Raw genomic sequence first — 230686 nt, forward strand, 5'->3', positions numbered from 1 at the left:
GGGACCATTGCAGAGAACATTCGTTACGGCAAAGAGGAGGCGACCGATGAAGAAATCCGGCATGCGGCTGAAATTGCGCAAGCAGCAGACTTTATTGCCAAAATGCCGGAGGGCTACAGTACGATGATTGCCCAGGGCGGAACAAATGTTTCCGGCGGACAAAAACAGCGGCTTGCAATTGCTCGTGCCCTTGTAAGAAAACCGGAAATCTATGTTTTTGACGATAGCTTTTCCGCCCTTGACTTTAAAACCGATGCCAAGCTGCGTGCTGCCTTAAAAGAGGAAACCGGGAATGCCGCCGTGTTAATCGTTGCTCAGCGCGTCAGCACGATTATGGATGCAAACCAAATTATTGTCCTGGATAATGGCCAAATTGCAGGGATCGGAACGCATAAACAGTTGATGGAAACAAGCGAGGTTTACCGGGAAATTGTGATGTCACAGCTGTCAGAGGAGGAGATTGCATGAGTAAGAATGGAAAAGAACAACAAGCTGAGCATCGCGGGGGCCCGCAGGGAAGAGGCGGCGGCTTTGGGCCGCACGGCATGGGAATGCCTGTCCAAAAAGCCAAGGATTTCAAAGGAACGCTGAAGCGATTAATCACCTATTTAAACCCATATAAAGGACAGCTGTTAGCCGTTTTTATCACAGCGATTATCAGTACCATTTTTTCCATCGTCAGCCCAAAAATTATGGGGAAAGCTACGACCAAACTTTTTGAAGGCTTGATGATGAAATTTAAAGGGGTACCCGGTGCGAAAATTGATTTTGACTATATCGGCAATATCATCCTCTTACTGATTGGTCTCTATCTTCTAAGTGCTGCCTTTGCCTATGTCCAGCAATACATCATGGCAGGTGTGGCGCAAAAGACGGTGTACAATCTGCGTAAAGAAGTAGAAGATAAGCTAAACAAGTTGCCATTAAAGTATTTTGATGCTCGAACACACGGGGAAATCTTAAGCCGTGCGGTTAACGATGTCGATAATATCAGTACAACCCTGCAGCAAAGCTTAACCCAGCTGATTACATCCGTTGTTACATTAATTGGGGTAATAGTAATGATGCTTTCCATCAGCCCGCTGATGACACTGATTGTTGTCGTGACCTTACCGCTCAGCTTTGTGGCCACGGCCAGCATTGCGAAAAAGTCGCAGCGTTATTTTAAGGGGCAGCAGGTTTCCCTTGGCCAGCTCAACGGTCATGTGGAGGAAATGTATACTGGTCATAAAATTATCAAAGTGTTTGGTCATGAGAAGAGATCAATCGAAAAATTTGAAGCAATCAATGATCAATTGTACAATGCCGGTTGGAAGGCACAGTTTGTTTCTGGGATGATCATGCCCATCATGTCATTCATCAACAATATTGGGTATGTGCTCGTATCGGTGGCCGGCGGTATTTTGGTGACGAAAAAGGCGATAGAAATCGGCGATATTCAAGCATTTATCCAATATGCGCGACAATTTTCACAGCCGATCACGCAAACAGCGCAAATCACAAACATCATCCAATCCACCATTGCCAGTGCGGAGCGGGTGTTTGAAATCCTTGATGAGACGGAAGAGGTGTCGGAAGCGGCTTCACCTAAGGTCATTGCTGAACCAAAAGGTAAAGTTGAATTTGCGCACGTGTCCTTCGGCTATAAAGCGGATGAATTGTTAATCGAAGACATGAATATTTCCGTGAAACCCGGTCAAAAGATTGCCATTGTTGGACCGACTGGCGCTGGAAAAACGACGCTTATCAATCTATTAATGCGTTTCTATGAAGTAAACTCAGGTAAAATATTGATTGACGGCATTGATACAAGGGATATGAAGAGAGCAGATTTGCGCGGTTTGTTTGGAATGGTGCTGCAGGATACATGGTTATTTAACAGTACAATTCGTGATAACATCGCCTATGGCCGTGAAGGGGCGACGGAGGAGGAAATCGTTGCTGCAGCGCGGGCGGCGAATGCTGATCACTTTATTCGGACACTTCCGGATGGTTATGACACCATTCTAAACGAGGAAGCGTCTAATATTTCACAGGGGCAAAAGCAGCTGTTAACGATTGCCAGGGCGATATTGGCCAATCCACCGATGTTAATCTTGGATGAGGCAACAAGTAGCGTTGACACCCGGACGGAGGTACAAATTCAAAAGGCGATGGACCGTTTGATGCAAGGCCGTACAAGCTTTATCATTGCCCATCGTCTATCGACCATCCGCGATGCCGATCTCATTTTAGTGATGAACCATGGAAAGGTCATTGAGAAAGGAAATCACGAAGAACTGCTGGCTCAAGGCGGTTTCTATGCAGATTTATATAATAGCCAATTTTCCGGCAGGATGAAAAATGCTGGATAGTTAACTGCACATATAGCTTAGGAGGCATTTTGCTTTCTAAGCTTTTTTTTACACCCATTGTTCTCCCCAAAATGTTACTATAAGGAAAGGAAACCAGACCTTGTATTTCTACGCCGGATATACAGACCAATAGAACTAATTTTTATAGGAGTATCAACGATGTACAAAATTTTGTTGATTGAAGACGATGTACAGCTAAGCAATCTGATTCAGGATCATTTAAAGCGCTACGGTTATTTGGTGTACCAACCTGTGAATTTTACGAATATAGTTGAGGAGTTTACCAGATTACAACCGGATCTCGTTTTACTCGATATTAATCTGCCATATTATGACGGCTATTATCTATGCCGAAGTATTCGCAGCCAATCCACTGTCCCCATTCTGATTATTTCTGCACGCAGCCAGGAGCTGGATCAAATAATGGCAATCGAGCTGGGAGCGGATGACTACATAACAAAGCCGTTCACGTTTGAAATGCTGCAATCCAAGGTCAAAGCAGCAGTCCGGAGGGTGTACGGAGAATATGCCGCAAAGGATTCCAACAACACCTGTGTTGGGGCACTTTGCCTTGATGCGAATACCCTTACGTTAATGTACCTTGAGAAAAAAGTTGAACTCAGCAAAAACGAATATAAATTGATGAAAAAATTAATCGATCATCACGATGCCTTTGTCTCACGGGAAGAGCTGATTGAAGAGGTGTGGGATGCGGTTACATTCGTCGATGATAATACGTTAACGGTTAATATCACGAGAATGAAATCAAAGCTTGCTGAACTAGGGATAAAAGATGCTATAAAAAGCCGAAGAGGAGCGGGATATCTACTTCACATTCCGGGAGCTAACGGAGAGGAACCATGCTAAAAGCTATTTTAATCCAATTTTTAAAAGACCGAGCCCTTCTCATTCTATTTTATTTAATCAGCATGACATGCATCATTACGTTTTTTCACCTGAGTGAACCGGCTAACACGGAGTTTTTTTATCCGCTGTCGATTGGGATCTTTTTATTAATCGTCTACCTGGTAATTGATGGGGTCCGCTACTATCAAACAAACCGAGCTATTCAGTTTTTGTTGCGGGATCAATATGCCGAATTACAGCCGCATACTGAGGAGGAAAAAGCGTTTCAGCAATTATTACATAAAATCATCACTGAACACACTAGTAAATACAATGAAATGAAAGAACAGAATAAAGAAAGATTCTATTTTTTATCGCATTGGATGCATTATTTAAAAACACCGGTTTCCGTTATCGAACTGATAATTAGTAAGGAGGAGGAAACAAAGGAAACAGGTGTATTTTTAGAAAAACTGCAGCAGGAAAACAAACGGCTGCTGACGTCGATCGAACAAGGACTGACGATGATTCGAATGGAAAGCTTTGAAACTGACTTGGAAGTAAAGTCTGTTGATTTACTCGCTTCATTAAGAAAAATTATTAACGGACGGAAAAGGGAATGTATCTATCAATCTATCTTTCCATCCCTTGAATGTGAAGGAACAGCCGCCTATGTTGTCACCGATTCAAAATGGAACGAGATTTTATTAGATCAAATTCTCTCCAACGCCATTAAATACTCCAGTTTAAAAAACGGAAACAAAAAAATTATTTGCCGTATTGAGGAAAATGCAAAGTATACGACGTTATCGATTACAGATGAAGGTGCGGGTATCCCACCGTATGATCTTGAACGAGTATTTCAGCCATTTTTTACAGGAGAAAACGGCCGGAAATTTGCCAATTCCAGCGGCATCGGACTCTATCTTTGCAAAAAAATTGCCGATAAACTTGGTCAAACTATTTCCATTGAATCGAATGTTTCTGCAGGGACAACCGTCATCATTCACTATGTAACGGGAAAAGGACCATCTGTCATTTAATAGAAAACCGTAGTACCGGGCTAACGGTCCATTGCCTTACAAAAATGTAAGGTTTCTTTAGCTTACACGATGGCTGTGCCTACACGTGTACTTTAGAATGTGAGTAAAGGCCAACCACGACGGTTTAATGAAATGGAGGAAAAACGATGGTCATATTAGAAGCTGATAAAATCGTAAAAATTTATGGGGAAACAAGCGGCGAGAGTGTCACGAAAGCCCTTTCTGGAATTAGTCTATCCGTGAAACAAGGAGAGTTTGTTGCGATTATGGGTCCGTCTGGGAGCGGAAAAACAACCCTGCTTAACATATTAAGCGGAATTGACAAACCTACATCCGGTGTGATGACAATCGCTGGTCATGCAATAAATAAAATGAAAAGGGATGAATTGGCGCTGTTTCGGCGCAAACAAATAGGCTTCGTGTTTCAGGAATTTAATCTTCTTGATAGCTTAACCGTAAAAGAAAATATTATTTTGCCAATGGTTCTCGAAAAGAAAAGTGCAGCTGAAATGGAAGAAAAGGTGCAAACCCTTGCCGGCCTGTTTGAGATCGAACCGATCTTACAAAAATATCCCTACAATATTTCCGGGGGCCAGCAGCAGCGAACTGCCGTCAGCCGTGCCCTGGTAAACAATCCAGGCATTATTTTTGCTGATGAACCGACAGGAAACTTAGACTCTAAATCGTCGACCGCGATTATGGAATGTTTTGAAAAAATTGTTCAGGAACTAAAAACTACCGTTCTCCTCGTCACTCATGATGTATTTGCTGCCAGCTATTGTCAAAAGGTGATCTTTATTAAAGATGGTCACATCCATTCCTACATTGTTAAAAAAGGAAGCAGGAAGGAATTTTTAAATCAAATTATAGATAATCTTGCTGTCCTGGGGGGAAGAACCTATGACATTTAAGCAAATCGTCTGGAAAATGGCAAAGGTTCAATATAAAAAATATCTAATTTACTTTCTATGCAACAGTTTTGCCGTCATGTTTTTCTTTATGTTTTCAACCGTTTATTTTAATGAACGAATAATCGAAGCGAAGAAATTAGACGGGATTCAGGATGCATTAGCTGTGCCGGCGGTTGCCCTTGTTGTCTTTACTGTATTTTTTATCAGTTATGCTCATAATGTTTTTATGAAAAGAAGGAAAAGTGAGTTTGGACTGTTCATGACACTAGGAATGTCGCATCGTGACATAAGCAAATTGTTATTGCTGGAAAATGGAGTCATCGGCCTATGTTCGATTGTTACTGGTATTATCGGGGGTGCCATTTTTTCGAGATTATTCTTTTTGCTGTTAATGAAGAGTGTCGGTTTAGAAGAAATTCCTTTCCATTTTAATGGCAGCATGTTTTTATACTCTATTGCTACCTTTGCCCTTGTATTCTTAGCAGCGGTAGGGAAATCTCTCTTTTTTACACTGAAAAAGGATGTCATTCAAAGTTTAAGGAGCAACAGGACTGCCGAAACGATAAAGCTGAAAAGTCCCTTATTTGGAGGCTTTGGACTGGTAATGATGTTTGGGTCAATCCTGATGCTGTATTTTTCCTTTTCTAAATCAAATGGAGGAGAACTGCTGCTTTGGACGATCGGAGTGTTAATAGGCTTGTATATCAGCCTTAATCAGTCCGTAAGTTTCTTAATCGAACTGGCGAAAAAAAATAAACCCTTTTATTATCGCAGGCTCTTATTACTAACGAGTCTAGATTATAAATTTAAACAACTGACCTCCATCCTGATGCTCGTGACTGTGATGATTATGGTTACGATTATTTATACTACCTTGTTACTGACAATCTATCAATCATCGGAAAAAGACGCAATCGAAGGGAATCCTTATGATATTGCTATTGTTCAGGCAAAAACGAAAAACAATTTGTCGTCCGAAGAGATTTCTTCGATCATCAATAAACAAGACAACCCCATCAAACAACATCTTAAGATGCCAATCTTTTATTCCATTCAAACACTTCCTGGGGTAGAAGGGTATTTCACGAATGTCGTCATATCGGTGGATGATTTTAATAAGTTAACGTCTCAACAGAAGCAGCTGCAAGAGAGGGAGTATATCAATTATATAAATGAAGCTCCCGAATATGTTGGCAACAGTAATGATGATCATCAGGAACTGGCTTTTAACATTGGAAGTAAGGAACGCACCTATCAACAAAAGGGCATGATTGCTGTAAAAAGCATCAACAATTTAAGTTATCTACATGAATTCATCATCGTAAATCAAGCTGAATTTGAGCTGCTGAAAAAGAATGCGGATGGATTTGCGGCTGAAATTCAATTATTTAATGTGGCCAACTGGAAAAACACAGCAGACGTTGTGGAGATATTGGATAAAAAGGTTAAACACTACAGCAAAACAGCCCCGCAAATTGCTGATCGGGCTGGTATCCCTTCTCAACAGGAATTTTTTCAGATGGCTTCTAAAATCGATTCATATCAATATCATAAAAATTCCAGTGGCATATTGTTCTGCGTAATCTCTTTTTTAAGTGTCATTTTTTTCTTTGGGACGTTCATTCTGCTTTACTTAAATCTTTTTTCTGAACTGGATTTGGAACAAGCCAAATATCAAAAACTTTATAAAATTGGCATCACCGCCAGGGAAGTAAAAAGATTCATTTCCAATGAGTTGGCAACTCTGTTCTTCATCCCCTTGGTTCTCGGAACGACGTTAGCCTATCTATATGTTGCTATTTTGGCTACGGATGTTGGCGGGATTATGAAAAATCCGGAAATTTTGTTGCATTTCGTTATCATTGCCAGCGGTTATCTATGCATTCAAGCGGGATATTTCTTTTATGCAAGGAGGAAGATGTGCACAAATATAATATAATGTAATATTCCGAAAATGAGCGTTTAGCTGGTCGTTAGATCCTCTAAACGCTTTTTTGAAACTTTTTATAAAATGTTTCGTAAAGAAACTAAGAAATGAAACAGGGGAGGGGAGGAGCATGCGCTTTTACTCCAAAAAGGGACTTTTCATTGGCGCAATATTATGGGGAACGATCGCTTTTTTGATAGGAGCCTTTTTTGTTTTACCGGGCGGACCAGAAGGGAAGGGGGAGACCGTCACGGCTGTTAAAATTGTGCAATTTTGTTTTCCGTCTCACTATCTTAAGTATACTTAACAATTGAGACAAAATAAAAATATTTAATATAATAATATTATGTAAACTATTAAAATGAAGAAATAGAAGGGGATAAGCTGCCATTCTTAACCAGCAGCTTCTCTATTGTTCCTTTGGCATATCCATCTTATCAACAGCAACCTTCAAATCATCATTTCGAATATGTGTGTAAATCATCGTTGTTTGAATTGATGAATGACCTAATTGCCGGCGTAATTTTGGGACATCATTGATTTCCGCATGATATCTGGTAGCAAATGAATGTCGTAATTTATGTACAGATAATGCCGGTTTACCAAATGCCACCGCATATTTTTCAACCAATTTTTCAACGGATCTTGCCGTTAACCGTCTAGATTTTCCTTTTGGACCCATTGGTGCCGCTACAAACAAGGCTTTATTATTTTTATCAACCTGGTATTTAATTGTCCTAACCGCAAGATATTCCTGTAAATCATCCATCGCAATCTGACTAAAAAAAACGAACTGTTCTTTATTGCCTTTCCGGATCACTCTGGCGCAATACTTACTGAAATCAATATCATCGAGATCGAGGCCAACCAACTCAGATAACCGCAGCCCCGAGCCCAAAATCAGCGAAATAATTGCTGTATCACGTTCCTTATTCAATTGATAGAAGTTGGCAATTTTCTTATTATCTTTGTTTAATTCACCGTAATCACGGGCGACAAATTGGCGGAACTGCTCATATTCATCGCCAAGCAGGATTTTTCCTTCCATTTTATTCGCCCGCGTTTCGATTGTTTCCTTGATTTCATTAAATTCAATCTTGGCCATGACATTACGGTTGATATAGGGCTTAAGATCAGGTGTTTCCGCAATATTCTGCAGATAATTAAATAGTGATTTTAACGCCGAGAGTTTGCGGTTAACCGTTAATTCTTTATTATTCAGCTCATAATGAAGAAAATTTAAGAAGCCTTCAACTTCCAGCACCGTCAATTGCTCCAAGCGTTCTAATGGAATATCCTTAATGCTACCAATCCAAAGCTGTTCGGTAATCATCCAATTGAAGAAGATTTTGTAATCATGACAGTAATTGAACAATGACGCAGTCGATAATTTTCTTAATTTGTGATTGATGTATTCTTCAACATACCAAGGAAGCTCATTTAATAATGCTTGCAGTTTTTTAAAATTTTGCTGCTTTGCTGGATTTACCATAATAACCTCCATTCCGCCGCTAACGCTGGCGGCACTAACACCTCACTGCTATATTTTACCTCAACCACATTACTTCGTCAAATTTATATTTTACGTAATAATATAAAAGCTGCTTAAAAACTCCCCTAATCTCCATGTTGCTCTGTATCCAAATAGTAAAAATCCTTTTAATTTATTTTCATCGTTTTGTAACATCTTTTTAGTATAGTAATGATAGTTTGAATTACTTTAAATTCCAAAAACCAATCTTACTATTGCCTTGATTTTGAAGTCAAAAATAATATAATAATATTGTTTTTTTCTTAGATTTGGAGGTGTTACCTTGGCTTCCTCAAGAAGGGTCTTTTACTTCGACAACGCGAAATTTATTTTGATTTTTTTAGTGGTTTTCGGGCATGTGATTAGCCCTATTAAAGATAACGATAATGTTTTATTCGCTTTTTACTCTGCAATATTTCTCTTTCATATGCCTGCCTTCATCCTTATTTCGGGATATTTTTCTAAAGGTTTTAAGAAAATAGGCTATTTACTAAAAACAGTTAAGAAGATGTTATTACCCTATTTTATTTTCCAAATGCTTTATTCCGTTTATTATTATTGGAATGGCGATGAGCCTACTCTTAAATTTGACCTCTTGCAGCCTCATTGGACGTTATGGTTCTTATTAAGCCTGTTTTGTTGGAATTTGCTCCTTTATGTTTTTGCAAGACTAAGATGGGCCGGATTTGTTATAGCAGTCGTAATTGGGATAGGAATCGGGTATTTGGATGATGTTGGCAGTTATCTGTCGCTATCCAGAACCTTCGTCTTTTTCCCTTATTTTCTTTTAGGGTTTTTATTGGAACCAAGACATCTAAAGCGAATAAAGCAAATTAAATACTCTCCTGCTTTTGGTTTTGTGATTCTTTTGGGGACAATGCTTTTCATAAGCACTAACTTTCCTGAGGATGCAATCCCCTGGTTACTTGGAGATACTTCCTATGCTGGTATGGGGGTTGAAGAACTTAGTGATGGATTAATCCGTGCTTTCCAATACGTGATAACATTAATTGTGATTGCAGGATTTTTGGCAATCGTTCCGAAAACCCGTTTTAAAATGACAACCATTGGTCAAAGGACGTTATATATTTATCTTTTGCACGGATTTATTATTAAAACGATCCAGGTATTCTTCTCTGACGATGTATTAAAGGACTTATCTGATCACTATTTCATGCTTATGGCCTTTTCTTTTGGGTTATGTTTATTATTGGGTAATTATGTCATCCAAAAATATACCCGCCCGTTAATCGAGTTACGAATCTAAGTTTACTCAAAGGACAGCTAAAAAATAATTGTGACAATGAAACGAAGACCTTCAAAATTATATGAGGGTCTTCATTTATATAATCGTTAAATTTTCATGGATGGCATTAGAATTCTCTCCCGCGATAAAAGGTTAAAGAAATAAAAAATGATAAGACAAGAATTACTCCCAGTAAAACGAAGAGTATCAATAATGCTGCAATATCTGATGTATTGTTGAAGAATCCAATGATATTCTGACTTAGCTTCATTTTATCATGTTCATTTAAATAACCTACCACAGCAGTTCCACCGAATACAAAAACGAAAAAAATGACTAAGTTGGCCATTTTCGATTTTAAATAGCCGTACTTAAAAATTAGCGGTAAAGAGAGCGAACAAAACATAGTGACAGCGAAAAAGGCACCGATTAGCACTGTAGAATGAAATGGGACATCAATTGGAAGGTTTACTAAGTTACTAATCAAGTAGATTAGATAAAATCCAAGGGCTGCATACGCCGCATAAATATAGATCGACACATATTTAGCTAATACAATCGTCGTCCTCTTAATCGGCAGGCTAATTAGAATGATATCACTATTATTCTTATCCTCTAATGCACTTGCTCCTAAAATTAATTGATAGGTTATTGCCAGGATACCAACTGTCAGTCCGGCTGGCCCAATATTTGAAAGTGTAATCGTAAAAAAGATGATTAAAAGAACAGATAATTTTAACGCTCTTTTTTGCATCAATATATCCTTTTTAATAAGATGAAACACGACGTTCTCCCCTTCTTGTGTAAAACACCATAATATCTTCCAATGTCGGTTTTTCAATCATGACGGAATCGCCAAATTGCTTTATGATCTCTTTTTTGCTGCTGGACAACGCTTCAAATCCATAATCATTTTGTTTTAGACCAATTAAGTTTTCCGGTCTATGGCCGCTTAATAGCTTTTTGCTGCCTTTTACAAGGCAATATTCCTCTAAAAGTTCATCCTTTGTTTTGCTCAAGATGATTTCCCCGTTATGAATGAGTGTGATAAAATCGGCAATTTTGTCCAAATCAGAAGTAATATGGGTTGAAAAGAAAATCGATTTGTTTTCGTCTTGTAGCAATGATTGTAAAACTTCTAATAACTCTGATCTGACAAGTGGATCGAGCCCGGAAGTTGGTTCATCCATAATGAACAGCTCGGCATGATGTGAAAGTGCAATAGCCAGAGAAAACTTCATCTTCATCCCTTTTGACAAATTTTTTATCTCTTTATTTAAAGGAAGTTCAAAGTCTTTGGCGTACTGTTTAAACACACTTTCATCCCATCTGCGGTAAAACGGGCTGATGACATCCTTCATTTCTTTCACCGTTAATTCCTCATAAAAGTGATTTTCATCGTAAACAAAGCCAATTCTCTCTTTAATGGCAAGATTATTTTGGTCGTTATCCAGTCCGAAAATTTTGATGGTCCCACTGTCCTTTTTGATCAAATTCATCATAAGCTTGATGGTCGTACTTTTTCCGGAGCCGTTCGGACCAATAAAGCCCATGATGTAGCCTTTTTCAAGGGCGATATCAATCCCTTTTAAAGAAAAATCTTTATAGTTTTTTGATAAATTGCTAATTTCTAAAATGTTCTCCACCCTTTTTCACCCCTCATATATAATTTTGAGCATATCCTGCAGTTCTTCTAACGTTACGCCCACAAGTTTTGCCGTAGCGATCGCTTCTGTCATTTTTTCTTCGATCATTTTCACTTTCGTTTCGCGGAACATTTCTTTGTTCATAGCGGCCACATATGAACCCTTTCCGGCTACAGTCACAATAAAGCCTTCATTTTCTAGTTCATCGTAGGCTCTTTTGGTTGTGATCACACTAATTTTTAATTCCTTAGCCAGATTCCTGATCGACGGGAGTAATTGTGATTCTTCAAGTTCTCCCTGTACGATCTGTTCCTTTATTTGATTTACAATTTGTAAATAAATTGGTTCATCTGAGGTGTTTGAGATCATAATATTCACAGCATGACATCCCTCTATTCTTGTTATATCTGTATATGTTCAGTATATACAGATATAACACTAGTGTCAATCACCATAACATTCATTTTTCATATAGTGAACCTCATGATTTTCTGAAAAAAATAAAGACCCTCTAGATATTGAAGGTCTTTAAGTCTTTATTGGTATTTTGCGAAGGTACTCAAGGAGTGTGATCTGAAAGCTGGATAGGAAACCTCAATCATTTCCTGTTTGTCTCTTTCATCATCTCAAACATTTTGGTAAAGCGCTCTTCTACTTTTGCAAAGATCGTCTCTTTAGGATATTGGCCATTTTCATCGCGAATATACCCGGCCGGCACCCCTGTTAAGATTTCAATCCCTTCGGCAATATGACTGATTTCCCAAATATGAAACTGGCCATTGTTCACGGCCTCAACGACTTCGTCAGCAAGCATTAAATTGTCGACATTCTGCTTCGGTATGATCACTCCTTGTTTTCCAGTCAATTCTTGCGTTTTGCACACATGATAAAACCCTTCAATCTTATCATTCACCCCGCCTATCGGCTGAATCTCGCCCCATTGATTGACCGAGCCTGTAACCGCTATCCCTTGATAAATGGGGACTTCAGCCAAGGATGACAAAAGAACATACAACTCGGTGCTCGAGGCACTGTCACCATCGATCGGTGAGTACGTTTGTTCAAAGGTAATACTAGCTGACAACGGGATCGGGCGGTTTTTCGCAAATTGTCCGGAAAGAAAACCAGTTAAAATCATCATTCCTTTATTATGAATCTGGCCGCTTAACGAACTTTCCCTCTCGATATTCATGATTCCGCTTTTGCCAACGAAAGTTTGAGCGGTTATTTTGGTTGGAATTCCAAAGCTGGAATCGCGAGTCCCCATCACCGCAAGGCCATTGATTTGGCCAATGCGATAGCCGTCTGTATCGACCATGATGACCCCTTTTGCAATCATTTCCCGATATCTTTCCGGGATCAGGTTCGACCGTTGCACTTTTTCGGAAATGGCCTTGTCTATATGATCGTCATCAACAATCAAAGCCTCGTCTTTTTGGGCCCAATAACTCGATTCAACCAACACTTTGGTAATTTCCTGAAAGCGGGTAGACAGCTTGGATTGATCTTCAACCAGACGGGAACTATAATCAATTACCTTAGCAACTGCCCGGCGATGAAACGGTAAAAGTCCTTCCATTTCAGCGTATTTCTTAATATAACGGGCCATTTTGAGACTGTTTTCGATATTCTTTTCCATGACGGTGTCATATTCAACTTTTACTTTAAATAATTTATGAAAATCTTCATCGAAGTTTGCCAGCAGGTCATATAAGTAGTAGGAACCGATAATAATAACTTTAATATTTAACGGAATTGGTTCGGGTTTTATTCCGCTTGTCGGGAAGACTCCTCTTTCTTCAGATAAATTCTCAATCTGTATTTTTCGTGTTTGCAACGACCTTTTCAGCTGAGTCCAGACGTAAGGCTCCTGCAATAATTCAGTGGCCTGCAAAATAAGATATCCACCATTTGCCAAATGCAAAACTCCGGGCTTGATATGAGTAAAATCAGTAACCCAACTGCCAAGCGAGCCGCGGTATTCCACCTTTCCGAAGAGATTATGGTAAGTGGGATTCGTTTCATAAATAACCGGTGCACCACGAAGGTTTTTATGATTTACGAACAAATTGACTGTATAGCGATAAAGCTGCTGCTCTTTCGAACCAGCAAGGGCGCTGATGATATTATTACTTTGTCCCTCATTTTCAGCCAAAAATAACGAAAAATGGACAACCACATCATGAAATAGTGCTTCAAGATAGGAAATGACTTTCGGAAAATCTTGGTAGTATTCCCGAAATGGTTTAAACAGGTCCCCAATGGCATCTGCGGCCGATTGTCTCATAAACTGGTCAATGCTCTTCGTTAATTGTTCGTCTATTTTTCGCATTTGATAAAAGGTGTCCCGAACTTTTTCGCCCACTTGTTTTTCCTTTTGATTGAACGCTTCTCTTACATCTTCAGGTAAAAGCCCAAATTCCTCTCTGTCAATTGGTTTTCCATCGAGCAATGGGAAGGTGTTAACTCCTGCCGGTGTCCTTTCCAGATAGTAACCTTTTTCCAAAGCATAAGTTTTCACATTCTCCCATAAATTTTCAACCTTTTCCCGGTAGGTATCTAGAATAGCCTGTTTTTTCTTTTCAAACAATTCTCCGGAAAATGTTGAACGGATATCGCGTTCGATATTAATTAATAGTGCTTCCATTTTTCGTTGAAATTCGATGCCCATTCCGGCAGGTAACGAAATGACCAATGGCTGATTGGGATTTTCAAAATTAAAAACATAACAATAATCATTAGGAACAGTGCGGGTTTCTGCGATTTTGGTAACACTATCGAGGGTGTGTGTCATTCTGCCAGTACCACTTGGTCCAACGACAAACAGATTATATCCTGATTGTTCCACTGATAAGCCAAACTCCATGGCCTTGACGGCACGCTGCTGACCAATCATCCCGTTCGGAAGGTGCTCGAGTTCCTCGGTTGTTTCAAAACAGAACTGCTGTGGATCAAATCTCGATTGAAGCCTTGATACAGGAACCATATGAGTGGAGACAACTTTTTCGTATTCTTCCAACTTCATCATTTTCTCATACCTCTCGATCATTGGATTTTAGCAATAGCTCTTCGACTGCTAAATCTTTGATGAACTGATTTCAGCTATTATTTCTTCTTTCGATATTATCACCGTCACTTCCTTTAATTTTAAAAATTGTTCAAAAAATCTACTAAATTACATAAAAAGACACTTCCTAGTTTAAAAGGAAGTGTCCTTTAAGCAAAATATTAGACTTATTTAAAAATCGCGGCAATCACTTGGTCCCTTGTCATATCACTGTCAACAGTGTATGTACCAGGACGCAGTTTGTTTTCTACCTTTTTCTTTTCGACGACTTGGGAAAATTGAAAGGCGCTGCCTTTAATGATTTTTGCTTTTACCAGCATTTTGCCTACATCGATACTCGTCATGCCTTTTGATACTCTAATGACTGCCCGATATACGACTTTTTTTCCATTTTGCCCGGCGGCAGCAGCTTTTTGTCCATCTGCCTTGGCAGTTGCAATATTCTTATCATATTCGTCTTTTGTCTGTACAACAAAGCCAGCGGCTGCCAGCTTATCTTTCATCTCCGTTTCGGAAAGCTCCGCTTTTACAGTCGTTTGCTTTTCGGGTGTTTTTACTGTCGCTTTCGAGGAAGTCCCATGATCGCCAAACAAGTAAACCGCTCCACTTATACTGGTAGCAAGCAAAATTCCTGCAGCAAAACTGCTCAATCCATTAATTTTCATTTGCTGCCTTTCTCCTTTCATCTTTTGATGTCAGATGTGGAGTTAGCAACTGTTCAATTTTGCTTACGGAAACTTGTTTTTTCTCAGCGATGCTCTCAATCGAGTATTTCCTTTTATATAAATCTAGTATTTCACGCATTAGAAGTTTTTCATCGTCAGACAGTTGAACCCCTGCTTCCTTTGCAATCACTTCAAGATCCAATTCTATATTGCGAATGGCTCCTTGCATGTCGTTTATTTCTTTCATAAGCGCCATGTGGATCATATCAATTTCATTTTGCTCCTTTTTCGCATTTCTTCGAGTTGATCCAAGCGAAATAAACAGCAGTAAAATCGATATTACAAATAAAAGCGCTAATGTCCACTCCATAATTATCATTCACTCCTTCTTAAGAAAAAGATTACCACAAGTAATTATTATACATGGCAAACTTAAATTTTTCGATCACAATTTACGAAATACAACAAAAGTCTTAGAAATTTAACAAATTACCCTTCAAAACAATAGAATATTACATATTTGGAAGCATAATTGTTCACTCTATTCTTGAAATGCCATATTGGAAAGGAGCGATCTTATGCAAAATCAGCAAATGAATCAAATGCAGATGCAAAGTCCACCCCCGGCGGTCACGACAAAAGACTTACAATACCTGAAGGATGCGCTATCTTGGGAGCTGCTTGCGTTTAAAAAATTTCATTTTCTCGCTCAGCAAGCCACAGATGAGGATATTAAACAGGCACTGGATAACGCAGGCAAGATGCATCAAAACCATTATCAACGGCTCTTGACACATCTTCAGGTTAATAACAATCAGGTTCTGGCCGGGATGCAAAATATGCAGCAAAATCAGCAGCAGAATTTACAATAAGAATGGAGGGAAAATAATGCAAAATCAGCAGGGACAAAATTCCAATCAAATCGCCAATCCGCAAACAGGTCAATTGCCAAAGGTTAAGGGTCCTGAGATGAACGACCGCGATTTTGTAAATGACGGATTGAGCACATGTAAATATATAACTGACAGCTTAAATACGGCTGTACGGGAAGCAAGCTATCAGCGGCTCCATGCAGATCTCATGCAAATATTAACGGAAACGCAGCAGAGCTGCCGGGATTTATTTCTATTAATGTTCCAGAAAGGCTGGTACAAGCTGGAAGCAGAAGACCAGCAAAAAATTGACCAGGCCTACCAGCAGTTCAGCAACTATTCTTCTCAATTTCCTTACACCCACTAAACGGTCAGCCAATATGGCTGGCTTTTTTTTGCAGTAAGTTTATTTCTGAATAAATAAAATATTAAAAATATTACCTTGACATATATTCATGATTACAGCTATATAGATAATAAATACTTTTATCTTTTCGTAAAAGACCAATTCTTTCTAAGGGAGGTAAGAAGATGTACGAATTGTATTGCAGATCCTACCAAATGATGATGAGAATGGCATCCATCTTCCTGCCCTGGCGGAAACCTGAATTATTGGAGGGAGAAAATAGTTTAAGCAAACTGCCGAAGTTGATTAAAAGCCAAAATATTGAAAGCGTTTTAATTGTAACGGATAAAGGGATCACTGAGATCGGTTTAATGGATCTTTTTCTTAAGGAGCTGCAAAGAGAAGGTGTAAGTTTTATTGTCTATGATAAAACCGTTCCCAACCCAACGATTGTAAATATTGAAGAAGCCTATGCAATCTACAAAGAAAACAAGTGCCAGGGAATTGTCGCCTTTGGCGGCGGATCACCGATGGATTGTGCCAAAGGGGTCGGGGCCCGGGTGGCAAGACCAGCGAAAACAATCCCAGAGATGAAGGGTGTCTTGAAAGTAATCAAAAAGCTTCCGCCATTGTTCGCAGTTCCGACAACAGCAGGTACTGGAAGTGAAGCCACTCTCGCCGCCGTCGTCTCAAACAGTGACACACATGAAAAGTATGCGATCATGGATCCGTCCCTCATCCCCCACTATGCTGTTCTGGATCCATTGTTGACGGTTAAACTGCCGCCGCACATTACCGCTGCCACCGGAATCGATGCCTTAACCCATGCTGTGGAGGCTTATATTGGCAAAAGTAATACTCAGGAAACAATTCGGTGCAGCAGAGAGGCTGTTAAGCTGATCTTTGAAAATTTATCTGAAGCTTATATCAATGGTGAAAACATCACTGCCAGGGCAAATATGCAACGAGCAGCATACCTAGCAGGAATCGCCTTTACCCGGGCATATGTTGGCAATGTCCACGCTATTGCCCATACTCTAGGAGGATTTTACTCAGTTCCTCATGGACTTGCGAATGCCGTGATCTTGCCCTATGTTCTTGAATATTATGGTGAATCTGTTCATAGGCCGCTGGCGGAACTGGCGGATTTGATTGGGATCGCTGAAACTTCAGATCCAGACAGTGAGAAGGCAAAAAAGTTTATTGAAGCCATCAAGCAGTTAAACGATAACATGGATATTCCGAAAAAGATAAATGGAATTGTCGAGGCGGATATTCCCTTAATGGTTGAACGGGCGTTAAACGAAGCCAATCCTCTCTACCCTGTTCCCAAAATTTTCAATAAAAAGGATATGGAACACCTTTATCATTTGGTCAAAGCTGAAACGTAGTATAGTAGTATAATGGAAAGAAACAAAATATTTTGGGGGATTATCATTTGGAAAACTATCATTCGTTAGTCAATTCACAAAAATCATTTTTCCGCTCAGGCAAAACTAAGGATCTTTCCTTCCGCTTAAATGCATTAAATACGTTAAGAGGTGCCATTAAAAATTATGAAATAGATCTGATGCAGGCATTACGGGCCGATTTAAATAAATCAGCATTCGAGGCCTACTCAACCGAGATTGGCTTCGTCCTTGAAGAATTGCGCTTTATCATCAGTCATTTACCAGCATGGGTCAAGCCGAAAAAGGTCAAGACACCGCTCACCCATATTGGCTCCAGCAGCTATATTTATTCGGAACCATACGGTGTATCGCTGATTATTGCGCCGTGGAATTACCCGTTTCAATTGGCGCTGGCGCCATTAATCGGGGCGATTGCTGCTGGAAACTGTGCGATAATGAAACCGTCGGAATTAACGCCGAAAACTTCAGAAATGATCGCGAAAATGATTCAAGAATGTTTCCCTGCCGATTTTATTTCTGTCATCCAAGGCGGAGTGGAAACAAGTCAGGCACTGTTGAGCGAACCGTTTGATTATATCTTTTTTACGGGCAGTGTAGCCGTCGGAAAAATCATTATGGAAGCAGCCGCAAAAAATCTGACTCCACTTACATTAGAGCTAGGCGGGAAAAGTCCTTGTATTGTTCATGATGATGCCAATTTAAAACTGGCAGCCAAACGGATTGCCTGGGGAAAATGTACCAATGCCGGGCAAACCTGCATCGCCCCTGATTATCTTTATCTTCATAAAAATGTTCATGACGAATTTTTACAGCAGTTAATAACGGCAATTGCGGAGTTGTATGGGAGTGAGCCGCTTCATAATCCGAACTTCACGCAGATTGTCAGCGAGCGGCATTTTGAACGGCTTTCTTCTTTTTTGAAAAATGGTCAGGTTTATCACGGCGGGAAGACAAATCGAGAAAAATTAATGATTGAGCCGACGGTATTGACGAAGATTACGTGGGATGATCCGATTATGAAGGATGAGATTTTTGGTCCGATTCTTCCAGTCCTCAAGTATGAGAAATTGTCAGAGGTTCTCGACGGGATTCAGCAACACCCGAAGCCGCTTTCACTTTATATTTTTTCCGAAAATGAACGGATCCAGGAAGAAGTTATTAACAGTGTGTCGTTTGGCGGCGGCTGTGTGAACGATACCGTTTATCATTTTGCCTCCCTCCACCTCCCATTTGGAGGCGTCGGTCCAAGCGGGATTGGGTCTTATCACGGAAAAGGCAGCTTCGATACCTTTTCTCATAAAAAAAGCATCCTCAAGCAAACCACCCGCTTCGATATCCCGTTCCGCTATCCGAATGTGAAGAACGGGTTGAAGAAAATCAAGATGTTTTTGAAATAAAAAATGGCTGGGAGCATGCCTCCTGGGCCATTTTTTATAGGATTTTCACTGGAAGGTGTTTTCCAAGCCCAAATATTTAGTATTTAATTATAATTTCTGTTCCCCATTAACCCCGTTAATTGAATAGCTCGCGGTTATCTCAGCATTCAACGAATGGGCGACGGAACAATACTTATCCTTTGATAATTGAATCGCCCTAACTACCTTATCTTCAGGCAGCTCTCCCTCTAGCGCGTAATGAATATGAATGTTTGTGAAACGCTTTGGATGGTCATCAGCCCGATCACCCTTCACATCGATGTGAAAGGCAATTGGATTGAGCCTCATTTTATGCAAAATCGAGATAATGTCGATTCCGGTACATCCGGCAACAGCATTTAAAATCAATTCCGTTGGCCGGGCACCAGTATTTTCGCCGCCAATATCAGGTGCTGCATCCATTTTAATTTCATGTCCAGAAGGGGTGACGCCAGAAAATGCCATCTTTCCTAACCATTTAATTGCCGTTTCCATTTGCCTTCCAACTCCTTTGTTCTTCTTTTTTAACTATATTGTTCCATCATTTCAGAGTTCAAACTCCCACTCATCTTTGAGGTGTAAGTAAAGTACCAGCAATGTGTTTTCTAAATTCTCTTCCGATTCTCCTACAACCTCCACGCCGATTTTTGGCAGCAGGAGGTCAGCAATCTTTCTGGTCATTTGATCCCTTTCCGCCTTAGGAAGCTGCATAAACCGGGCTGCATATGTATTAATTAATTTCCAATCCTTTGCCTTGAACGATTTCAACGTCCATTCATCGATAACCAAATTCTCTTTTGCCAGCCCGCGTTCTTGAATTTCTTTTTCAATTCCGGAAGGTTTCTTCTTCCGCTTTGCTTTACGCTCGTGAACGACGATTGTTCCTGCAACCAGATCGCCCAACCGCTTATGTTTCGAATGAAAGAAAACCATGATGATTCCAAGAAAATAGCCAGTTGGCAATGAGTCGATTAAGCGCAGCAAATTTCGAATAAAGCTGGAAAGCAGAGTAATGCTGTGACCGTTATCCTGGATGACGCGAATTCCAACAAGTTTCTTCCCCAACGTTCTGCCGCCTGAAAAATATTCGCAGACAAAAAAATAACCATAATTTATAATAAACAGAGCAATGATGGCAATTGCTATCGGTACCGTGCTATTCTCCAAAAAAGCAGGAAGTGATGACATTCCTTGAATCACCACAATTAATAAAATGACAATGGCTACATTAATAATCCCTAAAAGAATTTGGTCAATGATAAACGCTGCCGCCCTGCTGCCTAATCCTGCAAGGCGAAACTGCAGCGAGACATATTCGGGAGTTTTAACTTCCATTTGTTCAGAATTCATTTAAATTCCCCCATCACAACGATGTTTTTTTCAATAGATGTTCCTATTTTTCTACAATATTACTATAATAAGGAATAGAATGTAAACTCCGGGAAGGTGTAATCATGGACGTTAGACAATTTATCAAGCAGCATCGGGAAGACTGGAAACAGCTGGAACAGTTAGTGACCTCTTTAAATAAAGGCAAAAAGGTGATTAGCGGTGACAATATGACGAAATACTATCGGCTTTACCAAAAAGCTGCCCAGAATCTTTCATACAGTCAAACCTATTTTCAACACGAAGAAGTGACCCAATATTTAAATGGACTGGTTTCAAAAGCGCATAATTTGCTATATAAAGATCAGGTCTCAAGCTTCAAACAAATTCGTTATTTTTTCAGTACGAAATTTATTGGCCTATTATTGGAGCAATGGAAATTTGTCGTCGCTGCGATGCTTTTATTTCTTATTGGCGCGCTCGGCAGCTTCCTTGCCGTCATGAATGATCCGCTCCATATTTATTCGATCCTGCCGGCAAATATCGCACAGGGAGTTGACCCGGAAAGACTCGGCAGCAATGCCGGCGCTGTTGATTCTTCTCTGATGTCAGCAAGTATTATGACAAATAATATTCAGGTCGCAATGCTGGCTTTTGCCGGAGGAATTACATTTGGAATTTTGACGGTCTATTTACTGGTGTATAACGGCATCATCATTGGAGCGCTGGCCGCTTTGTTCTGGCATCATGATAAGTCCTATGATTTTTGGGCCTATATCGTTCCCCATGGGATGATTGAACTGACGGCCATCTTTATTGCAGGAGGTGCCGGTTTGTTAATGGGCTATAGGCTGTTTGTTCCGGGTCTGTATTCAAGAGGCTATCAATTAAAGCAGCAGGCCAAACGCTCGGTTCAGCTGCTGCTCGGGACCATTCCACTCTTCATTATTGCCGGGATTATTGAAGGCTTCATTACACCGGCGGACATTTCGCTTGAAGCAAAGTACATCGTCGCTTTGCTAACAGTCATAGGTTTAATTCTGTATATGATTATTGGAAAGCTCAAGTTCGCCAAAGCTACAACAAATTCTGATTCATCATCTCAATATAGTGAGAAACGGCGGTGACTGCCAACTTTTCCTCCGGGGCCTCAATCATTTGCAGGCCCTGACGCTCCCATTTATTCTTTTCCCGTTTTTTAAACAACAGCTGCTGCTGGGCAATACTCTTTACCATCGCCGCTTGGATATCTGTTGGGGCAGCCTTTGAACGTTTCACCAGCGTCTGGTCCTCTACCCCAATTAAGAAAAATAAATGGCGTGACCTAAGTCGTTTTAAATAAACAAGGGCAGATTCCTCATATAAAAATGTTCGGACATCGCTGAATAATAACAACAGGCTGCGCTTCTTCTGAACCATTTCCAGGTATTGAAACACGGCAGCATAATTGGATTCGGCCGCATCCACCTGGACATGGTAAATTGCTTGCAAGATTGTCTGCAAATGGGCCATCCCTTTGGCCGCCGGAACAAATACTTTGATTTCTTTCGAAAAGGCAATAACAGAAACGTAATCCCCTTTTTGCAGTGCTGCAGCAACAACTGTCATCGCTGCTTCTATTGCTTTTTCCAAGCGATTTCCCTTTTTTAGCTCGGCCCCCATCATCCGGCCGCAATCAATTAAAATGGTAATGAACTTCCCGTGCTCAGGCTCATATTCATTCGTCATGACTTCCCTTAGCTTCGCTGTTTGCCGCCAGTTAATTTTGCGCGGGTCGTCGCCGACGACATAGCTGCGGATCTTGGCGAATTCACCAACGCCGCTTAGTTGTTTGCGAATCTTCAAGCCTTCATACAATAAAAATTTCTGGGCGTTTTCTAAATACTGCCTCGTCTCGGTTAAGTCAGGAATCACCTTGACCGTCTGTGGTAATTCCACTGTTGTTTGTTTCTCCCATAGTCCAAATAGGCTGCGATAACGGAAATACAGCTTATTTACTTCATATTTTCCGCGGTCGGCAGCGGTGGTGTCATAGTCAATTTTCACCGACGAATCCTTGGCAATCGTTCCTCGGACAGGAAACGGGTGGACGAAGGACTGGGGCAGACTATCGATGAACCGGTAAGAAACAGTGTAAGCAGAGGGATTATCTACCTTAATCGTGACGACATAGCTTAACCCTCGTTCCATTTCCTCCGGCATTACCCTGTTAAACTTGAGCTGTGATTTTTTCGGTGAGAAAAATAAATCGGCCAGGCTTACGAGAAAAACAACAATATTAATCGTCAGCACATACCACCATGACACCCCTCCTATCGCCGCTATCGCCAGGGCGGCAGTAAGGATAACATAAACGAATAATAATCGTTTCGTCGGAAGGATCCCTTTATCTTGGAACAGGAACCGAGCCCACAAGCTCTTCAATGATTTGGTCAACGGTTGCTCCCTCCAATTCTATATGCGGGGATAATTGGATCCGGTGCCGTAATGCCGGTTTGGCAACCATTTTAATATCATCCGGGGTCACATAATCTCTTCCAGCAAGATAGGCCCACGCCTGTGCGGCTTTTCCGATGGAAATCCCGGCCCTGGTACTGGCGCCAAATCTAATTGCCTCCGTTTCCCGCGTTTTGCGGACGATTTTCATCGTATAGTCAAGGACATTTTCCCCGACAGTGACTTCATTCACTTCTTTAGCAATCTCGATAAAAGTGGGTAAATCCAATACCTCTTGAATCGAATGGACAACAAATTGATTTTCAATCACTTGTTTGAGTACCCGTTTTTCTTCCTCAAAAGTTGGGAAATCAATGTACAATTTAAATAGGAAGCGGTCCTGCTGTGCCTCTGGCAGTGGATAGGTCCCCTCAAATTCGATCGGGTTTTGCGTAGCCACAACAAAAAACACTTCAGGAAGTGGGTACGTTTCCCCCTGAATCGTTACCTGCTTTTCTTCCATTGCCTCCAACAGCGCTGCCTGTGTTTTTGCCGGTGTACGGTTGATTTCATCAGCCAGTAATATATTGGTAAAAATTGGGCCCTTTAAAGTCTCAAAGCTCCCCTCTTTCATATTGTAAATCATGCTTCCGGTAATATCGCTTGGCAGCAGGTCCGGGGTGAATTGAATCCGGTTGAAACTGCCGCCAAGAAGTCCAGCGAGCGTCCGTACCATTTGTGTTTTGCCAGTGCCGGGAACACCTTCAAGCAGAACGTGCCCCCCTGCCAGCACAGCTGATAAAAGCAGCCGCAAGTTCAAATTTTGTCCGAGAATTCTGTTTTCATACGATTCTAATAAGGATGTAAGCTCTTGTCTCATCCTTGTTCCACCTCTTTCCGCAATTGATCAAGGCGTCCTGACCAAAGTAAATATTCCTGTTTATTAAGCGTCCCTTTTTCAAGTATGGCTGTTAATCCCTGCAGGAATGACCGAATTTCTGCCGGTTTTATTCCATGCCATTTGCGTTCCAAACAGCTTGAAAGATCCTGCCATTCGCGACTATAGGGAATTTGCCAGCGTTCTTGCAGCAATAGTTTCAAATAATCGGCCTGAATCACGATGGAATCATGATACCGTTGGCCGCGAATGAGCCACGCAGCCATCGCCCGTAATCCTTCATCACTAAAACGAACAGAATCCTCCCGTGGCGTGAACACGGGTCCAAACCGTTTTCCTTGGTGCCATAGCCAGAGGATTAACAGCACAATTCCTTGAAACAGCAGCAACAAAAACCATTGTGGATAAACGGATAACGCTGATGAAGCGGTCACGTCTCCGTGTAGATACTCATCAAACAGAATCGATTTGGCACCGCTGGTATTCAGTAGACTGATGACAAGCGGCAAATTGTCATTGGTTAAAATATTTCCGTTCGTCATCCATTCAGGCGTGACGGCTACAATCAATTGTCCTTTGCCCAATGTTTGCCTTAAAGCGACCGTTCCTAAATCATCATGAAACAGTATGTCATCATCATGGTTTGCTTCAAGGCGAACATAGGAATCGATTTTCGCCTTATAGACTTGGTTACTGGAATCGTAGACCTTAAAAACTTGGTCACCCTTATTGTCTTCGTCAGCAGCTGGTACCGTTTGAACATCAAACATTCCCTTTGGATTATCTTGCAATAGCAGCACGGTGTTACCCGCTTTGATAAAATCGATATACTGCTTCATTTCTTCTGAATCAGGATTGTTCATCGGCTCGACGATCACAAGCAATTGCTTTTCAGAGGCCTTTGGTAAAAATTTAGGAGCGTGGTTCCAGCGATTTACGTTCATTTCTTTACTCAAGTATGTATACAATCCCTTTACCCCGGTCGGAGAAGGAGAATTCGAGACATAGCTTGGATAGAATCGCGGCTGAGGTGAAAAGGCGTAATAACTAATCACACTAAAGGCAACCAGTAAAAAAGCCAGCCCTAGCCACCCTTTTCTAGCCTTTTTCAACGTTTACCCCTCCTCCAAGCTCCTCTTCTGTCAGTTCCTTCATGACATCCTGATGGAACTGCCGGTATTCCTCACTGTTCACTTTCCGCTCACCATAGGTAACTTCATCAAAAAACCGGGCAAGCTTGAAAAACTGCTGTGCCTTTCTTTGCTCTACTTTTCTAAGTTCCTCATAGTACTCCCAGTTTGTTTTCCAAATTCTTGCCTCGAGCCAGCCCTTGTCATGGAAGAACAGCAGAAGCGCCAAGAACAAGTGACGCGTAGATTGTGTGAAGTTGCCCAAAGCTTCCAGTCTTTCGGCTTCCAGAATATGCTGCCTATAGGTCCAATTGATCTCTTGCTGCGATTGCAGCGGTTTTTGCTTTCGGAGCATACGATTCCGTTTATGGTTCCGAATTAGAAGAAAGGCAGACAAGGCTAAAAGAAGGAGAACTATGACCATAACGATGATTAATACCGATCCGGCCGCACTGTCGGAAACCTGAACTGACGGAAATATACTTGCCAATTTCTCAAGAATCCACTGTTTTGCTTTTTCCCACCAGGTCTCAATGATTCCTTTTGATTCGTGATATACACGATACTCTTTTTGATTTAATATCTCTCTCAGCTCATCCCGTGCCTTATGGGTATCAAGCATGGTCATCACCTTAGTTATTTAATATTGGCGGATTATTATATTCATCGATTAATTCCTTTAAGTCATCGCCATCATGACGTGTTTTTAAATCTAAATACATCACACCATAACCGATTGAAAAAATCATCGTCGTAAACAATGTTACCAGATTTGAGATCATTGACAGCAGAACACTATTTCCCAAAGCCAGCCCAAGTGTTGCTTCAACGGCAAAACTAATAATCGAAATGATCAAATAAAAAACAATGTAGAGTCCGATTAACACCCAGGTCCGTCCTTTGGTTAGCAACCAGCTTCTGCCAAACCCGGGAGACTGACGGTCAAGTACCACCGAACCAAAATAAAAACTCCAGCGCGTTAATAAATAAACAATCAACACGCCAAAACCAAAAAACAACACGATTGCCAGCAGCACACCGACGACCGGATTAGCGGCCATAGAGCCGAAGACACCGGTGAATGCCACAGCTAGAATCGGCACGAGAATGATCCCTAAAATAATGAGTCCATACAAAATACTGCTGCCAAGCATCGGCCAAAAGCGCGAAAATGCTTGCTTTATGACTGCTTTGATGGTAAATTTTTCATTTTTACGAATATGATCAATGCCAAAAAGAATGGCTGCTTCTGCCACAGGTCCGAAAATCAAGGTAACCAGCCCAATTAAAATGAGACCCAAATCAGCGCCCAGACTGCTGGAATCAATCGTTCCTGATTCCGTAAAGCCCGTTAAAATTTGCTCATACCAGGTATTGCCGCTGCCGACTTCCCGAAAGAAGTTGATCCCTGAAGCTAATTGAATGATCGCATCCACCAAATAAATCGGTCCATAAAATATGAGAAGAATGGTGAAAAAATCCTTAAACTTTTCTTTACTCAAACTAAAGGTGTGATCGAGTATTTCCCCAAATCCTTTTGGTTTTGTAAATTTAGAATCCAACGTTTCTCCCCCTAAAGAAAAAAATAGTCACAATTATCATTTTACCATTTTTAGATTACCGATTGTGGGAATTTTGGAAAAAACATAAAATTAACTACCTTAAATGATTTCGCATAAAAATTGAAAAGTTAGTCGAAGAATAGAATGAAAATGGGTACGGAGAGTGGATCGAAAAAATGATGAGAAAGCGAATCTTCAAATTACCAAAAAGCAGCCATACAGGATATACCATCGCAGCTGGTCAACCAATTAATAATCGCCAGCCAAAACTGGTTTCCGTCATTACTCCGGTATTTAATGCGGAAAAATATTTAAGAAAAACAATTGATTCGGTAACGGTTCAATCACTCGGACTAGACAATATCGAATATCTACTGATCGATGACGGTTCAAGCGATTCATCCCGAGATATTTTATTAGACTATTCCTCCAGATTTCCAAACATCATTGTTGTCTTTTTAGAAAAAAACAGCGGCACACCTGGCAGACCTCGAAATATCGGAATGGAGCTAGCGATCGGAAAGTATATCACCTTTTTGGATGCCGATGATTGGCTGGAACCAAAAGGTCTTGAAGCTTTGGCAGCCATCCTGGAAGACACCGGTGATGACTATGTGGTTGGGAAGACAATCCAAGTGAAAGCGAATGGAAATACGATTATCGGGGAACATGAATCCTGCAAAGAACGACGCAGTGTTTGTCCTTCCTCGATTCCTCATGTTTTTTATCATTTAGGTCCAAGAGCAAGAATGATGAGAGCTGACATCGTTAGGGACAATCAAATTCTGTTTCCGGAAATGAAATTTGCTGAGGACAAGCAATTTTTTATGGAAGTCTTGGCCCACAGTACCAAGATTTCAACGACGACGAAACCGATCTATTTTTTGAATCGAAGCGATAATCAAGAAACCAGGCTGACAAATCAAACCAACATTATCCAAAAAGCAAATTGCAATTTAAAAGTCATTCATCATGTAATGAATAATAATTGGGAGAAAAATAAACAAAAAATGATGCTAAACCGGTTATATGAATTTGACTCGATTTCCCGGTTTTTCTCCACCCCCCATTTTCAAAAAACGAAGCTGAAGCCTGTCTATTACTATAAGCTGAAACAGGTATTAAAAACCACAAAACAATTAGATTATGAGTTTTCTGAGGAATTTCTGCAGCCGCTGAATAAAACCGTTTATCAGCTTTTTCGTAACAAAAAATATCGCGATTTAGAAAACCTGATTGCTTGGAACCAGAAGGAAAAGGTAAAGGAGGTGACGATAAAAGACGGTCAGCCCTATATGATTTTTAACGATGATATCCATATTCGAGTACCGATGCATGCCATCTTTCTCGATGACGGTTTTTTCCAAGATACATATCGGCTCACATTCTCGGTATTCGGGGATTATCTAGATTCATTGTCAGATGTTCTAATTCGTGATACTAAAAACGCCTTGAACGAAATTTCCTTCCCGGTGGTGGCAGATGGTAATGGAAATGTGACAGTTAAGATTAATTTGGTGCTATTAACCAGCCTTCCCCCCTCCACTTATTCGATTTTTTTAAGATACCGGGATTATCTGAAAATTAATATTCGAAAACCTGCCAGTGATCGAGTACGGCACTTGATGAATCAGCATCAATTTACTTTTTTCCAAACTGTTTATGGGAATATTGGTTTAAAAATTGAAAAGCAACAGGAGTAAATACACAAAACAGCCTCCCCCTACATATTTTAACGTATCGTGATATTTTGGGGGGGGGTTTCATAATGGTTATCCATGTTGTCCAGCGCGGTGAAACATTATGGCAAATCGCCAATCGTTACCAGGTAATGTTCGGAAATATTATTGAAGTGAACGGTCTAACAAATCCAAGTCAGTTGGCAGTGGGCCAGGCATTGGTGATCCCAACATTTGACGCCTTTCATATCGTTAAATCAGGAGAAGCTTTATGGTCCGTTGCCCAGCGATATGGTACGACGGTTGAGGCGATTATTCGGGCCAATCAAATTACCAATCCGGCGCTAATTTATCCTGGGACTGTTTTACGAATTCCGGCAATTTCGCATACGATTGCTCAAGGAGAAACATTGTGGATGATTGCCCAGCATTATGGAACGACCATCAATGCGATCATCAAAGCCAACAAAATCCAGAATCCCAATCAGTTATATCCGGGCACAGTGCTGGTGATTCCACGGAGTAAGCCGGTGATTGAAAGCAACGCTTTTACCTACCATTCCGGCCAGCAGGCTCTTCAGATTGTTGGGGAAGTCGCGGAACACTTGACGTATATTGCCCCATTTGCTTATGTGATACAATCAGATGGCTCGCTTGTTTTATACATGGAAAATGATTCAGACGCCATTCAAGCCGGCCGAAGTAAAGGGGCCGCGCCAATGATGTCGATTACCAACTTTACAGCGACTAAAGCCGGGGAAAACATTGCCCATAGCGTGCTTTCTAGTGAACAGAACCGTGAAAAACTATTGGAAAATATTTTGACGATTATGCGGACAAAAGGTTATCGCGGTCTTAATATCGATTTTGAAAATGTTCTGCCGGCGGACCGCGAATTGTACAATCAATTTCTGCAGCGGGTCGTAAACAGGCTTCATCAGGAAGGATTTTTTGTCTCGACCTCCTTAGCCCCAAAAATTAGTGGCGAGCAAAAAGGGTTATTGTACGAAGCCCATGATTATCCCGCTCACGGCAGGATTGCTGATTTCGTGGTCCTGATGACTTACGAATGGGGCTACCGCTTAGGACCGCCGCGGGCGGTTTCACCGATCAATGAAATCCGTCGTGTTCTCGATTATGCCGTTTCCGTGATTCCCCGTGAAAAAATTCTGATGGGTTTCCAGTTGTACGCCAGGGATTGGCTTGTTCCTCATGTACAAGGACAGGAGGCGGAAACCTATAGTCCACAAGAAGCGGTAAACCGGGCGCTAAAATATGGCGTCACAATCCAATATGATCCGGTCGCTGCAGCACCATATTTCCGATATACCGATGAACAGGGGCGCAGCCACGAGGTGTGGTTTGAAGATGCCCGAAGTGCCCAAGCCAAATTTGATCTAATTAAGGAATATAAATTGCGCGGTGTCAGCTACTGGGTTCTCGGTTATCCCTACCCGCAAAACTGGACGCTGCTGGAAGATAATTTTACAATAAAGAAATTGACTTGATGAAAGACAGTTCTCCTTCGTTTGTTTGCAGTTTTGTCCTTCATCACCGGTATGAAGGACAGTTCTCCTTCATTTTCCTGGTGTTTTGTCCTTCATCGTGCTTATGAAAGACAGTTCGCTCTTGTTTACCTAGTGTTTTGTCCTTCATCGTGCTTATGAAGGACAGTTCGCTCTTGTTTACCTGGTGTTTTGTCCTTCATCGTGCTTATGAAGGACAGTTCGCTCTTGTTTACCTGGTGTTTTGTCCTTCATCGTGCTTATGAAGGACAGTTCACTCTTGTTTACCTGGTGTTTTGTCCTTCATCTCCCTTATGGGGGACAGTCTCCCCTAGTTATCTCTTAATATTGTTCCTCACCCTTTAGAAAGGTTTATATTGAAGGAAAAGAGAGCATGGCTTTGGCGGAATGATGTTATGGGAAACCGGCCTTGATGCCCCAGAGAATGATGGTTTGACCGCCGTGATTTTTAATGAGCTAATAAACGACAATATCACCTATTATACTGCACTGCAACGATAGCCTGGCAAATATGTCGGGTTATTTTTTTGTAAAAATTTCACCATGAATCTGGTCATTAGGAAAGCTGGCAATTTTGTCTGCCTGCGCCAATTTTGGAATTTGCCACATATTTTTCAAGTTTTATTGCAGGAAATTGTCGAAGAAAATAGAACCAAGTAAAAGAGTCTTAAATTCGGGAGGTAAAGAGAATGCGTAAATTTTTAACTTTATTATGTGGGGGAATCCTTGCCTTTTCATTATTTGCATGGACCGGCAGCCCGGTAAAAGCAGCAGAGCCTGGAGATGATTGTGGCTGCCACGATCTTATTCCGCTTCAAGGTGCCGAACGAAACAAAATTGTTGCAAAATTGATCAGCAGTGATGCCTTTAAAGCAGTGAAGAAGGAAGCAAAAAAGAATGGCTATTCCTGGAATGGGGCAAACGAAGTGGAAGTTGTTATTCCTGCTGAAGGAGTGACAATGGTTGGGGCAAAATTTACAAACAACCAAGGAAACGCATTAATGTTTGTTTTCACCAATGGTGTCTTTGTCGGTACAACCCCAGCGGATTAGAAAAGTGATTCCCAACCTTTTCCGGTTGGGAATTTGTTATATTGCCTCATAATACCATATTCCATTTTCAAAGCTTTTCTCACACTGGTTGTTGGAATACAAGTACTCTAGATGGGCAATCGTTTCTCCGATGGCAAAGCGGGTTTCATGGGTTGTTAACGGCTTTGTAAACAGCTGCTTGCAGACTTGATAGATCGTCGCTGGAGATTGTATGTAATCGTACACTTCATTCAGACGATCATGATGGTGGGAGATTAATTCGGCAATTCTCTTATTGGCATTTTGAAACGGTTTACCGTGAGAGGGAATCACATATTCCGCCTCTAATGATTCAATTTTTCCTAAAGATTCGAAGAACGCCTCTAATGGGTTGGGAATCCCGCGAAACCAATAGGAAATATTCGGAGTGATTTTCGGCAAAATATGGTCAGTTGAAAACAGGATGCTGTTCGCTTTGTTATACAAACATATTAATCCATCAGAATGACCGGGTGTGAAAATCACCTCATATTCATTTTTTCCAAATACCAGTTTTGAGCCCTCTTCAAGATGGCCTCCCACCTTTGGATATGGCTTTACCCGGGGATTAAAGCTCCCTTCATCGTTGGTCAGTTCAACTGCGACATTTTTCGGCAGTCCGCATGTATGATAATGATCCTTGACCTTCTCAAGCGATTCCGGCTCCCAAAATATTCTGGCGGCTTCATCATCTACCTTCGTCATCCATACATCTGCATTCGTTAGCTGCTGTAATGTCCCACCATAGCCATAATGGTCGGGATGTAGATGAGTAAGAATGATGGTCGAAATGTCATATTTGTCGATATAAGGTTTCCAGATTTCCCTTGAAACCTGATTATTTAAACCCGTATCAATAATGGTCCAGCCCTTGGAACCTTCTGCAAAAAAACAATTCACGTGATTTAAGCGAAAAGGTAAGGGGATTGTAACTTGAGTGACTCCAATATCCTCTAACAAACTACCGAACTCCTTCCGTGACTAATCAATTTTTCTAAATTATCAATCTATTACTATCATGCCATAATGCTTTCAAAAAATAAATAAAAATAACCTCGCGACGACACCAGGAACACCATAAAAATGGGACTTCCCTCGAATTTGTTCCGGAAGCCCCATTGTTCATTTAGCTGATTTGCTCTTCGCTTTCGCCATTTATTATGGTTCGTTTATTTGGAATAATGGTTAGGTTCGATTTTTTAAGTAAATAATAAAAATGGTCGAGCGGCATTGCTCCGTGCCCTTTACCATCTCCAAGAGTGAATTGTACCGTGGTTCCGTTATTGGTAATGATCGTCATCGATTCGGCCGCGTTAAAATAGCCTTGAATGTTTTGCGAAATTTGAAACTTTGTCCCTGCTTCAATCGACATTCCGTCTCTCCTTTCGTTCGATTTTTCAAACAGTATTCCCCATTTATTTAAAAACATACTTCAATTTTCAAATCCAGCCCATTCACCATACTGTCTGAAAATTAAAAAACCCCTTCAAATTGAAGGAGTTTTATCCGCGGATCTGGCCATTTCCTTGGACAATCGCTTTTGTTGTAGTGATCGCTTTCAGTCCCATCGGTCCGCGGGCATGCAGCTTTTGTGTACTGATGCCGATTTCTGCCCCATAGCCAAACTGTTCACCATCAGTAAAGCGGGTGGAGGCATTATGATACAACACCGCGGCATCCACGGCCTGGAAAAATAACCGGACATTTTCAGCTGTTTCACTAATAATTGCTTCCGAATGTCTCGTTCCATAGCGGTCAATATGGTCAATTGCCTCCGCTAAGTCATCGACAAGCCTTACCGCCAAAATCGGCGCTAAATATTCTCGCGACCAATCCTCTTCCCCGGCCTCATTTACGAACTCATAAGCTGCTGCCAATTGCTTATCGCCGCGAAGTTCAACCCCTTTTTCCTGCAGGGTTTCAAGAAGCTCGCGAACATACGGCCACTCCTTATGAATCAGCAGTGTTTCCATCGCGTTACATACAGATGGACGCTGCAGCTTGGCATTAACTGCGATCTCCATGGCCATATTTTCAACAGCCGATTGATCAATGAAAATATGGCAGTTTCCCACCCCGGTTTCCAACACGGGAACTGTCGCATTTTGAACCACTGTTTGAATCAACCCTGCACCGCCGCGCGGAATCAATACATCTAAAAATTGGTTCAGCCGAAACATTTGCGAAGCCGTTTCCCTGCTCGTATCCTCAAGCAACTGTACCGCATCTTCGGGAATTGCCGTTTCTGCTAAAGCGGCATGCATAATCGCAACGAGCGCTTTATTAGAATGAAGTGCTGAAGTACTGCCTCTGAGCAGCACTGCATTTCCTGCCTTTAAGCAGAGGCTGGCGGCATCAACGGTTACATTCGGCCGGGCTTCATAAACCATGCCAATCACACCTAATGGAACGCGGACAGTTTGAATATACAAGCCATTTGGACGCTCCCATGCTTCCAGCACTTCTCCAATTGGATCTTCCAATGCCACAACCTGATGGATACCTTCAACCATTTGATTAATCCGGTCACTTGTCAACAGCAGCCGATCCAAAAGAGAGGCTGACAGCCCTTTTTCTTTGCCTTCTTTCATATCTTTTTCATTTTCACGTAAGATCCATTCTTTTTCATTGGCTATTTTGTCAGCCATATAAGCCAAAGCGGCATTTTTTTCCCATGTCGAAAGCATGGCCAGTTTTTTTGAAGCTGCTTTTAGCTTTCCTGCTTTTTCTAATAATTCACTCATCACATTACCCCTCCCATAAGCTCACCCAGTTATCGCGATGGATGACCTCTGCTTTTTTATTGATCGAAAAACGCTTTGTTTCAGTACTTGACAGCCCCTTGACCCTGACCAAATCCTTTGCAGAAAAATAAATCTGTCCCTTGCCAATGATTTTCCCTTTTTGATTGCGAACCTCCACCACGTCTAAAGCATTAAAGTCACCTATCACATTTGTCACCCCAACCGGAAGCAGGCTTTTCCCTTTTTGAATTATTGCTTGCTCGGCACCTTCATCAATTTCAATGATCCCGCCAACTTGAGAATGGAAGGCAATCCACTGTTTTCGCATTTGCATCTGTGACTGGAAAGGACCGCCGATATAAGTTCCATCCCCTTTGCCAGCTAAAATGTCGACCAGTTTTTCCTTGCCTGCTCCGGTCCCAACAAAAACACTGACCCCAAGTGATAAAGCCTTCTTTGCGGCCAATAGTTTCGATTTCATTCCGCCGGTGCCAACTGCTGAGCCATTTTCATCGGCCAATCCAAGAAGCTGCTCTGAAACCTCAGGAATGAAATGATATTTCTTGGCCTCCTTCGACTCTTTTGGGTTTCCATCGTACAGTCCATTGACATCTGTCAAAATAATTAAGGCATTGGCATGTAAAAACCCGCTGACAAGCGCTGACAACATATCGTTGTCGCCAAAGGTTAATTCCTCTAAAGAAACAGAATCATTTTCATTGATAATCGGCACCATCCCTCGGTGGAGCAATTCAGTCATCGCTGAATATAAATTTTGAAACCTGGTCTGGCTGTAAAAATCCTCCCGAGTCAACAATATTTGCGCTGGCACGATGTGATATTGTTGAAAAAGCTGGTTATAATGCTGCATTAATAACCCTTGGCCGACAGCCGCCGCAGCCTGCTTACCGGCAACTGTCTTCGGTCTGGCTGGATATCCAAGGGCATGAAAGCCGGCGGCAACGGCACCTGATGAAATCAGGATAACATCATGCCCCTGCTGCTTAAGATAAGAAATTGCTGCTACATGATCCTTGATTCTTTCTTCAGATATCGTTCCACAGCTATTTGTCAGTGAACTGCTGCCAATTTTCACGACCACCAGTTGTTTCCTCATTCCTCAAACCCTCTTTTTGAAAAAATAAAAAAAACGACTCTTCTGTCCTATAACAAAGGACGGAAAAATCGTTTCCGCGGTACCACCTTTTTTGATGCCTGGTGTCAGGCACCCGCTTTAATCCCGTAACGTGGGTCTTTAACCGGCTTATGTTGGCATAAGCAGATTTCTTAGGGCAGGTTCAATCAGCTTTCCGTGAGAAACCTTTCAGCCACCGGGTTTCACTCTCTGGCACGTTCCCTTGATTTACTAGTCCCTAACCATTTCCAGATTTTTATTTTCTTTGATTATCCTTAGAAATGGCTAAATTGTCAATATAATTTTTCGAAAATTAAAAAAGCAATCGTTTAGCTGTAAATATTTGCTTTTTAACCGATTCAAAAACCCGAGCGCCAAGAACACGCTCGAGTCTCTTCAGCCTATTTAATTTTATTCAATGCCTCCGTCAGCGTATTAACCAAAAAGTTCAAATCCTTTTCTTCGATACTTAATGGCGGTGCTAACGTAAGGACGTTATTATAACCGGCCACTGTTGCTCCGTTTTTGCCTATAATCACCCCGTTTTCCTTGCAGCTGGCGATTACCTGGTTAACCAGACCAACCGCTAACGGCTCTTTTGACGCCTTATCCTTCACTAATTCAATGCCGACCAACAAACCTTTGCCACGAACATTGCCCACATATGGGTGATCTTGAAGCTTGTTTTGCAAATCGTTGATTAGTTTTTCTCCCAATTCCCGCGAACGCTCAAATAAGTTTTCTTTTTCCATTAACTCAAGATTTTTCAGCGCCACTGCACAAGCCGCAGGATTGCCGCCAAATGTATTGACATGCCGGAAATAATCATATTCCTCGGAACCTTTAAATGCCTCATAAATTTCTTTGCGGACTGCCGTAGCCGACAGCGGCAGATAGGCACTGGTGATCCCTTTTGCCATCGTGATAATATCTGGCTTAACCCCGTAGTTCATGAATCCAAATGGTTTGCCTGTCCGGCCAAAACCACAGATCACTTCATCCACAATCAGCAGAGCGCCATGCTTCTCACACACTTCCTTCGCTGCTTTCATATACCCTTCCGGCGGGACAATCACCCCGCCGCCGGTAATAATCGGCTCCATGATCATCGTCGCAATGGTTTCACTCAGTTCCCACGTCATCGTCTGGTCAATTTCTTTGACAGAGGCCAATTCCCTCGGGTCGGCAACATTTGTATCATCCCGATAGGAATCTGGCGGTGAAACATGGATAAACCCAGGGGCAAGCGGCTCATATTTGAATTTTCTCTGAGCCTGGCCGGTTGCTGCTAAAGCTCCCATGGAGTTGCCATGGTAAGCACGGTAGCGGGAAACAATTTTGTAGCGATTATGTTCACCCCGTTGCTGATGATATTGCCGGGCGATTTTAAAGGCGGTTTCATTGGCTTCGGAACCGCTGTTGGAATAAAAAATAACATATTCGTCTTCAAGCATCTGGTTCAATTTTTCAGCCAGTTTTATTGCTGGTACATGGCTTTGGGATAAAGGAAAATAGGCCATTTGTTTTAATTGTTCATATGCGGCATCCGCCAATTCCGTCCTGCCATAGCCGATATTGACGCACCAGAGCCCTGCCATGGCATCCAAATAGCGCCTGCCATCAACGTCTGTAACCCACGAACCCTCTGCCTTTTCCGCAACAATGGAAGCCTTTGGGCTATGAGGCCGCATCGCATGCCAAACATATTGGTCATCCTTTTCCAGCAACGTCTCTTGAAAGCGGTCTGTCTGTACCATCAACATTCCCTCCTATTTTTTACTGACAGCTCCTGCTTATAGCTGTCACAATCCGTAAGCTTTTACATTTCTTATTCAAACCTGGAAGTAATCATTTTCTTCCGGGTATAAAAATTCAAGCCATCCTTGCCGTTGACATGCATGTCACCATAGAAGGAATCCTTCCAGCCGGAGAACGGGAAGAAGGCCATGGTTGCCGGAACCCCAACATTGATCCCCAGCATCCCGGCGTCCGCTTCTTCACGGAACTTGCGGATGGCTTTGGCATCATTGGTGTAAATCGTCGCGCCATTCCCATACCTTGACTTGCGGATATAATCCAGCCCCTCATCCAAGCTGTCGGCGCGCAATAAACTTAATACCGGAGCAAAAATTTCCTCCTTGGCAATGGTCATTTCCGGTGTTACGTGGTCAAAAATCGTGGCGCCAAGGAAATTTCCTTCCGGGTGATCACTCATCTCGCGCCGGCCGTCACGGATTAAGTCAGCTCCCTCGGCAATTCCTTTTTCGATATAGCCCAGCACTTTTTCGCGATGTTCTTTGCGAATGACCGGCGTTAACAACACCTCATCATCCATGCCGTTGCCGATTACTAATTCATCAGCTTGTTTCTTTAGCTCGGCAACAAACCGTTGATTGTCGCCGACAATGACAACGGCACTGCAGGCCATACAGCGCTGACCGGCACTTCCGAAGGTAGAACTGATGATATGCTGAACCGCCTTTTCCAAATTGGCATCCGGCATGACAATATGATGATTTTTGGCCCCGGATAGTGCCTGCACCCGTTTGCCGGCAGCAGCAGCACGTTCATATACATATTTCGCCACTGGCTGCGAACCGACAAACGAAATCGCGGCAATATCCTTATGCTCCAGCAATCCATTCACAACATCATAGGCGCCATGGACGACATTTAAGACCCCTTTTGGCGCCCCTGCCTCCGTGAACAGTTCCGCTAAACGATTGGCCAAAATCGGCGTCCGCTCCGAAGGCTTCAGCACAAACGTATTTCCGCAGGCAACCGCGAGCGGGAACATCCATAACGGCACCATCATCGGAAAGTTGAACGGAGTAATGCCGCCAACAACTCCCACCGGGTAGCGGAACATTTCCGAATCGATATCCTCGGCGATCCCCGAGAGGGTTTCGCCCATCATTAACGTTGGGGCACCACAGGCGAATTCAATGCATTCAATCCCGCGCTGGACCTCGCCATATGCTTCTTTGTAGGCCTTGCCATTTTCCTGAACAATCATGCGGGCCAATTCTTCGTGGTTTTCGCTAATCAATGTATGGTATTTGAAGAGGATTCGTGCTCTTTTCGGAACAGGTACGTTTTTCCACTTTTGGAACGCTTCCTTGGCGGCCGCTACCGCGAGATCCACGTCTTCTTTCGACGATACTGGCACCTTGGTTAACAGTTGATTCGTTGCCGGATTTGGGACATCCAAAGTTTTTTCACTGGTGGAATCGACCCACTCACCATTAATAAAGTTTTTTAAAATCGCTGTATCGTTCTTTGTTACGCTCATTTTCTCATCCCCCTTTGTTAAATTTCGCTTATATCTTCATTATCACTAAACCTTATACCGCTTTCATTAGACATTCTGTCAAATCGCTCGATTCATTTTTTCCACGAATTGAACAGCTTAACGAATGGAAGAATGGGCGTCAAGTCCTGTGCCCGGCTGAGAGGCATACAAATATTCATGGACAAGCAGCATAAATTCAATCGCCACCCGTTTTTCATGCTCCATGAAATCCGCTCCTAACAGGTTTTCTAGTTTTTGTAAGCGGTGATACAACGTTTGTCTGACAATAAACAGCCTGTTTGCCGTTTCTTGCTTGGAGCCGTTACATTCCAAGTACACCTTTAAGGTTTCAAACAGCTTGGCATTGTATTGTAAATCATATTGGATGACTGGCTGTAGGTATTCGGAAAGCAGTTCCTGCAAATCCGTTTGGCTGCTCATTTGCGAAATCAGCCGATAGAGATGCAGATCTTCATAAAATTGAAAGGTCTGCCTGTTTGTCATTTTTTGTTGAATCCGGAGTGTCTCCTTTGCCGTCTGATAACTCCGATGAATCTCCGTAAGGGGCTCAACCACTTTTCCGGCAGCGATGAGAAATTGCGCTGAGGTCTGTTTCTTGATGAATTCTGAGCCAAGAATCGATTCAATTGCTTTTTTAATCCGATTTTTGAGATTTTTACTGCCGCGATGGTTTAATAAAATGAGGATTATTTCATTTCGTTTTTCGACGGAAAAAACAGAAAAGCCGTTTTGTTCGAAAACAGAGCGGATTAATAGTTTAAAATAGGTGATGTCACTCAACGGTTTTTCTGCTGTGTGCACCAACTTTGTAATCAGTACCACTCCATCATTGGTTCGCAGCTTATTTCTGTTGTCCCATAAATAATTTTGAATTTCGGCTGCTGAATAATCACCCTCCAGCCAGCCTTGCAGCCACTCAAATTCCTCAACACGCTTTTTTTCTTCGACATACAAATCTCTTAATAAATGCTGTGCCAGCGCAGTCGCTGTCCGGTCCAAGATTAATAAATTATATTCGCTGATGGGAATTTCTTTGGAATAAACAGATAACTCAGCAAATTCCTGTCCAAACAGGAAAATCGGCGCAGAGGCAATATAGCTGTTAGGCTCTTGTTTTGCAGCCTCGATTTCTTGTAGAATGATTTGATTTTCCTCAGGAGAATTTTCCGGTACAAACACAGGCTGTTGATTTTTCGGGAAAAAGACAATTTGCATATCTAATGCCGAGAAGATAAATTGTAAAATATCTTCATACGTTTCAACGGATAAGAGCCGCTTGTTCAACCGCTGTGAGTAATTTTCCAAATTAGAAATCTTTTGGTACTGCTGATTGATGATGTCAGTATGAATATCCTGGGTAATCTCAACAAATGGGACTTCCTCCGGGAAAAGGATAATTGGAAATTGATGTTCATTTGCAAGTGCGATGACCTCTTGAGGAATTTCGGATATATAGGTGTCAATTTCAATGCATAACCCTGCTGCATTTTGTTGGATCAATTCCTCCACTAACGAAATAAACAGTTCCTTATCTTCCTTCCAGGCAATCCCGGTTGATAAAATGAGCTCATGTCCCTTGAGAAGATTGCGAATGCTCGTTGCTTCGACAATATGCACCCACTTGACCATGCGGTTGATGCCTTCATGACCAGCAAGGATCATCGCTTTTTCAAAATGCTTTCGTTTAACAATATCTGAAACTTTGAACTGAAATTGATCTTTCATCCATTGCACTCCTTGAAAAAATCGATTGCTAAAAAAGGATTGGCTCCACGACCAATCCTTTCCCTAGCTTCATCCATTTCTCCTTTGCTTTTGCTTGATTAAGAGACTGGAAAAGTATTTTCTGGCATTGGCGTTTCCAATCAAGAGGGTTTCCGTAATATTTTCCTTTGGATGAACAAACTCAACGGTCGCCCCGTCTAAATGTTCTTTCACCTGACTGATTTGAAAACCTTTTTGAATGAGAAAATCAATTTGATCCCGTTCCGCTAAAAATTGCTGATACTCAGACATTTAGACCATCCCCCGCTCTTTGCTAAATCTCCATCAATTTAAATCCAAGTTATCTGCTAGTTTGTTGGCAGCTGGTTGAATAGCTGTTTCTTCCTCAATAATCCAATCTCGGCCAACAGATATTCCTAAATATTTTTCATCACTTGGGTCTTCTATTTCTGCCTGTGGATATTTTTTAAACCACCAATATTTTGCAAGAAAGTAGTAAATAACTACTCCGACTATAAACCCAACAACAAAGCCATATTCTGGTACAAAATAAGAAGCGGCCCCGCCGATAATCCAGGCAATGATACCAGCCATATTTACGCCACCAAGGTATCTAAACTGTCCATGATCCTCATACAAATCGGGCACATTTACCCGTCTTTTTCTCAGTAAATAATAATCGGCAAACAGGATCCCGACAATCGCGGATAAAATACCACCGACAAAAAGCAAAACCGGAATAATGATGCCAAATAACTTCCATGGCTGGACAACGGTTCCGACAATCCCTGCGGTAATCACTCCAGCCCAAAACGGAAACTTGGGTCCGCCAACATTAGAGAAAATAGTTGCCGCTGGTACGACATTCGCGGCAGTATTCGTGGACCATTGGGCAAGAATAATCATCACTAACAGGACGACCAGAATAAAACCGCCTGCTGACTCTGTCAATGCTACAACGGGGTCATAGTTTAAAACCGCAATATAAGAAGCTGCGCCGATAATAATCATAAATGTTTCGGTAATCGGCATCGCCACCATATTTCCCAATAGCGAATTTTTATTTCGTTTAAACCAGTTCTTTTCATAGGCGGGTGCTTGAATAAACCGGGAAATCGTCGGAATATCCGCACTCAAAGTTGCCCAAAAGCCCATGTTGGCGAACACAACAACCATAAACGCGGTAAACGCGGCGCCGCCTGTCACCGGGTGTTCTGCCCAGGTCCAAAGATTCCTTCCAGCCGCTTCAGCCTTATCTGATAATGAGGAAAACATCCATAACGAGATAATGATAATAATAGGTGCAGCCAGGTCAGCGAACCGTTCGATTGATTTAATTCCTAATGCAGTATTGACCAATTGGACAATGGCAAATAGAATAAAGCAAACAAACCAATTGTTATAGTCAAATAAAATATCCAAAATGCCGTTCATTGCCGTTGCACCAAAATACGTGTTAATCCCAAACCACATCGAGGCCGTAACACCTCGAGTTACTGATGGAATATGGGTGCCAATCGTTCCAAACGGAGCCCTCATGTAGACGGGAAACGATAACCCATGCTCAATCCCAATATCGGCGATCAGCGAAATGAAGAAACCAATCGCCAGACATCCAATCACGGTTGCCAAAATAACCATAGGCAGGGATAAACTCATCACTCCAGAACCGCCAATCGCAAACGCTGCAAGAACAACGGCCATCCCAACCCACATAAACGAGAAGCCCAGTTTTGTAATATTCCGGTTCTCTTGCGTGATCGGCAGCAGGTCAGGGGATTTTAAGTGGCTTTTTTTCATATGAACACTCCATTTCGGTTTAATTTAACATTCTTGATAACCGATGGTACTAAAGTTTAAAAGAAGCAATTGCTTGTGGTTCAAGCAATTGCCGGAGTGGTTCAATAATGAAGAGCAACTGATTCACTAGATTGATAATGTTTCGTTTTGGCTGATTTGCGTATTTCGGCTGTATTTCGCTCTCTTCAAATATTGACCCGAACCAGGCTTTCCGACAAATTGTTTATCGCGGACAACATATTCGCCGCGAACTAATACAGAGACTGGTTCACCAGTCACTTTCAACCCTTCAAAAGCATTGTAATCAACGGCCATATGATGGGTTTCCGCCGATAGGACTCGTTCCACATTTGGGTCAAAAATAACCAAGTCGGCATCTGTACCAACAGCAATTGTGCCTTTTTTCGGGAACAATCCGAATAGTTTAGCAGCACGGGTAGAGGTTAAATCGACAAATTGGTTTAAACTAATCCGCCCCTTCTTCACCCCCTCAGAGAACAAGATGGATAAACGATCTTCAATGATTGGACCGCCGTTCGGGATTTTCGTGAAATCATCTCGGCCTAAGTCCTTTTGTCCATTAAAATCAAACGAGCATTGATCAGAGCCAAGCGTTTGCAGCTGGCCGCTTTTCAAAGCATTCCATAGGACATCCTGGTTCCATTTTTCACGGAGCGGCGGCGACCATACATATTTAGCACCCTCGAAATTTGGCTTTTCCAAATAGCTTTGGTCAAGCACCAAATATTGCGGACAAGTTTCGCCCCAGACGTCAAAGCCTTTACTGCGAGCCTCGGCAATTTGTTTAACTGCTTCGGCACAGGATACATGGACAACATAAAGCTGTGACCCGGCAAGCCCGGCAAACCTAGCCGCGCGTCCGGTCGCTTCTCCTTCCAGTTCCGCGGGTCTTGTCAATGCATGATAAATCGGGGCGGTATTCCCTTCCGCCAATGCTTTTTTCGTTAAATAATCAATCACATCACCATTTTCCGCATGGACCATAACTAAAGCACCGAGATCCTTTGCTGTTACCAGTGTGCGGAATAACGTTTCATCATCAGCCTGAAAAACATGTTTGTAGGCCATAAATACTTTAAAGGAGGTAATCCCTTCCTCAGCAATGACTTGAGGTAGCTCGTTTAAGACATCCTGATTAATTTCCGAAATCATCAAATGGAAGCCGTAATCGATGACTGCTTTATCCCGTGATTTTTCATGCCAGGTTTGGATCGCGTTTTTCAGCGGTTCCCCCTTATTCGTTAAGCAAAAATCAATGATGGTTGTCGTCCCGCCAAAGGCGGCAGCAACGGTTCCTGTTTCAAAGTCATCTTTCGTGACAGTTCCGCCAAATGGCATATCAAGGTGAGTATGCGGATCAATCCCGCCCGGAAAAACAAGGCACCCCTTGGCATCGATAATCTCTGCCCCGATGGCATTAAGGTTTGTGCCAACCTGGGTGATTTTTCCACCCTCAATTAAAATTTCACCTTGAAAGGTATCTGCTGCGGTTACGATCGTACCGTTTTTAACGATTTTTTTCATCGATCCATTCCTCCTTGAAAAAGTTACTTCGTCACATCTGCTTGGCATTCCACAGCGGCATTTAATGCCGCTTGACGTTCATTCCAAGTCATTGGCGCAAGTTCTCGCGGTACTTCAATCATGTCAATCGCGCCTTCTACCGGGCAGACAATCGAACATAAATTACAGCCGACACAATCCTCTTCCCTTACCTTCAAATAGCTCTTTCCGGATCCATCTGTCAGCCTCTCGATACATTGATGGGAGGTATCCTCACAGGCAATATGGCATTTATTGCAATTAATGCAGACTTCGGTATTGATTCTGGCAACGATATTATAATTCAGATCCAAATCGCCCCAGTCAGAATATTTCGGTACCGACTTTCCGATAATGTCGGAAACAGCAGCAATGCCTTTGCTATCAAGGTAGTGATCCAGCCCCTCAATCATATCCTCGACAATGCGGAAGCCATGGTGCATCGCAGCCGTACAGACCTGTACCCCTGTTGCCCCCATCAGCATGAACTCAACGGCATCCTGCCAATTGGAGATTCCGCCGATCCCGGAAATGGGCACATTGATATTGGGATGTCTGGCACATTCCGCAACCATATTGAGGGCAATGGGCTTCACCGCTGGACCACAGTAACCGCCATGTGCACCCTTCCCAGCTACATGGGGAATTGTATTCCACGTGTCAAGATCGACGCCCATTAAACTATTAATCGTGTTAATCATACTAATGGCATCAGCACCACCGTTTGCTGCTGCCTCTGCTGTCGCCGTGATATCGGTAATATTGGGCGTTAATTTGACTATGACCGGTGTTTTCGCCACTTCCTTCACCCAATAGGTTTGCTTTTCTACGAGTGCCGGCACCTGCCCGGAGGCTGAACCCATGCCCCGTTCGGCCATACCATGCGGACAGCCGAAGTTTAGTTCCAACCCGTCTACCCCGACATCCTCCACTCTTTTTACAATTTCATGCCATTTTTCCTGTTTCGGCTCCACCATCAGAGACGCGATAACTGCATGGTTGGGGAATTTCTTTTTTGTTTCATAGATTTCTTTGAGGTTGACATCTAACGGCCTATCGGTGATCAGTTCAATATTGTTAAAACCGGCAACCCGCCGGCCGTTAAAATGGATTGCTGCAAATCGTGAGGTGACATTCAGGATTGGGTCGCCAAGCGTTTTCCATACTGCTCCGCCCCAGCCCGCCTCAAACGCCCGTTGCACCTGATAGCCGGAGTTCGTTGGAGGCGCTGATGCGAGCCAAAATGGATTAGGAGACTTAATCCCGGCAAGATTAATGCGTAAATCAGCCATCATGTTTCCCCCTTCACTTTTCAGATTTTACCCGTCGAAATTTGAGTTTTACCCGTCTGTTTTTAAGTTTTACCCGCCAACTCTCATAATCTTTTTTGTTTGTGAATTTGCTAGATGGAATTCACACTCACACTGATCCATCTTTTAAACGTTAATAAAATTGTCGAAATCAAATGGATAAACGTCAAAAAGTAGCTAAAAGTCTTTTTACTAATGAGCGGTTCCAACTGTGGAAAACTGCCGATGAATCGCGTGGGCAGCGTTTTTACCTTGTTGTGCTGCTGTAACAACCATTGCTTCGCCCTTCCCCTTACCAAATATCACATCACCGCAGGCATAGATACGCGGATTGGACGTTTGCAGCGTTTCCTGATTGACCTTTACGACCCCGCTGTCATGCTCCAGGCCAAGCTGTTCAATCAATTCCAGATGTCTTGTCTGCCCAATTGCTTTTATCACCACATCTACTGGTATCACATATTCAGACCCTGGGATTGCAATCGGACGGCGGCGACCGTCTGCTTCTGGTTCACCAAGCTGCATCTTGAGACATTCAATTCCCGTGACTCTGCCATCTTCATCACCGATAATCCGCTTTGGCGCCGTCAGCCAGCGAAATTCCACACCATCCTGCTTGGCAAATTCATATTCAAAATCATAAGCCGTCATTTCCTCTTGGGTCCGACGGTAGAGAATCTTTACATTTTCCGCCCCCAGACGAACAGAACAGGTCGCACCGTCGATGGCTGTATTACCAGCACCGATCACGACTACCCGTTTGCCGACAAAATCTTCTGAAACTTGACCGCTCTTTGTAGCCTTTACAAATTCAATTGCGTCATAGACTCCTGATAAATCTTCGCCGGGAATCCCAAGATTAGGGACATGCGCCATCCCCGCCGCCAGCACAATCCGGTCAAAGCTGTCCAATAATTCTTGAATGGAAATATCTCCGCCAACCACGGTATTGGTCCGAATTTTGACATTTAATTTTTTGACTTGGGAAACTTCCCAAAAGGAAATTTTTTGCGGCAGCCGGAAGGATACAATCCCATACGTATTTAATCCGCCTGCCTGTTCGGCGGCTTCAAAAATGGTGACATCATAGCCTAATCTGGCAAGTTCTCTTGCCGCGGACAAGCCAGCAGGGCCGCCACCGATCACAGCTATCGTCTTTCCATTTCGTTCTCCTGGTTCAAATAGGGTTTTATCATTATGGATGGCCCAATCTGTTGCAAATCTTTGTAAATTTCCAATCATGATCGGTTTGGTAGAATGGTTAAGGACACATGCTCCTTCACAGAGCTCCTCCGTCGGACAAACTCGTGCGCAGCTTGCTCCAACTGGGTTAGCGGACATAATCGTCTTGGCAGATCCTAGTAAATTTCCTGAGGCAATCTTTTTAATAAAAGTAGGAATATCAATCCCTGTTGGACAGGCCTTTATACATGGGGCATCATAACAATAGAGGCAGCGATTTGCTTCTTCCAGCGCTTCTTGATTGGTCAGTCCTCGGTCGACCTCCTGAAAATTAGTTTCAAGATGAGTAAGGGAAATACGTGGTATCTTTTTGATTGTCAAAAAGTAAACCTCCTTTTCTTTTTATACACCAGAAATGAAAGCGCTTTATAATGAAAGTAAATTGGTATCAAAAATCACCAGCCTTTTATATGTATTTATACAGAATATTCTGTATACCTACCATTTTACCTTCTCTACATGGCCATTACATCTAACAGTTTGTCAAAAGATTAAGACTATCGTTTATCCACATTGTAAAATCCGAATGGACAAACAGCTTCTTGTACTCCATAAAATCTATAACAATTTACCATACTTTACTTAAGGATTTTGTAAAACGGTGGCGAATGGAATTAAATAAATTAACATAAAAAGGGTGTCCAAAAGTCAAAAATTTGACTTTCCCAGACACCCTGTAAATTAATTTTCAGCTAATTTATGTGTAACTGCTTTTCTGGCAGGCTTTACTTCTCCCGGATCACTGGCTTGTTTTGCCCGTTTAATAAAGAAGGACAGAATCAGCGCAACTGCGGCAATTCCGGTAGCTACCATGAATGAATAATTGATGCCGTCAAGCGTTGCTTTCATCAAAATTTCTTGTTTCATTTGCGCGAGCGCTTCAGCTGTTGGCGGCTGCGTGGCGTGGCCCATGGTGGCCTTCGCAGCGGCCCCAATTTCTTTTGCCCGAGTTTCAGTATGGGTCGACATGACCGTTACCAATAATGCGGTACCAATAGCACCGGCCACCTGGTTCATGGTATTGTTCATTGCGGTGCCATGGGGATAAAAACGTGTTGGCAGCTGATTTAACCCATTCGTTGAAACTGGCATCATCGCCATTGACATGCCCAATGAGCGGATAGAGTATAAAATAATTAGATGTGTATAGCTTGTATCGAGCTCCAACTTACTAAACATATACGTCGTTGCGGTCGTAATCGCTAAACCAATTACTGCTAAAATACGTCCGCCAAATTTATCAAATAGTCTACCGGTAATCGGTGACATCAACGACATCAAAATAGCACCAGGAAGCAGCAGGAGCCCTGCGTCCATTGGGGAAATGCCGCGAATGTCCTGAACATAGATTGGCAGCAGCAACATCCCTGAAAACATCGCCATATTGACAATCATGGTAATAGCAGAAGACAGAGCAAACATCGGATATTTGTAAATCCTGAAGTTCAGCATTGGCCGGTCCTGTTTTAATTGCTTCAAAATAAAAACGGTTAAGCATACGGCACCGACAATAATCGTCCCATACACTAGCGGACTGTCCCAGCCTTTACTACCGGCAGAACTAAAGCCATAAAGAATACCGCCAAACCCAAAGCTGGATAAGGCCAGCGAAAGAAAATCAAGATGCAAATCCACTTTTTCTTTTTTATCTTTAATGATAAAAAAGCCAATTAATATGACCACGATAGCAATTGGTGTGATGAAGTGAAACAACATTCGCCAATCATAATGCTCGATAATCCAACCGGAAAGTGTTGGGCCAATCGCCGGGGCAGACATTAAAATTAAGCCAAAAACCCCCATCGCAGTTCCTCTTTTTTCCACAGGGAAGCTGACCAGCATAACATTCATTAGAGTTGGCATTAATATCGCCGACCCGGAAGCCTGGAGCATCCTCCCTGCTAATAAGATCGAAAAGATGTGAGCAGTGCCTGCGAGGATTGTTCCGACAGCAAATAAACACATCGCAGATAAAAAGATTCGACGGACAGAATATTTTTGAATTAAATGAGCAGTCGTCGGAATTAATATGCCGTTTACCAACATAAACCCAGTTGTTAACCACTGAACAGTTGTTGGTTCAACTTTTAAGTCCCTCATAATCGAAGGCAGTGCGATGTTTAATAAAGTATTATTTAAAAAGGCAATGAATGCCCCAACCATAAGGACAGCAATGATACCATATGGAGGGCGGCTCATCGGTCTATCGGTTTGTTCCAAGTAAATTCCTCCCTTTAAACTAGTTGTTCATTTTTTTATACCTCTGTTTCATAATTACCTATAATAAACTCACTGTTCAATTTTTGCAATAAAAAAATCTTCATGATTATTGATTTGTCAGGTTACCAAAAATAAGGTACTATAAATTTGTACAATCGGTATAATATGATGTCAAGGTGATTGTTTATGAATGACCGCAAACAACATGTGGTAAAAATGGCCCATCAGTTGTTTATTGATAAAGGATTTCAGTCCACTTCTATTCAGGATATTTTGGAATACAGCGGGATCTCCAAGGGGACTTTTTATAATTACTTTTCCTCAAAAAGCGAATTATTAACAGCCATTTTTAAAATGACTGATTCAGAATTGGAGAAAATACGGAATGATTTATTAATTGGCCAAGATCCCGCAGACATCGAGATTTTTATTAAACAAGTTGAAATGCAATTAAAGACAAATCGAAAAAATAAAATAATTACGCTATTCGAAGAAGTAATGATCTCTAAAGATGATGAGTTAAAGCGGACCATCGAAGAGCGTAAAATCCAAAATATTCGCTGGATTTATCATCGGTTGACTGATATTTTTGGCATCGACAAAAGACAGTATCTACTCGATTGTGCCATCATGTTTATGGGAATGCTCCGAGAAAATATCAAGTTTTACCAATTGGCTTATGAGTCCGATGCCAATATTAGCCAAGTCGTCCGCTATACCGTAAATCGTTTGGTTCATATGGTAAACGAAATAGTGCAATCGGAGGAACGGTTAATACCTGTTCAAGCCTTGGAGCGTTGGCTGCCGGACTGCAATCGCCATGTTCGTTCTTTTAGGAAAAAGCTTTTGCACCAGCTTTTTATTGTAAAAAATATCTTACATCAGCAAAACAATCAGCAGCTCAATTATGGAGATTTATTGGATTTTATTGAAGAGGAATTATTGGATGCTAAAAATCCACGGAAATTTCTCATTGACAGCGTTCTCCAAACATTGCAGACGGTGGAGGATAAAAAAGTCCAGGTAGAACTTCAGGAACTAAGTATCTTGGTTCAAGAGTATTTTGACCAAATTGACGCCAAATGACCCCTGTCAGAGGATAGGGGTCATTTTCTATGTATTACCAAATGATGGCTTTTGAATCTCCCAGACAAAATAATTGCTCGTATAGGGTCTTACCTCCACAACTGCATCCTCACCATTTTTCGTAAAGATTAGCCCGGAGCCCATTTTTTCTTTATAATCCCAGCCTTTTGAACTCATCCAAGTTTTAACCATTTTGTATTGATCGTTCATTTTATTAATCGATATAAAGCGAATCCGTTTTTCCGTCTTGGCAAACTCTACATACTCACAATTTGTGAAATGGAGCTTCGTAACGGAAACAAGCAACGGAATTGGATTCCCTTCCTGAAAAATCGTTGTACCGTAGCTGCTAACGATAATCCCACAAATTAGTATGATAGCTATAAAGCTTGTCAGCAGAAATTTCTTCATGCGTCCCATTAAAACTCCCCCAATACCATATCTCATTTATATAGACGAACTAGAGTGGAGTTTTGTTTCATAAATGGAAATTTTTGATGCAAAAAAATCCCCTTGATCTGTCCATTGTCAAGAGGATTTTTTTCGTTTTTTATTCTTTTTTTAAAAAAGTGCTGGGCATTAGAACCGCGACGACCTCTCCGGTGGCACAAAGCGTATCTTGTGCGAAGACTTCAGCCATGACCTTAAACTTTTTGGGATGAATTTCTTGCACCGTTCCAATTGCCTTCAGCGGAACCCCATTAGGGGTCGGCTTTAAAAAATTCACATGTAAAGAAGCCGTGACAAATCGTGGTGGTTCCACCCCATCTCCCGGTTCATGTCCATTTTTACGATGCAGTGCCAGCGAGGCTGACCCGGTGCCATGACAATCGATGAAAGAAGCAATTAATCCACCGTAGACGAACCCGGGCAAAGCATGGTGTTCCGGTTTTGGTGAATAAATCGTGACCGTTTTGTCCCCCTGCCAGCCTGTGCGAAAATGATGTCCGGCCTCATTTAACCGTCCACAGCCATAACACCAGGCAAAATCATCAGGATATTCATCTTGAATTGCATATACCACTTTTTCTACCATTAGTTTCCCCCCATTATCTGAAAACGCTTGCTACTTTTTCTTTTAAATCATAACATTCAGAAAAACGAGTGGTCAATAACTATAAAATAGCCAACGCCTGATACCGATGATTTGTGTTTGAAACTTGGAAAATCTGACGTCAGCCTAAAAAAGGTGTCAGGCACCGAAGGCCTGACACCTTTTCCATTAGACTCCTTTATAAGCGAGACGGTATAGTTCTGCTAATTCAGTGACGAGCGGCAGTTTTGGATTGGCGGTAGTGCATTGGTCTTCGAAGGCACGGTCCGCTAAGTAATCCACTTTTCTCTCGAATTCTTCTTTATCAATATTATTGGCTTCCAAACTCATAGGAATGTTTAGCTCTTTTGCGAGGCGAATAACCGCTTGAATTAAACTTTCCACGCCCTCCTCCGTTGTTCTTGCTGGTAAGCCAAGTGTTCTGGCAATCTCTGCATAGCGCTTGTCGGCGACGAAATGATTATACTTAGGAAAAGCAGCAAACTTCTCCGGCTTAGTCGCATTATACCGGATCACATGCGGCAGCAATACTGCATTGGCACGGCCATGAGCGATATGGAACTCAGCACCTAACTTATGTGCTAGGCTGTGGTTGATTCCTAAAAAGGCATTCGCAAACGCCATTCCGGCAATTGTAGAAGCATTATGCATTTTTTCCCGAGCTTCTTCGTCGTTTCCATTCCGATAGGCTCTTGGAAGATATTCAAATACCAGCTGAATGGCTTTCATCGCCAGTCCGTCGGTATAGTCGTTGGCCATGCAGGATACATAAGCTTCGATCGCATGTGTTAAGACGTCCAAACCTGTATCTGCCGTTACCTGTTTTGGCACGGACATGACAAATTGTGGATCAATAATTGCGACATCCGGCGTTAATTCATAATCAGCCAACGGATATTTTACGTTTGCCTCTTTATCGGTGATAACCGCGAACGAAGTTACTTCTGAACCGGTACCTGAGGTTGTCGGGATCGCCACAAATTGTGCCCTTTCACCTAAATGTGGGTATTTCACAATCCGTTTGCGGATGTCTAAAAACTTTTGCTTTAAGCCAAAGAAATCGGCATCCGGGTTTTCAAAGAACAGCCACATTCCTTTCGCCGCATCCATTGCTGAGCCGCCTCCAAGGGCAATAATCACATCCGGCTGGAATTTAGCCATCATATCGGCACCCTTCATCACCGTTTCAATCGATGGATCCGGCTCAACTTCCGAAAAGATCTCACAATGGACATAGTCCGGGCGTTTCCGTAAATAGTATAGGACTTTATCCACATAGCCAAGCTTCACCATGAATGGATCGGTCACAATAAATGCTTTCGAGATGTTCGGCATTTTAGCTAGGTATTGAATTGAATTCTTTTCAAAATAAATTTTTGGCGGAACCTTAAACCATTGCATATTCACGCTACGCTTTGCCACCTTTTTCACATTGATTAAATGGATTGCCCCTACATTTGTTGATACAGAGTTGCCGCCATACGTACCACAGCCAAGTGTTAAGGAAGGAAGATAAGCGTTATAAATATCGCCAATTGCCCCTTGAGAAGATGGCGCGTTGACAATAATCCGGCCGGCCTTCATTCTAAGACCAAACTCTTTGATCGCCTCATCATTGGTGGTATGAATCACCGCAGAGTGGCCCAGGCCGCCAAATTCCAGCATTTCCTCTGCTCTTTTTAGACCTTCTGCAAAGCTGTTAACCTTATAACAAGCTAAAACCGGGCTTAGTTTTTCTCTTGATAGCGGATATTGCGGTCCAACCCCCGCTAACTCAGCCACTAAAATTTTTGTTCCTTCTGGTACAGTTACTCCTGCCATTTCAGCGATTTTGGCAGCCGGCATCCCAACAATTTTGGCATTAACCGCACATGTTTGTTCATTGATAACCAATTTTTCGACCAGTTTCTTTTCGTCTTCATTTAAGAAGTAGCATTTATTGGCAATCATTTCGGCTTTTACTTCTTTATAGATTTCTTTATCAATAATAACGGCTTGTTCAGAGGCACAAATCATCCCGTTGTCAAAGGTTTTTGATAAAATTAAGTCATTGACTGCCTGTTTAAGATTAGCTGTTTTTTCAATATAACAAGGAACATTCCCTGGTCCGACGCCAAGTGCAGGTTTTCCGGAACTATAGGCCGATTTGACCATTCCTGCGCCGCCGGTTGCTAAAATCAACGAGATTTTATCATGGTTCATTAAAGTTTGGGTTGCCTCCAGTGATGGTGTTTCAATCCATTGAATGCAGTGTTCTGGTGCCCCTGCTTTGATAGCGGCGTCTCTTAATACACGTGCCGCTTCGCTGCTGCATTTTTGTGCCGATGGATGAAAGGCAAAAATGATCGGATTTCTCGTCTTAAGTGAAATTAACGCTTTAAACATCGTCGTTGAAGTTGGGTTCGTGACTGGAGTAACGCCGGCAATCACGCCAACTGGTTCGGCAATTTCAATGATTCCTTCTAGTTCATTTTCGTTGATAACTCCTGCTGTTTTATCGTATTTAATATTGTGATAGATATATTCTGTTGCAAACATATTTTTTATGATTTTGTCTTCATAAACACCGCGCTTTGTTTCTTCAACAGCTAATTTTGCCAGCTGCATATGCTGATCAAGGCCGGCTAAAGCCATTTGTTTGACAATTTCATCAATCATTTCTTGATCAATCTGCCGTAATTTCTCTAAAGCTTGAAGGCCATTGTTTACCAACTGATCAATCATTTCCGGTACATTTTGCATTTGTTTAACTTCTTTTTCTTTGACAGCCATTATGATCACTCCCAATAAAAAGTTTGTAAAAAATATCACATATAAACTTAAAAAATAGCTGTTAGCTTGCTAAGAAGTATTTCAACTATTTCTGATATCATCATAACATTTGTACAGCAAAAAAAGATTGTGAAATATTGAACAAACTTTGATAAAAATGTATATAGATTGTTAACGTTAGTAACCATTTTAATGTAAAGCGCTTTACATTCCATTGAGTAACTTTCTAGAAGGCTGGTGGTGCCAGCTGTGATGAAAACGGCTGGGAAATGACCAGAAAATAATGTGAAAGCGCCCTTTAACGACGCTTTCGCTTCAATTTGTTTGAAAAAATTTTTTATCATTCACCCTTCTGATAATATTGGCCATTCTTTAGAATGATCGATCACCACTAATTCCCTTTGGCGTATAGCTGCTGATATTTGGCAGATGTTCTGATCTGCACAGTCAATTTCCCCTGTTGGTAGATTGTTTTAATTAAAAACGGAACACCGGTGGTATTTTGAAAGCGAAAATCTTTACCGCCATATGAAACGGTGGCATCACGGCCAGCAGGCACATAGCCGACGGATAAGGAGTGATGATGCCTTTCTATATAACTAACCCCGACTTTATCAACGGCATTAAACAATGTCGAAGATGTTTGGCAAATTCCTCCGCCAATGCCATCGACCATTTTTTTGTTAACAATTTCCTTGGCCTTCTGATACCCATGAGCCGCATCACTAGGACCTACCGTTGTATTAAATGAAAAATAATCCCCGTCTCCGACAATAATATTATTTATCGAACGGGCTGACAGTTCAATATTTCTAGCCCGCCCGGCGACACCGCTGTTAAAATAGGTGGTATACGATGCCAGAACAACATCGTCTAAACTGGCAATCTCTTCAGGATTATAACCGCTTTCCTTGACATAAATCGGGAGTTCCACGTCGCCGCCGGTTACCGATGCTGTCAATATGCGTTCCACTAATTCCTTCTCTTCTAATATGACTTGCGGCTTTCCTTTGATGATCTTGCCATGTTTGACCTGATCCAGCACCATCCTTTGGTCATATCCCGGTTTTGTATCTGTTCCCCGCGCCAGCTCCCTCGCCCATTTTTCGAGTTCTCTCTTATAGGCGGCTGGATTGGTCTCAAATCCCAGCTCCGCCGGTAAAATGGTCTTGATTACTTTTTGGGTGTTCGGATCAATGACATTGACGACAACCGTCTTTGGTTCATCTTCCTGCTTTTGTTCCTCTGGAGCCCGAGTTTCAACTTGCTTGGTTGGTTTCGTTACTTTTTCGGCCGCCTCCTTTACAGAACAACCGACAAGTCCTAATAAACTCCCGGATAGTAAAATTGAAACCGCCCATTTCCCCTTTCCCATTTCACTGCTTCTCTCCTCTTATTCTTTTATGAGCTGTTTGAACTATACAATTGTTTCCAGCCAAAACATCATATTCTTATCGGAATATAAAAATGACAAAATAACAGCCCGATATTTTCCATTCGCTAATCTGAATAAATGCAGAATGAATGACAAACAAATTAACCAAACATTGCTATTAATCTGAGACTATTATAGTAGGCTGAAAATGTCGAAGCTGTCCCTTTATTAGCTAAAAAAAAATCGGCCAAGTGACCGATTAGTAGATGGGATTATTTTTGGGGAGGAACAATTAATACTGGAACTTTCGCTTCGTGAAGAATGCCATTAGAGACACTGCCTAAAACCACCCCTTTTACAGGTCCCATCCCCCGTGTACCAATGACAATATGCGTTACTGCCAGTTCTTTTGCTAGCTTGCAGATTTGCTGGACAGGGTCGCCGATTCTCATCAGCAGTTCATAGTCAATATTTTTTGATTTTAAATAATCAACCGCTGGCTTTGTTGCATTTTCAAATAACTCCTGCTGATATTCTTTGATTAGTTTTTCACTGATAAATAATTTCGTATGAATCATATTGAACGAAGGCTGGACATTTACTAGAAAAAGCTTGCTTTGAAAGGCGGCCGCCAAACGTTCAGCTTCCTTCAATGCTTCAACAGAATTGATTGAACCATCCACAGCCACTAAGATCTTCTCTGACAATTTTAAAACCTCCTTTTTGAAAGCAAAAAAACCTTTTATATATTTTCAAAAGATCCTGATAATGCTTATTTCGCCAAGAAGAACCAAAATTCCTTTTTTTATTACAAACTATTACTCCGTTTCATTTTAACATTTCACCAATTGGAAGATTTCGAATAATTTATGACTTTATCCCGCTTCTTTAGTCAGAAACTAGTTCCTATGGTTTAATTAAACTAGAGGGAATTTCCATTTTTATGACTATTGAAAGGAGGCATTGGTGATGTGGCATTCAAAAAAAGTGACGGAGGTTATCACTGAAATGGGCGTCGATCCTGGTGCGGGTCTGTCGAGCAGTGAAGCCGAGAAACGATTAGAACAATTTGGTCCCAACGAATTCCGTGATCACAAAAAGACAGCGATTTGGAAACTGTTTTTCTCACAAATTAACAGCATGCTCATTTATATTTTAATTGCCGCTGCACTTATTTCGCTATTTATTGGTGAGTACAGCGATGCAGCCATCATTGTACTCGTCATCCTGCTGAATTCAGTAATCGGGGTTATTCAGGAAACCAAGGCAGAAAAAGCTCTCGAAGAACTGAAAAAATTGGCCACTCCAAAAGCAATCGTCAAGCGTGATGGAGTCGTGCAAGAAATCCCTTCGGAACAGCTTGTGCCCGGCGATATCGTGGTGATCGATGCAGGACGGTTTATCCCTGCTGATATACGCTTAATTGAAACGGCTAATTTAAAAATTGAAGAATCATCGCTTACCGGGGAATCAGTACCTGTGGACAAGGATGCAGACTGGCAGGCAGCGGAGGAAAAGGTGCCAATAGCCGACCAGCACAACATGGCATTTATGTCGACCCTGTCTGCTTACGGCCGTGGTATTGGCATTGTCGTCAATACCGGAATGAACACCGAAATTGGAAAAATTGCCGCCCTCCTTGGAGATCAAAAGCAGGAAATGACGCCATTACAGGTTAAATTAGCAGAGCTGGGGAAAATTCTCGGGATTGGCGCTGTCCTTATCTCCCTCGTTATTTTTCTGATTGGCTTCTTCCAAGGAAGGGTAGCCCTTGATATGTTTTTAATTGCTGTCAGCCTAGCTGTTGCTGCGATTCCCGAAGGCCTGCCGGCGATTGTTACGATTGTCCTGGCACTTGGCGTTCAGCGGATGATCAAGCGGCGCGCGATTGTCCGAAAGCTGCCCGCTGTTGAAACACTTGGTGCTGTCAGCGTGATTTGTTCTGATAAAACAGGGACGCTGACACAAAATAAAATGACGGTAACAGATGTTTTTGTCAATGGAACCTATGCCCCGCTGGCTTCATTAAAACTAGAAAACCAATATGAAAAGTTGTTTTTCGAAGCGCTTGTTTTATGTAATGATGCCGTTGTGACAACAGCGGAACAATCGGGCGACCCGACAGAAATAGCCCTTGTTGCTGCGGCAGGAACGGTTGGAATTGACAAACAACTGCTGGACCATCGCTATCAGCGCGTAAGAGAAATTCCGTTCGACTCCGAGCGAAAAATGATGACGACCGTCCATCAAAATAAAGACAATTTTTTGGTGATGACAAAGGGTGCCTTGGAAAGTCTCCTGCCGAAAGCAGCCACAGTTATTTTGAATGGCCAGAAAGTTCCGCTTTCAAGGACTGAGACAGAGAGGATTATATCTCAAGCTAATGCAATGTCGGATAAGGCACTAAGAGTCCTGGCGATTGCCTATAAGGAAGTTCCTCAGGTAGCTGACTTGTCAGCTGAAGAGCTTGAGAATAATCTTACCTTGCTTGGATTAACAGGAATGATTGACCCGCCAAGAGTGGAAGTAAAAGCTTCAATTGTTCAATGTCATAACGCCGGCATCAAGACTGTAATGATTACTGGTGATCACCAAAAAACGGCTTTTGCTATTGCCAAAGAGCTTGGAATCGCCAGCAGTGACAAGGAGACGATGCCCGGTAACGAAATCGATACCCTCACTGAAGATGAACTGAAAGAAAAAGTCAAAAAGATTCGGGTCTTTGCTCGCGTCTCTCCTGAGCATAAAGTGAAAATCGTAAAAGCGCTTAAGGCCAACGGAGAAATTGCCTCAATGACAGGAGACGGCGTCAATGATGCTCCTTCACTGCAGCAGGCTGATGTTGGAGTAGCTATGGGGCAGAGTGGTACCGATGTGGCCAAAGGGGCCGCTGATATCATTTTAACCGATGACAACTTTGCCACAATTGTCGCAGCTGTGGAAGAAGGCAGGAATATCTATCAAAATATAAAAAAAGCAATTCTATTCTTGCTCTCCTGCAATTTAGGCGAAATTATTACTTTATTCTTCGCCATCCTGCTTGGCTGGCCCACTCCGCTGACGGCAGTACATATCTTATGGATTAATTTAATCACGGACACTTTCCCAGCTATCTCGCTGGGCCTTGATCCGGACGATCCGGATGTAATGAAAGAACGGCCGCGGTCGATCAGAGAAAGCATTTTTGCCCATGGCAGCGGCCTGTTTACCTTGATCAATGGAGCAATTATTGGTTTCATTACCTTGTTCGCCTTCATTGCCGGGCTAGCTTTTTATACAGGATCAGAAAGCTTATTTACAATTGACTTTGCCGATGTCCCACAGGATGCCTTGATTCATGCACAAACGATGGCCTTTATCACTTTAAGTGTTTCGCAGTTATTCCATGCCTTAAATTTGCGGAACCAACATAAATCGATTTTCCAAGTCGGCCTATTTTCAAATAAATATTTACTGGCGTCAATTTTATTTGGTATTAGTATTCAAGCAGCATTAGTCAACATCCCATTTTTTAACAACATTTTTGCCATCCATTTTTTAACCATCAAGGATTGGCTGCTGATTCTTGCCCTCTCACTGCTGCCGATTATTCTGAATGAGCTTTGGAAAGCAGGAAAACGAATTCTTTAAACGTTTTGGAAAAAAACTGACTTGCATAAAAGAAGAGGCTGTCCAACATTTTAGGACAACCTCTTTGCTGTTACTTTCGCTTCTTCGGATAGAATCCGCCTTTATCCCAAAAGCCTTCTTCAGAGCAGCCAATGCAAGTAAATCCGGCAGCAATGCAGCGATCCATCCCCATTGATTCACAACAATTGAATGCTCTCGGCCCCTTACAGCCAAGTTTAAATAAACAATAGCCTTTTTGGGCTGTTTCATCATCATAAGATTGGGCAAACAACTTTTGATCAAAAAATGGTTTGCGATGGCAAGTCATATGAACCGTGGTTTGATAAAAAGCCTTAGGACGCATCTTTTTATCAAGTTCCGGTAACTCCCCATGAAAATGGATATGCAATAGCGTACCAATCATCACTTCCGGAATAGGGGGACACCCTGGTACAAGGGCCACTGGAGTTTCCTCCGGTATGATCGATCTAACATCAACTGAATCGGTCGGGTTACTGCCTGCAGCAGGCAGCCCGCCCCACGCTGAACAACTTCCAAAGGCAATAACAGCTTTGGCATGTTTCGCTGCCTGGATAATTTCCTCTCTGACAGATTTACCGGCAATCATCAGATATTCATCACTTTGCGGAATCCCGCCTTCAACAGCAAGGACATATTGACCTTGATATTTTTGAAAAATGGATTCCTTATGTTCTTCAGCTTGGTAGCCGCTGGCTGCAGATAAAAGCTCGCTATATTCTAATGAAATAAAATGAAGAATGGTGTCCAATGTGGTGGGTTCGACTGACCGGAGAAACGCCTCCTTACATCCGGTGCAATCCAATGCGCTTATCCAAATTACCGGAAGCCGCTGATTAGTGCGTTGTAACATCTCCTCCGAAACATCGATTGTTTCTAACCAGTTGTATTGTGTCATAGGATCCGTTCACCTCTAAGCCTTTCTTTGCAATGAATCTGTCTAATTGGAGTATAGGCTTTATCTTCACGATCTGTCTACAATATTGTGAAATGTTTAACAAAAAATCCTTTAAACTATAAACATGTTTATTAAAATAAAAACCCCCATTTCTGGGAGTTTTTCGAAAATAGTTATTTTTTACAGTTCTTCTTTTCTGACTTCGTTAATCTGCCGAGGAAGAAGGCTCCGGCAGCCACACCGATCACGGTGTTGGTTTTCTTATTAAATACCTGCTTCATGACAAGGTTTAAATTCTGTGGTCTTTCTGCCAGACGGCGCATGAAATAGCCGTACCAGTCGCTGCCGAATGGAACATAGGTACAGAAATTATAACCTTCACTGGCGAGTTTCAACTGCAGATCTCGACGGAAACCATATAGCATTTGGAACTCAAATTTATCATTTGGAATATTGTGTTTTTTAACAAATGCCTTCACGTGATTAATAACTCGATGATCATGCGTAGCAATCGATGTAAACTTACCGTTTAACAAATGCCATTCAATCAACTTAATATAGTTTTCATCAATATCTTTTTTATCCTGATAAGCAATGTCTGCCGGTTCTTTATAAGCTCCCTTTACAAGGCGGATGCGGAAATTTTGATATTTTTGCAGATACTCAAGCGCTTGATGAAAATAAGCCTGAATGACGGTACCAACATTGTCATATTCTGCTGATAAATCATCTAACAGATCAAACGAAGGCTGTAGATGCTTATAGTCTTCCATATCAATGTTAACAAACATATTATATTGGTTAGCTCTGTCCACGATTTCTCTAACATTTCCCTTGCAAAAATCGTAATCAATATCCAATCCTAACTGGGTTGGTTTTAACGAAATGTGGGCATCCACTTTGTTCTCGTGAATCGCCTCGACCACTTTAAGAATTTGTTCTTTGGCAGCAGTAGCCTCTTCTTTTTTAAAGACAAATTCACCTAGGTTATCTACTGTACAGGAGATGCCATGAGCATTTAACTCTTTAATACTATGAATCGCTTCCTCAATATTTGTACCGGCGACTACACTTTGTGCACCCATTTTTAGGCCGTATTTTTTAGCGGCACTATTGAGAAATTGGTTTTGTGATAAGGCAATAAAAAAATCTTTTAAAATCATTTTAATTACTCCTTATATATTAGATTAATATAACTAGAAATATTATAGCATAAAGTTTCACTAAAAATAAATTTGGCAATTTTCTTAATATAGTAATTTCAAAAATATTACTTTCCTTTTTTCGATCATTTTAAAGTGTCTTTTGTAAAAGATACTACTGAATCATTTATTGTTTTTTGATGAATAATGAAAAAACGCCTGGTTATCCAAGCGTTTTCGTCTAAAACTTATCTATCCGTTCTGTTTTTGCGTTTTCGTAAAAAGGCCGGAATGTCAAGAAAATCACTATCCGTTTGCCCTAAGCTAGTGCTTTTATCATCAAATTCAACAGAAGTATCCCAACCATTGGAAGGTTCGTGAATCTGTGTTTTCGACACTCTTTTTGGCTCATATTCATACTGCTGCTGATTGAAAGAAAAACCACGTTCCTGTTCTCGCTGCTGTCCCTCTAGGCGAATCGCTCCCACTGATCCAGGCGCCATCCGTTGTTCACGTTTAAATGAATCCTGATCATTGCGCAATCCTGGTAATCTACCTGAAGTTCCGCGAGAACTCCTGTGGATGAAAAGGTCTCCGTCAGCTTTCGTTTTCGGAGTTTCCCTCTCCGAAAAGCCAGTGGCAATGACCGTTATCATAATTTCATCTCTCAGATTTTCATCAATGATCGATCCAAAAATCATATTCAGATCTTGGTCAGCTGCAGCGGCTACGATATCGGCTGCTTCCTGAACCTCAAATAAACTTAAATCAGTGCCGCCAGTTATATTCATTAAAACGCCTTGAGCCCCATCGATCGAAGTTTCCAGCAATGGACTGGCAATTGCCTTTTTCGCTGCTTCAACGGCACGCCCTTCGCCTTTTGCCGTTCCAATCCCCATTAAGGCTGTCCCTTGATTTGACATAATCGTTTTCACATCGGCAAAGTCCAGATTAATTAGCCCCGGGACAGCAATTAAATCGGAAATCCCTTGAACTCCTTGGCGAAGAACATTGTCAGCTTCACGGAAAGCCTCAATCATAGGCGTCCGCTTATCGACAATTTGTAATAAGCGGTCATTGGGAACAATAATTAGGGTATCGACCGCCTGCCTCATTGCCTCGATCCCAGCTGCTGCATTCACCTTACGCTTATGACCTTCAAATCCGAAAGGACGGGTCACTACACCAATCGTTAAAGCACCAAGTTCACGCGAAATTTGGGCTATCTCCGGTGCAGCACCAGTTCCGGTGCCTCCTCCCATTCCAGCCGTAACAAATACCATGTCTGCCCCTTGAAGGGCCTCATGAAGCTGCTGCCGGCTCTCTTCCACTGCTCTTCTGCCAATTTCCGGATTGGCTCCGGCACCCAAACCTCTGGTCAAAGAAGCGCCAATTTGCATCTTGATCTCTGCCTTAGAAAGTTTAAGTGCCTGTGCATCAGTATTGACGGAAATGAACTCAACCCCTTGTACGCCATCTTCAATCATGCGATTGACAGCATTATTACCACCGCCGCCAACGCCGATCACTTTGATTTTCGCCGCCTGATCTATATCCATATCAAAATCCCACATGCTTATTCCTCACTCTCATTCCATTGCATATTCCTTATTCGGAAATTGTTCGCTGTCATTATCAATAAAATAATGAATCTATTAACTAGAATTATACACAAATTATTTGGAAATAGGTTTACTTATAAGCATTTAATCAAAAATTAATTTGCTTAAAATATATTTGTTACATAAAGTGAAACTTCCATCAGTGGGGGTTTTGTTCATCCCCCACTGATGGTTAGTTGAATCAATCGGACCTTTACGGGCAGTTGATCTTCCCCATCTAGATTCCTTGTAGACTTGGACTCCCCGAGGTGGGGATCTTACTGCCCGTTAAGGCGGGATAAACAGTTTTTTGATAGAAAAAAACCCCCGCAATCTGCAGGAGTTTTCCACTTAGTGTCAGACACGATAATTATCTAAACCACCGGCACGGAAGTGAGTATATCCACTAAGCGATCCATACCCAGTTTTATTTTATCTGGAGTTGAATGGCTGAAATTAATCCGGAATGTATTGAGCTTTGGTTCATTGACGTAAAACTGTGCCCCCGGTACAAAGGCAACGCCTTTTTTTACGGCTTCAGCGAGCAAAACGGTCGTATCAATATGCTTCGGCCCTTCGACCCAGATAAACATGCCGCCCTTCGGTTCTTTCCAGGAAAACAAGCCCGGTCCAACTTGATTTAAGTATTCTTTCATCATCGTCATCCGTTCATAATACACAGAACGGATCAGCTTAATATGTGCCTCAAGGTCAAAATCACAAAGCAGGTGATACAAAGCCTGTTGGTCAATTGAACTGGAATGCAAATCATTCATTTGTTTCGCTTGAGTCATCATTTCTAGCACTTCAGCCGGTCCGGTCACCCAGCCCGTTCTTAACGCAGGCACGACAGATTTTGAAAAAGTACTGGTATATAACACATGGGTCTGCTCCTTATCGTAGGAGGCAATTGGGTGGTACACTTCATCTTGATGGAATTGAATATCACTGTACGGATCATCTTCCAGAACAAGCACATCAAATTGATAGCAAAGCTTGAGAAGCTGCTGTCGCCGCTCGGCACTCCAGGCCTTGCCATCCGGGTTGGAGAACGTTGGTATAACATAAACGAATTTAGGCTTATACTGTTCTATTTTTGCTTTAAGATCTTCCGGGTTCATCCCGTGTTCGTCGCCCTTAACAGCAACAACGCTTGCCCCATAGGAGCGGAACACCTGTAAAGCTGCTAAATACGTTGGATCCTCCGTTAAGACGATATCTCCGGGAGCAAGCATCACCCGTGAAAACAAGTCAATGGTTTGTTGTGACCCTGTCGTAACAAGTATTTTGTCAGGATTTGTAAAAATGCCTTTCCGCTCCATTTTCTCTTGTATTGCATCTCTTAGGGGTTTAAATCCCTCAGTTGCCCCATATTGCAATGATCCTTTCCCAGATGCAAACACCTTTTCATACGCACTTTTCACGGCATCTATCGGAAAAATATCTTCTGCCGGTAATCCCCCTGCAAACGAAATGACATTTCCTTGTTGAATCACTGCTAAAATATCTCTAACTGCAGAAGATTCATAGTTTTTCGTTAAGGGTGCAAATGAGTAATTCATTCGAAGTTTCCTTCTTTCTTTTTATGGGTTTGACTAATTTTAAATAGTCAGAAAATTATTATAGTAGTATTATAAGGCAAACTTCAAAACTTTCAAGAGTTTTTTTGTAATTTTTTGAAAAATATCTTAGGAGTAAATGTGTTTATTGCACACCACTGCTTATGCTATTATGATATTATTTTAAAGTATAAAAATATTTAGCTGTTTAATCAATTTATTCGGAGTTGACCATCCCAATGAAACGAAAAATAATCGCTTATAATTTTGTTTTGCGAGAAGTCCTCGACCCTTTAAAAGATGATTATGAGATTGAATTTTTTGAAAATATTAATCCCCAAACCGCCCCCGCCTTTATCCATTCATTAAAAAATGCCGAGGGGATTATTGGTCTGGCCTTACCGGTTGATGCAGAACTGCTTGACCTTGCACCTAAACTTAAAATAGTTGCCAATAACTCAACCGGGTATAATAACCTTTCAGTTGATGAAATGACAAAACGAGGCGTAATGGCGACAAACACCCCCGGGGTTCTGGAGGGGACAACGGCTGATGCCATATTTGGCATTCTCCTTGCGGCGGCCAGGCGCATTCCAGAGATGGATCAATTCGTGAAAACCGGACAGTGGCAGCACTATTTAACAACCGAACAGTTCGCACTCGATGTTCACCATAAAACGTTAGGGATTATCGGCATGGGGAAAATTGGCTCCGAAATTGCCAAACGCGGTCACCTTGGCTTTGATATGAGAATTTTATATCACAATCGAACAAGGAATATCGCAGCCGAGGAAAAATTTGACGCTACCTACTGTGACCTTGATACATTGCTTAAAGAATCCGATTTTGTCGTGTTGATGACGCCGCTTACACAAGAGACCGAGCATTTAATGGGGGAACGGGAGTTTAAGTTAATGAAACAATCGGCCATTTTCGTTAATGGCTCACGCGGAAAGACGGTCGATGAGGCTGCACTGATTGAGGCCTTAAAAAACAAACAAATTCATGGTGCAGCATTGGATGTTTACCAAATCGAGCCGATTAACCAGGATAACCCCCTGCTCCAATTTTCGAATGTCGTCACAACGCCGCATCTCGGCTCAGCAACCTTTGAAACAGAACTAAAAATGGCTGAGCTGGCACGGGAAAATTTAATCGCTGGCCTGAGTGGTAAACGTCCACCAAACCTAGTCAATCCCGAGGTACTTAACTACTAAAAGGACGCACTTTCTTGTGTGTTCTTTTTTTCATAAATTGCACGGTTGTATATTTGAAATTGCTTTCAAATAACCTTGACCAACTCCCGCTTCATTTTCTTCCCGATAACAAGCAACACCAAATCGAAAAAATGTGTTATTATTAAATAATGGGTTCCAATAAGAAAGAAAGGGTGTTGGTTCTTGAGTAGGTCGATCGAAACAATATATATATTGGAAAATCCGGAGAAGAATATGGTTAAATTCGCTACTGATTACCAGCTACGCTATGACGATATTATTAAAGAAGTGTTCGGTGTAGCCTGTTTAAATGATTTATCGATGATGATTCAGTTCAACAAAAGTTTCCAAGATAGCATTTGCAAGAAAGATGGCATAACTGCCGATAAAATTTCCCTCAATTGCGTTATCCGAATTGCTTCAAGAAGTGAATTGCTTCAACTAAAAAACCAAATTCTTGCAGATACAGAACAAAATCAAGCACCAGCGGCCACCATTCCCTGTCCGTTTGACAATATTATTCAATTAAAAGACGGAATTTATCAATGGGACGAGGAACATTCGCACTATGTTCGAATTACGGTTGTTGCCTAACATTCAGCGGACTAACACATATCTCGAATAACGTACACCCCCTCAAAAAATGGTTTCTTGAGGGTTTTTATTTATCTCCAGTTGACTTATGCATTGAGTTAAAAATGGGTACAATTTTGATATTTAACCTTCATATTTTTTCTCGGAGGTGAGAAATGCAATGAAAAGATTTTTTGTTCTCCTCATATCGATTGCGCTGCTCTATTTTTCTTGGCCGGCGATCGAGCAAAAACTCGGTTTGACTGGCGACAATCATTCCATTAAGGAAATTCAATCCGAAATTAATAGCATGAAAAGCGATCCGAAAATCATTGCCGCTTTCAATTCTTTGTACGATAATGTGCAACAAGTTGTCAACCAACTTGCGCTTCACTTGAATAAACAGCCGCTCGGTAATCAAACGGAAGAACAATCTCCGGGTGAAAAAATAAACTTAAAAACGCCGGCTGAGCAATTGTTTTCCATCCATAATATTGAACTTGGTGAAACCAAAGCAAAGATTGAACAACAATTAGGACCGGCAAACCGTTCCTCAGCTAATGAGTATGGGACAAATTGGTATGCCTACCATGACCACTACAGAAACTTTTTCATGGTAATGTACGACCAAAACAATAAAGCTGCCGGATTATATACCAATCAAAATCTGATTGCTTCGAAAAAGGGAATCAAACTAGGAACTTCTAAAGAATCAGTCCGTAAGCAGCTCGGGGAACCATTAAACCGTATTCAAAAGGGATTCATGATTTACCAGCTTGAAAAAGACCGCGATTATGATGTGTATTTGTTAAACGATGTTTATATCACAATTTTTTATGATAAACATGAGGGAAATACGATTACAGCCATCCAGCTAATTACTAAAGACATGGAACAAGGAAAAACAGAATTATATCCAAAGGCGAGTGCAAACTTAAAACAAGGCCTTGAGTATCAACTATTTGATTTGACGAATGCTGCCCGAGTTGAGCACGGACTTTCCATCTTGAATTGGGATCAGCATGTTCAAGAAACCGCACGAAAACATAGCACCGATATGGCGGTTCATCACTACTTTGATCATACCAATCTGAAAGGACAATCCCCTTTTGATCGAATGAAAGAAGATCATATTATTTTTTACCTGGCTGGAGAAAACCTTGCTTACGGCCAATTTAGCAGTATTTTTGCCCATGAGGGTTTGATGAATTCGCTCGGACATCGTGAGAATATTTTACGGAAAGGTTATAAATATTTAGGTGTTGGGGTTGCCTTTAACGATCAATCACAGCCCTACTATACCGAAAACTTTTATGCTAAATAATCCGCTTAGGAATTAGGTTTTTCAAACAGGTTATATTATATACGAGCAATGATTTGCTCAAAACTTCGTTCGGGAGTGATGGATCATGGCGAGAAACAAACTTTTGGTTCCTGGTGCAGACAATGCTCTTGATCAGATGAAGGAAGAGATTGCAGGCGAGTTTGGAGTCGAGCTTGGTGCTGATACGACCGCACGAGCAAATGGTTCCGTCGGTGGTGAAATGACAAAGCGCCTAGTCGCCCTCGGCGAACAAGTAATGAAAAAGCAGCAATAACAAAAGGGTCAGTCCGCAATCGATAGGGCTGACCCTTTTAAGTTGACTAATGAAGTAATATTTTCCCATAACATATCGTTTTATATTAACCATTATCGTGAGAAATGTTGTATGATGAAAACGTACCATTTTTACCAAGAGGCTTCTGAACAAAATATTCAGAACCTTCCTACTTAATAAATAGAAACTTTCCGATTAGCTAAAAAAAAAATAGGAGGTCTATACGTGTGCTAAGTAAATCATTGATTGAGGACGTACTGACAGCGGCTTTGTCCACGGGTGGGGATTTTTCCGAGATTTTCGTTGAAGATCGGTTTACAAATAATATCACTCTTCAAAGTGGCAAAATAGAAACCAGTCTTTCCGGGCGAGATTTCGGTATCGGGATCCGCGTGTTTAAGGGCTTGCAAAGTGTCTATGCCTATACCACCGATCACAGCAAGGATGGCCTGTTAAAGGCGGCGAAAAACGCGGCACAAGCGATCAGTGGAAATAATCTCATTCAATTACCCCCACTAGTACATGAATCAGTTGAAACGGTTCACCCCGTTCAAGTGCTGCCGCTGGAGGTCGAAAAAGCACGGAAGGCTGCGATTATGAAACAGGCGTATGAAACGGCGAAAAACTATCATTCTAGCATTTCTCAAGTAAAGGTTCGCCTTATGGATGAGGAACAGAATGTGATAATCGCTAACTCCGAAGGAAATTGGATTGAAGACAAGCGGGTTCGTTCAAGATTGGCGATTCAGGCAATCGCAGTCCGCCATAACCAAATGGAAACAGGCTTTTACGGACCGGGTGCCCATCAGGGATTCGAATTTTTTGAAAATCTCGATATGAATCATTATGCCAGCGAAGCAGCAAGGATAGCAGTCACAATGCTCGATGCCAGCCCCTGCCCCGGCGGAAAGTTCCCGGTCATTATCGATAATGAGTTTGGCGGCGTCATTTTCCATGAAGCCTGCGGTCATGGCCTGGAAGCAACTGCTGTCGCTAAAAATAACTCGGTATTTGCAGGCCATCTTGGAGAAAAGGTGGCTCCGGAGATTGTCACCTATATTGATGACGGCACCCTCCCAAATGAGTGGGGCTCCATCAATATTGACGATGAAGGTGAAAAAGCGAGGAAAAATGTTCTTATCGAAAATGGGATTCTAAAAGGCTATTTAATCGATAAATTCAACGCGCGCCGGATGGGAATGGAATCAACCGGTTCAGGGAGAAGAGAATCCTTCCGTTTCGCTCCAACCTCAAGAATGACCAATACGTATATTGCACCGGGAAAATCAACACCCGAAGAGATCATCGCCAATACCGAGTACGGGATCTATGCAAAATACATGGGTGGCGGACAAGTGAGCCCGGCTACAGGTGATTATAACTTTGCCGTCATGGAAGCATATGAAGTAAAAAATGGCAAGCTAGGCAAACCTCTCAAAGGGGCCACGCTCATTGGAAATGGACCGAAAACGCTGCAGCTTGTCGATATGGTCGGCAATAATTTGGGCCATGGCGCGGGAATGTGCGGTTCCTTGAGCGGGAGTATCCCGGTAAACGTAGGGCAGCCGATGATCCGCGTCAGCGAAATAACTGTCGGTGGAACAAAGGGGGAATAACGAATGAACATCGAGGAATTCCAATCAAAGCTATTCGATGCAGCGCACAGCAGCGGTTTTACAGAGACTGAGATCTATTATGAAAAGAAAGAAGTTTTTGGCTGCCAAATCTACCAAGGGGAAATTGACCAATATGAAATTGCCGAAGACGGCGGCGTTTCTTTTCGGGGCATTTTTAACGGAAAAATGGGTTACGCTTATTCCGAAAAGATCGATGAGGGATCCATCCCCTTCCTGTTAGAAAGTGCCAAAGAAAATACACAGATCCTAAATGAAGAAGAACGTGAGGAAGTTTTTGCCGGCAGCAGCCACTACGAGAAGCGCAATTTTTTCTCAGAATCATTAAATAAAGTGACTATTCCGGAAAAAATCAAGTTTATTCAAGATGTGGAACGGGAAATTTTGGCGGCGGATCCCCGCATTGTTGCCACCGATACCTGCCAGATCCGGACGGAAGCGCTTACTAGATTCCTCATTAATAACAAGGGCTTGTCTCTTTCTGATCGGGTCAATTATTTATATTTGATATTGGAAGTCATCGCCAAAGAGGCGGAGGAAACAAAATCTGCCTATACCTTTCATGTGACAAAGGACTTTCATAGTTTAGATGCGAAAGCCATCGCTCAAAAAGTGGTCGATGAAACACTCTCTCAATTAGGAGCAAGGAACATCGCAAGTAAGGATTACCCAATTCTTTTAAGAAATGATGCCGCGGCCAGCTTGCTGTATACGTTTTCAGCTAACTTTTCCGCTGAAAACACACAGGCAGGTATTTCCGCATTAAAGGATAAACTTGGTGTAGCGATTGCTGCTGATAAAATCACCATCGTTGATGATCCCTTCCTTGAAGACGGATTGGCGAGCAGGACGTTTGACAGCGAAGGGGTGGCTTCTAAGAAATTGACATTAGTCGATTCCGGAACGTTAACATCGCTGCTTCATAATCGTAAAACAGCGGAAAAGGACCGAACTGAAACAACTGGGCATGCCCATAAAGATTCTTATAAAAGTGCTGTTAAAGTTGGACCTTCCAACCTTTTTATTGAACCATCAACCACGTCTTTTGAAAACTTACTGGCATCGATTGATGAAGGTGTTTTAATCACCAATCTTTCCGGTCTCCATTCTGGAACGAATCTGGTATCCGGTGATTTTTCAGTTGCTGCCAATGGATTTTACGTAAAAGATGGGAAAATTCAATACCCGGTAAACTTAATGACTATAGCGGGTAATTTTTATCAAATGCTGCACGATGTTGAGGAAGTTGGCTCCGATTTAACCTTCCCGCTGCTACCAGTCGGCTCCCCATCGCTGTTGATAAAATCGTTATCGGTTACGGTGGAATAAGGTTAATAAAGTGGATTTGCGCGAAGGGTGCAAATCTACTTTTCTATTTTATTAGCGAATTTAAAAACACTTAAAACGATGAAAGGCTGAACCAAAAATTAGGTTCAGCCTTTAGCAAATTCCTCTTTAATATCATTAATTAATTCCGCTAAAATCCCTTCTTGATACCCCGCTTTTTGATGAAGTCTTATCGCTGCGGCAACCTCGGAAAGTTCGGGGGAGGTGACGGTATCCAACTTGGCAATTCTGCTTGTAATATCTTCATCAGAAATTGTTTTCATATACGATTCGGCATCCATTCTCCAGTAGGTAACATGGTGGGGATATCGATCTTTTAGTCGTTGCGCCATCGAAATACCTTCAGGATCCAGATCACCGGAATAATAGAGTTGACAACCTGATTCCACTAATAAATCCAAGACAATCCAGCTAGCTGTGCGAAATTGCCCATGAGTGCAAATCACTGGAGCATCTGGAACTTCATCGACAATCGTCGAACAAACACTTGAATTTTCCAGTACCCACACCTTATTCCCGTTCGCAGGCCAGATTTTGTTTATTTTTAATAATTCTTTAAATGGAACATTTAATACTGAGCCTGTTCTGACGGACGCTTGCCATACCGGATGCAGTCCGGACTCCCCTTCTGCAAGTAACCCACGGAAGGTAACGAAACTCCACAAATCATCGCGCATCAACCCATAGATACTTAATAATTCGTTTAGTTCCTCTGTTGTTTTTGGCATTCCCGTTTCACGTAATTCCTTTAATTGCTGATTGACGTGCAGACAATGAACAAGCAATTTTCCTGGGACTTGATTGTTATCAAAAAAGTGGGGATTACCAGTAGTTCGCTGTGCAAAAACAGGTAATCTTTCAAACTTATGATCCTTACAAGGTAGAGCCTGAAAAGCCTGAAAAACTATCGATAGTGATTTACGTAATTCCGCTGCATCTTGCTTGTATAGTGACCAAATCCAGCGGGAATCAGCAGGCTTAGACTCAATCCAATCCCACCACCAGCTTCCCTCAGGATAAGCAGTCTTTAATTCTTGGAAAAATGATTTTTCCTTATCTTCCTCCAATCTGCTTTCCTCACTTTTTGTCAGGATCGATTCCCCCAACACCGCTTCAAGCAGTTCAATCAGTGAATAATCAGCAAAACCAGTTTGCGCCAATTCTTTTTCAAAGGAAAGTAAACTCACTTTACCTTTATCAATAACATCCTCCACCGGCTGTCCTAAAAACCCAGCAATCGATTCTACTTCATCATAAGAAAAATCGACAATGCTAACTGAACCGCCGACTCTCCCAAGAGAACGGTATTTTTCTTTAAATAAGGTGAAAAGCCTAAGAAAACCTGGCTCTTCCCTGAAAATCTGAACTTTGTCATTCATTTGGAACCAGCTCCATCATCGGGGCCTCATCGACTACTAATGTGCGCTGCTTACCGTCCCACTGGTAACGAATCACTGTTACAAAGCTGGCATTCTTCGGCCGTACTAACTCACAAATAGATAGGCTGGAAATAGTATCATAATCTCCCCACAACGCTTGTGAGTTCATGATATAGTTAAAGCCAAGCTGTTCAACCACTTCAAACATATCGCGAATATTGTTCTCGTCGACACCAGCAAAGGCTTCATCAAGTGAAATGATGTACGGGGCCATTGCTCCTGCTTCCTTATAGCGTGAATAAGCAGCTGTAAATAATGGTATATACATCGCCATTGCCTTTTCACCACCGCTGAATTTGAAGAAAGCATTGTTTGTTAATTCACGTTTCGGCTCATTTACCCGCTTATACGAGAGTACAAAGGTGAACCACTTCCGGTAATCGAGCACTTCCTTCAACACTTGATGGAGTGTCGAACCTTCATTACGCAACTGGATTAATTCCTTTGCTTTTTCAATTCTGGAGCGAAAGTGCATCGTAATTTTGGCTAAATCGTCCTCATTCAAAAATTTACTATTCCGTTGCAAAAGCTTAACCAAATCTTTTGTATCCAATTCTTGCTCTGATTCGGCAGTTAATGGTTTCCAGGCAATCGAGAAAGTCAGACCAGATGAATTATCACGGCTCTCCATGATTTTATCCATCTCACTTACCCATTGTTCAGCTCTTTTTATCCGGTTTCGTAATATGACCCCGACGCTGTTGACAATAATATCTTCATAGAGCTGACGATCTTGTTCGTCGAGCCAGCTTTTTTGGTCTGCAAGTTCTTTTTCTAATGAGCTGTGAACAAAATAAGGGGTCACGCGCTGACCTTTATATTCCATAAATATCAGCCGCCGGCTCTTCAGTTGATTCCACTCATCCATAAATGGCTGGTAATAATCGCCCCAAGCTTCTGAAAACCATTCCGGACGTTCGACTTCTTCGGTATATTCAAACATTCGATATTCCGTTAAATATACCTGTTCATTGATGAATGCCTTGGTTAACTGTTCATTCAGTTTGGACCGGTCGTACTTGAGAGTAATCGCTTCAAGCTGCTTTATGATTTTACCAGGTTCCCTTTCCTCAACCTCTACAAAATCCCGGTTGATTTCTGTGTTCACCATTTGTGCCCATGCAGCAGCCATGTTTGACCAGAATTTAGCGCTTATTTGGGCAGCAGTTACATCTTTTTGAAGTGAATCGTATTTTGCTTCATTTTTAGGAATAACCTCCAAAAGATGTTGGATCCCAATTTCCGCTTCTTTTAGTTGCTGTTGAACTTGTTGAATCCGCTGCCTTACTTCATCAATTCCCTTTAATTTCAACTGTTCTTCAATCGCTTGAATTTCGGCTTTTTCTTTTCGCAGCTGGGATTCTTTAACGTTTTGTTCCCCTTTTAACTCGTCTAACTCAGCCTCTATTTCACTTAGACGATGATGTAACTCGGCCAATCTTTTTCGAGCATAAAAGCACTTTAGAAAAAGATCTTTAAACCCATACAAATGTTCGCGATAGTTTTTGGCAGCGGCTTCCGCCTTCGCTAATACTTCTTTTGATAAGGATAGATTTAACTGCCCAGCTTGTTGGTGAAGCTGAAGTTTAATGTTTTGAAGCTTAGCATGAACCATTTTCCATTGTTCATCGAGCAGTTGGAGAAATTTTTTCTGTTCATCTAATTGGTGCCCGGTTTTTTCAATTTGTACATTGACGTCACTTAATCCTTGGTCCATCGGCATTGTTTGTTTCCAGATCTCTGCCTGACTTAATTCTTCATCGTATTCTCGCAGTTGAACGTGTAACTCTTGTAATTCGAACTGGAGCTGTTCCAGAATCTGTTCACATTCTTTCATTTTCTCCAGCTGGTATCGTTTACGAGAGGAGCGGCCGATAAATTTGGACGGGCCTTCATTTGGAGCATGTCCCACTAAACAGCCAAGTGAATACGATCCATCCACATCCAGATGAAAACCGGTGTCACCCTGTTCAAGCGGAATACTTCTGAGCACTTCATCCACAAGCTTATTGGAAATTGAACTGTCCTCTTCTAAATCTGGACGCAAATAATCAGCTAATGTATACCCTAATAATTGCGGTTCCGGCTTGATGACCCGATCATGAAGCGGGGCAATCGATTTTTCGGTAATTAAACTATCTAATATCCCTGTTTGTTTTAAGGCTGATTCAATTCTTTCTTTTTGCTCTTCCGTCACATGATCCTGAAACTCAACGGCAGCGTAAAACGGTACAAACGCCTGCCCATCTTCCAGCAGCTGTTCACGAAATTCTTCTGTATCCTTGGCTCGTTCAGGATTCGGCATTTTTAACGTCTTCCAATATTGTAATTCTAATTTAGCCGCTTCGATTTCCTGATTCTTAGCTTCAAGCAAATTTTTAACCCATCTTTTTTTCGTCCTGATTTCGGTTATAAATTCAGTAATCGCTGAAAAGAGCTTTTCTCTTACTTGGTCATAACGATTTTCTTCATATAAACCTTCTATGGCTCTAGCGATTTCTTGACGACTTTCATTCGTAAAAGTGAGCTTTGGATGTTCTTCGATCCAGCTAAATACAGCATGCTCCAGCTTTTGCTTTTCTTCGATAAACCATTCAGATAAATGGTCGAGATTCTTCCGTAATTCATCCACTTCCTGTTTCTTTTCGGAAGATTGCCGCTGGAGCCTGTTATGTTCCTCTAACAGCCGATCTTCTTCTTCAGCCAGCTTTTTTAAACGGCTAAGCATTTGTTCATGCTCACCGATTTCCTGGAACCAGATAGAAAAATCAAACTCATCGTCCTGATGTCGTTCATACCCACTGACATTCACCTCATGCTGTAAAAACGAAGCCTCCTCGGCATCAAACTCTAGGTCACCGAGTAAATTTTCCATCTCCATTTCATGTTGCTTTATCTCTGTTTGGGTTTGCTCCCGTTCTTGAAGAAGGCGATTATAACCGGAATTTTTTTGATCCCATTTCATTTGAAGCGAACGAATTTCATTCATCAGCAAGTTGCTGTTTTCGATTTTTTTCCGTTTTTCCTCTTCAAGATTCCAGACTTCGTGCCGCTCCAACCGTTGTTTGTCAGCTGCCGCCACTTCTTTTTGCTGGACAAATTCTTGTTTCCGTTTCCGCTGATGTTCAATCTCATTGGTTAGATTTTCAACTTGAGTCGTTAACCCCTTTACAAGTTCATCAGCTTCCCGTTGTCTTTTTAAAGCTGTTTGCCACTTTGCGGCCCATTCAGCTAAAATATACTGGTTGTAAGTATGATACTGTTTTACCAGCCGCTCGCTAGAAGCATACTCCCGTTCCAATTGTTCAAGCTGCTGTTGGGTCTGGTCCATACTCTCAATGGTATCTGACAAGGACCGTAACTCATCATCTGTTAATGGCGGCAAAGCAGATTCCAATATTTCATAAATAACCGTTGGCTTAAAATCTTTTGAAAGCTTCGGACTGCGTAATTGGATTAAAAGCTTGATCAAGTCCTCATATGCTTCAATGGATTGAAAACCAAATATATACTTATTGACAAGTTCCATATATTCTCGCTGTGAATGAACGAGAAAGCCGCCGTCACCGATACGATTTTCCAGTTCCTTCGCGGAAAAAGGCACTCTGTCCCCCTGCTGTTTATGGGCCAGTTCTAAATCTTGTCCAATTCTTCGATTATCTGTAATGACAAAATACCACGATTTGATCCCCTTATGCCTTTTCGCCTGCATGCCAATCCCGGTAGTAATGTAGCGCTCCATTCCAGCCATTTTGTATTCGATAAACAAATATCCTGTTCGTTCATCGCGATCGACCACTTCTTTTTCACCAAGCAGATAATCTTCCATTCTGCGGGCTTTTGAACCAAACGGGTCCAAGCGGTCAGGGGATTTTTTTCCGTCTAACAACACGGGCAGAAAGCTTTGCATCGTAACCGATTTACCTGATCCATTTGTTCCCCGAAGCAGTAATTTACCGTCTGAGAAATGAAAAATTTCATCATCGTAATACCAAAAATTCAATAAACCGGCTCGATTTAGCACCCACTTCGCTTCTGTCATGATTCCTCTCCTCCTTTCAAAAAGTCTGCCGGGTACTCACCCGTCATGACTCCTAACAGTGATTTAAGCCGGATCAGCGATGTTTCTGAATCTACTTCCACCATCATCCAATCCTTCATCGCCCGAATCAGCTCAACTCGAATGGCACTCGTGCTCATATCGCGAAAGTACTTAGCCCACCCTGTTCCTTTTTCCCGGCGCAAATCATCAATCATCTGTTCGAATTCTCCTTCCGAAAGCAGGATTTCCCCGTTTTCATTTGCTTGAAACCGTTCAGGCTGTTGATGAATGTATTTAGAAATTTGAAGAATGAGGTCAGTTGATGCCTTCGTATTCGGAAAGGTTTGTTGGTACTGCTTTGGCTCGGCAATCGATAAAAAGGCGGTATTTTTGTAGACATGAAGTTTATAATCACTATGCTTTTCAATATCTTCCGCTAACCGATTTCGGTAATTCCGAATATAAAGAAAATCAGGGTCCTGCTGGTCGCTTCGATGTAATCCCGGGGAAAAGAACAGCCTGCGGTATACCCTTTTTCTTCGTTCATCCTCTTGATTTAACTTCCAATCTTCCTCAAGCAGTTCACTCCAATGCTGATAAGTGGAGAAATCATCAGGATAGGTCCTCATAAAGTAACGGCTATAGATGGTTGCTTCATATAAAACTTCCTGATCTTCGTTTTGATCAAAGCGGCTAATATCGCCATCAATAGTCCGAATTAAGCGAAATTCCAGTAACATCTTTACTGCCCTGATTAACGACTTCCGGTGGGTATAGAGCGTCCAATCAAGCGAAAAATCTCCCGGATAACCAGTTTGTATATCCTGACAAAGTTCTGAAAGCAGAAACTGCTCATCGACTGCTTTTCCCTCGAGAAATGCAAGCGCACAGCAAAAAATGGCATAATCCATCGGTTCCTGAAACTCTTGAATTCCCATCCAGGATTCGGGTGCTGCCGGGATTTTTTCCAGCTTAATGAAGTGCTGATGTACAATCAGTCTTAGTCCGAATTTATCATCAAGATAGCGGCGCAATACTTTTTCCCGTTCACGCACCATTTGATACCACTCCGGCTGTTCGGCTCGAAGGATCCAATAATGATGAAACAAAATATCCATGGCCTGCCTTGCCTTTTCATCAAATAATTGTGTCTGCTCCATTTGATCACCTCATTTCGTCAAATATGAAAGCAGCGTCCGGCATTTGTAAGTCCCCATCTTCCGCCCTTAAGGTAATTGTTTTCTGACTATCCAGTATTACCTTCACTTGCAGCCCGTAATCCGTCTTGACCATCCGATCTTTATTCGCCATTGATTTTCCAATCCAACTGAGCAGTACCTTGCGAATAAATGGCTCCACTTTAGGCAGTGATGAAAGGGTGATTTTTCCCTTGTTCATATATTTTTCTATTAATCTTTTCTCTTGTGCTCGTTCCTTTAAATACTGTTCCCTTTGCTCTTTTTTCTTTTGCTCATTGGAAATAAATGCGCTTGGTTTTGTTTTTTCTCGATAACGAACCGTCCGTGGTTTAATCGTTATTTCCGTTGGTGCCTCTTCCCAAGTGTCGACATGTAGATTTTCGGTTGTCGCTTCTTCCAGCTGCAGATGTTGAATCGTCATCGAACCAAAGACAACAGCTGATAGTTGATGGGCTTCTTCTTGGTCATGACAATCCGCAAACCATTTGGACAGCTGCAGGTAGTCCTTTTTTCTGCTCCGGAAATGCTGCTGCCTCTCCCCAATACGCTGGACATACCTTGTCATGCGGCGAATCATTTCATTCGTCTGCCATTGCAAAATATCCAATTCACTTTGCTGGGTAACGGAGCCTAGGAACCATTGTCTAAGAGAGGACCAATATTCTTCATATTCCGTTTGCCAATCCGCGGCTGATGATGACACATCTTCTAAACGTGGAATCGCCCCGCGATGTTCAATTAATTTTTGAAAAAAAGGTTTCATATTTTCGATTGCAAGTTCGCTCAGTAATTGTTGAATTTGCAGCGATGTTTTCTGCAGCGAAACAATAAAGTCCCGCAAATAGGTAGTAAATTGATTTTTATAGACGAGAAACGCTTCGGTTTGCATCCGTTGGTCTGTCTGTTCACTATTGATATAAGCGATATAATCGGCCGTACTTGTCCGGATCGTTTGAAAATAGCGAAAAACATCCTCCCATATTCGCATATATTCTTCCGCTGGCTTAGTTAAATCGTTGTCCAGCTCAGTTTGCAGGCTGGTTAACGCCTGATATAACCGATCAAATTGCGAGCGTTCTAACGATCCTTGGAAGGTGTCCCCTATTTTTTCGAGGTTGACGATCATTCTCTCAATCTCAACAGTATAGGGTGTACATTGATAACGAAATCTCTTTTTCTTGTATTCCTCAATCGTTTTAGCATTCGTCATATCCTGGCGGGCAATTAAGTTATTCCACTTGACGAGCTGCGCTAATTGTTGATGCAGCAGATCTTCCTGATAATCAGCAAAGGCCGGAATCGAGCGCATATAATCCAATATCTCCTCCGGCGCGATAAAATCTCTCATTCTTTCGTGCTGATGGTAAAAATAGCGAAGTATCGTTCGATAATAAGCAGCAGAATCTGCTGTTAAATAGCTTGTCTCAATGATTTTCTTCATAGTTGAATCCAATGGGCATCATCCTATAAAAATGATCTATTTATACTATTGTATTATATCGAACTTAGGATTAAAATGTAAAAATTTAGGGGTGCTTCCTATGCCAGTGTGAAAGTTTTTGGAGAGTGATGACGGCATGGCTTTTTATTTTTACAGTTAGAAGCCCTAGCGGACAGTTTTACTGGTTTCATACAGCAACCTGTCCCCTAGCAATATAATTATGGTAAATACTTCATTTTTTCTCTCATCGGCGTCCGTGGCTTTACTTCCGGAACTTCCTCCGGATAGCCAACAGCTATAACGCCAAGTACATCATAGTTCTCAGGTACTTGCAACAGTTCTTGATTCGATCCCTTAATGGCAATCGATGACCAAAAGGTACCTACACCTTCCGACCAGGCAGCCAAATTAAAATTTTGAATAAAACAAGCAGTGGCTGCCGCATTTTCATCAGTTTCAATCTTGGTTGCACCTTGCCTGGATAAAACGGCCATTACGATCGGGGCATTTCCAAAGTTTGTTTTATGATTTAATTTTTTTCTTGTTTCTGGCCCGATCATATAAACTTCCCATGGTTCGGTCATCCGGTGATTAGGTGCCATTGCAGCCGCTTCCAGCCACTGCTGGATTAAATTCGGTTCTACTGCATCCGCTTTAAATTTTTTTATATTCCGCCGTGATCTAATCAAATCTAATATATTCAAGTGATTAACCTCCCTATTTTGTTCAAGTCCATTGTAATATCATATGTTACCAAAGCCAAATAAGGTGCTTCAAATGCTCAATAAGAAATAGGAGTATTTTTGGAAGGTCACGAAACGATAATTCTCTTTAATCTTTTAAAGAGAAAAAGGCCAAACTCGCTCCAAATCCAAGCATAAACAAAAGCAAATAAACCTGTCCCAGCTGTGGTAAGGAAGGAAAAGGAATTGGATACAGCCGAACCTAAAACCGGAAATTTAATCGCGTATAATAATGTGAGTATGCCGCTAGTCAAGAAGAACGCACCACATAAAATAATACTGATTCTTTTTCTAAAAAAATAAAACGCTGCTCCTAAGCTCAGTCCCAATAATCCGGTTGTAAATGGAAACACAATTAATTCGCTCGGTTCAAGTAGCAGCAGCAATAGATTGGTAAGTATATAGGTGATCATTCCAAGTGGAACAGAAAACATCGAGCATATAAGAATCGGCGCTGTTGAAAAAGGGCTGATTAAATACCCCGCTCCCGGCAAAAATCCTCCTGCCGATTGCAAAAGAGCAGCAATTGCTGCGAACAGAGCAGCTGATACCAGCCGTTTTGTTTTTGCTGTCTTTTGAAAATCTGTTTGAGCTGGCTTGACACTTTCTAAAATGGATTTAAAAAAATACATAACATCTCCCTCTTCCTAAGGTAGATTCACTTAAGGATACGCAACCTATAAAAAGGAGCGTGCTCCCTTGCGACTTGTACAGTGGGAAAGTAATTCCCGCTTATATCATACGAAGGTACAACTGCCGTTGACCCTGTTCTTGGTAAAAAGGAAGGAATAGGAAGGCCAATTCTTGGAATCTTTTCGGGACCGAAACAAAAATAAACAAGGTCAGCCCATTATAGACTGACCTTTCTTCGATGTTTAAGGTCAGCTTGCATTATTCAGCTGTTACCTCGTCAATCAAGTCTTGGTAAAGGTGCACGTATTTCTTAACAATTTCTTTTTTATTAAATTTTCCAACACTCGTTTTGGGAATCTCATTTACAAAAATGTACTGATCCGGGAATTGCCATTTTGCAAAGTGATCATATAATAAATTTTCAAATTCTTCTTTAGATACAGTTTTATTATTTTTTGTAACTACTAATGCCAGCGGACGTTCCTGCCACTTTGTATGGGGAATGCCGACAACTGCTGCCTCAAGAACGTCAGGGTGTCCCATCAGAGCATTCTCCAAATCAATTGAAGATATCCATTCCCCTCCACTCTTAATCACATCCTTGATTCGGTCGACAATTTTGACATATCCATACTCGTCAATCGTTCCGGCATCACCGCTTCGCCAATACCCGTCCCAGAAACCATTTTCAGTACCAGGCGCGTTGTGGTAGGAACCGGTAATCCATGGACCTCTTACACAAATTTCGCCAACTGTTTTCCCATCCCTGGAGACCTCTTCTCCTGTGTCAGGATTGCATAATTTAAAATCAATTCCAGGTGCTTGTAAACCTTGTTTCCTTCGCAAGTCCCATTTTTCTTCCTCTGTCAGTTTATTTTGCAGTTGTGGATTTAAATGGTAATTGACTGTCACCAATGGAGTCGTCTCAGTAGCCCCATAGGCATGAATAATCTCAGCTCCGGTAAGTTCTTTGAATCCCTTCATCATTGACACAGGAGGCTCAGTTGCACCAGATAAAAATCTAGCTCTACTAAAATCAGGTTTTTTCTCGAAGGTTCGAATGTAATGAAGCATCGGTAAGAAAATAGCTGGTGAGCCAGCAGATAGAGTGACCTTTTCTTCAATCATCAGATCAACAAGCGGTGAAGTGTCTTCTGCCGTATACCGGCCAGGAAAAATCAGCTTCGCTCCCATCATCACAGCCGTATGGACCAATCCCCAAGATTGTCCATGGAACATCGGCACAATTACCAGTAAACAATCTTGACTATTTACACCAACTAAGGCTGCCTCCGCCATTGGCTCCGTCTACTTGGCGATTACCTGCCTCTCCGCGCAATTGCCGTACCAGTTCTGTACATTGGGCCAATCCAGTAGCCCCCAATGGATGACCTTTGGACATTAAGCCCCCGGAAGGATTGACAACGTATTTTCCTCCGTACGTATTATCGTGATCATTAATCAGTTTTTCGGCTTCACCTTCCCCACAAAGCCCCAAGGCCTCATAGGTTATCACCTCGTTTGGAGTAAAGCAATCATGCAGCTCGACGACATCGACAGCTTCCGGATCAAACCCGGCCATATGGTATACCTGTTGGGCGGCACGAGCTGTCATTCCGCTTCCGACTAAATGAAGATTATCTTCATAGGAATCAGGTGTATCTGTCGTCATGGACTGGGCAGCGATTACTACAGATTTTTGAAGATTATGTTTTTTAGCAAAAGCGTCACTACAAACAATAACAGCAGCTGCTCCACATATAGGAGGGCATGCCATCAATCTTCTTAACCCCGGATACACTTCCGCAGAACTCATGACTTCATCGAGGGTAATTTCTTTTGTGAACAAAGAATAAGGATTGTTCATTGCATGTTGCCTTGATTTGACCGCAACTTTCCCAAAAATATCGGGGTTAGCACCGTACTTTTTTAGATATTCCAACCCGGCAGCTCCAAAAAATTTCAAGGCAACAGGACCATCTGGCAATTCTGGATTCAATTGAGTGAAACGATCATAGATCCATTGAAACGGAGATGTCCGATCCGTCCAATTGTCACCTAAAGCACCTGGTTTCATTTCTTCAAAGCCAAAGGCCAGGGCACAATCAGCTGAACCCGATTCAATTGCCTGACGAGCCATATAAAGAGCCGTTGAACCCGAGGAGCAATTATTATTCACATTAATAATTGGAATACCTGTCATCCCCACTTGATACAGGGCGGTTTGTCCAGATGTACTGTCTCCGTAAACATAACTGGCACAAGCTTGATTCACATCAGCTAAGGTAATCCCTGCATCTTCGAGTGCTCCTTTGATGGCTTTGGACGCCATGATTTCATACGGTTCATTTTTGCCTGGCTTCTCAAACTTTACCATGTTTACTCCAATTACTTTTGCATGATTTGTCATTTGCTAACCACCCTTCATTTTTATCTTGGCGACATCCGGATTCCGCCATCTAAACGAATAACTTCCCCGTTTAAATATTCATGTTCCATAATAAAGGTTGCTAGTTCGGCAAATTCAGATGGCCGTCCTAATCGTTTGGGAAACTCAACACTTTCCGATAGTTTTTTGATGACCTTTTCGGATAATGTATCTGCCATTGGGGTCATAAATAAGCCTGGGGCAATCGTATTCACGCGAATACCAAATTCTGATAAATCGCGGGAAACAGGGAGCGTCATTCCAGCCACTCCGGCTTTACTTGCACCATATGCAGCCTGCCCCATTTGTCCGTCAAATGCAGCAACGGAGGCGGTATTGATAATGACTCCTCTTTCACCGGAATCAGTCAGGGGTTCATTATTTTTCATTTCATTAGCCGCTAATCTTAAAACATTAAAAGTTCCGATTAGATTAATTCCAATGACTCTATTAAACTCTTCCAGCGGCAATACACCCTTCTTCCCAATTGTTTTCCCAGGGGTACCGACCCCTGCACAGTTAACACAAATATGAATAGCTCCAAAGGCCTCGATTGCTTGTTTAATTCCTTTTTGAACCGATTCATCATCAGCAACATTCACAATTGCGGATTGGACATTCTCACCTAATTGCTCGACAGCTTCTTTTGCTTTCAATTCATTTAGATCAAAAATAACCACTTTAGCCCCTTTTTCCACCAGCCTTGTGACAGTGGCTAAACCTAAACCCGATGCTCCTCCCGTAACTACTGCAACCTTATCTTTTAAATTCATATTCTTACATCTCCTTTACTTTTTACTTTTTTACAGAAATCCCCTTATCTGCAAATTCATTCATGGTTTCCTTATTAAAGCCCGCTTCCTTTAATATTTCCTCCGAGTGGTAACCCGTTTGTACACCTGCGAATCGGTACTGGGCAGGCTGAGTTAAAAATTTAATTGGAAATGCGATCTGTTTTTGGCTCCCTCCATCTGTTTTAGGAACAGAAACGACCAGTTCCCTAGCCTTAACGTGCGGATGTTCAACTGATTCCGAAAAATGAAGTACAGGTTCGACACAGCCGTCAAAATCATCGCCAAGCAGATCTAACCATTCGTTAAATGTTTTCTCTTTGAAGGTTTTAATAAGTATCTGTTTAAAAGCCTGTTGATCGTCTTTTCGCTCGCTGCTGCTCAAGGTTATTAAGTTAGGATCGCCGATCAGATTACATAATTTTGCTTGAAATTGTGGTTCAAGACTGCCAACTGAGAAATAACGATGATCTTTCGTTTCATAATAATCATAGAAATGACCGCCATTTAATAATAGTGACTCAGGTTCCGGTTCCATGCCACCAACCAAATAACCTGAACCAAACAGTGCATTTAAGGAAAATACCGAGTCCGTTATGCTAACATCAATATATTGCCCTTCCCCGGTCTGACTACGATGGTATACTGCCGCCAAAATAGCTATTACCGCTGGCATGGAGCCCCCTGCGAGATCGGCAACCTGAATCCCTGCAGGAACCGGTGCCTGACCTTTCCGAGAAGAATAACTTGCAGCACCTGCTAGTGACAAATAATTAATATCATGACCCGCCCGGTGCCGAAGCGGGCCTGTTTGACCGTATCCCGTAATCGAGCAAAAGATAATTTTGGGATTGATTTGTTTTAATGTTTCATACCCAATTCCCAGTCGATCCATGACACCCGGTCTGAATTGCTCAATTACAATATCGTATTCCTGAATTAATTGGTATACGACCTCTTTTGCTTCATCTTTTTTTAAGTCTAAAGCTAAAGACCGTTTGGAACGATTTAAATGGGCAAATGCAGCTGACACCTCACCATCCATGGGTGGAAGATGCTTTGTTAAATCATCTCGAGTTGGCGATTCTACTTTTATAACCTCTGCTCCCATATCAGCCAGCATCATCGTTGCAAATGGTCCAGGAAGGAGTGTTGTGAAATCCAAAATCTTTAAACCTGTTAAAATCCCCACTTCGTTTCTCCTCCAAACCTATTTTCCTAGAATATCTTTACTAATGATTTCCTTCATTATTTCGGAGGTTCCCCCATAAATCCGTTGAACTCTTGCATCGGTATACGCCCTTGAGATTGGGTACTCTTCCATATAACCGTATCCGCCAAAAAGCTGCAGACAGCCATCAATAACTCTTCCTTGCGCTTCAGTAGCAGATAATTTAGCAATACTCGCATCCGCAGTGGATAGCTGATTTTCCGCCAGCAAGGCTAAACATTGGTTTACATACGCTCGATTCACTTTGGCTTCCGTCACCATTTCAGCAATTTTGTGGCGAATTACCTGAAGACTGCTAAGTGGTTTACCAAATGCCTCTCTTTCATGGAGATAATGAATTGTTATCTCTAAAGCTCCTTCCATTGCCCCGCATGCCCCAACGGCTAGAATTGTCCGCTCCCGTGGCAATTCTTTCATTAGGGTTATAAAACCACCATCCAACATTCCTAAAATTTCCTTAGGGGACACCATAACACCATCTAAAAATAATTCAGACGTATCGGCAGAACGGAGACCTATTTTCTTTAGTTTTTTCCCTTTCGTTAATCTAGGCGAATCGGCACCAACAATAAAAAGGGTTGTCCCTTTTGAAGCAGGAACGGATGGATTTGTTTTTGCAACTACAATAACAAAATCAAAATTCTGTCCGTTAGAGATAAATGTTTTTGAACCGTTAATAATATAATTTCCGCTTGGAAGTTGAACAGCTGTTGTTTTAATACCCTGCAGGTCGCTACCTGCACCAGGCTCTGTCATTGCGATAGCACCGATGAATTCACCGCTAGCCATCTTCGGTAAATAGTGCGTCTTTTGTTCTTCTGTACCTGAATTTAAAATATATTGGGCCACAATATTTGAATGAACTGCTAAATTTCCGGAAATGGAATGATATCCCAAGCGGCTAAATTCATCAACGATACCAGCAGCAAACTGTAAAGGTACCCCTAATCCTCCATATTGTTCTGGAAGATCTACACAAAGGAGCCCGGCATCACCAAGCTTTTTCCAAAATTCCTTAGGAATAATCCCATCCTCTTCCCAGCCGCTGTAAAAGGGTTCAATTTCTTTTTTCGCAAAGGCTTCGATTGTTTTTTTAAATAGTGTAATTTCTTCTTGGATGGCTAAAGAATGCTTCATTCCGTTTCCTCCAATTCTTAATAATTGACTTATCTAGATCTAATGCAAGTTGTGTGCCAAATTATCTTTGTAGAAAAATAGAGTAATTTGCCTGTCAATGTGTTAAGATTAATTAACAGAATATTGTAAATTGTAAAATATCCTAACAAAAAAGTGTAAACACATCATATGTCAATAGGAGGAGGTTTTATGTTTATTTCAGATCTGATGAATACAGATTTTATTTGTTGTTCTAAAAACGACAAATTGGGAGATGTTCTTCCACAGTTTACAAAGACAAATTCAAATTTACTTCCTGTCGTAGATTCATCTCATAAATTAATCGGTATTATTACGAAAAATAAACTATTTCAACTATTAAGCTCTCGACCTTCCTTCAATATCACGATTGAGAAATACTGTAATTTCAGGCCAGTTTTCCTTCACCCCACGGATGCTGTAGAAGATGCAAGGCAATTACTATTGAAACATAATATTGGGCATGCCCCTGTTGTCAATCATGAAATGGTGCCTGTTGGTGTAATGTCAACCAACGAATTACTATCATCCTACAGTATGGTTTATAGTCAATTAACATCCGTCCTTGAAATTGCTTATGATGCTATTATTCTTGTTAATAAAAATGCGGAAATTTCCATGGTCAACAAAGGCTTCAGCGATTTATTCGGATTACATCGTAAGGACGTATTAAATAAATCTACCACCGAATTATTTCCTGAGTTAGAGATAGAAAATGTCATAAAAACTGGAATTAGCATTGACAATGTTCCCCATCTTATTGAAGGTCAGCAATCTCTTATTTCAATTAAACCGATTAAAGAGAATGGTGAAATAATTAGTGCCATATGTAAAATTACATACCGGGGATTGACCCATTTACATGACGCAATTACCAAAGTAAGAAAGTTAGAAAAGCAGATAAATGATTATCAAATTAAAATAAATGAGATTAAAGGAACAAAATACACTCTATTTGACATCGCGGGAGAATCAAAAGTTATTCAAAAAGTAAAGAATGAAGCAGCACTTGCTGCGAAAACGATGTCCACTGTTTTAATTATTGGCGAAAGCGGGACAGGAAAAGAATTATTTGCCCAAGGGATTCATGCAGCATCAGGACAAATGGGACCTTTTATTGAAGTCAATTGTGCGGCCATACCTCCAGAATTGTTAGAATCCGAGTTTTTCGGTTATGCGGATGGTGCCTTTACCGGTGCAAAAAAAGGCGGTATGAAAGGAAAATTTGAACTAGCTCAAAACGGGACCATCTTTTTGGATGAAATTGGAGACATGTCTTTACATCTTCAAACTAAAATTCTGCGTGTTCTTCAGGAAAAGGAATTTCAACCAATTGGCAGTTCTAAAACGATCCATCTGAATACCAAAATCATCGCTGCCACGAATCAAAATATTGAAAAATTGGTTTCAGAAGGGAAATTCAGAGAAGACTTATATTATCGGCTCAATATCATTCGCCTAAATATCCCTCCTTTGCGAGAAAGAATTGAGGATTTGCCTGATATTATTCAAGCAGTGGTAAACCGCTTAAATCAAAATGGTTTTTACATCAAAGGGGTTACCCATTTGGCACTAACAAAACTAATGAAGTACAAATGGCCAGGGAATATAAGAGAATTACAAAATGTTCTCAAAAGAGCCGCAAACCTCAAATCGGGAGATTACATTGATGCGGAACATATCCCAGCTTTCACGGACCTACAGGAGGACGTAGTTCCCGTTGCCTCTTCTCCCCTCACCTATAAAGAAAGAATAAAAACAACAGAGAAAGACATGATCATTGCTGCGTTAAAAGAAGCGAATGGCAACAAATCAAAGGCTAGCCAGCTTCTAGGAATCAGCCGCCCTTGGCTGTACGCAAAATTGAAAAAATATAATTTAGAGTAGAAAGCAGACTCTTCAATAAGAAAAAGGGGCAAAATGTATTCCCCTCTCTTTCTTATGTACCTGTATCAATATCCTTTAAAATTCGGTGTTCGTTTTTCCGAAAAAGCAGACAGACCTTCACGAAAATCATGTGAACGGGTATGATTCTTTAATGCCAATAATTCCTGCCTTAATGCAATTTCAAGAGGCTGCTCTAGTCCATCGGTCACTAACCTTTTCATTTCTTTTAACACAAGCGGGCTCTTTAAGGCAATTTTGTCAGCCAGTTCCTGGACGTAAACTTCAAGATCATCTGCTGGAGTCACCTCATGAACGAGACCAAAATTCTTCATTTCTTCGGCTGAGATAAAATCTCCGGTAAATAATAAATACTTGGCACGGTTCACTCCTATTTTTCGCGGAAGCCTTACCGAACCTCCGCCGCCTGGAAGAACGCCAAAATTAGAGTGAGCGTCGCCGATTTTGGCTTTTTCAGAAGCAACGATAATATCAGCAGTCATGGCAATTTCCAAACCACCAGCCAGAGTCATTCCATTTAGGGCAGCAATCAACGGCTTTGACAAATGATTTAGCGTATCAAACAAATCTCCTGCCAAATCTAATATTCCCTTTTGTCCATCAGGCTGTCTATCCAAATCAGTCAGGAGTTCCTTTAAATCAGCCCCCGCACAAAAAGCTTTGCCCTTTCCGGATAACACAATAACACGGACAGATGGATCTTGCTCCACCTCACGAAGTGCAGACAATAATTCGATTATCAATGATTTTGAGAGGGAATTCATTTCATTTGGGCGGTTTAAATAAATCCAGGCTGAAAGTTTCTTTCTTTCAAGGATAATGGTATTGTAAATCACGTTTCATTCCCCTTTCATACTAATTATTTTTTTAACAAAGCAATATTATCGTCTTTGTTTACTTTAAATGAAGATGTCTCAAACCTTTGTCCAAAGAGTAGTTCACCAAATTTCATTACCTCACGACATAAATATGATGCAATCTTTGTGCCAATTCTTTTACCCACCATATTGACTATTTTCAATGGTAAAATGAACAACCTGTAAAGTCTTCTTAACAGCGGATTGTTAAGAAGGCCATACAGATTGTTAACAAAAGGGATTGTCGAAACAGTGTATAGGTTGTTTTCCTTTCATTTCGCTTACTAAAAAAATGTTAAACAAGCTAGGTCTAAATCTCAGTTTCTCCTAATATTTTATAGAAACAAGTAGATTTATCCTTTTTTATAAACTAAATAGTAAGGAGAGACCCGGGATGGTTGTTGTTCATTTTCTTGAAAATAAGACGGTTGTACTAAGCCAGCTGCGAAAACAAATTCCTACTGTCAATGATGCTATTAAAATAAAGGGTCGTAAAGGAAAAATAGAGAGTATTGTGAAAGTGAGTGACAAGGTCGTTCAGATTCAAGTCATCTTTGAAAAAGTTAAGAAGGTACAGCCGGCCTTAAAAGATGTTAAAAAACGCTAAAAAGTTGCAGTCCCATGGCAAATACTGATACACCATGGGACTGTCCTATTGATTTAAATATTCCTTATTTCTAGTAAAATAAAAAGACCGAGTATGATGTCCATATCCGGTCCCAGGAAGCGCAACGAAATGAAATTTCCGGTGAATTACATCGAGAGATCTTCCAAGTCAAAGCCACGCTCAAAATGATTCATATCGGTTAATTCGATAATATAGTCATAGTTCATGATAGAAAGTTGGATTTTTTCCTTCTCTTCCATTGACAGGTTTTGTTTCTCTAATTTTTTCAATAAACCGAGTTTCGCTGCCTCTAAAATTTCTTTAGTTTCTTGGTAGTCCATCTTCAAAACCCCTCCTTATTTCCTCGCATTACAAAAGACCAAAAATTGTAATCGCTTTCTTTTTCTATCTTTATTATAATAAAAAAATGAATTCAGTTTTTATGATAAATATGGTGATTTTGTGAAACAACGAAATTTTCAAATTTCTGTAACAATTGCAAACTAACAAAAAACGGTTCGCAAGCTGCAACAAAGGCAGCTCAAGAACCGTCTTGGTGTTTTATTATTCTGCAGATGGTTTCGCTCTTTTGATAAAGAAGGCAAGGATTAAGGCAACGACGGCAATTCCGGTAGCCACAACAAAGGCGTCGTTAATACCGCTGATGGTTGCTTGTTTTACCGTTTCACCATAAATGGTGGAAGTTGCCAGGATTTGTCCTTGCTGAACAGGGATGCCTGCCGCCGAGGCAATTCCATGGCCTAACTCCGTAAGTTTGTTTGCCAAATATGGGTTAGCACTTGTCACCACGTTTGCAAAATTAGCGGAGTGAAAATCACTGCGATTTGTCATTACGGTGACAAGAAACGCTGTGCCAAGGCTTCCGGCAACGGTTCTCGCGGTATTCGATGCGGAAGTTCCATGCCCTGCCAACCGTAACGGCAGCTGGTTCATGCCCTCTGTTTGTACCGTCATCGATAAGAACGACATCCCAAACATTCGCATGACATACAACAGCATGATATAACCATAGCTCGTGGACATCGTTAGTTTCGTAAATTGCCATGTTGTAATGACTGTGATAATAAGTCCGAAGACCGCCAGCCAGCGAGCCCCGATTTTATCGAACAGCTTGCCGGAAATTGGCATCATCACTGCCATAACAATTGCTCCAGGCAGCATTAATAGGCCGGAATCAAGCGCCGAATAAGCACGGATATTTTGCAGATAAATCGGCAGTAAGATCATGGCGGCAAACATCGCCATATTAATAACCATCCCGATGACTGTGGTTAAGGCAAAGATATCGTATTTAAACACGCGTAATTCCAACATCGGCTGATCTGTCGTTAACTCCCGCCAGATAAAACTGATTAAACCAATCACACCGATAAGCAGCGATACTCTGACATCCGTACTATCCCAGCCGTTATTACCCGCTTCACTAAAGCCGTAAAGTAAAAATCCTAATCCAATTGTTGAGAATATAAACCCAGCAGTATCAAATTTGGGCTTCGTAATTTCGATTACATCAACCATCCAAGCAATCGACATGATGATCGACAAGATGCCAAACGGAATAACGATATCAAAAAGTACACGCCAAGAATAATGACCAATAATCCACCCTGATAATGTAGGGCCCAGTGCCGGAGCAAACAGCATCGCAACACCCATAATTCCCATTGCTGCACCGCGCTTATCAGGCGGATAAATTGTTAGGAATACCGTCATCAATAGTGGCATGATAATTCCAGCACCAGCAGCTTGGACGATCCTCCCAAGCATTAACAGCGAAAACGATGTCGATAAGGAACAGATCACGGAACCAACTGTAAATGAAAATATCGCAAAAATGAATAATTTCCTTGTCCCTAGTCTGGCAGTCAAAAAGGCGGTTATCGGGATGACAATGCCGTTGGTCAACATATATCCCGTGGAAAGCCACTGAACGGTGCTGGCAGATACACCAAAATCATTCATAATATGAGGGATCGCCACGTTCAGCAGAGTTTGATTCAAAATTGCCACAAATGCACCAAGCATCATCGTTGCAATAATCTTCCCTTTCCCACCTTTAATTTCCATTGATTTATTGGGTGGAGACTCCTCATCGCTATCTTGATTTTCTGCTTTTGCTTCATGCTCATTAGGAGAATGATGGACTCCTTGGACGAAATCCTCTTTTTGTTTTGCTGGGTTCGAAACTTTCTCAGCGGAAGAACTGTGAATCGCTTGTTCCGATGCCATTTCTCGGATAATTAGTTTTTCATCAGGAGAAGTACTGGTTTTTTGATCAATTGTCTCTTCCTGAAAGTTTTGTCTACTGCTTTCCAGCGCAGCTTTTCTACTTTTCTTTTTCTTTATTACCATCAGATTGATGATGATCAAAAGGATAATGGATATGAGGACATAACCTGCGATATATACTGACATATTATCACCTACTTATGAATCCGCACGGTCACATTCATTCCAGGAACTAACCTCTCTCCATAATGATCAATTGAAATTTTCACGGGAATGACCTGCGTTTCTTTCGTGTAATTTCCTGATGCATTATTCTTTGGCAGCAGGGAGAAAGTACCGGCAGTAGCTAATCCGATTTCTTTAACTGTCCCGGTCAGCGTGATGTTTGGAAACGCATCAACATAAATATCAACATCCTGCCCCACTTTTACATCATTAAGATCTGTTTCTTCAATATTTGCTGTCACCCAGAGATGGTCAAGGTCATAACTGACAGCAAGAGGTGATCCGGCAGCAACCATGGTATTCTTTACCGCATTTGCTTGGACAATGGTCCCGTCTGCCGGGGCTTTGATATCCATTTTAACCGTTCCAGTTTCTCCGGCCGTTTCAACAGTGCCAACTGTTTCATCTTTTGAAAAAGTTTTTCCCGTCGCACCATCCCATTTTACAAGCTTCCCGGCGGCAGGAGAAGCAATGCTAACCTGCTGTCCTGAAATTTGTGCGTTATCAGTAGAAATATAGTTTACCGATTGATTGTAATAATAGTAGCCCGTAAAACCTCCGCCAACCAAGATGATCAAGATAATAATATTAAGTAAAATCATTCTTTTTGCATTCATATAAATTTTTCCTCCTCATTCACTTAAGATGTTTTTAATTTTTTCATGTAACCTCAAAAGATTTTGTATTTCCTCTTCCGGCAACTGCTTGATTTGCTCAAGCTTTTCTACCAGCAAAGATTCCGACGAAAAAACCTCCACCAATTTTTGTTCGCCTTTTTGCGTTAATCGAATGGTGACTGACCGGCGGTCATGTGGCAGAGCTTCCCGTTCAACCAGACCGTTTTGCACTAACCGACTTACAATTCCGCTAACTGTACTATTCGTCAGTTTAATTTTATCTGCCAACTCCACTAAACCAATGTTCGGATTGGCAGAAATTTTAAAGAGAGTAAAAAGTTGACCAACAGTCAGCCCATTTTTATCCGCATCTTGTTTTGTCACATGAAAAAGAAGCTTATTAATTGCATGAAAGGATTTTAAAATTTCGTTATTAAAGGCTTTCTCCATTAAACTCCCCTCTTTTTTAAGAATACTTTCCATACGAATATTTCGTACACGAAATAATTTGTGTTTATTATAATTACACACCTCACTATCCCGTGTCAACAATTTTTTTCATTCTTACAATAAAAGATGAATAGGAACATTTTCAAACTCACCAATACCATAATACCCAACATTTTCCGTAAACCTTAGTTGATTTGTATTTAAGTAAATTATTGTTATTTTACAAAAACAAATCCTATTCCTATAGTTTGTGAACATTTTGTGAACGGCTGATTTTTTTATTAAAATTAATACAAAAAGGTAATTGTTTTTGATATATTAATATAGAGTTTTTACTATAAACATAGTGTATACAAAGTAAAAGTATTTAAAGCGAAAGGGGAACTTACATTGAATAAATGGATCCAAACTGCTAAACTTTCTCTCCTCGCCTTTTTGGGCACAGCTCTTTTATCAGGGTGCGATCGAAGTAAATTTATTGTACTTGATCCAAGAGGGCCAGTTGGGAAGCAGGAATATAACTTGATTATTTTATCTGTCATTTTATGCGCGATTATTATCATTCCTGTTATCGGTATTTTCACTTATATTGTCTTGAAATACCGGGATAAACCCAACAACAAGGCCCCTTACCAGCCTGAATGGGATGATAATAAATTTCTAGAGATTATTTGGTGGGGAATTCCAATTATAATTGTCGCTATACTTGGTGTATTTACTGCAAAGACAACAATGAATTTGACAAAACCACCGGTAAAAGACGTTGATCCCATTGTTGTCCAAGTAACTTCATTAGATTGGAAGTGGATGTTTACATATCCCGATAAAAAAATTGCCACTGTCAATTATGCGGAGATTCCAGCAGGTGTACCAGTTCAATTCATCTTAACCTCTGATGCCCCAATGAACTCCTTCTGGGTACCGCAATTGGGCGGACAGGAATACACCATGCCCGGGATGTCGATGGGATTATGGCTGCAAGCAGATAAAGTCGGAGAATACTTTGGCTCCGGCGCCAACTTTACCGGCAAAGGATTTGCCCATATGCAATTTAGGGTTAAAGCAGTCAAGCAGGAAGAGTTCAATAAATGGGCCAAACAGGTTCAGAAAGACTCTCCTGTATTAACAAAAGCTGGATATAAGAAATTGTCCAAGCCTAGTCTTGAAAAAGAATTAAGTTTTTCTTCTTACCCAATAGGTCTGTTTGAAGACATTGTTAATAAAAATGGCGGAATCTATTATGATCACATGAATCATATGGGTGATCACACGACAATGTCCGACATGAATATGAAGAAATAATGTACATCAGGAGGAAAATTATAAATGGATAATTCGCATTTTTTTGTCACAGGTGACCCAATGATTTATGGTGCAGATGTTTCCATTATTTTAGTCAGTCTTGCTATTATCATTTACCTTACCTATTTTAAAAAATGGGGCTGGCTTTGGCGAGAATGGATTACTACTGTTGATCATAAGAAAATCGGTATTATGTATCTCTTATCTTCCCTGCTAATGCTCTTCCGCGGCGGTGTAGATGCTGTTTTAATGCGGATTCAGCTGGCCGTTCCGAATAGCCACTTTTTAGCATCAGAACACTATAATGAAATTTTCACCACTCATGGTACGATCATGATTTTATTTATGGCGATGCCGTTCATGTTTGCTTTATTTAACATGGTCGTTCCGCTGCAAATCGGTGCCAGAGACGTAGCCTATCCGTTTTTAAATGCGGTAAGCTTTTGGTTGTTCTTTCTTGGAGCGATGCTCCTGAATATCTCCTTTGTCATTGGCGGATCGCCAAATGCGGGCTGGCTGTCTTACGCGCCATTATCAGAAAATGACTTTAGTCCCGGACCAGGTCAAAACTTTTGGATTTGGGGCATTCAGATTTCCGGTATTGGCAGTCTGATGACTGGAATTAATTTTGTCGTGACCATCTTAAAAATGCGCACACCAACCATGCGCTTAAGGGATATGCCATTATTTTCCTGGTCTGTCTTAGCTTCATCGATCGCCATTCTTGGGGTGTTCCCAATTTTTACAGCAACTTTAGCGATGCTGACGATTGACCGTCTGCTTGGCGGACACTTCTTTACGATGACCGGCGGCGGTAATCCGATGATGTGGGTAAACTTAATTTGGATGTGGGGACATCCTGAGGTATATATTGTGGTTCTCCCTGCTTTCGGTGTCTTTTCCGAGATTGTTGCAACCTTCTCGAAAAAACGCATCTTTGGATATGCCTCGATGGTCTTTTCGATGATTGCAATCAGTATTGTTTCTTACTACACTTGGGTGCACCATTTCTTTACAATGGGTGCCGGGGCAAATGTCAATATCGTTTTTGCCATTTGTACAATGATTATCGCAATCCCAACAGGTGTTAAAGTATTTAACTGGCTGTTTACGATGTACCGGGGCCGGATTCGAATTACTCAGCCAATGTTGTGGTTTATGGCATTTGTTCCGTGTTTTCTAGTCGGCGGTGCCACTGGTGTCATGCTCGCGGCAGCACCAGCAGATTACCAATACCATAACAGCTATTTCTTAATCGCCCACTTCCACCAAGTATTGATCGGCGGCGTTGTCTTTGGTTATCTCGCCGGAATGTATTATTGGTTCCCGAAAATCTTCGGAATTAAACTGAATGAAAGATTAGGAAAATGGGCCTTTTGGACGTGGCAAATTGGTTTCTATGTTTGCTTTATGCCGCAATACGCACTCGGATTCATGGGGATGACCCGTCGGATGTATACGTACAACTCAACCATGGGCTGGGACATGGGCTGGGCGCCGCTCAACATGATCTCAACCGTTGGAGCATTCTTGATGGGGATCGGCTTCATCTTCCAAGTTTGGCAAATTCTTTATAGCATTAAACATGGTGAACGTGACGTAACAGGCGATGCTTGGGATGGCCGTACATTAGAGTGGTCGATTCCGTCTCCACCACCGGTTTACAACTTTGCGATTCTGCCTGTTGTAAAAGGCCGTGATGCATGGTGGTATCAAAAACAAGAAATGCAAAAGGGAAGCTATCAAAAAGAAGCAGTCAAATATGAGCCCATTCATATGCCAAACAATTCCGGCATACCATTTTTGATGGCGGTTTGCTTCTTTATTGCCGGATTTGGCTTTACTTTTGAATGGTGGTGGATGGGTATTGCTGGATTAATTGGTGTATTTATCACCTTATTCGCACGTTCCTTCCAATACAATACCGATCATTTTATATCTGTAGAAGAAATCGAAAGAACGGAAAATGCTTTAAGGAATCACGGTTCGATTCATCGGACTGCAAATTAGGAGGCTTTGAGAACATGTCACAAACTATTTCTGCCCATGTTTCTGACCAGAACCACGGTCATGTTGACCAGGAAGGTCTAAAAACATTAGGTTTTTGGATTTTCCTTGTTACCGACTGTCTGTTATTTGCCACTTTTTTCGCTGCCTATGCGGTGCTTCGGACCCACACAGAAGGCGGCTTTTCGGCAAAAGATTTCAATGTACCTAACTTTATAATTGAAACATTTATTCTCTTGACCAGCTCGTTTACAAGCGGTCTGGCAGTCTTATCGATGCATAAAGGGAATAAAAAAGGGCTGATCCGCTGGCTGATCATCACACTACTTTTAGGCGCGGCGTTTGTTGGGCTGGAAGTGAAGGAATTTGCCGATCTAGCGGCTGAAGGAGCAACCATCTCCCGAAGCGCCTTCCTTACTTCTTTCTTTGCTCTCGTCGGAACACACGGAGCTCACGTCACCTTTGGAATTTTTTGGATGATTGGCATCCTCTTTCAACTATCCAAAAGAGGAATTACTCCAGTAACTACAAGAAAAGTTTCCTTGGTCAGCCTTTATTGGCACTTCCTGGATGCGGTATGGATTTTCATCCTGACAGTTGTTTATTTAATGGGGGTGATGTAACGATGTCGAACCAAGAACATACAGCTTCAATCAAAGCCTATGTGACCGGCTTTATTCTTTCCATCGTGTTGACAGTCATTCCCCTTGTGCTCGTTCTGAATCATATGATGGGAAAAGCCGCCCTGACCGTCAGTATTTTGCTCGCTGCTGTCTTGCAATTTGTCGTTCAGTTGTTCTTCTTTATGCATATTCGCGACGGCGAAGGTCCACGTTACAATGTAATGGCCTTAATTCTGGGGATTATTTTTGTGGTAACAATTGTTGCTGGGGCCATATGGATTATGTCGTTTAACTCCCAGGTTCAATAATTGTACGCCTGTTATCGAGAATTCATCACATATTTCTTGAAAAAGTAAAAAAACTAATCAAAATGATTGCTAGGAGCTTCCCTGTTTACCTCATTTGGCGCTAAGGGAAGTTCTCTATTTTATCACTTGTTACACCGGAATATACGGAAATTTAAAAGAGGATGTTTGTTTATGCGCTATTTTTGGCTTTCATTTACGGCGGCTGCGCTGATATTTTTGGTAAATATTATTGGCTTTATTGATACAATGACAAATTCCGCCATGGGCTGTGGAAGTGGCTACCCCTTATGTAATGGGAAGCTTATTCCGGATTTCACTGACTACCATTCGGTAATTGAATACACCCACCGCATTGTCGTGGTTCTTGCCAGTATTTTATTATTTGTCGTGTCGGCGATATCGTGGTTCCGCTATAAATCACAGACGATCAAATGGCTGGTGCTGTTTGCCATTGTCGGAATCCTAGGGGAATCTACGCTTGGTGCGCTAACCGTTATTCTTCCGCTATCTCCGTTCCTTTTGGCGGCTCATTTAGGGATTGCACTTATCTCTTTCTCGGCATTGGCGAATATCTCCTATGTCATTTATCATCAAGAAAAGAACATTCGCCATCAGGGTCGGCTGCCCACTTCCTTTGCGTATATTTCTTGGTTTGTCTTTTTCTTCCTATACCTGGCGATTTATTTTGGCGGTTATGTTTCAAAAACAGGGTCGGGTGGTGCCTTCCGCGGCTTTCCGATTCCGACGGAGCACTTTTCCGAGGTGGGGAATGCCTTTTGGGTAGATGTGATCCACCGCCTGTTTGCTTTAGTATTAGTAATCCTATTTGTTATCCTTTTTGCCTATGCGAAAAAGTACCATTTGACTCGTCCGGACCTCTATCGCTTAAGCGGAATTTGTTTGTTGCTCATTGTGCTGCAGGCTTTAAGTGGAGCGCTCTTGATTTATACCCATTTAAGTCTTGGCGCCGTCCTGGTCCATGTATCGATTGTTTCCCTGCTCGTCGCAACCCTAAGTATTATTTGTATTCAAAGCTGGATTAAGCCTGACTGAGCCATAGGGAAAATATATTATAAGAAACAGGAACCAGCTGCCTTGTGAAAATGGGTGATTGGCTCCTGTTTTGTTATCTACACCAGGGACAGAGACCCCCACTTACTTACCTGATAACACTAGAGTGGAACTAGTAATGGTAACAAATTTGATAAAGCTCGACTAATTCACGATGTGTCGGAATCCGCGGATTGTTACCCGGACTGCCACTTTCGATGGCATCCGCCGCCATTTTTTCTACAACTCGATCAAATGCTTGTTGTTCAATTCCCCACCCTTTTAAGTTTGGTATGTTCAGATTTTGGCAAAGGCTTGCTACCGAGCTGACGGCTATTTCAGCGGCCTCATCATCAGATAGCCCAACTTTTTGCGGTTGGAATAGCCTCCCAATTACTGCCAGACGGTTAATACAAGCCCCCATACTAAACTCTAAAACGGCCGGAAGCAGCATCGCATTCGAAATGCCGTGGGGTACATGAAACAGTGCCCCGATTGGCCGCGACATCCCATGGACCAGACAGACGGAGGCATTGGAAAAAGCCATCCCTGCCTGCAGCGAACCTAATGATATGGCCTCGCGGGCATCGGTGTTTTCACCGTTATCATACGCTGATTGTAAATTTGAAATAATCAGTTCCATCGCCGATATGGCCAATGTATCAGTCATTGGCTGAGCTTTTCTTGAAAGATATGCCTCGATAGCGTGACTTAAAGCATCGACACCGGTTGCCGCTGTCACAGCTTTCGGAGAAGAAATGGTTAACAGCGGATCGACAATCGCAACTTCAGGCAAAAAAGCTGGCTGTTTAATCATCATTTTGACATCATTAGTTGTGTTCGTAATTACCGTAACATCTGTAGCTTCCGATCCGGTGCCTGCTGTCGTTGGAATGGCAATATGCGGGATGGGCGGTTTAGCAACTATGTTCTTTTCCCGTTGATAATCGCCAATGTAGCCTCCATTCGTCGCTAAAACCGCAACCGATTTTGCCGTATCAATACAGCTGCCGCCGCCTAAAGAAATCACCAAATCACATTGCTCCTGCTGGAATAATTCGAGAGCTTCCCTTACATACTGATCGGTGGGTTCGGAATCCACACCTTGATAAACAGATGCAGCTACCCCCGCTTGATTGAGCAGGTTTTGACATTTGCTGATATTGCCCAGTTGATCCATGATTTTATCACTAACGATGAGCGCCTTTTTTCCTCTAATTGCCGCTTCCCTACCTACATTATCAAAGGCATTTCTTCCATAAAAAATCGAATTAGGGGTTCGAAAAACTGCAAAATTTTTCATTCGTTCGATCACTCCGTCCCACTTAATAATAACCTGAACATTTCAGCTATTGTTCAATTCTACACGCTCAAACCTTTTTAAGAGAAAATAGTTTTACTCCAGGTAAATGCCTGGCTAAGGGTCCTTAATGTGTAGACACGGGCCGCAAAGATGAACAATTCATCGTAGTGATTTCTCACATATTCGTCGATAATGTCCATCCCCTGTTGAAATTGATTAACCAAGTAATGCGTATATTTCGCATCCCAGGAAAACTGATTGATTCTCTGAAGTTCATCTGCGATAATTTGAAACTTGTATTCCTCGGTTAACAGCTTGATCTGATAGACTTTATCGCGATTTAAAGGAAAACTATTATTATTTTCATAGTTACACCGGACATATTTTATAAAAGAATTGATATTTTCAGATAACAGATTTGCTTTTTGCATTTCAAAGTTCATTTTTCCACTCCCCATAATGTAACCAGTAACACATTACTTACAAGAGTGTATGTTTTTCATTAAAGATATAATACTGGTTTATAAAGAAAACGCGCCGATTGACAAGCCTTTAAGGCGAAGATAGAGGCATAGTTCGCCCTAAAGACCAATACTTACGAAGCTTTCCTTAGTACACTTATGTCTGATAGAAAAGTTAATACTTTCCTATCGGCCGAGAAAAAAGCTCCTCTCAACCGCTTGAGAAGAGCTTTTTTTGTATTTTGAAAAAGTGGTTATTGTTTAACGGAAATCCAAACACTTTTAACTTCGGTGTAGTTATTTAAGGCATAAGAGCCCATTTCACGGCCAATTCCAGATTGTTTATAGCCGCCAAACGGTGACGCTGCATCAAAGGCATTATAGCAGTTTACCCAAACCGTACCTGCCCGCAAGCGATTAGCAATATAGTGGGCCTTGGATACATCCTTCGTCCATACCCCAGCTGCTAGACCATATTCGCTGTTGTTTGCACGTTCAATCAACTCATCAAGATCTTCATATGGCAGTGCAGAAATAACTGGTCCAAAGATTTCCTCCTTGGCAATCGTCATTTCATCACGGACATCCGCAAAAATGGTCGGCGAAACAAAATAGCCTTGCTCAAACGGCTTATCGCCACCGGTTAATAACTCCGCCCCTTCATTAAGGCCTTTTTCAATATAACCAAGAACGCGATTTTGTTGTTCGATCGAAACGAGCGGACCAATTTCGGTATCCGCATGGAGTCCGGCCCCTTGCTTAATTTTTTGCGCGTGGCTTACCATATCCGCTACAACATTATCAAATTGCTTTTTCTGAATAAATACTCTTGAACCGGCACAGCAAACTTGACCTTGGTTAAACATAACCCCATTAAGAGCGCCTGGTATAGCCTGCGAAAGGTCGGCATCCGGGAGAATGATATTTGGAGACTTTCCGCCAAGCTCAAGCGTGACTCGTTTCAAGGTTTTGGAAGCTCTTTCCATGATAAGCTTACCCACTTCGGTTGAGCCGGTAAAAGCCACTTTATCAACTAGCGGGTGATCTACAAGCGGCTGACCTGCCGTTTCGCCAAAACCAGGAACAACGTTCACAACCCCGGCCGGGAATCCGGCTTCTTCGATTAATTCTGCTAAGTATAAAGCAGACAGCGGCGTTTGTTCCGCCGGTTTAAGGACGACGGTACAACCGGTAGCAAGTGCTGCACCAAGCTTCCACATCGCCATTAATAATGGGAAGTTCCATGGGATAATTTGACCGACAACCCCAACAGCCTCATGACGAGTGTAGTTAAAAAACGGCCCATTTACAGGAATCGTTTGACCCACGATTTTCGTGGACCAGCCAGCATAGTAACGCATATGTTCAATCGCCAGCGGTATATCAGCGGCTGTCGTTTCTCGAATTGGTTTCCCGTTATCCAACGTTTCTAATTGGGCAAGTTCTTCTTTATTTTCTTCCATTAAATCCGCTAATTTGTACATCAGGCGACTGCGCTCGGCTGCGCTCATTTTCGACCACGGGCCATCATCAAAGGCTTTTCTTGCTGCTCTTACAGCACGGTCGATGTCTTTTTCTTCTGCCTCATAGACAGCAGCCAGTACCTCACCAGTAGCGGGGTTATACGTATCGAATGTTTTTTGAGAGAAGCTTTCAACAAATTGACCATCAATGTACAGTTTCTTTTTCCCCAGTAAAAATTTTTCTACCTTTTCTTTTAAATCTACTGTTACTTGACTCAAATGTTCCTTCCTCCCTTGTTAGATCATTGACAAAAGGAATTGACAACGTTTTCAATCCCACCTAATATACTATCATTAGCAAAAACAAGGATTCAATAAAATTTTGTCCAAATTTTCAGACATATTATGACAGTATTATTAGACATATGAATACAGTTTCTTTGATACTGGTAATTGTTTTTGACATATAGAACTGGCCTATGAGACACTTTGCAGGGTTTCGGCAAGTATTTTGTCCCATAGACCTTTAAGCTACATTTTACTAGCAGCTACACCTGTTCCCATCTCTTTTCTTTTAAACCAGCCACTAGGCTGGACATTTAAATCGATATTTACTTGTTTTACCTCTTGGTAGGCCTCAAATCCAAAGGTTCCCAGTTCCCGGCCGATGCCGCTTTGTTTATAACCGCCCCACGGCGCTTCGTTAAAGGTAGGATGGTAGGTGTTAATCCAAGTGATTCCCGCACGCAATTTACGGATTACCCGCTGTGCCTTTGCTCCATCGGAGGTAAATACAGCACCTGCCAGCCCATATTGCGAGTCATTGGCTAGTTTAATAGCCTCTTCTTCATCCTTAAAGGTTTGAATGACTAATACCGGGCCAAAGATTTCTTCTTTGACAATTCTCATTTCAGGTGAGGTGTTACTGAAAATGGTCGGAGCGACAAAAAAGCCTTTTTCGAACAAGCGGTTACCACCACATAATAATTGTGCGCCTTCCTCTTTTCCAAGAGAAATATAGGTAAGCACCTTCTCCATATGCTGTTTCGAGATCAGCGGTCCCATTTCTGTTGATGGATCCATCCCATTTCCGACGATAATATCCTTTGCCCTTTTTACCAGTTCCGGGACAAATCGGTCATATAATGTTTCCTGTAAAATTAGCCGCGAACCGGCAGAACATACTTGCCCTTGGTTGGCAAATATTGCATACAATGCATAATCAACAGCTGTTTCAAAATCAGCATCATCAAAAACAATATTAGGAGATTTCCCGCCTAACTCAAGCGAAATATTTTTGAGCGTATCGGCTGCGGCTTTCATGATTTTCTTTCCGGTCACTGTCCCCCCGGTAAAGGCGATTTTATCGACTAAAGGATTTCTTGCCAATTCTGCGCCGACAGTCGCCCCTTCTCCAAGAATAAGATTGGCAACTCCCGGCGGGAAGCCAACCTCATCTATAATTTCAAATAATTGAATCAAACTTAACGGCGTTTGCTCAGCAGGCTTAATCACGACCGAGCATCCCGCAGCCAATGCCGGTGCCAGCTTTTGTACTGCCATCACTAACGGGTAATTCCAGGGAACGATTTGCCCGGCTACCCCAATCGGTTCCCGCACCACATAGGCTTGAATATCGTCGGGAACATCGTACACCTGCCCAGTCGGTTTCGTTGCCAACCCGGCATAGTATCGAAATTGGTTGACCGCGTCGGCAACATCATATCTGGATTCCCTTAATGGTTTACCATTATTTAACGTTTCAAGAACAGCGAACCTCTCGATTTCTTCTTCCAGCCGGTCGGCAACCTGCATCAACAGCTCCGCCCTGTTCCTGGCATGAGTTTCCCCCCAGCCATCTTGATAAAAAGCTCTATGTGCGGCCTGAATTGCCGCCATCGCATCCTCAACCGTCGCTTCGGTCACTTCAGCAATTATCTCCTCTGTTGCCGGATTGATTACCTCCCGTACCGCACCACTGTTGCTTAGTACCCACTTACCATTAATGTACATTTTTTTGATACTCATACGCTATACTCTCCCTTTTAAACGGATATTTAGTCTTGATGCATTTTAAATTCCAGAAATAATTCATTAAAATAGGCTATATTCTTTTTCCCTAAATCTTCATAGACTTCCAGCTTATCCGTCAATTCCGGAGCTGGATAAAATCGCTTATCCTTCACGACGTCTTTGGGCATGTAGGAAAGAGCCTTTTTATTCGGTGTTGAATAGCCCACATATTCGGCATTTTTGGCGGCGTTTTTCGGGTCAAGCATAAAATTAATAAATTTGTGGGCCCCTCCGATATTTTTGACGGTCTTCGGGATAACCATATTATCAAACCAAACGTTAGAGCCTTCCTTTGGAACAACATAATCTAAGTCTTCATTATTGGATATCGTCTCTGAGGCTTCACCAGACCAAGTGAAACCAACAGCGGCCTCTTCGTTAGCAAGCAAAATCTTGATTTCATCCCCTACGATTGCCTTTACATTTGGCATCAATGAATCTAGCTTTTTCTTGGCCGCAAGTAAATGCTGCTTATTCGTATCATTGAGCGAATACCCCAAACTGTTTAATCCCATTCCAATTACTTCACGGGCGCTGTCAACTAATAGAATTTGATTTTTTAAATCAGGATCCCACAGGTCGTTCCAGCTGGTTATTTTTTTCCCACCCAGCATTTTGGGGTTGTAAACAATTCCAGCAGTGCCCCAAAAATAAGGCATGGAATATTTATTACCGGGATCAAAAGACAAATCCATGAATCGTTGATCAATATGGACCAGATTAGGAAGCTTGGAATGATCCAAGGGAACGAGCAAGCCCTTTTTCACCATCTTCACAATCGTATAATCAGAGGGGATGGCTATGTCATAATTCGTGCCCCCCTGCTCGATTTTCGTCATCATCGCCTCATTTGAATCGAACGTTTCATAGATGACCTTGATCCCGGTTTCTTTTTCAAATTTCTTGATTAAATCGGGGTCAATATAATCACCCCAATTGTAAACCGTCAGCGTATTACCGCCTGAATATCCTTGAGAAGAGTTCAAATTGGCATTCACCATCAGCAGGGCTGCCGACACGATCACGATCGTCAGAAAAAACTGCAGCAGTTTCTTCATCGTTTTTGAACCCCCAATCCGCTCGCCTTATTATTTCTTAACGTAATGAAGTGATAAATCACCACAAGTAACAGTGTGACTAAGAACAGCAACGCTGATAAGGCATTAATATTTAAGGAAATTCCCCGGCGGGCTAAGGAATATATTTCCACCGAAAGGGTCGAAAAACCGTTGCCGGTGACAAAAAAGGTTACAGAGAAATCATCCAAAGAATAGGTTAAGGCCATAAAAAAGCCGGCAAAGATCCCCGGAGAAATAAACGGAATGATCACCTTTGTTAACACATCCCAGCTGTTTGCCCCGAGATCCCGGGCCGCATCAATCAGCGACGGGCTCATTTCCATTAATTTTGGCAGCACCATTAACACTACAATTGGAATGCTAAAAGCAATGTGAGACAATAAAACGGAATAAAATCCGAGTTTCACTCCGGCGATGGTAAACAATATCAGGAATGAGGCCCCGATAATGACGTCCGGGCTGACAATTAACACATTGTTTAATGACAATAACATGTTTTTTGTTTGTCTTTTTTTGGCATTATAGATAGCCAAGGCGCCCAACATACCAAAAATAGTCGAAAAGAGAGCTGAAAGAAGGGCGACAATAATCGTGTTTAAAACAATAATCAGCATCCGAGTATCATGAAAAAGTTCGCGATACCACTGCATCGAAAACCCTTTAAAGTCAAACATCGTGTCTCCGCTATTGAAGGAATAAAAGATCAAAAAGAAAATCGGGGCATAGAGGATGAAAAAGATGGCCGCTAATCCTATCTTTGCTAATGGTGATAAATGTTGTCCCATCTTACACACCCCGCTTTCGGGTATTGGTCAGAAACATGAATAAAATCATAATCAGGATTAAAAATACAGCAATGGTCGAACCCATGCCCCAATCCTGAGTGACAAGAAACTGCTGCTCAATCGCTGTACCGAGGGTAATTACCTTGTTTCCCGCAATTAACCGCGTCAGCATGAATAAGGAAAGCGCTGGAATGAATGTCACCTGCCAGCCGGACTTCACCCCGTCAATCGTCAGCGGAAAAATGACCCGATAAAAGGCTGTCCACGCAGAAGCCCCAAGGTCTCGTGCCGCATCCAACAGGGTCGGATTTAATTCATTTAAACTATTAAAAATGGGAAGAATCATGAACGGAATAAAGATATATACTGATACAAACACAAAGCTGAAATCGGTAAATAAAATTTGCTGTTCCCCCATACCGATGATTTTTAAAAAACTGTTTGCCACCCCATATGTACCGAAAATACCGAGGAAGGCATATGCTTTTAACAATAAATTTATCCACGATGGAACAATGATTAACAGCAGCCAAAATTGCTTATGCTTCGTTTTCGTTAATAAATAGGCAGTAGGATAGGCAATCAAAAAAGTGATCACTGTAATTAAAAAGGCGTACCAAAAGGAGCTTAGCGTCATTTTTAAATATACGGCGGTGAAAAACTTTTGATAATTGACGAACGAAAAATTCCCTTCAATGTCGAATAAAGAGTAGTAGACGATCAGCAAGATGGGCAAAATGACAAAAATCACAATCCACAAAAAATAAGAAAACGAGTAAAGGTTGCGGCTCAATTTACTTTCCATTGCGCGGAATCCCCCTTATCCGCATAGGTTTCCAAACGGCGGTCGAATTCTTCTTCTGTCTCCCCAAGACGCATAACATGGATCGCTTCTCTATCAAAAGAAAGACCGATCTCTTTGCCCACTTTTGCCTTTTTCGTTGAATGGACAAGCCACTCATTGTCGTCTTTATCGTAGCAGCAGATTTCATAATGGACGCCGCGAAATAGCTGCGAATCAACACGTACCTGGAGTCTTCCCAGTTCAGGGGTGGTAATCTCCAAATCCTCCGGCCGAATAACAATTTCAACCGGTTCATTGGCATTAAACCCTTTATCATCACATTCAAACTTTTTTCCGACAAATTCAACCAAATAATCTTCTACCATTTTACCTTCGACAATATTGGACTCCCCGATAAAATCGGCAACAAACCGATTAATCGGTTCATCATAAATATCGGTTGGCGTTCCACTTTGCTGGATTTTTCCGTTGTTGATGACAAAAATTTCATCAGACATCGCCAAAGCTTCTTCCTGGTCATGGGTGACGAAAACAAAAGTAATCCCTAACCTGCGCTGCAGTTCCCGTAATTCGTACTGCATCTCCGTCCTTAACTTTAAATCAAGAGCCGATAATGGTTCATCAAGCAGGATCATTTCCGGTTTGTTGACAATCGCCCGGGCGATTGCTACGCGCTGCCGCTGACCACCGGACATTTCGCGGATTTCCCGATATTCATAGCCATCCAAATTGACAAAACTTAATGCTTGTTTCACTTTTGCCTCAATCTCGGTTTTTTTTACCTTCTTAATCCTTAAACCGAAAGCGACATTCTCAAATACATTTAAATGAGGAAAAAGCGCATAATCTTGAAAAACCGTATTCACTTGGCGTTTATTGGCTGGCAGGTGATTAATTTTTTGACCATTAAACCAAATTTCGCCTTCAGATGGCTCGGTAAAACCGGCGATCAGTCTTAAAATCGTTGTTTTTCCGCAGCCGGATGGACCGAGCAGGGTGTAAAATTTTCCTCGCTCAAGGGTAAAGCTGACGTTGTCTAAAACAGGCGGATTATTCCCAAATCGCTTTGTTACGTTTTTGAATTGGATTATTGAAGCAACATTCATAGCGGCCTCCTTTAATCGCTTCGTTATGATTATCAAACTCTTTAAAGCGCTTCCATGCCTTTTATCACTAGATTGAAAGAATAGCTCCTGCCAGAGGAGCTATTCACTGTCTTACATTTTTTATAATTAAGCCGTTTTGATAATTGGACTAGTTTTCTTCATCACATACCATTCCATTCCTCTAGCCTGCATGCGCTCTAAGAACGGAACGGGGTCAATTTTTTCCGGTGGAATGCAGCCGGTTTCGGTCAACAGCCCTTCGGCAATCATGTCTACCGCGACAACTGGCGGTACGCCTGTTTGCCAAACCGTTGCTTGGAAACCCACCTTTTCATAAATTTCATCATGGTTGGCGATTGTATAGACATACAGTTCTACGTTTTGGCCACCCTTTGTTCCTTTTACATACGCGCCCACACAGGAATATCCGTGAATTTTTCCTGCCAATTCAGCGGGCTTTGGCATTGTCGTGACAACGACATCACGCGGCACAACCTCTACCCCGCCAACATTGATCGGCTCTTTACTATCAAGTCCTAAATAACTCAATACCTTCAGTGTATTCACGAAATCCGGGTGAAGCGCATAGCGGAACTCGACATATTCACATCCTTTTCCAATCGACTTTCCGAGGGTTACTGCTTCTTCGTGTTCAACGACATAGCAGTCTAACCAGCCAATTGGGTCGGGAAATTCAAACTCATCCTTATTCGCAAATGGTGTAGGATAATATTGTAAACCACCTTTAGCAGTCCAGTAATTGGGCTTTGCCAAACACTCCTGAATTGCTGTTTGCGGACTAAAGTAAGCGCAAAAGCCCTCATAATCAACTTCGGAATTATCTCCGTCGAGAATGGTAATCGATTTAACCGTATCTAACTGGTCGGCCGCATATCGAGCCGCAATATTGGAAAAACCAGGATCACAACCTAATCCCATAATACCTAGCACACCCGCTTGTTTAAATTGATCACCCCAATCCAGTTGCTTTAATAGGTCGTCCGGGCCATCGGAAGCCATGTCAATATAATGGGTCTTCGTTTCGACACATGCTTGCATTACCGAATAATTAAATTCCGGTATCCCTGCGTGAAGAAGTACATTTACATCATCCAAAATAGAAGCAACACTTTTTGTATTACTGGCATCTACCTGGCAAACCTCAATTGTGGCAGAAGACGTCTTTCTTAGCGCTTGTGCAAGCTTCTCCGCTGCCTTTGTCGAGATATCCGCCAGCACCAATTTCGTTAAATATTCTTTTTTGACTACTTCCGATGCACAAACTTGACCTACACCGCCAACTCCCAAAATCACTACATTAAAACTCAAACAGTCGTCCTCCTAAAATTTTTTTACTTCTAGATCCGAATACGAAACAACCAACGTTTTCTAGCTACAATCGTAAGCAATTGTTTCAATTTATATTGCCACTCCCCTTTCAGTGTTCTCATTTATTTATATTAAGCCGGTTGAAAATAATGGAGTTCCACTTTTGGCCTAATACACTAAATTAGGATAAAAATTATGGAAAAAGCAATATTAAATACCATATATTACTTATTATATCACTTGCACCGATTTAAAAGAAGGTATATTTCGTAATATTCAGATAATATCCACGAAGCCTGTAGACTTTCGCCAATTATGAAAGCACCGTTTGATACTGTGGCTCATTTGCCATTGCTCCAAGATGTTGCTCGATCGCGTTAAGGACCGTATCAATTTGTTCATAGGAGATCACTGCCGGCGGCTCAATTCGGATAACAGTGGCATTATTCAAGGTGCCTCCGACCAAGATGTTGTCAGTAAATAAGCGTTTCGCTAAATCGAAGCCAATTTCATTGTTGGCAAACTGCATACCAATTAACAAACCTTTGCCCCTTACCGCCACCATTAAATCGGAATATTGACTTTGGATTTTACCAAGACGGGTTAAAATATATTCCCCTTTCTCTCTCGCCACTTCGGGGATATTTTCCTCAAGAATCGTCTTAATACCAGCAATGGCACCTGCACAGCAGAGCGGGTTACCGCCAAACGTCGATGAACCCAACAAGAAAGGATTCTCCTCCAGCTTGCTCCAATGCTGCGGGCGGGCGACCATAGCAGCAATCGGCATCACACCGCCGCCAAAGGCTTTCCCTAAAGTCATAATATCGGGAACAACATCAAAATGTTCAATGCCGAACATCCTTCCAGTCCGTCCCATTCCGGTTTGAATTTCATCGTCAATCAGTAGACAGCCATGCTTATCACAAATCTCACGGAGACGCTTAAAGTAGTCTTGTGGAGGAACATTCACGCCGCCTTCCCCTTGAATCGGCTCGACGATGATACCGGCAACGGTTTCCCCGGTTGCTTCGAGATTTTTCACCATTCTTTCCGTTTCGTCGGCATTGCCATATTCAACATGATAGAATCCCGGCAGAAGCGGCATATACGGTTCACGGAATACAGCCTTCCCTGAAGCGGAAAGTGAGCCGAAGGTTTTTCCATGGAACCCATTGGTCGTGGAAATAAAGCATCTTTTTCCAGTGGCAATTCTCGCCAGCTTAAGGGCCATCTCATTAGCTTCTGTGCCACAATTGGTTAAATAGGAGTATTGCAGATCACCCGGAGTAATCGCGGCAACCAGCTTTGATAAATAACCGCGGAGAGGATCGATCAGTTCCTGGCTGTGAAGGGCGTATCGTTTGATTTGCGCTTCAACCGCTTTCACCACTTTCGGATTGCGGTGCCCCAGCAGGTACACACCATAACCGCCGAGACAATCGATAAACTCCCGGCCTTTTGTATCACGGAATACTGCACCCTCGCCTTCCCATTCGACAAAAGAGAAATCCGTAGAGGCAGCTTTACGATGTTTTAAAATCGCACGATTTACATATTTTTCAAAGTTTTCAACAGAGTCATCGACAATTTGCTGTTTTTCCTCGGTTGAAAGCTCTTCACTTTCAATGAAATGTAAAATATTCTTAGCCAATCTTAAACTTTCTTCTCTCGATTTTTGCATCTTATCCATCCTTTTTTCATATTTTAAAAGTTTCAAATTAATAAAATGCAAGAACCATGCCAAAATAATAATGCTATAATAGCAAGCTATAGCTAAATGAAATTTCTCAAAACTGAGAAGTTTTAGAGATTTACTCTTTCAGTATTTATAGATTGTCGTTATAAAGCTGTACCTCATCTCCATTTCTCAAATATTAGAAATTTTTCTCATATTTGAGAAGGTCATATTCCTCCAGTTTTCGGTAAAGAGTGGCTAAACTTATGTCTAATTCTTGAGCCATCAATTTTTTGCCACTCACACTCGTCCCGTATTTTCCAAGTAATTGTGACAATATTCTTTTTTCCTCGATTTGAATTCGTTTTTTCAGGCTTAGCTGACTAGAAGGCCGTTTTGTTTTTTTCCAATTGAGGATCCTCCGGGGGAGACTAGCCGGTGTAATTCTTGTGGTACTCTCCATATTAACCGCATATTCGACGGCGTTTTCCAATTCTCTGATATTTCCCGGCCAAGGATATTCCCGTAAAAGAGCCACCGTTTCCTCCTCAAACTGTTCAACATATTTGTTGGCAATTTTTAAATGTTTTTTTAAAAAATGCTGCATTAGTATGGGAATATCCTCGGCTCTTTCTCTTAACGATGGCATCGTCATCGGGATGACGTTCAGTCGAAAGTATAAATCGGCTCGAAACTCCCCTTCCGAAACCATTTGTTCCAGGTTTTTATTGGTAGCTGCAATGACGCGGACATTAATCGGAATCGCTTTTGTCCCGCCGATCCGCTCAATCTCTTTATGCTGCAGAACGTGCAGCAGTTTTATTTGTAAATGCAGCGGCAAATCACCGATTTCATCAAGAAAGATCGTTCCCTTGTCCGCCAGTTCAAATTTTCCTATTTTCCCTTGGCGGCTTGCCCCGGTGAATGCTCCGCTATCATAACCAAATAATTCACTCTCTAATAACGATTCAGGAATCGCGCCGCAGTTGATCGTAATAAAAGGGCCTTCCCGGCGATTGCCGGCATTATGGATGGCCATTGCCAGCAAACCTTTTCCCGTACCGGTTTCCCCAGTGATCAGAATCGTTGATTTGCTGTTGCAAACCTTTAAAGCATGTTCTTTTACCTTCTTTAACGGGCCACTATTGCCAATTACTTCTCCCATAGAAGAGATGCGTTGCAGGCTCGTCATCGAATAGGCGAGTTTGTGAACATCGGCGCTTTTTCGAAAGGAAGCAACTGCGCCGATAATCCGTTGTTCTCCCCTAATGGGTGAGGTGGATACCAAAAAGTCGGTTTGAACCCCATTAATTTCGTATCTCTCCTCCTTCTCTTTATATTCTATTCCAGTGGTCAGTACCTCTAGCATCGGCGACCCGGGTAAAATATCCGACAAATGGCGACCAATCAGTGTCTTTCTCGTTTGCCCCAGTAATGCTTCAGCTGTCGGATTCACTTGATTAATGTTTCCAACTTCATCAATTGCGATGATCCCTTCATGAATCGATTCAATAATCGTGTTGAGTTGTTTGGTGGTTAGCAGCAATTTTTTAATAGCTTCCTGTTCGGCAATTTTTCCAGCTAGTAATTTTTCCATTTGCCCTAAAAACTCTAGCATATAATATTTATTCTCGATCAATTGTTTTTGCTGCTCCACGGTAAAAGCCAGCAGTCCAATTACGCCAATGGCTTTTCCTTGATAGCGAATCGGACTGCATATTTCGGCAATTTCTTCTGTTTCACTTGTTAACACAGAAGGGTCGTAATGTGGGTCATTTCGTGCATCTTCAATAATAAATGGGCGATTGGTCGTCAGCACTCTGCCATATAAAAAACCAGCCTCTTTAAAGCCATTTTCCTCCTTTTGATTAATCCGTTTTTTGATTTGCCCCGTGCCAGCAACTACCGTCATCGTTTCATCGACAATTTCCGTATCCAGTTTCAAGGCGGCGGAAATGGCCGCGGCAATTTCCTGAACCTGCTCCTGAAACTCCATCAATCGGCTGCTCATCATTTCCCTCCAAACTAACTCTAAAATATTTAATATCTGAAAAAACACCCTGCGATGGTTTTCATGAAAGTGTTTGATTAAAATTTCAATATTCGCTAAAAAAAAAGAAAATCCTTTTTCTACAAAGGATTTTCGGAAATTGTTCTTCGCCCGTTGAATACGCGGTTTAGAATATATCCGCCAATTAAAAAGATCAGCAAAAAAACGGCAAGGATGGTTGTGATGGTCATTAATCTTGATGCGGTTATTCCGCTCGTAATCATTCTGAGACCTTCAACTGTGTAGGTCATCGGGAAAAATGGGGAAAGGACGCGAAAGAATTTCGGTGCCGTTTCAATTGGAAAGGTTCCTCCGGAAGATGCCAGCTGAAGAATGAATAGAATAAACACGATCGGCGTCCCAATGAGCCCAATTGCATACGTCAGCCCATACATGATGGTAAAGAATACCACCGAGATGAACATATTCCCTAGAAAAAATAAAGGCTGGTTAACCGTATCAATTCCCATGCCAAAAACAAGGACCAGCGATAAAATCACAGCTTGGATCATCACTAAAATCGAACCCGAGATAAAAGTTCTGAAATACGTCTTAAGAAATTTTGTTTTCACGACATCTGTCAGTTTGGTAAGTGACAAAACCAAGTTTATTAACATCGCCCCCAGCCATAATGACAAGGAAATAAAATATGGAGCGAGTCCCTCACCATAGTACTTTACTTTATTAATCGTTTTATCTTTGATCGCCAATGGATTTTTTACATAGTTGGAAATCCCTTCGACGGTAAAGGTCAGATGATCATTCATTTTTTCGTAGCCGGCTTTTAGCCCGTCTTGCAATTTTCCGGCTCCTTGATTGGCGGAATCGATACCGGCATTAAGCTGTTTGGCGCCAGTCTCTAATTTCGTTAATCCTGTCGTCAACTCCGCTGTTTTATTCGCCGCGGTATTTAAGCCCTTTTGCAAATCATGACTTCCGGATTGCAGCTTTTTAGCTCCGTCAAGCAGTTGGTCCACTCCTTGAGCTGCGCTTTCAAGCGCTTTTGTTCCTTCGGCAACCTTTTCGGCACCCCTTTTTAGCCTCTTAAGGATGCTGATTAAATCATCGGCAGCGGAGGCCGAAGTTGTTAATCTTTTCTCCAGATCTTGGTCATTCATAGTGGTGATGAGCTGCGCAACGATTTCTCTAGCGCGGGCTATACTGGCAGGATCGTTCGTTTTTTCTAAAAGGGAGGAAGCCTGGCTGAGCGCTTCCTTTAATTGGCTAATACTATCAGCTGATGCAGTTAATCCTTGCGAAAGATTGGCTTGATCTATTGCGGTGGTCAACTGCTGCAATCGGTTAGAAACCGTTTTTGCACCCTCCGATAGGACAGAGATATCACTTGCACTTTGCGTTATCCCTCCCTTAAACTGTTCCAGGCCATCGACTAATGTATTCAACCCGGTAGAGAGCTTTGTTTGCCCGGCTGCGGCCTTTTCTAACCCATCTTGCAGCTTTTGTGAGCCGTTTGCGGCATCATGAATTCCTGCGGATAGCCGGGAAGAACCGGCTGCCAGCTTTTTCGTTCCAGTTTGCAGGTCATGGGCTCCATCGCTGGCATCCTTTAAAGAATCTTTCACGTCGTACAAGCCCTTTGTCAGCGCCTTCACTGCTTCCTTCTGAATCGTCCCGGTAATTTTCTCTTTTATATTTTCCGCCGCCCTCTGGGACACTTGCGCGAACACATAGTTTTTTCCTTTATTCCCTTCGTAAATAATTGACGGCCGTTCCAGTTTTCCCTTTTTCGCTTCGGCAATCTTTTTGGAAAAATCTGCAGGAATAACAATCAACGCATAATAAGTAGCCCCTCTGATTCCCCGTTTGGCTTCGTCATATGACACAAAATGCCAGCCGATGCTTTTATTGTCTTCGATACTATCTTGAATGTCCTGGCCCAAATGATAGGTCTTTCCATCGCGAACAACTGGTTGGTCCTGGTTGACAAAAGCAACCGGCACCTTGTCAAAACGACTGTAGGGATCCCAAAATGCGCTGAGATAAATCCCTGAATAAAGGAGTGGAACAAAAAGTAATGCAACCATCACGATACAGATCATTCTAAATAAAGCCTTTTTCCGGTCTGTTTCCTTTATTTCTTCCATTCCAACCCCACCTAAAACAGTATTATGACTGTAATTTTCCCTGTCCAAAGAGGTTTATTCGGGAGTGTGTGTTTATTCCGATTTTTAAGCCATGAAAAAACACCCAGCAAGATTTTCCTGCTGGGCGTTTTTCGATACGACTCTGGAAGTAGCCAAAATGGCCCTTCATTCAATATTTGAAAGGAATAGCTCATGGATGTCATACTCTGAAAGTTGCCGGATTGGCTTTATTCAAATAACGGACTTACCGCTTTTTCATTGTGAATTCGTTCAATCGCCTCTACAAGCAGCGGAGCAATCGACAAAGAAGTAATTTTCGAAATGCGTTTTTCTTCTGGCAGCTTAATGGTGTTCGTTACCACTAATTCCTTAAGCGCCGAAGACTCGATGCGGCTGACCGCCTCTCCAGATAGCACAGGATGGGTACCGCAGGCATAAACTGCTTTTGCCCCATTCTCAAGCAAAGCATTAGCACCGGTAGTAATCGTTTCGGCGGTGTCCACTAAATCATCGATAATAATGGCATTTTTACCTTCAATATTTCCAACAATGTTCATGATTTCCGAAACATCATGTTCCGGGCGCCGTCTGTCAATTAAAGCAATCGGAGCGTTTAACCAACCCGCCATTTTTCTTGCCCTGACCACACCACCATTATGCGGTGCAACAATGACCACATCGTCCAACGCCTTTTTGACGAAATAGGCCGAAAGAATCGGAATGCCTGTCAGGTGATCCACCGGTATGTCAAAAAATCCTTGCGCCTGGGGAGCGTGAAAATCTATTGTCAGTACTCTGGTGGCCCCCGTCTTTTCTAACAGATCAGCGATTAATCGGGCTGTTATCGGTTCCCGGGATCGGGCTTTTCGGTCCTGACGGGCATAGCTGTAGTAAGGCATAACCACATTAATCATTTTAGCCGATGCTCTTTTCAAAGCATCAATCATGATCAATAGCTCCATAATATGTGTATTCGTTGGTTCAGATGCAGATTGGATAACAAAGACCTCGCTGCCGCGAACGCTTTCTTCAATGTTTATCTGGATTTCTCCATCACTAAATTGATTAACAGAACATTTCCCAAGCTCACAACCTAAAAGCTTGGCCATTTCCTCAGCTAGTTGTCGATTTGAATTTAATGAAAACATTTTAAAATTCTTTTTTAATATGTAGGCCACCGCATTTCCTCCATGCTATCTATTTTAAGTTTTAATTATCACCAATTTATTATTTTACACGAAAAGAGCCAAAAAAGGCAAAAATCCACCCAAGAAAGGTGGATTAAAATATGTTATTCGTCATAAATCGGTTTAATAAACAACTACTGGCTCATATTGAGTCAGACTGGCATAAACCGATTTCATTGAATTTAACGGAGTATTAACACAGCCGCCCGAGCCATGTTCCAAGTAGGCATTGCTTGCCCAGTTTGAGCGCCAACTGGCATCATGAAAGCCGACACCGCCATTGGTAAATTGCGCCCAAAACTTCACTTTAACGGAATAATTCAAATTGCCTACTTCGCTTCCTTCAAGGATCGACGGCGATTCTTTGTACATGATATACCAGACTCCTGGTGGTGTATCTTCATGGGTATTATGCCGTCCAGTGACAACATTAGATGTTACTTGCAGCTTACCATTTTTATAAATCCAAATTCGCTGTTCCTTGATCGATACTTCAGCATACGTATCGCCGATTCCATAATTAGTGGTCGTATTGTAGCCAGTACCGCGGGTAGTCCAGCCGATTCCATAAATATGTTCCGCTTCAACCGACCTTTTCCCCTTTTCGAAGGCTTTTTTCAGCATTTCCGTTTCTTTATCGACGTCAATTGCCCAGCCGAAGGTTTCTCCTTTTACCTTGATCAATGATCCCGAGTGAGTTTTAAAGGTATAATCCTTACCTAGGGTGGATTGGGATTTATTGATTTCAGCAATCTTAGCTTTAAGCTCAGTGGTGTCAATGGTATATTTCATGTTTTTGGAAACTGAAGCATTTTTAATTAGTTCGCTGGCTTTTAATGAGTAAACCTTATTTTGCAGTTGATAAGCGATCGTTTGCTGGAGCAGTTTTTGCAGCAGTTTCTTTTCTTGTTTGACAATCTGACTATTTTCTCTGACCGGCTGTATGTATACAGGTTTCAAATGAATTTCACTGCTGTATTTATGCCGCTGATAATCCTTTAACAGCTTGGCAACATCCCATTTTGTTCCATTTTTACTCTTTGAGACTGTCATGTCCCCCTGTTCTAAATGGGCCTCGGCATCTACCGGGGCTTCTAAGCTCTTGTTCAATGAAAGCAGCTTTGCTTTTACTTCCTTCTTCATCGTAGTGCTACGATACTGATCTTGTTTCTTTGGAACCAGCAAATAACTTTTTTCCCTTGAAGATGGAAGAAACGTCTGCTGTTTCTTTAATATTTTTTCCACACTTGTCAGATCATTTTTGGTAAAGCCCATCTTGGAATCTTTACCATTAAATATTTTTTTCTGTCCAACATAAACTTCGTTTTTCAAGACTGTTCCTTTGAGCTTTTTCAATGCTTGTTCAGCAGTCAGCCCGCCGACCTTGGTGTCATTGATTTTGATGTTGGCATTAAACCGGGTTGCCTGATGATAGTAAAGGATGCCCGTCCCGATAATAATAATTGCAATAACACTGCTGATGATAATATTTCTTTTACGCATGACCCCATACTCCAAACAATTTGTGATTAGATAAAATGAAAAGTCGCCTGTCATCCTATCTGACAACTATTATACTAAAATATCATGACAAATGTTTGGTTTTCACTATTTTTTTATGAAAAACTAAGAAATAAATTTTTTTCGTATGGATTGGGGCGAGACACACCTATTATGGCGTGTCATCCTTGCAAAATCTTAACGATAGCTTTTTTCAAGTACATAACTTTTTCTCTTTCCCAGCATCAAAAAATATAAAAGCGAACAGGCCAAAACGAAGAAGGCCATGACTAAATACATTTCTCGGAAACCAATTGTTTGAATGAACATTCCTAATACAAAAGGACTGATCCCGGCCCCGCCATCAGTAAACATAAAAAACGTGGACGTTGCCAAGCCCATCCGATGTTTGGGTGAAACCTTAATGGACAATGCCTGGGCGCTTGACAAAAAGTTGCCATACCCCAACCCGACAAAAGCGCCAGCAAGCAGCAGCACAAATCCGTTATGTGCCTGACTTAATAGAAACAGTCCAAATGCAAATAGGAAAAATGTGGTATACATCACGACATTTCCACCCGTCTTATCAAACCATCTGCCGATCACTGGTCGCGAAACTAAAATCGCTGCCGAATAGGTAATAAAGAAGAAACTACCCGCTTCCACAAGGTTAATTTCTTGAGAATATGAAGTCAAAAAAGACAAAACACTGTAATATCCAAAGCCGATAAAGGCGCTGATAATCGAAATCGGGACGGCCGCTGGTTCGACATAATCACTGATGTTAAATTTTCTTTTATTCCCTACATCAGCAATAGGTTTTTCTACTTTAGGAACTTTTAAGATCATGACTCCTAAAAATCCTATCATGACGATGCAAGTACAAAGAATTAAATTAACTTGAAAACTGGCATGATGCACAAGATACATTCCTAGAAATGGACCTACTGCAGAGGCAAGTGTCGTACTTAAGGCATAATAGCCCGTCCCTTCACCACGCCGTGATGTCGGGATAATACTAGCGACAATAGTTCCTGTCGATGTTGAACAGACACCAAAGGCTGCGCCATGTAAAATTCGAAGAACAATTAATAATGGCAAGTTAGAAATAAAAAAGTATAAAAACGTCGTGATTAAGAAGCAAGCAAAGCCAATATATAGCATCTTTTTCCATCCAATATGATCAATCCAACTTCCGGTAAACAGTCTTCCAAACACCGCACCAAGAATAAAAATTCCTGCCGACAATCCGGCCATACTTGTAGAAGTATGAAATTGATCAATGGCAAAAACGGTAATCGTTGAGATCAACGTATAGTAAGTAAAATAAGCGAAGAAATTTTCCAATGATACAATCACAAAATCTTTAGTCCATAACTTTTGCATAAATATTCAAGTCCTTTAAAAGAATTCCCTAAAATTACTGCTATTTCACAAAACCATGCATTGCAATTATCCATGCAGGTCAGCGGACAAGTTCCGTACAAAATCAATAAATTTCTTAGTAACAGGTGATAAATATTTCCCTTGTATCCAGGTTAGACAAATTTGCCTGCGACATACCGGCTTTTTAACTCGAAGCAATTTGATTTTATTGCGGTCCAACAACTTGGAATTGGGGATGATTGAAACACCTAAATTTGCTTCCACTAATCCGGCCACCGTACCAATCTCTTCCCCCTCAAAGGCGATTAATGGTGAGAATCCTGCACGTTTACAAAGTTGATCGGTAATACTCCGAAGTCCGGCCCCATTTTTAAAGGCAATAAACGGTTCGTTTTTTACGGTGAGTAAATTCACCTCCTCGGTTTCTGCTAACGGGTGGTGGACAGAAACAGCTAGAAATAATTCTTCCTCCCATAAAGTTTCGCGAAAAAATTCCTTGTAGTCTTCCACATGTGAAACCAGAGCAATATCCGTTTCACCTGAAAGCAATTGTTCATAGAGTTGACCAGCCCCTGCTTCGCTCAGGTTAAATTTCACTTTGGGGAATTGACGTAAAAATAAACTTAAAATTTCCGGAATAAAACTAATCCCAAGTGAATGTAAAAACGCTAATGAAATGGTGCCATGCTCAGGATGAATCAGATCTTGAATTTCCTGTTTCCCCAGCTCCATTTCCCGGATGGCCCGCTCCACACGATAAAGGAATCGTTTTCCAAACTGATTTAAGGTAATGTTTCGGCCGTTTCTGTCAAACAGCTTGACTCCCAACTCTTCTTCCAACTTCGAGATCGCTCTGCTCACTGCCGGTTGTGATATCGAAAGAATCTCTGCTGCCTTTGTAATATGCTCGGTGGCTGCCACCGTTTGAAAATATTGGATTTGATGCCACTCCATCGATTTACCCCGCTAAAATATTTTTGACACTTTCTTATCTTACTCCAACTCTTTTTATAACATCCAATTCATTATTTGCATGAAATTGATGCATAAAACTTATCAATTTGTAAAAAAGCGATTCTTATCATAAAGGAATCGCTTTCGTTTTTTGAATAAAATTTATAAGAGCAAAAAAAAATAAGCCAGCCATTAAACTGGCTAGCTATTATCGTTTTTTTGAAAGGAATTTTTCTATATATTAATTGACTGCTTGATGGCATGGATAAGCGACATAGAAGATTACTGTCCTTTTCTTACAAGTACATTACGGTTAAGTACATATTTTACCGCCCCGATATACTCGGTCAGTGCTCTTTGACTGACAGCAGCGGTTGGGACAACACCTTCAAATCCGTGAAAGCACCCCGGATACAAATGGAATTCAACATCGACGCCGGCACGGCAAAGGCGCGTTACATAATCCAGTGTTTCATCACGGAAGGGATCTAATTGTCCCACACAAGTATACGTATATGGCAGGCCTGTTAAATCAGTGGCACGGGATGGTGCCGCATACTGGGGAACCGAGTCCTTACCGTTTTCACCATTTAAATACATCGTCCATCCTTTTTCGTTTAAATCATGATTCCAAATCATCTTACCTGTTATTTCGAGGCTTGATGGTGTATTATTCCGGTCATCGATCATTGGATACAATGGCATTTGGAAACATAATTCTGGACCTTTTCGATCCCTGGCAAGCAGAGCTAATGCTGCGGTTAATCCGCCGCCAGCACTTGCCCCCGCTATCCCTATCCTTGCTGCATCAACTCCTAATTCAGACGCCTGTTCAGCAAACCATTTCAACGCAGCATAGCAATCCTCTAATCCGGCAGGATATGGATGTTCCGGCGCGAGGCGATAATCAACCGATACTACTACGCAATTGGCCTCCGTCACAAACCGTTGACATAAGACATCATCACCTTCAGGGACGCCAAGGACATAACCGCCGCCATGAATCCACAATAGACCAGGGAGGACAGCATTTTTCTCCTTTGGTTCATAGATTCGTACCCTCACTTCCGAAGCATCCTTTGGTCCAGGTACCATTCTGTTTGTAATGGTAACAGACTCGTCGACTGGTATTTCCATAGATTGTGAAATTGCTGCCATTGCCGCTCTTGTTGCCTCAACATTATCCAGATCTAGCGGCGGGAATAAATCAAGTGTCTCTACTAATTCAGGATCAATTCTATTTCTCATGATCAATTCTCCTTTGTCCATTTATTATTAAATCTATTCTTTACATAAAAAACTATTCCATTAATGTATGCGTTTACAATTATTTAAACGCGGTTTTTTTGTTAAGCTGTTAATCCACCATCGATTGTAACAATCGAACCATTCATATAACTGGCTTCGGGTGAAGCGAGAAAACAAACAACTTTTGCAATCTCTTCAGTAATGCTGGTCTTCTGAGTCCGATTTATGGGGTTCACTTAATTTGATTAGAGAATTGTAGTTATTAGAAATATTATTAATGTAAAGCTTTTATCGGCGACAATGTAAACCCATCATACCCTGCAGCTGCAACTTCATTACATTTATGTTTGTAATTGTCAAAACCTCCTAAATAGATGAGAAAACTACGCGGTTTACCGGCAATATTTGCCCCGGTGTACCAGGAATCGGTTTTCACATAAAGCGTCGTTTCCGCTACCTCACGACAATGTTTGCTCCATGCTTCTTCTACCTCTAATGTAGGCTCAATTGTTTCCACTTCATGCTCCCGCAAAAACTGCAAACAATCGGCAATCCATTCAACATGCTGCTCGATCGCCGAAGGCATGTTTACTAGAACAGAAGGACTCTCTGGACCCGTAATCATAAAGAAGTTGGGAAAACCTTCAGTCGCTAGACCTAGATAAGTTCGTACCTTCGAGCCTTCTTCCCATTTTTCCTTCAGTTTTACCCCATCCTTGCCGCGAATATCGATTTTAAATAATGGACCTGTCATCCCGTCATACCCGGTAGCAAAAACAAGGATATCCAGTTTATATTCTGATTCCTTTGTTCGAATTCCGTTTGAGGTAATTTCGACAATGGGTTCTTTCTTGACATCAACTAAAGTAACATTCTCTCTGTTATAAGTCTCATAATAATCAGTATCCAAAATTGGGCGTTTTGTACCAAAATAATAGTCTGGCAATAGCTTTTCGGCAACTTCCGGATTATGAACAATTTCCTTTATTTTTGAACGGATAAAATCAGCTGCGGTTTTATTCGCTTCTTCATTGATAAAAAGATCGTAATAGGCAGAGGTTAAAGCGAATCCCCCTTCCGCCCAAGCCTTCTCATAAACTTGCTGGCGTTTTTCCGGCGGATCTGACAGTGCTGAAACATTTCGAATCAAGAGGCCACTGCCAGTTGAGGATTCACGCATGAGTCTTTTAACCTCTTCGAAGTCTTCTTTCGTTTGTTTGATAAACTCCGGGTCGTAGCCGTAGTTTCTTGCAGGAATCGTATATTGAGGAGTTCGTTGAAAAACAGTTAAATGGTTCGCTTCTTTCGCAATAACCGGTATTGCCTGAACGCCGCTGGAACCGGTGCCAATGACGCCAACCCGCTTCCCGGTAAAATCAACCTTTTCCTTGGGCCATTTGCCGGTATGATACCACTGGCCTTTAAAACGATTCAGGCCCTTAAAATTAGGTAGATTAGCTGCTGAAAGACATCCCACTCCCGAAATAAAATACTTTGCTGTCACATTTGTGCCATCATCTAATTGTAAGGTCCAACGATTGTTTGCTTCATCAAAATGTGCTGCAGTGATTCGAGTATTAAACTGTATGTCCCGGCGGAGAGCAAATTTTTCGGCAACATGATTAAGATAACGGAGAATTTCATCCTGTGCCGGATATTTTGATGTCCAAGTCCATTCTTGGTAAAGCTCTTTCGAGAAGGTATAGTTATAATAAATACTTTCGATGTCGCAACGTGCTCCGGGATAACGGTTCCAATACCAAACGCCCCCTACCCCATCTCCAGCTTCATACACGCGGGTGGAGAAGCCCGCTTCCCGTAAACAATAAAGCATGTATAACCCGGAAAAACCAGCTCCTAAAACGACTGCATCAAAGCCATTCTCTTGATTTGTTGCCACTTTTACCTACCTCCCACTTTAAATGATCGTAATCTGCAAACTCCTTACCAATTTATTCCTTTACTGCAAATAACATGTTGCTAGTTTAAGGATAACTCTTTTAGAAATATTTGAATATTCCGTAATTTTAGAGTATACTATCCTTAAAAAAGGGGATGTTTTATGGTCTTATATGATACCATTTTACAATCTATTCAAAGGCTAGAGTCTCCTATAAGTCATGAGGAACAGCTTGTGAAAATTTTAGAAATTTACATGGAACACTTCCCTGTCCTGGATTCCTACTTACTAAGATACTCTCCTCTAGGCTACCTTGCAGAAGGAATCATTTTCCTTAATTCAACTGGTGGTGTACATATAGGGGAAATTCGTGATGATATTCGTTCAATCCCCATTATTTTTTCAGCGATTCGTGAAAGAAAAGCAAAATATTGCACCGGATCAGAATATCTCAAACAGATGAGTAATAAATATACAATTTCTTCAAAAAATAATTCCCTGTTAGTTGTTCCCATCTTCTATCACTCGTTTGTATTTGGCTATATATGTAGTTCAGAATTTAAACTAGGTACAATCATGGACGATCAGTTGCTATCGGCTTTTACCCTTTATGGAAAATTGGTTGGAAAGGTGATTGCCGGTAATAATGATGATGGGATACAGTTTTTAAGCCGGAGGGAATTGGAAGTAATGAAAAGAATAGCAACAGGAGAAAGTACAAAAGAAATGGCTGACCAAATGGCAATAAGTGAATTAACGATTAATCAATACGTAAAATCAGCGATTAAAAAACTTGGGGCAAAAAATCGGGCACATGCTGTTGGAGAATTATTTAGGAAAGGAATTATTTCTTAAGCGAATAATGAAAGTGCTTGATTACGATTCAAAATCCGTCTACATACCATAATTAGACGGTCTCTTTATTGAGGGGATTGGTTAAATTTAATCGTAGGGTGGATTTTCCCGAAACCCCCTCTTATTTCTGCAGCCTCTGCTTTTTCCAATAATCATAGATAAATTCTTTAAATAATTCGTTTAAAACGGCCTTTTTTTGTTTTGCCAGCCATTCCACTTGGTCAATTGGCAGCTTTAGTTTTAATTTAATGTCTTCATTAGGCATTTCTACCTTTCGAATTTCTTCCAATGTAATACCTTTTTTAATATTTGGAAACTCCGGGTCGTTTTCGTTGATTATCGAAAAATTTTTATATTCCTGAATATCATCAAGTTCAGTATATAAATTTAGCTGCGGCAGGCTGCCTGCTACACAGTTCACATGCATAATCGAGTTTATCATTCTGCCGTCGTCTAATTCTATTTCAACAATCAAATTATCAAGATCTTGATACTTTTTTAATGCTACTTCCGTTATAATTAAATCGATTTGTAACGAGTTTCCCTCGCTAGATTCATAAATATAAATGGCACTGTTAAAAAAGTGAATACTCTCCCCATCTATTTTTACTGATTTAATTTCAGCCATAAACCGTTCCTCCAAACTCTGGCAACAATTCTATTAAATTATTTTAGTACAAAACTGTACAGTTTTTCAAAACTTTTTAAGGAATACCGACCAATAAGTGATAGGCCGATTTTTTTGTTTCTTGGTGAGAAACAGTTTTCCATTTTTCGTTTTAGATCTCATCGAAAAAAACGCACTTAAAAAGGGCCTAAAGCCCTTTTTAAAATTCAACCGTTCTGTAGTCCAGATAATGCTTTATCAATTTTATTCAATGTTTTTCCAATTGAATCATGGATAACAAAGGCCCCAGCAGCGTTATCATAGGGAGTATCTCCTTTATTAATAATGACCAACGGGACCCCACGCCTTCTGTATTGTGGAAAGGTTGAAAAAGGAGTTACCTTTAAACTCGTACCCAATACCAATAGACAATCCGCCTGCTCGATAAGTTGGATAATTGTTTCAAACCCCTCGGCTGTAAACCACTCACCAGCATCCCCATATAAGACAACATTCGGTTTAATATAACGTTCTTGTACCCTCTTTGTTTTACAATGATCACAAATGTAAAAGTCTTGCATTTCCTCCATCCGGTTAACCATTGCTTCCGTTGAATAAACTTCCCCACAATGCAAACAGGCTGCATCCTTGATCGTTCCATGAAACTCAATCACGTTTTGACTGCCAGCTTTTTGATGGAGGCCATCTATGTTTTGGGTAATAATCTGGCGAACTTTCCCCTGCTTCTCCCATTTTGTTAATATTTCATGCCCCAGATTTGGTTTGACGTCAGGGTAATAAAGATTTTCAATCGCAAACTGATAAAACTCTGCAGGATGGCGAAAAAAATAATCGAGCGAGAGCAAATATTCAGGTGCCATCGAATAAATACCTGTTTCTGAGCGAAAATCCTTAATACCAGACTCAGTGCTAATTCCGGCACCTGTCAGTACAACAATGTTTTGAGCATTTTTAATTAGGTCAGTACAAGTTTCTAAGTTGCTATTCATCTTAAACACCTCTAGTTTCCACTTTGATGGTTTATTGGTTATTTGCTAATAAGTTCATGATTCAAACACATTCCTGACTTCTTTCTCTAATTCTCCAATAAGGGTAAATTCATTTTTTCTGGGGTTTAGCTCCTTCACGATACTGGCATAATACCAATGCTGTTGCTCCTTTCCCTGTTTAAACCGCGCCCAGACTTGATTACCAACAAGCTTCAAATCATCATGAATAGATTGTAGGTTATGCAATTTATCAGCTGTAATGACCTGGATTTCCTCCAAATTTGCTGCCTTTAGCCTATCAATCGTATGTTGCTTTCTTTCATGCCAGGGAAGGCTCTTGTCAGGTTCTGACGCGGCACGCACCAAATTGGCAATCCTCCTGCCGAAATGTTCTTTCAACTCTGTAAAAGTTGTTTTTGTATCTTCCAACGTATCATGTAAAATGCCGGCAGCAATAACGTCAACAGAACAATTTGCTTTTTGAAGAAGCATTCCTACCGCAAATGGATGTGTAATATAAGGGATTTCTGTCGCTTTCCGCTTTTGGTCCCTGTGAGCGATGGCAGCAAAATTGATCGCCTTTTGAATAACGTCCAAATTTCAACCCTCCAAAATAAAAAAATCAGCGGGAATATGGAAAAACCCACTGATTGCAGTTTTATTTCATGTGCTATTGGATGGATTTTCCTCAGTTAGATTATAATCTATTTTGATCGTAACTTTCCACCATACTTCTTAATGAATCGCTAATAAAAACCTCCATTCCGCTAATAAATGACTCAAATTCGCTAATAAAACCTTTAAATTCGCTAATAAATCTATAAAAACCGCTAATATGGTATGGAAAACATGATATGATAGTGATAAATTTAATGACTCCAGGAGGAAATAATGAGCGTCCATAAAGATTTAATTCGCCATGCGCAAAAGCAAAATCAAGACTATCAATCATTTTTGCAGTTGGATGAATTGCGTGAAAAGTATATTGAAGAAGCTATATCACTCTGTAAACAAGGTAAATCTTTTTCAACCGATAAGATTAATGAGGTAACGAGGAAGATGAATAGTATTCCTCTGCGCATTGTTCCTGAACGAAAAATCGTGACTGCCGAGATGGTTCAGGAGTATGTAAATAGGTCAAGATAAATGCAAAGAGTACCCGGCAACTCCTTTGTCTAAACAAGTAATCTTTGTTAAATTTCAAGGTCTTTGCGATTGTTTCAGCTGCTTGTCATATCCCAGTTTGTTGCGAATAATATTAAGGACCCAACCGGATTCTTAGGAGGTACCGCGTAGTAATTCAAACTGCATTCATAAAAAAAGTGATGAGGCCTATTCATCACTTTTTTCTATATCTAAACTGCATTTTCCTCTTCTGTTTGCTTTGATTCATGCTCAGCTATTATTTCCGTAAACCGATCAGGTGCGACTTTTGCTTTTATCTTCATGGCAGCAAAATAGACAATTGCGGAGGCGATAATTGATTGAACGGCAGGTAATCCAATTGGATTTACATATTGGGTGTAATATCCTAGTAATGTTCCTACTACTAAAGAAATGGTCGCCATCCAATTCCAACCTTTATGATCAACCCATTTTTGCTTGCGGATAAAGAAGAAATCAGCCATGATGACACCGCCAATGGCCGGATAAATTAATGCCGTCATATAAAGGAAATCCATAAAATAATCAAGGATTCCTGCCAGAGCAATAACAATAGATACCAGTGTCCCAGCTAGTGTTAGCAGCGCACGGCCCCTGTTTGAGTTGACATTTAACATATTGGCAAGTGCCAGTCCCATACTATAGTTGTTTACTAATTGGCTTGTCCATGTAGCAAGCCACAAAATCAAGAATCCCCAAACAGGAAAACCAAGATTCATCATGACATTAACAATATCAGCATCACCAACACCAATGGACATAATCGCTCCTACATAAAATAGTGGAAAACCCACAGCAACAATTCCCAAAGGTATAAGAATATTATCTTTTACAGTAGGTTTGGCATAACGGGTATAGTCAGATGCAATAACCCACTGAGAAACATTGATTCCAATTACTAGGCTAATTGCTGCAAGGAAGGTCATTTGCGGCTCCGGGTTCCAAGATATAATTTTGTCCCAGCCGGTATTTTTTAATGCATAGAAGATTCCGCCGGCTATTAATAAAAGACCTGCAGGTACCGCTAAATAATCGGTCCATTTCATGGAAGAATATCCGATGATTGACGGCAAAGCGAACAGAAGTCCAGCAATAACCGTAACAATGGCCCACGGAACCCATTCAGTTTTATAATCAATTCCAAACATGGCAGTAATCGCATTTCCTGCTACGGCTGTTTGTAATGCCCACCAACCCATTGAAACAATAAAGATTGTGAGTCCAACAATAAATCTCGCCTGTGTTGAACCGAAGCTTGTTCTAGCAATAACGGAAGAAGAGCGACCTGTTTTTGCACCAATATATCCAGCAAGCGTATTTCCAATCCATTGAAAAACGAATAAAGCGATAATCAATATCCATAATAACTTTCCTAAACCAAAACTGGCGGTTAAAGAAGCACCAACCATTAATACAGGTATCGTAAATTCCAAACCGCCAAAAATGATTGCAGGTGAGATCCAATGCTGCCGTTGATTTAATGGAACAGCCGCAAGAGCCTCATCCTTTCCCCCTTTTCTTAATGAAACATCTTCCATCCCAATTCAACTCCTTTTGATATTTTTCTAATATAACTTATTGACTGATGATTACCAATATTCCGTAAATTTTCTTTAGTAAAAAAGCCTTGCCTAGCAAGGCTTTTTTTGGAAATTAATTATCCAACTAATACCCAGATAATTTTGCAGTCTTCATTACTGTCATTATAGGCAATATGTTCCTCTCCTGCTGGAATAAACGTAGCTTCTCCGCTTGATGCCCGATAAACTTTTCCGTTTACCTCCGTCACAATCGAGCCCTTCACGATGATGGAATATTCATTTTCCTCATGTTTTGATACTCCTTTGAAAGGGACTCTTTTTCCTGGTGGAATAGTGACGGTGCCCATCGCTAAATTTCCTGAAAGAGATGCCTGTGAAAAAACGGTTTTTAACCGTACGGCAGCGTTCGCATCTTCTGGTAAACTTTCAATGTTCAAAACTTCCACTTTATTCTCCCCCCTGGTGTCTCTTTGAGGTTACGCCTTCAACAGTAAACATTTCCGGGTTCACAATGACACCATAATCGTCATGCGCTTGTTCAATCGAAATGTAACCGTTTTTTACGTCCTTCGCCACTTTTTCCACAGGACGGTTAAATGGATTGCCATAACCACCACCGGTTGCTGTAACGAGCTTTATAACATCACCGGTATTTAATGGATATCTTGGATAAATTCCGTAAGGTCCGTCTACTTCTCCATTAACCTTTTCCACATAAAATTTATTTGCTGACCCGTCTTTTCCTCCATTGATCCCCCATGGAACAAATTTATGGCGGCCAAATGTGATCGAAGCCGATTGGTTATCCGTCAATGCTCTATATGAGCGTACAACCCCTGCACCGCCGATATATTCACCGGCACCAGCACCATCTGTGTGAAGACTGTACTCATCGACCAATACGCCGTATCTAGTTTCTGCTACCTCTACTGGTACGTTGTAAGTTTCACCATCACCAATACAGAACTGTCCTCTTGCGCCATCCTGACCTTCAGCAGCCCCCCATCCTCCAACAGATGGCTCAACAATCAGGAATGGCTCTTTTGTATCAGGGTGAACACCTGATAAAACAACCGAGCAGACGGATAATAAATGACCGGCTGACAAACGATGTGGTACAACAGGGGCAAGTGCCTTCCATATTAAATCGGCACCGGCCTGCATACTTTCCCAATAAATTGATACTGGAGCCGGCCGTTTAGCCGATAGTACAGACCCTTTATCGGTTATAACTTCCAAAAGACGGAATACGCCATCATTAGCATCCTGTGATGGGTTGGTAATTGCTAAGAATATCGCACGGACCGCTGATACAAGTGCAGTATAGGAACAATTAATCGGTCCCGGTACTTGCGGATGGCTTCCACGAAAGTCGGCAATAAACTTTTCATCTGTGATGGTCACTTTAACTTTTACTTTGAAAGGTCCATTTCCGAAACCATCATCATCAATAAATCCTTCTGTCTCATATGTCCCCTTCGGAAGTTTGCGAAGTTCTTGTCTGGCAAGTTCCTCACCGTGATCCAACAAGTAATCAATTGACGAAAGAACGATATCTTTCCCATGTTTGTCACATAATTCAACGACTCGTTTTTCACCCGTTTTTAAGGCAGCGACCTGCGCCCACATATCTCCCAGAGACAAATCAGGGAAACGTACATTCGCTTCAATAATGTCAACAATTGCCTGATTAATTTGTCCTTCATTAAACAGTTTTACACAAGGGAATTGCAAACCCTCCTGAAATATTTCCGTTGCATCGTTACTGTAGGACCCCGGGTCTTTACCGCCAACTTCTGTCCAATGTGCTTTATTGGCCGAAAAAGCAACCAGTTCACCTTTATAGAATATTGGCAATACAAGTCCAACGTCAGATAAATGGGAGCCCCCACCGCCATAAGAATCATTAATAATAATGATATCGCCTGGTTTTAACTTACCGTCACCAAATTTTTTCAGTGTTTGTTTCACCATATCGGACAGCATTCCAATAAATCCTGTCACACCATTCCCCTGTGTTAATAACTGGCCTTTCGCATCAGTAAGGCCGCTGGCATAGTCAAGGACTTCATAAATAATTGGGCTCATTGAAGTTTTTGCCAAGGCAATAAACATTTCATCACCGATAGCAATCAATGAATCTTTAACAATCTCCAATGTAAATGGGTCAACTTTTGTTTTGACAGTTTGTGTCATTTCACTCCACCCCCGTGTCAATGATAAGATTTCCATATTCATCAACAGATAACGTCTGACCAGGATAAAGGACTGTTGAAGCAGAAGTTTCTTCGACAATTGCCGGTCCAGAAACCTTACTATCCTTACCAAGCAAATGACGATGATAAACCTTTGTATCCATCCAGCCTTGTTCTTCAAAATAAACAGGACGTGATTCTTTTAAAGCATCTTCAGCCTTACCGCTAAACTCCAATTTCTTCATCGATGGTTTTATAACCTTTCCAAAGGCCGTTAAATGCAAGCTGACTATTTCTGTCGGGGTTCCCTCCAACTTAAACGTATAATTCTGCTCATGAAGATTGCCGAAACGCTCTACCACTACTGAAATCGTTTCTGAAGTCCAATCTCCATTTGGAACCGGAACCTTTACGGTATGTTCTTGTCCAAGATAACGAATATCTGCAAACCTGGTGAACAATACCTTACTTTTCTCAAGACCTTCCTCTTTAAATTGCATAAGTGCCTGGTATTCAAGGGAATGCCATTCATTATTCAGTTCAGTCAAGTCCACCTGATTTAACCTTCTAATATATGTCTGGATATAATCATGGCGCAGATCGGTCATCAACATTCCCCAAGCGGAGAATACTGAAGATGCGACCGGAACAATGACTTTTTTCACACCTAAATCTTTCGCAAGTGCGGTCGCATGCATCGAACCGCCGCCACCAAAGGCAACTAACGAAAATTCACGTGGATTATGTCCTTTACGGACAGAAATAAGCTTCAAGGCATTTAACATATTAGAATTAGCGATGCGAATAATTCCTAACGCTGCATCTTCAACTGACAAATCAAAATGATCAGCAACCTTTTCTTTAATCGCAGACTTTACTTTTTCCAAGTCCACTTGGTAATCAAAATTCTCAGTGGAAAGTCGGCCTGTAACTAAGTTGGCATCAGTTGTTGTTGGTTCAGTCCCACCTTGTCCATAAGCAACTGGTCCTGGAAGTGCACCTGCTGATTGTGGTCCTACCTTTAAGGAACCAGCCCTATCTATCCAGGCGATCGAACCGCCACCATTGCCAATTTCTACAATGTCAACCACTGGCACTTTAATGGGATAGCCAGCATTTCGCTCATTTTTTTCAATAAAATAGTCAGTTGAAACCTTTACTTCTCCTTTATTGATTAGAGAACACTTCGCAGTAGTTCCACCGATGTCAAAAGCAATAATATTTTCTTCACCAATAATGTCTCCAAGTACCGCTGCACCATAAATTCCAGCGACTGGACCCGATTCTACCATATTAATCGGTGTTTGCTTAGCACTATTAAATGTTGTCGTTCCGCCGTTTGACTGCATAATATAATTTTGGCTGTCTGTATGATTTTCCAATAGTTTTGCATGCAAACGGTCTACATAAGATGCGGCAATTGGTTTTACATAAGAGTTAAACACCGCTGTACTTGTCCGCTCATATTCCCGCCATTCTTTCGTAACTTCATGCGAAGCAGTAACCGCCACTTCTGGCCAAAGCTCATGAATCAACTCTTTTGTTTCAATTTCATGAACAGGATTTACATAGGAGTGCAAATAGGAAATCGCGATAGCTTCCACTTCTTCTTTTTGGAAATAAGCGATAACCTCCTTTACTTGCTCTTTATTCAACAGCGTGAGTACCTCACCTTTATAGTTAAGACGTTCTTCAACTTCCTGTCTTAAATAACGCTCAACAAATGGCACCGGCTTTTGATAGCGAACATTAAATAAGTCAGGACGGTTCCCACGGGCAATTTCCAGGACATCACGAAAACCTTTCGTGGTAATCAAACCGGTCTTAACTCCTTTCCTTTCCGTCAAGGCATTGATAATAACCGTTGTTCCATGAATAAATGTTTGGATAGCTGTTTGATCAATTCCACTTTTTTCAATGACATCAATGACACCCTTTTCAAAATTTGGAGGCGTTGTATGGCTCTTCGCCACGCCAATTTCTCCATTTTCATTGACATACACTAAATCAGTGAATGTTCCACCAATGTCTGTTGCTACACGCATATATACTCCACCTTTCTATAAAGCTTGATATTTTGAAAACTTCAGTTAAAAAATAACTGGAGTCAAAACTGACAAAAGTATTGTTTCTTCATTAAAAGGATTTTCCAGTGAATGCGGACACGTGGATGGAAAATGAATTGAGTCACCTTCACGTACGACATATTCCTTGCCATCAATGTAGAAAATAACATTTCCTTTCAACACAAAGTAAAATTCTTCCCCTGGATGACCGTATTTTTGCGTTTGCTTTTGATTGGGGGGAATGTTTACTAATAGTGGTTCAAGCATTCTTCCTGTAAATTCTCCATTCAATCTTGAGTAAAGAAAATCTGAACCAGTTAATTTAAATGGTTTTTGTTGATCAACTTTTACTAAATAATCTTCCTGTGTCTTTTCTTCTTCGAAAAATTCAGTAATTTTAACATTTAAAGCATCCGCAATTTTTTTCAGGGAGGTAATCGCTAAGGAAGTCGTTCCTCTTTCTACTTGCGATAAAAAACTAATCGATAGATCTGTTTTTTCACTTAGCTCCTTCAAGGTGTAACCCCTTAAAAGGCGCAGTTCCTTAATTTTTTTATAAATTTCATCCATATGAAACTCCTTTGAAGTATAGTAATAAAATTTTAGTATTACTGAAAATAACTTTAGTATTACTGTAATGAAGTAATAATAACACACTATATTACGAATTGAAAGAATATTTACAAGATTTGTTTAAATAATTTTTAAAAAATTATTAATTTCGTTTTTTTTCATAAAAATAGCGGTGAAGGTTGTTCACCACTGGTTAAATGGAATAGATTTCTTTGCTTTAAGCCAATTACTTATTCTTCAAAATAATCCAAACCTATAATTCCAAGGATTCATCTCCTCAGATAGGATTATTTTTCTATCATTTTTCTCATTTTTATGACATTATCAAAATAAGGGTTTAAAGGTATTAGATAAAACTATTCTTAGAGATTTAAGTATAATGACCGCTCTTTAAGGTTTGCTCTTTAAAAGAATAATCGTAGAAAGATGAAAAGAGTACCCGGCAACTCCTTTGTCGGTTCGGTTGCCTGGTACTCTTTTTTTAAACATACGGTGCCCGCTCCTTTTGTTCAGGCAACTGTTTATAACAGCGAACTCCTCTCTGGTTCAGCAAAGTGATAATCTGGTCCAGTTGGGCAGCCGTTTGTACTACAATGAATTGTGGCTGGAAAAGGGTTCTTTTCAGCCTGAATGTTAATTTATAGGCGTTGTTCACTTTGTCATCAAGGCCGTACAATGGATGCCAGCGAATAATTTGTTCAGTCTCACAATCTTTGATTTGATGATAAGAAACCAATTTACCATTAAGGATGATTCCCTTTGGTAAAATAAATAGATTGCCGCTATGTCGAACAGAATCAATAAGAATGAAAAAAATATAGGCCAGGGTGAAAAATGATTCTCCCAGCCAATCAGTCGTGACCACTAGCACCAAAAGAACAGTTAGTACGCAAAGGATGACGACTGTGCCCCATTTGACAAGTCGATAGGATTTTGCTCTTTTGGTCAGTGGTTCCATTGGCTTCCATTCATTTGGAATGATAATACCGGCAAACTCTTCTTCCGTTTTCGGATATAGCGCATCTTTGGAGGCAGTTGCTGCCGATGATAAAAGCAATAGATTCCGTAATAAATAATAGATTCCGATGATAAATATGATGGTAAAAATGAAATTTGCAAAGATTAGCCATCCACCCTTTCAGTAATCATTGTGCCAATAAATAAAGCCCAATTCAAATATGCCTTTTCTTTTATTATGCAATATTCCATATAATTCGGCACGTATTTTTCCAGGAAAATAGAAAAAAATATAGTTAGGTATCTATTTAAATTGAAAGTAAGATATTTTTTAAAAATTCGTCATATATCGACATGATTCGATATGCTACTATAGATATAGCTTTCCTAAATTCAGGTGTTTAGCGAAAGGATGTCTAAGTAGTGAGAAAAGTTTTGGATAGAATAAAACAATTGTATAAACGAACGGTAGTTAAGACATTTTATAAATGGTTAAACCATCATACATATTTCCGTTACGGATATTTCCTCTTATTAATTCTCAGTATCCTATATTGTTTGGTTGCGGAAAATCACAGTAATACTTTTATTTTATTTGTTATTACTGTGATCTTTTTAGGAATTGGATTTTATGACCAGCCTGTATGGGTGATTTTTTTACTTACTGTTTTTACTGTTCTCTGCAGGGCTTTTCAACCAGCTGAAAATATTGATATTGGTTCCTTTTTTATTCAATTATTCACATATCTTTTAATTGTCGCAATCTCGGTTGGGTTAAGAAAAATCACTCAAAAAGTCGAGCAAAATGAAATAGAATTGACCATGGTTCTTTCGAACGCTTTGGATTCGAGAGATTCCTATACGATGCATCATTCCGAAAATGTCGCAAAGTATGCGCTTATGATCGCCAAGCAGATGAAGTTGTCAAAAGAAATGTGCACAACGATTTATATTGGCGGATTATTGCACGATATTGGTAAAATCGGGATTCAAGAAACGATTTTAAACAAACCTGGAAAATTGACAGATGAGGAGTATCAGATCATTAAAACCCATCCGATGATTGGCTACGATATGATTAAGAATGTCGACAGGTTTCATGAAGATGGAGTTTTGGACATTGTCTTGTACCATCATGAAAGATATGATGGAAGTGGTTATCCATTGGGTTTAAGAGGCAGTGAAATTCCGTTTGTGGCGCGGATTGTTGCCGTAGCAGATGCCTTTGATGCGATGACTTCCAACCGTGTTTATCGGGATAAACTCGAATTAGATTATGCGCTTAATGAGATTCGCGAAAATATAGGAATCCAATTTGATCCGCAGATAGCCGAAACATTTTTAAGCCTTTTTGATACAAATGAAGATGGAAAATTGGAAAGACTTTTTTCTAATAAGGATGTAGTAAACCTTTAGAAAATGGAAGGACTTTTTCCTTTTTAGAAAAGCCCTTCCAAAAATGTTACATGCTCTTTGCTTCCAATCGGAATCCTTCGACCACGACTTCTTCATCCACCTCAAGTAACAGGCACCGTTTTCCTTCGTACGTGATGTATTTTACATATTTCATGTCCTTCGGATTGATGGTGACATCTGCCACCTTGGTGCTGATTTTGATTGTTTTCGGAATTAAGCTGCTCGCTTTGAATTCATGTTTTTCGTCTTCTACGACCGCTTTGAAGGCATGCTCGACTTTGGCTGGTTCGACATTTTCGACGCCGCTGACGGTTAAGATCCGTTCGATGTCATGGTGATCCAATGTAGGAATTTCGTCGTCTTCTTTTTCCGCACTTTCCAGCACTACTCGATCAATTTCCTCATAAACATTCGAAATGATCGTGGAGTCCACTTCATCCCCGATAACTTCCTTTAAAATAAAGTCAAAGCAGTCCTTATCTTCCTGCGCGGTGATAATGTCTTCACAATCAAGAACTTTTTCGATAAAAGTAAAATCCGGTTGATTTACTTTTCCGGCACAATAGAGAATATGGTTCACATCGGCCGCATTGTCGTTAAAAGCAGGAAACAGAAAGCCTGACATCGGAGAGTCCAAATTGATAATCGGATCCACACCTTGAGATGGTTTAAATTCTTTTTCAATATAGTCAAACAGCAGAGCTTTTTTTGGCTGATCCGTTTTATTCAGACTGCAAAGGATAAACGAATTGGCATAAACCTCATCATCCCCGCCCTCTTCTGATTCTGGATTCCTTTTCTTAGTTGGCTTGCGGTATTCTCCGCGGATAAATGTCACTACCGTATCAAATTCGTAGGCAGCGTGGGCAAACATTTTTCCAACGATGTCCAGCATGTTATCCTGCCAATCTTCAGATTCCGCCTGCATTCCTTCGAAAAGAATCGTTTGGGTACTGTAATCTACATCCCGCTTGAATTTTAACTCAAACAGTTTGGCATCAAGATGGCCGGTCAAAATCTTTTTAAAGTTAGCTAAAAATAATTCCTGCGTTTCCTGCTCCAACATTTGAAACGGCCGACAGACTTGATGGTAAATCTCACCAGATTCCTTTTTCACATATACATTGAAGATTTCTCGAATGTTCATACGGTAATTGTCTAATTTAAATTGTTTGCGGATATTTGCAATGTCTTTTTTATTCAAACTGTCTCAACTCCCATTCTTGATTATACTGTTAAGACAGGAAAATCTCTATTTCTAATTTTTATATTTTCATGAATGGGAGGTTGAGGATTCGATAACCTGGAAAATCTTTAAAATGGGAAAACTATTTGGTTAATCCGTTCAAAATTAATTCCATATAAAGATTTACGATCTCGTCTTCCGACATTTCACCATCGGGATTATACCAACTATATGAGCGGTTTACCATACCAAGGATAGCGAAAGTCACGATGTCACTTCTTAAATCGTTTCTAAATTCTCCTTCTCTAATACCTTCATCAATGACCTTTTGGAAATTAAGGCGAAATTCGCGCCTTTTTGAATTCACATTATCTATATGGTCTTTTTCCAAATGGCGGATCTCCCGATTAAAAACTCTCGCACTCTTGCCTGATGTTTTGATTTCACTTATTATTATATAAACCAATTTATATAACTTTTCTTTGTTGTTTAAATTTTTATCGTTAATAATCTCTTCCTGTTGATGGAGTAAGTTTTCAATAAAACTTAAATGGATATCTCGTAACAACTCTTGTTTACTCTCAAAATAGTAATAAAATGTCCCTTTTGTCACACCAATATTATCCACAATATCCTGAATCGTTGTCTTACTGAATCCCTTACTATCAAACAGATCGATACTTTCTTTCATGATTTTATCCTTCATTAGTCGTATCCTTTCAATCACTCAATGGTGTCATCTATGAATCTAATTCTCTTTCAATGACCGTGGCGATTCCCTGTCCACCACCGATACAAGCCGTAATCAAGGCGTACCTGGAGTCAGAGCGTTTCAGTTCATATACAGCTTTTGTTATTAAAATGGCTCCGGTTGCACCTAGCGGGTGACCATGGGCAATCGCCCCGCCATTCACATTCAGTTTCTCCGGATCTATTTGTAATTCACGATCACAGGCGATAACTTGAGCGGCAAAGGCTTCATTTAGTTCAATAAGATCCATCTGCTCTAAGGAAAGATCCAATTTTTCCAATACCTTCTTCGTAGCAGGTACCGGCCCAATTCCCATAATATTCGGGTCAACCCCTGCAACCGCTGTCCCCCGAATAACGGCCATTGGCTTGATACCAAGCTCTTCGGCTTTTTCTCTGGCCATAATGACTAAGCAAGAGGCGGCATCATTCAGTCCGGAACTGCTGCCGGCCGTGACGGTACCATCTTTTAAAAATGCAGGAGATAATTTGGCCAACCCTTCTAATGTAGAGTTTGGACGAGGATGTTCATCTTTCTTAAAAATAATCGGTTCACCCTTACGCACAGGTATTTTGATTGGAACAATTTGTTCATCAAAACGCCCCTCTTCCATTGCTCGCGCCATTCTTTGTTGACTTCTTAGCGAGAATTCATCTTGTTCTGCTCGTGTAATATTATATTTTTTTGCCAAATTCTCCGCTGTAATCCCCATTGGCGGATTACCAATTTCCTCCGGTGCTAAAAGCGAACCGCGGAACTTTGGCGGCATAGGGCTAAAGGGAAGTTCCGGCCGCTCCAACAAGAAAGGAGCGCGACTCATGCTCTCAATACCACCGGCAATATAAACATCACCGGCCCCAGATTGAATTGCTTGGGCAGCTAAAGCAACGGCATTAATTCCCGATCCGCACTGGCGATCAACCGTAAGACCCGGGATATTTATAGATAGGCCTGTTTGTAAAGCGGTTAATCTGGCAATATTCCCACCACCGCTTAATACATTACCTAAAATGACATCATCAATGAGTGCCGGATCAAGATTCACTCGATTGACCGCTTCTTTGATGACCTCAGCTCCATATAAATGGGCAGGAACTCTTGCCAAAGTTCCCCCTTGCCTTGCAATAGCTGATCTAACTGCCGATACAATTACAGCATCCCTTTTCATGGACTATACACCTCACATAGATAGTGAATTAATAAAGTGCAAATCTGACTTTCCCTTTAATAACCTCTTTCCCTTTCTGATTGATTGCGCTAACTTTAAAATGTAAATGTTCTTCCGTTTTATCTTCTAATTGAGCCTGTAATGTAATGACATCATTTAAAAAAACCATGCCAGCAAAACGAATCTGATAATCTTGGATAAAACCAATTTCATAATATGGTGTAAATAGTTTTGAAAGATTTCCCATCGTCCACATTCCATGGGCAATAATCCCCGGAAGCCCCGCCTTTTTTGCCTCCTCATCAATGGTATGAATCGGATTAAAATCACCCGATGCTCCAGAATACTTGATTAAATCCATCCTGGAGACAGGAGAAAGTGTTGTCTGAAGTGATTCGCCTGTGCGTAGTTCCGTAATGCTCGTCATACCTGCATCGCCCTCCTGACTGTTTCTGTAATAATGATGACCGACTCTTCGGTAAAAATTAATTTTCCGTTTGCATCTTCTCCGTATCGTTTCATTTTTAAAAAGCCCATTTTACCTGTGCTGCCTTCTTTTTCGTAATAATCTTCAATTACGGAATAACAGAAGACTTCTTCTTCTACTAAAAGCGGCCTTTCGTAATGATAAATCTGTTCACCGTGAATTAAACCTTTCCCAGGCAGCTTCAGCCCTTCGATGTTTCCCGAAAGAAAGACACGCGGGAAAGTCGGCGGAGCAATATTATTTCCATAACGTGAATTCTTTCCGGTTTCTTCATCAACATAGATGGGATGTAAGTCACCAATGGACTCGGCAAATCTTCTTACCAGCCCTCGTTCTACAACATTTTTCACCTTTGGAGATCTTTTTCCGATTGCATCGCGATACATTTATTTTCTCCTCCCCATTTTTAATTTGTCGGTCCGCCGGCTACATAGAGAACCTGACCATTGACATAAGAAGATTTCTCATCGGCAAAAAAGGCAACGGCATTAGCGATATCTTCCGGCTTACCGCTTCTGCCAACTGGAATCCGGCTTGCTGCTCCTTTGACAAATTGTTCGAAAGGAACGCCAACTCTTTCTGCAGTTGCTTTGGTCATCTCTGTTTCAATAAAACCAGGCGCAACGGCATTTGATGTAATACCATATTTCCCAAGCTCTTTTGCAAGTGTTTTGGTAAAGCCTTGCAGCCCTGCTTTAACCGTTGCATAATTTGCCTGCCCACGGTTTCCTAGTGCAGAGGTCGAGGAAATATTAATAATCCTGCCATATTTTTGCTGTACCATATATTTTTGTGCTGCCCGGGCAGCATGAAAGGATCCTTTTAAATGAACATCGATTACCTGATCCCAGTCACTGTCAGACATTTTGAACAGCAAGTTATCTCTGATAATTCCAGCATTATTGACCAAAATATCCAATGAACCAAACGTATTTACAACCTCTTCTATTGCCGCTTCAACTTCAGCTGCTTTCACTACATTCGCCTGTAGCGCTAGAATCTCATAACCCTTTTCTCTAAACTCCGCTCTCGCTTCACTTAAAGCTTCCTCATTGATATCAATAATGGCAATTTTTGCCCCTTCTTTTGCGAATTCTTCGGCAATGGCCTTCCCGATCCCGCGGCTGCCGCCAGTTACGAATGCTGTTCTTCCTTCAAATCTTTTGGTCATCCTTTATTCCTCCTAGTCACAATATTCAAAATATAAATAATAAACTATCCTCTTCCTCTAGTAATCTACAAGACGGTAGTGATAGACCCCATTGGTTTTTTCGGCAATGATGATGTTCCGTTCCTCTAACAGATCAAGAACTGCCACGATTTCAAACACAAATGTGATAACCGCCTTTTCATAACGTCTCCGATACACATCCTGGATGATTTCAAAACCGGTGGCGCTCCCATTGGCCTTCTTCAAAGCATTGATAACACGTTGAAGGCGATTTTCTATATTTTCTTCTGTTGCTTTAATGACCTCAGCTAAATGATCAATATCTGGTCCATGGCCTGAATAAGTAAGCTTGATCGGCAGATTTTTACATTTTTCTAAGTTTTGAAAATACTGGATCAATGGTCTTGCCCTTGGCTTTCCATATAGCGGCGCATCCAAAAATATCCCCGAATGCATCCCCTTAATAATATGATCCCCGCAAATAAGCATCTGGTCTTTAGCGTTATAGAGAGAGAGATGGTCCTGTGAGTGCCCAAGTGTTTCAATCACTTGCCAATCCGATAAACCTGGCACTTTATCGCCTTCTTGCAGTACCGTTTCAATTTCTAAATTATTTGATAGGGTACGGCCGCGTTTCCGGAATGCCCATTTGTAGGCCATCTCTTTCGGTAATCCAAATTCTTGGAGCAGCGTCTTAAAAAATTCTCCGGTCCAATCCAGATAGTCTTCATCTTGTAAAAACGTTAGTGTATCACGATGAGCAAACACTGGGACAGTAGGATGTTTCTCCAATATCCAATCAAGCAATCCCACGTGATCGTTATGATGGTGTGTTAATACGATTTGTTCAATTTCTGTTAGTTTTAAACCCAGCCTTTCAAGCCCAATATTTAGTTCTTTCCATGCCTGATCCGTTTTTAAGCCGGTATCAATCAGGGTCAGCTTCTCTCCAAATACAAGATAAGCATGGATGGGACCAATGGGGAAATTTGTTGGCAGTACCAATTTTTCAATTCTTTGCACATCCCTCAAATCCTTTGTAATAGTGTACTTTCCGATTATTTTCCCTCCAATACATGAGCGCTATAGCATTCCGCACCGGAGGATGTTTCATGAAGTAAAGACTGGCTTCTATCACCATTTGCATAGATCGGTCTTATTTGTCGAACCAAACATTCCGCAAGTAACCATAACCATAGGAAGCATGTGGATACGAATCCTTAACATAAGGAGGTCGTGGAGTCTTCGTATAATAGGTTGAAATCGGAATCGGGTTGATCAAGTTTTCCAGCACATAACGTTGAATGTCATGAACATATTCTTTTCTCTTTTCCTGATCGAGTATCAACCGTTGTTCATCAAGCATTTTATCCAGCTTAGGATCACTGATGTTATACCAGTTTTTCGCACCGTTTGTATGAAGTTGTGTACGCAGCCATTCATCCGGTTCCTGGAAATAAGTTTGGTAGCCGATTCCCATATCATATTCAACTTTCGGCCATCTTTCAGAATAATAGGTTGCATACTCCACTACTTCAATTTTTGCATTAATACCTACATTCCGCAGATCCTCCGCAATCCATTGGGCAACGCGAACCAATTGTGGCCCATAACCATCTGTAACCATTAGAGTCGTGTCAAATCCATTTGGATAGCCTGCTTCTGCCAGTAATTTTTTCGCCGCTTCTGGATCGTATGGCATTAGTTGTTCTCTATCCTTTAAAGGCAGAGCCCAATCACCTAAGGAAGGATTCACCGGACCACTGACCTCCCCGCCGCCATAGATATTATCCACCATTTTTTTCCTGTCAATAGCAAGACTAATCGCTTTCCGTACCCGCAAGTCGTTAAATGGTTTTTTCTTTATGTTTACGTATACCTGTTCTTGGGTCGGAAATAACGCTTCAAAAATGTCAAAATCGGGATTCGTCTTCTTAAGCTGAGCGAGTTCTTGTGGTGATAACTGCCCAATTGCCTCCGCCTGTCCGGTTCTTAATGCGGCGATCCGTGCGCTTTGATCTGGTACGACTTTATAAATCACCCTATCTAAATATGGTTTGCCCTTCTCGTAATAATTGGGATTCCGCTTGAAAGTAGCCTGCACATTGTCCTTCCATTCCTCCAAAATAAATGGACCTGTACCAATCATATCGGTCGTTAAATCGAATTTCCCTTCAATGCCTTCCTTCGGCAAAATCCACATAAAGTGATTGGCCATGAAATTTAAAAACGGGGCAAATGGCTGTTTTAATGAGAATACAACCGTCCGGTCATCTGTTGCTTTGACACTTTCAACGGCTGATAGTAGTGAAGCTTGATGTCCAGGTAAATTAATAATCCTTTCCATTGTCGCCACAACATCTTCAGCCGTTAACTGTCTGCCATTTACGGGTGGTTTATCCTGCCAGTAAGCTTCACGTAAATAAAAGGTATAGACTTTGCCATCATCAGAAACTTCCCAACGCTCGGCAAGATCCGGGACAACCTTATAATCGGTAAATTCCACACCAGGTCCTGTTTCAAAGGAAACCAGCTTATTGTAAACTAACCCGGCAAGGGAATTCGTATAGATAGAAGACTGGCGATGAGGGTCCAGCATATCAGGATCCGCAGCAGCCAGTATGGTATAGGTTCCTCCCTTTTTTGGTTCAGTTGAGCCTTTTTCACCAGTTGAATTTGTTTTTCCATTGGTATTCTTGAAAGTACCCGAGGAACATGCGCTCACTCCCAGTAACAGTAAAGCAGCCAGCAAAATATTTATATATAACCTTAGCTTTTTAACCATTCACAAACCTCCTTGATCCTCTTAATCTTATAAAAATTTAAGCGGACATTTTCGGGTCCAGAAAATCTCTTAAAGCATCTCCCAGTAAATTAAAGGCTAATACTAAAAGACTTAAGGCCAGGCCCGGAAATAATACCAGCCAAGGTGCACTTTCCATATATCTGCTGGCATCACTAAGCATCAATCCCCATGAAGGATTAGGCGGTGGCGTTCCGATCCCAAGAAAGCTGAGTGAGGCTTCGGCAATAATGGTCTGCCCAAATGCTAAGCTTGACATGACAATGATAGGAGCCATCATATTGGGCAGACCGTGTTTAAAAATAATCCTCACTGCGTTGGCCCCAACTGATCGTGAAGCTTCAACATAATTGGTTTCGCGGATTCGCAGCATTTCTCCGCGGACAATCCGGGCAAATCGTGGAACCTCAATAATGGTTAAGGCAATAATCACATTTTGAATCGCTGGGCCCAAAAGTGCGGCGATAAATAAGGCTAAAATTAACGCCGGGATGGACATGATGGCATCCATAATCCTTTGAATAACCATATCGACAATACCGCCGAAGTATCCTGAGACCATGCCTAACAAAATCCCCAAGAAGATTGATATCACTACCGTTGCAAAACCGACCAGTAAAGAAATCCTGGAACCATATACAATCCGGCTAAACACATCCCTTCCCAAATCATCCGTTCCCATGAAAAATTGAGGTTCGGGAGCAGCCAAAATGGCTTCCCGATTTTGCGCTACAGGGTCAAATGGTGCGATGATGGGGGCAAAAACGGCTACTAAAATAACAAGAAGGATCACTAAAAGGGAGACAAAGCCAATTTTCTGGGTAACAATAAAGCGTTTGCACTCACCCCCGAACTTTTTCAAATGCAGATTCCTGCCAGCTGTTACTCTTCCTTTTGGCAAATCCGTATCTAACTGAACTTGAGACATTTCTTTCACTTCCTTTCCTGAATTCAGGTTTATACAGCAGTTATCTAGTCCGAATTCTTGGGTCCACCCAGCCATACATGACATCAACGATTAAATTTACAAGCAAGAACATCGTTCCGAACATTAATACGGCCGCTTGAACGATGGGATAGTCCCTGGACAATACTGATTCATAAATCAAGTTCCCTAATCCCGGAAGCGAAAAAATAGATTCAAGTACCACAGTGCCGCCAAGCAGATAACCGACTTGTAAACCAATCAGCGTAATGACGGAAACCAGCGAGTTTCTTAAGGCATGTTTAAAAATGACAACCCATTCTTTTGCTCCTTTGGAGCGAACGGTCCGAATAAATTCAGAATGTAATACATCCAGCACAGCGGACCTGGTCATACGGACAATACTGGCACTTAACGTAATTGCTAAACAGATCGATGGTAATAACATCTGTTGAAGATTAACGATAGGATTTTCCGCAAAGGATTGATAGCCTAAAGGCGGAATCCAGTTTAACGCCAATGACAATCCTGTGAGCAAAATTAAGCCGAGCCAAAAGTTCGGAATGGATAAGCCGCCTACTGAAATGACACGTAGGAAATGATCGATTAATGTATTTTGCTTTACGGCAGAAATAACGCCAACCGGGATACCGATGATGATCGCCAAAATCATCGACATAACCGCCAGTTGTAATGTGACCGGGATTCTTTCAAAAATGACGTCAGACACGGCTTTGCCTGACCATAAAGATGTCCCCAAATCACCCTGAACAGCATGGGATACCCACTCACCTAATTGAGTCGTTATCCCTTTATCCAATCCCAATTCTGACTTTAGTGCCGCCATTTGCTCCTCTGTTGCTCCGGAATTGGCCAGTTGAAGGGTTACTACATCGCCGGGAACAGCTCTCATTACCACGAAAATAAAGGTAGTCATAATAAGTAATACCAATACGCTGTAGATTAATCTTTTGATGATATATTCAGCCATGTCCTCACTCCTTTCCGTACAAGTGACATGAAACCGTGTGTCCTTCAGAAATCGTTCTTAATTCCGGCTTTTCCTGCTTGCAAATATCCATCGCAAACGGGCAGCGGGTATGAAATTTACAGCCGCTTGGCGGATTAGCAGGAGAAGGTACCTCGCCTGTTAAAATCATTCTGTCCGGTTCAGCCTTCGGGTCCGGGACGGGCACAGCCGAAATAAGTGCTTTGGCGTAAGGATGCAGAGGTTCATTAAACAACGTTTCGGAATCGGTCACTTCCACAATTTCTCCAAGATACATGACGGCAATTCGATCTGACACATACTTGACTACATTTAAATCATGCGAGATGAATAAATAAGAAAGCCCCATTTTCACCTGTAAATCCTTTAGTAAGTTAAGAATCTGCGCCTGAACGGAAACATCTAAGGCTGATACCGCTTCATCACAAATTAATAGGTCCGGCTCGGTAGCCAGAGCACGGGCAATGCCAATTCTTTGCCTTTGTCCGCCGGAAAATTGATGCGGGAATTTATGCATATCACTTTTTGCTAAACCGACTATTTCCAGAAGTTCACCGACCCGCTTTTGGATCTCTTTTCCTTTCACCAGGTTGTGGACTTCTAACGGTTCTCCGATAATGTCCAAGATCGTCATCCTTGGATTTAAAGAACTATATGGATCTTGAAAGACAAATTGAACTCGTCTTCTTAATTGTTTCATGTCTTGGCGGCTGATTTTGGATAGATGTTTCTCTTCAAAAACGACCTCTCCTGCCGTAGGTTTGATTAATCCTGTTATTAAACGGCCAACCGTTGACTTTCCGCATCCTGATTCGCCGACAAGCCCTAGAGTTTCGCCTTTATAAATATCGAGTGAAACACCGTCAACCGCCCGAACATGCCCAACAGTTCGGGAAAGGATGCCTTTTGTGATCGGAAAATATTTCTTTAGATTTTTTACATCTAATAATAATTGTTGATCATCCAAGTGTTTATTACTTTCGAAAGCTGTTACTGCTTCATCGCTTTCCTCTTCTTTATCAGCAGCTTCCCGTTTTACTTTCAAGTCCCGGCCTGCTAACCAACACTTACTTTCCCTGCCTTCCCCTACCTTAAAAAGAGGCGGCTCCTCAGTCCCGCATTTTTCTGAAGCAAGCGGACAGCGTGGATGAAACCGACAGCCCGAAGGTAGTTCCTTTAAACTGGGGACATTGCCTTTGATCGTTTGGAGGCGTCTGTTCCGATCCGTTTCAATTCGCGGAATACTTCTCATCAGCGCTTCCGTATACGGATGTTCCGGTTTTTCAAATAAATCGATAACAGTAGATTGTTCCACTACTTGACCTGCATAAACAACCACCACCCGATCGGCCATTTCCGCTACAACACCCAAATCATGTGTCACCAGGATAATAGACGTTCCAAATTTAGATTGTAAGTCTTTCAATAATTGCATAATTTGTGCTTGAACCGTCACGTCCAATGCCGTTGTTGGTTCGTCTGCAATAATTAAATTGGGCCGGCATGCCAATGCAATGGCGATCATGACCCTTTGCCTTTGTCCCCCTGACAGCTGATGGGGATAGGCATCAATCCGGCTTTCCGGATCAGGAAGCCCAACTAGACGCAAGAGCTCTATGGCGCGCTCTTTATACTCTTTTTTCGAAAGATCCTCATGAATCTTAATCGTTTCAATAATTTGATCCCCAATGGTATAAACCGGATCCAAACAAGTCATCGGATCTTGAAAGATCATGGCAATCTCGTTTCCTCTGACTTTGCGTATTTCTGCATCAGTTAAATCTTTTAAATTTAACTGATTGAATAATATTTTTCCTGAGGTAACCTCCCCATTACTATCCAGCAATCTTAAAATTGACAAAGCCGAAACACTTTTGCCGGAACCGGATTCTCCGACGATCGCAACCGTTTCCCCTTTAGAAATGTGAAAGGACACGCCGGCGATTGCTTCGACAACGCCCATTCTCGTTTTAAAAACCGTCTTCATATCCTCCACTTGTAAGAGTGGTGTTGTATTTGCGGCCAATCACACATCCTCCTTTCTACTAAAAAATGGAGTTCTGTTAGATTTTGAGATTTACATTTTCAAGTTTTTCCCTCAATTTTGTTTTCAGTATTTTCCCAACACCATTCCTTGGAAGCTCTTTGATAAACACAACATGACGGGGAGTTTTATACTTGGCTAAGTGTTTTTGTGAATATTCAATTAACTCTTCTTCGGTTACTTCTTTTCCTTCTTTCTTCACGACAAAGGCAACAATTTCTTCTCCCATTCTTTCTGAAGGAACCCCCACCACCGCTACTTCCAAAACAGCCTCATGTTTAATCAGCAGTTCCTCCAGGTCACGTGGATAGATGTTAAATCCACCGCGAATAATCAAGTCTTTTTTACGGTCAACAATATATAAATAGCCATCCTCATCCACTCTTGCCAAATCACCGGTATGAAGCCAGCCATTTCTCAAGGCTTTTTCCGTTGCTTCCGGATTTCGGAAATATCCCGGTGTGACATTGTCGCCCTGCACCAATAATTCGCCAACCTCTCCAGTTGGAACTTCTTGGTCGTTTTCATCAACGATCTTGATTTTGACGCCCGGCATCGGAATCCCAACCGAACCTTCTTTGATCGGCATATTATTCCGCTGTGAGGCTACACCCGGTGAAGCTTCCGATAATCCATAGGCGTCGCGGACTTCAGCACCGAATTTTTCCCGGAATTTATGCCGCAGACTTACGGCCAATGCTGCCGACCCCGATCCTACCGTCTCCAAACTTGACAAATCATATTGATCCGCATTTGGATGATATAACATCGCATGAAGCATTGCAGGAACGGCTGCAAATGACTTAACCTTATATTTTTCAATCACCTTAAACACTTCTTCTGCGTCAAATTTTGAGAAAATGACCACAGAACTTCCGAGAACCAACATTCCATTCATAATCCCAAAACCATAGATATGCGCTAACGGGAGAACCCCGATTGTCGTTGCTCTATCATCTTTATCATCTCTCAATGAAAGCCCCGATGCAGTATTGGCATACAAATTTTTGTGTGTTAACATCACACCCTTTGGGGCACCTGTAGTTCCTGATGTATATAAAATCACCGCTACATCTGCTTCATTCATTTCAACTTGGATTTCATCAGGTTCAACAGCTAACAGCGCTTGATCCCATTCCACCACATCCAAATCCGTTTGTAATAAATCGGCTGGATTCGGTTTACCAACAGAAATAACCTTAGGTTTAACCTTTAAATCAGATGTTGCGGTGATCATTTTCGGTAATATTGCAGATGACGTAATCACTGCTTTTGCTTCAGAATTTTTGAGGATAAAATTCACTTCGTTTTCATGCAGCAAATACATTACAGGGACAATAATGGCCCCCGTACCTAACACGCCTTGATAGGAAAAAATCACCTCGGGACAGTTTGGCATACAGATCAGGACACGATCCCCTTTCTCAACACCCAGTGATCGCATCACATTCGACACCTTCCGGGATATTACTTGGGATTCAATATTTGTATACGTTTTTTCCCCATAATAGAGCAGATTGTACTCGCCAAACTTTTTAATATTTTCATTCATTAATTCTGTTAGCAGCATATTACCCTCTCCATTTTTTATTTATTTTCCAATATGATTAAAGGTAAAAGCTCAACAAGAAAAAAGATCTAAAGTAGTTTTTTTATATATTTTAGGCGTGGTAATTTTTATGTCCGGTATCCTTTTGACGCAGCTTCTTAAGCTGGATTTTCGGCTGCTTTGAAGTCATCATCACGATGAGTAAAAGCAATGCGGTTATAATCGCGGAGGTAATAAAAGGCGCTGATACCATGTAGGCAAATACCCACCCGCCCCAAAGCGGACCCAGTATCCTTCCTAAGCTATCCATGGCGTGTTGCAACCCCATCGTAATCCCCTGACCCATTTCGTTGCGTTTTGACAACATAGCTGTCGCAATAGGACGTACTAACGCCTGACCGAAGCCGGTAAACATACATCCGACAATGGCAACCCATTCGAATGAAGAAATGCTGATTAAACAATAGCCAAATGTGGAAATGATTAACCCCATTTTGCAAATGGTGTCTTCCTCGAAAAAATCGGTAAACTTTTTCAGGAAAAAGAATTGCACAATGACGGAAAAACCAGCTTGAGCGCTAAATGCAAGACTTACAAATTCAGGAGACGAATCAAAGCGCGCGATCATAAAATAGCCAAGCAGACCAAAAAGGCTGGATGCAGCAATAGATAAACCGAGAATGATCGTATAAAGGTCCCAATATCCTTTCTTGGTTACCATCGCAATTGATTGCCACAGGGATAAGGACTCACTCCCTTTTGCAGAAGGATTCTTATTTTCTCTTTGAAAATCGGTTTCTTTAATGAACAACCAGGCGAATGGAAGCGTGATAAATGCCAATGAACCAGCAACAATAAAGGGCACCAATACCCCGAAAGGTGAAAACACACCTCCTACGGCAGGACCACATAAAAAGCCAAGACCATTGACAGCCCCCATCTTTGCGATCGATTGACTGCGATTCTTCCTTTCCGTTTGATCGGCTACCATTGAAAAGACTGCCGGTTGGGCACCTGATGACAATGCTGCACCAATTAACCGTAACAGAAGCAGCTGCCAATAACTCTGAGCAAAAATCAAGATTAGGAAGGCAACTCCAAAACCAAATACGCCAAATATCAGTACCGGTTTTCTTCCTATCTTATCGGCAAGACGCCCCCAGAGCGGGGCCGTTATCAATTGTGATATGGCCCAGATGATAATTAAAGATGACATTTGTACGGATGAAAGGTTTAAGTTATCCGCTAAGAATGGTAATGTAGGAAGCACTATTCCATAACCTGTCATCGTCAAAAACATAATGAATCCTAGTATAAAGAATGCCTTTCGATCCATCATCATTTTCATCTTCTTTCTATGTTAAAAGAAAACTTACAGATTGATGAGCTTTTATTAAGACGAAGACAGTGATTTTGATTTGAGGGAAGCAGCAATTTGGTAAATGTACTTCCCTTAGCTCTAAAGGAACGGAAAGGTAATTCTTCCGTTCCTTTTTCAATCAAAGCAAACGGAACGATATTTTCGATTAAAGGGAAAGGGCGAAAGTTATCCCCTCTAAACTAGTCGAAAATAGGGAAGAACAATTGGGTCATCCACCTTTTCAAAAACAACAGTTACTCGTTTATCTATAGCGATATCCTCCCGCTTGCCAATGATACGAGTCATCATTCTTACCCCCTCATCGAGCTCGACAATCCCGACAACAAAAGGGACTTCCTGTTTAAAAGGTCCAAAAGCTTGATGCACAACGGTATAACTATATATTTTCCCGGCACCTTGAGAATTTCGCCACCTGATCTTCTCTGAAAAACAGTGAGGGCAAATGGAACGAGGATAAAAGATATAGTTTTGACAATCATCACAATATTGAATCAATAATTGTTCGTTCTTTAACCCGTCCCAGAATGATTTTGATTCCTGATCGATGGATGGTTCAAGAATATCTTTTATCAGCTTAATCCCTCCCCAAAATAACAGTTGACGTGGAGGACAACACCCCACCGGTACCATGCACCAATGCAAGTTTTGCATTCTCTACCTGGCGCTTGCCTCCCTCTCCTCTTAGCTGTCGTACGGCTTCAATCAATAAAAATATTCCATACATTCCTGGATGACAGTACGATAAACCACCGCCATTGGTATTCATTGGGAAATCACCGCCGGGAGCAGTTCGTTGACCACTGACAAAAGCTCCACCCTCACCCGGCTTACAAAAACCAAGTGCTTCAAGGGTTAATAGTACAGTAATCGTGAAAGAATCATAGATTTCCGCTATATCAATTTCATCATGGGTAATACCTGCCATTTCAAAAGCAGCTCTGCCAGATTCGCGTGCACTTGTCATCGTTAAATCAGGCATGTTCGCAATGGTATTATGGGAATGTGATTCACCATGACCCAATATCCAAATGAGTTTTTTGTTCAGTCTGGAGGCAACTCTTTTCGATACTACGACAACAGCTCCACCTCCATCGGTAACTAAGCAGCAGTCCAATAAATGGAGCGGTTCAGCAATAAGCCGGGAATTCAAAACATCCGCAATCTCAATTGGTTCCCTCATATAAGCCTTTTCATTCAAAGTCGCCCATTTTCTTGTTGCCACTGCAATTTCCGCCAGCTGCTCAGAGGTAGTACCATACTGGTGCATATGTCGCATGGCAGCCAAAGCATAAGCCCCCACCGGAGTCGGCAACCCATATGGTAATTCATACTGAGCTGTTAATGCAGATGGAAATGCCGATCTACCTGGATTGGTCCGACTCGTACTTCCGTAAGTGATTAACGCTACCTCAAACAATCCGGCATTAATTCCAGCTACGGCATGCCCAACATGCGCCTCAAATGAAGAGCCGCCAATATTTGTTGAATCTGTATATTTTGGCTGGATGCCCAAATATTCAGCTAACATCAGGCTGGGAGCCCACGCCCAATTTCCCGCTGTAAACAATGCATCCACCTCATTCTTTGTTAATCCAGCATCTTCTAACGCTAATTTTGCAGCCTGTGCCTGCAGCTGTAGAACATTTTTCCCCGGAGTTTTGCCAAGATCGGATTCGGCAACACCAACAATTGCAGCAACTCTTTCTGATTTCATCGTGCCCCCCTTTTCCTAGGACCCTTTATTAAACAAGAAAAAATTGATTTTTTCATCCATAAAATGGTCTAGATTAATCCCCAACTGACTAGTTAGTATGCTATATCATATTTTTACTTACCGGTTAGTATGTTGCGAAAACAATAAACGGATCCTTTCGTTTTTTATAAGTAAAGCTAACTAACTAATGGCTATGTCATCGGAACAATTAACTAACTAGTTAGTATTTTTTTGTAAAACAAACTGACTGGATAGTATGTTTTTAATATGAAAACAAAATCATTTATAGCAATTCTCCTACTTTTATATGGCCCTTTAATAGATTGCGTGCGATGGTACGACGTTGAATTTCATCCGTTCCTTCAAAAATTCGATGCAATCTTAATTCCCGATACCAGCGTTCAATTGGTAATTCTTTCGTATAGCCCATTCCCCCATGGATCTGTAAAACCCGATCGACCACCTTATTGGCCATGATTGCCCCATTTAATTTTGCCATTGATGATTGATGACGAGCATCCATTCCATTTTCCGCCATCCATGCTGCGCGGAATACAATCCATTTCGCTGCTTCAATTTCCACCGCAGAATCTGCAATCATCCACTGAATGGCTTGCCGTTCCGCAATTGGCTTGCCAAATGTTTCTCGGGTCTTCGAATAATCAATGGCCATTTGTAATAACCGCTCAGCAGCACCAATTGCACCGGCTGGAATCATGTAACGTCCCTGGCCAATCCATTTCATTCCCAGTTTGAACCCTTGACCAAGCTCCCCTAAAATATTTTCTTCAGGCACTCTGACATTTTCAAAAACAAGTGTAGCAGGACCCCATTCTCCCATCGTATGAATATATTCGGATCTCCAGCCCATATCCCGGTCAACTAAGAAGCAAGTTACCCCACCATCAGCTCCTTTTTCTTTGTCCGTAACCGCGAAGACCATTACGAAATCTGCTTCATTCCCATTTGTAATAAAAACCTTTTCTCCATTTAATACCCAATGGTCTCCATCTTTAATTGCTTGCATTTTGATATTTCTCGCATCGGATCCGGCCCCTGGTTCAGTTATCGCAAAACAAGAACGTCTTTCACCGTTGATAACAGGTATTAAATATTTTTGTTTCTGCTCTTCATTACATTCATACAAAATGTTGTCAGCCGAACCGCCAAAGTTAAAAGGAACAAACGTCCTTCCTAATTCCATCGCAATAATGACGGACATAATCGGTCCCAAATTTGCCCCGCCATATTCCTCAGGCGTGTTAATCCCCCAAAAGCCAATATCTTTTGCTTTTAACCGCAGCTCCTTGACTTTTTCTCTAGAAATACCTGGCCTTCCTTCTCTTTCGTTTTTTAATACTTCCTGCTCCAGTGGTTTGAGTTCCTTATTCACAAAATCCCGAACAGTCTTCTGAATCATTTTTTGTTCATCTGTTAATGTAAAATCCATGATTTTTCATCTCCCTTATGATATTTTATTCAAGTAATCACCCATATATCGAGGTGGATCGCGATTACTTTTAGCCAATTATAGATAACACCCCCTTTTATATTTTGAATATTTAAAAAATACCTAATTTATAGAATATTCTATCACCTGTATTTTAAAAAATAAAGCGTTTTCATTAGACACTTTTTGACCTTTTGTTTCAAATTTATCTCTTTAAAGTGATAACCTTAATCTGGATCATACACGGTCAATTTGTTTATATATTGATATAGAGGTTTTTTATCATAATGGAAAGCTGAGGATATGGCTATGGAAATATCAGTTTCAAGATTATTTACAAACGAGCTTTTGCAAAAGGCTTTAAGGTTATTTGCGGCGACAGAAAAAGAACCAAAAATGCTTGGTGACTTCGAAACTTATATATTTGAGGTCTATCAAAATGACAGCCCTTTTATCTTGCGGTTAACTCACAGCTCCCACCGTACAAAAGAACAAATTGAATCAGAGTTGGATTGGCTGAATTTTTTGTCGGAGCAAAAAATCAACGTGTGTTATGCCATTCCTTCTGTAAATGGAAATTATGTTGAAGTATTAGCATCAGAAGACACATTCTTTTTCGCCAGCCTGTTTAAAAAGGCAAATGGAGGAATAGTAAAGGCACAAAGTGTAAATTTCAATGATGCTTTGTTTTATGAATGGGGAAAGTTAGTCGGGAAAATGAATCGTATTACCAAAACCTACCGAAAACCCAGTTATATCGGCAAAAGGCCTGAATGGGATGAGGAAGATTTCATTTCCATTGAAAAGTATTTTCCTGCTGATGATAAGTTGCTGTTGGAAAAAGGAAAAGCCTTACTTCAACAAGTTCAACAGCTTGACAAACACCCTGACTGCTATGGACTTATTCATTCCGATGTTCACCAGGGAAACTTCTTTGTAGAAAATGGAAAAATCGAGCTGTTTGATTTTGATGATTGCTCTTACCATTGGTTTGCCAGCGATATTGCAATCCCGATTTATTATGCAATATGGTATAAAATGCCCTTTGAAGCTAAGGAAAATCGCTCTAACTTTGCCCAAAATTTTGCGACACAATTTTTAAAGGGATATTACACAGAGAATGAACTCGATCCCTATTGGCTTCAACAACTGCCATTATTTCTCAAACTTCGCGATCTTGTTTTATATTCTGTTTTTCACAAAAAAGAAGATTTATCTACAGCTGATGAAAAACTACTGAAATTTTTAAGTGATATTAGACATCGACTGCTTCTGAATGAACCAATTGCTGATTTAAATATTGAATTGATATTGAAGGAAATCGGAATTTAACTAAATACAGTGATGGGGTATCCCTCATGATAAATGAAAACTTACCGACTAGCTTTGATAGAGTTTTTTTAATTTTATTTACCAAGGTCTACGTTCCTTCAAATAAATTGTTCAACTTGATAAAAAAATTGATTACTAAGTTTATAAAATATGTTACTCTTTTTACTGTAAAAAAAGTATAAAGGGGGCATATTGGATGAAATCATTATTAAAAGTGATTAGTGCCATCATGATTTTCACTCTTGGTTTTACTTTTGTCTTTTCTGGTGAAAAAGCTGAAGCAAGAGCAGGGGCCAAATTTACAGTAAAACTAACAAAATGTGTAGACGGTGACACAGCCTATTTTACAAAGGTCGGTAAGTCACGTTTCCTCTATGTGGACACTCCAGAAAGCACAATTCAACACGAAGCATATGGAAAAACTGCCGCTAATTATACATGCTCGATGTTAAAAAAGGCCAAAAAAATTCAGCTGCAATACGATGGTCCAAGAAAAGACAAGTATAACCGTACTCTAGTATGGGTATGGGTGGACGGCAAACTACTGCAAAAGTTGCTGGTTCAAAAAGGATATGTAGAAAAATTCTATGACTATGGCACTTATTCTTATGAATCAGAATTGATCAAGCTACAAAAACAGGCGCAAAAAAATAGGGTCGGGCTTTGGAGTAAGAAAAAAGCCTCATCATCCAACAGCACCACAAAGAAACCAAGTACTAGTAAAACCAGCTTTAAGAATTGTACCGAATTGAGAAAGGTATATCCAAATGGCGTACCTAAAGGTCATAAGGCATATGATTCAAAAATGGACCGTGATAAAGACGGATACGCTTGTGAGAGGTAAGAATAAGTCCTCTTACCCGCTTGATTCCAAATGAAAAAAGCACCTCCAAATGTTAGTTGCGCATCTAACATTTGAGGTGCAGTCTATTTATTTGTAGATTTTGGTCTGTTTCACCAGACTTCTCGTATCGTTTTTGTATTCCAGTAGAGAGGCACTTTCCAATTTGGATACTAGTTTGCCGACAGTGTCAAATTTTCCAATTTGGGTTGCGTTTACACGAACATATCTTATTTTTGCATTATACTTGCCAGAGTAGAAATAAAGGTCATAATCGTCCACCTTTATTTTGCTGCTCTTATTTTGCTCTTGGATATATTTAATGGCAAGTTTATGATATTCCTTGGTATCTGGAACCAAAAGGAATACTTGCGTGTTGCTGTCGTTTTTCACATTTTTATATTCCCATTTTAGCTTCTTTTCAGTTAATTTCTTATGAATCTCTGATCTTAAACTTACTTTTGTGAGAAATTCCACTTTCTTTTTATTAAATGTGCTTTTAATGCTTGGTTCAACAAGTTTCCTAGCTTCATAACTTATCAGATTCAACATATAGTTGTCATACACATATTCCGTTTGATCCCCAACAAGGTCTTTGGCAACGAAATAACGTGTGTTCGTGCTTTTTTCCTTCATTTCTACAGACACATATGCTGGATTTTCACCTTCCAAGTCGGCATTTTCCGTGACATATAGTGTGATGTCCATTTTCCCTTTATAGGTAGATACAATATAATCAATTAGTTTCGAACGTTTAATCATCTTCTTTTGATTAGTTGTATATGATTTGTCTTTTTCTAGCTCCGCATAATATTGTTTTGCAGTCTTGTATGAGTAAGAAACTGGCACTTTCAATTTCTTCCCAGCATATATACGGTCCGACTTCAGTTTGTTCAAGCTTTTCAATTTGGCTACGGTAGTTTTGTATTTTTTAGCAAGCTCGCTGAGCGTATCGCCTTTTTGAATGGTAATCATCTTATAGTTGGATGCTGCATTCACATTAAGTGTTCCTGCCCCGGAACCTAATGCAATCATGGTCGCTAAACCTACACTTAAAATTGATTTTTTCAAATTCTTATTCTTCATGGTCATTTCCCCCTAAAGAATTAGATGGTAATATCGGAAAAAGTGTTTCAATTATAGTTATTATTTTTTCATTTTTTTAAAAACTTTCACTTCTAAAAACAAACGATTAATTTCACTCGTTAAAAAAATTAGGTACCACCGGCCATTTGGCGGTACCTAGGCTCTGTTTAATTAACTGTCACAACTTTACGTGGTTCCAAAATAATTTCATTCCGTTTTAAATTAACAGGATTGGCGATTGTATCCCCGACCGGGCAAGTGTTTTCGATAAATGAAACAAATTCTTCCACTCTTTCACGCGGAGCATCGGTAGCAATGTGTATGTTAAAACGAATCTCGGAATAACCGCGGCGAACATCAGATATATTCATAAAACCGTCTGTATCCAAATCACCCTCTACTTCAACCCACAAATTATCAAACTCGATTCTAAATTTTTTAGCATAGACACGAGCCACAATAGCCTGACAAGCACCCAGAGCAGCTAGCGTCAATTCGACAGGATTCATTCCCGTATCTGTGCCCCCTAATTCCTCTGGCTCATCAATCGTAACCTCAAAATTTCTCGCCTTCGCCTTCACCTGAACTCCTTCCTGTAAATGAGCGGTTGCTTTAAAAGTAGTCATTGGCATAGTCATTCTCCCTTTCGTTTTTGATTTTTTCAAAAATTAACTACCAACTAAAGAGTATGACCTTCCAATCCAAAAGTCTATAGATTTTTTGTGAATTTTTTCACAATATTAACTCTAGAAAAATCAGCAATTTAGTATCTGTTTTAAAACTGCCTCTCTTGATTTCCATTTATAGAAAAATTCAGCTATTGAAGATACATGATCTATTTCCTTCGCTGTTTTGAATCAACGTAACAATCACGTACTGCTTATTGATCAAAGTGATTAATAATTAGGATCTCCCCCTTGAACTTATAAGTAAATGTAGAAAAATTCTTTACCTTTCCATTTTGAAATAGTTTAATAATGAGATAGCGCTAATGGGTGGGGATATACAATGAATAAAATAAAGAAATATATCAGCCAGTTCAATCCCATCGTTTGGGTTTTATTAATAGGTACCGTTCTAACAAGGGCATCTTCCTTTATGACGCTTCCTTTTTTATCTATTTACCTATATCGGCATCTGGATCTTTCACCGCTTATCATTGGTTTTACGGTTGGGATAAGCCCATTAATGGGAACTGTCGGCGGATTTATCGGGGGGCATTTGTCGGATCGGTTCGGCCGTAAACCTATCATGCTGACAGCCTTATTTACTCTAGCATTAGTGTACTATGGCTTTACCATTGCCAATGGTGGCAGGGTTAATTGGATTTAGCTTTATTAATGGCTGGATGACGGCAATCCTGGCAATGGGGCTATTAACGATTGGGGAAATCCTAATCTTCCCGGCTAATAGCATGATGGTCGACAATTTAGCCCCGGAACATCTGCGTGGCACATATTTTGGTGCCAGTCAGTTTAGGAAAATTGGTAACTTCCTTGGTCCGATTATTGGCGGATATTTTTTAGGCCACATTTCTGGTCAATTCATGTTTTGGATTATTTCGATCGTCTCTCTTAGCAGTATTATTTTCTTCACGGCCGGACACAGAACGTTTCTTAAGACAACAACAATTGAGGCTGAATCATGATAGATCTTTTTTAAAAATCGATGTGTCAGTTAATTTAAGTAACATGCAGGTCTCCTCTTCTGGATTCATGGTGATTTTTCGTTATCGGTTTTATTTTTTGGACGAAAAAAAGCAATTCAGATTTAGTGTACCTCAACAGAAATAGTTAAAAACCGTGTCATTTTCTGAAATTTAGGTTATAATATATATGAGAAATTCACAAATTAAAAAAGACCGAACATGCTGCTACATGTCCGGTCCAGCAATAGACGGTTCCCTTTTAGGGGGTCGGCTAAAAGGCAGAATGATCCACCTGAGCCGCTAACTCAAGGGTGGATTATTTTTTATGGTTAAACGACAGTATGGTAACGATTAAACTTGCAAAACCAATCGCAAACATTAATGATTCAAAAACCGTCATACAGCATCACCCCCTTTCTACTTTGGGAGTGTGCCGACCACCCTTGAAAAATCCTATTCTATTGCCTATTTATTTTAACATACCTGTTAACTATTTGGAACATACGTTTCTATTTTTAATATGAAATTTATTTCTCCACTTAAGTTCTTGTTGATTTTTTAGTTTACATAATATTATTGCAGTAAATACTATTTTGCTTATTCCTTATATTGAGTAACTGTCCAAGACCATTTTCACATGTGCTCCGTTGTCCCTTCATCGCTTCAAGCGAAGGGATGCTCACGTACCCCGAAGTCCCTTAACAACTGATCAGCACCACCTGTCTCCTAATATTAATCCAGTTGAAAATACATCGCAAACGCACTGATCATTTTCAAACACATCTCAATAATAGATTAATTTCATAAAAAATTGATATTGTTCAGATTGATTGTCTTGTCATAAAATATAACACAAGAAAAATAATTCAAAAAAGTCTAATATTTTACTTTAACTGATTGGAAAACCCATAAAAGTCACCCATTTTCCGAGTGTGATTAATTGGGTTTGAATTATTATTCTGCCAACACCAGCATTAAGAAAGGGTGAGAAGATGCAATACTGTCAACAACCTACTAAACAAGGATTATATGATTCTAAATATGAACATGATGCCTGTGGAATTGGATTTATTGCCGAATTAAACCGCGGCCCTTCCCATCACACGGTGAAGCAAGGCATATCGATGCTTCGCAGATTAGAACACCGCGGAGCGCAAGCCGGTGATTCGCAAACAGGTGATGGTGCTGGAATCTTGACTCAGCTGCCTCATCTGTTTTTTAAGAAAGTTTGCCCACAATTGAAGATGAAAGGTCAAGGAAGCTATGGTGTCGGTATGGTGTTTCTGCCCCATGATGCCGAATTAAGAAGACAATGTGAGGAAGCATTTCAAGCCGTCATCAAGGAAGAAGGACAGCAGCTGCTCGGTTGGAGAACCGTCCCTGTTGACGATTCAACGATCGGAGAAAATGCCAAAAACAGCCAGCCCTTTATTCGCCAACTTTTTATTGGCAAAGCCAATTACTTAACTGATGAAGAAGAATTCGAAAGAACGCTTTATGTCATTCGTAAACGGACAGAAAAAAGGATTCTACAAGGGCAGCTTGCCGGGAATGAAACATTTTATGTGGCCAGTCTTTCAGCAAGAACGATTGTCTATAAAGGAATGTTAACTCCTGAACAATTGGAGCAGTACTATCTTGATTTACAAGATGAAGCGTTTGAATCGGCCTTTGCCCTTATTCATTCTCGTTATAGTACCAATACATTTCCTAGTTGGGAAAGGGCTCACCCAAACAGAATGTTAGTTCATAATGGTGAGATCAATACGCTCAATGGCAACATAAATTGGATGAAAGCCCGGGAAAAAATAATGGAATCGCCTATCTGGGGTGATAAGATAAAGGATCTGCTCCCGATCATTGACGTAAATGGCAGTGACTCCTCTTCATTCGATAACTGTTTAGAATTTTTCGTCCGCTCTGGAAGATCATTGCCGCATGTAGCGATGATGATGGTGCCAGAACCCTGGGAGAAAGATATCTCAATGGATGACTCCTTAAAAGCTTTTTATGAATTTCATAGCCAATTAATCGAGCCATGGGATGGCCCCGCAGCCTTTGCCTTTACAGATGGAGAACTGATCGGAGCGATGCAAGACCGCAATGGACTCCGCCCAGCCCGCTACTATGTGACTGTAGACAACACCATTATTTTTGCATCGGAAGCAGGTGTTATTGACCTTGAGCCCGATCAAATTCTTGAAAAAGGAAGATTGAGTCCGGGAAAAATACTTGTGGTCGATGTGAAAAATGGACGAATCATTCAAGATCAAGAGGTGAAGGAAAAAGTAGCAAACGAGCTTCCTTATCGGCAATGGCTGGAGGCAAGCCGGCTTCACCTATATCCTTCAACGGTTCAGGACGAAGAGCCAATAGATAGCAACCTCCCCATTGCCAAATATCAGCAGGCATTTGGCTATACGGTGGAGGAATTAAAGAAAGTCATTGGTGCCATGGCTGTTGAGGCAAAAGAACCGATTAATTCCATGGGGAATGACATGCCACTAGCGGTTCTATCGAATCACTCACAGTTATTGTACAACTATTTTAGACAACTGTTTGCCCAAGTAACAAATCCGCCAATTGATGCGATACGAGAACAATTTGTTACGTCCACCGTTACTTTTCTTGGAGCTGAAGGGAATCTCCTCCATCCAACTGAAGACAACTGCAGACGGATCCGCTTAGACACGCCGATTCTGTCAGACCGCGAACTTGCGCTGCTAAAAAATCAAGAGAAAAGCGGTTTTAAAGGAAAAGAATTTCCGATCATTTTTCAAGCTCAACAGGAAAATACTTTAGAAACAACCTTACAGGCTCTTTTTGAAAGCGTAGATAAGGCTATCTTGGAAGGAGTTTCCCTCATTATATTGTCGGATAAATATTTGAATCAAGAATTAGCGGCGATACCTGCCTTGCTGGCTGTCAGTGGGCTTCATCACCACTTAGTCCGAATGGGAACAAGGACAAAAGTCAGTCTGATTATGGAAACTGGCGAGGCCCGGGATGTTCATCAATTGGCCATGCTAATTGGCTATGGTGCGGATGCCATTAACCCTTATCTTGCCATCGCCAGTATCCGCGATATGATAAAGAACGGGGAACTTGACGAAACGATCCCGATTGAAAAAGCGGTTCAAAACTATATCAAAGCGGCAACAGACGGAATCGTCAAAATCATGTCCAAAATGGGCATCTCTACGATTCAAAGTTACCGTGGCGCACAGATTTTTGAAGCGATCGGAATATCTCGTGAAGTGATCGATCACTATTTTACTGGAACAACATCCAGCATTGGCGGCATTAGCCTGGAAGTCATGGCAAAAGAAGTCCTTATGCGCCATCAATTAGCCTTCCATCATGAGGAACCATCACTGAATCCAGGTAGTGATTTTCAATACCGGAAAAATGGAGAGCTCCATGCCTTCTACCCTACTGCTATCCATACGCTGAAAAATGCCTGTCGGAAAAATGATTATCAACTGTATAAAAAATATAAAGAATTAATTCACGAGGAACAGTTTATTTTTATTCGTGATTTGCTTACCTTTAAAGACAGCACACCGATTCCGATTGACGAAGTGGAACCGATTGAATCGATTGTCCGCCGCTTTAAAACAGGTGCGATGTCTTATGGATCGCTGAGTCAAGAAGCTCATGAAACATTGGCAATTGCCATGAACCGGCTTGGCGGAAAAAGTAACAGCGGCGAAGGCGGCGAGCATCCTGACCGCTATATTCCCGATGCAAACGGGGATTCCCGCCGCAGTGCGATTAAACAAGTGGCGTCTGGCCGGTTTGGGGTCACTAGTCATTACTTGGTCAACGCTGATGAAATCCAAATCAAAATGGCTCAAGGGGCAAAACCGGGTGAAGGCGGCCAGCTTCCAGGAGATAAAGTATATCCGTGGATTGCGGAAGTGCGCGGTTCTACCCCTGGAGTCGGGTTAATCTCACCGCCGCCGCACCATGATATTTATTCCATCGAAGACTTAGCACAGCTGATACATGATTTAAAAAACGCTAATCCAAAGGCAAGAATTAGTGTAAAGCTGGTTGCAAAAGCCGGTGTTGGAACGATTGCTGCTGGTGTAGCCAAAGGATTAGCTGATGTCATTTTAATCAGCGGCGCTGACGGCGGAACCGGAGCAGCACCAAGATCAAGCATTAAACATGCCGGAATTCCATGGGAGATTGGACTCGCAGAAGCCCACCAAACCCTCGTCTTAAACGGCCTGCGTGATCGTGTGGTCCTGGAGGCGGATGGAAAAATGATGTCGGGGCGCGATATCGTTATGGCGGCATTGTTAGGCGCTGAAGAATTTGGTTTTGCCACTTCGGCCTTAGTTGTATTAGGCTGTGTCCTTGTCCGTCAATGCCATTTGAACACATGTCCTGTTGGAATTGCGACACAAGATCCGGAATTACGGAAAAAATTCCTTGGAAAACCTGAACATGTTGAAACATTCATGAGATTTATCGCACAGGATGTCCGTGAAATTATGGCCCAATTAGGCTTTCGAACGATGAATGAAATGGTCGGCCGGGCCGATTTATTACGTCCAAACAGCCAGCTGAAAACACATTGGAAAGCAAAATATATTGATTTATCAAATATCCTTTATCATCCTTCATCTGCAAATGGTCAGTTGTATCAACAGAAACAGCAACAACAGCATCGACTTGAACAATCACTTGACTATAACGAACTGTTAATGACATGTGAACCAGCACTGCAGAGGAGACAAAAAGTAAAGGCTCATTTCCTGATTCAAAACATAAACAGAACAGTTGGTACTCTATTAGGCAATAAACTTTCGACCCGTTATGGCCGGAAAGGCTTACCAGAGGACATGATTGAACTTACCTTTAAAGGTTCTGCGGGACAAAGTTTTGGAGCCTTCATTCCACAGGGAATAACGTTAACTCTTGAAGGTGACGCCAATGATTACATTGGCAAAGGCTTATCGGGCGGAAAAATCATCGTTTACCCATATAAAAACTCGATTTTTATCCCAGAGGAAAATACCATCATCGGCAATACCGCTTTTTACGGGGCAACATCAGGTGAAGCCTATATTTGCGGGCTCGCCGGTGAACGTTTCGCGGTAAGAAACAGTGGTATGAAGGCTGTCGTGGAAGGGATTGGAGATCATGGCCTGGAGTATATGACGGGAGGTGTCGTAGCCGTCCTTGGCCCTGTCGGAAAAAACTTTGCAGCTGGAATGTCCGGCGGTATTGCTTATGTTCTAGCCGAAGACACAAATACCTTCCACCAGCAGTGTAATCACACGCTAGTCGATCTCGACCCGTTGGAAGAAGAGGACCAACAGCAGCTTCACCAACTGTTAAGCAAGCATTTTTACAACACAGGAAGTTCACGGGCATCCTATATCCTCACCCATTGGAAAGAACATATAACGAAATGGATAAAAGTCATTCCTAAAGAATATAAGAAAGTTTTACAGCTGCAAGAAGAAGCACGTTAAGGATTGCGCTATTAATGAGAACATTTCTTATTGTATAGGGTTTTATCAGAACTACTGTTCATTCTTGCGAAAGAGCCCAACATTTTATAATATCCCCTGGAGAAAGGCACTGATGGACAGTTTTTGTTGATATTTTAATATTGTATAAGATTATAAAAAAACGCTAGCGAAAGAGTGATGACAAATGTGTGGAATGACAGGATGGGTTGATTGGCAACAAGATGTAAAACAACAAGGTTTCACCGTTCAAAAGATGGCAGAGACATTATCGAAGCGTGGTCCTGATGCTTCCAATGTCTTTTGTGATCATCACGCTGCACTAGGTCATACAAGACTCATTGTTATCGATCCAGCCGGCGGCGCTCAACCGATGACAAAGAAATCGATATCAGGGCAAGCATATACCATTGTCTACAATGGCGAGCTCTATAATACAGAAGACCTTCGGAAGGAATTAGCTTGCAGAGGTTATTCCTTTCACTCTCATTCCGATACAGAGGTGCTGCTCACAGCCTATATCGAATGGGGAGAAAACTGTGTAGAGCGATTAAATGGGATATTTGCCTTTGCGATTTGGGACCATCAACAGGAAAAGCTTTTTATGGCAAGAGATCGATTAGGTGTCAAACCATTATTTTATAAACATCTCCATCATACACTCCTGTTTGGATCCGAGCTTAAAGCGATTTTGGCGCATCCAGATGTGAGAGCTGAGGTCGATCGGGAAGGATTGCAAGAATTATTTGGCTTAGGACCTTCCCGAACCCCTGGCCATGGGGTTTTTAGAGGAATCGATGAGCTGCGGCCTGCTCATCTCCTCATTTTTAATCGAAACGGACTTACGATCAAACGCTATTGGAATGTGGAAAGCCGCGAACATCACGATTCATTAACTGAAACGGTAGAAAATGTAAGATTCCTGGTAAAAGATGCAGTTGAAAGGCAGTTAGTGGCAGATGTTCCCGTTTGTACGTTTTTATCTGGTGGACTTGATTCAAGTGCCATCAGTGCAATTGCTTCTCAGTTTTTCAAAAAAGAAGACAGAGGGACGCTCCACACGTTTTCCATTGATTATGAAAACAACAGTGAATATTTTCAATCAAGTATGTTCCAGCATGATGAAGATCGGCCATGGATTGATAAAATGGTCCACTATTTAGGAGTTGTTCATCATCCCACGTTGATTACCCAAGAGATGCTCGCCAAAAGATTAGAAGATGCGGTAATAGCAAGAGATTTGCCTGGCATGGCTGACATTGACTCCTCCCTCCTCTGGTTTTCTGAAGAAATCAAACATGATTTCACGGTTGCGTTGTCAGGTGAATGTGCTGATGAAATCTTTGGTGGCTATCCTTGGTTTTATAAAAAAGAATTGTTGCATGAGGATCATTTTCCTTGGATGAAATCGGAACAGGAACGACACGAGCTTCTTTTGCCACATTGGCAGCAAAGGCTCAATTTAATGGATTATGTGAAAGGTAGATACAGAGAAACATTAAAGGAGGTTCCACGATTAGATAGGGAACATTCGATCGAAGGTCGTCGCCGGGAGTTATTTTATTTGAATATCGTTTGGTTCATGGCGACATTACTAGAGCGAAAGGATCGGATGAGTATGGCCGCCAGTTTGGAGGTACGTGTTCCGTTTGCGGACCATCGACTGATTGAATACGTATGGAACATACCATGGGAAATGAAAATGCTCAATGGCCGGGAAAAAGGGATTTTGAGAAAAGCGTTAGAAGGCTTCCTCCCCGATGACATTCTTTATCGTAAAAAAAATCCTTATCCAAAAACCCACAATCCAAAATATTTAAATCTCGTTAAAAAGATGCTATCCAAGATAATCGACAATAACACAGCCCCTCTGCTCGAACTCGTATCCAAACAAAAGGTAAAAGAAATTATTGAATCAAACGGGTCCTCGTTTAAAGTCCCCTGGTTCGGTCAGCTGATGACAGGTCCGCAGCTGATTGCCCATTTGGCCCAAATAAATATGTGGCTTGAACGGTATCACGTCAACATTCTTGATCAATGAGCTATGAATGTTGAGAAAATGATTTTTTCCTTCTTTCTCAATAACCACTTAAAAACTTGACCATAAAAACCCCCTAAGCCTGAATTTCAACTCCACTTAGGGGTGTTCACTTCAAAATTTATGTCTTTAATTGGTTGTTACATCATTGTAAGTTAAAGAACACCTGTCCGTCCATTAGTTCTTCGTAACGGAGCTGTGCTTTTTACAAAGGAGTTCTAAATCCGAAACTTTGGTTTTTTAGTTTTCAAAATTTAAACTCATTGTAATATTTCTAATATTGAATCCCAGCTCAACTTACTAAAAAGTGTAAACAAAAAGAGGGACAAAAAACTATGATATATTTTTGCCCCTCTCTATTCCTTAATTTATTGTATTTCTAGGCGGGTGTCCTTGTTAGCGAGTTGTACCTTTTAGAGGTTTGGCGTGTGTATGTTTTATATACATATGGGGATGTCATGACAGAAAGTAAAGCACCATAATTGAGGAAAAAGGCAACTTCCTCGCCTGGTTTTAAATGGATTTGTTTTGTATTTAGGATGATATGATCGCTGCTCGATCCTATAATTTCAACCGGCAGCACAGGTGATAAGCCCGAGACTAATACATCCTGCCTCCCAACTCCAACAATGGCTCTTCTCATCAAACCATGGTCTTCAAACGATATTCTTTCCCCAAAAGCATTTCTTCCCCTAATACCAGATGGAACAGATGGTTTGAGTTTCGATTCAATGACTTCCGCAACGAAGTAAAAAGCATCAGGGTATAGTCCGGGAATGACTTTTCCTGAAACGGGATCTCGCCCCAAAAGAATCGACTCCCCAAGGCGAATGTTATTTACCGAACCGGCATCATGGGTATTCATCAGCCAAGTGTAATTTGCAGAGTTTCCGCCGGATACGATGGGAAGCTTTATTTGAAATTCCTTTTGAATTTCGTTGACAAGATTGGAGAACTCTTGCATTTTTTTCACTGTCGGCACAACTCCACCAAAGCAGGCAAAGTTCGTGCCGATCCCAGCCAGCTCAATCCCTGGCAGCCTTAAAACTTCACGAATAAAGGCAGGAGCATCTTTCGGCAAAATCCCCTCTCTTAAGTCCCCCATTTCCACCATAATGATGATGGAGTGAATTTTATTCTGCCTTCTTGCTTCTGCTGAGAGAGCCCGAATAATTTCAAGCTCTGTATTCATGCTGATGTCAGCAAACTCAACAACCTGCTGCACTTCACTCAGAGCAGGTGTCCGTAATAAAATTAACTTAGATTTTAAACCGGCCATTTTCATTTTTCTAATATTTTCAATCTTGGAATCAGCAAGACTGGTAATCCCTGCCTCCACTAACGTTCTTGCCACTTCCAGATTGGCACAGACCCCTTTAACAACCCCTGAAATCTGAATCCCTTTCTCGCCATATAATTTCTTTAACACCTTCGTGTTATGACGGATTTTTTCTAAGTTTATTTCAATTCTAGGCGTGATTTTACTGGTCATATCGCGACCATCCTTGACATTTCTTGTTGTTTTTGTTTTAAAGAAGGGAAAAATTCAATCATGCTGTCAGCTACTTTTTCGGGTCCCTTTAACAAAACATCTGTCGTCGGCAATTGGAACTGCTGCTCATATTCCAGGATCGTTCTCTCGATCTCCCGTTCCGTCATGCCTTCATGATTTAGTGTAATCGAAATGACCTTTGTATGACCAACATATTCAATTAGTTCCAACTCACTTCGAAGTGAAGGCATTTTCATAAAAGGAAAGTCTCCTAATACCTTTCTTTTTGGCGGGTGCTGTAAAATTACGGCTTTAGGGCGTGATCCTTTTAAAATACTAAAAGAGCTGCCATATGCTGGGTGGCTTAAAGCTCCTTGTCCTTCCACCAGGATAACATCCGGTTTTTCGATTTTGTTAGCCTTAATAATTTCATTTTCCAATTCACCAATCACATACTGCATGGGGAAAGCATCAACGGCAAGCCCGTATGAGGCCCCCTGGATTAATCCAGTTTGCCCTGTGGCAATAAAAGCTGTTCGAAAGCCTCTTCGTTTTAATTCTTGTTCCACAATCATAGCAGTTGTCCGTTTTCCACAGGCACCATCAGTACCTAGGAACGCAACAATCGGGGTTTCAATTTGGAGGATCCTCCCGGTGAACATTTTCCACTCTTTTTTCGGTTTGGGTTTACGAATATCTTGAATGGTTACTCCATGCTTCTTTGCATATTCAACCATTTCTTCATCATCCGTCAGGAATTCCTGAAGCGGGTTGATGATATGCATTCCTGCTTCCATTGCCTTCTTTAGGATCTCTCTTTCACCTGCTTGCAAAAAGGCATTAGAAGGAGCAATGCCAAAAATAAAATACTGCGGTTTAACTTTTGAAACCCTAATTGCTTCCTCCAAACTGCTGCAGATGGGGATCCCGTTTCGTTTCTTGTCCAGGTATTCCCCTGCATCCCTTCCAGCTTTCGTGCTATCGATAACAGCATCAATTTGATAGTAGCCCGGGTCACGTATTAACCCGTTTGCGGTCTTTCCATCCATGGAACCAAATTGATTTTCACAATAAATGATTGCTCGTCTTTTCATTGACAATCCCTCCGTTTAATGTGAATTCAATTTTAGCCGTAAATTAAGTTAAACGATGATCATCATGTTCTTCGTGAAAAGCTTCAGATGTGGTTAATTCATTACAATTCCAACAATAACTTCTAGTATTCTCCCATTTTGAAAGTGGTTCACCACAATATACGCATTCATAGTCCAACATTTTTATAACACCTCTTCAAAGTGATTCCTTAAAGTTCAGAAAATAAGCTATGAAAACCAGCAACAATATTTTGAAAAATATATGAGGATTGGCATAGATTAAGTTCCGAAATTTTTTTGGTGAAATACTTTTAATAGTTTCACATGTTTGCCTAAACATTTGAACTATGGCTCTAATATTCCGTCCATTCAATAATGCATTACAACAAATTTAATCATAACGGACAAATCTCATAATCTCACCTCCTTAAATAATGTTGTTAGCACTCAATATCATCGAGTGCTAACAATTAAAATATACAAAAAAATAAAAGAGAATTCAATACATAACCTATAAATTTCGAATAGTTTCACATTTATAAACTTTAGGACGTTATAGACGGTACCCTTTTAGAAGGTTGGCAAAAAGGCAAAAGGATCCACCTAAGCCGCTGACTTAAGGATAGATTTTTTCCAAATAAGATGTTCTCTTTTGAGGTACAGCATAACAGCAAATCGCAATTCAAATAGGGTAATGTTAATCGGAATATCTCCGCTTATATTTGCTAAATAAGCCTCCCCTATATACATTAGTCGGAAATTATCAGCCTATCCCATTTTGGAGTTTAAAGAAAATAAAAAGCATAGTGTTCCCATGCTTTTTCATAAGTTATTTAACTTGTTTTTTCACTTTTTGCACTTCAAAAGAGAACCCGTTGTTTTTCCAAAGCCTGTACCCTTTTCTCAAGTTCTTCTATTTTCCGCTGTTGCTTTAGCAGGATCTCATTCTGTTCTTCGATTATTTTTTTAAAATCAAGATAAGAGGCACTATTAGCGGGACTTGAAAAAGCCGGGTAATTATTCTCTAATTGCAATTCAACGCCTGCAATCTTAATCTCATAAGTTTTTTCAGATATTTTATTGACTGTTTCAGATATTAAAGAATGGTATCGCTCCTGTAACCAGTCTGCCGCAAATGAATTTTTTGGTTTTATTAGAAGCGTTTCTCCGATGATTTCCGCTTCAGTACCGGCAAACCAAGTTTCAAAACTAGGTTTTGAAATTTTTTCACTTAATTTTGTTAAAACCTCAGACCAAAGGTCCATTGGGGATCACACCTTTAACTAAATTTATAAAATTTTATTATTTTGTTTGTGAAATTGCATTAACAAGTTGAGTCAGTGCTTCATTGATCGGCGTAACAGGACGTCCAAGAACTTTTTCAAAATCATGGCTTTTAACAGCTAATGAACCGTTCCGAATGCTTTCTTGAATTCCTACTGTAATCGGAATCACAAAATCAGGTAAACCTAAGCCTTTCATAATCTCAGCATATTTTTCGTCACTAACTTGTTGTACAGGTATATTTTTACCCAATACCTTACCAAGAGCAGATGCCAATTCTTCTTGTGTTAAAAGTGGACCAGAAAGTTCATACACTGTATTTTCGTGACCGTTTCCAACAAGAACCGCTGCCGCTGCATCTGCGTAATCTTGTTGCAGTGCCCAGCCTACTTTACCTTTTCCAGCGGAAGTTACCCACGGGGCTCCTGCTATAGCACCTTGAATGCTTCCGATTTCGTTTTCCAAATACCAATTGTTACGCAAGAAAGAATATGGGATCCCCGTCTTAATGATGGCTGCTTCTGTCGCAACATGAGTTGGAGCGAATAAGTTGTTGCTTTCCGTTGCATTGGCTAGACTTGTATAAGCAATAAATTTTACCCCTGCACGCTTGGCTGCTTGAGCTACATTTGCATGTTGACGAATTCTTGTTTTATTATCGCCATCCGCAGAGATTATTAATAAACGATCAATCCCTGCAAAAGCTTTCTCTAAGTTTTGCGGCTGATCAAAATCACCATGGCGAACTTCCACCCCACGTGCCCGAAGTCCCTCCGCTTTTTCCGGTTTTCGAACACTTACTGCCAGTTCACTTGCAGGTATAGATTTCAATAATGATTCTACAACCTTTGAACCTAATTTCCCTGTTGCTCCTGTAACTAATATTTTCATTCTTATCCTCCCATTCAGTTTTCCTGTAACAACAATAATGACATGTATTTATTTATTTTTCTCTTTTTCCTAAATCGTATTAAAAAAAACACTAACCTGAAACAAACATCTAGAGTTTTCCGTCTATTTTCAAAAGGGGTGCTGCCAATGAAAAAATGGAGTGTCTTCGTTTTATTTATAGTTTTATTAACCGGCTGCCGCTCCACCCCATTTAGTCCAGAAATATCAATTGATTGGGTTGATTTTGTGAAATGGGATGGCAAAAGTTATGATGGCATACCGTCCATAAATAAAGTGAAACTTCCATCAGTGGGGTCTCCCTCATCCCCAACTGATGGTTAGTCCCGTTCTACTGTCCCATGTCCAAGTAAATTATATTCTTAACCTAAACAATAGTTCGTCTACATTTCAATAAAATGAATGGTATTTCCATTCGTGCGAATGAACTTTAATAAATCCGCAAATGAAATCCAGACTGTTGCGGTATTGTCATTTGGGTGAAATCCGAGCTGTTCTTTTCCTTCCAAGCTGCTATCCAACACGATTTCGACCGCCGCGTCAGAATCATTGATGACTCCAAGTGGGGTCACCGCACCCTTTTGCAATTGTAAATAATGCTGCAGTCTTTCATCAGAGGCAAAACTTAACCTTGTGCACCCCAATTGTTCCCGAATGCTTTTTAAATCAGCCTGTTTGTCCTTGTCTATAACAACAAGAAAGTGACGCTTTCCTTTTGCATCCCGTAAAAATAAATTTTTACATACCGCTCCATGTTCAGTAATTTTCAATTGATCCATTTCTTCTATTGTAAAAACAGCTGGATGATCCAGCAGTTTATACTCTATTCTCAAGTTTTTTAAATGATCTAACACTTGTTGTTTTTGCGACATTTGCTCTACTCTCCCTTTCTGTTTGTTTGATTTTTCATTTGCAGTTTCCAATTCGTCTTTCATATAACAAAGATATTGATAACATCTATTATACAGAAAAAAAACAAGTCAGTATTATCCTTTGAAAATCAACTTATTCCCAAATCATTATTTTTGTCTTATTGGCTGCAGTTCAAGCAACGTAATAGGCGGCAAAAATACATCAAGTGTTTTTTGTCACAACGTTTCATTAAAGATCGTTTTTATAACCTTTAAGATATCATGGTCTGGTTGATAATAATGGCCATTAAATTCAGTTGATGTGAACTCAAATGTTTGACTTTCACTATCGTAAAGTGTGACCCGATATTTATAGCCCTTCATCTCCCTTTGGTCTTTATCTGGAATCAGCTTAACATTTTTCACTTTTACTAAAAACTTATTGATAATGGTCTTATCCGTTATGGACTTTAACTCTCCCGTACTGCCACTGCGAATTTCGATCTTAGAAACCTTGTTTAAATCTTTATTGTATAGCTGTTCAAACGTTACTGTCTTCAGACCATTATAACCTACCAGCAAATAAAGGACTGTTAACATGTAGAGAACACTTCTGACCCTCATAATTGCCTCCTAAAGGGATTATAATTATCCAATATTACCATTTTGCATAAAATAACAAATTTCTTTAATGCTTTCTATTATATATTCTTCAAATGACGGGTGTTTACCTTTTAAAAACGGCCCTATGGCTCAAAATTCGCTGCAAAGATACTAGTAATTGAACCACTTTTCTTTGTCACATAATGTTGATAATAATATTTCGGATTAGAATTAACACGGCTGATATTGGTTGAAGTGAAGAAAACATTGCAAAGAATGATGAATATTTCATGCCCGTTCTTCACAAACCAATATAAGAAATCTTATTCCCGTGAAGGAGTGGATCCTATATGCCACAATGGCAACCGCGGCGCACGCAAATTAAACAAAGGATGATGCCTGCAGAATTCTCGGTAAATCCTCTTTTTGCCCGAAAAGGAGAAGAGGCTGTTCCACGTTTTCAAATGCGAGATCAAGGCATGCTGCCTGAAACTGCCTATCAAATTGTCCACGATGAAATTGCACTGGATGGCAATGCCCGTCTCAATCTTGCCACATTCGTTACCACCTGGATGGAACCCGCTGCAGATCACTTATATACCGAATCAGTCGACAAGAATATGATTGATAAGGACGAATATCCACAAACAGCGGCGATCGAGGAACGGTGTGTGCGAATTTTAGCCGATCTCTGGCATTCACCCTCCCCGCATGATACGATTGGAGTTTCGACAACGGGCTCATCGGAAGCGTGTATGCTTGGGGGACTTGCGTTAAAGCGGCGCTGGCAAAACGCGCGCAGGAAACAGGGCAAACCAGTTGACCGGCCCAATATCGTATTCAGTTCCGCTGTCCAGGTCGTTTGGGAAAAATTCGCCAATTATTGGGAGGTGGAACCACGATATGTAAACATTACTCCAGATCATCCTTATTTGGATCCCGAAGGTGTACTCGCTGTCGTAGACGAAAATACGATTGGTGTGGTGCCGATTCTTGGAGTGACCTATACCGGTCTTTACGAACCAATCGCCGCGATTGCGAAAGCCTTGGATGAGCTCCAAGCTAAAACGGGTCTCGATATTCCCATCCATGTGGACGCTGCTTCCGGCGGGTTCATCGCACCGTTCCTGCAGCCGGACCTGATATGGGATTTTCAGCTTCCCAGGGTGAAATCTATCAATGTTTCCGGTCATAAATATGGTTTAGTTTACCCGGGGCTTGGTTGGGTCATTTGGCGTGAGGCGGAAGATCTCCCTGAGGAACTCATTTTTCGAGTGTCATATTTAGGCGGAAACATGCCGACGTTTGCTTTGAATTTCTCACGGCCCGGTGCCCAAGTCCTCCTGCAATACTATAACTTTCTGCGTTTAGGCAAAGAGGGATACTATCAGGTACAAAAGGCTTGTCAAGATGTGGCACATTTCCTCAGCAAGGCAATTGGGGACATGGGACCTTTTGAACTCTATTCAGACGGCTCGGATCTTCCTGTATTTGCTTGGCGGCTGAAAGAAGGATACGCATCCAATTGGAATCTCTATGACTTGTCCCGGCAATTACGCACATTTGGCTGGCAAGTACCAGCATATCCTTTACCTCCAGACATGGAAGAGGTTACGATAATGCGCGTTGTGGTTCGTAATGGTTTTTCTATGGACTTGGCTCACTTGTTCTTTGAAAATCTAAAACAGTCCGTTTCCTTTCTGGATTCCCTTGATGGTCCAATTCCCCATGATACTAAATGTGATAATGGTTTTCATCATTGATCCAGGAAAATTACCAAAATATTTCTACAAAAAAGGCTATCCAAAAACTGAGTCAATGTCGACCTTTTGGATAGCCCCTTGTAGAAACGTCACTTTTATTATAGGATACACTGGATCATACCCCTAGTATAAAGTAGTTATTTTACAAAATCGGATCACTTTTTTACAAATTCCATGCATAATTTTACATAATCCCGATCCTTTTTTACGAAGGTTGGGATAAAATGGGTTTGTATCTTTAAATATTCATATTAAAAAAGGACTTTAGAAAAAAGTCAGCTAACCAACCCTTTTCCAAGCCCCATTCCCTTATTTATTGCACTTTTTTAGCATTGTCTAATACTTCCTGAGGTACTTTAATTTCTCCTAGTTTATTGTAATTGGAGTAAGTACTCTTCATCTCTTGTTTCAAATTTAATTTTTGTCCTTGGATAGCCATTTCCATTTCCTGATTCGTATTTAACACAGCAATATTGAATGTCTTTTTATCAATGAAAATTTCATAGTCAACATTTTTAAATTTTATGTTTTGAAGAACATCGGCATTTTGCTTGAGTGCATCCGGCAATAATTTTTCGGTATTTTCCTTTAAAAATTGATTAAACTTTTCACCAGATGCTTTCAACTTCAATATATATTGAGTATCATTTTGTTTAAATGAAAAGTCATCGACGAATTGCTGTAATTGTTTAAGTTGCTCTACCGGGTTGGCTTGCTGCTGGGGCATTTGTAAAACTTGCTTGGAAAGCTCTCCAGGCATTTGCATCCATTGTTTTGAAGTCGGATCCTTAAAGAAGAAACCTTCTTTTGCTAAATATGACTCTGTATTCATCGCTTGGTTCTCAATAGAATCATCTCCGCCGGTAACATTCATTTTCATATTTTGATGCATCGCCATTGGATTTAATACCATATCAACAGATATTGTTGACTGAATGTCCATTGGTGATTGTTGATCTGGCACACTCATAGTTTGCTTAAGTTCCATATCTGAATGGACACTTTTCAAACTTTTGGATGCAGTAGTTGTTTTTGTAAATACTTCTTCAAGTGTTAAGCTTTCTTTCTCTTTCGTTTTTGAATCGACTGGATCTGCTTTCTGGCTGCAGGCAGCTAAACTGAATAAGAGCAAAAACGAAAGTAAACTGATAGCAAATTTTTTCATAAAAAATTATCCCCCTTTTGATATCCTTATTATATACTTAATGAAGGTTTAAAAGGTTTCAAAAAAATAAAATTTACAAAAAAAGGTAAATTCTCTTCGAAAAAAACATAAAAATACAGGTCTAAAGAAGGTTGGAAATTGTTGACTCTCGGTATTCAAAGAAGAGGTTGGGCAAATTCTACTTGAACATTGCAAAAAGATTCCAGGCACGCCGTTAATCAAATGTTTGAAACATTATTAATTAATGTGCAATGGTTCTGTTAAAAAAACAAAATGGAACAGATGCAGTTATTTTAAGGAGAATACTAAAAAAGTCAGGCACCAACCATAATAACGGTGCCTGACACTTTGCTAAAATGACTTGGAGTTTTTGATCGTTAGTAAAAACCTTTAAATCTAGTTGTTTTTCCATACTCTTAACACATATCCTCCACAGCCACATTGATCGATAAATTTTACATCAATTTCGTTTCCGAAAGCTTGCTTCAGCTCTTCAGTTAAATAATCATCAGGATTTCCAAAGGCAGCAGGAGTTACAATGTTTACATAGCAACCGTTTGCTGTCTGTTTTACGGCATCGATTGCGTCGTTTATCACTAATGAACGGTCCGTTTCATATTCATTATGTTCAAGTGCGATTGACCAATTCTTTTCCATATCCATCACCTCTTTACTTATTTTAAAACGAATAAAACAAGCGGATGGTGATATATTTCACTTGCTTAGAAAACTTGACAAATGGTTATAGAAATAAAAAAACTATCTTTCCATGCACTAACACAAAAAGATAGTTTTTTTGGCTTTTAATGTTTTTTAACCGGAGTGACAACCGCAAATAAACTTTCCGCGGGGTCAGATACATTGAATTCAATGATATTGTATCCGTTTTTCCCGTCTTTGCATTCATTTTGTTTGGATGTTTGTAATTTAACATTGCTCATTGTTCTTACTTCCTCTCATACATTTTTCCCACACAGAAGTTACTATATGAAGGACTTTAAAAAATGTGCATGGATTTTTGTATTATTTTCACTACTTAAACTGCATCCCTTGCACCAATCTTTTTTACCGAAAGAATGGCCATTAGGAAAAGGGCAACGAACATATAAGCGCCCCCGCCAATTAAACCTAAGGATCGTGGTGTCATGTATTCTAAAGCGAAGCCGGATAATAGCATCGAAAGCCCCAATAAAGGGTTACTGATGGAGGCCAATAATCCAAACATGGTTCCATGATGTTCCTCGGGAATTTCCTTCATCAGCACCGTATCAAAACAAGTATTGCCAATCCCCGACATACATGCGGCAGCGCAAAACAGGATAAATGCAACAGCGACAAAATGGGTTCGGCTCAATAATACGATTCTCTTTATAAACCAGCTGTGGGATGGCCGATTTTCTCGTAGGGCTATAAATGGCCTCCCCTGCGGCTAACATAAAGGTACTTACGTAGACGATCCAAAGGTCCTCTTTACCATGAACCATTAGAAAGGATAAGGCAAACACAATCCGTACGAGATCAGTTGTTACCAAGATGTTTTTTCGTGAAAAACGGTCTGCCAGTCTCCCTCCGATTGGTGCAAAAATGAGATAAGGCAGAGCCGAATGGCTAAGGTCACACCGACAGCTAGACCGGAACCAGTTAACTCTAAAATGAGAGCAAGAACCGCGACAGAACTAAACCGGTCCCCAATCCCATTCACTACCCCTACCAGAAATAACCTACAATAATATTTTTCTTGTTTTACAAAAGACGCAGTAAATTTCATCACCTTCTTTTATAAATATCTAATTTGATACTTATCTAATTTGTTTTCAAAAAAAATTTCTCTGTTAACGCAGCCACCACAACTCAACCGGATTTAACTCATATTGGTTATTTTCCCGATACATAAATTGGCACATAATCAGTTCGCGGCGTAATGTAGCATAATCCTCATGAAATTGCTTTAAATATTCGTTGATTTCTTTTTCCGGATACACTTTTCCCATTTCCAATCCATTAATCATATGCTCAAGCACCACGAGCTTTTTCTTGCGCTGCGCCGGGAAGTTCTTCAATTTTCCATCTTTTGTAAAGAAATTCTGAATAATTGCATTGCGTTCCTCTGCTGTCACTACCATTTCCATATTGTTTTCTCCCCCCATTCCAATGTTTAAAATCGCCTTCGCGCCCATCTCCAATGCTTTTATATTCAGCGAAAAATAGATGGTGTTTTTGTCACGTCGTTCCTTTATCAGTCCGACTTCCCTCAGTTTTGCGATGTGATGAGTGATCGTTGGCGGTTTCAGTCCCAGCTTTCCGGCCATTGCTTGGCCATGCAATGGACCCTGCTTCAACAGCGCAATAATACGAATTCGAGTTAGGTCCCCCAGTGCCTTATGAAATTCAACCATTTTGTTTAATTGCATTTTTTGAACCACCTACTTAGATTAATATCAAATTAGATATTAATCTAATTTGATATGATTATCAAGAGGTAAATGAACTTTTTCCAAAAAAGTTCCCTACAAATTCATGACGTTCCGTATACTTCACAAAATGGCACTACAAATAGAGGATAGAACCGCAATGTTCTATCCCTTTCTTTGCAATGAATGCTTTCCTAGGTTTTCATTTAGATATTGAAAATAAAAAACCGCTGGTGCGGTAACACCATACGGATTAAAGCAAGCATTGTTTTCTATTCTACAGCTGAATATTTTTTTTTATGTTAAATCCACTGAATAGAGCCAAACTCACCATGCGGATGATTTTGTGATTTAAATCTTCTATATTCATATTCCAATTTTGAAAGGGACAATTCGTTTAGCCGCTTATCTTCTTTTGTAAACACGTTAAAAAAAATAAGTTTATTGATTAGTTTTTGTCTCTTTTTTTCAACGTTACCTTTCATGAAAAACACTCCTTGCATTTAACTTAACATTAGCGTCCGATTCCCGACAACTGATGATTTTTTAGTTTCTTAACTTATTTCTATTTTATACTTATAATTCCTATATGTAAAGTATGAATTAAAATACAAAAAAATCACCTTAACACATGGAAAAACTCCCAATCTACGGGAGTTTCACTTTTAGTTATGTCTTCTCCCCTTTATCCTTCGTTTTTTACGATGGAAGATGTGATAAACGCGACTATAACAATAGCCAGACAGGAACACAGAAAGCTTTTCAGATCAAATAAGGCAAATCCGGCCATAACGATGAGCCCATCAAGTAATATTATGATGATGGCGATGTTAATGGAAGTTGTTTTGGAAATCACTCTTGCCAATAAATCCGTTCCACCGGTGCTTGTCTCGTATTTAAGCATAAGAGCCACTCCGATCCCAATAATGATCCCGCCTAACAAAGCACTTTCAAGAGTTGTTGCATGAAATTGCGAGCGAATCGGTGAGAACAAATCAATAAATAAAGAAGAAACCAATAAACCTTCCAAACTATTTAAAAAATAGGCTTTTTCATAATAAGCGGCCAGCAGGCAAATCGGCAGGCTTAAAAAAAGCATCGTCATCCCTGTCTGAACATGAAAGTAATAATGAAGAATGAGCGCTATCCCAATAATTCCACCATCGATTAAATGATGTGGTACTAAAAAAGCATTAATCCCAACGGCCAATAACATACTCCCAACAATCGTCGCAATAAATTTCGAAAAAATAACAATCACCTTGACCAACTTTTTGGTTTATTTTATGATTGATTTTTCCAATTCAGAATTTGATTTAAGCCATCAGTTTTAAACAAATTGCGACTTTAGTTTTTTTCAAAACGCTTAATGGAAAACTGCGAAATATCGACATCATTTTTTCCAGAAATAATTAGGTTGCATAAAGCTTCGCCCACCGCACTGCTAAATTTAAAACTGTGACCGGAAAACCCTGCGGCGATTGCCACACAAACTAGTTTAAAGCTTTTTAATATTCAAACTGTAGGTTTTATTAAATTTGAATATTTTTTTACAATTTCGTCCCTCAATCGATCCTGTAATTTTCATCACACCTTCGCTTAATCATCGAAGGTACAATTTATCAGTAAGGAAGAGGCCTTCGCGGGGACTTATTGAGTCGTTTTTAAATCAATTAACCTCAGGGGGAAGATCCTCAAAAGTTTTTTAAAGGAGGAGGTAAGATCATGCTTAAAATATTGGTATTTGTTCTCATTGCTATTAATCTTGTTTTATTCAGTATGTTCTTTGAAGGGCTGATCGAGCAATATAAGTTAGAAAAAGAAGAGGCAAAAAATACCGTCAAAGGTGGAATGGAAGGATACTTGGAGCAAACGTTCGGCATTGGCGCCTTTAAGATTTTTAAATCGATGGTCGACATTGATGGCAATGTCAGATATTTAGTATATTTGCCGAAATACGAGTGGTTCAAAGCCCCGACATATCAATGGTATGAAGTATATGCCACCCAAAACGGATATCAGCATACAGAAGTAAACCGATAATTTTTTTAAAATTACATAGAACCTCTGAAAAGTCTGCCACGTCCTTACGATGAAATCCCCAAAAAAGGATACAGAATCACAAGATTCTCGTATCCTTTTTTTGCCCATCCTATTAGCTAAGATACATGTTGCAGCATAATTAATTAAACCAAGAATTTCTCCTTCAAGTAATAGTAAACTCCGTCTTCGTCGCAAGTGAAATTCGTCACTTCATCGGTAATTTTTTTCACCCGGTCTGTTGCATTTTTCATCGCAACTGCTTGATGGACCAGCTTCAGCATTGGCAAATCATTGTCACTATCACCAATAGCCAACGCATCATTAATAGATAAACCAAAGTGTTTTAACATCTGTTGAACCCCTGTTGCTTTATCTACGTTCGCTACCATCACCTCAGCATTGTGCTCTGATGATACTGACATCGTAAATTCGATTTCTTTTTGCAATTGCTCCAGTTCTTTTTTCCAGCTATTAATATGATCTTTTGTTCGAGCAAAAAAGTAAAATTTGGAGAATTCCTTTCCTGTAATATCGTCCTTCCAGTCAATTCCTTCTGTAATTGCTTTCTTTCGCTCAAGCCATTCATTAATCCCGACGCTTTCCGGCTTCGGATCCTCAATCTCAGCTTCCATAAATGCTTGATCCTGTTTTAGGGCAATGCGAGGGGCTCCGTATGGAAAAAGTTCATAGTACACTTTATGTTCTTCCGCCATTTGAACCACTTTTTCAACGAGATTAAGCGGCAGGGTATGTTTAAAAACGATTTTCTCGCCAACGTAACCGGCCATTCCGTTTGAAGCCACAACCCCATCTACTTGAAAACCAGGTGGAACCAATCCTTCAATTTCTTCATATGCTCTTCCAGTCGCAATAAAGACTAGTATTCCTTTTTCCCTTAGTTTATCAATGATCTCTTTCGTACGAACACTTACTCTATTTTGATGGTTTAAAATCGTACCATCCATATCTAAAAATATTGCCTTTGTTGTATATTCCATGCCGTTTTTCCTCCACCTATGTAAAAAAATGATGTCTCCCCTAGTATACACCGTCATGCGTCCTGCTGCCAAAAAAGCTTGTCAATTTGCGCACCATTCTTTAGCACTTGCTTTTCCCTTTTTAAAAAGTGCCAGGCACCATGTTTTCACATGGTGCCTGGCACTGGTGTTGTTATTCACCAAAAATTGGCAAGCGCTTTTAGCACTTGCCAATTTTATTTTATAGATCTGGATTGAAGACACCTTTTGAATGACTGGCAATCTTCGTAATTAATTCATTTCGTAGGGTTTTAGATTTTGAGTAGGCATCTTCAGCTGTTTTATTACTATATTTATTTAAATAATCAATCGCTTTTTTCGGATCCTTTTTATATAAGTTCAAAGCTTCTTTTTCAACTGAAGGCTGTTTGGCCAATAATTTATCTTCGTATTTGCCCCAATAGTTTTTCACGCCAACACCAAGATTAGCAGGGTCTGTTGCGGCTAAAGCTGCAGGAGCTCGGAAAGCCCAGTAAGCTGAATCAGTGCTAAAAATGTCGTTGCCATGCTTATAAGCAGTAGGAGTGTCCAGAATTGCTGCATAAAATGGCAAATAAACACTGTATTCCGGATTAGCTAAGCTAAGCCACATCACATTGTTAATTTTATTCGCTCTCAATTGAATCACATGAGATTCCACTGTCCGGTCAACACCTACAGCCCGTTCATCTTTACCAGTTGGGGTAGATGGATCATACGGAGTCCCTTCATAGTGAGATCCCAAAAATTTCATGACTTGTTTTGGCGTAATTTTCTTATCTGGCGTCATAAATAATGGATAACGTTGTAATTCAGCATTTTGCGTAATCGACGGAGTAAAGGTTCTTTCTCCCCACCATTCTCTGCGGGAATTGTATTTTTGGCCAACTTCTCCATAAGTTCCGGCAAAGTCAAATGGTTTATCTTTACTATAGTTGGTAATTAGACCTTTTCCAACCGCGTAAGAAATAACTGTTTTCGATCCCATGAAGTTTTTCGTATCGTTTTGATTGTAATTATCAATTCTTAATCCATTGGCCACAATGAGATATTTAGTGTCAGGCACTCTTTCAGCCACCCATTGATGGCCTGTGGCCACTTCAAAATACCAGATTTCATTTTTATCGGCAATGGCCAGTCCGTTGGCTTCGGCAGAACCATATTTTTCAATGTACTGACCAAGTAATTTGGCACCGTCACGGGCTGTTTTTACACGTGGTAAAATCAATGACGGAATGACCGATTCAGTCACACCTTTCGCAATAAATGGATCGGCTTTTTCTGCTTTTTCATTGGCGTACGCACTATTTGTAGCCGAAACCGCAACGCCGTATTCATTAATTCCTGCTTCCTCGAAAGGCCCTTCTGAAGGATCCCAGTCTGGTACCGCAATATATTTGTAAGAAACTGATGGTTGCGTGACCGTTAAACCCGTGACAAATTTTTGTTTTTCTCCCTTTTTGTGCGTTTTTCGAGGGAATACCTTGACATGTTTTGACCATGCGCTTGATACATCCTCATTGCGCGCAACCAAGACAGAGCCATCTGCGGTCGCCTTTTTTCCGGCAAAAACCGATGTACAAGCGCTCGCAGGAAATGCAAAGCCTCCAACTAATAAGGCCGTACTGGCAACTGCAGCTATTGCTCTTTTCATCCTGTGTGCCTTCATTTTCTTTCCTCCCTTTATATCTCTTATTGGAACAAGCTTATTATAACGTCAGTTAAGAAAAGGAAATGTTAGCACTTTCACATTTTGTATATGCACACAAAAAATTCATAATTTCCGTTGGCTGAATGGAGCTACTGACCCGTTTTTAGGCGAATTTTACTTTTATCGAGTCTGCTTGTACAAGGTTTCCCAGCTTTCCAGTAAGTACGCGTCGATTTCGTGCTGCCGTTTCTTTTGTTTTTTCAAAAAAGTAATAAACGAGCTCAACAATGCCAGTAATTCCGCCCAATTGAAAGCAAGCGGATTCCAGCCATAGCTCCACAGCTTCACAATGTTACCACCCATTGTCAAGCTGTGAGCCAGTGTCAGCATCGAGGAAAGCTTGCCTTTATGTGCTGTGCTCATGTTTTTCACAAATAAAAAATCAAAATTCGCGATATTGTAATATAAACGAATCACAATCTCAACCGTTGCCGGGACGAGACTCATCGTCGCAAAATGGCGCAAATCATAGCCATTAGAATACATAAACCGCGCTAAATGTGGGTATGTAACCTGTTCGCCGTTTTCTTTGAGAGTAAATGGTGATTCCTTCTTGATGCTCTGTAACATTGTAAAAAAAGGCGGCTGAACACCAGAAGAAGTGGGAATATCCGATAACGTATGGGCAAACACCTGCAAAATCGCCTCCAAAACGTTCCCGCTGCCATCGCCCGTTTTCAACATATGGAAAACACCATTTTTGTCAATCGTTGTCATCGTTCCCCGCAAAATATCGATGACCCCGAAGACAAAACCAAGGATCGGGTCATGCCCTGGACTCATCAATCGGTGGAGACTCGGTCTTAATCCATCAATGTTTATTCCCTTCCCTTTATCATTATGGCTGATATCATAAGGGACCTTGGCATATTCCTCAAGTTTCTTTTGCATTTCCCGAAGCCATTGATAGAAGCCATTGTCCTTCGTCTCATCAAACTGATTCGGCCGCCGACCGCTTCTTCCATTACTACCGGCCGATGGAGCTTTTCCCATAATCATGTCACTTTGTTTATTTAAAAATTTTGTCACTGGGCTTCCTTTATATTCCTGGCCCTTGAAATTCATATCCCAGGGAATTCTGACAATGAAAAAATCTACGAGTATTGCCAACAAAGCCGATAGGGCGACCACTCCGTAATCCCACTCCGTCCATGAGAGTTTGCCAAACTTATCATCATACTGTTTCAATACAGCTCGCGCCTGCTCGACTCCAAGAATCTCCAGCAGCGGATCTTTTGAGGTATCGAGATGATGTTGTCGTAAATATTCATCAACAGCTGTTATGTATTCTTGGTCATTAGCAATTTCCAAGACTGGGAGCGGCTGAAGCTGGTGATATCGCTTGTAAAAGCTTTCAGCTCCGGTTGGTTCTAACTCTCCAACTCCCTCCCAGGTTGACAAGTCGTCTTCTGTTTGTGCTGGATAGATGTGATCACGTTCCAGCCCAAGGGTTTTGAACATTTCCGCTAGTTCTTCATCAAGAGCGTCCAATTCAGCTGAAACGGAAGCGTCATCTGCTTTGATTTTAGTGGTGATCGTCGATAGCTCTGAAAGCCTGCTATTTACTTGCTGTAATTGGTGGTGCTGTGCGAGTAAGGCCCGCTCCATCTCAGGCTTCTTCATACTGAATCCCCTCTTGCAGCTGCAATTCGCGGCTGCGTAATGTCGATAGGGCATCTTTCAAAACCCTGATTTCCCGTACTACTTTAGCTAATCGCTGTCTGTTCATTTCTGCTTCTTCGGCTATCTCCAATACTTGAGTTGTAAAATAGTTAATATCCTCGATAAGATAATTAATCGTGTTTTGGCTGTTCATAATCACTTGTTTGATTAAAAATTCGCGCTTATTGGCGATTTCCCGCTGACCATTATTGGTTGCCCATTTGACAGTTTTATAGGCACCGACACCAAGCAGAACTACTACTCCGATGCCGGTAACCATCGAGCTTAAGCCTAGAACTCCGCCTAACCCCAGGCCTGCAAGACCAGAGGTGATGCCAGCCGCACTCAACCCTGCCGTTCCGCTTAGGTAAACCGCCGCCATCGGGACGCCCACGGCACCTGCTTTCGCTGCCATCGCTTTGGCATTTTTTATGATATCATTATCACTAATCTGGCCGTTTAAGATTTTCTCATCCATCTCACATGCTTCTTCTAAAAAGAGGATTTTGTCATCGCCTATTTGATATTTTTGGGCAATCTGTTTAATAAAAGCTAATTGAACTTCGTTCAGCCTATTCGTGGTTACCTTTGCGAGGCGAATGCAGTTTTTTATTAAAGACAAATGCAGAACCTCTTCAGATCCTCCGGGAGCTTTTTCATCCATTGCTGAAAGTAACGCTTCAAGCTCTTCATCCACCTGCGTCATGTATTCACGGATGACCATCCGCTGCTGGACATTAAAATTTAACTGTCCCATTAAAGAATACAGTTCCACTAATTCCTTCTGGTCCAATTCTCCGTCAGCGTAGCCAAGATGAATCAAAATTTTTGTGTAATTAATTTTGACAACCTCATCCATATCTTCGAGGATAACGTATTTTTCTTCCTCGGGAAGTTTGGGTTTCGGTGCCACTTTCACCTTCATGTCATCAATAAAAATTTCCGCATCAAGCTTGAAATCGTCAAGTTTATATTTAACATCCTCTTTTATATCGCCAACTTTATCTTTAACATCATCGACAAAAATTTCCGCATCGAGTTTGATGTCTTCCACTTTGTCGGCCACTTTGCTTTTAATCGAACTAAGTTTTTCGTCCACTCCCCATTCGTACATTTTATATTCGGCTTCATCCTTTAAATCAACGATTTTTTCTTTCATACTGCGAAAAATACCCATTCTGCTTCCCCCTGATGAATCAAAATCTACTACAACTATAATCTTACTTTTTCAATCAAGCTAGGCAATTCAGAAAATATTTACAACCACTCATCAGGAACCGAGCGATTATCGGCAATCGAAAAAGCGGCATTAGTAATGGCTTCTGCCAAAGTCTCGCCCGTCTCGCAAACATCCCCAAAGCATGCCGTCGTTCGGCCATCTGTTGTATAGGTAAACCCTAGTTCCTTCATTCTCGCCACAATCCGCAGTGCGTGGTCAAGATTTTGCTCCGGTTGAAAATCTGAAACAGCAATAAATTCTCCTTTTTCATAATCAAACCAGCGGTCCCATCTATTTAATTTCCAACCTAGTATTCTTCGCGCAATAATTTCCACTTTATTCATTTTGCGACTAACTCCTTCAGCCTTGATTCCATTATTTTAGCATTTCCCGCTGCATTGAAAAAGGCACCAAGTGAAAAATCACATGGTGCCGATGTGATGCCATTATTCCAAATTAACCCATATACTCTTGACTTCTGTATAACTTTCAAGTGCGTAGGCGCTTAAGTCTCTGCCAAAGCCTGATTGTTTATAACCGCCAAATGGGGAGGCCGGGTCAATAGCGTCATAACAATTGATCCAGACACTGCCCGATTTGATTTGATTCGCCACTTTATGAGCCGTTTTCACATTTTCCGTCCAGATACCTGCTCCTAACCCGTATGGAGAGTTATTGGCACGTTCTATCACTTCCTCCACTGAATCGTACGCCATCACCACAACAACCGGACCAAAAATTTCTTCCTTGGCGATGATCATATTCTCTTCAACATCAACAAAAATTGTCGGTTCTATGAAGTACCCTGTATCCGATTTTCCACCTCCGATTGCAATTTTTGCTCCTTCTTTTACCCCTATATTGATAAATTCAGAAACACGTTCCTGCTGTTTTTTTGACACGAGCGGTCCCATTGTTGTTTCTTCATCCAACCCATTGCCAAGCTTCACCTGTCTCGCCAGCTCCACCATTCCTGCCACAACCTCATCATATTGGCTCCGATGTACATAAACACGGGAACCAGCGCTGCAAACCTCCCCTTGATTAAACATGATACCGTTAAAAACTCCGGGGATTGCTTTTTCTAAATCTGCATCTGGCAGAATAATATTCGGTGATTTCCCCCCCAGTTCAAGGGTTAGGCGTTTCATCGTGTCAGCCGCTTTTTTCATAATTTTTTTACCAACCACTGTAGATCCGGTAAACGAAATTTTATCGACATTCGGGTGTTCCACTAATGCATTACCGGCAATCTCACCAAAACCAGGTACAATATTTACAACACCAGCTGGGAAGCCAGCTTTTTCAACCAGTTCAGCAAAATAAATAGCTGATAACGGCGTCTGTTCTGCCGGCTTCAACACGATGGTACAACCAGCCGCAAGTGCAGGAGCAACTTTCCAGGAAAGCATATTGATTGGATAATTAAACGGAATAATTTGTCCCACTACGCCAACAGGTTCGTGGCGTGTGTAATTTAAGAATGAATCAGATACAGGAATCGTTTGTCCCATATTCTTTGTTGCCCAGCCAGCGAAATAACGAAATTGCTCGATAGTTCCGGGAACGTCGACTGCACGCGTCTCGTTGATTGGCTTCCCATTATCCAGACAGTCCAATTGGGCCAACTCTTCTTTATGTTCTTCAATCAGGTTTGCCAATTTATATATAAGATGCCCTCTGTCAGCAGGCCGCATTGTTGACCATAGTCCTTTTTCGAACGCATCCTTCGCCGCCTTTACGGCTTGATTAATATCCTCAACACCTGCCTCATAAACGCTTGCCAAAACTGCTCCGGTTGCCGGGTTATAAGTGTCGAACGTTTTTAAAGAGACAGATTCCACAAACTTCCCATTTATATAAAGCTTTTTTGTCCCCTTTAAAAACTCAATCACCCTACTGCTTAATTCTTGAACTTGATTCACCAATTAAACTCACTCCTTAACTAAAAAATAAACATGTCAGAGATAAACGGATATTATCTCTGACATGCCCTATTGGGATTAAAGTGTTTTTTCAAATGCAGTTAGTGCATCATCTACAATACTAATAATCTCTTCTACTTCTTCTTTATTAATAATAAGAGGCGGTGCAATCGCAACAATATTCTTTCCTTCTTCAAAATCAGCCGCCCTTAAGATTAATTTATTGGTAAAGCAATGCTCAACAACAAATGCTGCAGCCCGAATCGATTGTTCAAAAGCTGTGTCAGTATCAGGATCGGCTTGCAAATCAAAACCAGCCAGCAATCCAACAGCTCTTGGTTTAGCAAAATGTTTGTGTTTATCACTTAAATAGTCAAAGCCTTTTTTCAGAACCTGTTCCATATTTTTGGCGTTTTCAACAAGATGATCACGTTCGATAATTTCCAAGTTTTTCAAAGCTACAGCACAGGCAGTTGGGTGACCACTGTATGTGAATCCATGTCCAAGGATTTGATCGTATTCTACGACGGTATCTCTGATTTCCTTGTTAACTAATACTCCGCCTAATTGGGCATAACCGCTGGTGATTCCCTTTGCCACACTCATGATATCAGGTACAACGTCCCAATTTTCAACACCAAACCATTTACCGGTACGACCAAAACCACAAATGACTTCATCAGCAATTAATAAAACATCATTTGCTGTACACAGGTCCCTTACAGCCTTTAAGTAACCATCTGGAGAAACATGAACCCCGCCGGCACCTTGAACTGGCTCTAAAATGACCGCAGCAATATTTTCCGCACCTACCTTTTCAATCGTGTCACGGATACAGCCTTCATAGTTTGGATCAGTTTTATCACCTAGCTCGCAGTTAGTAACGTGGCCACGTGCATGTAAAATATCGCTATCCTTTGAGCCTGCAAAGCTATGGAAGGCATCGATTCCAGTAGCCGTACCAGCAGATACAGTAGCTCCATGATAGCTGCGGGTAATCGAGATAATTTTCTTTTTCGTTGGCCGGCCCTTCAAATTCCAGTAGAATCTGGCCAATTTGAAGGCTGTATCATTGGATTCAGAGCCGCCGGATGTATAGAAAATGGCGCTTAAATCGCCAGGGGCAATGGAAACAACCTTCTCAGCCAAACGGACTGCATTCGGATTGGAATAACTATAGAATGAAGAACTATATGCAATTGTGCTCATTTGATTATAGGCTGCTTGTGCCAGCTCCTGATTTCCGTGACCTAGGTTTACATTCCAAAGCATGGAAACGCCATCAATGTACGTATCACCCTTTACATCCGTTACCCTAATTCCTTTCCCTTCTTGAAAAATAATTTTTGGACCTTTTTCTAAAAATTGCTTAGGTACCGTTGTCGGGTGTAAGTAATACTTCTTATCGATCTCAATTAATTCTTGAATTTGTGATAATGTTTGTGGGTTTGCCATTCTTTAAAACCTCCTAATTAAAATATGAATGAAATATTTCAGCCATCTGGATGCAGTCTTGATAATATGTTTCTAAATACCTATGAAGTTGGTACGCTGGATTCTTTTGCCCCATCGATTACAATCCCCATCTCTGCCTGTTCCTCCGGAGATAACCGGTTAATCCTAAAATTAAAATATCCATATGTGATGGCCACAAATGTACTTAAATAGCAGAAAAAGGCGTATGGAGCATATTCAAGTGCGGAAACTCCCAGCACTGAGTACATGAAAATCCCACAGGTCGTCCATGGAAGCAGGCAGGCTGTGACTGTTCCACAATCCTCCAATGTACGGCCTAATAATTTTGGATGAAACCCACGTTTCTTATATTCATTCAAATACATTCTTCCTGGTATGACCACAGACATAAACTGATCACAGCCAACAACATTTGACGCAATACAAGTACCAGCAGTTGCTGAGATTAAGCTGCCTGTTCGTTTTACTCTATTAAGTAACGCACCAAGAATGGCCTCCAATATTCTTGCCTTTTCAAGGGTAGCACCAAATGATAACGCAATGAGAATTAGTGAAACCGTATACATCATGCTCTGGATTCCACCCTGATTTAATAGTTCATCTGTCACTTCATTCCCGGTTTCAATTGTAAATCCATTGTTCATAATCGAAAGCATATCACCTAGTGGTGCTTGCTGAACGAATACGGCAATTAATGCTCCAATGATGACTCCGATTGATAATCCAGGAATAGCGGGAATTTTTAGCACAAAAATTAAAACAATGATTAGGAGTGGAATTAATAACAGAGGTGAAATGACAAAGTTGTCTGAAAGAATTTTCTGAATTTCCGCAGCCTGTGATAAATTTGCCCCATCGCTGTGAAATTTAAAGCCAATAAAGGTATACAAAAGAAGTGAAATAATGAGTGTCGGTAATGTTGTATTCATAAGATTTCGGATATGATCAAAAAGGTCGATTCCGACTACTGCTGAGGTAAAGTTTGTCACATCTGATAGCGGACTCATTTTATCGCCGAAATACACACCTGAAACGACTGCACCGGCAACCATTGGCAATGGTATTCCTAATCCCTGGCCGATACCCATTAAGGCAACACCAATTGTCCCGGCAGCAAACCACGCATTCCCCGCCATGCTCACAAATACTGAAATGATACATGCGGTTAACAAATAATAGGTTGGTGACAATATCCCAATTCCGTAATAAATCATAGAAGGAACAATTCCTGCCGCCACCCAGGAACCAATAAACGCCCCAATAATAACTAAAATAAGTAATGCCTTAATCGAAACACTAATTGTTTTCGTAATCTGCTCTTCAATAGAATGAAATGAATGGCCCAGTTTTAAAGCAACTAATACCGCGACAACCGTACTAAGCAAAAGCGGCACATGTGGATCAGCTCCATAAACACCAATTCCAAAGGCAAGTGATACACCCATAAAAACAATAGGAATTAATGCAACCCAAACCGATGGTAATTTATCCACGTTATGATTGTTTTCCTTTTTCATTCACTTCCTCCTCACATTCGATATGAAAGGCTCCCAACTTTTATTCGTCACCCTTCACCCCGTAGGAAGGGGCTGCTTCAGGGTACACGGCTCTAGCTTCGTAGTCATTTGCCTGGGGTTCGTATATTTGCCAAAGTTTCTTTAAATCCTCAAGTGGCTGTTCACTATAATCTATTCTTAAGTCAACATATGGAAAAGTCTGATCTCTATAGACTAAAAGCCCGATTGAATGCTCTTGGTCAAGTTCTCCACCCATTTGAAACCCTTTTTCGATTGCCGAGATTAATCTTTCTGCTAAAGGCTGGCCTTCCAATTGTAAAAATACCCTCCCCATAGCTTCAGGAATGGTTGGATCACTTAAAAGATTGCCGATACTGGCAACATTTTTATTGCAAAACTCTCCATGCACACCTAATGCTTTACTACCGGTAAATGCAGCTGAGTTACCTTTTGCATCAACCACTGCCAGCTGCCGATATTCCGGATAAGGTGAAGCCCCCTTCATTGAGCGAATTGCCGACTCGGCATCAAAACCGTTTTCTAACACTGAAAAGCCAATGGTTGCCAACCTTGAATCTGTTACATTTTGGGTTAAGATAGCACCAACCCCTGATTTCGCCCATGGGCATCTTGCACCAACAGATGGACTGCTAGAGGTAACAATTACCCCGAATGCCCCCGTTGTGGCACAACGTCCCGCAACCGAAAATGTCATAAAAAACCCTCCTTAAGCAAAATCAAAAAATATTTATGCACCATGCAAATAGTAATAATTAACTGCAATAAATCTAATCGTTATTCACTAATAACCGCTTCTACATCTATCTCCATTAACATTTCCGGCATCGCCAAGCCGTTTACGATCAACCCTGTGCTGCATGGATAAACATCTTTAAAATGCTTAGCAATGACAGGATATACTTTGCTACGATCTTCCCGATGCAATAAATAAACGGTAATTTTGCAAATATCTTTTACTGAAGCCCCGGCCTCTTCCAGTAATTGCTTTACACAAGTACAAGCCACCTCGGCTTGGGCTGCTGCATCGCCAATTCCATGAAAGTTACCATCCAGATCAAATCCGGTTTGACCTCTTAAGAAAACCCGATTTCCTGCGCGGACAGCCATGCAAAATTCATTTGCAATATGATGTTCCGGCTTCCCTAAATGTTTTGGATAAAACTGCTCCGTTTTAAACTTACGAAATCTCTGAATCTCTACTTTTTTCGTTTCACCATGGATTGACATTTTCAATATCCTCCCTATAAATTAGATTATTGTCATTTAAAGAATAAATCCTTTTATATACCTTAAATGTAATTTAATGTATATTCTGAAAATTGTCAAGTTTTAAAAAATATTTTTTTACCTTAGATTAGCCTAAATAAGATCGTTGTACAATCTCGCTTTGCTTCAGCTCTTCTTTCGTTCCTGCACCAGCTAATCGGCCTGCCATTAATACATATCCCCTGCTGCAAAAATCAATAGCCATCTCCGCATTTTGATCTACTAACAAAATTGTCGTCCCCTGCATATGCAACTCGGTAATTTTATCATAGACTTCTAGAACAAGTTTCGGCGATAAACCCATGGACGGTTCATCAAGCAATAATAGTTTTGGGGCCGTCATCATCGCACGGGCAATAGCCAGCATTTGCTGTTCCCCACCCGAAAGTAATCCCGCTAATTGATTTTTTCGATCCCTAAGAATAGGAAAAGGCTCGGTAACTTCTTCAGCTCTTTGTTGCCGCTCTTTTGCAGGTAACGTATAGCCGCCTAAGATTAGATTATCCCAAACAGAAAGTAATGGAAATACATGCCTGCCTTCAGGAACAAGTGTCATACCACGACTCACAAGCTTAAAAGTTTTTTCATGAATGATCGACTGCCCATTTAGTAGAATGTCTCCACTTTTGGGCCGCAGTTCCCCAATGATCGTTTTCAATAGCGTACTTTTTCCCGCGCCATTCGCACCTATTACCGAAACGGCTTCATTCTCCTCTATCTTTAAACTAACATTGTCTAAAGCACATATTTGCCCATAATATGTACTTATATTTTGTACTCTAAGCATTGGCTTCAGCCCTCCCCATATATGCTTCAACTACTGCTGGATGGTTTTGAATCACTTCTGGAGGCCCTTCAACCAATTTTTCGCCAAAATTGATAACTGTGATTTGGTTCGACAATGTATTCACTAAGTGCATATCATGAGCGATAATTAAAATGGTAATCCCCTGTTGATTCACCTGTGAAAATAACTGCATCAACTCCTTCGTTTCTTTCTGATTCATCCCTGCTGTAGGCTCATCAAGCAGTAATAAACGTGGATTTGTTGCTAAAGCTCGAGCTATTTCCACCCTTCTTTGATTCCCATAGGATAATTTTGCGGCATATTCATTTCGCATATCCCACAACCCGACAAACTGCAAAATTTCTTTAATTCGGTCCTTTGCCTGACGTTCCCTCTTCCGAAATTCATTGGAACGAAATAATGCTGGCAGAAGTTTTCCGCCTGTTAATAAGTAGGTTCCAATTAAAACGGTTTCAAACACTGTCATATCTGGAAATAGACGAATATTTTGGAACGTCCTAGAAACACCATACTGAGCAATTTTATCCGGTCGTAAAGAAGTGATGTCATGATTAAATAATTTTATTTTCCCTTCGTTGGGAGCTATTACGCCCGTAATCAGGTTGAACAATGTACTTTTCCCTGCACCATTTGGGCCAATTATGGCATGTATCGCATTCTGGGTAACGGAAAATGATAAATCATTCACGGCCTTTACACCCCCGAAAGCCTTAGAAAGACGCTCGACAGTTAAAATGGCTGTATCGTATCCCTTTTCACTACTCATAGCCTAGCCCCTCTTTCTCGACTGATGATTTCTCAATCAGTATATTTTTTTGAAGGAAACGTCTCTTTATTATTTGGATTAATCCCATGATTCCTTTAGGGAAAAACATGATCATGATGACTATCAAAAATCCGTAGATTAACATTCTTAGTTCTGGTGTTTCCCGTAATGCTTCCGAGGAAATCGTCAGAATGGATGCTCCAATAATGGCACCTGCGATGGAGCCTTGTCCGCCGATCATCACCATCGTTAAAATCGTGACAGACATACTAAAAGTAAAGGTTTCGGGACTGACAACATGCAGAAAATGAGCATATAATGCCCCCGCTGCACCACAAAACGTAGCAGAAATCGTAAACATCGTCACTTTCGTCTTAAATACGGGGATTCCCATTGCTTGGGCAGCTAATTCATCATCACGAATCGCGGTACAGGCGCGACCAAAACCTGACCTAATCAAAAGCCTAGTAATCAAAATTCCGAGATACACAAAAATCAATAGCAGAGGATAATAATCATGATATTGAAGAAACGGGAATTCAAATCCCCCCAGCTTAATGGTTGGCGGTGCTGGAATTCCTGCTATCCCCATCGGGCCGCCCGTTAAATCTGTCCAGTTGAGAAAAACAAGCCAAATGATTGTCCCAAAAGCAAGGGTAGCCATAACAAGATATTCCTCGATTAACTTTAACCCAATAAACCCAATGATAAATCCAATAGCGGCCGTGATGACAATCGAAAATGGAAGTGTTAACCAAAATGATAAGCCTACTTTTTTGGCAACGATCGCTGCTGTATAGGCACCAATTCCAAAAAATGCCCCATGACCGACTGACACTTGACCGGTATAGCCAACAATTAAATCCAGTCCTAAAGCAAGGAGGGCGTAAATTAATATAAGATTAATAATGTACATAATGTATGGATTTGTAATTGCAAACGGTAGGAGAAATAAGGCGATTCCAACGATAATAAGTATGATTTTTTGAAAATATGATTTTTTCGTTTGTTCCATCCCTCTTCCTCCTTCAAACTTTTTGTTGAATAATTTTTCCAAAAATACCCTGAGGACGGACTAACAAGATAAATAACAGGATAACCATTGCCACTGCATCACGATAGCCGGAGGAAATAAAGCCAGCCGCAAAACTTTCAATTATTCCCAGCAGCAGTCCAGCAACCATGGCACCTGGTATATTTCCCATGCCCCCCATAACCGAGGCTGTGAATCCCTTTAGTCCAGCAAATATTCCCATGGTAGGATAAACCAGAAATACCGGACCTACTAGAATCCCGGCAAGTGCCCCAACTGCAGAGCCAATGGCAAAGGTTACAGAAATCACCTTATTGGCATTGATCCCCATTAATTGCGTTGCACTGATATTTTGTGATGCGGCTTGAACTGCTTTCCCCATAATTGTCCTATTCATGAATAGCTCTAAAACCATCATGACAAGTATCGTTAAGATGATGATAAAAATATAGTGTTGATTGATCATCATATCGCCTATTTGGATATTTTTATAGAGAAATGGCGATGTTAATCTCTCCGGGGTTGCCCCCCAAATATATTGAGCTAGATTTTGTAGAAAGATAGATATCCCAATGGCGGCAATCAATAAATTTAATTTTGGGGCATTTCGCATCCTCATATACACTGCTTTTTCCATCAAATATCCCAAGAGAGCACCCGCCAGAACGCCGCCAAGGTATGCTAACCATATTGGGGTATCCAATAATAAAAGATAAAGGGACACGAATGCCCCTCCCATATATACCTCACCATGTGCAAAGTTAATAAAACGAAGCACATTCCAAACCATTGTATAACCAATTGCCATTAAGGCATAAATACTGCCAAGGACAATTCCATTAATTAATTGATCGAAAAACATCTTTACCACCCTATTCCGATTCTTTTATTACGACAAAGGCACCTTTTTGTACTTGCATAATCATCGGAGAATTGGAACGGTCACCATTTTCATCAAATCTAATCGGTCCTGTAATTCCTTTATAATCAATATTTGCTAATGATTCGCGAGATTTTTCAGGGTCGCCCTTCCCTTCTTCCAATGCCTTAGCAAGAACCATTGCGGCATCATAAGCAATAGCGGTATTTGCTTGTGCTGGAATTTTATTTTCTTCCGCTATTTTTTTAAATTCCTTCATTTCTTCCGTACCCGCGTTTAAGTCAATCATCGAGGCAAAAATATGATTTTCAACAGCATCCCCGCCCAATGTGATTAATTGCTGCGAATACATTGAATCATCCGGTGAGAAGAATTGAACCTTTAATCCGGCCTGTTTTGCTTGTTGTTCAATTAAGGCCACCTCATTGTATAAGCCAACTACCATTATGGCATCTGGATTAAGAGTTTTAATCTTTGATAATTGTGCGGAAAAGTTTTTATCACCGGGGTTATATTTTTCGGTTGTAACAAATTCCACCCCGAGATCTTTTGCTGATTCTTTTGCGGCATCATACATAGTGATTCCATAGTCAGTATTTTCAAAGAGAGCAGCGATTTTCTTTACTTTTTTCTCCTCGGCCATATATTTCAAAACCGCTGGAACATAAACAGAACCCGTTAAAATGACCCGGAAAAGATATTTATTACCCGTCTTGGACAAATCCGGGCTTGCCCCCATGTTTAAATGAAGTACCTTAGCCGGTCCCGAAACATCTTGAGCCGCCAGTGTAGGGGAGGAATTATATCCTCCAATTATGCCTTTTACGCCATCATTCATAATCATTTTGTTGACAACAGCTACCGCTTCTGATGGTGTTGCTTTATCGTCTCCAACCATCAGTTTTAGTTGTTTTCCATTGATTCCGCCTTCACTATTAATCTTTTTAATCGCAAGCTCTACGCCATTTCTCATATCCTGTCCATATTGGGCATTGTCCCCCGTCATTGGTGCTTGTAGCCCTATATTGATCGTTCTACCTTCTTTTGACGAGGAACTTCCACCTCCTGATGTTGATTTAGTAGCCGAACACCCGACTAAAAGAACAGCCAAAATGATAAACAGAGATATTTTTTTTATTGGTAGTTTTTTAGACAATCTCACCTTTAACCCTCCTTGATCCAAACTCTTTTTTTGTAAGTTACAAACTTTTAATAGATGAGTGTTTATGCTTGAGCCCTGCTGCACGGCGCACTAATTCACGTTGTGGGGCCATGTCGAAATTGTTATAAACGGCCATTTGTTGAGCGAATGGCGGACTTTGAGCAAATAATTCAAACGTTGTCCGGTGCCCGGCGTAGGAGGAATTCAATAAATCTCTTGCAAAATAAAGTAATTTCCCGCGATCCTCAGGTGTCCACTCTCCTACAGAATAATACTGATCGAAATATTGTTTGATTTTCGGATCAGCCATTGTAGTAGAATCAGGAGTTACTGCCAGTTGACCGCCCACAAGCTCTCTTGTTAAATGAGCCATTGCTGGGAAATTAGCAAGGGCAAATACGCGTCCCGTATATAAAAGTGATTGATTCGGCATCATTAATCCACCGGGACTTCTTTCCGCTTCTGCAACGGCTGCCGTTAAATGAGCGTTTATTCCTTCGCGGTAATTGATGAGCTGAGAAACTTTCTCTTTTACTGCTTGGAGTTGATTTAGACCAGTTTGTTCAACATTTAATAGAGCGGTTCCGATTAAGTAATCGGCTCTGCGAAGCATTCTAAGGGTGTAATTAAAAGCAGAATAACGATGAAGTGTAGAACGGATGTAAGCGGCTGATTCTAAAGAACGATGAAATAGTACATTTTCCCATGGAATTAAAACATTATCAAAAATAAGAAGGGTGTCAATTTCCTCAAATTTTGTAGCAATTGGATAATCGGTAGAATTACGATCTGCTCCGAGTGAGGTACGGCAAATATGCTTTAAACCAGGGGAACCCATGTCACAAATGAAACCACAGGCGAATGGAGCCATTTTTTCTGATCCTGCATTCCAGTCAAGGATCGTTGGTTTGACAAAGGCCTGGTGGGCATAGGCAGCTGCTGTTTCAAATTTCGCCCCCTTGACCACGATGCCTTGATCATTTTCTTCAACAACGTGAAGTAAGGTCCCCCCATCTTTCCCGCTGAATAATTTACTTCTGTCCCCTTTTGGATCTGTATTTGCGGAAACATGGAAAAGATCTTCTCTGGCGACACGATCAATATGGTAGCGAATATTTTTGGCGTAGGTGGGGTCGATTTCGTTTAATTTATCTTGAGCATCATATAAAGACCACATTTCGCCAATGGTTTCGTCTCCGACCCGGTAAACGACACCGCCAAGATCATCCAAAACGGTTTCAACGTGTTTTCGAATGGCGGCCAGATCGTCATTTGTTTCTGGTGCTTTGTATGCTCTGGAAACCACCTCACCATCCACCAGAGTGGTCGTTAGTACGGGCTTAAATTTTTCTTCAAAAGCCATGTCGTACATTCTTGCTTTTACATCGATAATGGGCTTAAATGATGGGTGCTCGGCGACATTTTTCACCTTTTCCCCATCAATATAGACTTCCCTACCATCATTTAATGACTCGCGGTATTGCTCACCTGTCATTAAAGTCATAAATTTACCTCCCTCTGAACACTAAATGATAATATCTTGCTATTTTCGGATTTTGTCTTTATTTATTCTTTTAATTAAAAAATAACATCATTGTAGTAATAATGTCAATTAAATTTTCAAAAAATTCTATATTTTATGAACTAAACTTTTTTATTCTTTTTTTCTAAAATCTACCGGAAATTATCAAAAAAGACTGTCTCCGTTTAAGGACAGCCTTCAACTAATCAATCGCAATTCTACTTATTATTTACTTGGAGTTGGTCCTTTGTTTCGGGTAGAGCCCGGTCCAAGTTGAAGATTCCATGTAAGATTAAATTTCCTGCTTTTTCGATGTCAGCAGGTTCACTATATTCCTCCGGACAATGGCTTTTTCCAGCTATACTTTTAACAAAAACCATCACTGATCTAGTGATACTGGCCATATGAGCGGCGTCATGAACGGCCATACTAGGCAAAGTCAAATACGGTTCATTCATTTGCCTGGCCGTATTTTCGAGAATAGCTGCCAATTCTTGGTCCAAAACTACTGGTTTTTGATCAAGAATTACCTCCTTATGAAGTTGGACGCCTCGTTTTTTCGCTATCTCTGCCCACACCTCTTGGATGGAGTTAACGGCCAATTCAATCGTCTCCTCTTTCTCGGCCCTGATTTCCAAAACAAATTCGACCTCTCCCGGAATGATATTGGCTGCATTCGGTGTTACCGCTATTTTTCCGACTGTTCCAACCACATTCCCTTTCTCCCTGCAATATCTTTCAACCTCAAGAATCATTTCTGCGGCGGCAGTAAGGGCATCTATTCGATTCACCATCATCGTCGTACCGGAATGATTTGGTTCGCCAATCACTTTTATAAAACTGCGATATGTCCCGACGACGCTATGAATAACGGCCATCGAAATATCGGCACTTTCCAGCCTTTTCCCTTGTTCAATATGCAGTTCAATAAATGCTTTTTTTTCAGCTTGCATGTCCTTCATTGCTGGAAATTGGTTCAGTCCACCGCCGACCTTTTTTAATTCACCATTCAAAAGAGCTCCTGTTGAATCCCGAGATTCTTTTAATTGATCCGCTGTAAGTTTTCCGACGAATGAGCGGCTGCCAAAGGTGGATAAATTAAAATCATTGGATTCTTCCGCAGTAAAAGAGACAATTTCAAGATCGTGATCAAGATTAACTTTATTTTCAATAATTGTTTTTACAATTTCTTTTGCCATGAGGACTCCAAGAGAACCGTCATATTTCCCTCCATTTGGTACTGAATCAAGATGAGAGCCAATGACAAGACTACCGTTCTTTTTCCCGTTACCTTTCAGTTTTGCCCAAATATTGGCTGCACCGTCTATCGTTACAGTGAGCCCCATTTCTTCTAACTCTTTGATAAACATTTCGCGGACTTGATGATCAGCTGATGAAAAACTCGGCCTGGTGATTCCCCCACATTCATTTTTTCCGAACTCTGCATACTTCTCTATATCTACTAATAAACGATGTAAATTTATTTTCAAACTGCCATCCCTCACTTTCTGGTTTATTTCTTGCAGATATACATTTCCAGCCTTGCGAAATTCCAATCGGGAACTTTTACTTGCAAAAAACAGGAAGCAACAATTAGAAGTTCTAATTGCTGCCTTCCTTTTGCTACATTTTTTTAAACAGCGTAATTTTTTCCTTCTAGGAAAGAAATATATCGAATATCTCCCAATAAGTTTTTTGCTAATGAATAATTTCCCTGCTGTAGTAGCATTCGAATACGGGTTGAAGAGATTAACTCACCATGTTCACATTTCAATGGCTTTAAAACTCCAACCTTAAAGTGGCCTTTTAAATCCTCTATCGTTCCTTTCCGATCTTTACCAAATTGGAAATTTGGACCCTCCCATATTTCAACCGGGTCCAAAAACTTTAACTCATCAATAAAGTCTGACACCGTCTTTTGCATAAATGCTTCATTAAATTTCCCAACAATCACATGATCTACGCCAAGCATCTCAAGCCGGTTAAGCTTTTCCTCCAGTGTCGTAATCAGAGTACCTTTTTGAAAAAACACCTTTGGGGGCGGATCAAAGGTATACACCACGAAGGGAACTCCCAGCTCTGCCGCCCGTTCTTTTGTTTTTAACAATAATGCTTGATGCCCCCGGTGGACACCGTCAAGGGCGCCGATTGTGAGTGTCGATGCAGGGAGTCTTAACCTGCCTGGTGTATGAATTTCCAATAGAAAAAACTCCTTTCGTTGGACAATTTAGATGCTGACAACCGGTTCTTTCTTTTTAAGTCCAGCAGCGCGGCGCACTAATTCACGCTGTGGTTCCATATCGAAGTTATTAAATACAGCGGCATACTGGGCAAAAGGTGGACTTTGAGCAAATAATTCAAAGGTGGTTAAGTGGCCTGCAAAAGAAGAATTTAACAGATCCCTAGCAAAATAAAGTAATTTTCCGCGATCCTCAGGTGTCCACTCCCCAACCGCATAATATTGATCAAAATATTGCTTAATTTCCGGATCGGCCATTGTCGCAGTATCCGGAGTAACCGCCAGTTGTCCGCCAACAAGCTCTCTAGTTAGATGCGCCATTGCCGGGAAATTTCTCAAGGCAAACATGCGACCTGTGTAAAGAAGGGATTGATTCGGCATCATTAACCCGCCGGGACTTCTTTCTGCTTCCGTTACAGCAGCCGTTAAATGGGCATTAATCCCTTCACGGTAGTTAATGAGCTGGGAAATTTTCTCTTTTACGGCTTGAAGCTGATTTAAACCTGTTTGTTCAACATTTAATAATGCGATCCCAATTAAATAATCAGCTCTGCGCAGCATTCTTAGGGTGTAATTATAAGCAGAATAACGATGAACAGTAGAGCGAATATACGCGGCTGATTCTAAGGAGCGATGAAATAAAACATTTTCCCAAGGTATTAAAACGTTGTCAAAAATAAGTAGGGTGTCAATTTCATCAAATTTCGTGGAAACCGGATAATCCTCCGGGTTTTGGCCTAACCCAAGCGGGGATCGACAAATGTGCTTTAATCCCGGTGAGCCCATATCACAAATAAAACCACAGGCAAATGGTGCCATTTTTTCTGACCCAGCATTCCAATCCAAAATGGTTGGCTTGACAAAAGCCTGATGAGCATAGGCAGCAGCTGTTTCGAATTTCGCTCCTTTGACGACGATTCCTTTATCATTCTCCTCTACAACATGAAGCAAGGTTCCTCCATCTTTGCCACTGAATAATTTGCTTCGATCGCCTTTTGGATCGGTGTTGGCTGAAACGTGAAAGAGATCTTCTCTTGCCACTCGATCAACGTGATAACGAATATTTTCAGCATAAGTAGGGTCAATTTGATTCAATCGATCTTGAGCATCATATAGTGACCACATTTCACCGATCGTTTCGTCCCCTACTCGGTATACGATCCCTCCGAGGTCATCCAATACTGTTTCTACATGCTTTCGTATTGCTGCCAAATCCTCTTTACTTTCCGGAGCTTTATATGCTCTGGATACAACTTCGCCATCCGGCAGTGTGGTAGTTAGTTTGTCAGCTAACTCCTTTTCAAATGCCATATCATACATTCTCGCTTTTACATCAACAATTGGTTTAAACGCTGGATGGTCTGCGACATTTTTTACCTTTTCCCCATCAATATACACTTCTCTTCCATCATTTAATGATTCACGGTATTGCTTTCCTGTCATTAAACCCATTACACATTCCTCCTAAAATATTAAAACTCGTTAAACTGACCAAATTTTCCCCGATAGTAGACTAATGGTTCTCCATCAGCTGCCTCTGCGGTTTGAACCTCCGCTAAAAAAACGGTATGGGTACCACCATTCACTTCTTCTACCACTCGACATTCAAGAGTTGCCAATGTATCTTCCAAAACTGGATTCCCTAAATGACCGCAAGTAAAATCAATTTCACTAAATTTGTCTGTATTTGCCCTTGCAAACCTCAGGGCTAACTCTGTTTGTGTTTCCTTCATGATGTTTACGGTAAATGTTTTGGCATTTGCAATGGCATGACATGTTCCCGTATTTTTATTGACACAAACAAGCAACATTGGCGGTTCAACAGAAACAGAACTAACAGCACTAGCAGTAATCCCAAAATCAATTCCGTTATTCCTTACAGTGATTACGGATACACCAGTCGTGAAGTGTCCAATTACATGCTTGAATTGAGTTTCATCAATCAAAGTTGTAACCCCCTGGTTCTTGTTTATTCCACTCATTGATAAATGCCTCTCCTTTCAATTATGGAAAAATTCTTTATATATTCCTTTAATAAAAATATACAGATATATCCCAAATGTGTCAACAGAATTTTCAAAAAATTCATTAAAATATCCACGAAAATATTCTTTTTTCTATCTGAAAAAGTGGAGAGGAAATTAATTCCTTATTCATATCGTTATTGTTATAATTAAATAACAAACTATAATTGGGGGAGAGAAATTTGAAACCAAGAGCAGGAATTATTGGACCAGAAGATACCGTCCAACTTATTTCTGAAATAGCAGTTGAATATCGAGACCGCCTCCAACCGGTTCCATTTATTTATCAAAATACAGATCAAGCAGCGAGTATTTTTCAACAAAATCAGCAACTAGTTGACTTTTGGATTCTTGCAGGACCCGCCCTGTTTATTGAGATTCAAAAAAGTGGCATTAACCAACCGTTTTTTCTCCTGCAATTGGACGGTGCCAGTTTAACAAAGACTTTAGTAGAGATTGGCTACAATGATAAAAAGCAGCTTGAATCTGTTAGCATTGACATGCTTTCAGAGCGGGACGTTTATGAAACTTACCGAGATCTTCGGATTGCTAGTAACCATGTCCACGTTCATGAGTATACAAATGAAACTCCAATTGAAAATCTTTTATCCTTTCATCAACAACTTTATCGGGAAGGTAAAGTAGAACTTTGCATCACTTGTTTGCGCTCCATCTTTGAACAGCTATGTTCCCAGAATATTCCCACATATCGGGTTACACCAACGAGAAGCAATATCCGAGAAACATTATCAACAGCAATTCAACAATGGGAAACAATACACTTTAAACAATCACAGATTGCAGCAATTCTTGTAAAAGTGCAAGGGATGGAAAAGAAAGATAACCATAATATGGTGTCTTATGATTTGCATCGTCTAAATTTGAAGATTCAAGCTGCAGTTCTACATTTTGCAGAGACTATCTCTGGTTCCTTTGTCTCGATTGGAACTGGAATATTTTTAATTTTTTCAACAAGGGGATCTTTACAAAAAGGTAAGCAACCAATTAGTTTTTTGTTAGAAGAATTGGCACTAATTTCCGATTTTTCAGCAAATATTGGAATTGGCTATGGTGATACCGCGCTTGCGGCTGAAGAAAATGCACGGCTTGCCTTAAATCATGCTCAAAACTATGATTCGTTTAGCGCTTTCCTTGTGGATAACACCGGAACGATTGAAGGACCATTAAAAGAACAGGAGTCAATCACTTACCAATACCGGACAGAGAATAAGGAAATTAGCGAAAAACTGAAACATTGCGGAATAACTATTACAACATTTAACAAAATTTTATCGGTTCAACAAAGAATGGGTAACGGTTCTATCACTGCTAATCAAATTTCGGATTGGCTTAAAATGACACCTAGAAATGCCCGCCGAATTTTAACAGGGTTAGTCGAGAATGGCATTGCCGATATCATTGGTGAAGAAGCCCCTACCTCTAAAGGAAGGCCAAGGAAAATATATCGAGTTAATCATTTTTAAATATAAAAAGAGGAAGGCACCAAGTGAAAAATCACATGGTGCCTGGTACCGATTCTTTTATATCGCTTCTGTTAATGTTTTAATAGGATTCTTCTCCTCGACTTCCCCTTTTCCCAGACTTAGCATGGTGATAAAGGAGATGCAGTATAGGATAGCGAGGTAGGTCATGGCGACGGTAACGTTAGCATGTTGTAAGATGAATCCTACCAGAATTGGTGATAGTCCACCCAATGCCCGGCCAAAGTTGAAAATACTGTTGGTCGCGGTGCTGCGAACTTCGACTGGATAATAATGACTGATTAAAGCACCGTAGCCGGCAAACATTCCGTTCGAGAAAAATCCGACGACCGCTCCGCCAATTAACACCCCGGCTGCTCCAGTCGTAAAGGAGTACAAGTATACCGCCCCGGCTGAAGCAAAAAGGAAGATACCGAATGCTTTCTTCATTCCCAGTCGGTCGATAATTTGTCCGAATGTTAACATCCCGGCAATCATCCCAACAGCCGTACTAATCGTCCAAAGGGCCGAACCTGAAACCGAAAGTCCTTGTGATTTCTGGAGGATCGACGGCAGCCAGATCATTAAGCCGTTATAGCCGGCAATTTGCACCGTGGCCATCACCGCTAAGGCGACGGTCGTAAAGGCTATTCTTGGGCTGGAAAATAACTCCTTGACACTACCTTGCTTTTTCACATGCTGTTTTTCTCTTTGAGTTGCCAGCCATTCAGGTGATTCATTTAAATTTTTCCGGACAAAGAAGGCGAATATAACCGGAACGATTCCGACGAAGAATAATCCTCTCCAGCCCCATAGCGGTAAAAGGATGGCACTTAAAAGAGCCGCGAGAATCACCCCGAATTGGGCACCGATACTTACATAAGAAGAGGCCCGTCCCTGCTTATTCTTTGGCCATGCTTCGGCAACCAATGTCATCCCGATTCCATATTCGCCGCCCGCTCCCAAGCCGGCAATAAACCGAAAAATATAAACTTGCTCTACATTTGTTGCTAATCCGGTTAACGCTGTACCGATGGCAAATAATAAAACGGTATACGTGAACACCTTTACCCTGCCAAATTTATCAGCTAAGATTCCGAAGATAATTCCTCCAAACAGCATCCCTAAGTTCGTAATTGAAGAAATTAGACCGCCCGTTGCCATGTCCAAATGAAATTCCGCAATGATCATCGACATCGCAAAGGAAATAAACATGATGTCCATACCCTCTAACGTTAACCCTGCTACTGATGCTACAACAGTTTTTTTCTGATAATCCACTTTTGTCAGTCTCCTTCCAAGCCTCTCAGGACTATGATTTAAAGAATTCGGGCAAAAATAAAATGCCCTTTGATCCGATGGAACAAAAGGGCATTCATACATACAGTTTCATATATACGATCATTACTTTCGCCCTTTTTGGCCTCTCTGGACCAGAATTAAAGGAAAATTTTCTTTATTATCTTAGCACTTCGACAACACTATGACAATACAAAACTTTTAAAAAATGGATCTTTCACATTGTTCTGCTATAAAACCGCCTCAATATAATTGCCAAAACCCTTTTTAATTTCCAGACCTTGCTTTTCTAAGCCCTTCCAAATCTCTTGGTCGAGACGGTATGGGCTCGTTTTCTGCAGTAAGAAAGCCTCCTCCTCCGACAGTTTTACACTATAATCCCGCTCCCCATATTTTACAATCAGTTGATAGTCTTGCAGTTTCATGACCAGTACCTCATACTGTTGATCCCATTCCTTTAGCTGCCGCTCAATACATTCGGCAACATACAACAGAAATTTTTCGACATTCAAATCCCGCGCCTTTAAGGTCCTTGCATAGCCGTTAATATTCACGTTCGCTTTCCCCTTCCGTTTTAAAAAATAAAACCCCCTTCTGCATTGGATCCAAAAGGGGGTAAAAGCCGTTTTATCATCCAAAGCAGTCTATTGCTTTGCTGGTGGGAGCACCTTACGTTCTGCAGGTTGCTGTGACGTCATTGAGCCAGTTCTCTCAGCCACTCTAGATAACTATTTAATTATTATTATTGTACTACAATTATCCCAATATATCTATTACAATTTTAGCATAATTTCTGCCACATTCTTGTCGTGTCAGGAATGGAATGATGTTCGATGATGGTATAGGCAGCATTGGTGATCGCTTGGGCTAAGTTTTCTCCAGTTGCGCAAATTTCATTAAAGCAAACCCTTGAAGTCCCTTTAACCGTATAGGTATAACCCAACTGTTCCAAACGATCCACAATTTGCAACGCATGGTTAAGGTTTTGCTCCGGTTGGAATTCAGTATCTTGTATGAAAATCCCCTTTTCATAGTCGTACCAGCGATCCCAGCGATTTAATTTCCAGCCCATAATTCTTCGCGCAATTGAGTCTGTTTTAACCATATTTTCTGCTCCTTCTTAAAATTTGTTATATAACACGTTTTATAAATTAATACAATTATATAACAACGAAAAATTGATTACCAGCCTTTCATTAAAAATTTTTTTAAAACTTAAACAAAGGCTTTTAAAACTAGAAAGTTCTAACTAATCACTAGCTTTTAACAGAGTAATTCGTTGACGGATCTAACGGTTCTAAACAAAACATGCTCTTTTCGTTCACTAGAACGTACAATGTGAAAAACGTAGTTGGTGATAGGATGCATACGATTATTACCGGAACAAATGGCCCCATGTACTTAGGTTACCCTCCGCCGATGTTTGGACCGTGGAATCAACCGATTCATCCTCATAGTGTTCAATTGGGTCATACCATCTACCATATTGTCCCTTTGCTTTTCGGTTATCCGCCAGCATTCCCTTATTTTGGTCCGTACGTCCCCTTCCGTGTGGGAACTCAAAAGTTAGTGAAAGGCTGCAAATATATTGGACTACACAAAAAAAGACCTTATTAACTCATTAATAAAATAAGGTCACTCCGGGAAAAATAAAGATTGTAATTTTTGCTAACAGTTTGTTTAGGGAGAGATCCATGGAAAAGACTCATGATCAGTCTAAACTAAATATCGCGATACCCTATGTGAGAAGAACAGTAAATATCAGGAAGGTGAAGCTTCCGCAAATTACAGCGGAATCCATTGGTTTGGGGGTATTATTAGCTTTAATTGGGGGATATCTTGATGCTTACACGTATGTTAGTCGGGATGGAGTGTTTGCTACATCCCAGACCGGCAACCTCGTCTTATTAGGTGTGGTAACCGCACAAGGACATTGGGCTCAAGGATTAAAGCATATTCCCCCGATTTTTGCGTTTGTCATCGGAGTGGTCGTTGCAGAAGGATTAAAACATCCAAATATCACCCGAACGTTTCCATTTCCTGCTCGGACAGTGCTGTTGTTGGAAAGTATTGTCCTTTTATTTGTCGGAACCTGGCCGGCCGAGGTACCAAATACCGTGGTAACATTAACGATTGCCTTTGTTTCATCGGTGCAAATTTCTTCCTTTCGCACGCTGGTGAGATGGCCCTATAATTCGGCGATGGTTACTGGTAATTTACGATCAGCGGCAGAAGCCGCCTATACGGCTATTATCCTCCATGATCGCCAGGGAATGCTCAAATTCATCGATTTCAGCATTATCATTCTGGCCTTTCTTGGTGGTGCTTTCATCGGCAGCCTGTTTACCCTTCACTTTGGGACAAAAGCCATTTGGTTCGCCTCAGCTATTTTACTGTGCACGATGCTCATCTTAAATACAAACCCCAAAACCCTACTCAATAAAAGTTGAAGAAAAAGGTGTCAGGAACCTGGTGATTCTTTCACAAGGTTCCTGACACTTGCCGATTTAAGTTAATCTCTCGTTTATGACGTCTGCGCTTTAACCGGTTTGCCAGTTCTTTCTCATAAAGATAATGGATGATAAAATAAGAAATCACACCGAGGACAATCCCAAAAATCGTCATTCCAACTAGAGCATGGATGCCACCGTGAAGTAATCCGACTAAACTATGGAAATCACCGTGCAGCAATTTTTGAACAGAAAAAGCGGTATGATGACCAGGGGATAGTTCCAGTGGAAAAATAACTTTCCCTAGTTTTCTGGCGAAAGGCAGTAAAATGACCGGAAGAAATGTTAATTTGCCAATCACATTTCCAATGATGGATGCCGACAATGAAGCTCTGGACAAGCGGACAAGTGGGAAAAATATAATATAAATAAGCGAAGCGGATGATATAACCAACATTTCTAATCCAAACCCCAGAGCAAAGCCTAAGGCAACTTTATTTGCACCACCTGGCGAACGAAGCAGTTTAATGAAGTTGAACTTAAAAGCCCGTCCGAAACGTTGAAACACGTGATATTTTTTCTGTTTAATGTTCATACAAGTCAACCCCCAGGTGAAAACAAAGTAAATTGAGAAAATTTAAAATTAGGCTAATTCAGGATCATCGATAAAATCCGATTGTTCTACAGACAAATTATATTATATTTTTTTTCTGAAAACTAGTTTTATGACCAGTCTGATTTCTGAAAAAAAATGGGTGAAATCGTAAAACCGAAAAGAAATTTTCTTACACCCCTTTCTTTGATCACTTAATCAAATCTGCTACTAGTGACCATACCTCCCAGGAGTATCATTTCCCTTTGAATTCCCTGATTCTTTCTTCTATAAATTAAAATTACCCGCTTGAATGACATCAAATAACTTTTTTTGGAAAAAGTGAATGAGAATAAACTGCACACCACTTTTTAATAATACAAAAGAAATTAATTTTCAGTTTAGGGGTGGTGGTGTGTAAAAAGGAACTATATTTTTGAAAAGAAAATCTTGAACATGATCTAACATAGAAATTCTCTTTTATGTACAAGGAGTTGAACGTATTGAAATATCCATTAAATGTTACATCGGAAATCGGAGAACTAAAAACAGTTCTGCTGAAACGACCCGGCAAAGAGTTGGAAAACTTAACACCGGAATTTTTGGAAGTATTATTATTTGATGATATTCCTTTCTTACCGGCGATTCAAAAAGAGCATGATTATTTTGCAACAACGCTTCGCAACAGAGGTGTGGAGGTCGTATATTTAGATACATTGGCGACAGAAGCGTTGATCAATGACGATGTCAGGATGAATCTTATTGAAGATTTTATGCGTGAAAGCAACTTAGTGGAGACCCGCTCCTATGAAATGGTAAAGGAATACTTAATCAGTCTTCCAAAAGATCAGTTAATTTCTACATTAATGCATGGAATTCGTAAAAACGAATTAACCAGTACAGGGAAGAAACACCTCCATGAAATGCTTGAGGATTTCGACCCATTTTACCTTTATCCATTACCAAACCTTTATTTTACCAGAGACCCGGCGGCCGTTATTGGAAATGGCGTGTCGGTCAACCGGATGAATCGCTCAGCGCGAAAACGCGAATCGTTATTCTTGCAGTATATTATCAAATATCATCCACGATTTGCCCAACACGATATTCCGCTCTGGTTTAACCGTGACGGTGCCTATTCGATCGAAGGCGGCGATGAATTAGTCATTAGCCATGACACCGTGGCTATCGGAATCAGTGCCAGAACAACTGCCCAGGCGATTGAAAAAATAGCGATCAATTTATTTAGAGGAAACAGCAATTACCAAAAAGTCATGGCAGTTGAAATCCCGAAATCAAGGGCATTCATGCATTTAGATACCGTCTTTACCATGGTCGATCACGATAAGTTCACCGTGCATCCGGGAATTCAAGGCCCTGGCGGCGAAATGAATATTTTTATCTTGGAAAGAGGAGACAGTGCCGAAGAGGTAAACATTTCTCAACGTTCCAATATCGTTGAAGCGTTACAAGAGGTTCTGAACTTAAAAGAAGTCACCCTCATTCCTTGTGGCGGCGGGGATCACATCGCTTCCGCACGTGAGCAATGGAACGACGGAAGTAACACACTTGCGATTTCTCCGGGAGTTGTGGTGACTTATGACCGTAACTATGTTTCCAATGAATTATTGCGTTCGTACGGTATCGAAGTGATCGAGGTTCAAAGCAGTGAGTTAGCCCGCGGTCGCGGCGGTCCGCGCTGTATGAGCATGCCGTTATATCGTGAAGATCTTTAATCAGCTTGCAATCACATATTTGGGAGGATCATAAAAATGGCAGTTAACTTAAGAGGCAGACATTTTTTAACATTAAAAGATTATACTCCAGAGGAAATCGAATTTCTCATTAATCAAGCAATTGAATTCAAGCGTTTAAAGTATGCAGGCGTTCCCCACAAAATGTTAAAAGGGAAAAATATTGCCCTGTTGTTTGAAAAACCATCAACCCGTACCCGCTGTGCCTTCACGGTTGCTTGTATCGACTTAGGAGCTCATCCAGAATACCTAGGTAAAGGCGATATCCAATTTGGAAAAAAAGAATCCAATCGCGATACCGCCATCGTTTTAGGCAGAATGTTTGATGGAATTGAGTTTCGCGGTTTTAAACATGAAACCGTTGAGGATTTGGCGAAATATTCCGGGGTTCCGGTATGGAATGGTTTAACCGATCTATTCCATCCAACACAAATTTTAGCTGATTTTATGACCATAAAAGAAAAGCTCGGATATTTAAAAGGCATTAAATTTGCTTATATCGGCGACGCCAGAAATAACATGGGGAACTCCTTAATGATTGGCTCAGCGAAAATGGGAATGGACTTCCGTGCCGTTGCCCCGAAGGAATTGCATCCTGCTGGGGAATTAGTCGAATATGCACAAGGTGTGGCGAAAGACACCGGAGCGAAAATTACGATTACGGATAGTATTGAAGACGGGGTCAAGGACGTTGACGTCATTTATACCGATGTTTGGGTTTCCATGGGTGAAGAAGATAAATTCGAAGAGCGGATTAACTTACTTAAGAAGTACCAAGTTAATAAACAAATGATGGCTAAGACTGGTAAAGAACATACATTATTCATGCATTGTCTTCCGGCCTTCCATGACCTGGAAACCGAAGTAGGTCGAGATATTCACCAAAAATTTGGTCTGGATGCAATGGAAGTCACCGATGAAGTATTCCGTTCGAAAAATAGCGTCGTGTTTGATGAAGCAGAGAACAGAATGCATACCATCAAAGCTGTAATGGCGGCTACGCTATCTTAAAACGCTGACTATTCTCCATGGTGTCAGGCACCTTCAAATCGTCACAATAAATGAAAACTCGCTGACTGGCGATTCCTTAAGGACGGTTCATGAGGCGGAGTTGAATTTATGCGACATAGGAAGTATAAAATTCGGAACCATTTTATACTTCCTATTAGCTAAAAGAAGGACAGGCACCACGGATGGCAGCTTAACTTCTTTTAAGAAATGAAGGTGGAAACTTTGGCAGAAAATGAAAAAAAACTTGGATTGGTTTCGCTGATTGCCCTGGTTATTGGTTCAATGATCGGCGGCGGAGCGTTTAATATCGCTTCTGATATGGCCTCGGGGGCCAGTGCCGGAGCGGTCATTCTTGGCTGGATCATCACCGGGATCGGAATGATCACCTTAGGCTTATCATTTCAAAATTTAACTAATAAACGGCCTGATTTGGAGGGTGGTGTCTTTAGCTATGCCAAAGCAGGTTTCGGAAATTATTGGGGGTTCAACTCAGCTTGGGGTTATTGGTTATCGGCATGGCTCGGCAATATTGCGTTTTTGACGTTATTATTTAGTGGGATTGGCTATTTCATACCAGTATTTACCGGAGGAAATATTGCTTCGATTATCGGCGCGTCAATCATCCTTTGGCTCATGCATTTTTTGATTTTACAAGGGGTTCAGTCGGCAGCACTGGTGAATCTGGTGGTAACCATTGGCAAGCTTGTTCCAATTATCCTTTTTATCATCATAACGATCTTTGCCTTTAATCTCGATACATTCACTCATGATTTTTGGGGTAAAAATGCCTTTAATCTATCCGATGTGTTGAGTCAGACGAAGAGTACCATGTTAGTAACCCTCTGGGTATTCATCGGAATTGAGGGGGCAGTTGTTCTTTCCAGCCGGGCCCAGAATATGAAAGATGTCGGAAAAGCAACGGTCATTGGGCTGCTTTCTACCTTGGTTATATACGTATTGATTTCCCTGTTATCCTATGGAATTATGTCACAGGCAGAGCTGGCAAAATTAAAGAGCCCTTCCATGGCTTATGTATTAAAAGACGTTGTCGGACCTTGGGGAGCCGCAATCGTAAATTTAGGGTTAATCGTTTCCCTATTGGGAGCTTTATTAGGATGGACATTATTGGCTGCGGAGCTTCCTTATGTCGCGGCAAAGGATCGCATCTTACCAAAGTATTTTGCCAAAGAAAATAAAAATAAAGCTCCGGTCAATTCGTTAATTATTACCAATGTATTAGTACAAATTTTCTTGCTTACCTTGTTAATATCCGATAAACCATACCAATTTGCCTATTCATTAGCCAGTTCAGCGATACTAGTGCCATATCTTTTCTCTGCGCTCTATCAAGTAAAATACAGCAGCCAGCAAAAAAATACCGGGCAAATGGTAATCGGCATCATTGCATCCATCTATGGAATCTGGCTGTTATATGCGGCAGGACTAAGCTATTTAGTGTTAACTTCATTGTTGTACGCAATCGGTATTTTTGTCTTTCGATACGCCCAAAAGGAAAATGGCCAGAAGACATTTAAAACCTTTGAGCTTGTCTGGGCGATTATATTCATCATTCTAGCACTTGTCGCCATTATTATGTTAGCAACAGGACAAATCACGACTTAGGAGGACAAATAAATGGCAAAAAAAATTGTTGTAGCACTTGGCGGGAATGCCATCCAAACTGGTAATGGTGCCACTGCCGATGACCAAAAGCAGGCCTGCTTAAATACAGCAAAACAGTTGGTAAAATTAATTCAAGAAGGACATAAACTGATCATTGCTCACGGAAATGGACCGCAGGTAGGAAATATTGTCCTGCAGCAGCAAATGAATCAAAGTGACAAGCTTCCGGCAATGCCGCTCGATACTTGTGGTGCGATGAGTCAGGGGATGATTGGCTATTGGCTGCAAAATGCCCTTTATGAAGTATTTCATGAAAATGGAATTGACAAGAATGTCGTAACGTTAGTGACCCAGGTTCAAGTGGATGCCAATGATCCAGCCTTCCAAAATCCAACTAAACCAATCGGTTCTTTTTATACAAAAGACGAAGCAGATCATTTAGTTCAAACGAAAGGGTATAAAATGAAGGAAGATGCCGGACGCGGTTATCGCCGGGTCGTGCCATCCCCTAAACCGGTGGATATCATTGAAAAGAAGGCCATTATCGATCTGATCGAGAGTGACAATATTGTCGTTGCCAGCGGCGGCGGCGGGATCCCTGTCTCTAAAGACAATAACAAGCTTATTGGTGTCGAAGCGGTTATTGATAAAGACTTTGCCTCGGAAAAATTGGCAGAATTAGTCGATGCCGATGTCCTTTTAATCTTAACAGCTGTGGAAAATGTGGCGATTAATTTTGGTAAACCTAATCAGGAAAATCTAACGAATCTTTCTGTCAGCAAGGCGAAACAATATATAGACGAGGGACAATTTGCTCCTGGAAGCATGCTGCCGAAGGTTCAAGCAGCCGTACAATTTGCTGAATCGAAGAAGGAACGACAAGCGATTATTACATCTCTTGACCACGCTTACGAGGCAGTAAGCGGAAAAACAGGTACGATCGTCGCTCAGAAGGAGCCGGTTTTAGCGTAGAAAACATTAGTTACCCAAGGATGAGGCTATTTCTTTCCTTGGGTAACTTTTTTAGCCATTCCCCCTTCCTACCTCTATTCCAAAACATTTTGTGCAAAAATTGCAGTTCTATTTGTTTTTTGCCGATATCTCCCCCAAAATTGCAGATATATTTAATTTTTTGCCGATATCCGCTTCAATTTTGCTGATATATTTCTAAATGCACCCCTGGCCAAAAATTGAAGTTATCGTAATTTTTTTGCAAATATCCAAATCCATTTTGTGGATATCTTCCAAATAACACGCCCCGCCGAAAAGTTGCAGATATATCTGACTTTTTTCAAAAAATAATTTTGACATATCCGTTAAAATATTGTACATTATCAAATGTACGAACGTTTTTTATTAAAATTTGTTTCATTATTCGTGTTTAGGGGTGTAATATATGGATACAGTATTTGATTACGAAGATATTCAACTAATTCCCGCAAAATGCGTGGTTAAAAGTCGCTCAGAATGTGATACCAGTGTAACCTTTGGTAAGCATACATTTAAATTGCCGGTTGTTCCGGCAAATATGCAAACGATCATCGATGAAAAAATAGCTGCTTTTTTAGCGGAAAATGGTTATTTTTATATCATGCATCGTTTTCAGCCGGAAAAACGGCTTGATTTTGTCAAAGATATGCAATCACGGGGGTTAATTGCCTCCATCAGTGTCGGTGTAAAAGAAGACGAATTTCAGTTCATTCAGCAGCTGGCGAAAGAAAATCTGGTGCCGGAATACATTACGATCGATATTGCCCATGGACATTCCAATTCTGTCATCGAAATGATTCAGCATATTAAGAAATACCTGCCAGACAGTTTTGTTATAGCCGGAAACGTCGGCACCCCAGAAGCAGTCCGGGAATTAGAAAATGCCGGAGCAGATGCCACAAAAGTCGGAATTGGCCCAGGAAAAGTTTGTATCACGAAAATCAAAACCGGCTTTGGTACCGGCGGTTGGCAATTAGCAGCCCTAAGATGGTGCGCGAAGGCTGCCAGCAAGCCTGTGATTGCTGACGGCGGAATCCGAACACATGGAGATATTGCCAAATCGGTTCGCTTCGGAGCTTCGATGGTGATGATTGGCTCATTATTCGCCGGGCATGAAGAATCACCCGGTGAAACGTATGAAAAAGATGGAAAAATCTATAAAGAATACTTTGGTTCTGCTTCGGAATTTCAAAAAGGTGAGCGCCGAAATGTCGAAGGCAAGAAAATGTATGTGGAATACAAAGGTCGTTTAATCGACACTTTAATTGAGATGGAACAGGATCTCCAGTCCTCTATCTCTTATGCCGGCGGAAGAAAATTAAAAGACATTCGGACGGTTGACTATGTTGTCGTGAAAAATTCCATTTTTAATGGAGATAAGATTTATTAATAAAAAAACTTCCTTAGGGAGCGAGTTGCTTTTAAACTCGCTCCCTTTTGCTTTCTTCCTTTATACCTTCCATCATTCCACAATCCACTAACAAATTTCCTTCACTAGAATCGATCTGTTAAAAAAATTCAATTTTTCCCGCCTTAACGGGCAGTAAGACCCCCAGCTCAAGAGTCCAAGTCTACAAGGAATCTAGGTGGGGGATGAAGAAAACCCCCACTGATGGAAGTTTCACTTTATATGTAACAAAACTGTAATACTAATCTAGCGAACGGTTTCATAGAAATAGAAACAATCCAAGAGTTCTTATTTATTTGCTAGGAGGGAAAGTAAATTGAAAAAACTAGTTGCGACTCTAACAATCGTATTATCGATTCTCTTTGCTTCACCAGCATTTGCTTATACAGTGAAAACCGGGGATACCATGACAAAGATTGCCAGGGAAAATCATCTTACATTAGCGGAATTAGCAGAACTGAATCCGCAAATTCGTAATCTTGATTTGATATACGAGGGACAAACTATCCATACGATCAAACAAAAACTGAAACCGGCAAAGCAAAAAGCGAAAATGGTTGTCGGCTATTCGAAGGTGGAAATCGATTTACTTGCCAGATTAGTAAGAGCGGAAGCGGAAGCTGAGCCGTATAGGGGAAAAATAGCTGTCGCCTGCGTTGTCCTAAACCGAGTAGCAAGCCCGGCTTTTCCTGACACAATAAAAGAAGTAATCTATCAGAAGCGGCAGTTTCAGCCAGTTCAAAACGGCCAAATTAATAAACCTGCTGATGAAGCTTCTATCAAGGCTGTACGGGAAGCGCTGAAAGAGAAACGGCAGATTGCGAGAGATTCGCTATTTTTCTATAACCCCACGATTGCCACCAGCCGTTGGCTCGATTCTCGAGAGACTACACTGGTCATTGGCCATCATGTATTTAAAAAATGAACCCCTTATAATTCTGTAAAAAAAGATGTGGTTAGGTTCCATGATGAAATTATCAACAGAACCACCCTTTATCTCCATCCATTACATTCCTAAAAAATAAGTCTGGTTATTCATCATCAGATAATCCATATTACACCACAACATCAATACATTTTAATGATCATGAGAGACAACCGTAGTCAACCTTTGAATGATATTCCCCACAATACATCTCCTGACTATGCCTCATGTTGTGATTGAAGCGATAAACTTTTCAGATGAATTATGTTAGACTTGGATTATTCCAGATAAATAAACTTTAAGGATGATGACTGTTGAACAAACGAATTGTTGTATCGTGGAGCGGTGGAAAAGATGGCTGTATGACCTTACATACCTTGATTGAGCAAGGCTACGAAGTAATCTCCCTAGTTACGACGGTACCGCAGGAATTAGAGCGGACTTTCGGCCATGGGGAGCGAACAGAGATGATCCGCTTGCAGGGAGAGGCGCTTGGGATTCCTGTCCATTTTATCGAATGTACTTTTGACAGCTATACTGACAAATTTATTGAAGCAATTCAATATTTGAAACAACAATATCACATTAGCGCCATTGCCTATGGAGATTTATATTTGGATGGTCATCGCCAGTGGGGTGAAAAAGTTGCCGAGGCTGCAGGAGTCGTAGCACTTTACCCGCTTTGGACTAAAGAAGAGGCCGCGCTTGAAGCACTTAGAAACTACGTCAAATCGGGCTATCAAGCAGTTGTCATTCGAGTCCGTGATGATGTATTGGATGAATCCTGGCTAGGCAGACAAATCGACCAGTCTTTTTTACGTGATATCCAGAAAACGGCAAGCTGCCCGATGGGAGAATCCGGCGAGTATCATTCATATGTCTATGACGGGCCATTATTCGCCAAAAAGATCCAATTGGAAGGAGAAGAACTCATCCAGCTGGAAACTACAAAAAAACTAGAATTTAAAAACTTTCGGCTCGTATAAGATATTATAAATAAATACGCGGAAAAGGCAGCCGCTACGGCCGCCTTTTATTCCTTGTTATCAGATTGTTTGATAGTTACCCGCTTGGGCCGTTTTGGATAGCCATTTTTTCCTTCATCATCCGGTCCGGTAAGATTTTTTCTTTGGTCAAGAACATTTCCGGTATACTCGATTGGTCTTTGATCTTTCAAGTGTTCACCTCATTCATGGTTGTAAAATTCCCATCGGCTTTTAGCTTTTCTTTCCTTGAAATTTAAGTTTCATTTCGGCATCGCTCATATTAGGCTGTTGCCGGGGCTCCGATTTTCTAAGTGCCTTTTTCAACTCAACGGTGGCGTCATCGCCGGTATTATATCGTTTATCCAAAGAAGTCACCCCTTTTTGCTTTTAGTATGAGTTGATTTCCCTCATTCATGCATTTTAGTAGCCATTCATTAAATGAAGATTATCATAGAGAATACTGACATAACGAATAATCGTTTCCAGCCAAATCTTCTCATTTGTACTAAGAGTTTCACCGTCTTTTAATTGAAGAAAAAGATGGTAGGCTTTTTCGTCCTCTTCCGCCATTTTTATATAGTAATCCCTAGTGACACTTTGAATTGTTCCAACTGGTTTGCGGTTCTTCTCGTCCGAAAGCGATTTTTCCACAATCCCACAGTTTTCCGGATGTAATACATCGTTCACTTCATGTCCCCGCCGTCACTTAGGACGGGGACCACCCGTGCTTCCGCGATTACTTGAAAGATATCTGTATTGTTATTCCCGGTCATAGATACCACCTCACTTAAACGCCTTCAGATTTTACTTTATAGGAAAATGATAACAAAAAAAACGCAAATAAATTGCGGTTAAATGCAACTTATTTGCGTTATTAGTATGAAAAAATTATTCAGCAACAAATTGAACAAAGCGGTCGATTACCTCATCGACAAATTGAACTGTTGCTTCATCTGTTAATCTTCCGCTTTCTGGGTCAAATTTTATACTGGCTTGGTTAATCAGAATTTCATTCCCTGCTGGCGGAAACAGTTTAACCTGCATCGCTGTTAAAATTTGCCGAATGTGAAGCTGAGCCCGAATAGTACCCATTAACCCGGTAGCTGCCCCTGCCGTCATGACCGGTTTGCCTATCAGAACTTTATCAACACGGGAAAGCCAATCAAGTGCATTTTTCAATACGCCTGGGATCGACCAATTATATTCTGGGGTTATGATGATGACCCCATCCGCCTCATTTACCTTTCTTTTAAAATCAACTACTGATTGCGGAGGGTTATTTTCCTCATCCTGGTTATAAAATGGCAGTACACGAAGATCAAGAATTTCCAAATCAAATTTATCCAAATTTCGTTCCTGAATGGTGGCTGCCAAATGCCTATTGTAAGAATCCTTTCTTAAACTACCTACGATCGCGACAAGTTTCAAGTTTTTCACACCTTTTCTGATTGGATTGTACGACAATAATTTGATTATAGTAAAACAGAGCGCTAATTCTCAACCAATATGCCTTTACTTAAAGAATTTCGCGTAACTCATCATTCATTCTTTTTTAAAAATTTTCCTAAGTATTGAAGATTTTAAAAAACATCCCCACCAAAGGTGAAGATGTTCACATAAATTTAAATAGCACTTTCTGTTTTTTTCTTAAATCCAACTTTATAATATTTTCGGATTCTTACGAATAACCCTGTTAGCAAAATCGTAACCAGAACCGGAACCAACCAGCCCAATCCTTGGTTGTAAAACGGCAGAACGCTTTGATAAAATCCGATTACCGATGACATCCAGCCAAAATAATCAATTTTAACGAGCTGACAAAATGTTTTCAGTCCATCAATGATACTGATGAAAAAGGTAACGACGATGGCAGCAACATAGACAATACGCGCATGATAAAATAATTTTGAAACAAAGGTAAGCATCATTAGGGCAACTGCTAACGGATATAAGAACATTAACACAGGGATTGAAAAATTAATGATATTTGCCAAGCCAAAATTAGCAATCACGAATGATACTCCCGAAAACAGTAAAACAAACATTTTATAGCTGATTTTAGGAAATATTGTATGGAAATATTCACCACAAGCGGTGACTAATCCGATGCTTGTCGTCAGACAGGCTAGAATGATAATAATCGATAACATCACACTTCCTAACGAACCGAAATAGTGTGAGGCGGCTTTTTCGAGGACAGGCCCCCCTGTATCAAACAAGCCAAACGTCCCTGTACTTGCCGCACCTAAGTAGGCAACACCGACATAAATGATGCCGAGGAACAATACCGCTATAATGCCGGATTTTGCCGAAGTAATCAGAATTCCTCGTGACGACGTTACCCCCATCGAGCGAACCGCGTTAATGACGATAATCCCAAATACTAACGACGCCAAAGCGTCCATAGTGTTATATCCTTCCATAAAACCTTTGACGAACGCTCCGTGTGCATAAGACGCTTGCGGTGCTTCAATCGCTCCGATTGGTTTAACAAAAGCCATCACCAATAGGATAAAAAGTAAGATGAGAATCCCCGGAGACAAGATTTTCCCAACATTATCGACAATCTTAGCCGGGTTCAATGAGAACCACATCGTTACAATAAAGAACAGTAAGGTGAAGATAAATAATCCGACTTGACCGAAGCCTTCACCGACAAACGGAGCAATTCCAATATCATAAGCAACAGCCCCAGTCCTTGGAGCTGCAAAAAATGGTCCAATAGTTAAATATAAAAGTGCCGTAAAACAGACACCGTAAAGTGGATGAACTCTGCTGGCCAGCTCCTGCAAGTTTTTACTACCTGACACGCCCATTGCTAAGATGCCAAGAAACGGCAGGCCGATTCCCGTTACTAAAAATCCCGCTACCGCGAACCAAACATTTGATCCTGCCTGCTGACCGAGCGAAGCCGGAAAAATTAAGTTTCCTGCCCCAAAAAATAAGGCAAATAACATCACTCCTATAACGAAATACCGTGAAAATGGTAACTTGTTTTGCATTAAAAGTGTTCCTCCTAAAATAATCTGAAAATTCCTACTTAATATAGTACGATAATAATATTACTATTCTTATTGATAAAAATCAACCCATTTTCAAAATTATTTCGATAATTTAGATATTGTTGAATATTATTCAAAATAATTATTCGTATCTACCACCCCATCGAAAAATTATTCTATGATTATTTCAGTCTTATTTTTGACTATATTATAGGTAAAAAAATTTAATAGATCATTTTAAAAAAATCTATTCATTGAATAAAAATTCTTTTACAATAATTTTTATGCTAAATGAGATGTAGCTTACAAAAGGCTTTAGAATCAGACCGTCGGAATATGAATTCAGCGAGAATTACTAAAAAGCGATAAATTTCTCATTTATCGCTTTTTATATAACATAGTTTACATAATATATTTATGATAAATTAGGTGCCTGACACCATTAAATATCTTTCACTATTCCCCTTCAAATGAGTCGATAATTCTTAGGAAATGAGCAAGAACATTTCAGGATCTTAAATTTCTCTTTATCCTTCGTTGTTCTTCTTTTTCGGTAACATTATGTTTTTCTTCGATGAATAGGCTGATTTTGGCTAAGATAAACGTAATCAATACGGATGCAAATACGATTCCGTAAAATCCGGCACCAATTCCGATGCCGACACCTCCGGCAAAAAACACCATGGCCGCTGAAGTTAATCCTTTGACTCGTAATCCGTCTTTTAAAATTAACCCCGCACCTAAAAAACCTAAACCGGATACAATTTGCGCTGTAAGGCGCATGGGGTCCATCCGATTATTGATATTTGAACTGCCAAAAAACTCGGCACTATAAATGGAAACAATCGTGATTAACGTACAAGTTACAGAAACATAAGTAAATGTCTTCAATCCTGCAGGCTTATTCTTAGCACTGCGGTCCCAACCAATAAACATCCCGAGTAGAGCACTAATTACAAGGCGAAAATAGATCTCCAAATTTTTTAAAAAATGCTCTTCATAAAAAATGCCTAAATGATCCATCCCCATTACCTCCCTATTTTGACAATTCAGTATATAAATTAGAGAGTTTAAGTATTCGTATTTCATTAATACGCTACAATACGAAAACATCTTAAATATATTGTTATTCATATGATGCTACTTTTTAGTTTAGAAAGAAATATTACTCGAGGAAGGTTATGGCTTTTTATTAATTAGGAAGCACTTTATTGGGCAACTGCTACTTTTTAACAATTCTAAAACATTGAAAAAGGAGCCGATCATTTCGACTCCTATCTGGAAAAATTATAGAAAGAACAGGCCTGCCACGCCGCTAAAAATACTTAAGACAATGACGCCACCTGCAACAAAGAATAATACCTTTTTTGGAAATGATTTTGCTACAAGTAATAAAGATGGCAGGCTGACAGAAGGCAATGCTAATAACAAGGCACCCGCTGGTCCACCGCCAAGACCAAAGGACATAAATGTTTGAATAATAGGAATTTCAGCAGCTGTCGGAATCACGAACAGCATGCCGGCAATCGCAAAGCCAATCACAGCCAGCAGGCTATTGGCAGAAGCCGCGCTGATGTGCGGGAATAGCCAGACACGCACTGCCCCCATCACCAGAACGGAAAGAAAATAAGTTGGAACAATATATAATATCATATCACCGATACTCTTCATCCATCTCGCGGCAAATGAACGATGATCCTGTTGTTCGCTGTTTTCTATCATTTTTTCAATCTCAATAGAGTCTACCTTTGGTGCAAAGCGGTTTGCCAAATAGCTGATGCCAAATGTTAACAAAACCCCAAATACAAGGCGTAGTGCAGTAAATTTCCACGATAACACAAAGGTCATGAAAATTAATGTTGCCGGATTAAGCGTCGGGTTTCCAATCCAAAATGCCAGGCTGGCTCCAACGGATGCTTTTTTCTTGCGTAGGCCGACTGCAATTGGTGCGGCGCAGCAAGTGCACATCATTCCCGGAAGCGAAGCAAAGCCAGCTGCAGCGGTGCTGCCAAAGGAAGTTTTTCCAAGCACCTTTAACAACCAATTCGTTGGCAGTAATACTTGGACTAATGAACCGATCAGAATACCGAAAACTGCAGCTTTCCAAACTGCTGTGAAATAAGCAACGGCATAAGACCAGGCGCTGCCCCATGATACTGCAGGCAAGTCAGCTTTATCACCTAGTATTGATGTCCCAATTGAATGAGTATTCGCTGCTAAAATTGCTTTATTTAAGTATGGATACCATTTTACGTATGAAAGACCGGCAATGGTTATCAAGAGAAAGATTATAGCATAAACAACAGTCTTTTTTGTCTTTGGCTGGGCTGCTGTTAATGAACTGTTTGCTTGCGCCATATTTTGTAAAACCTCCATAATAAAAAATCGAACTTCAAAATTATATCACAATAATATATAGATATTTATCTAAAAAATAGATAGATTGGATGATTTACTATCGATTATACAGAAGTAAAAAATCCCATAGATACGTCTATGGGATAAATCTATTGCATCTTGTTGTGCTCAAACCACTTAATTTCTTTTTGCCCGCTATCATTTTCTATATAAATAAAGGATATGGGATCGCCATCTTTATATAACTTTATTTGTTCACGGGCCTGGTCAGATAATTGAAAAGCGACTGCTTTTCCGTCGATATTAACCTCTATAGTGTGCGGATCGGCCAGCCCGACCAATTTCCCTTCTCCATGCTGATAGATTGAATTCCTTACATCAAACTGTTTGATTACTTTAGCCTTTACTTCTTTGGCCAATAAAAATACTTCGATTTTATAGCTGCCATTGACAAGACCGGGGATTTTAAATACGCGGCTGATTTCTTGATTTTTGTCTAATTTTACTTCTTTTAATGCCTGGGTTGCTAGTACTTCATCGGAATATTTTTTTAGCACATGACCGTTCCCGTCATATAAAATATAATCTGCTTCCAAACCGCTTGCAAAGTTTAGTTTTTGTAGGGTACCGGTTGAATTTCTAACTTTATAAGTTACGACCACATCCTGTTTCTCTTGCTTTATTTCCAATGTTGCCTCAAATTTGGTTTCGTTTTTATTTTCAGTTGGAGTTTCCGTTTTCGATGTACCGGGATTTTCCTTTTGATTTTTATTTGTATAACTATTGGTACCGCACCCTGACATCAGTCCAATCACCAAGGCCAAACACATGAGAGATACAATTCTTTTCTTTAACATCTCTTTCAATCCCCTTTAATGCCATATAGTGGTTTCATCTTTATAGTCGCATTTCCAGGTTAGAAAGTTACAAAACTTGAAGCCCTAGATATACTATTTGAATTTTTCCAGGATCGGAAATAGTTCACTTAGATGATGAATTTCGTATGTTGGAATCACTTCATTGCGTGCTTTGTTATGGCGGTTGATCCAAACCGAGCGGATGCCGGCTCGATTTGCTCCGAGAATATCAGTCATCAAATTATCCCCAACCATTAAGGCTTCGTCTTTTTCTAACGACAATAGCTGCAAAGCATGTTGAAAAAGGGACGGGTCGGGTTTGCCCCTGCCAAAATCCCCTGAAATAACAATTTGGTCAAAATAAGGGACGAGCTCCGGTGTAATTGTTAGTTTCGTATTTTGCAAGTCTGGTGAACCGTTTGTTAATAGTAAAAGCTGGTATTGATCTTTTAAAGCATCCAAAGTTTTAAACGTATCTTCATATACAAATGGGAGCTTTTTTCGATTCTCCGGAAAACTTTCGGCTAATTGAAAACCAAAATCAGCATCATCCACGCCCATTTTTTTCAGCCCCAACGTCCAGGCATCCTTCCGATATCCAGGGACGGTTTCTTTCATTCTGTTAAACTCTTCTTTTTCATCCAGAAAATTCCCCCATAACCCTTCAAAGGGATTGATTCCAATCATTTGGGTGAAAGGGTAGAATTCATAGCTGGAATAAAGCTGTCTTGCTGCTTCACGAACCGCTTCTTCGAGGGACTCGGGATCGATCCCGTAGCGCTGCTCGGCCAGTTTGCACGTAGCTTGAAACGCTTCTTTAACACTTTTCTGATCCCATAGCAGTGTATCGTCTAAATCAAAGAAAATCGCTTTTAACATGTAGGGGCCTCACTTTCGCATCACCAATAATTTTTCGAATATTTTATTTTATACAACTACTATACAGATAATTAGATTTGCAGGCAAGAAAAGCTGCGCTGGAACAGGCTTCAGGAAACCAAATTGGGTATAGAAATGGCAGGACCTATGATTAGATCCTGCCTCGCTATTCATTATAGTGTAGTAATAATCGGTCCATCTTTTGTCAGAATCATCGTATGTTCATATTGGGCAACAAAGCTTTCTTCGGTGATATAGGTCCATCCGTCTCCCTTTTCAAATACCTCATCTTCGAAAGTAGAAATAAATGGTTCGAAAGCAATCACCATTCCTTCCTTAAGTAATTCTCGATCAGAGGGTTCGTAGTAATTATACACATATTCTGGCGCTTCATGGATCGATCGGCCGACACCATGACCGGTTAGATTCGTAATGACGTTAAAGCCGTGCTGCCGTGCCGTTTGATATACTACCTTTCCAAGTCCGACTTTTCTCGCGCCGGGCTTTGCTTTTTTCAAGCCTGCTTCAAAAGCCAGTTTAGCCACCTGACATAAATTCTTCAGCACTTCATCACCATCGCCAACCACAATGGAAATACCGGTATCGGCAAAATAGCCGTTTTTGGAACCGGAAATGTCAATATTGACGAGATCCCCCTCTTGAATCACACGATCCCCGGGAATACCGTGGGCTACTTCTTCATTTACACTTATGCATGCATAACCAGGAAAATCATATTCTGCTTTGGGCGCAGACATAGCTCCCTCTTTTTCAAACATCTCACCAGCGATAGTATCCAGTTCCTTTGTGGTAATCCCTGGTACCGTTCTTCTAACCAGTTCATCCCGGATTGCCGCACAAATTCTGCCAATTTCCTTTAAACCGTTTATATCTTCTTCTGTTTTTACAATCATCATTAATCCCTGCTTTTTCTTTATTTATCTTTTTTAACTACGTAGTATATTGTAGCTTTATTTTATCGAAAAAAACAAGTCTATCATCATTTCACGGCAGTAACGGGCTTGCGTAATGTAAAACAGTGAGGCTTTAATTGTTAGAGAAATTGCTGTACTGCTACTTGACCGGACCACTCTTTCTTCATCGGTTTCGGGCACATAGAGTTTCTCTACTTGACCAAACGACTTCTTTTTCTTCAGTTTCGGGCACGTAGAGCCGCTCTACTTGACCGGGCGACTTCTTTTTCTTCGGTTTCGGGCATGTAGAACCTCCCTACTTGACCGGGCAACTCCTTTTTCATCGATTTCGGGCACGTAGGACTTCTCTTCATAATATCTAAAACCTTCCTTTTAGAATCAGGCCTCCGACGTAATTAGATGCTTTACCTGTTTGGGGTAACGATGATAAATTTATATTTCCTTTTTTCCAAAATCCTATTTTTTTGGCAAACCTCATTTTGGCTAGTATATATATGAAAGCGAAAGTAATGAATGAGAAAACTTCTTGGAAATATCCAAAAAAGAGCCGATAAAGTCAGCTCTTTTTCCCAAAATTACATTTTAAATTCCAATGACCCTATCCAATGTTGCTGGCAATCTTCTCAATTAACGGTTTCAACCAATCATGTAAATTAGTAAATTGAAACCCGCTATTCGTGGCTTTATCATTCGACATATACCAAGAAACGGGAATGGCGTAGGGAGAGCGAATTTCATCATTGCCAACTAAAGAAATTCTTGCCTGCTTTCCAACAGCTGTCTCGATTAATTTTATTAGTTCAAATAATGAAATTTTTCCGTTTGCTGTGGCATTAATCGGACCTGACACTTCCGCCCTACCTGCCCATGCTAAAAATTTTGCTGCTTCCACAGCCTGAATAAATGACATTTCTGCCTTCATATTTAAAAACCCAATGGGGTCCTCGTTCGCTATCCTTTCAATATGGAAATGTAAACGCCGTGTATAATCATCGGTCCCCATCACGATCGGGAAGCGAACAGCTACAACAGGAAATTGGGCATATTTGTAAAACACCGCTTCAGCCTGACGCTTCCCTTCTCCATATGTAAAGTCGGAACTATTGCCCATGCGGATTTCATAATGATACGGATCAAAGTCAGACTCAACTTTTTTGTTTCCATCCGCTTCATACACAGCCATTGTCGACGTGAACACAAGCTTGCCAATTTTCCCGTTGAATACTTCACAAAAGGCTTTGGCATCATTAGGAGAATAACAAATATTGTCATAGACAATATCAAAACTCCGCCCTTCAACACTCTTTGCCAATTCCTCCTTATTTGAGCGATTGACTAGTAGATGTTCGACTTTCCCCCCAAAAGGATTACCCGATTGTCCGCGAGTCACCACCGTAACATGATGCCCGCTTTCAAGTAATAACTCCACTAATTTGCGGCCAAAAAAACGAGTGCCGCCAAGAACTAAAATATTTTTCAACTGTTCTTCCTCCTAATCTAGGTTTCTTAAAAATCGCCACAGAAGATAGCTCAGTCATAATGATGTAGAAAGTTTATTCATAAAATTCCATATGAGATTTTTCCTTTTTATAGTAATCCAGTCTATCCTGCACTGTTCCTGTATGAAATTCGAACTTATGTCCATCAGGATCCATAAAATAAATAGACTTCTTATCTTTTGCGTCTCTTGACCGACCTGGAAGAATGTTTACATTCTGTTCAACCAATTTGCGGAAAATATTATCAAATTCTGCTTCCTCTATTGAAAAAGCAATATGTGTATACGACTGGTGAATCTCATTTCGGGGAATATCCTTCTCCTCATTTAAAGCAAGCCATATTCCCCGTAAATCAAAATAAGCTGTACTTCTCCCCTTGACTAACAGCTTTGCATCAAACACCTGTTGATAAAATTCTATTGAAGCCTCTAAATTAGAAACTGAAAATAATATATGATTAATACCGTGTATTTGCATCTTTTCACCTCATTAATTATCTTAAATAAGTACCCATGGAAAATGTAGTTAATATAAAAATCCGTTCCATACTGAATCAAATTTAGTTTCCTTGCCACAGATTGGGATGCGAAATTATCTCGTCAAATCGAATGGTGGTTCATTCACAAGTTTAATATTTTTTGACAATTTTGTGAACAAAGTTTTGACAATTTTGTGAACAATATGAATAATAGTATATAAGGAGGGATTAAAAAAATGTTAGAACAGCCAAAAATGTTTCAGGCAGTCATGATTTCAGGCGGCAGTTTACTTACTGCAGGGATTATCCTCTTCTTGTTTAGCATAATTGCAAACGGTTACAACAATGTTACTGGCATCAGTGTTGGCTTCATGATGGGGGCCGTGTTTATTTTTCTGATTGGAGCATTCTTTGTCGCCGCAGAGGAAATGCTGGAAAAAAGAGATCGCGGCAGCCAAGTCATCCCTCTGTACCTTACTAAGGGACGTCTTAAATAACACTCCTTTTCATACAAGGATCAATAAAATGTTTCAATCATAATAAGGGGGCCGTTCTAATGAATTCACGGATGAAAATATTACATGCCACCAAATGGGCCGGCAGTATAACATTAGTAATGGGTATCATGATATTTTTCTCTGGAATTGGAAGCGGTTTAATTCCAATTATCGGTATTGGTATCGGAACCATTGTGGGAGCGATCATGTTCTTTCTTATTGGCATGCTTTTTATCACCACCGAGGAAATGGTTGAAAATACAGATAAGGGAACAGAAATTTCTCCCATTAAACCAAGAAACGGACTGTATTTAGTAAAAAGATAGAGAGCATCCCAAAAGATGCTCCCCCTTCTTAACTTTATCCTACATATCCCAAAGGAAAATAAGTAATGTCCCAAATATGGTTACCAAGGCAATCCCGATCATAAAATAGACCTTACCGTAAATGATCCATTTATCTTCTGTTTCACCGGCATGCATGAACACAACAAGCTGCAAGAGAGCCTGCACAAATGCGGTGATTAACAGCACAGTTATCCCTTGAGCAAATGTCAAATCCAAGAAGTAGACTGCCAGGGCTGCTGCTGTCAGGACTAAGGAAAAGACAAAGCCCATTATTTGTTTTCGCGGAAATAATTCGCTCATCTTACATCATTCCTTTCAAGTAGATGAAGCTGAAGATAAAGATCCAAACAACATCTAAGAAATGCCAATAAAGTGAGAAAATAAATGATTTATTCGCCGTTTCTTTCGTCAAGCCGCGTTTTTTCAACTGCATGAGAATGGCCGACCCCCAGAATAATCCAAAGGTCACGTGCGCTCCATGTGTTCCCAATGTCAACATTAAAATTGCTGTAAAGGCACTCGTTTGCAGTGTTGCACCCTCATGGATATAGGTGATAAATTCATCAATTTCCAGGCCTAAGAATCCTAGACCAAGAAGAAGTGTAATCACAAAGAATGCAGTCATCGCCTTTTTGTTGCCAATCCGCATCGCGTGAACACCAAGTCCAATCGTAAAACTGCTGGTTAATAAAATGAGCGTTTCCATTAACACTGGCGTGATTTCAAAAATTTCCGTACCGCTTGGACCACCTCCAACTCGATGCTCCAACGTAAAATAGGAGGTAAAAAGAGTCGCAAACAGCATAATTTCAGCAGCAAGGAAAACCCAGAAGCCAAATATATTCAGTCCGTTTTGTTTTGTACTATACTCTAATGGCAGCGAGTGATCGATTTTCATTAGTTAGCACCTCGCAATTTGGTTTCAGTTTCTTCAATTTCTGCAACAGAAATGTAGCGGCCATGATCTTTTTCAAATGACCGATGGGCCATACAGGCGAAAATCGCAATGGTTGAAATAATCGCTGGAATCCAGAGTGAGAAGATCATCGAAAATCCCCAAACGAAGAAGATCGCGCTCATTATAAATGGAACTCCGCTATTATTGGGCATATGAATTTTTTCTACTTTTCCAGGGAACAGTACATGGCCATTTTTCTTGGCATCCCAGAATGCCTGACTTGAAGCAACATGCGGCTGCACGGCAAAGTTGTATTCCGGCACCGGAGTATGTGTTGCCCATTCAAGTGAGCGAGCATCCCAAGGATCGGCGCCAATATTTCTTGGTGCATACCGGACACTATGATAAACGTTGTAAACAATTAAAACAAAGCCGACAGCCATAATCATGGCCCCAACGAATGAAACCATATTTAACGTGCTGAAACCAGCTGCTGCCGAGTAAGTGTACATCCGGCGTGCCTGACCATCCAAACCGGTAACATACATTGGAAGAAATGCCAAACAGAAGCCAACTGTAAGCAGCCAGAAAGTCCATTTTCCAATTCGTTCATTTAACATAAAGCCAAACATTTTTGGCCAATAGAAGGTAAGGCCAGCCAGCATCGCAAACACTACCCCCGGAATAATCGTGTTATGAAAATGGGCAACTAAGAACATCGTGTTATGGTATTGATAGTCAGCCGCCGACATTGCCAGCATAACTCCGGTTACCCCACCAAGAACAAACAATGGAATAAACCCAATTGAATACAGCATTGGGACAGTAAAGCGAATTTTTCCTCTCCACATGGTGAACAACCAGTTAAAGATTTTCACCCCTGTTGGGACGGAAATCATCATCGTTGTAATTGAGAAGAAGCTATTCGCTAGTGCCCCTTGGCCCATCGTAAAGAAGTGGTGTGCCCAAACTACACATGATAGACCAGAGATAATCACCATCGAAGCCACCATTGATTTATAGCCATAAAGGTTACGCCCGGCAAATGTTGAAATAATTTCACTATATAAGCCGAATGCCGGCAGGATTAAGATATAGACTTCCGGATGCCCCCAAACCCAGAACAGATTGGCCCAAAGCATATCCATACCGCCGTTTGTCGATGAGAAGAAGTTGGTTCCAAATAATCTGTCCATCGTTCCCATGACAAGTGCCACTGTTAAGACTGGGAAAACCGTCACGATAATCAGGTTTGTTACTAACGTAGCCCAAGTAAACATCGGCATTTTCATTAAGGTCATACCCGGTGCTCTCATTTTTAGAATGGTTGTAATCATGTTAATTCCAGTCATGAGCGAACCAAGACCGGAGATCTGAATTGCAATCATATAATAGTTAGTCCCAACTGACGGACTGAATTCATTCCCAGCAAGCGGGAAATAAGAAGTCCAGCCAGCATCAGGTGATCCGCCGACAACAAAAGAGATATTAAACAGCATCGCACCAAAGAAGAACAGCCAGAAACTTAAGGCGTTTAGTCTTGGAAAGGCGACATCCCGTGCGCCAATTTGTAACGGTACAAGAAAATTCATAAAGGCAAAGATAAACGGCATGGCCATGAAAATAAGCATGATGACACCGTGAGTGGTAAAAATTTCATTGTAATGCTGGGCATCGAGCAGCTTATTATCCGGTACAGCCAGCTGAGCACGCATCATAATCGCGTCCACTCCACCCCGGAATAACATAATCAAGGCAGAGATTAAATACATAATGCCAATTCTTTTATGATCAACGGTGGTTAACCATTCACGCCATAAATAACCCCATTTTTTAAAATAGGTTAACCCTGCAATAATGGCAATTAAAGTAAGACCAATTGCCACCATGGAAGCATAGATTGCCAGACTTGGATTTGGCACGGCAAAACGTTCCAAGAACTCCATTCTTTATTGACTCCTTTCGGAAAAAATATTTATCATAACGATCATTAAACGTTCAATTATTACTTTTGATTATTGTTTTTTTGCAGCAGCTCCTCTGCATTACAATCCACCGGTTTACCTGAGGCACTGTGATTGTGTTCCGGAGCAGGTTTAAAGTCTAAATGAGTACCCGTGAAGGTCATTTGTCCAAGATGGCCGGGTTTTAATAACTCATTAAATTTCTTTTCTGTCAGCGGTTTTGCTGTTTGCTTCACATCTTTTACCCATTTATCAAAATCTTTCTCCGGTACGGCTGTTACATTAAACATGTTTTCGGCAAAGCCTTTTCCGCTGAAATTGGCGTTCCGGCCGATCATTTCACCCGGTTCATCAGCAGCCAGGTGCAAGGTCGTCACCATGTCAGCCATTGCATATTTTTGACCACCAAGCTGAGGAATCCAGAAGCTTGTTATCGGTCCATAAGAATAAAGCTTAAACTCAATCGGTCGATCTGTAGGAATATACAAATAATTAACTGTCTCAATATCTTCCTCGGGATAACTAAAATGCCATTTCCAGTTAGAGGAGGAAGCATAAATAACTAAAGGTTCCTTATCCTCATATGCTTTTGGTTTTGCTTCCACAATGTAGTTACTTTGAACTGATACAAATGAAAAGTAGGTAACGATGATTACCGGAATACCTACACAAAGCGCCTCAACCCATTTATTCCCCTCAATGTGCGGCGGTTCATAGTCCGGACTTTGCTTGGAAGCACGATACTTAAATAACACATAAATCAAAATTGTAAATACCACAATCACAATAAATGACATGATTCCAATTGATATTAAAATATCATGGGCTTGCCTTTCGGCTTGCGGTCCCTTTGGGTCAAGGACCTTTAGCGGCTCACAACCCGTAAGCACAGTGACAATAGTAAAAACAAACGCTAAAAAAAGGCGTTTCATTTTGTCATATCCCCTTTCTTTGAATAGATAAAATTTACATCCCCTAAAGTGTGATTTACATCACTTATTTAATAACTATAATAATATGAAAAACTGGAAAACACACCGATTTGCAGTAGATGTCACCAAATGTTCAAAATTAATTTGACAATTACAAAAAAACAAACCGTTTATTGGCATTTTGTATAAAAATGAATTATTATAATATATTTATCACCTTATTACCTACAGGGGTATTATTATTATTTTTCCATACTTTTTCGAAATAGTATCTTTTCAGCAAAGAAAATCCCCTATCGAAAAATATTGGACAGGGGATTTCCAACATTAAAACTAAAGTTGAATAATTTTAATGGATACTTCTATTATCTTTATTTTCCAAAACTCATTAATTACCCTCCTTTGCAATTTTTTTCTTATCATTTCTAACCTTTTGTATTATTCTAAAAATAAAGTTAATTTTGGGAGAGTGATTAAATGAATACCATTTTTATTGCTGGACATGCAAAGCTGCCGACGGGGATGGCTGCTAGAAGTGTATATGAAACGTTGACGATTACTGCGGAAATTGATAAAAATTTTGGTGTAATAGTAGATGCTTCCTGTACGCTGGCTACTGAGCATGGAAGGGATTTTATTACAAGACTTTTAAAAGGACATAGCCTTCGTAATGGAATAGAGGTTCCCCTTGAACAATTAAAAAAGGGCTATTTAGGAAAAGCTAGTCATGCATTGATTGCCGCATTAAAAGATTTATATAAGCAGTACGAGACGCTTCACCAATAAAGGAGAACGGCCCCTAAGTCAAAAAGGGCAGCGGGGCCTACCTTTATCTTATAAACTATTTTCAACAGCTAATAGTGATTCGCGAAGAATGGCGAGAAGCTCTTCAATTTCCTGCTTATTAATCACCAGGGGAGGTGAGAAAACAACGGTATCCATTCCCTCAAAGACCACCGTTCTCACAATAAGGCCTCTTTTTGCCGCTTCGGTACTTACCTTTGGTGAAATAGGTGTCGGGAATCTCTTCTTAGTGACAGGGTCAATGATCTCGACTGCGCCAATTAACCCTAATGCCCGAACCTCACCAACAATATCAATCTCTTCTTGAATTTTTTTAAAACCTTTTAACAGCTCTTCACCCATCAACCGAGAATTTTCCACTAAGTTTTCTTTCTCAATAATTTCAATATTTTTTAACGCAACTGCACAGGCTGTCGCATGACCGCTGTAAGTATAGCCATGCAGCAGGACACCGTCGGATAGAGCAATCAGTTCTTGATGGATTCGTTCGGTTAATACAACAGCACCAAGCTGAATGTAGCCGCTGGTTATGCCTTTTGCTAATAGCATAACATCGGGAACCACATTATAATGCTCACAGGCAAATAGTTTGCCAGTTCGGCCAAACCCGGTAATCACCTCATCAGCAATAAATAAGATATTGTTTTCATCACAAATTTTTCTTACTGCTTGAAAATAACCGTCTGGAGCAATATTGACTCCGCCGGCACCTTGTACAGGCTCAGCAACGAAGGCTGCGATTTTTTCAGCGCCTTCTCTGACAATGCATTCCTTTAAATCTTCAGTAGAAAACGTATCAACATGAAGAAAATCAGGTGCTAAGGACGATGTCATCTCCTGGAAAGGAGTAATGCCAGTCGCACTCGTTGCCCCGATGTTCACCCCATGATAGCCTTTTCTGCGTGAAATGATTTTTGTTTTTTGTGGAAAACCTTTTAATTTCCAATAATAGCGAACTAATTTGTAAGCGGTGTCATTTGATTCGGACCCACCGGATGTAAAGAATACGGCATTCAGATCACCAGGGGTAATTTCTGCAATCTTGGCAGCAAGCCGGATTGCTGGTTCGTTACTGAAAGATGAAAAAGAGTTGGTAAATGCCAGTTTTTCCATTTGCTCACGGGCTGCCTCCGCCAATTCCTTTCTGCCGTAGCCAACATTGACATTCCATAAAGATGACATACCTTCCAGCACTTTTTTACCGCTAATGTCCGTTAAAT

209 protein-coding genes and 1 riboswitch (2 of these 210 only partly in view) are annotated in these 230686 nt (G+C 40.9%); of the genes, 54 read left to right on the plus strand and 155 right to left on the minus strand.

Annotation, left to right across the window (positions count from 1 at the left end; genetic code table 11):
• The 6 genes from JK635_RS00335 to JK635_RS00360 all read left to right on the plus strand — a co-directional run.
• Window positions 1–468 carry the 3' end of an ABC transporter ATP-binding protein gene (locus JK635_RS00335; RefSeq protein ID WP_202651292.1) on the plus strand. It extends 1260 nt beyond the left edge of the window, so only the last 468 of its 1728 coding nucleotides appear in the window; its start codon lies beyond the left edge, outside the window; the stop codon is at window positions 466–468.
• A complete protein-coding gene (locus JK635_RS00340; RefSeq protein WP_202651293.1) occupies window positions 465–2354 on the plus strand; it encodes an ABC transporter ATP-binding protein in 1890 nt (629 codons plus the stop codon). The genes JK635_RS00335 and JK635_RS00340 overlap by 4 nt, the downstream gene beginning before the upstream one ends.
• A gap of 159 nt (window positions 2355–2513) precedes the next feature.
• Window positions 2514–3221 (plus strand): response regulator transcription factor, encoded by a 708-nt coding sequence (locus tag JK635_RS00345; protein WP_202651295.1) that lies wholly within the window; start codon window positions 2514–2516, stop codon window positions 3219–3221.
• Complete coding sequence (locus tag JK635_RS00350; RefSeq protein ID WP_202651296.1) at window positions 3215–4243, plus strand: sensor histidine kinase; 1029 nt, start codon at window positions 3215–3217, stop codon at window positions 4241–4243. Before JK635_RS00345 ends, JK635_RS00350 begins: the two co-directional genes overlap by 7 nt.
• A 146-nt stretch (window positions 4244–4389) precedes the next feature.
• The gene (locus JK635_RS00355; RefSeq protein WP_202651297.1) at window positions 4390–5154 is read left to right on the plus strand and encodes an ABC transporter ATP-binding protein; all 765 of its coding nucleotides are present in this window, start codon (window positions 4390–4392) and stop codon (window positions 5152–5154) included.
• Window positions 5144–7093 (plus strand): FtsX-like permease family protein, encoded by a 1950-nt coding sequence (locus JK635_RS00360; RefSeq protein ID WP_202651298.1) that lies wholly within the window; start codon window positions 5144–5146, stop codon window positions 7091–7093. The genes JK635_RS00355 and JK635_RS00360 overlap by 11 nt, the downstream gene beginning before the upstream one ends.
• 397 nt (window positions 7094–7490) lie before the next feature.
• Here the strand turns inward: JK635_RS00360 and xerS are convergent, their stop codons facing one another.
• Window positions 7491–8573 carry a tyrosine recombinase XerS gene (xerS, locus tag JK635_RS00365; RefSeq protein ID WP_202651303.1) on the minus strand — a complete coding sequence of 361 codons (1083 nt, stop codon included), beginning with the start codon at window positions 8571–8573 and terminating at the stop codon, window positions 7491–7493.
• A gap of 322 nt (window positions 8574–8895) precedes the next feature.
• Here xerS and JK635_RS00370 point away from each other — a divergent pair, with 322 nt between their 5' ends.
• Window positions 8896–9879: an acyltransferase family protein gene (locus JK635_RS00370; RefSeq protein WP_202651305.1), complete on the plus strand. Its 984-nt coding sequence runs from the start codon at window positions 8896–8898 to the stop codon at window positions 9877–9879.
• Window positions 9880–9985: 106 nt separating this feature from the next.
• Here JK635_RS00370 and JK635_RS00375 read toward each other — a convergent pair whose 3' ends face one another.
• The 6 genes from JK635_RS00375 to JK635_RS00400 form a co-directional block, all read right to left on the minus strand.
• Complete coding sequence (locus JK635_RS00375; protein WP_202651308.1) at window positions 9986–10642, minus strand: ABC-2 transporter permease; 657 nt, start codon at window positions 10640–10642, stop codon at window positions 9986–9988.
• Window positions 10626–11504 carry an ABC transporter ATP-binding protein gene (locus JK635_RS00380; protein ID WP_202651310.1) on the minus strand — a complete coding sequence of 293 codons (879 nt, stop codon included), beginning with the start codon at window positions 11502–11504 and terminating at the stop codon, window positions 10626–10628. The genes JK635_RS00375 and JK635_RS00380 overlap by 17 nt, the downstream gene beginning before the upstream one ends.
• Window positions 11505–11510: 6 nt before the next feature.
• Window positions 11511–11882, minus strand: a complete 372-nt coding sequence (locus tag JK635_RS00385; RefSeq protein ID WP_202651312.1) for a GntR family transcriptional regulator — start codon at window positions 11880–11882, stop codon at window positions 11511–11513.
• Between the two features lie 220 nt (window positions 11883–12102).
• Entirely contained in the window at window positions 12103–14532 is a 2430-nt protein-coding gene (locus JK635_RS00390; protein WP_235887792.1) for a Lon protease family protein, read from the minus strand.
• Between the two features lie 206 nt (window positions 14533–14738).
• The gene (locus JK635_RS00395) at window positions 14739–15236 is read right to left on the minus strand and encodes an MltG/YceG/YrrL family protein (protein WP_202651314.1); all 498 of its coding nucleotides are present in this window, start codon (window positions 15234–15236) and stop codon (window positions 14739–14741) included.
• Window positions 15226–15606, minus strand: coding sequence for a hypothetical protein (locus tag JK635_RS00400; RefSeq protein WP_202651316.1), 381 nt, complete (start codon window positions 15604–15606; stop codon window positions 15226–15228). Before JK635_RS00400 ends, JK635_RS00395 begins: the two co-directional genes overlap by 11 nt.
• Before the next feature lie 208 nt (window positions 15607–15814).
• On the opposite strand from JK635_RS00400, the gene JK635_RS00405 reads away from it, so the two are divergent.
• The 4 genes from JK635_RS00405 (at window position 15815) to JK635_RS00420 (ending at window position 19263) form a co-directional block, all read left to right on the plus strand.
• A complete protein-coding gene (locus tag JK635_RS00405; RefSeq protein WP_202651318.1) occupies window positions 15815–16108 on the plus strand; it encodes a ferritin family protein in 294 nt (97 codons plus the stop codon).
• 16 nt (window positions 16109–16124) lie between these two features.
• The gene (locus JK635_RS00410) at window positions 16125–16475 is read left to right on the plus strand and encodes a spore coat protein (protein WP_202651320.1); all 351 of its coding nucleotides are present in this window, start codon (window positions 16125–16127) and stop codon (window positions 16473–16475) included.
• Window positions 16476–16639: 164 nt separating this feature from the next.
• On the plus strand, window positions 16640–17845 hold the full coding sequence (locus JK635_RS00415) for an iron-containing alcohol dehydrogenase (protein ID WP_202651322.1): 1206 nt from the start codon (window positions 16640–16642) through the stop codon (window positions 17843–17845).
• 47 nt (window positions 17846–17892) lie between these two features.
• Window positions 17893–19263: an aldehyde dehydrogenase gene (locus JK635_RS00420; protein WP_202651324.1), complete on the plus strand. Its 1371-nt coding sequence runs from the start codon at window positions 17893–17895 to the stop codon at window positions 19261–19263.
• Between the two features lie 87 nt (window positions 19264–19350).
• On the opposite strand, the gene JK635_RS00425 is transcribed toward JK635_RS00420, so the two are convergent.
• Together JK635_RS00425 and JK635_RS00430 are read right to left on the minus strand one after the other, a co-directional pair.
• On the minus strand, window positions 19351–19776 hold the full coding sequence (locus JK635_RS00425) for an OsmC family protein (RefSeq protein WP_202651326.1): 426 nt from the start codon (window positions 19774–19776) through the stop codon (window positions 19351–19353).
• A gap of 51 nt (window positions 19777–19827) precedes the next feature.
• A complete protein-coding gene (locus JK635_RS00430) occupies window positions 19828–20631 on the minus strand; it encodes an RDD family protein (RefSeq protein WP_202651328.1) in 804 nt (267 codons plus the stop codon).
• Window positions 20632–20735: 104 nt separating this feature from the next.
• Here JK635_RS00430 and JK635_RS00435 point away from each other — a divergent pair, with 104 nt between their 5' ends.
• Window positions 20736–21737, plus strand: a complete 1002-nt coding sequence (locus JK635_RS00435; protein ID WP_202651329.1) for a stage II sporulation protein M — start codon at window positions 20736–20738, stop codon at window positions 21735–21737.
• Here the strand turns inward: JK635_RS00435 and JK635_RS00440 are convergent.
• From JK635_RS00440 to JK635_RS00460, 5 genes are read right to left on the minus strand one after another with little or no spacing between them, the layout of a single operon-like run.
• Window positions 21688–23046, minus strand: a complete 1359-nt coding sequence (locus tag JK635_RS00440; RefSeq protein WP_202651331.1) for a DUF58 domain-containing protein — start codon at window positions 23044–23046, stop codon at window positions 21688–21690. The genes JK635_RS00435 and JK635_RS00440 overlap by 50 nt on opposite strands.
• Window positions 22997–23926: an AAA family ATPase gene (locus JK635_RS00445; RefSeq protein ID WP_202651333.1), complete on the minus strand. Its 930-nt coding sequence runs from the start codon at window positions 23924–23926 to the stop codon at window positions 22997–22999. The genes JK635_RS00440 and JK635_RS00445 overlap by 50 nt, the downstream gene beginning before the upstream one ends.
• A complete protein-coding gene (locus tag JK635_RS00450; protein ID WP_202651335.1) occupies window positions 23923–25056 on the minus strand; it encodes a DUF4350 domain-containing protein in 1134 nt (377 codons plus the stop codon). Before JK635_RS00450 ends, JK635_RS00445 begins: the two co-directional genes overlap by 4 nt.
• A complete protein-coding gene (locus tag JK635_RS00455; RefSeq protein ID WP_202651337.1) occupies window positions 25043–25696 on the minus strand; it encodes a DUF4129 domain-containing protein in 654 nt (217 codons plus the stop codon). The genes JK635_RS00450 and JK635_RS00455 overlap by 14 nt, the downstream gene beginning before the upstream one ends.
• 10 nt (window positions 25697–25706) lie before the next feature.
• Window positions 25707–26636: a hypothetical protein gene (locus JK635_RS00460; RefSeq protein WP_202651339.1), complete on the minus strand. Its 930-nt coding sequence runs from the start codon at window positions 26634–26636 to the stop codon at window positions 25707–25709.
• A 176-nt stretch (window positions 26637–26812) separates the two neighbouring features.
• Here JK635_RS00460 and JK635_RS00465 point away from each other — a divergent pair, with 176 nt between their 5' ends.
• From JK635_RS00465 to JK635_RS00475, 3 genes are all read left to right on the plus strand, one after another.
• Window positions 26813–28339: a glycosyltransferase family 2 protein gene (locus JK635_RS00465; protein WP_202651341.1), complete on the plus strand. Its 1527-nt coding sequence runs from the start codon at window positions 26813–26815 to the stop codon at window positions 28337–28339.
• A gap of 65 nt (window positions 28340–28404) precedes the next feature.
• Window positions 28405–29823: a LysM peptidoglycan-binding domain-containing protein gene (locus JK635_RS00470; protein WP_202651343.1), complete on the plus strand. Its 1419-nt coding sequence runs from the start codon at window positions 28405–28407 to the stop codon at window positions 29821–29823.
• A gap of 707 nt (window positions 29824–30530) precedes the next feature.
• Complete coding sequence (locus JK635_RS00475) at window positions 30531–30893, plus strand: hypothetical protein (protein WP_202651345.1); 363 nt, start codon at window positions 30531–30533, stop codon at window positions 30891–30893.
• Window positions 30894–30929: 36 nt separating this feature from the next.
• Here JK635_RS00475 and JK635_RS00480 read toward each other — a convergent pair whose 3' ends face one another.
• The 13 genes from JK635_RS00480 to JK635_RS00540 form a co-directional block, all read right to left on the minus strand.
• Complete coding sequence (locus JK635_RS00480; protein WP_202651347.1) at window positions 30930–31871, minus strand: MBL fold metallo-hydrolase; 942 nt, start codon at window positions 31869–31871, stop codon at window positions 30930–30932.
• 166 nt (window positions 31872–32037) lie between these two features.
• On the minus strand, window positions 32038–32283 hold the full coding sequence (locus tag JK635_RS00485; protein WP_202651349.1) for a hypothetical protein: 246 nt from the start codon (window positions 32281–32283) through the stop codon (window positions 32038–32040).
• 130 nt (window positions 32284–32413) lie between these two features.
• Window positions 32414–33655 carry a glutamate-5-semialdehyde dehydrogenase gene (locus JK635_RS00490; protein WP_202651351.1) on the minus strand — a complete coding sequence of 414 codons (1242 nt, stop codon included), beginning with the start codon at window positions 33653–33655 and terminating at the stop codon, window positions 32414–32416.
• Between the two features lie 4 nt (window positions 33656–33659).
• On the minus strand, window positions 33660–34772 hold the full coding sequence (gene proB, locus JK635_RS00495) for a glutamate 5-kinase (protein WP_202651353.1): 1113 nt from the start codon (window positions 34770–34772) through the stop codon (window positions 33660–33662).
• 419 nt (window positions 34773–35191) lie between these two features.
• Entirely contained in the window at window positions 35192–36547 is a 1356-nt protein-coding gene (locus JK635_RS00500) for an aspartate aminotransferase family protein (RefSeq protein WP_202651355.1), read from the minus strand.
• A gap of 71 nt (window positions 36548–36618) precedes the next feature.
• A complete protein-coding gene (locus JK635_RS00505; RefSeq protein WP_202651357.1) occupies window positions 36619–38082 on the minus strand; it encodes a CoA-acylating methylmalonate-semialdehyde dehydrogenase in 1464 nt (487 codons plus the stop codon).
• A gap of 117 nt (window positions 38083–38199) precedes the next feature.
• Window positions 38200–39828, minus strand: coding sequence for a PucR family transcriptional regulator (locus JK635_RS00510; RefSeq protein WP_202651359.1), 1629 nt, complete (start codon window positions 39826–39828; stop codon window positions 38200–38202).
• A 69-nt stretch (window positions 39829–39897) separates the two neighbouring features.
• The gene (locus tag JK635_RS00515) at window positions 39898–40119 is read right to left on the minus strand and encodes a hypothetical protein (protein WP_202651361.1); all 222 of its coding nucleotides are present in this window, start codon (window positions 40117–40119) and stop codon (window positions 39898–39900) included.
• A 33-nt stretch (window positions 40120–40152) separates the two neighbouring features.
• Entirely contained in the window at window positions 40153–41628 is a 1476-nt protein-coding gene (locus JK635_RS00520; RefSeq protein WP_202651363.1) for an NCS1 family transporter, read from the minus strand.
• A gap of 126 nt (window positions 41629–41754) precedes the next feature.
• The gene (hydA, locus tag JK635_RS00525; protein ID WP_202651365.1) at window positions 41755–43173 is read right to left on the minus strand and encodes a dihydropyrimidinase; all 1419 of its coding nucleotides are present in this window, start codon (window positions 43171–43173) and stop codon (window positions 41755–41757) included.
• Between the two features lie 23 nt (window positions 43174–43196).
• On the minus strand, window positions 43197–44483 hold the full coding sequence (preA, locus tag JK635_RS00530; RefSeq protein WP_202651687.1) for an NAD-dependent dihydropyrimidine dehydrogenase subunit PreA: 1287 nt from the start codon (window positions 44481–44483) through the stop codon (window positions 43197–43199).
• A gap of 210 nt (window positions 44484–44693) precedes the next feature.
• Window positions 44694–46064: an NAD(P)-dependent oxidoreductase gene (locus JK635_RS00535; protein WP_202651367.1), complete on the minus strand. Its 1371-nt coding sequence runs from the start codon at window positions 46062–46064 to the stop codon at window positions 44694–44696.
• Between the two features lie 360 nt (window positions 46065–46424).
• The gene (locus JK635_RS00540) at window positions 46425–47942 is read right to left on the minus strand and encodes a DHA2 family efflux MFS transporter permease subunit (RefSeq protein ID WP_202651689.1); all 1518 of its coding nucleotides are present in this window, start codon (window positions 47940–47942) and stop codon (window positions 46425–46427) included.
• Between the two features lie 207 nt (window positions 47943–48149).
• Between JK635_RS00540 and JK635_RS00545 the strand changes: the two genes are divergently transcribed.
• Entirely contained in the window at window positions 48150–49049 is a 900-nt protein-coding gene (locus JK635_RS00545) for a TetR/AcrR family transcriptional regulator (RefSeq protein WP_202651369.1), read from the plus strand.
• Window positions 49050–49076: 27 nt separating this feature from the next.
• On the opposite strand, the gene JK635_RS00550 is transcribed toward JK635_RS00545, so the two are convergent.
• The 6 genes from JK635_RS00550 to JK635_RS00570 all read right to left on the minus strand — a co-directional run bounded on the left by JK635_RS00550 (window position 49077) and on the right by JK635_RS00570 (window position 54957).
• Complete coding sequence (locus tag JK635_RS00550) at window positions 49077–49469, minus strand: hypothetical protein (RefSeq protein WP_202651371.1); 393 nt, start codon at window positions 49467–49469, stop codon at window positions 49077–49079.
• Between the two features lie 130 nt (window positions 49470–49599).
• Window positions 49600–50085, minus strand: coding sequence for a PaaI family thioesterase (locus tag JK635_RS00555; protein ID WP_202651373.1), 486 nt, complete (start codon window positions 50083–50085; stop codon window positions 49600–49602).
• A gap of 186 nt (window positions 50086–50271) precedes the next feature.
• Window positions 50272–52875, minus strand: a complete 2604-nt coding sequence (adhE, locus tag JK635_RS00560; RefSeq protein WP_202651375.1) for a bifunctional acetaldehyde-CoA/alcohol dehydrogenase — start codon at window positions 52873–52875, stop codon at window positions 50272–50274.
• 47 nt (window positions 52876–52922) lie between these two features.
• A complete protein-coding gene (locus JK635_RS24040; protein WP_235887793.1) occupies window positions 52923–53219 on the minus strand; it encodes a hypothetical protein in 297 nt (98 codons plus the stop codon).
• Between the two features lie 47 nt (window positions 53220–53266).
• Window positions 53267–54250 (minus strand): VanW family protein, encoded by a 984-nt coding sequence (locus JK635_RS00565; RefSeq protein ID WP_202651377.1) that lies wholly within the window; start codon window positions 54248–54250, stop codon window positions 53267–53269.
• 272 nt (window positions 54251–54522) lie between these two features.
• Window positions 54523–54957, minus strand: a complete 435-nt coding sequence (locus tag JK635_RS00570) for a universal stress protein (protein ID WP_202651379.1) — start codon at window positions 54955–54957, stop codon at window positions 54523–54525.
• A gap of 262 nt (window positions 54958–55219) precedes the next feature.
• Here JK635_RS00570 and JK635_RS00575 point away from each other — a divergent pair, with 262 nt between their 5' ends.
• The gene (locus tag JK635_RS00575; RefSeq protein WP_202651381.1) at window positions 55220–57880 is read left to right on the plus strand and encodes a cation-translocating P-type ATPase; all 2661 of its coding nucleotides are present in this window, start codon (window positions 55220–55222) and stop codon (window positions 57878–57880) included.
• A gap of 70 nt (window positions 57881–57950) precedes the next feature.
• Here JK635_RS00575 and JK635_RS00580 read toward each other — a convergent pair whose 3' ends face one another.
• The 4 genes from JK635_RS00580 to JK635_RS00595 all read right to left on the minus strand — a co-directional run bounded on the left by JK635_RS00580 (window position 57951) and on the right by JK635_RS00595 (window position 63101).
• Window positions 57951–58796 (minus strand): hydrogenase small subunit, encoded by an 846-nt coding sequence (locus JK635_RS00580; RefSeq protein ID WP_202651383.1) that lies wholly within the window; start codon window positions 58794–58796, stop codon window positions 57951–57953.
• Window positions 58797–58969: 173 nt separating this feature from the next.
• Complete coding sequence (locus JK635_RS00585) at window positions 58970–59959, minus strand: proline dehydrogenase family protein (protein WP_202651385.1); 990 nt, start codon at window positions 59957–59959, stop codon at window positions 58970–58972.
• Between the two features lie 227 nt (window positions 59960–60186).
• Window positions 60187–61512, minus strand: a complete 1326-nt coding sequence (gene ftsZ / locus JK635_RS00590) for a cell division protein FtsZ (protein WP_438803813.1) — start codon at window positions 61510–61512, stop codon at window positions 60187–60189.
• A 401-nt stretch (window positions 61513–61913) separates the two neighbouring features.
• Window positions 61914–63101, minus strand: a complete 1188-nt coding sequence (locus JK635_RS00595; protein WP_202651387.1) for an aminotransferase-like domain-containing protein — start codon at window positions 63099–63101, stop codon at window positions 61914–61916.
• A gap of 236 nt (window positions 63102–63337) precedes the next feature.
• Here JK635_RS00595 and JK635_RS00600 point away from each other — a divergent pair, with 236 nt between their 5' ends.
• From JK635_RS00600 to JK635_RS00625, 6 genes are all read left to right on the plus strand, one after another.
• Window positions 63338–64315 (plus strand): 2-hydroxyacid dehydrogenase, encoded by a 978-nt coding sequence (locus tag JK635_RS00600; protein WP_202651389.1) that lies wholly within the window; start codon window positions 63338–63340, stop codon window positions 64313–64315.
• Between the two features lie 183 nt (window positions 64316–64498).
• Entirely contained in the window at window positions 64499–64909 is a 411-nt protein-coding gene (locus tag JK635_RS00605; RefSeq protein ID WP_202651391.1) for a hypothetical protein, read from the plus strand.
• 160 nt (window positions 64910–65069) lie between these two features.
• Window positions 65070–66212: a CAP domain-containing protein gene (locus tag JK635_RS00610; RefSeq protein WP_202651393.1), complete on the plus strand. Its 1143-nt coding sequence runs from the start codon at window positions 65070–65072 to the stop codon at window positions 66210–66212.
• 85 nt (window positions 66213–66297) lie between these two features.
• On the plus strand, window positions 66298–66486 hold the full coding sequence (locus JK635_RS00615; RefSeq protein ID WP_202651395.1) for an alpha/beta-type small acid-soluble spore protein: 189 nt from the start codon (window positions 66298–66300) through the stop codon (window positions 66484–66486).
• Between the two features lie 227 nt (window positions 66487–66713).
• Window positions 66714–68102: a TldD/PmbA family protein gene (locus JK635_RS00620; RefSeq protein ID WP_202651397.1), complete on the plus strand. Its 1389-nt coding sequence runs from the start codon at window positions 66714–66716 to the stop codon at window positions 68100–68102.
• Between the two features lie 3 nt (window positions 68103–68105).
• Window positions 68106–69449 carry a TldD/PmbA family protein gene (locus tag JK635_RS00625; RefSeq protein ID WP_202651398.1) on the plus strand — a complete coding sequence of 448 codons (1344 nt, stop codon included), beginning with the start codon at window positions 68106–68108 and terminating at the stop codon, window positions 69447–69449.
• 104 nt (window positions 69450–69553) lie between these two features.
• Here the strand turns inward: JK635_RS00625 and JK635_RS00630 are convergent, their stop codons facing one another.
• The 11 genes from JK635_RS00630 to JK635_RS00680 form a co-directional block, all read right to left on the minus strand.
• Entirely contained in the window at window positions 69554–70846 is a 1293-nt protein-coding gene (locus tag JK635_RS00630; protein WP_202651399.1) for a TIGR02679 family protein, read from the minus strand.
• A complete protein-coding gene (locus tag JK635_RS00635) occupies window positions 70839–74948 on the minus strand; it encodes a TIGR02680 family protein (protein ID WP_202651400.1) in 4110 nt (1369 codons plus the stop codon). The genes JK635_RS00630 and JK635_RS00635 overlap by 8 nt, the downstream gene beginning before the upstream one ends.
• Window positions 74945–76108: a TIGR02678 family protein gene (locus JK635_RS00640; protein ID WP_202651401.1), complete on the minus strand. Its 1164-nt coding sequence runs from the start codon at window positions 76106–76108 to the stop codon at window positions 74945–74947. Before JK635_RS00640 ends, JK635_RS00635 begins: the two co-directional genes overlap by 4 nt.
• A 4-nt stretch (window positions 76109–76112) precedes the next feature.
• The gene (locus JK635_RS00645; RefSeq protein WP_202651402.1) at window positions 76113–77600 is read right to left on the minus strand and encodes a TIGR02677 family protein; all 1488 of its coding nucleotides are present in this window, start codon (window positions 77598–77600) and stop codon (window positions 76113–76115) included.
• 206 nt (window positions 77601–77806) lie between these two features.
• Complete coding sequence (locus JK635_RS00650) at window positions 77807–78292, minus strand: nitroreductase family protein (protein WP_202651403.1); 486 nt, start codon at window positions 78290–78292, stop codon at window positions 77807–77809.
• A gap of 107 nt (window positions 78293–78399) precedes the next feature.
• Window positions 78400–78963, minus strand: a complete 564-nt coding sequence (locus JK635_RS00655; RefSeq protein WP_202651404.1) for a hypothetical protein — start codon at window positions 78961–78963, stop codon at window positions 78400–78402.
• 259 nt (window positions 78964–79222) lie between these two features.
• Entirely contained in the window at window positions 79223–80263 is a 1041-nt protein-coding gene (locus JK635_RS00660; RefSeq protein ID WP_202651405.1) for an AMP-binding protein, read from the minus strand.
• On the minus strand, window positions 80232–81374 hold the full coding sequence (locus tag JK635_RS00665) for a lipid-transfer protein (RefSeq protein ID WP_202651407.1): 1143 nt from the start codon (window positions 81372–81374) through the stop codon (window positions 80232–80234). Before JK635_RS00665 ends, JK635_RS00660 begins: the two co-directional genes overlap by 32 nt.
• Window positions 81375–81394: 20 nt before the next feature.
• Window positions 81395–82165 (minus strand): 3-hydroxyacyl-CoA dehydrogenase, encoded by a 771-nt coding sequence (locus JK635_RS00670; RefSeq protein WP_202651409.1) that lies wholly within the window; start codon window positions 82163–82165, stop codon window positions 81395–81397.
• A 22-nt stretch (window positions 82166–82187) separates the two neighbouring features.
• Window positions 82188–83375 (minus strand): CaiB/BaiF CoA transferase family protein, encoded by a 1188-nt coding sequence (locus JK635_RS00675; RefSeq protein WP_202651411.1) that lies wholly within the window; start codon window positions 83373–83375, stop codon window positions 82188–82190.
• Between the two features lie 18 nt (window positions 83376–83393).
• Complete coding sequence (locus tag JK635_RS00680; protein ID WP_202651413.1) at window positions 83394–84551, minus strand: acyl-CoA dehydrogenase family protein; 1158 nt, start codon at window positions 84549–84551, stop codon at window positions 83394–83396.
• 189 nt (window positions 84552–84740) lie between these two features.
• On the opposite strand from JK635_RS00680, the gene JK635_RS00685 reads away from it, so the two are divergent.
• On the plus strand, window positions 84741–86456 hold the full coding sequence (locus JK635_RS00685; protein ID WP_202651415.1) for a sigma 54-interacting transcriptional regulator: 1716 nt from the start codon (window positions 84741–84743) through the stop codon (window positions 86454–86456).
• A gap of 65 nt (window positions 86457–86521) precedes the next feature.
• Here the strand turns inward: JK635_RS00685 and JK635_RS00690 are convergent, their stop codons facing one another.
• The gene (locus tag JK635_RS00690; RefSeq protein ID WP_202651417.1) at window positions 86522–87310 is read right to left on the minus strand and encodes an enoyl-CoA hydratase/isomerase family protein; all 789 of its coding nucleotides are present in this window, start codon (window positions 87308–87310) and stop codon (window positions 86522–86524) included.
• A gap of 415 nt (window positions 87311–87725) precedes the next feature.
• Here JK635_RS00690 and JK635_RS00695 point away from each other — a divergent pair, with 415 nt between their 5' ends.
• Window positions 87726–87938 carry a hypothetical protein gene (locus tag JK635_RS00695; RefSeq protein ID WP_202651418.1) on the plus strand — a complete coding sequence of 71 codons (213 nt, stop codon included), beginning with the start codon at window positions 87726–87728 and terminating at the stop codon, window positions 87936–87938.
• A 146-nt stretch (window positions 87939–88084) separates the two neighbouring features.
• Here JK635_RS00695 and JK635_RS00700 read toward each other — a convergent pair whose 3' ends face one another.
• The 4 genes from JK635_RS00700 to JK635_RS00715 form a co-directional block, all read right to left on the minus strand.
• Window positions 88085–88279: a DUF3896 family protein gene (locus JK635_RS00700; protein WP_202651420.1), complete on the minus strand. Its 195-nt coding sequence runs from the start codon at window positions 88277–88279 to the stop codon at window positions 88085–88087.
• 223 nt (window positions 88280–88502) lie between these two features.
• Window positions 88503–90374: a DHA2 family efflux MFS transporter permease subunit gene (locus JK635_RS00705; RefSeq protein WP_202651422.1), complete on the minus strand. Its 1872-nt coding sequence runs from the start codon at window positions 90372–90374 to the stop codon at window positions 88503–88505.
• Between the two features lie 8 nt (window positions 90375–90382).
• Window positions 90383–91030 (minus strand): biotin/lipoyl-containing protein, encoded by a 648-nt coding sequence (locus tag JK635_RS00710; RefSeq protein ID WP_202651424.1) that lies wholly within the window; start codon window positions 91028–91030, stop codon window positions 90383–90385.
• Between the two features lie 15 nt (window positions 91031–91045).
• Entirely contained in the window at window positions 91046–91480 is a 435-nt protein-coding gene (locus tag JK635_RS00715; RefSeq protein WP_202651426.1) for a MarR family winged helix-turn-helix transcriptional regulator, read from the minus strand.
• A 390-nt stretch (window positions 91481–91870) separates the two neighbouring features.
• Between JK635_RS00715 and qoxA (JK635_RS00720) the strand changes: the two genes are divergently transcribed.
• The 5 genes from qoxA (JK635_RS00720) to JK635_RS00740 all read left to right on the plus strand — a co-directional run bounded on the left by qoxA (JK635_RS00720) (window position 91871) and on the right by JK635_RS00740 (window position 96773).
• A complete protein-coding gene (qoxA, locus tag JK635_RS00720) occupies window positions 91871–92782 on the plus strand; it encodes a cytochrome aa3 quinol oxidase subunit II (protein WP_235887794.1) in 912 nt (303 codons plus the stop codon).
• Window positions 92783–92806: 24 nt separating this feature from the next.
• Window positions 92807–94792, plus strand: coding sequence for a cbb3-type cytochrome c oxidase subunit I (locus tag JK635_RS00725; protein ID WP_202651428.1), 1986 nt, complete (start codon window positions 92807–92809; stop codon window positions 94790–94792).
• A 14-nt stretch (window positions 94793–94806) separates the two neighbouring features.
• A complete protein-coding gene (locus JK635_RS00730; protein ID WP_202651430.1) occupies window positions 94807–95412 on the plus strand; it encodes a cytochrome (ubi)quinol oxidase subunit III in 606 nt (201 codons plus the stop codon).
• Between the two features lie 2 nt (window positions 95413–95414).
• Window positions 95415–95720 carry a cytochrome o ubiquinol oxidase subunit IV gene (gene cyoD / locus JK635_RS00735; RefSeq protein WP_202651432.1) on the plus strand — a complete coding sequence of 102 codons (306 nt, stop codon included), beginning with the start codon at window positions 95415–95417 and terminating at the stop codon, window positions 95718–95720.
• A 171-nt stretch (window positions 95721–95891) separates the two neighbouring features.
• A complete protein-coding gene (locus JK635_RS00740) occupies window positions 95892–96773 on the plus strand; it encodes a COX15/CtaA family protein (RefSeq protein WP_202651434.1) in 882 nt (293 codons plus the stop codon).
• Window positions 96774–96903: 130 nt separating this feature from the next.
• Here JK635_RS00740 and JK635_RS00745 read toward each other — a convergent pair whose 3' ends face one another.
• The 19 genes from JK635_RS00745 to JK635_RS00835 form a co-directional block, all read right to left on the minus strand.
• Window positions 96904–98073 carry an iron-containing alcohol dehydrogenase gene (locus JK635_RS00745; RefSeq protein WP_202651436.1) on the minus strand — a complete coding sequence of 390 codons (1170 nt, stop codon included), beginning with the start codon at window positions 98071–98073 and terminating at the stop codon, window positions 96904–96906.
• Window positions 98074–98150: 77 nt separating this feature from the next.
• Complete coding sequence (locus JK635_RS00750) at window positions 98151–98516, minus strand: hypothetical protein (protein WP_202651438.1); 366 nt, start codon at window positions 98514–98516, stop codon at window positions 98151–98153.
• Window positions 98517–98788: 272 nt separating this feature from the next.
• Window positions 98789–100276 carry an aldehyde dehydrogenase family protein gene (locus JK635_RS00755; RefSeq protein WP_202651440.1) on the minus strand — a complete coding sequence of 496 codons (1488 nt, stop codon included), beginning with the start codon at window positions 100274–100276 and terminating at the stop codon, window positions 98789–98791.
• Between the two features lie 252 nt (window positions 100277–100528).
• Window positions 100529–102025: an aldehyde dehydrogenase family protein gene (locus JK635_RS00760; RefSeq protein ID WP_202651442.1), complete on the minus strand. Its 1497-nt coding sequence runs from the start codon at window positions 102023–102025 to the stop codon at window positions 100529–100531.
• 29 nt (window positions 102026–102054) lie between these two features.
• Window positions 102055–103128 carry an ABC transporter substrate-binding protein gene (locus JK635_RS00765; protein WP_202651444.1) on the minus strand — a complete coding sequence of 358 codons (1074 nt, stop codon included), beginning with the start codon at window positions 103126–103128 and terminating at the stop codon, window positions 102055–102057.
• The gene (locus JK635_RS00770) at window positions 103125–103934 is read right to left on the minus strand and encodes an ABC transporter permease (RefSeq protein WP_202651446.1); all 810 of its coding nucleotides are present in this window, start codon (window positions 103932–103934) and stop codon (window positions 103125–103127) included. The genes JK635_RS00765 and JK635_RS00770 overlap by 4 nt, the downstream gene beginning before the upstream one ends.
• A 1-nt stretch (window position 103935) precedes the next feature.
• Entirely contained in the window at window positions 103936–104739 is an 804-nt protein-coding gene (locus JK635_RS00775) for an ABC transporter permease (protein ID WP_202651448.1), read from the minus strand.
• Window positions 104724–105845: an ABC transporter ATP-binding protein gene (locus JK635_RS00780; protein WP_202651450.1), complete on the minus strand. Its 1122-nt coding sequence runs from the start codon at window positions 105843–105845 to the stop codon at window positions 104724–104726. The genes JK635_RS00775 and JK635_RS00780 overlap by 16 nt, the downstream gene beginning before the upstream one ends.
• Before the next feature lie 126 nt (window positions 105846–105971).
• Window positions 105972–107174: a saccharopine dehydrogenase family protein gene (locus tag JK635_RS00785; protein WP_202651452.1), complete on the minus strand. Its 1203-nt coding sequence runs from the start codon at window positions 107172–107174 to the stop codon at window positions 105972–105974.
• 313 nt (window positions 107175–107487) lie between these two features.
• Window positions 107488–108858, minus strand: coding sequence for a putrescine aminotransferase (locus JK635_RS00790; RefSeq protein WP_202651454.1), 1371 nt, complete (start codon window positions 108856–108858; stop codon window positions 107488–107490).
• 193 nt (window positions 108859–109051) lie between these two features.
• Window positions 109052–110866 (minus strand): sigma 54-interacting transcriptional regulator, encoded by a 1815-nt coding sequence (locus JK635_RS00795; protein ID WP_235887795.1) that lies wholly within the window; start codon window positions 110864–110866, stop codon window positions 109052–109054.
• A gap of 116 nt (window positions 110867–110982) precedes the next feature.
• The gene (locus JK635_RS00800) at window positions 110983–113007 is read right to left on the minus strand and encodes a YhgE/Pip domain-containing protein (RefSeq protein WP_202651456.1); all 2025 of its coding nucleotides are present in this window, start codon (window positions 113005–113007) and stop codon (window positions 110983–110985) included.
• Between the two features lie 227 nt (window positions 113008–113234).
• A complete protein-coding gene (locus JK635_RS00805) occupies window positions 113235–114185 on the minus strand; it encodes a ribose-phosphate diphosphokinase (protein ID WP_368857055.1) in 951 nt (316 codons plus the stop codon).
• A gap of 132 nt (window positions 114186–114317) precedes the next feature.
• The gene (locus tag JK635_RS00810; RefSeq protein WP_202651458.1) at window positions 114318–115697 is read right to left on the minus strand and encodes a L,D-transpeptidase family protein; all 1380 of its coding nucleotides are present in this window, start codon (window positions 115695–115697) and stop codon (window positions 114318–114320) included.
• Window positions 115698–115892: 195 nt separating this feature from the next.
• On the minus strand, window positions 115893–117080 hold the full coding sequence (locus tag JK635_RS00815; RefSeq protein ID WP_235887796.1) for an MFS transporter: 1188 nt from the start codon (window positions 117078–117080) through the stop codon (window positions 115893–115895).
• 66 nt (window positions 117081–117146) lie between these two features.
• Window positions 117147–118034, minus strand: coding sequence for a LysR family transcriptional regulator (locus JK635_RS00820; RefSeq protein WP_202651460.1), 888 nt, complete (start codon window positions 118032–118034; stop codon window positions 117147–117149).
• A 282-nt stretch (window positions 118035–118316) separates the two neighbouring features.
• Window positions 118317–119282, minus strand: a complete 966-nt coding sequence (locus tag JK635_RS00825) for an alpha/beta hydrolase (RefSeq protein WP_202651461.1) — start codon at window positions 119280–119282, stop codon at window positions 118317–118319.
• A 101-nt stretch (window positions 119283–119383) separates the two neighbouring features.
• Entirely contained in the window at window positions 119384–119518 is a 135-nt protein-coding gene (locus JK635_RS00830; protein WP_438803814.1) for an SDR family oxidoreductase, read from the minus strand.
• Window positions 119519–119556: 38 nt separating this feature from the next.
• Window positions 119557–121182 carry a flavin-containing monooxygenase gene (locus JK635_RS00835; protein ID WP_368857056.1) on the minus strand — a complete coding sequence of 542 codons (1626 nt, stop codon included), beginning with the start codon at window positions 121180–121182 and terminating at the stop codon, window positions 119557–119559.
• Between the two features lie 162 nt (window positions 121183–121344).
• Here JK635_RS00835 and JK635_RS00840 point away from each other — a divergent pair, with 162 nt between their 5' ends.
• The gene (locus tag JK635_RS00840) at window positions 121345–122037 is read left to right on the plus strand and encodes a response regulator transcription factor (protein ID WP_202651463.1); all 693 of its coding nucleotides are present in this window, start codon (window positions 121345–121347) and stop codon (window positions 122035–122037) included.
• A gap of 121 nt (window positions 122038–122158) precedes the next feature.
• Here the strand turns inward: JK635_RS00840 and JK635_RS00845 are convergent, their stop codons facing one another.
• The 3 genes from JK635_RS00845 to JK635_RS00855 form a co-directional block, all read right to left on the minus strand.
• Window positions 122159–122665 carry a hypothetical protein gene (locus tag JK635_RS00845; protein ID WP_202651465.1) on the minus strand — a complete coding sequence of 169 codons (507 nt, stop codon included), beginning with the start codon at window positions 122663–122665 and terminating at the stop codon, window positions 122159–122161.
• A gap of 206 nt (window positions 122666–122871) precedes the next feature.
• Window positions 122872–123654: an NAD-dependent protein deacylase gene (locus JK635_RS00850; protein ID WP_202651467.1), complete on the minus strand. Its 783-nt coding sequence runs from the start codon at window positions 123652–123654 to the stop codon at window positions 122872–122874.
• Between the two features lie 54 nt (window positions 123655–123708).
• The gene (locus JK635_RS00855) at window positions 123709–124251 is read right to left on the minus strand and encodes an HD domain-containing protein (RefSeq protein ID WP_202651469.1); all 543 of its coding nucleotides are present in this window, start codon (window positions 124249–124251) and stop codon (window positions 123709–123711) included.
• Between the two features lie 294 nt (window positions 124252–124545).
• Between JK635_RS00855 and JK635_RS00860 the strand changes: the two genes are divergently transcribed.
• Complete coding sequence (locus tag JK635_RS00860) at window positions 124546–124800, plus strand: DUF2533 family protein (protein WP_202651471.1); 255 nt, start codon at window positions 124546–124548, stop codon at window positions 124798–124800.
• A 209-nt stretch (window positions 124801–125009) separates the two neighbouring features.
• On the opposite strand, the gene JK635_RS00865 is transcribed toward JK635_RS00860, so the two are convergent.
• The 6 genes from JK635_RS00865 to JK635_RS00890 form a co-directional block, all read right to left on the minus strand.
• Window positions 125010–126356: a purine-cytosine permease family protein gene (locus JK635_RS00865; RefSeq protein WP_202651481.1), complete on the minus strand. Its 1347-nt coding sequence runs from the start codon at window positions 126354–126356 to the stop codon at window positions 125010–125012.
• A gap of 119 nt (window positions 126357–126475) precedes the next feature.
• On the minus strand, window positions 126476–126805 hold the full coding sequence (locus JK635_RS00870) for a cupin domain-containing protein (protein ID WP_202651488.1): 330 nt from the start codon (window positions 126803–126805) through the stop codon (window positions 126476–126478).
• Window position 126806: 1 nt separating this feature from the next.
• Window positions 126807–128555, minus strand: coding sequence for a hydantoinase B/oxoprolinase family protein (locus JK635_RS00875; RefSeq protein ID WP_202651490.1), 1749 nt, complete (start codon window positions 128553–128555; stop codon window positions 126807–126809).
• A 1-nt stretch (window position 128556) separates the two neighbouring features.
• Window positions 128557–130599, minus strand: coding sequence for a hydantoinase/oxoprolinase family protein (locus JK635_RS00880; protein WP_202651492.1), 2043 nt, complete (start codon window positions 130597–130599; stop codon window positions 128557–128559).
• A gap of 45 nt (window positions 130600–130644) precedes the next feature.
• The gene (locus tag JK635_RS00885; RefSeq protein ID WP_202651494.1) at window positions 130645–131190 is read right to left on the minus strand and encodes a helix-turn-helix domain-containing protein; all 546 of its coding nucleotides are present in this window, start codon (window positions 131188–131190) and stop codon (window positions 130645–130647) included.
• Between the two features lie 484 nt (window positions 131191–131674).
• On the minus strand, window positions 131675–132250 hold the full coding sequence (locus tag JK635_RS00890) for a hypothetical protein (RefSeq protein WP_235887797.1): 576 nt from the start codon (window positions 132248–132250) through the stop codon (window positions 131675–131677).
• 323 nt (window positions 132251–132573) lie between these two features.
• Between JK635_RS00890 and JK635_RS00895 the strand changes: the two genes are divergently transcribed.
• The gene (locus tag JK635_RS00895; RefSeq protein ID WP_368857057.1) at window positions 132574–133566 is read left to right on the plus strand and encodes an HD-GYP domain-containing protein; all 993 of its coding nucleotides are present in this window, start codon (window positions 132574–132576) and stop codon (window positions 133564–133566) included.
• 46 nt (window positions 133567–133612) lie between these two features.
• Here JK635_RS00895 and JK635_RS00900 read toward each other — a convergent pair whose 3' ends face one another.
• The 16 genes from JK635_RS00900 to JK635_RS00975 form a co-directional block, all read right to left on the minus strand.
• Window positions 133613–134770 carry a DUF4317 domain-containing protein gene (locus JK635_RS00900; RefSeq protein ID WP_202651496.1) on the minus strand — a complete coding sequence of 386 codons (1158 nt, stop codon included), beginning with the start codon at window positions 134768–134770 and terminating at the stop codon, window positions 133613–133615.
• A gap of 124 nt (window positions 134771–134894) precedes the next feature.
• Window positions 134895–135443: a TetR/AcrR family transcriptional regulator gene (locus tag JK635_RS00905; protein WP_306792885.1), complete on the minus strand. Its 549-nt coding sequence runs from the start codon at window positions 135441–135443 to the stop codon at window positions 134895–134897.
• A gap of 49 nt (window positions 135444–135492) precedes the next feature.
• The gene (locus tag JK635_RS00910; protein WP_202651500.1) at window positions 135493–136671 is read right to left on the minus strand and encodes a thiolase family protein; all 1179 of its coding nucleotides are present in this window, start codon (window positions 136669–136671) and stop codon (window positions 135493–135495) included.
• Between the two features lie 28 nt (window positions 136672–136699).
• Window positions 136700–137098 (minus strand): MaoC/PaaZ C-terminal domain-containing protein, encoded by a 399-nt coding sequence (locus tag JK635_RS00915; protein ID WP_202651502.1) that lies wholly within the window; start codon window positions 137096–137098, stop codon window positions 136700–136702.
• The gene (locus JK635_RS00920; protein WP_202651504.1) at window positions 137095–137544 is read right to left on the minus strand and encodes a MaoC family dehydratase N-terminal domain-containing protein; all 450 of its coding nucleotides are present in this window, start codon (window positions 137542–137544) and stop codon (window positions 137095–137097) included. The genes JK635_RS00915 and JK635_RS00920 overlap by 4 nt, the downstream gene beginning before the upstream one ends.
• Window positions 137545–137564: 20 nt before the next feature.
• Window positions 137565–138329, minus strand: coding sequence for a 3-oxoacyl-ACP reductase FabG (gene fabG, locus JK635_RS00925; protein ID WP_202651505.1), 765 nt, complete (start codon window positions 138327–138329; stop codon window positions 137565–137567).
• Between the two features lie 57 nt (window positions 138330–138386).
• Complete coding sequence (locus JK635_RS00930) at window positions 138387–139352, minus strand: MBL fold metallo-hydrolase (protein ID WP_368857058.1); 966 nt, start codon at window positions 139350–139352, stop codon at window positions 138387–138389.
• A 133-nt stretch (window positions 139353–139485) separates the two neighbouring features.
• Window positions 139486–141114 carry an ABC transporter substrate-binding protein gene (locus JK635_RS00935; protein WP_202651507.1) on the minus strand — a complete coding sequence of 543 codons (1629 nt, stop codon included), beginning with the start codon at window positions 141112–141114 and terminating at the stop codon, window positions 139486–139488.
• Window positions 141115–141151: 37 nt separating this feature from the next.
• Entirely contained in the window at window positions 141152–142060 is a 909-nt protein-coding gene (locus JK635_RS00940; RefSeq protein WP_202651509.1) for an ABC transporter permease, read from the minus strand.
• Window positions 142061–142100: 40 nt separating this feature from the next.
• The gene (gene nikB, locus JK635_RS00945; protein ID WP_202651511.1) at window positions 142101–143048 is read right to left on the minus strand and encodes a nickel ABC transporter permease; all 948 of its coding nucleotides are present in this window, start codon (window positions 143046–143048) and stop codon (window positions 142101–142103) included.
• Between the two features lie 4 nt (window positions 143049–143052).
• Window positions 143053–145053: an ABC transporter ATP-binding protein gene (locus tag JK635_RS00950; RefSeq protein WP_202651707.1), complete on the minus strand. Its 2001-nt coding sequence runs from the start codon at window positions 145051–145053 to the stop codon at window positions 143053–143055.
• A 76-nt stretch (window positions 145054–145129) separates the two neighbouring features.
• The gene (locus tag JK635_RS00955) at window positions 145130–146680 is read right to left on the minus strand and encodes a class I adenylate-forming enzyme family protein (RefSeq protein ID WP_202651513.1); all 1551 of its coding nucleotides are present in this window, start codon (window positions 146678–146680) and stop codon (window positions 145130–145132) included.
• Window positions 146681–146771: 91 nt separating this feature from the next.
• Entirely contained in the window at window positions 146772–148007 is a 1236-nt protein-coding gene (locus tag JK635_RS00960; protein WP_306792887.1) for an MFS transporter, read from the minus strand.
• Between the two features lie 207 nt (window positions 148008–148214).
• Entirely contained in the window at window positions 148215–148661 is a 447-nt protein-coding gene (locus JK635_RS00965) for a Zn-ribbon domain-containing OB-fold protein (RefSeq protein ID WP_368857059.1), read from the minus strand.
• On the minus strand, window positions 148615–149754 hold the full coding sequence (locus JK635_RS00970) for an acetyl-CoA acetyltransferase (RefSeq protein WP_202651515.1): 1140 nt from the start codon (window positions 149752–149754) through the stop codon (window positions 148615–148617). Before JK635_RS00970 ends, JK635_RS00965 begins: the two co-directional genes overlap by 47 nt.
• Before the next feature lie 283 nt (window positions 149755–150037).
• Complete coding sequence (locus JK635_RS00975; protein ID WP_202651522.1) at window positions 150038–151204, minus strand: acyl-CoA dehydrogenase family protein; 1167 nt, start codon at window positions 151202–151204, stop codon at window positions 150038–150040.
• A gap of 309 nt (window positions 151205–151513) precedes the next feature.
• Here JK635_RS00975 and JK635_RS00980 point away from each other — a divergent pair, with 309 nt between their 5' ends.
• Together JK635_RS00980 and JK635_RS00985 are read left to right on the plus strand one after the other, a co-directional pair.
• Window positions 151514–152536 (plus strand): phosphotransferase enzyme family protein, encoded by a 1023-nt coding sequence (locus JK635_RS00980; RefSeq protein WP_202651532.1) that lies wholly within the window; start codon window positions 151514–151516, stop codon window positions 152534–152536.
• Window positions 152537–152732: 196 nt separating this feature from the next.
• Entirely contained in the window at window positions 152733–153380 is a 648-nt protein-coding gene (locus JK635_RS00985) for a thermonuclease family protein (protein ID WP_202651538.1), read from the plus strand.
• Between the two features lie 87 nt (window positions 153381–153467).
• On the opposite strand, the gene JK635_RS00990 is transcribed toward JK635_RS00985, so the two are convergent.
• Together JK635_RS00990 and JK635_RS00995 are read right to left on the minus strand one after the other, a co-directional pair.
• Complete coding sequence (locus JK635_RS00990; RefSeq protein ID WP_235887799.1) at window positions 153468–154463, minus strand: LysM peptidoglycan-binding domain-containing protein; 996 nt, start codon at window positions 154461–154463, stop codon at window positions 153468–153470.
• Window positions 154464–154630: 167 nt separating this feature from the next.
• Window positions 154631–155095: an OsmC family protein gene (locus tag JK635_RS00995; RefSeq protein WP_202651540.1), complete on the minus strand. Its 465-nt coding sequence runs from the start codon at window positions 155093–155095 to the stop codon at window positions 154631–154633.
• A 376-nt stretch (window positions 155096–155471) separates the two neighbouring features.
• On the opposite strand from JK635_RS00995, the gene JK635_RS24045 reads away from it, so the two are divergent.
• The 4 genes from JK635_RS24045 (at window position 155472) to asnB (ending at window position 163638) form a co-directional block, all read left to right on the plus strand.
• Window positions 155472–155795: an MFS transporter gene (locus tag JK635_RS24045; RefSeq protein WP_235887800.1), complete on the plus strand. Its 324-nt coding sequence runs from the start codon at window positions 155472–155474 to the stop codon at window positions 155793–155795.
• Window positions 155752–156111 carry an MFS transporter gene (locus JK635_RS24050; protein WP_235887801.1) on the plus strand — a complete coding sequence of 120 codons (360 nt, stop codon included), beginning with the start codon at window positions 155752–155754 and terminating at the stop codon, window positions 156109–156111. Before JK635_RS24045 ends, JK635_RS24050 begins: the two co-directional genes overlap by 44 nt.
• Window positions 156112–157103: 992 nt before the next feature.
• Window positions 157104–161600, plus strand: a complete 4497-nt coding sequence (gene gltB, locus JK635_RS01005; RefSeq protein ID WP_202651542.1) for a glutamate synthase large subunit — start codon at window positions 157104–157106, stop codon at window positions 161598–161600.
• Window positions 161601–161784: 184 nt separating this feature from the next.
• Window positions 161785–163638 (plus strand): asparagine synthase (glutamine-hydrolyzing), encoded by a 1854-nt coding sequence (asnB, locus tag JK635_RS01010; RefSeq protein ID WP_202651547.1) that lies wholly within the window; start codon window positions 161785–161787, stop codon window positions 163636–163638.
• 376 nt (window positions 163639–164014) lie between these two features.
• Here the strand turns inward: asnB and JK635_RS01015 are convergent, their stop codons facing one another.
• From JK635_RS01015 to JK635_RS01030, 4 genes are all read right to left on the minus strand, one after another.
• Window positions 164015–165127: an alanine/ornithine racemase family PLP-dependent enzyme gene (locus tag JK635_RS01015; protein WP_202651548.1), complete on the minus strand. Its 1113-nt coding sequence runs from the start codon at window positions 165125–165127 to the stop codon at window positions 164015–164017.
• A complete protein-coding gene (locus JK635_RS01020) occupies window positions 165124–166221 on the minus strand; it encodes an N-acetyltransferase DgcN family protein (protein ID WP_202651549.1) in 1098 nt (365 codons plus the stop codon). Before JK635_RS01020 ends, JK635_RS01015 begins: the two co-directional genes overlap by 4 nt.
• 860 nt (window positions 166222–167081) lie before the next feature.
• Complete coding sequence (locus JK635_RS01025) at window positions 167082–167486, minus strand: DnaA N-terminal domain-containing protein (RefSeq protein ID WP_202651550.1); 405 nt, start codon at window positions 167484–167486, stop codon at window positions 167082–167084.
• A gap of 37 nt (window positions 167487–167523) precedes the next feature.
• On the minus strand, window positions 167524–168396 hold the full coding sequence (locus JK635_RS01030) for an SDR family oxidoreductase (RefSeq protein ID WP_202651551.1): 873 nt from the start codon (window positions 168394–168396) through the stop codon (window positions 167524–167526).
• A gap of 147 nt (window positions 168397–168543) precedes the next feature.
• Between JK635_RS01030 and JK635_RS01035 the strand changes: the two genes are divergently transcribed.
• The gene (locus JK635_RS01035) at window positions 168544–168738 is read left to right on the plus strand and encodes a putative periplasmic lipoprotein (protein WP_202651552.1); all 195 of its coding nucleotides are present in this window, start codon (window positions 168544–168546) and stop codon (window positions 168736–168738) included.
• A gap of 59 nt (window positions 168739–168797) precedes the next feature.
• Here the strand turns inward: JK635_RS01035 and JK635_RS01040 are convergent, their stop codons facing one another.
• On the minus strand, window positions 168798–169286 hold the full coding sequence (locus tag JK635_RS01040) for a prolyl-tRNA synthetase associated domain-containing protein (protein WP_202651553.1): 489 nt from the start codon (window positions 169284–169286) through the stop codon (window positions 168798–168800).
• 216 nt (window positions 169287–169502) lie between these two features.
• On the minus strand, window positions 169503–169889 hold the full coding sequence (locus JK635_RS01045) for a hypothetical protein (RefSeq protein ID WP_202651554.1): 387 nt from the start codon (window positions 169887–169889) through the stop codon (window positions 169503–169505).
• Between the two features lie 329 nt (window positions 169890–170218).
• Between JK635_RS01045 and gad the strand changes: the two genes are divergently transcribed.
• Entirely contained in the window at window positions 170219–171631 is a 1413-nt protein-coding gene (gad, locus tag JK635_RS01050; RefSeq protein ID WP_202651555.1) for a glutamate decarboxylase, read from the plus strand.
• 313 nt (window positions 171632–171944) lie between these two features.
• On the opposite strand, the gene JK635_RS01055 is transcribed toward gad, so the two are convergent.
• The 9 genes from JK635_RS01055 to JK635_RS01085 all read right to left on the minus strand — a co-directional run bounded on the left by JK635_RS01055 (window position 171945) and on the right by JK635_RS01085 (window position 176468).
• Window positions 171945–172796: a DUF6612 family protein gene (locus tag JK635_RS01055; protein ID WP_202651557.1), complete on the minus strand. Its 852-nt coding sequence runs from the start codon at window positions 172794–172796 to the stop codon at window positions 171945–171947.
• Window positions 172797–173192: 396 nt separating this feature from the next.
• Window positions 173193–173453: a CGCGG family putative rSAM-modified RiPP protein gene (locus JK635_RS01060; RefSeq protein WP_202651559.1), complete on the minus strand. Its 261-nt coding sequence runs from the start codon at window positions 173451–173453 to the stop codon at window positions 173193–173195.
• 146 nt (window positions 173454–173599) lie between these two features.
• Window positions 173600–173737 (minus strand): hypothetical protein, encoded by a 138-nt coding sequence (locus JK635_RS01065; protein WP_202651561.1) that lies wholly within the window; start codon window positions 173735–173737, stop codon window positions 173600–173602.
• 95 nt (window positions 173738–173832) lie between these two features.
• On the minus strand, window positions 173833–174150 hold the full coding sequence (locus JK635_RS24055) for a hypothetical protein (RefSeq protein ID WP_235887802.1): 318 nt from the start codon (window positions 174148–174150) through the stop codon (window positions 173833–173835).
• A complete protein-coding gene (locus tag JK635_RS24060) occupies window positions 174065–174394 on the minus strand; it encodes an MFS transporter (protein WP_306792891.1) in 330 nt (109 codons plus the stop codon). Before JK635_RS24060 ends, JK635_RS24055 begins: the two co-directional genes overlap by 86 nt.
• On the minus strand, window positions 174322–174564 hold the full coding sequence (locus JK635_RS24065; protein ID WP_235887803.1) for a hypothetical protein: 243 nt from the start codon (window positions 174562–174564) through the stop codon (window positions 174322–174324). Before JK635_RS24065 ends, JK635_RS24060 begins: the two co-directional genes overlap by 73 nt.
• Window positions 174565–174628: 64 nt before the next feature.
• Window positions 174629–175207, minus strand: a complete 579-nt coding sequence (locus JK635_RS01075; protein WP_202651563.1) for a DUF2087 domain-containing protein — start codon at window positions 175205–175207, stop codon at window positions 174629–174631.
• Window positions 175208–175509: 302 nt separating this feature from the next.
• Window positions 175510–175692: a Fur-regulated basic protein FbpA gene (locus JK635_RS01080; protein WP_202651565.1), complete on the minus strand. Its 183-nt coding sequence runs from the start codon at window positions 175690–175692 to the stop codon at window positions 175510–175512.
• Between the two features lie 200 nt (window positions 175693–175892).
• The gene (locus JK635_RS01085) at window positions 175893–176468 is read right to left on the minus strand and encodes a YitT family protein (RefSeq protein WP_308079111.1); all 576 of its coding nucleotides are present in this window, start codon (window positions 176466–176468) and stop codon (window positions 175893–175895) included.
• A gap of 464 nt (window positions 176469–176932) precedes the next feature.
• On the opposite strand from JK635_RS01085, the gene JK635_RS01090 reads away from it, so the two are divergent.
• On the plus strand, window positions 176933–177250 hold the full coding sequence (locus tag JK635_RS01090; protein WP_202651569.1) for a hypothetical protein: 318 nt from the start codon (window positions 176933–176935) through the stop codon (window positions 177248–177250).
• 143 nt (window positions 177251–177393) lie between these two features.
• Here JK635_RS01090 and JK635_RS01095 read toward each other — a convergent pair whose 3' ends face one another.
• The 20 genes from JK635_RS01095 to JK635_RS01190 all read right to left on the minus strand — a co-directional run bounded on the left by JK635_RS01095 (window position 177394) and on the right by JK635_RS01190 (window position 199419).
• Window positions 177394–178248, minus strand: a complete 855-nt coding sequence (locus tag JK635_RS01095; protein ID WP_202651571.1) for an HAD family hydrolase — start codon at window positions 178246–178248, stop codon at window positions 177394–177396.
• Window positions 178249–178468: 220 nt separating this feature from the next.
• Window positions 178469–179935 carry a C69 family dipeptidase gene (locus tag JK635_RS01100; RefSeq protein ID WP_202651573.1) on the minus strand — a complete coding sequence of 489 codons (1467 nt, stop codon included), beginning with the start codon at window positions 179933–179935 and terminating at the stop codon, window positions 178469–178471.
• Between the two features lie 162 nt (window positions 179936–180097).
• Window positions 180098–181600 carry a hypothetical protein gene (locus tag JK635_RS01105; RefSeq protein ID WP_202651575.1) on the minus strand — a complete coding sequence of 501 codons (1503 nt, stop codon included), beginning with the start codon at window positions 181598–181600 and terminating at the stop codon, window positions 180098–180100.
• Complete coding sequence (locus tag JK635_RS01110; RefSeq protein WP_202651577.1) at window positions 181587–182816, minus strand: hypothetical protein; 1230 nt, start codon at window positions 182814–182816, stop codon at window positions 181587–181589. The genes JK635_RS01105 and JK635_RS01110 overlap by 14 nt, the downstream gene beginning before the upstream one ends.
• Before the next feature lie 80 nt (window positions 182817–182896).
• A complete protein-coding gene (locus JK635_RS01115) occupies window positions 182897–183202 on the minus strand; it encodes a BC1872 family protein (RefSeq protein ID WP_202651579.1) in 306 nt (101 codons plus the stop codon).
• Between the two features lie 102 nt (window positions 183203–183304).
• Window positions 183305–184786 carry an aldehyde dehydrogenase family protein gene (locus JK635_RS01120; protein WP_235887804.1) on the minus strand — a complete coding sequence of 494 codons (1482 nt, stop codon included), beginning with the start codon at window positions 184784–184786 and terminating at the stop codon, window positions 183305–183307.
• A gap of 75 nt (window positions 184787–184861) precedes the next feature.
• Window positions 184862–186238, minus strand: coding sequence for an aminotransferase family protein (locus JK635_RS01125; RefSeq protein WP_202651581.1), 1377 nt, complete (start codon window positions 186236–186238; stop codon window positions 184862–184864).
• Between the two features lie 80 nt (window positions 186239–186318).
• Complete coding sequence (gene nhaC / locus JK635_RS01130; RefSeq protein WP_202651583.1) at window positions 186319–187776, minus strand: Na+/H+ antiporter NhaC; 1458 nt, start codon at window positions 187774–187776, stop codon at window positions 186319–186321.
• A 40-nt stretch (window positions 187777–187816) separates the two neighbouring features.
• Window positions 187817–188491, minus strand: a complete 675-nt coding sequence (locus JK635_RS01135; protein WP_202651585.1) for a DUF1028 domain-containing protein — start codon at window positions 188489–188491, stop codon at window positions 187817–187819.
• 80 nt (window positions 188492–188571) lie between these two features.
• Window positions 188572–189024, minus strand: coding sequence for a RidA family protein (locus JK635_RS01140; protein WP_202651587.1), 453 nt, complete (start codon window positions 189022–189024; stop codon window positions 188572–188574).
• Between the two features lie 127 nt (window positions 189025–189151).
• Window positions 189152–189850: an ABC transporter ATP-binding protein gene (locus JK635_RS01145; RefSeq protein WP_202651589.1), complete on the minus strand. Its 699-nt coding sequence runs from the start codon at window positions 189848–189850 to the stop codon at window positions 189152–189154.
• Complete coding sequence (locus JK635_RS01150; RefSeq protein ID WP_202651591.1) at window positions 189843–190637, minus strand: ABC transporter ATP-binding protein; 795 nt, start codon at window positions 190635–190637, stop codon at window positions 189843–189845. Before JK635_RS01150 ends, JK635_RS01145 begins: the two co-directional genes overlap by 8 nt.
• Window positions 190630–191652 carry a branched-chain amino acid ABC transporter permease gene (locus tag JK635_RS01155; RefSeq protein ID WP_202651593.1) on the minus strand — a complete coding sequence of 341 codons (1023 nt, stop codon included), beginning with the start codon at window positions 191650–191652 and terminating at the stop codon, window positions 190630–190632. The genes JK635_RS01150 and JK635_RS01155 overlap by 8 nt, the downstream gene beginning before the upstream one ends.
• 13 nt (window positions 191653–191665) lie before the next feature.
• Window positions 191666–192532 (minus strand): branched-chain amino acid ABC transporter permease, encoded by an 867-nt coding sequence (locus tag JK635_RS01160; protein WP_202651594.1) that lies wholly within the window; start codon window positions 192530–192532, stop codon window positions 191666–191668.
• 10 nt (window positions 192533–192542) lie between these two features.
• On the minus strand, window positions 192543–193712 hold the full coding sequence (locus tag JK635_RS01165; protein ID WP_368857060.1) for an ABC transporter substrate-binding protein: 1170 nt from the start codon (window positions 193710–193712) through the stop codon (window positions 192543–192545).
• A 37-nt stretch (window positions 193713–193749) separates the two neighbouring features.
• Window positions 193750–195216: a 4-hydroxyphenylacetate 3-hydroxylase family protein gene (locus JK635_RS01170; RefSeq protein WP_202651596.1), complete on the minus strand. Its 1467-nt coding sequence runs from the start codon at window positions 195214–195216 to the stop codon at window positions 193750–193752.
• A 236-nt stretch (window positions 195217–195452) separates the two neighbouring features.
• Window positions 195453–196724 carry a Zn-dependent hydrolase gene (locus tag JK635_RS01175; protein ID WP_202651598.1) on the minus strand — a complete coding sequence of 424 codons (1272 nt, stop codon included), beginning with the start codon at window positions 196722–196724 and terminating at the stop codon, window positions 195453–195455.
• 143 nt (window positions 196725–196867) lie between these two features.
• Complete coding sequence (locus tag JK635_RS01180) at window positions 196868–197434, minus strand: FAD synthetase (protein ID WP_202651600.1); 567 nt, start codon at window positions 197432–197434, stop codon at window positions 196868–196870.
• Between the two features lie 27 nt (window positions 197435–197461).
• The gene (locus JK635_RS01185; protein WP_202651602.1) at window positions 197462–198925 is read right to left on the minus strand and encodes a 4-hydroxyphenylacetate 3-hydroxylase family protein; all 1464 of its coding nucleotides are present in this window, start codon (window positions 198923–198925) and stop codon (window positions 197462–197464) included.
• Between the two features lie 20 nt (window positions 198926–198945).
• The gene (locus tag JK635_RS01190) at window positions 198946–199419 is read right to left on the minus strand and encodes a flavin reductase family protein (protein ID WP_235887805.1); all 474 of its coding nucleotides are present in this window, start codon (window positions 199417–199419) and stop codon (window positions 198946–198948) included.
• A gap of 260 nt (window positions 199420–199679) precedes the next feature.
• Here JK635_RS01190 and JK635_RS01195 point away from each other — a divergent pair, with 260 nt between their 5' ends.
• Entirely contained in the window at window positions 199680–200981 is a 1302-nt protein-coding gene (locus JK635_RS01195) for a helix-turn-helix domain-containing protein (RefSeq protein ID WP_202651605.1), read from the plus strand.
• Between the two features lie 57 nt (window positions 200982–201038).
• Here the strand turns inward: JK635_RS01195 and JK635_RS01200 are convergent, their stop codons facing one another.
• From JK635_RS01200 to JK635_RS01210, 3 genes are all read right to left on the minus strand, one after another.
• On the minus strand, window positions 201039–202259 hold the full coding sequence (locus JK635_RS01200) for an MFS transporter (protein ID WP_202651607.1): 1221 nt from the start codon (window positions 202257–202259) through the stop codon (window positions 201039–201041).
• Window positions 202260–202507: 248 nt separating this feature from the next.
• Window positions 202508–202831: a hypothetical protein gene (locus JK635_RS01205; protein WP_202651609.1), complete on the minus strand. Its 324-nt coding sequence runs from the start codon at window positions 202829–202831 to the stop codon at window positions 202508–202510.
• Between the two features lie 70 nt (window positions 202832–202901).
• Window positions 202902–203008: riboswitch (SAM riboswitch) on the minus strand.
• 50 nt (window positions 203009–203058) lie between these two features.
• The gene (locus tag JK635_RS01210; RefSeq protein WP_202651611.1) at window positions 203059–203382 is read right to left on the minus strand and encodes a BC1872 family protein; all 324 of its coding nucleotides are present in this window, start codon (window positions 203380–203382) and stop codon (window positions 203059–203061) included.
• Window positions 203383–203971: 589 nt separating this feature from the next.
• Between JK635_RS01210 and JK635_RS01215 the strand changes: the two genes are divergently transcribed.
• On the plus strand, window positions 203972–204727 hold the full coding sequence (locus tag JK635_RS01215) for a YoaK family protein (RefSeq protein ID WP_202651613.1): 756 nt from the start codon (window positions 203972–203974) through the stop codon (window positions 204725–204727).
• Window positions 204728–204758: 31 nt separating this feature from the next.
• Here the strand turns inward: JK635_RS01215 and JK635_RS01220 are convergent, their stop codons facing one another.
• On the minus strand, window positions 204759–205322 hold the full coding sequence (locus JK635_RS01220; RefSeq protein ID WP_202651615.1) for a DUF2062 domain-containing protein: 564 nt from the start codon (window positions 205320–205322) through the stop codon (window positions 204759–204761).
• A 500-nt stretch (window positions 205323–205822) separates the two neighbouring features.
• Between JK635_RS01220 and arcA the strand changes: the two genes are divergently transcribed.
• The 7 genes from arcA (at window position 205823) to JK635_RS01255 (ending at window position 214016) form a co-directional block, all read left to right on the plus strand.
• Window positions 205823–207055, plus strand: a complete 1233-nt coding sequence (gene arcA, locus JK635_RS01225; RefSeq protein ID WP_202651617.1) for an arginine deiminase — start codon at window positions 205823–205825, stop codon at window positions 207053–207055.
• A 27-nt stretch (window positions 207056–207082) separates the two neighbouring features.
• Entirely contained in the window at window positions 207083–208084 is a 1002-nt protein-coding gene (argF, locus tag JK635_RS01230) for an ornithine carbamoyltransferase (protein WP_374049148.1), read from the plus strand.
• A gap of 207 nt (window positions 208085–208291) precedes the next feature.
• Window positions 208292–209707 (plus strand): arginine-ornithine antiporter, encoded by a 1416-nt coding sequence (gene arcD, locus JK635_RS01235; RefSeq protein ID WP_202651621.1) that lies wholly within the window; start codon window positions 208292–208294, stop codon window positions 209705–209707.
• Window positions 209708–209719: 12 nt separating this feature from the next.
• On the plus strand, window positions 209720–210679 hold the full coding sequence (arcC, locus tag JK635_RS01240; protein ID WP_202651623.1) for a carbamate kinase: 960 nt from the start codon (window positions 209720–209722) through the stop codon (window positions 210677–210679).
• Window positions 210680–211103: 424 nt separating this feature from the next.
• The gene (gene guaC, locus JK635_RS01245; protein WP_202651625.1) at window positions 211104–212087 is read left to right on the plus strand and encodes a GMP reductase; all 984 of its coding nucleotides are present in this window, start codon (window positions 211104–211106) and stop codon (window positions 212085–212087) included.
• 334 nt (window positions 212088–212421) lie between these two features.
• Window positions 212422–213030, plus strand: coding sequence for a cell wall hydrolase (locus JK635_RS01250; RefSeq protein WP_202651627.1), 609 nt, complete (start codon window positions 212422–212424; stop codon window positions 213028–213030).
• Window positions 213031–213344: 314 nt separating this feature from the next.
• Complete coding sequence (locus JK635_RS01255) at window positions 213345–214016, plus strand: Dph6-related ATP pyrophosphatase (protein WP_202651629.1); 672 nt, start codon at window positions 213345–213347, stop codon at window positions 214014–214016.
• Window positions 214017–214063: 47 nt separating this feature from the next.
• Here the strand turns inward: JK635_RS01255 and JK635_RS01260 are convergent, their stop codons facing one another.
• The 12 genes from JK635_RS01260 to fosM form a co-directional block, all read right to left on the minus strand.
• Window positions 214064–214207 (minus strand): hypothetical protein, encoded by a 144-nt coding sequence (locus JK635_RS01260; RefSeq protein ID WP_202651631.1) that lies wholly within the window; start codon window positions 214205–214207, stop codon window positions 214064–214066.
• A gap of 40 nt (window positions 214208–214247) precedes the next feature.
• Window positions 214248–214382, minus strand: coding sequence for a hypothetical protein (locus JK635_RS24580; RefSeq protein WP_306792889.1), 135 nt, complete (start codon window positions 214380–214382; stop codon window positions 214248–214250).
• A gap of 54 nt (window positions 214383–214436) precedes the next feature.
• Entirely contained in the window at window positions 214437–214703 is a 267-nt protein-coding gene (locus JK635_RS01265; RefSeq protein WP_202651633.1) for a hypothetical protein, read from the minus strand.
• A gap of 201 nt (window positions 214704–214904) precedes the next feature.
• Window positions 214905–215444 (minus strand): NADPH-dependent FMN reductase, encoded by a 540-nt coding sequence (locus JK635_RS01270; RefSeq protein WP_202651635.1) that lies wholly within the window; start codon window positions 215442–215444, stop codon window positions 214905–214907.
• Between the two features lie 194 nt (window positions 215445–215638).
• Complete coding sequence (gene brnQ / locus JK635_RS01275) at window positions 215639–217018, minus strand: branched-chain amino acid transport system II carrier protein (RefSeq protein WP_202651637.1); 1380 nt, start codon at window positions 217016–217018, stop codon at window positions 215639–215641.
• Window positions 217019–217525: 507 nt separating this feature from the next.
• Entirely contained in the window at window positions 217526–218041 is a 516-nt protein-coding gene (locus JK635_RS01280) for an MgtC/SapB family protein (protein WP_202651638.1), read from the minus strand.
• Window positions 218042–218305: 264 nt separating this feature from the next.
• Entirely contained in the window at window positions 218306–219376 is a 1071-nt protein-coding gene (locus tag JK635_RS01285) for a permease (protein WP_202651640.1), read from the minus strand.
• 149 nt (window positions 219377–219525) lie between these two features.
• The gene (locus JK635_RS01290) at window positions 219526–220233 is read right to left on the minus strand and encodes a LytA/YqiH family protein (RefSeq protein ID WP_202651642.1); all 708 of its coding nucleotides are present in this window, start codon (window positions 220231–220233) and stop codon (window positions 219526–219528) included.
• A gap of 93 nt (window positions 220234–220326) precedes the next feature.
• The gene (locus JK635_RS01295) at window positions 220327–221112 is read right to left on the minus strand and encodes an HAD family hydrolase (protein ID WP_202651644.1); all 786 of its coding nucleotides are present in this window, start codon (window positions 221110–221112) and stop codon (window positions 220327–220329) included.
• Between the two features lie 173 nt (window positions 221113–221285).
• Window positions 221286–222026, minus strand: coding sequence for a type I methionyl aminopeptidase (map, locus tag JK635_RS01300; protein ID WP_202651718.1), 741 nt, complete (start codon window positions 222024–222026; stop codon window positions 221286–221288).
• Window positions 222027–222645: 619 nt separating this feature from the next.
• Window positions 222646–223527 (minus strand): NAD-dependent epimerase/dehydratase family protein, encoded by an 882-nt coding sequence (locus tag JK635_RS01305; RefSeq protein ID WP_202651646.1) that lies wholly within the window; start codon window positions 223525–223527, stop codon window positions 222646–222648.
• A gap of 73 nt (window positions 223528–223600) precedes the next feature.
• A complete protein-coding gene (gene fosM, locus JK635_RS01310) occupies window positions 223601–224023 on the minus strand; it encodes a FosM family fosfomycin resistance protein (protein WP_202651648.1) in 423 nt (140 codons plus the stop codon).
• A 237-nt stretch (window positions 224024–224260) separates the two neighbouring features.
• Between fosM and JK635_RS01315 the strand changes: the two genes are divergently transcribed.
• Window positions 224261–224521 (plus strand): hypothetical protein, encoded by a 261-nt coding sequence (locus JK635_RS01315; RefSeq protein WP_202651650.1) that lies wholly within the window; start codon window positions 224261–224263, stop codon window positions 224519–224521.
• 59 nt (window positions 224522–224580) lie between these two features.
• The gene (locus JK635_RS01320; protein WP_202651652.1) at window positions 224581–224847 is read left to right on the plus strand and encodes a hypothetical protein; all 267 of its coding nucleotides are present in this window, start codon (window positions 224581–224583) and stop codon (window positions 224845–224847) included.
• A gap of 39 nt (window positions 224848–224886) precedes the next feature.
• Here the strand turns inward: JK635_RS01320 and qoxD are convergent, their stop codons facing one another.
• From qoxD to qoxA (JK635_RS01340), 4 genes are read right to left on the minus strand one after another with little or no spacing between them, the layout of a single operon-like run.
• Window positions 224887–225168: a cytochrome aa3 quinol oxidase subunit IV gene (gene qoxD / locus JK635_RS01325; RefSeq protein ID WP_202651654.1), complete on the minus strand. Its 282-nt coding sequence runs from the start codon at window positions 225166–225168 to the stop codon at window positions 224887–224889.
• 1 nt (window position 225169) lies between these two features.
• Window positions 225170–225766: a cytochrome aa3 quinol oxidase subunit III gene (gene qoxC, locus JK635_RS01330; protein WP_202651656.1), complete on the minus strand. Its 597-nt coding sequence runs from the start codon at window positions 225764–225766 to the stop codon at window positions 225170–225172.
• Window positions 225766–227712, minus strand: a complete 1947-nt coding sequence (gene qoxB / locus JK635_RS01335) for a cytochrome aa3 quinol oxidase subunit I (RefSeq protein ID WP_202651658.1) — start codon at window positions 227710–227712, stop codon at window positions 225766–225768. The genes qoxC and qoxB overlap by 1 nt, the downstream gene beginning before the upstream one ends.
• Window positions 227713–227771: 59 nt before the next feature.
• The gene (gene qoxA / locus JK635_RS01340; protein ID WP_202651660.1) at window positions 227772–228662 is read right to left on the minus strand and encodes a cytochrome aa3 quinol oxidase subunit II; all 891 of its coding nucleotides are present in this window, start codon (window positions 228660–228662) and stop codon (window positions 227772–227774) included.
• A 477-nt stretch (window positions 228663–229139) separates the two neighbouring features.
• On the opposite strand from qoxA (JK635_RS01340), the gene JK635_RS01345 reads away from it, so the two are divergent.
• Window positions 229140–229448 (plus strand): DUF3870 domain-containing protein, encoded by a 309-nt coding sequence (locus JK635_RS01345; RefSeq protein ID WP_202651662.1) that lies wholly within the window; start codon window positions 229140–229142, stop codon window positions 229446–229448.
• A 48-nt stretch (window positions 229449–229496) separates the two neighbouring features.
• On the opposite strand, the gene JK635_RS01350 is transcribed toward JK635_RS01345, so the two are convergent.
• Window positions 229497–230686, minus strand: the 3' portion of a protein-coding gene (locus JK635_RS01350; RefSeq protein ID WP_202651664.1) for an aminotransferase family protein. 142 nt of this gene lie beyond the right edge of the window; 1190 of the gene's 1332 nt are visible here — the last part of the coding sequence; the start codon falls outside the window, past its right edge; it ends in the stop codon at window positions 229497–229499.

It is taken from the genome of Neobacillus paridis (assembly GCF_016765675.1).
GTDB lineage: Bacteria > Bacillota > Bacilli > Bacillales > Cytobacillaceae > Neobacillus > Neobacillus paridis.

Excerpts from the sequence above, each read along its gene's own strand:
- JK635_RS00725 (WP_202651428.1), top strand. The coding sequence starts at position 92,807 with ATGGATAATTCGCATTTTTTTGTCACAGGTGACCCAATGATTTATGGT.
- JK635_RS01100 (WP_202651573.1), bottom strand. The coding sequence starts at position 179,935 with ATGAAGGCACACAGGATGAAAAGAGCAATAGCTGCAGTTGCCAGTACG.
- JK635_RS00905 (WP_306792885.1), bottom strand. The coding sequence starts at position 135,443 with ATGAAAGAAAGTATCGATCTGTTTGATAGTAAGGGATTCAGTAAGACA.
- gltB (WP_202651542.1), top strand. The coding sequence starts at position 157,104 with ATGCAATACTGTCAACAACCTACTAAACAAGGATTATATGATTCTAAA.
- JK635_RS00700 (WP_202651420.1), bottom strand. The coding sequence starts at position 88,279 with ATGGACTACCAAGAAACTAAAGAAATTTTAGAGGCAGCGAAACTCGGT.
- JK635_RS00865 (WP_202651481.1), bottom strand. The coding sequence starts at position 126,356 with ATGGAAGATGTTTCATTAAGAAAAGGGGGAAAGGATGAGGCTCTTGCG.
- cyoD (WP_202651432.1), top strand. The coding sequence starts at position 95,415 with ATGTCGAACCAAGAACATACAGCTTCAATCAAAGCCTATGTGACCGGC.
- JK635_RS00840 (WP_202651463.1), top strand. The coding sequence starts at position 121,345 with ATGGTCTTATATGATACCATTTTACAATCTATTCAAAGGCTAGAGTCT.
- JK635_RS00340 (WP_202651293.1), top strand. The coding sequence starts at position 465 with ATGAGTAAGAATGGAAAAGAACAACAAGCTGAGCATCGCGGGGGCCCG.
- JK635_RS01215 (WP_202651613.1), top strand. The coding sequence starts at position 203,972 with ATGGAAAAGACTCATGATCAGTCTAAACTAAATATCGCGATACCCTAT.
- JK635_RS00550 (WP_202651371.1), bottom strand. The coding sequence starts at position 49,469 with ATGGGACGCATGAAGAAATTTCTGCTGACAAGCTTTATAGCTATCATA.
- JK635_RS00580 (WP_202651383.1), bottom strand. The coding sequence starts at position 58,796 with ATGACACAATACAACTGGTTAGAAACAATCGATGTTTCGGAGGAGATG.
- JK635_RS01015 (WP_202651548.1), bottom strand. The coding sequence starts at position 165,127 with ATGACCAGTAAAATCACGCCTAGAATTGAAATAAACTTAGAAAAAATC.
- JK635_RS00825 (WP_202651461.1), bottom strand. The coding sequence starts at position 119,282 with ATGAGAAATAGAATTGATCCTGAATTAGTAGAGACACTTGATTTATTC.
- JK635_RS01185 (WP_202651602.1), bottom strand. The coding sequence starts at position 198,925 with ATGGGTTTAATGACAGGAAAGCAATACCGTGAATCATTAAATGATGGA.
- JK635_RS00575 (WP_202651381.1), top strand. The coding sequence starts at position 55,220 with ATGTGGCATTCAAAAAAAGTGACGGAGGTTATCACTGAAATGGGCGTC.
- JK635_RS00745 (WP_202651436.1), bottom strand. The coding sequence starts at position 98,073 with ATGAAAAATTTTGCAGTTTTTCGAACCCCTAATTCGATTTTTTATGGA.
- JK635_RS00850 (WP_202651467.1), bottom strand. The coding sequence starts at position 123,654 with ATGAATAGCAACTTAGAAACTTGTACTGACCTAATTAAAAATGCTCAA.
- JK635_RS00985 (WP_202651538.1), top strand. The coding sequence starts at position 152,733 with ATGAAATCATTATTAAAAGTGATTAGTGCCATCATGATTTTCACTCTT.
- JK635_RS00940 (WP_202651509.1), bottom strand. The coding sequence starts at position 142,060 with ATGTCTCAAGTTCAGTTAGATACGGATTTGCCAAAAGGAAGAGTAACA.
- JK635_RS00680 (WP_202651413.1), bottom strand. The coding sequence starts at position 84,551 with ATGAAGCATTCTTTAGCCATCCAAGAAGAAATTACACTATTTAAAAAA.
- JK635_RS01045 (WP_202651554.1), bottom strand. The coding sequence starts at position 169,889 with ATGAGGGTCAGAAGTGTTCTCTACATGTTAACAGTCCTTTATTTGCTG.
- JK635_RS01095 (WP_202651571.1), bottom strand. The coding sequence starts at position 178,248 with ATGGAATATACAACAAAGGCAATATTTTTAGATATGGATGGTACGATT.
- JK635_RS00355 (WP_202651297.1), top strand. The coding sequence starts at position 4,390 with ATGGTCATATTAGAAGCTGATAAAATCGTAAAAATTTATGGGGAAACA.
- proB (WP_202651353.1), bottom strand. The coding sequence starts at position 34,772 with ATGAGGAAACAACTGGTGGTCGTGAAAATTGGCAGCAGTTCACTGACA.
- JK635_RS01080 (WP_202651565.1), bottom strand. The coding sequence starts at position 175,692 with ATGAAAGGTAACGTTGAAAAAAAGAGACAAAAACTAATCAATAAACTT.
- JK635_RS00400 (WP_202651316.1), bottom strand. The coding sequence starts at position 15,606 with ATGGAGTGGACATTAGCGCTTTTATTTGTAATATCGATTTTACTGCTG.
- JK635_RS00950 (WP_202651707.1), bottom strand. The coding sequence starts at position 145,053 with ATGAAGACGGTTTTTAAAACGAGAATGGGCGTTGTCGAAGCAATCGCC.
- JK635_RS00510 (WP_202651359.1), bottom strand. The coding sequence starts at position 39,828 with ATGAAAGATCAATTTCAGTTCAAAGTTTCAGATATTGTTAAACGAAAG.
- JK635_RS24065 (WP_235887803.1), bottom strand. The coding sequence starts at position 174,564 with ATGAAATTTACTGCGTCTTTTGTAAAACAAGAAAAATATTATTGTAGG.
- JK635_RS00585 (WP_202651385.1), bottom strand. The coding sequence starts at position 59,959 with ATGATTTTAAAAGATTTTTTTATTGCCTTATCACAAAACCAATTTCTC.
- JK635_RS01115 (WP_202651579.1), bottom strand. The coding sequence starts at position 183,202 with ATGAATAAAGTGGAAATTATTGCGCGAAGAATACTAGGTTGGAAATTA.
- JK635_RS00740 (WP_202651434.1), top strand. The coding sequence starts at position 95,892 with ATGCGCTATTTTTGGCTTTCATTTACGGCGGCTGCGCTGATATTTTTG.
- JK635_RS00765 (WP_202651444.1), bottom strand. The coding sequence starts at position 103,128 with ATGAAGAAACTGCTGCAGTTTTTTCTGACGATCGTGATCGTGTCGGCA.
- JK635_RS00795 (WP_235887795.1), bottom strand. The coding sequence starts at position 110,866 with ATGATGAGCAGCCGATTGATGGAGTTTCAGGAGCAGGTTCAGGAAATT.
- JK635_RS00520 (WP_202651363.1), bottom strand. The coding sequence starts at position 41,628 with ATGAAAAAAAGCCACTTAAAATCCCCTGACCTGCTGCCGATCACGCAA.
- JK635_RS00425 (WP_202651326.1), bottom strand. The coding sequence starts at position 19,776 with ATGGAAACGGCAATTAAATGGTTAGGAAAGATGGCATTTTCTGGCGTC.
- JK635_RS00665 (WP_202651407.1), bottom strand. The coding sequence starts at position 81,374 with ATGACAAATCATGCAAAAGTAATTGGAGTAAACATGGTAAAGTTTGAG.
- JK635_RS00710 (WP_202651424.1), bottom strand. The coding sequence starts at position 91,030 with ATGAATGCAAAAAGAATGATTTTACTTAATATTATTATCTTGATCATC.
- JK635_RS00545 (WP_202651369.1), top strand. The coding sequence starts at position 48,150 with ATGAATGACCGCAAACAACATGTGGTAAAAATGGCCCATCAGTTGTTT.
- JK635_RS00595 (WP_202651387.1), bottom strand. The coding sequence starts at position 63,101 with ATGAATTACTCATTTGCACCCTTAACGAAAAACTATGAATCTTCTGCA.
- JK635_RS00405 (WP_202651318.1), top strand. The coding sequence starts at position 15,815 with ATGCAAAATCAGCAAATGAATCAAATGCAGATGCAAAGTCCACCCCCG.
- JK635_RS01025 (WP_202651550.1), bottom strand. The coding sequence starts at position 167,486 with ATGGACCTTTGGTCTGAGGTTTTAACAAAATTAAGTGAAAAAATTTCA.
- JK635_RS01035 (WP_202651552.1), top strand. The coding sequence starts at position 168,544 with ATGAAAAAATGGAGTGTCTTCGTTTTATTTATAGTTTTATTAACCGGC.
- JK635_RS00540 (WP_202651689.1), bottom strand. The coding sequence starts at position 47,942 with ATGAGCCGCCCTCCATATGGTATCATTGCTGTCCTTATGGTTGGGGCA.
- JK635_RS01060 (WP_202651559.1), bottom strand. The coding sequence starts at position 173,453 with ATGGAAAAGAATTGGTCAATCGCACTTGAACATAATGAATATGAAACG.
- JK635_RS00490 (WP_202651351.1), bottom strand. The coding sequence starts at position 33,655 with ATGAGTGAATTATTAGAAAAAGCAGGAAAGCTAAAAGCAGCTTCAAAA.
- JK635_RS00770 (WP_202651446.1), bottom strand. The coding sequence starts at position 103,934 with ATGGGACAACATTTATCACCATTAGCAAAGATAGGATTAGCGGCCATC.
- JK635_RS00995 (WP_202651540.1), bottom strand. The coding sequence starts at position 155,095 with ATGCCAATGACTACTTTTAAAGCAACCGCTCATTTACAGGAAGGAGTT.
- JK635_RS00500 (WP_202651355.1), bottom strand. The coding sequence starts at position 36,547 with ATGGTACAGACAGACCGCTTTCAAGAGACGTTGCTGGAAAAGGATGAC.
- JK635_RS00630 (WP_202651399.1), bottom strand. The coding sequence starts at position 70,846 with ATGAATGACAAAGTTCAGATTTTCAGGGAAGAGCCAGGTTTTCTTAGG.
- JK635_RS00475 (WP_202651345.1), top strand. The coding sequence starts at position 30,531 with ATGCGTAAATTTTTAACTTTATTATGTGGGGGAATCCTTGCCTTTTCA.
- JK635_RS00935 (WP_202651507.1), bottom strand. The coding sequence starts at position 141,114 with ATGGTTAAAAAGCTAAGGTTATATATAAATATTTTGCTGGCTGCTTTA.
- JK635_RS00775 (WP_202651448.1), bottom strand. The coding sequence starts at position 104,739 with ATGGAAAGTAAATTGAGCCGCAACCTTTACTCGTTTTCTTATTTTTTG.
- JK635_RS00780 (WP_202651450.1), bottom strand. The coding sequence starts at position 105,845 with ATGAATGTTGCTTCAATAATCCAATTCAAAAACGTAACAAAGCGATTT.
- JK635_RS00360 (WP_202651298.1), top strand. The coding sequence starts at position 5,144 with ATGACATTTAAGCAAATCGTCTGGAAAATGGCAAAGGTTCAATATAAA.
- JK635_RS00990 (WP_235887799.1), bottom strand. The coding sequence starts at position 154,463 with ATGAAGAATAAGAATTTGAAAAAATCAATTTTAAGTGTAGGTTTAGCG.
- JK635_RS00750 (WP_202651438.1), bottom strand. The coding sequence starts at position 98,516 with ATGAACTTTGAAATGCAAAAAGCAAATCTGTTATCTGAAAATATCAAT.
- JK635_RS01065 (WP_202651561.1), bottom strand. The coding sequence starts at position 173,737 with ATGAGCAATGTTAAATTACAAACATCCAAACAAAATGAATGCAAAGAC.
- JK635_RS01345 (WP_202651662.1), top strand. The coding sequence starts at position 229,140 with ATGAATACCATTTTTATTGCTGGACATGCAAAGCTGCCGACGGGGATG.
- xerS (WP_202651303.1), bottom strand. The coding sequence starts at position 8,573 with ATGGTAAATCCAGCAAAGCAGCAAAATTTTAAAAAACTGCAAGCATTA.
- JK635_RS00960 (WP_306792887.1), bottom strand. The coding sequence starts at position 148,007 with ATGAAAATGATGATGGATCGAAAGGCATTCTTTATACTAGGATTCATT.
- JK635_RS00815 (WP_235887796.1), bottom strand. The coding sequence starts at position 117,080 with ATGCAAAAGTTATGGACTAAAGATTTTGTGATTGTATCATTGGAAAAT.
- brnQ (WP_202651637.1), bottom strand. The coding sequence starts at position 217,018 with ATGCAAAACAAGTTACCATTTTCACGGTATTTCGTTATAGGAGTGATG.
- JK635_RS00505 (WP_202651357.1), bottom strand. The coding sequence starts at position 38,082 with ATGAGCGTAACAAAGAACGATACAGCGATTTTAAAAAACTTTATTAAT.
- JK635_RS01030 (WP_202651551.1), bottom strand. The coding sequence starts at position 168,396 with ATGAAAATATTAGTTACAGGAGCAACAGGGAAATTAGGTTCAAAGGTT.
- JK635_RS00915 (WP_202651502.1), bottom strand. The coding sequence starts at position 137,098 with ATGACGAGCATTACGGAACTACGCACAGGCGAATCACTTCAGACAACA.
- JK635_RS00600 (WP_202651389.1), top strand. The coding sequence starts at position 63,338 with ATGAAACGAAAAATAATCGCTTATAATTTTGTTTTGCGAGAAGTCCTC.
- hydA (WP_202651365.1), bottom strand. The coding sequence starts at position 43,173 with ATGAAAAAAATCGTTAAAAACGGTACGATCGTAACCGCAGCAGATACC.
- JK635_RS00350 (WP_202651296.1), top strand. The coding sequence starts at position 3,215 with ATGCTAAAAGCTATTTTAATCCAATTTTTAAAAGACCGAGCCCTTCTC.
- JK635_RS00565 (WP_202651377.1), bottom strand. The coding sequence starts at position 54,250 with ATGGGAAAGGGGAAATGGGCGGTTTCAATTTTACTATCCGGGAGTTTA.
- JK635_RS00515 (WP_202651361.1), bottom strand. The coding sequence starts at position 40,119 with ATGTCTGAGTATCAGCAATTTTTAGCGGAACGGGATCAAATTGATTTT.
- qoxB (WP_202651658.1), bottom strand. The coding sequence starts at position 227,712 with ATGGAGTTCTTGGAACGTTTTGCCGTGCCAAATCCAAGTCTGGCAATC.
- JK635_RS00975 (WP_202651522.1), bottom strand. The coding sequence starts at position 151,204 with ATGGATTTTACATTAACAGATGAACAAAAAATGATTCAGAAGACTGTT.
- ftsZ (WP_438803813.1), bottom strand. The coding sequence starts at position 61,512 with ATGTGGGATTTTGATATGGATATAGATCAGGCGGCGAAAATCAAAGTG.
- JK635_RS01135 (WP_202651585.1), bottom strand. The coding sequence starts at position 188,491 with ATGACATTTTCGGTTGCGGGACGTTGTGCCACAACGGGGGCATTCGGG.
- preA (WP_202651687.1), bottom strand. The coding sequence starts at position 44,483 with ATGGCTGATTTACGCATTAATCTTGCCGGGATTAAGTCTCCTAATCCA.
- JK635_RS00395 (WP_202651314.1), bottom strand. The coding sequence starts at position 15,236 with ATGAAAATTAATGGATTGAGCAGTTTTGCTGCAGGAATTTTGCTTGCT.
- map (WP_202651718.1), bottom strand. The coding sequence starts at position 222,026 with ATGATTGTAAAAACAGAAGAAGATATAAACGGTTTAAAGGAAATTGGC.
- JK635_RS01090 (WP_202651569.1), top strand. The coding sequence starts at position 176,933 with ATGCTTAAAATATTGGTATTTGTTCTCATTGCTATTAATCTTGTTTTA.
- JK635_RS01210 (WP_202651611.1), bottom strand. The coding sequence starts at position 203,382 with ATGGTTAAAACAGACTCAATTGCGCGAAGAATTATGGGCTGGAAATTA.
- JK635_RS00640 (WP_202651401.1), bottom strand. The coding sequence starts at position 76,108 with ATGGAGCAGACACAATTATTTGATGAAAAGGCAAGGCAGGCCATGGAT.
- guaC (WP_202651625.1), top strand. The coding sequence starts at position 211,104 with ATGGATACAGTATTTGATTACGAAGATATTCAACTAATTCCCGCAAAA.
- JK635_RS01315 (WP_202651650.1), top strand. The coding sequence starts at position 224,261 with ATGTTAGAACAGCCAAAAATGTTTCAGGCAGTCATGATTTCAGGCGGC.
- JK635_RS01145 (WP_202651589.1), bottom strand. The coding sequence starts at position 189,850 with ATGCTTAGAGTACAAAATATAAGTACATATTATGGGCAAATATGTGCT.
- JK635_RS00485 (WP_202651349.1), bottom strand. The coding sequence starts at position 32,283 with ATGTCGATTGAAGCAGGGACAAAGTTTCAAATTTCGCAAAACATTCAA.
- JK635_RS01075 (WP_202651563.1), bottom strand. The coding sequence starts at position 175,207 with ATGCAATTAAACAAAATGGTTGAATTTCATAAGGCACTGGGGGACCTA.
- JK635_RS01150 (WP_202651591.1), bottom strand. The coding sequence starts at position 190,637 with ATGAGTAGTGAAAAGGGATACGATACAGCCATTTTAACTGTCGAGCGT.
- qoxC (WP_202651656.1), bottom strand. The coding sequence starts at position 225,766 with ATGAAAATCGATCACTCGCTGCCATTAGAGTATAGTACAAAACAAAAC.
- JK635_RS01040 (WP_202651553.1), bottom strand. The coding sequence starts at position 169,286 with ATGTCGCAAAAACAACAAGTGTTAGATCATTTAAAAAACTTGAGAATA.
- JK635_RS00955 (WP_202651513.1), bottom strand. The coding sequence starts at position 146,680 with ATGCTGCTAACAGAATTAATGAATGAAAATATTAAAAAGTTTGGCGAG.
- JK635_RS01170 (WP_202651596.1), bottom strand. The coding sequence starts at position 195,216 with ATGACTTTAATGACAGGTGAGCAATACCGCGAGTCATTAAATGATGGT.
- nhaC (WP_202651583.1), bottom strand. The coding sequence starts at position 187,776 with ATGAAAAAGGAAAACAATCATAACGTGGATAAATTACCATCGGTTTGG.
- JK635_RS00695 (WP_202651418.1), top strand. The coding sequence starts at position 87,726 with ATGGTTGTTGTTCATTTTCTTGAAAATAAGACGGTTGTACTAAGCCAG.
- JK635_RS01140 (WP_202651587.1), bottom strand. The coding sequence starts at position 189,024 with ATGTCAATCCATGGTGAAACGAAAAAAGTAGAGATTCAGAGATTTCGT.
- JK635_RS00445 (WP_202651333.1), bottom strand. The coding sequence starts at position 23,926 with ATGAGACAAGAGCTTACATCCTTATTAGAATCGTATGAAAACAGAATT.
- JK635_RS01155 (WP_202651593.1), bottom strand. The coding sequence starts at position 191,652 with ATGGAACAAACGAAAAAATCATATTTTCAAAAAATCATACTTATTATC.
- JK635_RS01220 (WP_202651615.1), bottom strand. The coding sequence starts at position 205,322 with ATGAACATTAAACAGAAAAAATATCACGTGTTTCAACGTTTCGGACGG.
- JK635_RS00970 (WP_202651515.1), bottom strand. The coding sequence starts at position 149,754 with ATGAAATCAGAAAGAGTTGCTGCAATTGTTGGTGTTGCCGAATCCGAT.
- JK635_RS00670 (WP_202651409.1), bottom strand. The coding sequence starts at position 82,165 with ATGAATTTAAAAGATAAGGTTGCAGTAGTTACGGGAGGAGCATCGGGT.
- JK635_RS01055 (WP_202651557.1), bottom strand. The coding sequence starts at position 172,796 with ATGAAAAAATTTGCTATCAGTTTACTTTCGTTTTTGCTCTTATTCAGT.
- JK635_RS01320 (WP_202651652.1), top strand. The coding sequence starts at position 224,581 with ATGAATTCACGGATGAAAATATTACATGCCACCAAATGGGCCGGCAGT.
- JK635_RS01105 (WP_202651575.1), bottom strand. The coding sequence starts at position 181,600 with ATGAAGAAGCCTGAGATGGAGCGGGCCTTACTCGCACAGCACCACCAA.
- asnB (WP_202651547.1), top strand. The coding sequence starts at position 161,785 with ATGTGTGGAATGACAGGATGGGTTGATTGGCAACAAGATGTAAAACAA.
- JK635_RS00415 (WP_202651322.1), top strand. The coding sequence starts at position 16,640 with ATGTACGAATTGTATTGCAGATCCTACCAAATGATGATGAGAATGGCA.
- JK635_RS00980 (WP_202651532.1), top strand. The coding sequence starts at position 151,514 with ATGGAAATATCAGTTTCAAGATTATTTACAAACGAGCTTTTGCAAAAG.
- JK635_RS00655 (WP_202651404.1), bottom strand. The coding sequence starts at position 78,963 with ATGTATTTTTTTAAATCCATTTTAGAAAGTGTCAAGCCAGCTCAAACA.
- arcD (WP_202651621.1), top strand. The coding sequence starts at position 208,292 with ATGAAGGTGGAAACTTTGGCAGAAAATGAAAAAAAACTTGGATTGGTT.
- JK635_RS01295 (WP_202651644.1), bottom strand. The coding sequence starts at position 221,112 with ATGTTAAAAGCGATTTTCTTTGATTTAGACGATACACTGCTATGGGAT.
- JK635_RS00920 (WP_202651504.1), bottom strand. The coding sequence starts at position 137,544 with ATGTATCGCGATGCAATCGGAAAAAGATCTCCAAAGGTGAAAAATGTT.
- JK635_RS00660 (WP_202651405.1), bottom strand. The coding sequence starts at position 80,263 with ATGGCGGAGGCAGCCTTAGTTGGTGTAAATAGTCAAGATTGTTTACTG.
- JK635_RS00875 (WP_202651490.1), bottom strand. The coding sequence starts at position 128,555 with ATGACACAAACTGTCAAAACAAAAGTTGACCCATTTACATTGGAGATT.
- JK635_RS01125 (WP_202651581.1), bottom strand. The coding sequence starts at position 186,238 with ATGGCAAACCCACAAACATTATCACAAATTCAAGAATTAATTGAGATC.
- arcC (WP_202651623.1), top strand. The coding sequence starts at position 209,720 with ATGGCAAAAAAAATTGTTGTAGCACTTGGCGGGAATGCCATCCAAACT.
- JK635_RS01280 (WP_202651638.1), bottom strand. The coding sequence starts at position 218,041 with ATGGATCATTTAGGCATTTTTTATGAAGAGCATTTTTTAAAAAATTTG.
- JK635_RS00555 (WP_202651373.1), bottom strand. The coding sequence starts at position 50,085 with ATGGTAGAAAAAGTGGTATATGCAATTCAAGATGAATATCCTGATGAT.
- JK635_RS00465 (WP_202651341.1), top strand. The coding sequence starts at position 26,813 with ATGATGAGAAAGCGAATCTTCAAATTACCAAAAAGCAGCCATACAGGA.
- gad (WP_202651555.1), top strand. The coding sequence starts at position 170,219 with ATGCCACAATGGCAACCGCGGCGCACGCAAATTAAACAAAGGATGATG.
- JK635_RS01290 (WP_202651642.1), bottom strand. The coding sequence starts at position 220,233 with ATGTTAAAGAAAAGAATTGTATCTCTCATGTGTTTGGCCTTGGTGATT.
- JK635_RS01110 (WP_202651577.1), bottom strand. The coding sequence starts at position 182,816 with ATGGGTATTTTTCGCAGTATGAAAGAAAAAATCGTTGATTTAAAGGAT.
- JK635_RS00410 (WP_202651320.1), top strand. The coding sequence starts at position 16,125 with ATGCAAAATCAGCAGGGACAAAATTCCAATCAAATCGCCAATCCGCAA.
- JK635_RS00760 (WP_202651442.1), bottom strand. The coding sequence starts at position 102,025 with ATGAGTATCAAAAAAATGTACATTAATGGTAAGTGGGTACTAAGCAAC.
- JK635_RS00810 (WP_202651458.1), bottom strand. The coding sequence starts at position 115,697 with ATGCGTAAAAGAAATATTATCATCAGCAGTGTTATTGCAATTATTATT.
- JK635_RS00880 (WP_202651492.1), bottom strand. The coding sequence starts at position 130,599 with ATGCGTGTAGCAACAGACATTGGTGGAACATTCACTGATTTAGTGTAT.
- JK635_RS00730 (WP_202651430.1), top strand. The coding sequence starts at position 94,807 with ATGTCACAAACTATTTCTGCCCATGTTTCTGACCAGAACCACGGTCAT.
- fabG (WP_202651505.1), bottom strand. The coding sequence starts at position 138,329 with ATGACCAAAAGATTTGAAGGAAGAACAGCATTCGTAACTGGCGGCAGC.
- JK635_RS00705 (WP_202651422.1), bottom strand. The coding sequence starts at position 90,374 with ATGTCAGTATATATCGCAGGTTATGTCCTCATATCCATTATCCTTTTG.
- JK635_RS00820 (WP_202651460.1), bottom strand. The coding sequence starts at position 118,034 with ATGGAGTGGCATCAAATCCAATATTTTCAAACGGTGGCAGCCACCGAG.
- JK635_RS00615 (WP_202651395.1), top strand. The coding sequence starts at position 66,298 with ATGGCGAGAAACAAACTTTTGGTTCCTGGTGCAGACAATGCTCTTGAT.
- JK635_RS00790 (WP_202651454.1), bottom strand. The coding sequence starts at position 108,858 with ATGCAAAAATCGAGAGAAGAAAGTTTAAGATTGGCTAAGAATATTTTA.
- JK635_RS00610 (WP_202651393.1), top strand. The coding sequence starts at position 65,070 with ATGAAAAGATTTTTTGTTCTCCTCATATCGATTGCGCTGCTCTATTTT.
- JK635_RS00910 (WP_202651500.1), bottom strand. The coding sequence starts at position 136,671 with ATGAAAAGGGATGCTGTAATTGTATCGGCAGTTAGATCAGCTATTGCA.
- JK635_RS00800 (WP_202651456.1), bottom strand. The coding sequence starts at position 113,007 with ATGGAAGAAATAAAGGAAACAGACCGGAAAAAGGCTTTATTTAGAATG.
- qoxA (WP_202651660.1), bottom strand. The coding sequence starts at position 228,662 with ATGAAACGCCTTTTTTTAGCGTTTGTTTTTACTATTGTCACTGTGCTT.
- JK635_RS24045 (WP_235887800.1), top strand. The coding sequence starts at position 155,472 with ATGAATAAAATAAAGAAATATATCAGCCAGTTCAATCCCATCGTTTGG.
- JK635_RS01285 (WP_202651640.1), bottom strand. The coding sequence starts at position 219,376 with ATGGCGCAAGCAAACAGTTCATTAACAGCAGCCCAGCCAAAGACAAAA.
- JK635_RS24040 (WP_235887793.1), bottom strand. The coding sequence starts at position 53,219 with ATGATAAAAAATTTTTTCAAACAAATTGAAGCGAAAGCGTCGTTAAAG.
- JK635_RS00430 (WP_202651328.1), bottom strand. The coding sequence starts at position 20,631 with ATGAATTCTGAACAAATGGAAGTTAAAACTCCCGAATATGTCTCGCTG.
- nikB (WP_202651511.1), bottom strand. The coding sequence starts at position 143,048 with ATGGCTGAATATATCATCAAAAGATTAATCTACAGCGTATTGGTATTA.
- JK635_RS00845 (WP_202651465.1), bottom strand. The coding sequence starts at position 122,665 with ATGGCTGAAATTAAATCAGTAAAAATAGATGGGGAGAGTATTCACTTT.
- JK635_RS00625 (WP_202651398.1), top strand. The coding sequence starts at position 68,106 with ATGAACATCGAGGAATTCCAATCAAAGCTATTCGATGCAGCGCACAGC.
- qoxD (WP_202651654.1), bottom strand. The coding sequence starts at position 225,168 with ATGAGCGAATTATTTCCGCGAAAACAAATAATGGGCTTTGTCTTTTCC.
- JK635_RS00470 (WP_202651343.1), top strand. The coding sequence starts at position 28,405 with ATGGTTATCCATGTTGTCCAGCGCGGTGAAACATTATGGCAAATCGCC.
- JK635_RS00455 (WP_202651337.1), bottom strand. The coding sequence starts at position 25,696 with ATGCTTGATACCCATAAGGCACGGGATGAGCTGAGAGAGATATTAAAT.
- JK635_RS01020 (WP_202651549.1), bottom strand. The coding sequence starts at position 166,221 with ATGAAAAGACGAGCAATCATTTATTGTGAAAATCAATTTGGTTCCATG.
- JK635_RS00715 (WP_202651426.1), bottom strand. The coding sequence starts at position 91,480 with ATGGAGAAAGCCTTTAATAACGAAATTTTAAAATCCTTTCATGCAATT.
- JK635_RS00435 (WP_202651329.1), top strand. The coding sequence starts at position 20,736 with ATGGACGTTAGACAATTTATCAAGCAGCATCGGGAAGACTGGAAACAG.
- JK635_RS00860 (WP_202651471.1), top strand. The coding sequence starts at position 124,546 with ATGAGCGTCCATAAAGATTTAATTCGCCATGCGCAAAAGCAAAATCAA.
- JK635_RS01160 (WP_202651594.1), bottom strand. The coding sequence starts at position 192,532 with ATGTTTTTCGATCAATTAATTAATGGAATTGTCCTTGGCAGTATTTAT.
- fosM (WP_202651648.1), bottom strand. The coding sequence starts at position 224,023 with ATGCAAATACACGGTATTAATCATATATTATTTTCAGTTTCTAATTTA.
- JK635_RS24050 (WP_235887801.1), top strand. The coding sequence starts at position 155,752 with ATGGCTTTACCATTGCCAATGGTGGCAGGGTTAATTGGATTTAGCTTT.
- adhE (WP_202651375.1), bottom strand. The coding sequence starts at position 52,875 with ATGGCTGTCAAAGAAAAAGAAGTTAAACAAATGCAAAATGTACCGGAA.
- JK635_RS00345 (WP_202651295.1), top strand. The coding sequence starts at position 2,514 with ATGTACAAAATTTTGTTGATTGAAGACGATGTACAGCTAAGCAATCTG.
- JK635_RS00685 (WP_202651415.1), top strand. The coding sequence starts at position 84,741 with ATGTTTATTTCAGATCTGATGAATACAGATTTTATTTGTTGTTCTAAA.
- JK635_RS00635 (WP_202651400.1), bottom strand. The coding sequence starts at position 74,948 with ATGACAGAAGCGAAGTGGGTGCTAAATCGAGCCGGTTTATTGAATTTT.
- JK635_RS00390 (WP_235887792.1), bottom strand. The coding sequence starts at position 14,532 with ATGATGAAGTTGGAAGAATACGAAAAAGTTGTCTCCACTCATATGGTT.
- JK635_RS00885 (WP_202651494.1), bottom strand. The coding sequence starts at position 131,190 with ATGGATGAAATTTATAAAAAAATTAAGGAACTGCGCCTTTTAAGGGGT.